General features: G+C 45.2%; 208 protein-coding genes, 4 tRNA genes, 6 pseudogenes and 4 riboswitches (2 of these 222 cut by a window edge). Of the genes and pseudogenes, 134 read left to right on the top strand and 84 right to left on the bottom strand.

The annotated features are described in order from the left end of the window. Window positions 1–390: the final stretch of a SulP family inorganic anion transporter gene (locus tag R5H20_RS23380; RefSeq protein WP_006639813.1), read on the top strand. It extends 1,062 nt beyond the left edge of the window; 390 of the gene's 1,452 nt are visible here — the last part of the coding sequence; its start codon lies beyond the left edge, outside the window; the stop codon is at window positions 388–390. Between the two features lie 67 nt (window positions 391–457). Here R5H20_RS23380 and R5H20_RS23375 read toward each other — a convergent pair whose 3' ends face one another. After that, a complete protein-coding gene (locus R5H20_RS23375) occupies window positions 458–937 on the bottom strand; it encodes a spore coat protein (RefSeq protein WP_006639812.1) in 480 nt (159 codons plus the stop codon). A gap of 161 nt (window positions 938–1,098) precedes the next feature. Between R5H20_RS23375 and R5H20_RS23370 the strand changes: the two genes are divergently transcribed. From R5H20_RS23370 to rplI, 4 genes are all read left to right on the top strand, one after another. Next, window positions 1,099–1,239 carry a hypothetical protein gene (locus R5H20_RS23370; RefSeq protein ID WP_006639811.1) on the top strand — a complete coding sequence of 47 codons (141 nt, stop codon included), beginning with the start codon at window positions 1,099–1,101 and terminating at the stop codon, window positions 1,237–1,239. A 264-nt stretch (window positions 1,240–1,503) separates the two neighbouring features. Continuing rightward, complete coding sequence (locus R5H20_RS23365; RefSeq protein ID WP_006639810.1) at window positions 1,504–2,436, top strand: YybS family protein; 933 nt, start codon at window positions 1,504–1,506, stop codon at window positions 2,434–2,436. Between the two features lie 35 nt (window positions 2,437–2,471). Then, the gene (locus R5H20_RS23360) at window positions 2,472–4,454 is read left to right on the top strand and encodes a DHH family phosphoesterase (protein ID WP_006639808.1); all 1,983 of its coding nucleotides are present in this window, start codon (window positions 2,472–2,474) and stop codon (window positions 4,452–4,454) included. Next, complete coding sequence (gene rplI, locus R5H20_RS23355; RefSeq protein WP_006639807.1) at window positions 4,451–4,900, top strand: 50S ribosomal protein L9; 450 nt, start codon at window positions 4,451–4,453, stop codon at window positions 4,898–4,900. Before R5H20_RS23360 ends, rplI begins: the two co-directional genes overlap by 4 nt. A gap of 32 nt (window positions 4,901–4,932) precedes the next feature. Here the strand turns inward: rplI and nagE are convergent, their stop codons facing one another. The 7 genes from nagE to R5H20_RS23320 form a co-directional block, all read right to left on the bottom strand. Continuing rightward, window positions 4,933–6,303, bottom strand: a complete 1,371-nt coding sequence (nagE, locus tag R5H20_RS23350; protein WP_006639806.1) for an N-acetylglucosamine-specific PTS transporter subunit IIBC — start codon at window positions 6,301–6,303, stop codon at window positions 4,933–4,935. Beyond that, entirely contained in the window at window positions 6,303–7,202 is a 900-nt protein-coding gene (gene murQ / locus R5H20_RS23345; RefSeq protein ID WP_006639805.1) for an N-acetylmuramic acid 6-phosphate etherase, read from the bottom strand. Before murQ ends, nagE begins: the two co-directional genes overlap by 1 nt. Further along, a complete protein-coding gene (locus R5H20_RS23340; protein ID WP_006639804.1) occupies window positions 7,199–7,930 on the bottom strand; it encodes a GntR family transcriptional regulator in 732 nt (243 codons plus the stop codon). The genes murQ and R5H20_RS23340 overlap by 4 nt, the downstream gene beginning before the upstream one ends. Continuing rightward, window positions 7,927–8,673, bottom strand: a complete 747-nt coding sequence (gene nagB / locus R5H20_RS23335; RefSeq protein ID WP_006639803.1) for a glucosamine-6-phosphate deaminase — start codon at window positions 8,671–8,673, stop codon at window positions 7,927–7,929. Before nagB ends, R5H20_RS23340 begins: the two co-directional genes overlap by 4 nt. Window positions 8,674–8,675: 2 nt before the next feature. Further along, window positions 8,676–9,872, bottom strand: coding sequence for an N-acetylglucosamine-6-phosphate deacetylase (gene nagA / locus R5H20_RS23330; RefSeq protein WP_006639802.1), 1,197 nt, complete (start codon window positions 9,870–9,872; stop codon window positions 8,676–8,678). A gap of 207 nt (window positions 9,873–10,079) precedes the next feature. Then, a complete protein-coding gene (locus tag R5H20_RS23325) occupies window positions 10,080–11,285 on the bottom strand; it encodes a CynX/NimT family MFS transporter (RefSeq protein WP_006639801.1) in 1,206 nt (401 codons plus the stop codon). Window positions 11,286–11,353: 68 nt separating this feature from the next. After that, complete coding sequence (locus R5H20_RS23320; RefSeq protein WP_006639800.1) at window positions 11,354–11,497, bottom strand: YycC family protein; 144 nt, start codon at window positions 11,495–11,497, stop codon at window positions 11,354–11,356. A gap of 142 nt (window positions 11,498–11,639) precedes the next feature. Between R5H20_RS23320 and R5H20_RS23315 the strand changes: the two genes are divergently transcribed. The 3 genes from R5H20_RS23315 to dnaB are packed head-to-tail and all read left to right on the top strand — an operon-like array spanning window position 11,640 to window position 13,427. After that, entirely contained in the window at window positions 11,640–11,858 is a 219-nt protein-coding gene (locus R5H20_RS23315; protein ID WP_006639799.1) for a hypothetical protein, read from the top strand. After that, the gene (locus R5H20_RS23310) at window positions 11,858–12,025 is read left to right on the top strand and encodes a hypothetical protein (protein ID WP_155910211.1); all 168 of its coding nucleotides are present in this window, start codon (window positions 11,858–11,860) and stop codon (window positions 12,023–12,025) included. Before R5H20_RS23315 ends, R5H20_RS23310 begins: the two co-directional genes overlap by 1 nt. 37 nt (window positions 12,026–12,062) lie before the next feature. Beyond that, window positions 12,063–13,427, top strand: a complete 1,365-nt coding sequence (dnaB, locus tag R5H20_RS23305; RefSeq protein ID WP_006639797.1) for a replicative DNA helicase — start codon at window positions 12,063–12,065, stop codon at window positions 13,425–13,427. 18 nt (window positions 13,428–13,445) lie between these two features. On the opposite strand, the gene R5H20_RS23300 is transcribed toward dnaB, so the two are convergent. After that, window positions 13,446–13,712, bottom strand: a complete 267-nt coding sequence (locus R5H20_RS23300; protein WP_006639796.1) for a holin — start codon at window positions 13,710–13,712, stop codon at window positions 13,446–13,448. A gap of 267 nt (window positions 13,713–13,979) precedes the next feature. Here R5H20_RS23300 and R5H20_RS23295 point away from each other — a divergent pair, with 267 nt between their 5' ends. From R5H20_RS23295 to rlmH, 17 genes are all read left to right on the top strand, one after another. Beyond that, window positions 13,980–15,272 carry an adenylosuccinate synthase gene (locus R5H20_RS23295; RefSeq protein WP_006639795.1) on the top strand — a complete coding sequence of 431 codons (1,293 nt, stop codon included), beginning with the start codon at window positions 13,980–13,982 and terminating at the stop codon, window positions 15,270–15,272. A 389-nt stretch (window positions 15,273–15,661) separates the two neighbouring features. Continuing rightward, a tRNA-Lys gene (locus R5H20_RS23290) sits at window positions 15,662–15,737 on the top strand. 9 nt (window positions 15,738–15,746) lie between these two features. Continuing rightward, window positions 15,747–15,818, top strand: a tRNA-Glu gene (locus R5H20_RS23285). Window positions 15,819–15,906: 88 nt separating this feature from the next. Continuing rightward, window positions 15,907–15,983 (top strand) — tRNA-Asp (locus tag R5H20_RS23280). 10 nt (window positions 15,984–15,993) lie between these two features. Then, window positions 15,994–16,066 (top strand) — tRNA-Phe (locus tag R5H20_RS23275). A 418-nt stretch (window positions 16,067–16,484) separates the two neighbouring features. Next, on the top strand, window positions 16,485–17,192 hold the full coding sequence (gene walR, locus R5H20_RS23270; RefSeq protein ID WP_006639794.1) for a cell wall metabolism DNA-binding response regulator WalR: 708 nt from the start codon (window positions 16,485–16,487) through the stop codon (window positions 17,190–17,192). 7 nt (window positions 17,193–17,199) lie between these two features. Then, a complete protein-coding gene (gene walK / locus R5H20_RS23265; protein ID WP_006639793.1) occupies window positions 17,200–19,044 on the top strand; it encodes a cell wall metabolism sensor histidine kinase WalK in 1,845 nt (614 codons plus the stop codon). Next, window positions 19,034–20,398, top strand: coding sequence for a YycH family regulatory protein (locus R5H20_RS23260; protein ID WP_006639792.1), 1,365 nt, complete (start codon window positions 19,034–19,036; stop codon window positions 20,396–20,398). The genes walK and R5H20_RS23260 overlap by 11 nt, the downstream gene beginning before the upstream one ends. Continuing rightward, window positions 20,385–21,227 (top strand): two-component system regulatory protein YycI, encoded by an 843-nt coding sequence (locus R5H20_RS23255; RefSeq protein ID WP_006639791.1) that lies wholly within the window; start codon window positions 20,385–20,387, stop codon window positions 21,225–21,227. The genes R5H20_RS23260 and R5H20_RS23255 overlap by 14 nt, the downstream gene beginning before the upstream one ends. A gap of 14 nt (window positions 21,228–21,241) precedes the next feature. Next, entirely contained in the window at window positions 21,242–22,036 is a 795-nt protein-coding gene (locus tag R5H20_RS23250) for an MBL fold metallo-hydrolase (RefSeq protein ID WP_006639790.1), read from the top strand. An 82-nt stretch (window positions 22,037–22,118) separates the two neighbouring features. After that, window positions 22,119–23,336: a S1C family serine protease gene (locus tag R5H20_RS23245; protein WP_006639789.1), complete on the top strand. Its 1,218-nt coding sequence runs from the start codon at window positions 22,119–22,121 to the stop codon at window positions 23,334–23,336. A gap of 291 nt (window positions 23,337–23,627) precedes the next feature. Then, window positions 23,628–24,479 carry an SAM hydrolase/SAM-dependent halogenase family protein gene (locus R5H20_RS23240; protein ID WP_006639788.1) on the top strand — a complete coding sequence of 284 codons (852 nt, stop codon included), beginning with the start codon at window positions 23,628–23,630 and terminating at the stop codon, window positions 24,477–24,479. A gap of 238 nt (window positions 24,480–24,717) precedes the next feature. Beyond that, window positions 24,718–25,188 carry a hypothetical protein gene (locus tag R5H20_RS23235; RefSeq protein ID WP_006639787.1) on the top strand — a complete coding sequence of 157 codons (471 nt, stop codon included), beginning with the start codon at window positions 24,718–24,720 and terminating at the stop codon, window positions 25,186–25,188. Between the two features lie 54 nt (window positions 25,189–25,242). Then, on the top strand, window positions 25,243–25,692 hold the full coding sequence (locus R5H20_RS23230) for a GNAT family N-acetyltransferase (protein WP_034326824.1): 450 nt from the start codon (window positions 25,243–25,245) through the stop codon (window positions 25,690–25,692). A 384-nt stretch (window positions 25,693–26,076) separates the two neighbouring features. Further along, the gene (locus R5H20_RS23225; RefSeq protein WP_006639785.1) at window positions 26,077–26,577 is read left to right on the top strand and encodes a DUF4234 domain-containing protein; all 501 of its coding nucleotides are present in this window, start codon (window positions 26,077–26,079) and stop codon (window positions 26,575–26,577) included. Between the two features lie 190 nt (window positions 26,578–26,767). After that, window positions 26,768–26,926 (top strand): CxxH/CxxC protein, encoded by a 159-nt coding sequence (locus R5H20_RS23220; protein ID WP_003177948.1) that lies wholly within the window; start codon window positions 26,768–26,770, stop codon window positions 26,924–26,926. A gap of 80 nt (window positions 26,927–27,006) precedes the next feature. Then, window positions 27,007–27,486, top strand: coding sequence for a 23S rRNA (pseudouridine(1915)-N(3))-methyltransferase RlmH (rlmH, locus tag R5H20_RS23215; RefSeq protein WP_006639784.1), 480 nt, complete (start codon window positions 27,007–27,009; stop codon window positions 27,484–27,486). A gap of 103 nt (window positions 27,487–27,589) precedes the next feature. Here the strand turns inward: rlmH and R5H20_RS23210 are convergent, their stop codons facing one another. Beyond that, complete coding sequence (locus R5H20_RS23210) at window positions 27,590–27,790, bottom strand: hypothetical protein (protein WP_141231092.1); 201 nt, start codon at window positions 27,788–27,790, stop codon at window positions 27,590–27,592. Between the two features lie 895 nt (window positions 27,791–28,685). On the opposite strand from R5H20_RS23210, the gene R5H20_RS23205 reads away from it, so the two are divergent. From R5H20_RS23205 to R5H20_RS23190, 4 genes are all read left to right on the top strand, one after another. Further along, window positions 28,686–29,381 (top strand): ABC transporter ATP-binding protein, encoded by a 696-nt coding sequence (locus R5H20_RS23205; protein ID WP_006639783.1) that lies wholly within the window; start codon window positions 28,686–28,688, stop codon window positions 29,379–29,381. After that, window positions 29,378–29,734, top strand: a complete 357-nt coding sequence (locus R5H20_RS23200; protein WP_006639782.1) for a hypothetical protein — start codon at window positions 29,378–29,380, stop codon at window positions 29,732–29,734. Before R5H20_RS23205 ends, R5H20_RS23200 begins: the two co-directional genes overlap by 4 nt. Before the next feature lie 345 nt (window positions 29,735–30,079). Next, complete coding sequence (locus R5H20_RS23195) at window positions 30,080–32,059, top strand: hypothetical protein (RefSeq protein WP_006639781.1); 1,980 nt, start codon at window positions 30,080–30,082, stop codon at window positions 32,057–32,059. 326 nt (window positions 32,060–32,385) lie between these two features. Continuing rightward, window positions 32,386–32,625 carry a hypothetical protein gene (locus R5H20_RS23190; RefSeq protein WP_006639780.1) on the top strand — a complete coding sequence of 80 codons (240 nt, stop codon included), beginning with the start codon at window positions 32,386–32,388 and terminating at the stop codon, window positions 32,623–32,625. 146 nt (window positions 32,626–32,771) lie between these two features. Here R5H20_RS23190 and R5H20_RS23185 read toward each other — a convergent pair whose 3' ends face one another. The 20 genes and pseudogenes from R5H20_RS23185 to R5H20_RS23090 form a co-directional block, all read right to left on the bottom strand. Then, window positions 32,772–33,374, bottom strand: a complete 603-nt coding sequence (locus R5H20_RS23185; RefSeq protein ID WP_006639779.1) for a response regulator transcription factor — start codon at window positions 33,372–33,374, stop codon at window positions 32,772–32,774. Next, on the bottom strand, window positions 33,371–34,513 hold the full coding sequence (locus R5H20_RS23180; RefSeq protein WP_006639778.1) for a sensor histidine kinase: 1,143 nt from the start codon (window positions 34,511–34,513) through the stop codon (window positions 33,371–33,373). The genes R5H20_RS23185 and R5H20_RS23180 overlap by 4 nt, the downstream gene beginning before the upstream one ends. Window positions 34,514–34,518: 5 nt before the next feature. Then, window positions 34,519–35,241, bottom strand: a complete 723-nt coding sequence (locus tag R5H20_RS23175) for an ABC transporter permease (RefSeq protein ID WP_206702739.1) — start codon at window positions 35,239–35,241, stop codon at window positions 34,519–34,521. 11 nt (window positions 35,242–35,252) lie between these two features. Beyond that, on the bottom strand, window positions 35,253–36,155 hold the full coding sequence (locus R5H20_RS23170) for an ABC transporter ATP-binding protein (RefSeq protein ID WP_006639776.1): 903 nt from the start codon (window positions 36,153–36,155) through the stop codon (window positions 35,253–35,255). A gap of 411 nt (window positions 36,156–36,566) precedes the next feature. Further along, window positions 36,567–36,878, bottom strand: a complete 312-nt coding sequence (locus R5H20_RS23165) for a nucleotide pyrophosphohydrolase (protein WP_006639775.1) — start codon at window positions 36,876–36,878, stop codon at window positions 36,567–36,569. A 2-nt stretch (window positions 36,879–36,880) separates the two neighbouring features. After that, window positions 36,881–38,518 carry a DUF2075 domain-containing protein gene (locus R5H20_RS23160; RefSeq protein ID WP_006639774.1) on the bottom strand — a complete coding sequence of 546 codons (1,638 nt, stop codon included), beginning with the start codon at window positions 38,516–38,518 and terminating at the stop codon, window positions 36,881–36,883. 496 nt (window positions 38,519–39,014) lie between these two features. Then, entirely contained in the window at window positions 39,015–40,019 is a 1,005-nt protein-coding gene (locus tag R5H20_RS23155; protein ID WP_006639773.1) for a FecCD family ABC transporter permease, read from the bottom strand. Next, complete coding sequence (locus tag R5H20_RS23150; RefSeq protein ID WP_006639772.1) at window positions 40,016–41,026, bottom strand: FecCD family ABC transporter permease; 1,011 nt, start codon at window positions 41,024–41,026, stop codon at window positions 40,016–40,018. The genes R5H20_RS23155 and R5H20_RS23150 overlap by 4 nt, the downstream gene beginning before the upstream one ends. Before the next feature lie 86 nt (window positions 41,027–41,112). Then, a pseudogene (locus R5H20_RS23145) lies at window positions 41,113–42,031 on the bottom strand (iron-hydroxamate ABC transporter substrate-binding protein). Window positions 42,032–42,212: 181 nt separating this feature from the next. Next, a pseudogene (locus R5H20_RS23675) lies at window positions 42,213–42,392 on the bottom strand (ATP-binding cassette domain-containing protein); the annotation flags it as partial. A 1,029-nt stretch (window positions 42,393–43,421) separates the two neighbouring features. After that, window positions 43,422–44,951: an alkyl hydroperoxide reductase subunit F gene (gene ahpF / locus R5H20_RS23135; protein ID WP_006639768.1), complete on the bottom strand. Its 1,530-nt coding sequence runs from the start codon at window positions 44,949–44,951 to the stop codon at window positions 43,422–43,424. A 13-nt stretch (window positions 44,952–44,964) separates the two neighbouring features. After that, window positions 44,965–45,528, bottom strand: coding sequence for an alkyl hydroperoxide reductase subunit C (gene ahpC, locus R5H20_RS23130; protein ID WP_003177913.1), 564 nt, complete (start codon window positions 45,526–45,528; stop codon window positions 44,965–44,967). 280 nt (window positions 45,529–45,808) lie between these two features. Then, the gene (gene adhE, locus R5H20_RS23125; protein ID WP_006639767.1) at window positions 45,809–48,412 is read right to left on the bottom strand and encodes a bifunctional acetaldehyde-CoA/alcohol dehydrogenase; all 2,604 of its coding nucleotides are present in this window, start codon (window positions 48,410–48,412) and stop codon (window positions 45,809–45,811) included. Window positions 48,413–48,812: 400 nt separating this feature from the next. Next, window positions 48,813–49,232 (bottom strand): annotated as a pseudogene (locus tag R5H20_RS23120) (NAD(P)-binding domain-containing protein); the annotation flags it as partial. A 21-nt stretch (window positions 49,233–49,253) separates the two neighbouring features. Continuing rightward, window positions 49,254–50,600 (bottom strand): GntP family permease, encoded by a 1,347-nt coding sequence (locus R5H20_RS23115; RefSeq protein WP_006639765.1) that lies wholly within the window; start codon window positions 50,598–50,600, stop codon window positions 49,254–49,256. Between the two features lie 22 nt (window positions 50,601–50,622). Beyond that, on the bottom strand, window positions 50,623–52,164 hold the full coding sequence (gene gntK / locus R5H20_RS23110; RefSeq protein ID WP_006639764.1) for a gluconokinase: 1,542 nt from the start codon (window positions 52,162–52,164) through the stop codon (window positions 50,623–50,625). After that, window positions 52,157–52,888, bottom strand: a complete 732-nt coding sequence (locus tag R5H20_RS23105; RefSeq protein WP_006639763.1) for a GntR family transcriptional regulator — start codon at window positions 52,886–52,888, stop codon at window positions 52,157–52,159. Before R5H20_RS23105 ends, gntK begins: the two co-directional genes overlap by 8 nt. 185 nt (window positions 52,889–53,073) lie before the next feature. After that, on the bottom strand, window positions 53,074–53,508 hold the full coding sequence (locus R5H20_RS23100; protein WP_006639762.1) for an EVE domain-containing protein: 435 nt from the start codon (window positions 53,506–53,508) through the stop codon (window positions 53,074–53,076). Continuing rightward, on the bottom strand, window positions 53,502–53,894 hold the full coding sequence (locus R5H20_RS23095; RefSeq protein WP_006639761.1) for a rhodanese-like domain-containing protein: 393 nt from the start codon (window positions 53,892–53,894) through the stop codon (window positions 53,502–53,504). The genes R5H20_RS23100 and R5H20_RS23095 overlap by 7 nt, the downstream gene beginning before the upstream one ends. Window positions 53,895–53,906: 12 nt before the next feature. After that, complete coding sequence (locus tag R5H20_RS23090) at window positions 53,907–54,341, bottom strand: MarR family winged helix-turn-helix transcriptional regulator (protein ID WP_407654264.1); 435 nt, start codon at window positions 54,339–54,341, stop codon at window positions 53,907–53,909. Window positions 54,342–54,483: 142 nt separating this feature from the next. Here R5H20_RS23090 and R5H20_RS23085 point away from each other — a divergent pair, with 142 nt between their 5' ends. After that, a complete protein-coding gene (locus R5H20_RS23085; protein ID WP_006639759.1) occupies window positions 54,484–55,656 on the top strand; it encodes an ROK family transcriptional regulator in 1,173 nt (390 codons plus the stop codon). Window positions 55,657–55,693: 37 nt separating this feature from the next. Here the strand turns inward: R5H20_RS23085 and galT are convergent, their stop codons facing one another. The 3 genes from galT to R5H20_RS23070 are packed head-to-tail and all read right to left on the bottom strand — an operon-like array spanning window position 55,694 to window position 59,363. Continuing rightward, window positions 55,694–57,181 carry a UDP-glucose--hexose-1-phosphate uridylyltransferase gene (galT, locus tag R5H20_RS23080; RefSeq protein WP_006639758.1) on the bottom strand — a complete coding sequence of 496 codons (1,488 nt, stop codon included), beginning with the start codon at window positions 57,179–57,181 and terminating at the stop codon, window positions 55,694–55,696. Further along, window positions 57,178–58,179 (bottom strand): UDP-glucose 4-epimerase GalE, encoded by a 1,002-nt coding sequence (gene galE / locus R5H20_RS23075; protein ID WP_006639757.1) that lies wholly within the window; start codon window positions 58,177–58,179, stop codon window positions 57,178–57,180. Before galE (R5H20_RS23075) ends, galT begins: the two co-directional genes overlap by 4 nt. Before the next feature lie 14 nt (window positions 58,180–58,193). Beyond that, complete coding sequence (locus R5H20_RS23070; protein WP_006639756.1) at window positions 58,194–59,363, bottom strand: galactokinase; 1,170 nt, start codon at window positions 59,361–59,363, stop codon at window positions 58,194–58,196. Window positions 59,364–59,617: 254 nt separating this feature from the next. Here R5H20_RS23070 and R5H20_RS23065 point away from each other — a divergent pair, with 254 nt between their 5' ends. From R5H20_RS23065 to R5H20_RS23040, 6 genes are all read left to right on the top strand, one after another. After that, complete coding sequence (locus R5H20_RS23065; protein ID WP_006639755.1) at window positions 59,618–60,610, top strand: galactan degradation operon transcriptional regulator GanR; 993 nt, start codon at window positions 59,618–59,620, stop codon at window positions 60,608–60,610. Between the two features lie 143 nt (window positions 60,611–60,753). Beyond that, a complete protein-coding gene (locus R5H20_RS23060) occupies window positions 60,754–62,022 on the top strand; it encodes an arabinogalactan oligomer ABC transporter substrate-binding protein GanS (RefSeq protein WP_006639754.1) in 1,269 nt (422 codons plus the stop codon). A gap of 81 nt (window positions 62,023–62,103) precedes the next feature. Continuing rightward, complete coding sequence (locus R5H20_RS23055; protein ID WP_006639753.1) at window positions 62,104–63,360, top strand: galactooligosaccharide ABC transporter permease GanP; 1,257 nt, start codon at window positions 62,104–62,106, stop codon at window positions 63,358–63,360. Window positions 63,361–63,363: 3 nt separating this feature from the next. Continuing rightward, the gene (locus R5H20_RS23050; RefSeq protein WP_006639752.1) at window positions 63,364–64,203 is read left to right on the top strand and encodes a galactooligosaccharide ABC transporter permease GanQ; all 840 of its coding nucleotides are present in this window, start codon (window positions 63,364–63,366) and stop codon (window positions 64,201–64,203) included. 36 nt (window positions 64,204–64,239) lie between these two features. After that, window positions 64,240–66,294, top strand: coding sequence for a beta-galactosidase GanA (locus tag R5H20_RS23045; protein ID WP_006639751.1), 2,055 nt, complete (start codon window positions 64,240–64,242; stop codon window positions 66,292–66,294). 103 nt (window positions 66,295–66,397) lie between these two features. Next, window positions 66,398–67,672, top strand: a complete 1,275-nt coding sequence (locus R5H20_RS23040; protein WP_006639750.1) for an arabinogalactan endo-beta-1,4-galactanase — start codon at window positions 66,398–66,400, stop codon at window positions 67,670–67,672. Between the two features lie 170 nt (window positions 67,673–67,842). Here the strand turns inward: R5H20_RS23040 and ald are convergent, their stop codons facing one another. Further along, entirely contained in the window at window positions 67,843–68,973 is a 1,131-nt protein-coding gene (gene ald / locus R5H20_RS23035; protein WP_006639748.1) for an alanine dehydrogenase, read from the bottom strand. Window positions 68,974–69,286: 313 nt separating this feature from the next. Here ald and R5H20_RS23030 point away from each other — a divergent pair, with 313 nt between their 5' ends. Together R5H20_RS23030 and R5H20_RS23025 are read left to right on the top strand one after the other, a co-directional pair. Beyond that, window positions 69,287–70,711, top strand: coding sequence for an alanine/glycine:cation symporter family protein (locus tag R5H20_RS23030; RefSeq protein WP_006639747.1), 1,425 nt, complete (start codon window positions 69,287–69,289; stop codon window positions 70,709–70,711). A gap of 163 nt (window positions 70,712–70,874) precedes the next feature. Next, entirely contained in the window at window positions 70,875–72,560 is a 1,686-nt protein-coding gene (locus R5H20_RS23025) for a methyl-accepting chemotaxis protein (RefSeq protein WP_006639746.1), read from the top strand. Window positions 72,561–72,588: 28 nt separating this feature from the next. Here R5H20_RS23025 and R5H20_RS23020 read toward each other — a convergent pair whose 3' ends face one another. After that, window positions 72,589–72,975, bottom strand: a complete 387-nt coding sequence (locus tag R5H20_RS23020) for a YxeA family protein (RefSeq protein WP_006639745.1) — start codon at window positions 72,973–72,975, stop codon at window positions 72,589–72,591. 183 nt (window positions 72,976–73,158) lie between these two features. Here R5H20_RS23020 and R5H20_RS23015 point away from each other — a divergent pair, with 183 nt between their 5' ends. The 8 genes from R5H20_RS23015 to R5H20_RS22980 all read left to right on the top strand — a co-directional run bounded on the left by R5H20_RS23015 (window position 73,159) and on the right by R5H20_RS22980 (window position 81,443). Then, complete coding sequence (locus R5H20_RS23015; RefSeq protein WP_006639744.1) at window positions 73,159–73,866, top strand: response regulator transcription factor; 708 nt, start codon at window positions 73,159–73,161, stop codon at window positions 73,864–73,866. Further along, complete coding sequence (locus tag R5H20_RS23010) at window positions 73,863–74,870, top strand: sensor histidine kinase (RefSeq protein ID WP_006639743.1); 1,008 nt, start codon at window positions 73,863–73,865, stop codon at window positions 74,868–74,870. Before R5H20_RS23015 ends, R5H20_RS23010 begins: the two co-directional genes overlap by 4 nt. A 91-nt stretch (window positions 74,871–74,961) precedes the next feature. Beyond that, on the top strand, window positions 74,962–75,726 hold the full coding sequence (locus R5H20_RS23005) for an ABC transporter ATP-binding protein (protein WP_006639742.1): 765 nt from the start codon (window positions 74,962–74,964) through the stop codon (window positions 75,724–75,726). Continuing rightward, window positions 75,701–77,587 (top strand): FtsX-like permease family protein, encoded by a 1,887-nt coding sequence (locus R5H20_RS23000; protein WP_006639741.1) that lies wholly within the window; start codon window positions 75,701–75,703, stop codon window positions 77,585–77,587. The genes R5H20_RS23005 and R5H20_RS23000 overlap by 26 nt, the downstream gene beginning before the upstream one ends. Before the next feature lie 172 nt (window positions 77,588–77,759). After that, window positions 77,760–78,848, top strand: a complete 1,089-nt coding sequence (locus tag R5H20_RS22995; protein ID WP_088273112.1) for an acyltransferase family protein — start codon at window positions 77,760–77,762, stop codon at window positions 78,846–78,848. Between the two features lie 184 nt (window positions 78,849–79,032). Continuing rightward, window positions 79,033–79,260 carry a FeoA family protein gene (locus tag R5H20_RS22990; protein WP_006639739.1) on the top strand — a complete coding sequence of 76 codons (228 nt, stop codon included), beginning with the start codon at window positions 79,033–79,035 and terminating at the stop codon, window positions 79,258–79,260. Then, entirely contained in the window at window positions 79,257–81,269 is a 2,013-nt protein-coding gene (gene feoB / locus R5H20_RS22985) for a ferrous iron transport protein B (protein WP_006639738.1), read from the top strand. The genes R5H20_RS22990 and feoB overlap by 4 nt, the downstream gene beginning before the upstream one ends. A gap of 15 nt (window positions 81,270–81,284) precedes the next feature. Next, window positions 81,285–81,443 carry a FeoB-associated Cys-rich membrane protein gene (locus tag R5H20_RS22980; protein ID WP_006639737.1) on the top strand — a complete coding sequence of 53 codons (159 nt, stop codon included), beginning with the start codon at window positions 81,285–81,287 and terminating at the stop codon, window positions 81,441–81,443. Between the two features lie 22 nt (window positions 81,444–81,465). On the opposite strand, the gene R5H20_RS22975 is transcribed toward R5H20_RS22980, so the two are convergent. Further along, window positions 81,466–81,834 carry a VOC family protein gene (locus tag R5H20_RS22975; protein WP_006639736.1) on the bottom strand — a complete coding sequence of 123 codons (369 nt, stop codon included), beginning with the start codon at window positions 81,832–81,834 and terminating at the stop codon, window positions 81,466–81,468. A gap of 182 nt (window positions 81,835–82,016) precedes the next feature. Then, window positions 82,017–82,988: an iron-hydroxamate ABC transporter substrate-binding protein gene (locus tag R5H20_RS22970; protein WP_006639735.1), complete on the bottom strand. Its 972-nt coding sequence runs from the start codon at window positions 82,986–82,988 to the stop codon at window positions 82,017–82,019. Window positions 82,989–83,143: 155 nt separating this feature from the next. On the opposite strand from R5H20_RS22970, the gene R5H20_RS22965 reads away from it, so the two are divergent. From R5H20_RS22965 to yidA, 4 genes are all read left to right on the top strand, one after another. Then, a complete protein-coding gene (locus tag R5H20_RS22965; RefSeq protein ID WP_006639734.1) occupies window positions 83,144–83,608 on the top strand; it encodes a DUF3052 family protein in 465 nt (154 codons plus the stop codon). Window positions 83,609–83,759: 151 nt separating this feature from the next. Then, on the top strand, window positions 83,760–84,410 hold the full coding sequence (locus R5H20_RS22960) for an MtnX-like HAD-IB family phosphatase (RefSeq protein WP_006639733.1): 651 nt from the start codon (window positions 83,760–83,762) through the stop codon (window positions 84,408–84,410). Further along, complete coding sequence (locus tag R5H20_RS22955) at window positions 84,410–85,459, top strand: iron-containing alcohol dehydrogenase family protein (protein WP_006639732.1); 1,050 nt, start codon at window positions 84,410–84,412, stop codon at window positions 85,457–85,459. Before R5H20_RS22960 ends, R5H20_RS22955 begins: the two co-directional genes overlap by 1 nt. Before the next feature lie 152 nt (window positions 85,460–85,611). Further along, window positions 85,612–86,424, top strand: coding sequence for a sugar-phosphatase (gene yidA / locus R5H20_RS22950; RefSeq protein ID WP_006639731.1), 813 nt, complete (start codon window positions 85,612–85,614; stop codon window positions 86,422–86,424). Window positions 86,425–86,458: 34 nt separating this feature from the next. On the opposite strand, the gene R5H20_RS22945 is transcribed toward yidA, so the two are convergent. Further along, on the bottom strand, window positions 86,459–87,997 hold the full coding sequence (locus tag R5H20_RS22945) for an ABC-F family ATP-binding cassette domain-containing protein (RefSeq protein ID WP_006639730.1): 1,539 nt from the start codon (window positions 87,995–87,997) through the stop codon (window positions 86,459–86,461). A gap of 446 nt (window positions 87,998–88,443) precedes the next feature. Between R5H20_RS22945 and htpG the strand changes: the two genes are divergently transcribed. Then, window positions 88,444–90,324 (top strand): molecular chaperone HtpG, encoded by a 1,881-nt coding sequence (htpG, locus tag R5H20_RS22940; RefSeq protein ID WP_006639729.1) that lies wholly within the window; start codon window positions 88,444–88,446, stop codon window positions 90,322–90,324. A gap of 149 nt (window positions 90,325–90,473) precedes the next feature. Here htpG and glpT read toward each other — a convergent pair whose 3' ends face one another. From glpT to R5H20_RS22920, 4 genes are all read right to left on the bottom strand, one after another. Then, a complete protein-coding gene (glpT, locus tag R5H20_RS22935; protein WP_006639728.1) occupies window positions 90,474–91,832 on the bottom strand; it encodes a glycerol-3-phosphate transporter in 1,359 nt (452 codons plus the stop codon). Window positions 91,833–91,848: 16 nt separating this feature from the next. Continuing rightward, window positions 91,849–92,742 carry a glycerophosphodiester phosphodiesterase gene (locus tag R5H20_RS22930; protein ID WP_006639727.1) on the bottom strand — a complete coding sequence of 298 codons (894 nt, stop codon included), beginning with the start codon at window positions 92,740–92,742 and terminating at the stop codon, window positions 91,849–91,851. Window positions 92,743–93,040: 298 nt separating this feature from the next. Beyond that, entirely contained in the window at window positions 93,041–93,973 is a 933-nt protein-coding gene (locus R5H20_RS22925) for an aldo/keto reductase (protein ID WP_006639726.1), read from the bottom strand. A gap of 72 nt (window positions 93,974–94,045) precedes the next feature. After that, window positions 94,046–94,801 (bottom strand): DeoR/GlpR family DNA-binding transcription regulator, encoded by a 756-nt coding sequence (locus tag R5H20_RS22920; RefSeq protein ID WP_006639725.1) that lies wholly within the window; start codon window positions 94,799–94,801, stop codon window positions 94,046–94,048. A gap of 429 nt (window positions 94,802–95,230) precedes the next feature. Here R5H20_RS22920 and iolA point away from each other — a divergent pair, with 429 nt between their 5' ends. From iolA to R5H20_RS22845, 15 genes and pseudogenes are all read left to right on the top strand, one after another. Continuing rightward, window positions 95,231–96,697, top strand: coding sequence for a methylmalonate-semialdehyde dehydrogenase (iolA, locus tag R5H20_RS22915; RefSeq protein WP_006639724.1), 1,467 nt, complete (start codon window positions 95,231–95,233; stop codon window positions 96,695–96,697). A 74-nt stretch (window positions 96,698–96,771) separates the two neighbouring features. Continuing rightward, on the top strand, window positions 96,772–97,587 hold the full coding sequence (gene iolB, locus R5H20_RS22910; RefSeq protein WP_029419761.1) for a 5-deoxy-glucuronate isomerase: 816 nt from the start codon (window positions 96,772–96,774) through the stop codon (window positions 97,585–97,587). Between the two features lie 27 nt (window positions 97,588–97,614). Next, the gene (iolC, locus tag R5H20_RS22905) at window positions 97,615–98,604 is read left to right on the top strand and encodes a 5-dehydro-2-deoxygluconokinase (RefSeq protein ID WP_006639722.1); all 990 of its coding nucleotides are present in this window, start codon (window positions 97,615–97,617) and stop codon (window positions 98,602–98,604) included. A gap of 27 nt (window positions 98,605–98,631) precedes the next feature. Beyond that, entirely contained in the window at window positions 98,632–100,545 is a 1,914-nt protein-coding gene (iolD, locus tag R5H20_RS22900; RefSeq protein ID WP_006639721.1) for a 3D-(3,5/4)-trihydroxycyclohexane-1,2-dione acylhydrolase (decyclizing), read from the top strand. A gap of 13 nt (window positions 100,546–100,558) precedes the next feature. Next, a complete protein-coding gene (gene iolE / locus R5H20_RS22895; protein ID WP_006639720.1) occupies window positions 100,559–101,461 on the top strand; it encodes a myo-inosose-2 dehydratase in 903 nt (300 codons plus the stop codon). Between the two features lie 12 nt (window positions 101,462–101,473). After that, on the top strand, window positions 101,474–102,772 hold the full coding sequence (locus tag R5H20_RS22890) for an MFS transporter (RefSeq protein ID WP_006639719.1): 1,299 nt from the start codon (window positions 101,474–101,476) through the stop codon (window positions 102,770–102,772). A gap of 24 nt (window positions 102,773–102,796) precedes the next feature. Next, window positions 102,797–103,832, top strand: a pseudogene (locus R5H20_RS22885) (Gfo/Idh/MocA family protein). 22 nt (window positions 103,833–103,854) lie between these two features. Next, window positions 103,855–104,721 carry a sugar phosphate isomerase/epimerase family protein gene (locus tag R5H20_RS22880; RefSeq protein WP_006639718.1) on the top strand — a complete coding sequence of 289 codons (867 nt, stop codon included), beginning with the start codon at window positions 103,855–103,857 and terminating at the stop codon, window positions 104,719–104,721. 63 nt (window positions 104,722–104,784) lie between these two features. Further along, window positions 104,785–105,621 (top strand): 2-keto-myo-inositol isomerase, encoded by an 837-nt coding sequence (gene iolI, locus R5H20_RS22875; RefSeq protein ID WP_006639717.1) that lies wholly within the window; start codon window positions 104,785–104,787, stop codon window positions 105,619–105,621. Window positions 105,622–105,642: 21 nt separating this feature from the next. After that, window positions 105,643–106,521, top strand: a complete 879-nt coding sequence (gene fba / locus R5H20_RS22870; RefSeq protein ID WP_006639716.1) for a class II fructose-1,6-bisphosphate aldolase — start codon at window positions 105,643–105,645, stop codon at window positions 106,519–106,521. A gap of 183 nt (window positions 106,522–106,704) precedes the next feature. Beyond that, on the top strand, window positions 106,705–107,643 hold the full coding sequence (locus R5H20_RS22865; protein WP_006639715.1) for a DMT family transporter: 939 nt from the start codon (window positions 106,705–106,707) through the stop codon (window positions 107,641–107,643). Next, window positions 107,600–108,871 (top strand): ATP-grasp domain-containing protein, encoded by a 1,272-nt coding sequence (locus R5H20_RS22860; RefSeq protein WP_006639714.1) that lies wholly within the window; start codon window positions 107,600–107,602, stop codon window positions 108,869–108,871. The genes R5H20_RS22865 and R5H20_RS22860 overlap by 44 nt, the downstream gene beginning before the upstream one ends. A gap of 1 nt (window position 108,872) precedes the next feature. Further along, complete coding sequence (locus tag R5H20_RS22855) at window positions 108,873–109,448, top strand: prephenate dehydratase domain-containing protein (protein WP_006639713.1); 576 nt, start codon at window positions 108,873–108,875, stop codon at window positions 109,446–109,448. Continuing rightward, the gene (locus R5H20_RS22850; RefSeq protein ID WP_006639712.1) at window positions 109,436–110,665 is read left to right on the top strand and encodes a DUF6421 family protein; all 1,230 of its coding nucleotides are present in this window, start codon (window positions 109,436–109,438) and stop codon (window positions 110,663–110,665) included. The genes R5H20_RS22855 and R5H20_RS22850 overlap by 13 nt, the downstream gene beginning before the upstream one ends. Before the next feature lie 5 nt (window positions 110,666–110,670). Further along, entirely contained in the window at window positions 110,671–111,954 is a 1,284-nt protein-coding gene (locus R5H20_RS22845; RefSeq protein ID WP_006639711.1) for a valine--pyruvate transaminase, read from the top strand. Window positions 111,955–111,986: 32 nt separating this feature from the next. On the opposite strand, the gene R5H20_RS22840 is transcribed toward R5H20_RS22845, so the two are convergent. The 5 genes and pseudogenes from R5H20_RS22840 to R5H20_RS22820 form a co-directional block, all read right to left on the bottom strand. After that, entirely contained in the window at window positions 111,987–114,101 is a 2,115-nt protein-coding gene (locus R5H20_RS22840; protein WP_006639710.1) for a cellulose biosynthesis cyclic di-GMP-binding regulatory protein BcsB, read from the bottom strand. Between the two features lie 6 nt (window positions 114,102–114,107). Next, window positions 114,108–115,370 carry a glycosyltransferase family 2 protein gene (locus R5H20_RS22835; protein WP_006639709.1) on the bottom strand — a complete coding sequence of 421 codons (1,263 nt, stop codon included), beginning with the start codon at window positions 115,368–115,370 and terminating at the stop codon, window positions 114,108–114,110. Next, a pseudogene (locus R5H20_RS22830) lies at window positions 115,363–117,093 on the bottom strand (DUF2334 domain-containing protein). The gene R5H20_RS22835 and the pseudogene R5H20_RS22830 overlap by 8 nt, the downstream one beginning before the upstream one ends. Then, window positions 117,083–117,931, bottom strand: a complete 849-nt coding sequence (locus R5H20_RS22825) for a diguanylate cyclase domain-containing protein (RefSeq protein WP_006639708.1) — start codon at window positions 117,929–117,931, stop codon at window positions 117,083–117,085. The pseudogene R5H20_RS22830 and the gene R5H20_RS22825 overlap by 11 nt, the downstream one beginning before the upstream one ends. Beyond that, on the bottom strand, window positions 117,912–119,006 hold the full coding sequence (locus R5H20_RS22820; RefSeq protein ID WP_006639707.1) for a glycosyl hydrolase family 8: 1,095 nt from the start codon (window positions 119,004–119,006) through the stop codon (window positions 117,912–117,914). Before R5H20_RS22820 ends, R5H20_RS22825 begins: the two co-directional genes overlap by 20 nt. 332 nt (window positions 119,007–119,338) lie before the next feature. On the opposite strand from R5H20_RS22820, the pseudogene R5H20_RS22815 reads away from it, so the two are divergent. Next, a pseudogene (locus R5H20_RS22815) lies at window positions 119,339–119,798 on the top strand (NUDIX hydrolase). A 176-nt stretch (window positions 119,799–119,974) separates the two neighbouring features. Here the strand turns inward: R5H20_RS22815 and R5H20_RS22810 are convergent. Both R5H20_RS22810 and R5H20_RS22805 read right to left on the bottom strand, forming a co-directional pair. Further along, entirely contained in the window at window positions 119,975–120,106 is a 132-nt protein-coding gene (locus R5H20_RS22810; RefSeq protein ID WP_255130726.1) for a hypothetical protein, read from the bottom strand. After that, window positions 120,103–121,206 (bottom strand): response regulator aspartate phosphatase, encoded by a 1,104-nt coding sequence (locus tag R5H20_RS22805; RefSeq protein ID WP_006639705.1) that lies wholly within the window; start codon window positions 121,204–121,206, stop codon window positions 120,103–120,105. The genes R5H20_RS22810 and R5H20_RS22805 overlap by 4 nt, the downstream gene beginning before the upstream one ends. 230 nt (window positions 121,207–121,436) lie before the next feature. Between R5H20_RS22805 and R5H20_RS22800 the strand changes: the two genes are divergently transcribed. From R5H20_RS22800 to R5H20_RS22705, 20 genes are all read left to right on the top strand, one after another. Further along, window positions 121,437–122,387: a DNA-binding transcriptional repressor DeoR gene (locus tag R5H20_RS22800; RefSeq protein ID WP_006639704.1), complete on the top strand. Its 951-nt coding sequence runs from the start codon at window positions 121,437–121,439 to the stop codon at window positions 122,385–122,387. A gap of 107 nt (window positions 122,388–122,494) precedes the next feature. Next, entirely contained in the window at window positions 122,495–123,166 is a 672-nt protein-coding gene (gene deoC / locus R5H20_RS22795; RefSeq protein WP_006639703.1) for a deoxyribose-phosphate aldolase, read from the top strand. A gap of 96 nt (window positions 123,167–123,262) precedes the next feature. Continuing rightward, entirely contained in the window at window positions 123,263–124,444 is a 1,182-nt protein-coding gene (locus R5H20_RS22790) for a NupC/NupG family nucleoside CNT transporter (RefSeq protein WP_006639702.1), read from the top strand. Window positions 124,445–124,472: 28 nt separating this feature from the next. Beyond that, window positions 124,473–125,774: a pyrimidine-nucleoside phosphorylase gene (locus tag R5H20_RS22785; protein WP_006639701.1), complete on the top strand. Its 1,302-nt coding sequence runs from the start codon at window positions 124,473–124,475 to the stop codon at window positions 125,772–125,774. Between the two features lie 327 nt (window positions 125,775–126,101). Then, entirely contained in the window at window positions 126,102–126,494 is a 393-nt protein-coding gene (locus R5H20_RS22780) for a DUF5082 domain-containing protein (RefSeq protein ID WP_006639700.1), read from the top strand. A gap of 9 nt (window positions 126,495–126,503) precedes the next feature. Further along, window positions 126,504–126,773 carry a YwqI/YxiC family protein gene (locus tag R5H20_RS22775; RefSeq protein ID WP_006639699.1) on the top strand — a complete coding sequence of 90 codons (270 nt, stop codon included), beginning with the start codon at window positions 126,504–126,506 and terminating at the stop codon, window positions 126,771–126,773. Window positions 126,774–126,790: 17 nt separating this feature from the next. Beyond that, window positions 126,791–128,383: a ribonuclease YeeF family protein gene (locus R5H20_RS22770; RefSeq protein ID WP_006639698.1), complete on the top strand. Its 1,593-nt coding sequence runs from the start codon at window positions 126,791–126,793 to the stop codon at window positions 128,381–128,383. 14 nt (window positions 128,384–128,397) lie between these two features. Continuing rightward, on the top strand, window positions 128,398–129,177 hold the full coding sequence (locus R5H20_RS22765; protein WP_006639697.1) for a hypothetical protein: 780 nt from the start codon (window positions 128,398–128,400) through the stop codon (window positions 129,175–129,177). An 18-nt stretch (window positions 129,178–129,195) separates the two neighbouring features. Further along, entirely contained in the window at window positions 129,196–129,798 is a 603-nt protein-coding gene (locus R5H20_RS22760) for a hypothetical protein (RefSeq protein WP_006639696.1), read from the top strand. A 137-nt stretch (window positions 129,799–129,935) separates the two neighbouring features. After that, a complete protein-coding gene (locus R5H20_RS22755; protein WP_006639695.1) occupies window positions 129,936–131,384 on the top strand; it encodes a DEAD/DEAH box helicase in 1,449 nt (482 codons plus the stop codon). A gap of 116 nt (window positions 131,385–131,500) precedes the next feature. Next, window positions 131,501–132,913, top strand: a complete 1,413-nt coding sequence (locus R5H20_RS22750) for an arabinan endo-1,5-alpha-L-arabinosidase AbnB (protein WP_006639694.1) — start codon at window positions 131,501–131,503, stop codon at window positions 132,911–132,913. 164 nt (window positions 132,914–133,077) lie between these two features. Next, the gene (locus R5H20_RS22745) at window positions 133,078–134,040 is read left to right on the top strand and encodes a hypothetical protein (RefSeq protein ID WP_006639693.1); all 963 of its coding nucleotides are present in this window, start codon (window positions 133,078–133,080) and stop codon (window positions 134,038–134,040) included. A gap of 129 nt (window positions 134,041–134,169) precedes the next feature. Next, on the top strand, window positions 134,170–135,159 hold the full coding sequence (locus tag R5H20_RS22740) for a choloylglycine hydrolase family protein (protein WP_006639692.1): 990 nt from the start codon (window positions 134,170–134,172) through the stop codon (window positions 135,157–135,159). Window positions 135,160–135,177: 18 nt separating this feature from the next. After that, the gene (locus R5H20_RS22735; protein ID WP_006639691.1) at window positions 135,178–135,726 is read left to right on the top strand and encodes a hypothetical protein; all 549 of its coding nucleotides are present in this window, start codon (window positions 135,178–135,180) and stop codon (window positions 135,724–135,726) included. Between the two features lie 373 nt (window positions 135,727–136,099). Next, a complete protein-coding gene (locus tag R5H20_RS22730; protein WP_006639690.1) occupies window positions 136,100–137,938 on the top strand; it encodes a beta-glucoside-specific PTS transporter subunit IIABC in 1,839 nt (612 codons plus the stop codon). Window positions 137,939–137,999: 61 nt separating this feature from the next. Next, entirely contained in the window at window positions 138,000–139,409 is a 1,410-nt protein-coding gene (locus tag R5H20_RS22725) for an aryl-phospho-beta-d-glucosidase (RefSeq protein ID WP_006639689.1), read from the top strand. Between the two features lie 165 nt (window positions 139,410–139,574). Then, window positions 139,575–140,267 (top strand): response regulator transcription factor, encoded by a 693-nt coding sequence (locus R5H20_RS22720; RefSeq protein ID WP_006639688.1) that lies wholly within the window; start codon window positions 139,575–139,577, stop codon window positions 140,265–140,267. Further along, complete coding sequence (locus R5H20_RS22715) at window positions 140,264–141,268, top strand: sensor histidine kinase (RefSeq protein WP_006639687.1); 1,005 nt, start codon at window positions 140,264–140,266, stop codon at window positions 141,266–141,268. The genes R5H20_RS22720 and R5H20_RS22715 overlap by 4 nt, the downstream gene beginning before the upstream one ends. Before the next feature lie 100 nt (window positions 141,269–141,368). Next, complete coding sequence (locus R5H20_RS22710; RefSeq protein WP_006639686.1) at window positions 141,369–142,130, top strand: ABC transporter ATP-binding protein; 762 nt, start codon at window positions 141,369–141,371, stop codon at window positions 142,128–142,130. Continuing rightward, complete coding sequence (locus R5H20_RS22705) at window positions 142,120–144,063, top strand: FtsX-like permease family protein (protein WP_006639685.1); 1,944 nt, start codon at window positions 142,120–142,122, stop codon at window positions 144,061–144,063. Before R5H20_RS22710 ends, R5H20_RS22705 begins: the two co-directional genes overlap by 11 nt. A 62-nt stretch (window positions 144,064–144,125) precedes the next feature. Here R5H20_RS22705 and R5H20_RS22700 read toward each other — a convergent pair whose 3' ends face one another. Further along, window positions 144,126–146,198, bottom strand: a complete 2,073-nt coding sequence (locus R5H20_RS22700) for an ArnT family glycosyltransferase (RefSeq protein ID WP_029419745.1) — start codon at window positions 146,196–146,198, stop codon at window positions 144,126–144,128. A gap of 204 nt (window positions 146,199–146,402) precedes the next feature. Between R5H20_RS22700 and yhfH the strand changes: the two genes are divergently transcribed. Genes yhfH through aceA form a run of 3 tightly spaced genes read left to right on the top strand, consistent with a single transcriptional unit; the run spans window position 146,403 to window position 149,463 of the window. Continuing rightward, entirely contained in the window at window positions 146,403–146,540 is a 138-nt protein-coding gene (gene yhfH, locus R5H20_RS22695; RefSeq protein ID WP_006639683.1) for a protein YhfH, read from the top strand. A 43-nt stretch (window positions 146,541–146,583) separates the two neighbouring features. Then, window positions 146,584–148,173, top strand: coding sequence for a malate synthase A (gene aceB, locus R5H20_RS22690; RefSeq protein WP_006639682.1), 1,590 nt, complete (start codon window positions 146,584–146,586; stop codon window positions 148,171–148,173). A gap of 15 nt (window positions 148,174–148,188) precedes the next feature. Then, window positions 148,189–149,463: an isocitrate lyase gene (gene aceA / locus R5H20_RS22685; RefSeq protein WP_006639681.1), complete on the top strand. Its 1,275-nt coding sequence runs from the start codon at window positions 148,189–148,191 to the stop codon at window positions 149,461–149,463. 229 nt (window positions 149,464–149,692) lie between these two features. On the opposite strand, the gene R5H20_RS22680 is transcribed toward aceA, so the two are convergent. The 5 genes from R5H20_RS22680 to R5H20_RS22660 form a co-directional block, all read right to left on the bottom strand. Beyond that, on the bottom strand, window positions 149,693–150,547 hold the full coding sequence (locus tag R5H20_RS22680) for a Cof-type HAD-IIB family hydrolase (RefSeq protein ID WP_006639680.1): 855 nt from the start codon (window positions 150,545–150,547) through the stop codon (window positions 149,693–149,695). A gap of 63 nt (window positions 150,548–150,610) precedes the next feature. Further along, on the bottom strand, window positions 150,611–152,032 hold the full coding sequence (locus tag R5H20_RS22675; protein ID WP_006639679.1) for a PTS galactitol transporter subunit IIC: 1,422 nt from the start codon (window positions 152,030–152,032) through the stop codon (window positions 150,611–150,613). 16 nt (window positions 152,033–152,048) lie between these two features. Beyond that, window positions 152,049–152,348 carry a PTS sugar transporter subunit IIB gene (locus R5H20_RS22670; RefSeq protein WP_006639678.1) on the bottom strand — a complete coding sequence of 100 codons (300 nt, stop codon included), beginning with the start codon at window positions 152,346–152,348 and terminating at the stop codon, window positions 152,049–152,051. Between the two features lie 2 nt (window positions 152,349–152,350). Then, complete coding sequence (locus R5H20_RS22665; protein WP_006639677.1) at window positions 152,351–152,842, bottom strand: PTS sugar transporter subunit IIA; 492 nt, start codon at window positions 152,840–152,842, stop codon at window positions 152,351–152,353. 14 nt (window positions 152,843–152,856) lie between these two features. Next, window positions 152,857–153,606 (bottom strand): DeoR/GlpR family DNA-binding transcription regulator, encoded by a 750-nt coding sequence (locus tag R5H20_RS22660; RefSeq protein WP_006639676.1) that lies wholly within the window; start codon window positions 153,604–153,606, stop codon window positions 152,857–152,859. Window positions 153,607–153,986: 380 nt separating this feature from the next. On the opposite strand from R5H20_RS22660, the gene lacA reads away from it, so the two are divergent. The 5 genes from lacA to R5H20_RS22635 all read left to right on the top strand — a co-directional run bounded on the left by lacA (window position 153,987) and on the right by R5H20_RS22635 (window position 157,904). Continuing rightward, entirely contained in the window at window positions 153,987–154,415 is a 429-nt protein-coding gene (gene lacA, locus R5H20_RS22655) for a galactose-6-phosphate isomerase subunit LacA (RefSeq protein ID WP_006639675.1), read from the top strand. Between the two features lie 14 nt (window positions 154,416–154,429). Next, window positions 154,430–154,948, top strand: coding sequence for a galactose-6-phosphate isomerase subunit LacB (gene lacB / locus R5H20_RS22650; RefSeq protein WP_006639674.1), 519 nt, complete (start codon window positions 154,430–154,432; stop codon window positions 154,946–154,948). A 23-nt stretch (window positions 154,949–154,971) separates the two neighbouring features. Next, the gene (locus R5H20_RS22645) at window positions 154,972–155,907 is read left to right on the top strand and encodes a hexose kinase (RefSeq protein WP_006639673.1); all 936 of its coding nucleotides are present in this window, start codon (window positions 154,972–154,974) and stop codon (window positions 155,905–155,907) included. Window positions 155,908–155,912: 5 nt separating this feature from the next. Continuing rightward, window positions 155,913–156,902, top strand: coding sequence for a tagatose-bisphosphate aldolase (lacD, locus tag R5H20_RS22640; protein ID WP_006639672.1), 990 nt, complete (start codon window positions 155,913–155,915; stop codon window positions 156,900–156,902). A 252-nt stretch (window positions 156,903–157,154) separates the two neighbouring features. Then, window positions 157,155–157,904, top strand: a complete 750-nt coding sequence (locus R5H20_RS22635; protein WP_006639671.1) for a DeoR/GlpR family DNA-binding transcription regulator — start codon at window positions 157,155–157,157, stop codon at window positions 157,902–157,904. A 344-nt stretch (window positions 157,905–158,248) separates the two neighbouring features. Here the strand turns inward: R5H20_RS22635 and R5H20_RS22630 are convergent, their stop codons facing one another. Then, window positions 158,249–158,407 (bottom strand): hypothetical protein, encoded by a 159-nt coding sequence (locus R5H20_RS22630; RefSeq protein ID WP_006639670.1) that lies wholly within the window; start codon window positions 158,405–158,407, stop codon window positions 158,249–158,251. Between the two features lie 186 nt (window positions 158,408–158,593). Continuing rightward, window positions 158,594–158,699: riboswitch (TPP riboswitch) on the top strand. A gap of 107 nt (window positions 158,700–158,806) precedes the next feature. Between R5H20_RS22630 and tenA the strand changes: the two genes are divergently transcribed. The 7 genes from tenA (at window position 158,807) to R5H20_RS22595 (ending at window position 166,991) form a co-directional block, all read left to right on the top strand. Beyond that, on the top strand, window positions 158,807–159,493 hold the full coding sequence (gene tenA / locus R5H20_RS22625) for a thiaminase II (protein ID WP_006639669.1): 687 nt from the start codon (window positions 158,807–158,809) through the stop codon (window positions 159,491–159,493). Then, window positions 159,490–160,089 carry an ECF transporter S component gene (locus R5H20_RS22620; RefSeq protein WP_006639668.1) on the top strand — a complete coding sequence of 200 codons (600 nt, stop codon included), beginning with the start codon at window positions 159,490–159,492 and terminating at the stop codon, window positions 160,087–160,089. The genes tenA and R5H20_RS22620 overlap by 4 nt, the downstream gene beginning before the upstream one ends. Continuing rightward, window positions 160,064–161,653: an ABC transporter ATP-binding protein gene (locus tag R5H20_RS22615; protein WP_006639667.1), complete on the top strand. Its 1,590-nt coding sequence runs from the start codon at window positions 160,064–160,066 to the stop codon at window positions 161,651–161,653. Before R5H20_RS22620 ends, R5H20_RS22615 begins: the two co-directional genes overlap by 26 nt. After that, entirely contained in the window at window positions 161,650–162,387 is a 738-nt protein-coding gene (locus R5H20_RS22610) for an energy-coupling factor transporter transmembrane component T family protein (RefSeq protein WP_006639666.1), read from the top strand. The genes R5H20_RS22615 and R5H20_RS22610 overlap by 4 nt, the downstream gene beginning before the upstream one ends. Window positions 162,388–162,592: 205 nt before the next feature. Next, window positions 162,593–163,426 (top strand): BglG family transcription antiterminator LicT, encoded by an 834-nt coding sequence (licT, locus tag R5H20_RS22605; RefSeq protein ID WP_006639665.1) that lies wholly within the window; start codon window positions 162,593–162,595, stop codon window positions 163,424–163,426. 300 nt (window positions 163,427–163,726) lie between these two features. Further along, window positions 163,727–165,559 carry a beta-glucoside-specific PTS transporter subunit IIABC gene (locus tag R5H20_RS22600; RefSeq protein ID WP_006639664.1) on the top strand — a complete coding sequence of 611 codons (1,833 nt, stop codon included), beginning with the start codon at window positions 163,727–163,729 and terminating at the stop codon, window positions 165,557–165,559. A gap of 13 nt (window positions 165,560–165,572) precedes the next feature. After that, window positions 165,573–166,991, top strand: a complete 1,419-nt coding sequence (locus R5H20_RS22595; RefSeq protein ID WP_006639663.1) for a glycoside hydrolase family 1 protein — start codon at window positions 165,573–165,575, stop codon at window positions 166,989–166,991. Between the two features lie 42 nt (window positions 166,992–167,033). On the opposite strand, the gene citH is transcribed toward R5H20_RS22595, so the two are convergent. Then, complete coding sequence (citH, locus tag R5H20_RS22590; protein WP_006639662.1) at window positions 167,034–168,338, bottom strand: citrate transporter CitH; 1,305 nt, start codon at window positions 168,336–168,338, stop codon at window positions 167,034–167,036. Window positions 168,339–168,784: 446 nt separating this feature from the next. Here citH and R5H20_RS22585 point away from each other — a divergent pair, with 446 nt between their 5' ends. Then, complete coding sequence (locus R5H20_RS22585) at window positions 168,785–170,863, top strand: catalase (RefSeq protein ID WP_006639661.1); 2,079 nt, start codon at window positions 168,785–168,787, stop codon at window positions 170,861–170,863. A 41-nt stretch (window positions 170,864–170,904) separates the two neighbouring features. On the opposite strand, the gene R5H20_RS22580 is transcribed toward R5H20_RS22585, so the two are convergent. The 5 genes from R5H20_RS22580 to R5H20_RS22560 form a co-directional block, all read right to left on the bottom strand. Continuing rightward, window positions 170,905–172,101: a nucleoside transporter C-terminal domain-containing protein gene (locus R5H20_RS22580; protein ID WP_006639660.1), complete on the bottom strand. Its 1,197-nt coding sequence runs from the start codon at window positions 172,099–172,101 to the stop codon at window positions 170,905–170,907. 129 nt (window positions 172,102–172,230) lie between these two features. Next, window positions 172,231–172,332, bottom strand: a riboswitch (purine riboswitch). A 104-nt stretch (window positions 172,333–172,436) separates the two neighbouring features. Further along, on the bottom strand, window positions 172,437–173,441 hold the full coding sequence (galE, locus tag R5H20_RS22575; RefSeq protein WP_006639659.1) for a UDP-glucose 4-epimerase GalE: 1,005 nt from the start codon (window positions 173,439–173,441) through the stop codon (window positions 172,437–172,439). Window positions 173,442–173,471: 30 nt separating this feature from the next. Continuing rightward, window positions 173,472–174,470 carry a glycosyltransferase family 2 protein gene (locus R5H20_RS22570; protein WP_006639658.1) on the bottom strand — a complete coding sequence of 333 codons (999 nt, stop codon included), beginning with the start codon at window positions 174,468–174,470 and terminating at the stop codon, window positions 173,472–173,474. Beyond that, window positions 174,470–176,620, bottom strand: a complete 2,151-nt coding sequence (locus R5H20_RS22565) for a glycosyltransferase family 39 protein (RefSeq protein ID WP_006639657.1) — start codon at window positions 176,618–176,620, stop codon at window positions 174,470–174,472. Before R5H20_RS22565 ends, R5H20_RS22570 begins: the two co-directional genes overlap by 1 nt. 135 nt (window positions 176,621–176,755) lie before the next feature. Then, complete coding sequence (locus tag R5H20_RS22560) at window positions 176,756–177,886, bottom strand: 5-methyltetrahydropteroyltriglutamate--homocysteine S-methyltransferase (RefSeq protein ID WP_006639656.1); 1,131 nt, start codon at window positions 177,884–177,886, stop codon at window positions 176,756–176,758. 71 nt (window positions 177,887–177,957) lie between these two features. Then, window positions 177,958–178,069, bottom strand: a riboswitch (SAM riboswitch). Between the two features lie 330 nt (window positions 178,070–178,399). Between R5H20_RS22560 and R5H20_RS22555 the strand changes: the two genes are divergently transcribed. After that, on the top strand, window positions 178,400–179,083 hold the full coding sequence (locus tag R5H20_RS22555; RefSeq protein ID WP_006639655.1) for a DUF3298 and DUF4163 domain-containing protein: 684 nt from the start codon (window positions 178,400–178,402) through the stop codon (window positions 179,081–179,083). Window positions 179,084–179,181: 98 nt separating this feature from the next. Here R5H20_RS22555 and R5H20_RS22550 read toward each other — a convergent pair whose 3' ends face one another. Beyond that, entirely contained in the window at window positions 179,182–179,706 is a 525-nt protein-coding gene (locus tag R5H20_RS22550; RefSeq protein ID WP_087962543.1) for a chorismate--pyruvate lyase family protein, read from the bottom strand. Between the two features lie 179 nt (window positions 179,707–179,885). Beyond that, window positions 179,886–180,860: a LacI family DNA-binding transcriptional regulator gene (locus R5H20_RS22545; protein ID WP_006639653.1), complete on the bottom strand. Its 975-nt coding sequence runs from the start codon at window positions 180,858–180,860 to the stop codon at window positions 179,886–179,888. 234 nt (window positions 180,861–181,094) lie between these two features. Between R5H20_RS22545 and R5H20_RS22540 the strand changes: the two genes are divergently transcribed. From R5H20_RS22540 to R5H20_RS22515, 6 genes are read left to right on the top strand one after another with little or no spacing between them, the layout of a single operon-like run. Then, window positions 181,095–182,393, top strand: coding sequence for an ABC transporter substrate-binding protein (locus R5H20_RS22540; protein WP_006639652.1), 1,299 nt, complete (start codon window positions 181,095–181,097; stop codon window positions 182,391–182,393). An 11-nt stretch (window positions 182,394–182,404) separates the two neighbouring features. Beyond that, complete coding sequence (locus tag R5H20_RS22535) at window positions 182,405–183,343, top strand: carbohydrate ABC transporter permease (RefSeq protein ID WP_006639651.1); 939 nt, start codon at window positions 182,405–182,407, stop codon at window positions 183,341–183,343. Beyond that, a complete protein-coding gene (locus tag R5H20_RS22530) occupies window positions 183,340–184,188 on the top strand; it encodes a carbohydrate ABC transporter permease (RefSeq protein ID WP_006639650.1) in 849 nt (282 codons plus the stop codon). The genes R5H20_RS22535 and R5H20_RS22530 overlap by 4 nt, the downstream gene beginning before the upstream one ends. Window positions 184,189–184,222: 34 nt before the next feature. Next, window positions 184,223–185,458: an MFS transporter gene (locus tag R5H20_RS22525; protein ID WP_006639649.1), complete on the top strand. Its 1,236-nt coding sequence runs from the start codon at window positions 184,223–184,225 to the stop codon at window positions 185,456–185,458. A gap of 14 nt (window positions 185,459–185,472) precedes the next feature. Beyond that, on the top strand, window positions 185,473–186,954 hold the full coding sequence (locus R5H20_RS22520; RefSeq protein WP_006639648.1) for a glycoside hydrolase family 32 protein: 1,482 nt from the start codon (window positions 185,473–185,475) through the stop codon (window positions 186,952–186,954). Beyond that, window positions 186,947–187,942, top strand: coding sequence for a carbohydrate kinase family protein (locus tag R5H20_RS22515; protein ID WP_006639647.1), 996 nt, complete (start codon window positions 186,947–186,949; stop codon window positions 187,940–187,942). Before R5H20_RS22520 ends, R5H20_RS22515 begins: the two co-directional genes overlap by 8 nt. Window positions 187,943–187,990: 48 nt before the next feature. Here R5H20_RS22515 and pepT read toward each other — a convergent pair whose 3' ends face one another. Beyond that, entirely contained in the window at window positions 187,991–189,223 is a 1,233-nt protein-coding gene (gene pepT, locus R5H20_RS22510; RefSeq protein WP_006639646.1) for a peptidase T, read from the bottom strand. Between the two features lie 195 nt (window positions 189,224–189,418). On the opposite strand from pepT, the gene R5H20_RS22505 reads away from it, so the two are divergent. The 3 genes from R5H20_RS22505 to R5H20_RS22495 all read left to right on the top strand — a co-directional run bounded on the left by R5H20_RS22505 (window position 189,419) and on the right by R5H20_RS22495 (window position 191,874). Continuing rightward, complete coding sequence (locus tag R5H20_RS22505; protein ID WP_006639645.1) at window positions 189,419–189,838, top strand: hypothetical protein; 420 nt, start codon at window positions 189,419–189,421, stop codon at window positions 189,836–189,838. Window positions 189,839–189,940: 102 nt separating this feature from the next. After that, window positions 189,941–190,510 carry a sigma-70 family RNA polymerase sigma factor gene (locus tag R5H20_RS22500; RefSeq protein WP_034326759.1) on the top strand — a complete coding sequence of 190 codons (570 nt, stop codon included), beginning with the start codon at window positions 189,941–189,943 and terminating at the stop codon, window positions 190,508–190,510. Next, window positions 190,480–191,874: a DUF4179 domain-containing protein gene (locus R5H20_RS22495; protein WP_006639643.1), complete on the top strand. Its 1,395-nt coding sequence runs from the start codon at window positions 190,480–190,482 to the stop codon at window positions 191,872–191,874. Before R5H20_RS22500 ends, R5H20_RS22495 begins: the two co-directional genes overlap by 31 nt. Window positions 191,875–191,909: 35 nt before the next feature. Here R5H20_RS22495 and R5H20_RS22490 read toward each other — a convergent pair whose 3' ends face one another. Further along, window positions 191,910–193,307, bottom strand: coding sequence for a sensor histidine kinase (locus R5H20_RS22490; protein ID WP_006639642.1), 1,398 nt, complete (start codon window positions 193,305–193,307; stop codon window positions 191,910–191,912). Then, entirely contained in the window at window positions 193,304–194,026 is a 723-nt protein-coding gene (locus R5H20_RS22485; protein ID WP_006639641.1) for a response regulator transcription factor, read from the bottom strand. The genes R5H20_RS22490 and R5H20_RS22485 overlap by 4 nt, the downstream gene beginning before the upstream one ends. A 189-nt stretch (window positions 194,027–194,215) precedes the next feature. Between R5H20_RS22485 and R5H20_RS22480 the strand changes: the two genes are divergently transcribed. From R5H20_RS22480 to R5H20_RS22460, 5 genes are all read left to right on the top strand, one after another. Continuing rightward, window positions 194,216–195,130 carry an ABC transporter ATP-binding protein gene (locus R5H20_RS22480; RefSeq protein WP_006639640.1) on the top strand — a complete coding sequence of 305 codons (915 nt, stop codon included), beginning with the start codon at window positions 194,216–194,218 and terminating at the stop codon, window positions 195,128–195,130. Next, window positions 195,127–195,885: an ABC transporter permease gene (locus R5H20_RS22475; RefSeq protein ID WP_006639639.1), complete on the top strand. Its 759-nt coding sequence runs from the start codon at window positions 195,127–195,129 to the stop codon at window positions 195,883–195,885. The genes R5H20_RS22480 and R5H20_RS22475 overlap by 4 nt, the downstream gene beginning before the upstream one ends. Window positions 195,886–195,896: 11 nt before the next feature. Continuing rightward, window positions 195,897–196,634: an ABC transporter permease gene (locus tag R5H20_RS22470; RefSeq protein ID WP_006639638.1), complete on the top strand. Its 738-nt coding sequence runs from the start codon at window positions 195,897–195,899 to the stop codon at window positions 196,632–196,634. 204 nt (window positions 196,635–196,838) lie between these two features. Continuing rightward, entirely contained in the window at window positions 196,839–198,149 is a 1,311-nt protein-coding gene (locus tag R5H20_RS22465) for a PTS sugar transporter subunit IIC (RefSeq protein WP_006639637.1), read from the top strand. A 36-nt stretch (window positions 198,150–198,185) separates the two neighbouring features. Then, window positions 198,186–199,622 (top strand): glycoside hydrolase family 1 protein, encoded by a 1,437-nt coding sequence (locus tag R5H20_RS22460; protein WP_006639636.1) that lies wholly within the window; start codon window positions 198,186–198,188, stop codon window positions 199,620–199,622. A 66-nt stretch (window positions 199,623–199,688) separates the two neighbouring features. Here the strand turns inward: R5H20_RS22460 and R5H20_RS22455 are convergent, their stop codons facing one another. The 6 genes from R5H20_RS22455 to argR all read right to left on the bottom strand — a co-directional run bounded on the left by R5H20_RS22455 (window position 199,689) and on the right by argR (window position 205,927). Continuing rightward, window positions 199,689–200,366 carry a Crp/Fnr family transcriptional regulator gene (locus R5H20_RS22455; RefSeq protein ID WP_006639635.1) on the bottom strand — a complete coding sequence of 226 codons (678 nt, stop codon included), beginning with the start codon at window positions 200,364–200,366 and terminating at the stop codon, window positions 199,689–199,691. A gap of 118 nt (window positions 200,367–200,484) precedes the next feature. Then, window positions 200,485–201,435, bottom strand: coding sequence for a carbamate kinase (gene arcC / locus R5H20_RS22450; protein ID WP_006639634.1), 951 nt, complete (start codon window positions 201,433–201,435; stop codon window positions 200,485–200,487). Between the two features lie 30 nt (window positions 201,436–201,465). After that, window positions 201,466–202,875, bottom strand: a complete 1,410-nt coding sequence (gene arcD / locus R5H20_RS22445) for an arginine-ornithine antiporter (RefSeq protein WP_006639633.1) — start codon at window positions 202,873–202,875, stop codon at window positions 201,466–201,468. A 56-nt stretch (window positions 202,876–202,931) separates the two neighbouring features. Continuing rightward, window positions 202,932–203,939: an ornithine carbamoyltransferase gene (argF, locus tag R5H20_RS22440; protein ID WP_006639632.1), complete on the bottom strand. Its 1,008-nt coding sequence runs from the start codon at window positions 203,937–203,939 to the stop codon at window positions 202,932–202,934. Window positions 203,940–203,967: 28 nt separating this feature from the next. Then, window positions 203,968–205,203, bottom strand: coding sequence for an arginine deiminase (gene arcA / locus R5H20_RS22435; RefSeq protein WP_006639631.1), 1,236 nt, complete (start codon window positions 205,201–205,203; stop codon window positions 203,968–203,970). 283 nt (window positions 205,204–205,486) lie between these two features. Beyond that, complete coding sequence (gene argR / locus R5H20_RS22430) at window positions 205,487–205,927, bottom strand: arginine repressor (protein ID WP_006639629.1); 441 nt, start codon at window positions 205,925–205,927, stop codon at window positions 205,487–205,489. Between the two features lie 162 nt (window positions 205,928–206,089). Then, window positions 206,090–206,195, top strand: a riboswitch (guanidine-I (ykkC/yxkD leader). A gap of 69 nt (window positions 206,196–206,264) precedes the next feature. Between argR and R5H20_RS22425 the strand changes: the two genes are divergently transcribed. From R5H20_RS22425 to R5H20_RS22385, 9 genes are all read left to right on the top strand, one after another. Continuing rightward, window positions 206,265–207,101, top strand: coding sequence for a YitT family protein (locus R5H20_RS22425; RefSeq protein WP_006639628.1), 837 nt, complete (start codon window positions 206,265–206,267; stop codon window positions 207,099–207,101). Window positions 207,102–207,470: 369 nt separating this feature from the next. Next, a complete protein-coding gene (locus R5H20_RS22420; protein ID WP_051056703.1) occupies window positions 207,471–207,986 on the top strand; it encodes a YfjD family protein in 516 nt (171 codons plus the stop codon). A gap of 302 nt (window positions 207,987–208,288) precedes the next feature. Further along, a complete protein-coding gene (locus R5H20_RS22415) occupies window positions 208,289–210,208 on the top strand; it encodes a lipoteichoic acid synthase (RefSeq protein WP_006639626.1) in 1,920 nt (639 codons plus the stop codon). A gap of 200 nt (window positions 210,209–210,408) precedes the next feature. Next, window positions 210,409–210,837, top strand: coding sequence for a YwqH-like family protein (locus R5H20_RS22410; RefSeq protein WP_006639625.1), 429 nt, complete (start codon window positions 210,409–210,411; stop codon window positions 210,835–210,837). Window positions 210,838–210,888: 51 nt separating this feature from the next. After that, the gene (locus R5H20_RS22405; RefSeq protein ID WP_006639624.1) at window positions 210,889–212,745 is read left to right on the top strand and encodes a ribonuclease YeeF family protein; all 1,857 of its coding nucleotides are present in this window, start codon (window positions 210,889–210,891) and stop codon (window positions 212,743–212,745) included. A 21-nt stretch (window positions 212,746–212,766) separates the two neighbouring features. Then, the gene (locus R5H20_RS22400) at window positions 212,767–213,558 is read left to right on the top strand and encodes a hypothetical protein (RefSeq protein ID WP_006639623.1); all 792 of its coding nucleotides are present in this window, start codon (window positions 212,767–212,769) and stop codon (window positions 213,556–213,558) included. 237 nt (window positions 213,559–213,795) lie between these two features. Continuing rightward, the gene (locus R5H20_RS22395) at window positions 213,796–214,317 is read left to right on the top strand and encodes a hypothetical protein (protein ID WP_224254445.1); all 522 of its coding nucleotides are present in this window, start codon (window positions 213,796–213,798) and stop codon (window positions 214,315–214,317) included. A 166-nt stretch (window positions 214,318–214,483) separates the two neighbouring features. Further along, a complete protein-coding gene (locus R5H20_RS22390) occupies window positions 214,484–214,753 on the top strand; it encodes an excalibur calcium-binding domain-containing protein (protein ID WP_006639621.1) in 270 nt (89 codons plus the stop codon). Between the two features lie 169 nt (window positions 214,754–214,922). Then, window positions 214,923–215,777 (top strand): glycerophosphodiester phosphodiesterase, encoded by an 855-nt coding sequence (locus R5H20_RS22385; RefSeq protein ID WP_040348660.1) that lies wholly within the window; start codon window positions 214,923–214,925, stop codon window positions 215,775–215,777. Between the two features lie 39 nt (window positions 215,778–215,816). Here R5H20_RS22385 and R5H20_RS22380 read toward each other — a convergent pair whose 3' ends face one another. Next, window positions 215,817–217,169 carry a citrate/malate transporter CimH gene (locus R5H20_RS22380; protein ID WP_006639619.1) on the bottom strand — a complete coding sequence of 451 codons (1,353 nt, stop codon included), beginning with the start codon at window positions 217,167–217,169 and terminating at the stop codon, window positions 215,817–215,819. A 563-nt stretch (window positions 217,170–217,732) separates the two neighbouring features. Here R5H20_RS22380 and R5H20_RS22375 point away from each other — a divergent pair. After that, window positions 217,733–217,918, top strand: coding sequence for a hypothetical protein (locus tag R5H20_RS22375; RefSeq protein ID WP_029419716.1), 186 nt, complete (start codon window positions 217,733–217,735; stop codon window positions 217,916–217,918). Window positions 217,919–218,011: 93 nt separating this feature from the next. After that, window positions 218,012–218,152 carry a hypothetical protein gene (locus tag R5H20_RS22370; protein ID WP_006639618.1) on the top strand — a complete coding sequence of 47 codons (141 nt, stop codon included), beginning with the start codon at window positions 218,012–218,014 and terminating at the stop codon, window positions 218,150–218,152. 126 nt (window positions 218,153–218,278) lie between these two features. Here R5H20_RS22370 and R5H20_RS22365 read toward each other — a convergent pair whose 3' ends face one another. Then, window positions 218,279–218,827: a pyridoxamine 5'-phosphate oxidase family protein gene (locus R5H20_RS22365; RefSeq protein WP_006639617.1), complete on the bottom strand. Its 549-nt coding sequence runs from the start codon at window positions 218,825–218,827 to the stop codon at window positions 218,279–218,281. A gap of 203 nt (window positions 218,828–219,030) precedes the next feature. Here R5H20_RS22365 and R5H20_RS22360 point away from each other — a divergent pair, with 203 nt between their 5' ends. Together R5H20_RS22360 and R5H20_RS22355 are read left to right on the top strand one after the other, a co-directional pair. Beyond that, on the top strand, window positions 219,031–220,326 hold the full coding sequence (locus R5H20_RS22360; protein WP_006639616.1) for a MocR-like pyridoxine biosynthesis transcription factor PdxR: 1,296 nt from the start codon (window positions 219,031–219,033) through the stop codon (window positions 220,324–220,326). A 94-nt stretch (window positions 220,327–220,420) separates the two neighbouring features. Beyond that, window positions 220,421–221,236 carry a polysaccharide deacetylase family protein gene (locus R5H20_RS22355; protein ID WP_034326804.1) on the top strand — a complete coding sequence of 272 codons (816 nt, stop codon included), beginning with the start codon at window positions 220,421–220,423 and terminating at the stop codon, window positions 221,234–221,236. Window positions 221,237–221,283: 47 nt separating this feature from the next. Here the strand turns inward: R5H20_RS22355 and R5H20_RS22350 are convergent, their stop codons facing one another. The 8 genes from R5H20_RS22350 to R5H20_RS22315 all read right to left on the bottom strand — a co-directional run bounded on the left by R5H20_RS22350 (window position 221,284) and on the right by R5H20_RS22315 (window position 227,459). Next, complete coding sequence (locus R5H20_RS22350; protein ID WP_006639614.1) at window positions 221,284–221,535, bottom strand: hypothetical protein; 252 nt, start codon at window positions 221,533–221,535, stop codon at window positions 221,284–221,286. Between the two features lie 138 nt (window positions 221,536–221,673). Then, entirely contained in the window at window positions 221,674–222,021 is a 348-nt protein-coding gene (locus R5H20_RS22345; protein ID WP_040348603.1) for a hypothetical protein, read from the bottom strand. A 115-nt stretch (window positions 222,022–222,136) separates the two neighbouring features. Further along, on the bottom strand, window positions 222,137–222,490 hold the full coding sequence (locus R5H20_RS22340; protein WP_006639612.1) for a YxeA family protein: 354 nt from the start codon (window positions 222,488–222,490) through the stop codon (window positions 222,137–222,139). Between the two features lie 6 nt (window positions 222,491–222,496). Next, window positions 222,497–224,374, bottom strand: coding sequence for an FtsX-like permease family protein (locus tag R5H20_RS22335; RefSeq protein ID WP_006639611.1), 1,878 nt, complete (start codon window positions 224,372–224,374; stop codon window positions 222,497–222,499). After that, on the bottom strand, window positions 224,349–225,284 hold the full coding sequence (locus R5H20_RS22330) for an ABC transporter ATP-binding protein (RefSeq protein ID WP_081605406.1): 936 nt from the start codon (window positions 225,282–225,284) through the stop codon (window positions 224,349–224,351). The genes R5H20_RS22335 and R5H20_RS22330 overlap by 26 nt, the downstream gene beginning before the upstream one ends. Before the next feature lie 189 nt (window positions 225,285–225,473). Continuing rightward, window positions 225,474–225,653 carry a hypothetical protein gene (locus R5H20_RS22325; RefSeq protein ID WP_029419710.1) on the bottom strand — a complete coding sequence of 60 codons (180 nt, stop codon included), beginning with the start codon at window positions 225,651–225,653 and terminating at the stop codon, window positions 225,474–225,476. A gap of 139 nt (window positions 225,654–225,792) precedes the next feature. Next, window positions 225,793–226,773 carry a sensor histidine kinase gene (locus R5H20_RS22320; protein ID WP_006639609.1) on the bottom strand — a complete coding sequence of 327 codons (981 nt, stop codon included), beginning with the start codon at window positions 226,771–226,773 and terminating at the stop codon, window positions 225,793–225,795. Beyond that, the gene (locus R5H20_RS22315; RefSeq protein ID WP_006639608.1) at window positions 226,770–227,459 is read right to left on the bottom strand and encodes a response regulator transcription factor; all 690 of its coding nucleotides are present in this window, start codon (window positions 227,457–227,459) and stop codon (window positions 226,770–226,772) included. The genes R5H20_RS22320 and R5H20_RS22315 overlap by 4 nt, the downstream gene beginning before the upstream one ends. A gap of 197 nt (window positions 227,460–227,656) precedes the next feature. Here R5H20_RS22315 and R5H20_RS22310 point away from each other — a divergent pair, with 197 nt between their 5' ends. Beyond that, a complete protein-coding gene (locus R5H20_RS22310; RefSeq protein ID WP_006639607.1) occupies window positions 227,657–228,703 on the top strand; it encodes a lactonase family protein in 1,047 nt (348 codons plus the stop codon). A gap of 74 nt (window positions 228,704–228,777) precedes the next feature. Here R5H20_RS22310 and R5H20_RS22305 read toward each other — a convergent pair whose 3' ends face one another. Beyond that, window positions 228,778–229,131, bottom strand: a complete 354-nt coding sequence (locus R5H20_RS22305; RefSeq protein WP_006639606.1) for a helix-turn-helix domain-containing protein — start codon at window positions 229,129–229,131, stop codon at window positions 228,778–228,780. Between the two features lie 203 nt (window positions 229,132–229,334). Between R5H20_RS22305 and R5H20_RS22300 the strand changes: the two genes are divergently transcribed. Next, on the top strand, window positions 229,335–230,324 hold the full coding sequence (locus tag R5H20_RS22300; RefSeq protein ID WP_006639605.1) for an asparaginase: 990 nt from the start codon (window positions 229,335–229,337) through the stop codon (window positions 230,322–230,324). Between the two features lie 20 nt (window positions 230,325–230,344). Continuing rightward, window positions 230,345–230,686, top strand: partial view of an aspartate ammonia-lyase gene (gene aspA, locus R5H20_RS22295; protein ID WP_006639604.1) — the start only. It continues 1,083 nt past the right edge of the window; only the first 342 of its 1,425 coding nucleotides appear in the window; its start codon is at window positions 230,345–230,347; its stop codon lies off the right edge, out of view.

Genomic DNA, 230,686 nt, shown 5'->3' with positions numbered 1-230,686 from the left:
ACGGTCATTACAGTCGTGGCGACACACGATTTGTCCAAAGGCGTGTTCGCAGGTGTCATTTTAAGCGCGATCTTCTTTGTGGCGAAAATTTCGAAAGTAAAAGTTGACATGGCAACGGTCAAGAATGAAAGAAAATACATGATTAAAGGTCAGGTTTTCTTTGCTTCTGTCCAGGACCTTGCCAAGTCCATTGACATCGATGGTCATTACAAAAAAGTTGTTTTCGATTTTTCAGAAGCTCATATATGGGATGACTCCGCTGTTGCGGCAATCGATAAAATCATCCTAAAGTGTAAAGAACAAGGCACAGACGTTGAAGTGACAGGCTTAAATGGGCCAAGTCGTCAACTGGTCAAAAAGCTTGCGACTTACCACTCTGTGTCTTCATAATCGACAGGATGGACATAAGAAGAGAAAACCAGCCAGTAAGGATGCAGATCCTTGCTGGTTGGTTTTTTTATCGCATTGCAATCGCTTTCTGCGCATGCATCGCATCAGCTTTCAAAAGCTCAGCGAGATTGTAGGCAGGGTACAATCCTCTGCTGTACATGTAGTAAAAGACTTGTTCATGAAGCCTGATCGCCGCATTGATCTGTTTCACAAGCACTTTTCTCAACGCGGGTGTGGCGGTTTCAGTTATGGCAATCGCATAATTCCGCACGGATGTTTTCGCTAATACCAACAGGTCGCCCGCATCAAAGTAATGATCCGCTCTTTCTTCTTCACGATGAAATGCCGGGGCTTTAGGCAAAAATGGAAGAAGCTCTCTTAAATTTTGTTCCAATGCCCGCGCTGTCGTGCTGTAGAGTTGTCTAAGCTGGGGATCGCTGATCTTCCTGAGGCTCTTTTTTACCTTTACAAGCCCTACAGATTGGGCTGCGATCAATTCATGCAATTCCATCGTTTCATGCCATGCCAATGTTCTTTGATGAGTCATTGCCATTCTCCTTTGTCACTTTCTCTTAAGTAACATATGCCCAGATTAGCGAAATGGTTAACCGGAAGACATAAGGAAACGTTTCAGAGCGTTTTGGAAAGGGGAATTCATATACTACGGGTTTTTTCAGCAGAGATATACAATGAGAGGTGATAAAGGTGTTGGATGCTGTCAAAGACTTTTTTTTATTTTTGAGCGGAGGTCTTCGAATCACGATATTGCTCGTGATTTTGATCATTTTATTGATGATCAGAAAAGTGAAGAAAAAAAACAGGGATAAAAGCGGATTTTTGGATGATTAAAAGAAACGGCGCCCCAATGGGGGATGTTTCACATGGAACATTCAGGATGGCCGTTGTCATAACGTTCCAAAGGCTTGCTCAGACTCCTGCCGACCTTATTTTACTTGGGATTTGACCTTATGTTAAAATAAAGAAACATTGAGAGAAGGCTATGCACCTGCTCATGTTATCGTCTTATTGAAAACGGAATTGCGACGTTAAAAAAAGAGCAGTCGTCTATGCTGCTCTTTTTGATCATGAAAACAAAACATATGAGGTGAACAAGTGAAACAAACAAGAGCTTTAGTAGAGGGCGCCATTCTGGTCAGTCTTTTTGCTGTTTTAATGATGATAAGCCTCTATATTCCTTTAATCGGAACGTTTCTCTTATTGACATTGCCTTTGCCTGCCATGATACAAACGATCAGGCATGGGGTAAAACCCGGTTTTTTCATGGGTCTGGTGAGTTTGCCCGTTACATTGATTGCAGGTTCTTTAAGCGGCTTGGCCATCGCATTTCCTGTCATCGCCGCGGGAATTCTCATGGGCTTTCACTACAGAAAAAAAGAACCTGCACAGGCGATTGCTTCAGCAGCCATTGCATACATGGTGTCACTGGTTCTGCTGCTTTTCATTAGTATTCAGTTTCTTGGGTTAAACTTAATAGAAGAAGCCAATCAATCATATAATGAATCATTCAAAATGTCTGAAACGCTGATCAAACAGTTTGGAAACAGCAAAGAGACGGCGGAACAGATGGAGCTCATCAAAGAACAATTAAAACAGACGCAGTATCTATATCCGACGGTGATCGTGATCTTTTCAGGCATCGTCGCCTTTTTAAATCATCTCATCGCTAAGCCGATACTGCGGCGTTTTGCTTTGCAGGTCCCGCCTCTAAAACCGTTCAGGGAACTGAAGCTTCCGCAAGGCACGATCTGGCTCTATTTGCTGACGATTCTCCTGTCGCTGGCACCGGCTGAAGAGGGGAGCGCGTTCTACTCGTTCATTTTGAATGCGAGCACGATGATGGGACTCATCATCGCGATACAAGGTTTTTCATTCATTTTTTATTTCTGTTACGCCAAAAAGCTGCCAACGGTCCTGCCTGTTCTTTTTTTGATTTTCGGGCTGCTTACGCCGTTGCTGTATCTCGTTCGCATCTTGGGTATAATTGACATAGGTTTTAATTTAAGAGAGAAAATAAAAAAGTCGTAACCGACGTTCTCTCGGGTGGTGAGGAGTTGATTTGAGTGCCAAGTTTTTATGAAAAACCGTTATTTCGATATCCCATATATTCTTTAATTATCGTCACAATCATTTCTGTCCTCATCAACGTTTATTTTAATTGGGTGGCAGGAGCGGCCGGCATCGTTGTTCTTGGCGTTATTTTATTCTTTTTGAAACGAGCGGACTCTCAAATCAGAAAAGAATTGGATGATTATATTTCGACTTTGTCTTACAGGCTTAAAAAAGTCGGGGAGGAAGCGCTGCTTGAAATGCCGATCGGGATTATGCTGTTCAATGATCAATACTATGTTGAATGGGCAAATCCGTTCATGGCTTCATGCTTTAGTGAAAGTACGCTCGTCGGCAGATCGCTCTATGATATTTGCGAGTCTGTCGTTCCTTTGATTAAGCAGGAAGTCGATACGGAAACGATCACGTTAAACGAGCGGAAATTTAACGTGGTGATCAAAAGAGAAGAAAAGCTTCTATATTTCTTTGATGTCACAGAGCAGACGCAGATTGAGAAGCAGTATGAAAATGAACGGACAGTTCTTGCTTACATATTTTTAGACAATTATGATGATGTGACACAAGGGCTGGACGACCAGACAAGAAGCACGATGAACAGCGAAGTAACCTCCCTTCTGAATCAATGGGCCAAACAATACGGCATATTTCTAAAACGGATTTCCTCTGAGCGGTTTATCGGTGTATTAAATGAGCACATTTTAAGCGAGCTGGAAGCATCGAAGTTTTCGATTCTTGATGAAATCCGGGAGAAAACGTCGGTTCATGCGATTTCACTGACATTAAGCATCGGGATCGGCGCATCTGTCTCCTCGTTGAAGGAGCTCGGCGATCTTGCGCAATCGAGCCTTGATCTGGCGCTTGGGCGCGGAGGCGACCAGGTGGCGATCAAGCAGCCGAACGGAAAAGTGAAATTTTACGGCGGAAAAACGAATCCGATGGAAAAGCGGACACGGGTCAGAGCGCGGGTCATTTCCCATGCTCTAAAGGAAATTGTCTCTGAAAGCAGCAATGTTATTATTATGGGGCATAAGTTCCCCGACATGGATTCGATCGGTTCAGCCATCGGGATCTTAAAGGTGGCGCAGGCCAACGGAAAAGACGGGTTTGTCGTGATTGACTCCAATCAGATCGGCGCCAGCGTCCAGCGGTTAATCGGCGAAATTAAAAAATATGAAGAGCTGTGGTCGCGGTTTATTACGCCGGAAGAGGCGCTTGAAATTGCTAAAGACGATACTCTGCTCGTGATTGTCGATACGCATAGGCCGTCTTTTGTTATTGAAGAAAGACTGGTCAATAAAATTGAAAATGTCGTCGTTATCGATCATCATAGAAGAGGGGAAGAATTTATTAAAGATCCGCTGCTTGTCTATATGGAGCCTTATGCTTCATCCACGGCAGAGCTTGTGACCGAGCTGCTTGAATATCAGCCGAAGCGCTTAAAAATCAATATGATTGAAGCGACCGCACTGCTGGCGGGAATTATTGTTGATACGAAAAGCTTTTCTCTCCGCACGGGCTCCCGTACGTTTGACGCAGCGTCATACCTGAGGGCAAAAGGCGCTGACACCGTACTGGTGCAAAAGTTTTTAAAAGAAACAGCCGATCATTATATTAAAAGGGCAAGGCTTATCCAGCATACATCCTTTTATAGAAGCGGCATCGCCATCGCGTCTCTGCCAAACGGCGAGGCGGACGAATACTTTGACCAAGTCATCATTGCGCAAGCCGCGGATTCTCTCCTTTCCATGAGTGAAGTTGAAGCTTCTTTCGCAGTAGCGAGAAGAGACGACAGCACAGTATGCATCAGTGCGAGATCGCTTGGCGAAGTAAACGTTCAAATCATCATGGAAGCCCTTGAAGGCGGAGGACATTTAACAAATGCCGCTACACAGCTGACGGATGTATCGGTTGGGGAAGCGCTCCGGCGTCTGAAAGAAGCGATTGACGAGTATTTTGAAGGAGGCATTCAAACATGAAGGTAATTTTCTTACAGGATGTGAAAGGCAAAGGGAAAAAAGGCGAGGTTAAAAATGTGGCGGACGGATACGCGCACAACTTTTTAATCAAAAAAGGCCTTGCTGTTGAAGCGACGTCTTCCAATATCAGCGCGCTTGAAGGACAGAAGAAGAAAGAGAAAAAAGAAGCGGCTGAAGAGCTGAAACAGGCGAAAGAAATGAAAAAAACGCTTGAAAATATTACAGTTGAACTGACAGCCAAGTCAGGAGAAGGCGGCCGTCTATTCGGTTCCGTCACAAGCAAGCAGATTGCTGACGCGCTGCAAAAAGCACATCAATTAAAGGTTGATAAGCGAAAAATTGAACTGAATGATGCCATCCGTTCGTTAGGATATACAAATGTACCGGTTAAGCTTCATCCTGAGGTACAGGCGACACTGAAAGTACATGTGAAAGAGCAATCATAAAGAGTAAGCCCCTTCTATGAAGGGGCTCTTTTTTATAAATCTTTTCTCATTTCGTTTGCCAAAAATTCAACATCCGTGCCGACGATGACCTGCAGTTCATGCTGGTTTAATTTCACAATCCCTTTGGCTCCCATAGCTTTCAGCGCTTTTTCATCCAATTTCGACGCATCGTGGATCTTGAGTCTGAGGCGGGTCACACAGTTGTTGAGCGTTTCAATGTTTTCTTTTCCGCCGAGCGCTTCAAGATATTGGACGGCAAGGCTTTCGTATTTGGATGACCCCGTTTCCGTGCCGGCCGGCGGTGTATTTGCTTCTTCGTCGTCTTCCCGTCCAGGCGTTTTCAAATTCAGCTTTGTGATCAAGAAGTAAAAAAGGACGAAATAGATGATGCCGTACACCAGTCCGACTGGCAGCAATATCAGCGGCTTTGTGGCGATGCCAAAATTCAAGAGATAATCAATGATTCCCGCTGAAAACGTAAAGCCATGGTGGATGCCCAGCATATTAGTGATGGCCATCGCGCTCGCTGTTAAAACGGCGTGAATGCCGAAAAGAAGAGGCGACAGGAACATAAATGTAAACTCAATCGGCTCTGTGATGCCTGTTAAAAACGATGTGAACGCCAAGCCGATCAGAAAGCCGGCTGTTGCTTTGCGGCGGTGTTTTTTAGCGGCTGCAATCATAGCCAGACACGCGGCCGGAAGCCCGAACATCATGATCGGGAAAAAGCCCGTCATAAAAGCGCCAGCGCTTGGATCTCCGGCAAAGAACCTGTTCATGTCGCCCGTTTTGCCGGCGAATTCACCAAACACCATCCATACCATGTTGTTCAAGATATGATGAAGCCCCAGAGGAAGGAGCAATCTGTTCAAAAGCCCGAAGATGCCGACTCCCAGTGCCCCGGCATGAATAATCCAGCTGCCGACGGCATCGATCGCTTGCTGCGCGTATATCCAGACAAACCCGAAAATGGCCGCGAGAATAATAGAAGACAGAGCCGTCATAATCGGGACGCAGCGTTTTCCGCCAAAAAATCCGAGCCACTCCGGCAGCTTTGCATCTTTAAAACGGTTATACATTATCGCGGCGACGACCCCTGAAATAATTCCGCCAAGCACTCCCATATTCAGGTCTTGATTAATGGCTGCAAGGCCGCCTGTCAAAACAAAATAGCCGATGGCCCCTGACAGTGCTGCGGCTCCGTGTCCATCCTTCGATAAGCCGATGGCAACTCCGATCGCAAAAATGATCGGCAATTGATCAAGAATCGACTGGCCCGAGGCGGCGATAAACGGAATATTGAACATATCTTCTCTTCCTAAAGCGAGCAAAAGGCCCGCGGCAGGAAGAACGGCGATCGGAAGCATTAAAGCGCGCCCGATATTTTGAAGAAAACCAAGCATCATGAAAACCCCTTTCGATGATATTGAATCGCATGTTTTAAACGGCCATTTTCATGGGATAGACAACGGTCTGCATCCTCAAGCGTCCCGTTTGTCAGCACCATAAAAATCGCTGCTTTTATGTTATAGCGGCTTTCTTTTAAAGCCTGTAACGCTTCATCATGTGATATGCCGGTGGTGTTCATTAACATGTCCACGGCCCGGTTTTTCAGCTTTTGATTCAGCAATTTCATATTGACCATCTCGTTTTGATAGACATGGCCGAGACGCACCATGGCCGCTGTTGACAGCATATTAAGAATCAGTTTTTGTGCTGTTCCCGCTTTTAGGCGGGTTGAGCCGCGAATCACTTCCGGCCCTGTCTGGGCTTCGATGGCAATGTCGCTGAACTTGGCCGCTTCCGTCTCTTTGTTGCAGCTGATTGAAACAGAGACGGCGCCAAGCTTTTTTGCATAGGATAAACCGGACAGGACGTAAGGCGTCAAACCGCTGGCCGAGACGCCGACGAATACATCCGCTTTTGAAAATGAACGTGCTTGCAGCTGGGAGATGATCGTTTCCCGGTCATCTTCATTTTCTTCGAGCGGCTTCCACATAGCTTCATAATCTCCCGCGATAAGGCCGACCCACTGATGTTCATCAAGTGAAAATGTAGGGGGAAGCTCAGCGGCATCAAGAACGGCCAACCTTCCGCTGGTGCCTGCTCCCGCGGCAAACACCCTTCCACCTGTCTGAAGACGGCTGGCAATCATGTCAGCGGCATGGGCAATTCGGGGAAGACACGGTTTGACGGCTTGGGGAACGGTTTGGTCTTCCTCGTTCATCAAGGTGACAATATCCAGCGTAGACATTTCATCAAGTGCTCTGCTTTTTGCGTTTGAACCTTCTGTTGTTTTCATCGTTCTTTCCTCTTCATATCAATTACAAATTTGTATCGGTCTCCTCTGTAAACCGATTTCACCAGCTCAAACGGCCTGCCGTCTGTCAAATAGCTGCACCGCTCGATTAACAGGACGGGCGCTCCTTCCTCAATATCCAGCGGTACGCTTTCAGCCTGCTGCGCGATTGACGGTTCAAGCGTTTGCGTGGCTTGGTCGATAGTGAGAGAAAGCGTGTTTTCTACATAATCATATAGCGATGCATTCATAATATCTTCCGTGAGGCCATTGATCAGATCAACGGGCAAGTATGAAATTTCATAAGCCATCGGAATCTCGTCGGCAAGGCGGATCCGTTTTACTTCATAGACGGAAGACCCTTCAGGTATTTCCAATTTGGAAGCCGTTCTTTGATCACACGGAATGGTTCGGAATCCGAGCATCTTTGTCCCCGGTGTCATGCCTCTCGACTTCATGTCTTCAGAAAAGCTCGTGAGTCCTTGAAGGGTTTGCTCGATCTTTGGTTTGGCAATGAATGTTCCTTTTCCCCGCTGCCGCACGAGAATGCCCTCATTTACAAGATTGTTGACGGCCTGCCGGACTGTCATTCTGCTCACTTCGTATTTTTCCGCAAATTCCCTCTCAGAAGGAATGAGGTCCCCCGGCTTTAAATCGTTCGTCTCTGCGAGTTTCTTAATTTCAGTTTCAATCTGGTAGTATATTGGAATGTGGGAATCTTTTTTGATCAAAAGATCATGCTCCTTTCTTTCACAGCCGATAATGCGTCTCTGTCAGCAATGATCACCACGTTCTCATGCATGTTTAATACGGAAGCGGGAGTCCCCTCGTGCGGTTCTTCACTGAGCAGCCTTGCCAGGATGCCGGCTTTGTTCGCTCCTGAGACGAGCAGCAGAATCTGTTTGCTTTTCATAATCGTTGAAATGCCCATCGTGACAGCTTTGGTCGGTACGGATGAAAGTGAGTCAAAATAACGGGCATTGGCTTTTCGCGTCGATTCAGTAAGCTCGACGACATGCGTTTTCGAAGAAAAAGGCGTCCCCGGTTCATTAAAGCCGATGTGGCCGTTCAAGCCGAGGCCGAGCAACTGAAGATCAACTCCTCCGAGCCGCTCGATCAAAGCTTCATAGCGCTCGCATTCGGCTGTCAGATCTGCGGCCATTCCATTCGGCAGATAAGTGTGGCTCGAAGGAATGCCAATATGATGAAACAGGTGCTTTTTCATGTAAAACGTGTAGCTGTTCTCATCATACGGCGCAAGGCCGACATACTCGTCTAAATTTACGGTATACACATGCTGATAAGCCGTTTTATGGCTCAAATGATCCTCCCGTAAGCATTTGTACGTGCCGAGCGGTGTGCCCCCGGTGGCTAATCCGAGCACGGGCGCTGATAACCCGTTCACTTTTTCAATGATGAATCGGGCGGCTTTTTCGCTCATATCCTGATAATGTTCAGCTTCAATGATTTTCATGGTCAAACCTCCCTTTTGCTGAATGCGATAGCTCCTTTACATAGCGTCAGAACGACTTCGTTGTCTTCGTTTAAAATGATCAGATCGGCATCTTTTCCGTTTCGAATGCTGCCTTTTCGTTCAAAAACGCCAAGCTGTTTAGCCGGATTTACAGCTGTCATATAGACGATGTCCTCAAGCGTACACTCTGAAAACTCCAGCATGTTTTGGGCGGCCTGATTCATCTTCAGTATGCTTCCGGCTAATGTCCCGTCTTTTAATACGGCTTGTTTGCCTTTGACGAAAACTTCCTGTCCTCCCAATGTGTAAGTCCCGTTTTGTAAACATTTGGCGCGCATGGCATCCGTAATCAAAATGATGCCTTCCTTCTGTTTTTGCCTGAAGGCCAATTTGACGACGGCAGGGTGGACATGAATGCCGTCGGCAATCACCTCTGCCGTGAGCTCCGGATATAAAAGGGCGCTTCCCGCCACGCCCGGCTCCCGGTGATGCAGGCCCCGCATGCCGTTAAATAAATGTGTCACATGTGAAACACCGGCTTTGATCCCGGCTTTCATTTCCTCGAGCCCCGCGTCAGAATGGCCGGCCGATGCGATGACGCCGGTCTCCTTCAAATAGGAAATCAGTTCCAAAGCCCCTTCTAGCTCCGGTGCGATTGTGACTAATTTAATGTTATTCCCGGACATTTGCTGCCATTCTTTGAATAGAGAAAGATCCGGCGGAATAATATCGTTCAGCGGCTGGGCCCCGCAGCGTTTTGCTGAAATAAAAGGGCCTTCCAGATGAATCCCCAGTATTTCCGCCGTGCCGGGGCGGTTTTCAGCCGACAGGTAGTCTTTCGCGTTTTCGAGTGCATGTTCGATGGTTTCCTTATCCTGTGTCATGGTTGTCGCAAGAAAGCTTGTCGTGCCTTCTTTTGGAAGAGCTTCGGCCATCGTTTTTAAAGCTTCTCTCGTTCCATCCATCACATCGGCTCCATTGGCCCCGTGAATGTGAACATCAATCATGCCCGGCAGCACTTTATAGCTTTCCGGAAGCGGCATCGGCTCCGCTGTTTCAGCCGACTCGGGAATATTCTCCATGGGTCCGCAAGCCTCAATCTTTTCTCCGTTTGTCAGAAGAAAACCGTCTTCTATCATTCCATTTTCGCCGTAAATCGTAAGATGCTTAAAAATATAGCGCTGAGGTTTTGTAGTCATCACAGTCAAAAGTCCTTTCTTGAAAACGTTATCATAAGTATAGAACAGTATAAATCTAGTTGTCTAGACCAATATTGAAAAATAATCGACTTTTACATCCGATCATAAGCCCAAATCCTGCATCAATCCGCATTTTTGTCAGGTGATATGACAGTTTTTTTAAATTTCATCGGATTAAAAAAAGCCGACTGGAATGCCGGCTTTTGATTAAGCTGCTTTCGCATATATATAAAGATTTCTTCCTGCGCCGAGGCCTGTCCCGATCAAGGCGATCAAGGCCGCGATGAAAAGCAGGATCGGCCCGTTCCATGAATGTGTATGATCGTACAGGAAGCCGACAAAGCTTGGACCGATCGCCGCCAGCAAATAACCGGCCGATTGCGACATTCCCGATAGGGCTGCCGCTTGATGCGCATTCTCGCTTCGCAGCCCGATTAATGTCAAAGCAAGGCTGATGCTTGAGCCCTGTCCGACTCCGATCAAAACCACCCATAATGTCAGCAAGGCGGCATTTCCTCCGTACAGAAGGCCTGTCATGCCGGCCAGATAAAGAATGCCGAGCCCGAGGACAATGCTTTTTTGGTCGCGGAAGCGTCCAGCCAGTACCGGTGTTAAAAATGTTGACGGCAGGCTGGCAAATTGCATAAGCGACAGCATCCAGCCGGATAGCGACATGCTCATTCCGTGGGATTTGAGGATTTCAGGAAGCCAGGCGATCGTACAATAAAACAAAAACGACTGAATCCCCATAAAAAACGTGACTTGCCAGGCAATTTTCGACCGCCAGACCGTCTGTCCATCCGTTTTGAGGCTGACCGTGCGGTTTGCGGTATCATGATAGCGGAGCTGGGGAACCCAGATCAAAATCGCCAGGAAGGCCAGTCCCGCCCATACCATGAGCGATGCGCTCCATCCCCACTGCAAGCCGTGTGAGAGCGGAATGCTGATCCCTGACGCCAAAGCGGCAAAAATCGACATTGATGTCGTATAAAAGCTTGTCATGATTCCCGCTTTTTCCGGATATTTATGTTTGATCAGACTTGGCAGCAAGACATTGCAAATCGCGATACCGATTCCGATCAGAGCGGTTCCTGCAAATAATGTGAACGCTTCCCCATAGGAGCGAAGCAAAATTCCGATCAGCAGAACGACCAATCCGATCCAAAGCGTCCTTTCATTTCCGAGCCTTTGCCCGAGCTTAGGGGCCACTGGAGAAAGAAAGGCAAAAGAAAGCAGCGGCAAGGTTGTTAAAAACCCGGCCATCCCGTTTGTCATATCCAGATCGGTGCGGATTGAACTGATCAGCGGTCCGACCGAGGTAATGGAAGGCCTTAAATTAAAAGCGATAAATATAATTCCCGTGATAAGTAAGATGTTGTTGATGCGGTTGCGTCGTGCGTCAATGTGGTGCATGCAGTATTCTCCTTTGCTTTCATGTGAAAAAGTGACATGAAAAAGAAACCCGGAAACACGATCCAGGGTTACTTTTTGTTTTCTTGTTTCTGTATGTCGGCAAGCCGCGCAAGCAGAATATGCTGCGGCATATGCATGATTTGTTCAAGGGGAAGGTTCAAAGATTCAGCAAGCTTTTGAGCCGTTTCGGCAGATATTTGTAAGGGCCTCATATTGTCCTCCATTTTCTATTGTACTAAAGCGGAAAGGGGACGCAACAGTAAATATTGTTCCCGATTTTTATTGTAACATCATATAACAGGTTGTTTGGAAGAAAAAGAAAAAAAGGATATAAAAGAATAGGAGGTGATCATCATGAACGCGCCGTTATCGGTTTTAAAAAAGAAATTGTATGAACAGCAGGTGAGATCACAGGGGATTTACACGTTTGAAGAGTACAAAGATATGCGAAACGTGCTGCAAACGCTGCGCATGAAATTTGCCGCTTATGAGGAATGGGAGCTGTATCAGAAGGCGACCGACGTAATGATCGGTATGCTGCTTAAAGACAATTGGAACGGAAGAATGGAATAATGCCGAATCAGCATCGCCGCGTCATCGCAAGACGCGGACACCCCCTCCTGAATATTCCCCGTATCACCATTTCCGCTGGCGACCACGCCGCATACCGCTATGAAAATATTTCTATAAAAAGCCATTCTCCTAAAGTCTATTTTTTTTCTGTAAAAATGGTAAAATAGACGTTGGGTTATTTTTAATGGGAGGACGGTGCTTAACATGACAGATCTTCTGAATGACAGGCTGCCGCCGCAGAATATTGAAGCTGAACAGGCCGTGTTAGGTGCTGTTTTTTTAGAACCATCCGCACTTACTTTGGCGTCTGAAGTCTTAATTCCAGATGATTTTTACAGAATGTCGCACCAAAAAATATTTAACGCCATGCTTGTTCTCGGAGACCGAGGCGAGCCTGTAGACTTGGTTACAGTCACATCAGAGCTTGCGAATACGGATCTTTTGGAAGAAGTCGGCGGAATTTCTTATTTGACGGATATTGCAAATTCTGTGCCTACAGCGGCTAATATAGAGTATTACGCTAAAATCGTGGAAGAAAAATCGATTCTCCGCCGTTTGATCCGTACAGCAACGTCGATTGCACAGGACGGATACACAAGGGAGGATGAAGTCGAAGATCTCTTAAGCGAAGCAGAAAAAACGATTATGGAAGTCGCCCAGCGCAAAAATACGGGCGCCTTTCAAAATATTAAGGATGTTCTCGTTCAAACGTACGACAATATTGAACAGCTTCACAACCGAAAAGGGGACATTACCGGAATCCCGACCGGTTTTACGGAGCTTGACAGAATGACGGCCGGCTTTCAGAGAAACGATCTGATCATCGTTGCCGCAAGGCCTTCTGTCGGTAAAACCGCTTTTGCTTTAAACATCGCGCAAAACGTAGCGACAAAAACGGATGAAAGCGTCGCGATCTTCAGTCTTGAGATGGGAGCGGAGCAGCTGGTGATGCGGATGCTTTGCGCCGAGGGCAACATTAACGCCCAAAATCTCCGTACCGGAAACTTGACGGAAGAAGACTGGGGCAAGCTGACAATGGCGATGGGGAGCCTGTCAAACAGCGGAATCTTCATCGATGATACACCGGGTATCAGAGTCAGCGAAATCCGTTCAAAATGCCGGCGGTTAAAGCAGGAGAACGGCCTCGGCATGATTTTGATCGACTATTTGCAGCTGATCCAAGGAAGCGGCCGATCAAGTGACAACCGCCAGCAGGAAGTATCGGAAATTTCCCGCGCGCTTAAAGCGCTCGCGAGGGAACTCGAAGTTCCGGTTATCGCGCTTTCTCAGCTGTCCCGCGGCGTTGAACAGCGCCAGGACAAACGGCCGATGATGTCAGACATCAGGGAATCGGGAAGTATTGAGCAGGATGCCGATATCGTCGCTTTCCTATACCGCGATGATTATTATGATAAAGAAACAGAGAATAAAAACATTATCGAGATTATCATCGCGAAACAGCGGAACGGCCCGGTCGGCACCGTTTCACTCGCATTTGTTAAAGAATATAATAAGTTCGTGAATCTGGAACGCCGGTTTGATGACGCGGGTGTTCCGCCTGGTGCATAAATCCCTAAGAGATGCTTCTTAGGGATTTTTTTTATTTCTCGTATCCCGGTTCTTGCCGATTTCAAACAGACCTGTCGCTGTTAAGCCGGCCAAGCCGCCCGCCCATAGGCGCAAAACGAGATCAAGCTCGGTGAATGGGTATGCGGCGGCTCCGATCAGAAAACCAATCAGCAGCGAAACAAGCGGAATCAGGTTTTTAGGCACCCTCACCGTTTTTTTCACAAGCTCAACGAGCGCCAAAATGATGGGCGACAATACGGATGCGAAAATCAATACGGTTTCCATTGGACATTCCCCCCTCCTTACTTTATTAAGTATTGAAGGGAATGCCGTTTTATGTGTATTTGTCCAGGAAAGCGGTTAAGTTGACTAGTTTTTTAGATTTTGCCGAAAAAAGCTCTCTTAAAAAAGAAATATATAAATAATAACGAACGAATATGTTTATGTGTAAAATAAATGTTCGGATTTACGATTGACTTTACAACTCTACACTGATAAACTGGATATGTTTGATATTGATATCGTTTAAAAGGTTAACGGAGGTGCACGGATATGTCTTCAGTAGTTGTTGTCGGTACGCAGTGGGGTGACGAAGGGAAAGGAAAGATCACAGATTTCCTTTCAGAAAACGCAGAGGTTATCGCACGGTACCAAGGCGGAAATAACGCAGGACATACGATTAAATTTAACGGAGTAACGTACAAGCTACACTTGATTCCATCCGGTATTTTTTATAAGGATAAAATATGTGTGATCGGCAACGGAATGGTCGTTGATCCGAAAGCGCTGGTGACGGAGCTTGCGTATCTTCATGAACGCAACGTCAGCACAGATAACCTGAGAATCTCGAACAGAGCCCATGTCATTCTGCCGTATCATTTAAAACTTGACGCGGTGGAAGAAGAACGGAAAGGGGCAAATAAAATCGGCACGACGAAAAAAGGAATCGGCCCGGCTTATATGGATAAAGCGGCCCGCATAGGAATCCGAATCGCCGACCTTTTGGACCGCGACGTTTTCGAAGAAAAGCTTGCCCGCAATCTGGAAGAAAAAAACCGTCTGCTTGAAAAAATGTATGAAGCGGAAGGATTTAAAATAGAAGACATTTTAGATGAATACTATGAATACGGTCAGCAAATCAAACAATATGTTTGCGACACGTCTGTCGTCTTAAACGATGCGCTTGATGACGGGCGCCGCGTCTTATTTGAAGGTGCGCAAGGGGTTATGCTTGATATCGACCAAGGGACCTATCCGTTTGTCACTTCTTCAAACCCTGTCGCCGGCGGCGTAACGATCGGCTCAGGCGTGGGTCCTACAAAAATCCAGCATGTCGTCGGCGTATCGAAAGCGTATACGACGCGTGTGGGAGACGGACCTTTCCCGACTGAGCTTGAAAATGAAATCGGAGACCAGATCCGTGAGGTCGGCCGCGAATACGGCACAACGACAGGACGCCCGCGCCGCGTCGGCTGGTTCGACAGCGTGGTTGTCCGCCATGCCCGCCGCGTCAGCGGAATTACAGATCTTTCTTTAAACTCAATCGATGTATTGACCGGAATTGAAACATTGAAAATCTGTGTCGCATACAAGTATCGCGGGGAAATTCTTGAAGAGTTCCCGGCAAGCTTAAAAGCGCTCGCCGAATGCGAGCCTGTCTATGAAGAAATGCCGGGCTGGACAGAAGATATCACAGGAGCGAAAAGCTTGAGCGATCTGCCTGAAAATGCCCGCCATTACCTTGAGCGAGTATCTCAGCTGACAGGCATTCCGCTTTCTATTTTCTCTGTCGGTCCTGACCGCTCTCAGACAAATGTCATCAGAAGCGTGTACCGGCCGAACTAATCCAAGAGCCTCTGCAATCCGCAGGGGCTTTTTTTCAAGAAAACGGGCAAGTTCTGCCGGTGAAAAATAAGAAAACCATTCGTGGACGCTGCCGGGCGGCAAGGAAGAAACGGGCTTGGGCGTTTAGCTCCTGGGTATTTTGAGATTAAACGAAGCGGGAAAAAAGAGTCCTAAAGCAAAGCTTACAGTCCGTCCGGATGCCACTGCATTGACGGGAACATCATGGAAGCAAAGATTGAGGCGAAACGGCATTCTGTTCTGAATAAAACAGCAAAGAGGAGGAGTATCATCATGAGAGAAAAAATAATTAGAGAAAAAATAAAAAAATATATTGCCACCTCTGTTCGTTCTATGATAATATAAATCTCGTTGTTGCGAAAACAATGCAAGAGCCATTAGCTCAGTTGGTAGAGCATCTGACTTTTAATCAGAGGGTCGAAGGTTCGAGTCCTTCATGGCTCACCATTCTTTGGCGGCCCGTTGGTCAAGCGGTTAAGACACCGCCCTTTCACGGCGGTAACACGGGTTCGAATCCCGTACGGGTCATTGATTTACTTTAGCGTTATTGCTAAATCCCCGCTTGCTTCGGAAAGACCACGATTCTTTTCGAAGCAGGTACTGTAAAAAAATATACGGTCCGGTAGTTCAGTTGGTTAGAATGCCTGCCTGTCACGCAGGAGGTCGCGGGTTCGAGTCCCGTCCGGACCGCCATTTAAATAACGGCTCGGTAGCTCAGTTGGTAGAGCAACGGACTGAAAATCCGTGTGTCGGCGGTTCGATTCCGTCCCGAGCCACTTTAAAGCGCGTCTGCTTTTTGCAGATGCGTTTTTCTTATAGATAAAATGAAAATGTTTGAAAAGATGCGGGAAGTTTGTGAGAGAGAAAAAAAGGGAGGCCGGGCAGCCGGCCAAAGAAGAAGACGTTACTATATAGACGATTAAAAACAAAAGATGTTTCACTTTTCAGTAAAAAAAGTAACGGAAATTTAATTGTTGTGATGGAAACTGAAAAAATGTAATCATGGCAATATTTCCAATTCCTTTCCCTTGAACTATTTTTTTAATTTTTGTCTCATAAACGTTATAATGTATAAGAAATCTATTTTGAGATTGTGATTTGTCATGTGCTTATCCAATGAACTTGAAATATAAAAAAATCATACGGCAGCTTTTATATGCTGTGCATTCAACTCTGAACGAGGAGGAAATGATAATGGATAAAAAGATACTTGTTGTAGATGATGAAAAGCCCATTGCCGACATTTTAGAATTTAATTTGAAAAAAGAGGGCTATGACGTCCATTGCGCTTATGACGGCAATGAAGCGCTGGAGATGGTCGAGGAGCTGAACCCTGATTTAATTCTTCTCGATATCATGCTTCCGAATAAAGACGGTGTGGAGGTTTGCCGTGAAGTTCGCAAAAAATATGACATGCCCATCATCATGCTGACCGCGAAAGATTCCGAAATCGATAAGGTTATCGGCCTTGAGCTCGGTGCTGACGACTATGTGACAAAGCCTTTCAGCACCCGCGAGCTTTTAGCCCGTGTCAAAGCGAACCTCAGACGGCAGAACACGGCGGCGCCTGCGGAAGAAGAACCGGCTTCAAACGAAATCCAAATCGGCTCGCTCGTCATCTTTCCCGATGCCTATGTTGTGTCAAAACGCGATGAGACAATCGAACTGACTCACAGGGAATTCGAGCTGCTGCACTACCTTGCAAAACATATCGGACAAGTCATGACCCGCGAACATTTGCTGCAAACGGTTTGGGGCTATGATTATTTCGGAGATGTCCGGACAGTGGACGTCACCGTTCGCCGCCTCCGCGAAAAAATTGAGGATAACCCGAGCCATCCGAGCTGGATCGTGACGAGACGCGGTGTCGGCTATTACTTGAGAAACCCTGAACAGGACTAATGCCCAAATGAATAAAGTCGGTTTTTTTCGATCCATTCATTTTAAGTTTACTTTAATATATGTTTTGCTGATTATCGTCGCGATGCAGATTATCGGCGTGTACTTTGTAAGGGCAATGGAGGACAACCTTCTCAGGTCTTATAAGGATTCTCTTGATCAGCGGGTGAACAATCTGTCGTACTATCTTGAACAGGAAATGACGAAAGACAGAAGCACCGAATCCTCTACAACATTGAAGGAAGATGCTGAGCGGATATTAAATGATTTCAGCAAGGAAGGCGAAATTCTCGAAGTCAGCCTGATTGATAAAAGCTATGAAGTCATCGCAACCTCCAACCCATACAATCGGGAGGTAGCGGGCAAAAAGACAACTGAAGGAATTATAAAAAGGACATTGCTTGTCGGTCTGCCATATGAAAATAAATTTTTTGATCCGGAACGGGACAGCAAAGTGCGTATTTCCGTCACTCCGATTAAAAAAGCCAATCAAGAGACGATCGGAGCCATTTATGTCGTGGCTTCCATGGATGATGTCTATAATCAAATCCGGACGATCAACATGATTTTAGCGTCAGGAACTATACTTGCGCTTGGCATCACTGCCTTTTTGGGAGTGTTTGTGGCGCGAACCATTACCCATCCGCTATCAGACATGCGAAAACAGGCAATTGAACTGGCGAAAGGGAACTTCTCCCGGAAAGTCAGGAAATATGGAAATGATGAAATCGGTCAGCTTGCAACGACCTTTAATTATTTAACGAGAGAGCTGAAAGAAGCTCAGTCGATGACGGAAGGCGAACGAAAAAAACTTTCGTCTGTGATCGCCTATATGACGGACGGAGTTATCGCGACAAACCGCAATGGCGCGATCATTTTATTAAATACACCGGCTCTCGAACTTTTAAACGTTTCACGTGAAACAGCTCTCGAAATGCCGATTACCTCATTGCTTGGACTTGATGACGAATATACGTTTGAAGATTTAGTCGAACAGCAGGATTCTCTCATTCTTGAAATCGATCAGGAAGAAAGGACATCTGTACTTCGCGTCAACTTCTCAGTGATTCAAAAAGAGCACGGAAAAATCGACGGATTGATTGCTGTTATCTACGATGTCACAGAACAGGAGCAGATTGATCAAGAGCGGAGAGAATTTGTGGCAAACGTGTCCCATGAGCTCAGAACACCGCTTACGACGATGCGAAGCTATTTAGAAGCGCTTGCGGATGGAGCTTTGCAGGACCCGAATATCGCGCCGCGTTTCCTGAATGTAGCGCAAAATGAAACAGAGCGAATGATCAGGCTCGTCAATGACCTATTGCAGCTTTCAAAGTTCGACAGCAAAGACTATCAATTTAATAAGGAATGGATTCACTTTATCCGCTTCTTCTCTCTCATTATTGAGCGTTTTGAAATGACAAAGGAACAGCATGTCGACTTTATCAGCCATCTGCCTGACAGAGATTTGTATGTTGAAATCGATCCTGACAAAATTACGCAGGTGCTGGATAATATTATTTCAAACGCATTGAAATATTCTCCTGAAGGCGGCCATATTACATTTTCCGTCGATGTCAATGAAGAAGAAGAGCTGCTTTATGTCAGTGTCAAAGATGAAGGTGTCGGCATTCCGAGAAAGGATATGGAGAAGATTTTCGAACGCTTCTATCGTGTAGACAAAGCGAGAACAAGAAAGCTCGGCGGAACCGGTCTTGGTCTGGCGATTGCAAAAGAAATGGTACAGGCTCACGGCGGAGACATCTGGGCCGACAGCATCGAAGGAAAAGGAACAACGATCACATTTACCCTGCCGTATAAAGAAGAACAAGAGGATGATTGGGATGAAGCGTGAAACAATAAAAACGATAGTACTGTCCCTTTTAGTGCTGATCAGTCTTCTTTTTACCCTTAACATTTGGGGATTCCAGGGGAATTATGAGAAAGTTGAAGACTCTAAGGCACAGGTCAGCGACAAGCAGCCGATTGCAAATCAGACCAAATTATTAAACGAAGCGGTTAAGCCGCAGCAAATGTTCATCCATGACAATGGTAAACACTATTTGATGAATGATTTAACGCTTTATTCCCAGCTGTGGGATGATATGAGCCGCTGGGAAATAAAATCGCTCAAAGATATTTCAGACGATTTTGGCAAACAGCAGTTCAAAGATTGGCTTTATGCCAAAAATAAAACGGCCAAATTGGATCTCGTCTTTAGCGACAGCATTCCGATTGACGTTTTGCAGCCTCTGTTCAAATGGAGTGCAAATTCTTATGAATATAATTCTTTTGACAGGATCGTCCTGCCGTTCAATGGAGGAAGCGGCACGAAAAAGATATATTTTGTGTCATTCAGCAAAGAAACGGTTGTTGAAGCTGATGTGGAATCAGCCAATTATCGAAACATCCTGTCTGAGATCAACAAAGAAAAATCGCAGATGCCGGTCTACAAGGCTTATCAGATTAATTCCAGACGAGATGTGCTGCTTCCGGTTAATAAACTAAAGCTGACTGAAAAAGAGTACTTTACAGAAACGATCAGCCCAAGTCGTTTTAAAAACGCTCTGTTTGAAGATCCTCAAACCGTGCGGGAGGAAACCAATTTAAACAGGCCCGTTTATTCGGATGGGACGAGCCTTCTGGAGATCTACTCGAATAACAGACAGGTGAAATTCCAGCACCGCAACATGGAACCGAGCTCATCCTATCAAAACGGAGAGCTGATTAATAAAAGCTTTAAATATTTAAATGATACAGGAAGCTGGACCGACGACTATCAGTTTTTCAGCTTGAATGAAAATCAGCAGATCAGCTTTTATCTGTACATGGATCAGCTGCCGGTCGTCAACAGTCAAAGCCAGCCATTCGGAACGACGTCCATTGATATTCGCTGGGCGAATAATGACATCCTTGACTACAAACATCCAAGCTATGTTCTCGGGGCAAACTCAAACCCGCTGAGCAAAAAAAGCAAAGAAATCATGAACGGCAAGGAATTAATCGACTACTTGCGGGAACATGATGAGTATAACTTCGATAACATTGAACAAATTTTTCCTGCTTATGAAATGGTTTCGGTGTCCAGTGAGCAAGACCCGGTTGTCAAGCTTGTACCGACATGGTGCATTAAAATAAACGGCACAGTCCAACCCGTTTCCAAGGAAGATGCAGCGGTGAAGGAGGGCGCGAAAAATGGAGTGGAATAGAACAAAAACGATCTTCATCATCGTCTTCCTCATCCTTGACATCTTTTTGGCTTTTCAATATTTAGATAAACGCAGGATCAATCAGTTCCCGATTTTAGAAAAATCGACACTGCAGGAAGATATGAAAGCTGATCATATTACTTACAACAATTTGTCAAAGGAATCACAAAAAGGTTCTTCAATTTCAGCGCAAAAAAAAGTATTTAAACAGAGCGAGATTAAATCGCTGAAAGGGCAGAAACCGTTAATGGACACTTCTAAAAGTGATTCCCTGACAGAAATAAAAATGGCCTTTTCAGAGCCTATTCCTCTTCCGAAAACGGATATGGAGACAAAAGCAAGGGAAATTGTCAATCAGCAGGTGATAAACGGCAGCAAGTATAAGCTGTGGCGAGTCGATAAGTCGCAAAAGCAGATCATCTTCTTTCAAACCTATAAAGGGGATTATATTTTTCAGGATCAAAACGACAATGCCAATAATGAAATCGGTGAAGTCGTTCTGTTTTACAATGATAAAAATGAAGTTGTTCGGTATAAGCAGTCGATGCTGAAAGAAATCAAAGAAGTCAAAACGGAAAATCTAATTTCCGCTGTAGGTGCGGTTGAAGCGTTATATTATCCGGACTACCTAAAGCCTAACAGTAAAGTTAAAAAGACCGAGCTGGGATATTTCACGCAATATCCTTTGGCAAGCGCGCAAATTTTCGTACCGGTTTGGCGGATCGAAGTACAGCGCAAAACGGACGAAGCCGTAATACATGAAGAGTTTATCGTAGATGCACGGGACGGAGCCGTTCTTCTATCACAGGAGAAAAAGGAAAAATCGTAATGGAGTGAGAAACCATGAGCCTGCAATTTAGCGTACTTGCAAGCGGGAGTACGGGGAATGCATTTTATTTGGAAACCGATGACCACGCTTTTTTAGTAGACGCAGGACTTAGCGGGAAAGCAATTGAAGGGCTGATGGCACAAATCGACCGCAGCCTGGACGGCCTTGACGGGATTTTTGTCACTCATGAGCACAGCGACCATATTAAAGGACTCGGTGTACTGGCCAGAAAATATCAGCTGCCCGTTTATGCGAATGAAAAGACATGGAAGGCGATGGAGGGGCATATCGGCAATATCGATAACGGCCAAAAATTCGTGTTCCAAATGGAAACGGTCAAATCATTCGGTTCCCTTGATGTTGAATCATTTGGCGTTTCCCATGATGCGGCAGAACCGATGTTCTACGTGTTTCATTACAATGGACGAAAGCTTGCGCTGATTACGGATACAGGGTATGTCAGCGACAGAATGAAGGGCATCATCCGCTCAGCCAATGTCTTTGTGTTTGAAAGCAATCACGATGTCGGTATGCTGCAAATGGGCCGCTACCCTTGGAATATTAAGCGCCGGATTTTAAGCGATGTCGGTCATGTGTCAAATGAGGATGCCGCGCTTGCCATGACAGATGTCATCGGTGATGAGACGTCGCGGATTTACTTAGCCCATTTAAGCCAGGATAACAACATGAAGGAGCTCGCCAGAATGTCTGTGCAGCAAACCCTTGCCGCGAAGGGATTTATGACAGGCGAAACGTTTGATTTATATGACACAGATCCCAAAAAGCCGACACCTCTTGCGGCGGTGTAAATTTTTCGGAATCCATGATTAATCTGACAGTTTCTGATCCACACTATATACATATATCGTTCCTTGAAAGGATTTGAATATAGTGGAGTTTAATCATGATGAGGAAAAATACGTTCACGAAAAGCCGTCAAGAAATTGGAAAAGCTTTTTGTTTTCAAGTCTGATCGGTGCCGTGATCGGGGCCCTGTTGACGGTATTTGCCCTGCCGTATCTCTCAGAACAAGGGCTTTTGCCGTACAATCTCCAAGTCATCGAATCGGATGGAGGACAAGGACAAAGGGCCGGACAGGGCGGAGCTGTCCGCAATGTCTCGGTCAATGTGAATAATGAGGTCACCCAGGTCGTCTCGAAAGTGTCTGATTCAGTTGTCGGCGTCATCAATATTCAAAAAACAGGCGTCTGGGATGAAACAGGTGAAGCCGGGACCGGTTCAGGAGTCATTTACAAAAAGGACGGAAGTACGTCACATATCGTGACAAACCACCATGTCATTGAAGGAGCTTCCCAAATTGAAGTCAGCCTGAATGATGGAACGAGAATTCCGGCGAAGCTGATCGGCAGTGACAAACTGATGGATCTTGCCGTTCTTCAGGTAAAAAGCAATAAAATAAAAGCTGCCGCCGTTTTCGGAAACTCCGATAAAGTCAAAACGGGCGAGCCGGTGATAGCGATTGGAAACCCGCTAGGCCTCCAATTCTCGGGATCTGTCACACAAGGAATCATATCGGGAACCGAGCGCGCCGTTCCGGTTGATTCGGATGGAGACGGCCAACCGGATTGGAATGCCGAAGTTTTGCAGACGGATGCGGCAATTAACCCCGGGAACAGCGGCGGAGGACTGTTTAATATCGATGGAAAAGTGATCGGCATCAACTCGATGAAAATCGCCGAAAGCGCCGTCGAAGGGATCGGGCTGAGCATTCCGGCAAATCTTGCGCTTCCGGTCATTAACGATTTGGAAACATACGGAGAAGTGAGACGCCCGTATCTCGGAATCGAAATGAAGTCACTCGGCGACATTGCCAGCTATCATTGGCAAGAAACGCTTAAACTGCCGAACGATGTAACATCAGGTGTAGTCGTCATGGGCGTGCAGCCATTGTCTCCGGCCGGGAGAGCGGGGCTGAAAGAGTTGGATGTGATCGTTGAATTTGACGGCGGACGGGTATACGATATCGTCGATCTTCGCAAAAAGCTGTATACCAAAAAAGTCGGCGACACTGTAAGAGTAAAGTATTACCACGGCGGAAAAGAAAAAACGACAAAAGTAAAACTGACGCGATCCAAGTTGGGAAGCTAATTATGAACAGTCTGGTCTTCAAGGCCAGGCTGTTTTTTTGTATGCGTCCATTATGAAACGAGAGAGGTCGTTCGTCAAAAGTGTAAAAAATAATTTTCATCATAAAAATGATAGTTCCTGGAATTAAATATCTTTTTTCCTGAATGGCTTTCTTATTTTTGAACCCCCAAAAGAACATTTTAAGAAAAAAACGGACAAGCCGTCGTATTGCGTTTCAATTCGCTGTACTGTATGATGATCTTAATATTTTGACAAGGTTGATATTAAGATCGGGACGGAAAGGGAGATAGAATGAGTCAGCATGCACTTGTCTTGCAATCGGATTTTGGCATTGACGACGGAGCTGTCAATGCGATGTACGGAGTGGCTTATTCAGTTGACAGTTCAATCCGGATTTTCGATGTAACGCACAATATCCCAGTGTTCCATATTTGGGAGGCTTCATACCGTTTACTGCAGACGGTTTCTTATTGGCCGGAAGGGACGGTATTCGTATCTGTCGTCGATCCCGGCGTCGGTTCGGAACGCCGCAGCGTGGCAGTCAGAACAAGTACAAATCAATATATTATTACACCGGATAACGGCACCCTCACCCATATTAAACAGAAAATCGGCATCGCTGAAGCCCGGCATCTTGATGAGACGCAAAACAGACTTCCGGAATCCGGAGAGTCGCACACCTTCCATGGCCGCGACATTTATGCCTATACAGGGGCAAGGCTCGCATCAGGCGTGATCCGCTTCGATCAAATCGGCCCTGAAGTTTTACCTGAATCCCTCATCAAACTTCCTGTTATGGAAGCCTTTATAGAAGATGAATGGATAACGGGAACGATTGATATTTTGGATGTACGCTTCGGGAATCTATGGACGAATATCAGCCGCCGGCTTTTCAGCAAGTTAGACATTCGTTACGGGGACGCTTTAAACGTCATCATTACACATGGGACAAATCAAGTCTATTGCCAAACGATCGTTTTTGGCCGTTCTTTTGCCGACATACCAGTGGGAGAACCGCTTGTATATGTGAATTCGTTGGACAATTTGGGCGTTGCAATCAATCAGGGTTCCTTTGCCGAAGTATATGATATCGGGACCGGAATCCACTGGCGGATTTCATTGCGCAAAGCGCGGCAGGATTAAACAATCTGGATGGATATTCAGATTGTTTTTCATGCTTATATCATAAAAGAAGAAAAGAGGGCCTGTTTCGGCAGGTCACCGGAATGGAAATTATGACAAAAATGGTACAATTGTCTTAGTGGTACATAAGCCTTATTGTCTAAAATCCGGAAAAGGAATATATTGATGAGGTGTGCCGCTATTATAAAAATATTCATTCAGTTCATTTGTTTGGAAAACCAATGTCCGGAGGAATGAGATGAACGACAATGTACCGATGGCTATGAAAGCGTTGTCTAGCATGAAAAGCAAAAGTATGATATCCGTTTTTGTTCTGTGTGTTGTCACCTTGGGAATTTACATTCCATACTGGTTTCTCTCAAGGAAAAAAGTGTTTGAACTGCTGCCATATCTTGATATTCCCTACACCACCCTAAAAGTCATGATCGTCTATCATTTATGTACAATCCCACTAAGAATCTCAGCTGCCATTGTATTTACGGAGATGCACTACAGCCTGTTCCTTTTGCTGCACAGAATCACGATCATCTTGTCTGCAGCGGTTTTGATCTACTGCGCACTTTCAGTAACGGCAGCCATCAATAAGCTGTCTGGCGATGAACCAAAAAAAGGAACCGTTTTTGCTTTCCTATTGAACGTCTTTTACATACAGCATAGAATCAACAAATTTTCTGAGCCGAAGCGAGGGTATATCACAAAAGCTTCATAAATAAGGAAGTGAGGCCACTTGGTAAAATCGAATTCTGTATTGTCTCTGTCCCCCATGTCCAAAAAGGATTTTACAGCCTATAGCACATACTCAATCGAGCATTACGCCATTGAAAAAGTAAAAGCTGGCACATGGACTGCGGCGGAGGCAGTGGCAAAAGCGGAAGAACAAATTCAACAGCTTTTGCCAAACGGAACGGAGACCGCCAACCATCATCTTTTCTCGATTGTAAATGAACAAGGGGAAGTCATGGGATGGGCCTGGTTTTATGCCGACCCGCACCACCCGCTAAAAGAAGCGTTTATTTACGATTTTGGGCTGTATGAAGCGTTCCGCGGCCAAGGAAACGGACAGCAGGCTCTCGCCGCCCTGGAAGAGCAAGCAAAGCGGTTAGGAGTGAAAAAACTGTCCCTTCATGTATTTGCCCATAATAAAACCGCAAGACACTTATATGAAAAGATGAATTTTGAGGTTACAGATCTGAATATGAGCAAATGGCTGTAAAAAGGAAGGATGAAAGCTGACACAAGCTTTGATCCTTTTATTTTGAGCGGGTACAATATAAAAGAAACACAAAACAGTTATATAGGCCTGTGTTATGTTACAAAACGTAAAGTTTTCTGTTGAAAACTGAAAAATAAACTGCATGATGCCCTATTAATAAACGTTTATTAACAAACAAAAATGACAAAAGAATCGAAACCAAAGTCTTATGTCATTCAAGAAAAACACTAAAGGAATACATAGACCTAAAAATATCCCACTTTCTAACTCATTATTACTTTGATTTATCCAGTATTTTATAGTACCTTTTTACATAGCAAGTGGAAAACAATACATTCAAAGGATAAAAAGACCGAAAGTTTCAAGAAAGAAGTGGATCAAACAATGAATGAGGAACGAAAATTAGCGGAATTTCCGAGGATCCGGATCATCCATATGATTGTTTTAACAATCGTCACCTTCGGAATGTATATCCCATATTGGTTTCTGTCACGAAGACAGGCTCTTGAACGGCTTCAAATCAAGCTCCCCTATGTAGCCATAAAAGTTACTGTGCTCTTATTTGCGTTTTCAATTTTAGAGCTTTTTTGGACATCTTCTCTCATATCTATTCAGCGTATGTGGGGAGAAGACATTTTACCTATTCAGGATTACCCTTTGCTGCTTCCGTTACATCCTGAGGACAGTTTTTTAAGTGAGTTTGGCTTTTTGCTGTTTACGATCGTGAATATTTGCAGCAGTTTCAACATCAGAAGCGGTTTTAAAAAGCAGCTCTCAAATCAACCGGTAAATGGCTGGTTTACTTTCTTGTTTCACATTTGGTATCTTCAGCGGATCATAAATAAACATGCCGCACTCGATGCTTCAGAACAAGAAACAGCATGACAGAGGGATATGTAAGCATTGGCGCAAATACAGCCAATGCTTTTTTCAGTTATCCAGAAGACGAGTATGATTGTTGTGGATAAATAAAGGATATGAGTGCAATCACCTATTAACATGTTAATAAATAGGGTATATTGGATAAGGGGCCTTTTTAAAAAAGCCCAATGAAGCAAATATTGGAGGTACACTCATGAAATCTTGTGAGGAACATATTGAAACCGTCATTGACATGTATGTAGATGAAGAAGAATTAGCCCCAGAAATCAGAAAAATCGAACATACACACAGTTTATCCACAACCTGTGAATTGTGCGATAAGCCAGCAGTATATATAGTGGGGAACGAATGATCGGACACAAAATACACAACCTTTATCCACAATTGTGGATAATATATATGAATAACTTGTTCTTAAAGTGGGGATGACCTGTGAATATATCAATCGTAGCAATCGGAAAACTAAAAGAAAAATATTTAAAACAAGGAATCGACGAATACATAAAACGGCTTTCCGCATACGCAAAAGTCGACATCATCGAACTCCCGGACGAAAAAGCGCCGGAAAACCTAAGCGAGCAGGACATGAAAATCGTCAAAGACAAAGAAGGCGAACGAATCCTCTCCAAAATCAGCCCCGACGCCCACGTCATCGCCTTGGCAATCGAAGGAAAAATGAAAAGCTCGGAAGAATTAGCCGATAATATGGATAGACTCGCCACATATGGGAAGAGCAAGGTAACCTTCGTCATCGGCGGCTCGCTCGGGTTGAGCGACGCCGTACTGAAGCGCGCGGATGAGAAGTTATCGTTTTCGAGGATGACATTTCCGCATCAGCTCATGCGGCTGATTTTGCTGGAGCAGGTTTATCGGGCGTTTCGGATTAATCGGGGGGAGCCTTATCATAAGTAAATGAGGTTTCCATGCATCAAAAAAATAATCCTATTCAAGACAGTTTCTTGAGTAGGATTTTCTATAAACGCAAATAATTAAAATAGACTCTAATTACTATTCATTAAATGTGTGTATAAGAATTGTGCTGCTTCTTTATTTTTTCTATTTCTCCTGAAGGTTTACAAACAACCAAATAAGTATCATATCTATCATAAAGAACTACTGAATAATTACCATCTTCAAGTAATTTAAACTCACTTATTTTTAAGCTAGCGCGACTAGTTGCCATAACATTGGATACATTATCTAATAATTGATGCAAATCTAAACCTTCACTTAATGACGGGGATTCTAGCTCTTTAGTAATAATAGACTTTACTAAAAGAATATTTTTTACAATTTATATAAAATTAGTTATCCTGACAAAACAGGAGAAACACCAAACAACGACTGCGGATGCCGACACTATAGTCCTGAAAGCACCCTGCCACAGAAACAAATCAAACAAGATACCTAAATGAGGGCAAACAAAAGAAAAAACCATATGACAAAAGAAGTTTTTATTTGGGTCCGGTGACCCTAACACTAATTCTCCTTAACTCCCAGGATACTGTCCCAAAGCATCCAGCCGTTGCTGCTGTTATTCTTTTCTAAGCCAAATCATATGACTTCAACAGCTACTTGTGAATTATAGGTTATTGGAGACAGGATACAGGACGCTAATCAGTAAAATTGATTTGATCTTTGTAGCGTTGGCGATTTTTCTTCAGGTGTGCATCCTTCCAGTTCTTGTAATGCTGGATTGGCTTTTGCAAGCAACCTAATAAAATATTTGGAATATAATATATGATCTTTATTTGTAGTTTTATCTTGGTAGCCTTAGCAGTAAGTTATGTTATGCGGTGCAATCCTCTACTTTTCTAGGCTTAGTATTGATGCCGGCCGTTATTCAGAAAATTTAACAAGAAGCAAATTCCTTGTGCTCCTGCAGCAAATAGGTTTCCTTATGGTAGAACAAGTGAAATTTGCTAGCTATAAAGGAATTAATGTTTGTGACAAAGAAGAAATAGGATGTCACGACACTGTCAACAAGAGTGAGAAAAAACCGTTCCCGTATTAATGTGGTAGGTGGGTGATGATTAATCGGCTTGAAAATGAGGAGGAATGGAATAAATGAGTGCCGCTTTTTATAGCGTTGAATTTGATGGGAGGTACAGATGTTGATTGAAGCACAAGGCATTTCAGTAGCAATTGGCGGGCGCTCCGTTCTTGATGGTGAGACCGTTCGTTGCCCGCCAGGGGTCATGACAGCCCTCGTTGGTCCGAGCGGATGTGGAAAGACTACACTTTTGCACTGCCTCGGGCTATTGCTCCCGGTTGATCAGGGACGCATCTTGATAGACGGAGACGATGTCACAAGCTATGGTACTGCAGCACGGCGTCGGTTTTGGCGTGATCATGCGGCGTTCATACTTCAGGATTATGGCATCATGGATGAGGAGTCGGTTGCGTTTAATGTCACCATGCAGGCGAGCGTTCTGGGACGACGCGTCACGGGAAACCAAGAACGGTTGGCGCAGGTGCTCGAGCAGACGGGTCTCCAGGGCCGAGAAGGTGAATTGGCCAGCCACCTGAGTGGGGGCGAGAAGCAGCGACTCGCACTGGCTCGTGCCATCTACAAAGACGCTGCATTCCTGTTTGTCGATGAGCCGACCGCCTCGCTCGACGAAACCAATCGGCGAAAGGTCATCGATCTGTTTGCGGACTTTGCCGCACGCGGCCGCACGGTTATTGTGTCGACGCACGACTCTGAGATGATCAACGCGTGTGACGCCCGGCATGAGGTCGGTTCCAACAGCTCGTCACAACACTTGTCGACCAGCGATCCTGCTAACTTAGGAGGTTCCTCATGAAGTCAGCCTCTAAGATCATTATCGGTGTCGTTGTTGGATTGTTGCTTGTAGTTGGGGCAGTTGCGTTCCTAAACGGCTGGGTCACAGTGTCAAGAGACACCCATCCGCCGTGCGACCAGCTGCCGAACGTAGCAGAGGCCACTGCAGCGCTTGCCAGACATCGAGACCTCGCCGAGGAGATTAAAGCGTTGGGTGATGGTATTACAGTCGAAGTGGGCAAGCCGTGTCCCGATGACCAGAACCGAGGGCTGGTCATGGTTAGCTATGGTTCAAGATCCGAACATGACGCAAGCTCCGACCTGCTCAGCCGCCGCGACGGGTTTGGGGTTCCAGTGCACCTGGTGAAGCGGTAACTCAACTTCCGCAAAACCGACTTGGTGTAACCGTTGCCCGCTTATGTATAAGACTGGCTCCCCGTTTTTGCCAAGCTGTATGAACCCGATGCAGACTGCCTACGCCAAGTACGAGACGCTGGCAAAGCTGTACATCTTGGCGCCTTTGGAGATTGATAGGTGGCAGTGACAAATGAGTTGAAGAGTAGAAATATTGACAAAAATAGTTGAATAAATGAGGAGGAATGAAATGGATGAAAAACATTACCTGTTAATCCAGGCAATTATGCCAGACCCCGGCGATACCGGTTGTGATCGCCGGGGATTAGCATGGCGATTTTCAAATAGTTCTTGGAGGTTTAGCTTGTGTATAAACGAATTATAGTGGCTGTCGCTGGCGCGTTGTTTGCTCTGCTAGCGCTAATGGCGGCGATCATCACCGATTTATATGATCGAGACTTTCCGCAGGCCATTGGTGTCGAGAGCAGGTTAAACCTCGATTTCAGCGAATCGGGGCTTTCCATTACTGAAGCGTTTGCGAAGCTGGAGAAGCTCGATGCGCGCTGGGATCTTGGGCTGGTCAAGGTCGCTCCAGATCTTGCCAGCGACGGTGATGGCAAAGTCTTCGTAGCACTTAATGATGGAGGTTTACCCGCCGAATTTACTTGGTTTGGCGGCGATGGTGCAGGCAAGATTGTCGGCAAGGACCGGCTTGAAAGCTCCTATCCCGATGGGTTCTATCTCGTGACTGGCGAAAAGGCTCACTTGAGCGAGTTCGAGGACACGCTGAAAAGTGAAGGTGTGAAGGTTGGCCGCGGGGATGCGTCAATTTTTAAAAGCCTTGAATTCGTTGTGCGAGAAAGAGGATTTGCTGCCGCCGTTCTTGCGGCGTTTGCGCTGATCGTGGCGCTGGCGCTGTTCTGGTTGTCGTTGAGAGCGCGTGGGCGTGCCCTTCGGGTTCTGGGCGGGTGTCCGACCTCGCGGATCCAGGTGCAGGACCTGGCCGGAGTTGGGGTTGCGCTGCTGGTTTCGGCGGGCGCCGTGGCACTGGCTGCGTCGTGCTATGTGGGTGTGTTTCATGGCTGGATATACGTCGGTACCTTCCTCAAGGCGCTGGTCAGCCTGCAGGTCGCCGTCATCGCCGTATCCCTGCTCGCTACGCTTGTCATGTCAGCCTCTGCATGGCCGAGCGCTACCATGATCGCCACCAGACAACCTGCGGTAAAAAGCCTGCGTGCATCTGCGATCGTGATCCAGGCGCTAACGTTCCTCCTGGTGGTGGCTGCGGCTGGGCCTGCTTGGTCCGCATACAAACACTCCTCAGCTATAGCTGCTGAAATGGCTCAGTGGAAGAAACTTTCAGACCAGGTCGCGATTGTGTTCGCGACAGACGTTGACGAGATGAACCACATGGAGCCGATGATTAGTAAACTGGTCAAGGATGCGGAATCGCTTGATAAGGTAGCTCTTTCCTACACATATACTCAAGAAATGCCAATGCCAGTCGATTTTGGAGATTACTCGGCCATCTCTTTCGTGAACCAGCGTTGGCTTGATTTGGTGACCATGGATGCACCCCAGCCGGCTATTACAAAGGTACCTTACAACAGCATTCCAGAAGGGCTTGTCAAAATGATTCGAGAAGAGGCTGAGCTTTTGTCGAGGAAAGAGCTTTCCGATGAGCTGTTCGGTCAGTTCCAGTTCTTGCGGCCGGTCGACGGATTCCGGTTGCCGGTAGCCCAAGGAGGAGGGGGTGAAAGACTCCACTTTGCAGACGATGTCCTGGTTGTCGTCGTGCCCTCGCTATACGATACCTATAACGATTCTGCCTTGACTTCGATGGTCTCAGGAAGCAACATCGTTTTTACCGGTGTGACTGCTACGCAGGAATTGCTAGAGAAACACGCCCTGAACGTGCAGGCGCTACGCGATCGTGGTCTTAACGGTGAACTGAAAGTTGTCTATGTTGCCGAAGAGGGGATTCTACACGCGCAGTTCGCAGCGTACGTTGTATGGTTGTTGAATCTTGCGCTGATTGCATTGGTTATTGCTTTCACTGTCGCTGCTGCGATCAGTGCGTTGATCACCGCGCTGCTGCAGGCGAAGCGTGACTTCCCGCTGCGGGTGGCAGGCCAGTCATGGTTGCGGATTCTTCAGAGCCGCGTGGCCAAAGAAATGCTTGCTGGGGCCGGTCTTGTGGGCGTTGTTGTCTTGCTCCAAAGGCCTGATCCTGATGAGATGGGGGCTGTACTTGTGGCCGCGGTGTATGGGTTGCTTGTTGTGCCGCTGAGCCATCTGTTTGCTGCACGTTGGTGTTTCGATAGCGTCAGCAAACGGCGAATTTAACTTGAGGTGCAGATGTTGAATGAAGCCCGGGGCGTTTCAATAGCAATTGGCGGTCGGTCCGTGCTTGACGGCACGGACCATTTATTGTTCGACCGGGATCATGACAGCCCTCGTTGATCCGAGCAGAAAATTGTTGAGATATTATGTTATACGATGATTATCGCAGGTGGTACTGATTTCTTCATTTTTGAGGAAGATGATTATTTTGATTATCGAAAAGAAGAGGATAAGACAAAGCTTTATCATATTAAGAGAATGTTTAAAAAATAAGCCGTTGTTATGTCAACAGGTGACGAGTGTTAGTAAGGTAAAATGGCGGTGAAATAATGGATAAAATCGTAAAAAGGATTTTATCACCAAGTAAAGAATACAAAGTTGAAATTATCAAAAGACATGATGGTCTATACACAACAGAAGTTTCTAGGTGGATTGAATGGGATGACGATTATGCATATGAGTATTGGAGTCCAACCAAACAAGGTTTATCACTGATTGATACAGAGGAAAGAGCAATAAAAATTGGTATTGAACAGCTAAAAGAATATTCTGGTGAACTCATCGACTAAGGTGATGCTTATTAAAAAACATATCAAAACGAGAGTGAGGACATTAGATGATAGTTGTTCAATAAAGGGTTATCTTATATCTTAAAAATAGCTATAAGGCCAGAAAATGTTCACGTACAATAAACTGCTAAACATCCAGACCACACTCAAATCCACCCCTCCTCCTCCGCAACTTTCGCCGCCTCCGTCCGGTTCTTCGCCCCCAGCTTATGCATAATCTCAGAAATATAATTCCGGACGGTGCCGGCTGACAAGAACAGCTCAGCGGAGATTTCTTTCGTCGTCTTTCCTAGAGCCGCCAAGCGCAGGATGTCCTGCTCGCGTTCGGTCAGCGGGTTCACCTTGCGGATGGCATCGAAGGTGAGTTCCGGGCTGAAGGTTCGTTTGCCTGTCATGCATTTGCGGATGGTGTCTGCGAGTTCGTCGATTTCTCCGTCTTTCAGCAGGTAGCCGTGGACATTGCTTTTTAACGCCCGTTCGAAGTAGCCGGGGCGGGCGAACGTTGTCAGAATGATGATTTTGCTTTTTGAGCCTCGTTTTGCCAGTTCTTCAGCTACTTCTAAGCCGCTTTTTGCCGGCATTTCGATATCCATGAGGCAGACATCCGGCTCCAGTTTGAGAATGGCGGCGAGCGCTTCTTCACCGTTTGTCGCCTGGCCGATCACTTCCATGTCTTCTTCCAGGTCAAGCAAGGAGCCCAGGGCGCTTAACAGCATTCTTTGATCTTCGGCGATAAATAAACGAATCATTGTATTGCTTCCTTTCGTTCTGCTTTCTTTACAATTGGAACGGTGATGTGTAAAACAGCGCCGTTATGGGTTGAAACGTCCAGTGTTCCGTCGATTAATGCGAGCCTTTCTTTCATTCCGCGCAAACCGTTTCCAAACGGTTTCTTTTGATCGATCCCCATTCCGTCGTCTTTGACAATGATGCTCATTTTTTCATCCGATTGAGAAATGGAGATGGTGCAATGGGTGGCGCGGCTGTGTTTGACGATATTTGTGGCTGCTTCCCGTATACACATGCTGACGATATTTTGTGTGACCGGAGGGACTTTTGAAAAATCTGAGTCTCCATCGTATCGGAATGTCATTTCCGCAGCTCTGAGTATTTGCTGGATGTGGATGAGCTCTTCAGCGATTGCAGTCGTTTTCATATCGGATACGAGCTCTCTTACTTGCTTTAAGGCGGCTCTTGATGTGATTTCCATTTCTTTTGCTTCTTTGCGCGCCCGTTCGGAATCGATGGTGACGATCCGCTGGACAAGCTGGCTTTTTAAGGTGAGCAGTGACAGGGTATGGCCGAGTGTATCGTGAAGGTCGCGGGCAATCCGTGTCCGCTCTTCGCGTTTTACTAATTCCTTGATGTGCTGATTTGCTTTGTCAAGCTGTTGTTCCAGTTCTATCCGGCGGAACATGGAACGGATGCCGAATGGCGACATGAGCATAATAATGAAAAAGGGAAGAAAGCGAACGATCTGGCTTGCCGTCTGGGATAAATTACTTTGAATGAAATAAAAAACAAAAGGGATCAACAATACGAAAATGAAACTAATAAAACCGTGCTGAAACTTCTTTTTATCTCGATAAAAACCGATAAAGTTCGCTGGAAAAAAGCCTAAAAATATGAAACTGATATCGTATAATGCACTGAAAATAAGGATGATTGAAAGCTGTACGGTCAGCCAATAAGAGAATCCTTTTTTTTGCGGCGAAACACAATAAAGCTGGCGGTACGTGATAAAGAAAAGCAGCACCATTCCATAGCCGATAAGCTGTTTGATCCCCGTTTCTTGCGTCAAATAAAAGATCGGCATCAGCAAATAGACTAAAAAGATATAGGGGAAGAAGCCGTATTGGCTCGGAAATATGCTGATTGTTTTTTTCATTCTGGTCACACCGCTTCTTGTTTTCTTCTTATATATTTAGATAGTAGCATAAGCACGATGAAATAGGCGAACAGAACGAGAACATTGTTCCAGTCCGGCATTTTGCCTCGAACAATTTCCCATGCTCCATTTCCAAAATGATAGGACGGCAGCCAATGGCTGATATTCTGCATCATTTTCGGCATCACTTCAAGAGGCATCCACATCCCCCCGGTAACAGCGAGGACCATATAGAGCACATTGCTGACTCCGGCCGCTGTATCGACTTTTTTCATCATCCCGATCAATGTCCCGATCGCCAGAAACGGAAAGGAGCCAAGCAGGATCCACAAGCCGCTCATGAACCATTCAAACGGTGTCAAAGAAACTCCGTTGATGATGGCGCCGAATGAGAAAATAACCGTGATCGAAAGAATATGAATGACGCTTTGCCCGGCCATTTGGGCGATAAAATAAATATGATCAGGGAGAGGCGTAACGCGAATGAACGTCGACCAGCCTTGGGTGCGCTCTTGAACCATGCGGATCCCGAGCGACATGATCGAGGAGCCCATGACACTAAATGTTGTCATCGACATTAAATAATGCGCTTTCCAAGCCCCAGGGTCCGGAGCATTTGTGTTGACGACATTTGTAAAAATGTAATAAAAGGCAATCGGCATTACCAATGACCAAAAGACAAAATAGCGGTTTCTGAGCATTCTTTTGATTTCCATTTTGCATTGCATTTGAAATATATTCACTTTACATCGTCTCCTTTGCCAGTCAGCTGACGAAACGCCTCTTCAAGATTTCCGCGTTCAATTTGAATATCATAAGCGCCGATCTTTTCTGTGAAAAGAAGTTCCAATATTTTGTCCGTATTAGTCGTGTCGATGCAAATCCGATTGTTTTTCCGGAAAATATGCCCGATTTCCGGGTGCTGATACAGCTTTTCCAGAGATTGTTCCGGATCGGCCATAAATGAAACTGAATGCTTCGATATTTTTGATTTAATTTGCAGCGGCGTTCCGTCCGCAACAATCCTGCCGTCTTTAAACAGCAAGATTCGTTGTGCGGCATCATCAGCTTCCTGTAAGTAGTGTGTAGAAAAAATGATCGTTTTTCCTCGATCTGCGAGCATTTTGACCGTTTGCCAAAAGCGGTTTCTTGAGGTGATATCCATGCCGACCGTAGGTTCGTCAAAGATCATCAGCTCTGGATCACCGGCAAGCGCCAAGGCAAAGCTCAGACGCCGCTTTTGGCCTCCTGACAACTTTTCTGCCCGCGTTTTTACATCCTTTTCTGTCAGACCTGTTAATGCAGTAAGCTTCTGAAAGGATAACGGCTTTGGATAGTAGCTCCGGACAAGTTCGATGATTTCGCCTGCGCGCAAACCCGGTGTTACGCTGACTTCCTGCAGCATCGTGCCGATTTTTTCGCGCACCTGTTTTTCGTGCGGCAGGGAATTGAATAATGTAATGTCGCCGGATGTCGGTTTTAACAGCCCCAACATCATGGAAATCGTTGTCGTTTTTCCGGCCCCGTTTGGCCCCAGAATCGCTACAATTTCCCCTTTTCCGATTGAAAAATTGATATGTTCAACCGCCGTTTTCTGGCGGAATGTCTTTGTCACGTTCGTCAAGCTTACAACATTGTCCATGGCTTATAGACACCTCCTGATTTACTCATTTCATTGTATAAGTCGAGAGAGGAGGATTTTAGTAAGAGATGTCATGAAAATAAGATGACAAATGTCATTTTTTAAACAATGAAAATAATATAGAGAGCTTACGTTGTAGAAAGAATGAAGTGTGCAAAGCAAATGAGGGCGGGGAGGATTACTGTAAGATAAACAAGCAGGGCGCCATAATAATCGGCGTCCTGTCTTCTACAGAGGCTGCTTGTTTAATTTCAACTGAAGATTCTTTTGTATTATTACGGATGGGGCATTTACTATGGAGGTGTAGAGAGAGCTGTCAAAGAAACTCTCTATATATGCATTGTCATATAACGTGTTTCGGCCCTCTCTATCGCTGTGGAGAAAGACATAATAAAAATTATAAGGAGTGTCTTAACCATTATTTTTAACCGGATACTTCCTCCCATTCTTCACAATCTTCTCTTCCACAATCTCTTTTACATCCAATCCAAGATCGTTACATAACATGAATGAGTAGATCAATACATCCGCGATTTCTTCACGGATGTTTTCTTTATTTGCTTTGAGTGCTTCTTCACTGCTTATCCATTGGAAGTCTTCCAGCAGCTCTGCTGCTTCGATGGAGATTGAGATGGCGAGGTCTTTTGGGTTATGGTATTGTCTCCAGTTTCGTTCATCTCTGAATTCATTAATTGCGTTAATAAGGCTTTGAATGTCGCTCATGATCATTTTCCCCTTTCTAACTCGAGTAGTCTTTTTCTTAATTTAGGGTCTGTCGCATAAATATATAGGCCGTGAATGCCCCGTTTCATCAGGACATTTATTGAATTTAAGATAATTTGTTCTTTAATTTGTTCATTCCGTTCTGGAGACAAATCTGTACGAGAAATGAATGCCCCTGTATCTTTGTATTTGGAAGTATCAATTACTAGTTCGTCTTTGTCTTCATCATAGCTTACGGAAGGGCCAAGAACGACGCCGACGTAATTTAAATCAAACCCTTGGACGGTATAAATGGAGCCGACTTCTTTAATGGAATTCGGACTCTCAGCCCATGTCACCTTATCCTGGGTGCTGTTCCAAGGCATGTTAATCCCTTCTTCATCAACGATGTAAGTCTTATTATCTTTTTTATGTAAATAATCAAAGGTCGAGACAATCCGAGAGAGACCGTCTTTGTTGTTTTTATTTTCAATAGCTTTCTTAAACGCAGCAGCATCTTCGAATATTTTTAGCTCGAATGAGGAGTCTTCAGTCGGTAAGGGAAGAACTTTCTTTTTAACAAAGCTGTCAATCCACTTCATCGTTTCTGGATTGGCGTTCATTCTCATTTGGTCTGTAAGTTTCACAGTTTTCGCATCATACTGATTGATGATTTCCTCGAGCAATCTATCGTTCCAATAACTTTTAATCTTTAAGACTTGTTTTGGATCAAAGATCACAACAGTGATTTTACTTCGCTTAATGATCTCATCCAGTTGGTTTTGGTAGCGGAAATTGTTATAGGAATCTTCCTTTGTCAGAAGCAGGTGAGCTTCGTCTACTAATACGATATCCGCTGTTGCTCCTGTCTTGGTTTTCTCATTAATAAATGGTGTTGGCTTCATGAGACTCTTTTTCTTCAAATTCGGTAAGCTGTTGGCGATGCTTTTATAAGTCTTCAGCATTTCGCTGTGATTCACCAGCAAGTAATTATCTGTTTCTTCCAAAAAAGAGTCTTCGCTCTTTGCCAAATCTTGAATCGTATTAAACAGAGAGCTTAATAAGACACTTTTACCTGTGCCGGCATCTCCTTCTATGACAATGACATGATTTCCTTCTTTTTGTATACGTTCTTGACAGAAATCAAGGATCTTATTTTTTATATCAAGCTGCTGGGGTGAGAGTTCCTTATAAGGAGATAACTTATAAATGTCTTTGTTCCTAAGGTTTTCAAGAGAATCGCTCACAATTTTCTCTTTTCTCAGCTTCTCCCAAATGACTTGAAAGATATTTTCATTATAAAAGGGTTTCTGATAGTAATTGTGCATTTCCCTAGACCTGGTCTGGCTCACGTTTTGAAGCTGATAGCGGTTATCGGCGATAAAATAGTTAATTAAATTTGACTCAATATTGTAGGTCGCAGACTGGTGAAATTTCTCATGCCCGATTAATATAAAACGATTCAAATTCTTTCGCTTTTTATCATCTATATGATTCTTCAAACGCCGTGCAGCTTGAACCGTTTGCCCAATATATGCAGTCGGCTTCTTTTTCTCATTATAAAGGATGTACACAATCGGATAGTTATTTAAATGCAGTGCTTTTACAACATTCACATGATCTGAAGTAAATTCTCTCTTTTCAAACACAAGTTCATTCATTGTTTCTGCCTCTGAATCTCTTTTTTAAAATAATAGTACCATATTTATGGCAGCCTATTGATATAAGTATGCAAATATTTTCCGGAGAAAGAGTCAGAAAAAGCGCCGTACGGTTGTCACGGACTCTACGATGACAAGGAAGCAGCTATAACAAACGGTTTTTTGTTGAAATAAAACTTAGTAGCAAGCCTCGATAAGAGGTGGCTGTTAATAAGATCAGAACGGCATTGGATCAAAGAATTAAACATGACCGCGAGCTGCGGAAGCAGTGTTGCTTGAACAATTTATCATGATATGGAGAAATCAGGTGGGGAGCGTATCATAAGTAAATGAGGTTTTTTAGATTTTCACTCTAATAGATAAAAGAGGTCGTCTGAAAAGAGAAAACTCCTCCCTTTCATACCACCTCTGCAAAATGGACTACCAAAGGGTTTGATTTAATGGGTCCAAATAAATTTTTAGAGCCTTATTGGGACAGCCTCGTTTTTATGGATTTTTACTTTTTCAATAACAAATAAATAAAATAAGGTGCCCCGATGATTGAGACCATGATTCCAGCCGGTATAGTGGTTTCAATGATATTGCGTCCGATTGTGTCAGCGAATAATAATAACCAACCGCCAAGTAGAATAGCAACAGGGATAAATAGTTGGTTTCTGGGTCCTACTAAAGTTTTTGCGATATGTGGGGCCATTAATCCGATAAAGGAAATACCTCCTGTGACAGAAACGGCAGCAGCCGCTAATGCGACAGCTGTTAAAAGCAAAACGATCCGCTCCCTTTCAATGGAAACCCCAACTCCAATGGTTACAGGCTCGCTTAATCCTAATAGATTTAGTCGATTTGCTTTGTACAAAGTAAACGGAATCAAGATGACTAACCAAGGCAGGAGAGCCCCAATAAATGGCCAATCTGAACCCCAAATATTTCCTGCCAGCCATTTGGCGATGAAATCAACTTTTGTCCGTTCAGCAGAAGAAATAATGACAATCATAGCTCCGGAAAGTGCAGTTGAGAATCCGACTCCGATGAGGACTAAGCCGATAGGCTGCATACCGCTCTTTTTGTTATAGGCTAATAGATAAATGAAGAAGCCCGTTATAATTGCACCTATAAAGCCAACAATTGGAATCATATAAACAAATGATCCAGCTTCAGCTGGGAAAAATAAAAAGAAAACGGCAATGGCAACCCCAGCACCGGAATTAATCCCAATAATGCCTGGATCAGCTAAATCATTTTTTGTGATTCCTTGCAAAATAGCACCTGATATAGCAAGTGCCATCCCAGCTAATAAAGTAATCAATATTCGAGGCAATCGAATAGAATATAATATAAATTCCTCTTTAAAGGTTCCTTGACCTAATAGAGTGTGGATGAGTCTGTCAAAAGATAAACTAGCAGACCCTATCCCCGTCCCAATAATAGCTGTAGCTATGATGAGTATGAGAGAAATCGATAAAATAATACGCTGTTTTTTGATTAATGCTGAATGTATCATGAGAGTGTTTTTCCTCCCTTTCGGACAATGATCAGGAAGAACGGTAAACCTAGCATAGCGACAATGGCTATAACAGGTGTTTCATATGGTGCATTTAAGGTACGGCCAAGTGTATCAGCAAATAGCATAAAAGTAGCTCCGCAAGTTGCAGACATTGGTAAAATAAAACGATAATCGGTTCCAACAATTGCCCGAACAATATGAGGAATCATAAGACCGATAAAGGTCATATTGCCAACCAGAGCAACAGATGCTCCCGCGAGAATGATAATGACAATAAATAGAAGGATTTTAATTCTGATGATATTTTGGCCTAAGCCAACTGCAACTTCTTCATTTAAGCTGAGAATGGTAAGTTGTCTTGAAAGAAAAAAGGAAACAACAATTCCAATGATAATAAAAGGTACGATGATTTGCAGTTGATTCCAAGTTGTTCCAACCATCCCTCCTGCTGTCCACATCGAGATATCTTTAGAAATTTTAAAATAAAGGCCAAGCCCTTCAGCAATGGCGTATAAAAAGGCGGAAACAGCAGAACCCGCTAATACAATACGGAAAGGAGAGAATCCGCCTTTTTTCATCGAACCAATTCCAAAAACCAGCAAGGCACCGATTGCGGCTCCAATAAAACAGGCAACCATCGTCAAAAAGTAATTGGCTGATGGAATGAAAGCGATCGTAACAGCCAATGCTGCATAAGCCCCGGCAGATAATCCTAGTAAACCTGGATCAGCAAGTGGGTTTCTTGTTATACCTTGCATGATTGCACCAGAGACAGCAAGAGCTGCGCCAACAAAAATGGCAGCTATTTCACGAGGTAACCGAATATCACGGATAAGCGAAATATGATCACCGGTTGCAGAAGACGAAAGAGCCAACCATACATCTTTAACTGAGACGGCTGCAGCTCCAAATACCATTGCCATAAAAAACATACCAATAAACACTAGAATTCCTAAGATCAGTTTGAAGGCAAATGAGGTAAAAGATTGAGTTTTTCTTATCATAAAGCTCGTCATTTTCCTTTCTTAGAATGGGAAAGGGGCTGCCCTTTCCGGCCAACCCCTTTCAATAGACCTCTACTTTTCCAGTCTTAGTTTCCTAGAAACGCTTTTTTAAAGAATGCTAGTTGCTTTTCAAGTGTGATTGGGTCAGTGAATGATGCGCCTTCGCCTTGCATTTCAATGACATGTCCTTTGCACAGCAGGAATGTTCTTGTATGTGTCTGTTTCTTGGAAAGATGTATTCGCATCAGAGTACTTACTTAAAATGACATAATCTCCCGCATATTTTGGAAGCACTTCAGCTGATAACGTATAATACCCTGCTTTTAATGCGTCTTCCTTTACTTTTTCAGGCATATTTAGTTTCATCGTTTGATATAAGATTTCTGTACCGCGCGCCCAGTTATTACCGTAAACATAAAGGTCTTTCCCATATGCTTCAATAACAGATACAGTTGAATTCTTGCCAATTTTTGTACGAATATCTTCTCCGATTTCTTCTGCCCGATGCTTAAAGTCGTCAACCCATGCTTGGGCTTCTTTTTCTTTGTTTAGCAGCTTGCCAATTTCCACGTGTTGAGTTAAATAATCTACTTTTCCCCATGTATAAGTAACAGTTGGTGCTATCTCATTTAATTTGTCTAAATTTTTTACCGTTGATAACGCGATGATTAAATCTGGCTCTAATTCAATAATTTTTTCTAGGTCATCTTCTGAAACTTCTTGAACATCTTTTAACTTTTCTTTAAAGGTTGGATTGTTTTTAGACCAAGTGTCTACACCGACAACGTTGACTCCTAAATCTAACACATTTCCGGTGTACCCTGAAAGCATAACAACTCTTTGTGGATCGGCTGGAACTTCAATGGGTCCTGTTTCCGCTTGGTATGTAATCGTTTTAGATTCTTTTTTTGTTGAGCCGCTATCCTTTGTTGCTGACTCTTCATTGCCGCATGCACTAATAATAAGAGTTAGCAATAGCAAAAACGGGATTAATAGTTTCTTCATGCTCATTTTCACCTCTTAATAAATTGTAAGTAACACACATCGGTTTATTTGTTCCCGGATCACGGCCAATAACGGCGTCAATTTGAAAGACTTCCCGCAGTACTCATCCTCCCGTACAAGAGCCATCCGGACAGGGTGTCGATCAGATATATTTATAGTCCGATGTGCCAGTATGGCCATTTTTCGCCAATGCTTTTGTGTCTTCTTTTGAAATGTCTTTTCCATCTAAAAGGACTGAGCCTGATTGATGTGGAATAATACGCGTAATGGCCTTCAGTAGATGGTGATTTTCCACAACCATTGGATTCGAGATGGTTGTCACTTTTTATCTGGAATCATTACACTTTAGATTTTTTACAATTAAACGTCCCCCAGAGCCAGTACTTTAATTCTCTAGTAAATATTGAATCATCTTTATGGCCCGCAGAATGAAAACGAATAAATAATCGATAATGATTATCAATATCAACAATAAATATATATTTCATTTTTCAATATGTCAATACAGAAATTGTGTCCTTATCATTGTACCCTCATGAAAGTGAAAACTTTTAGAAAGAAAAAATTAATTATGATGCAAACAAGTTTAATAACTTATCCTTGATAAACAATTACGAATGATGTTTGGGAGTGAACGGTGATGAATCAACAGGATGATTTCAACCTTTTATAGCGGGTTAAGAGAGATGAAGCTAATTGAATATTGGCGGGGAAATCCTTGTTTACCCGGAGAAAATAAATTGGGATGTTAGTTGATTGACCTTTGATCCAACAGCGGTGTTGAATAAAAAAATAGAATCAATACCCATTTTTGCTAAGTGCAGCGTCAGGCCAAAATCATTATACAAAGACAGTGATTATTGCTGTTGGGATTGGAATTTTGCATTTTAAAAAGCTCGAAGTTGAAGGAGCAGAGCGGTTTAAAGTCGCTAATTTTCATTATGAAAAGATAAAACCGTAAGCAGGAGGTGGAATTACTGCCGTTAATTAAACATTCCGTCTCGCCTGAGAACGCTCCGATTGAAAATGCAATGACTTGGCAGGCCTTGGGTGAATTATTGAATTACTTTAGAAAGTGGATGTTGAAAGGTCACACACCAAAGGAAATTTTCCAAAGAAGAAAATTAATGATTGATTCATCCTCAGTTCATCCGCTACCATCATCCAATGTGCTTGACTTCATGAGCCTTGACCATGCGGAAGTAGGAATAGTTATAAGAAGTGTTGCTGGAGGGGGGGGGGGAGAATTTGGTGTGGTGAGCCATATCAGGTCCTGTATATCATTACTTTTTAGAGGGAGAGGCAACTTAAAATGAGCAACTGAACAAGGTTTATAGAAAGAAAAAAGCCGCCACACTGCCATTTAAGCAGTACAGCGGCTTTGTACTAGTTAATTGCGGATCAGATAATCAAACGCGCCTAAAGCCGCGTTCGCTCCGGACCCCATCGAAATGATGATTTGGTTATACGGACTGTCTGTGCAGTCTCCTGCAGCGAATAGGCCGGGGATGGTTGTTTCGCCGCGTTTATCGACGGCGATTTCGCCGATGCGGTTGCGTTCGACGGTTTCAGGCAGCCATTCCGTGTTCGGCACAAGACCGATTTGGACGAAGACGCCTTGGAGCTCGACGTGTTTTTCTTCTCCTGTTTCACGGTCTACGTACGTGATGCCGTTTACGTTTTCATCGCCCGTGATTTCTTTTGTTTGGGCGTTTTTCACGACAGTCACGTTAGGGAGGCTGTAGAGACGTTTTTGCAGAACTTCGTCAGCTTTCAGCTCCGGTGCGAATTCAAGAACAGTAACGTGGTTGACGATACCTGCAAGGTCAATCGCTGCTTCGATACCGGAGTTTCCGCCGCCGATGACGGCTACGTCTTTGCCTTCAAACAATGGGCCGTCACAGTGCGGGCAGTATGCGACACCTTTGTTTTTGAACTCTTGTTCACCAGGTACGCCGATATTGCGCCAGCGTGCACCTGTTGACAGGATGACGGTTTTGCTTTTCAGGACAGCGCCGTTTTCGAGTTCAAGTTCGAAGAGATCTTTTTTCTCAAGACCTTTTGCGCGTTGCAGGTTCATGACATCAATATCATAATCCTTCACATGTTCTTCAAGGCTTGCCGCAAGCTTAGGCCCTTCGGTGCGCTTCACACTGATGAAGTTTTCGATGCTCATCGTGTCCAGAACCTGGCCGCCAAAGCGTTCAGCTACAATACCTGTGCGGATGCCTTTGCGCGCCGCATAGATTGCCGCACTTGCGCCTGCCGGACCCCCGCCGACGACAAGCACATCGAATGGATCTTTGTCAGAAAGCTCAGAGACATCTGTGCCGCTGCCCATTTTCGCAAGAATCTCTTCAAGCGTCATGCGGCCGCTTCCGAATGATTCGCCGTTCAGGTAAACCGTTGGCACTGCCATGATGTTTTTGCTTTCGACTTCTGATTTGTATGCGGCGCCGTCGATCATCGTGTGCGTGATATTCGGATTGAGCACGCTCATCATATTCAATGCCTGTACAACGTCAGGGCAGTTGTGGCATGTCAGGCTGATATAGGACTCAAAGTGGAATTCACCGCTGATGTTCTTAATTTGATCAATGATTTTTTGATCAACCTTAGGCGGTCTCCCGCTCACTTGCAAAAGCGCCAGTACCAATGATGTGAATTCGTGTCCGAGCGGAACGCCGGCGAATGTCACGCCGGTTTCTTCTCCGGCGCGATTGACGCTGAAGCTTGGCGTTCTATTTAGTTGCGCTTTTTCAATCGTGATTTTCGATGACATGGAAGCCAGCTCTTCCACAAGAGCCAGCATATCCTTAGAAGTATCATCTTCACCTGCGCTAACTTTGAGAACAATGTCATTCTCCATCAGCTGCATGTATTGGTTGAGTTGTGCTTTGATATTTGCTTCAAGTACCAATTGAATGCACTCCTTAGATTTTACCTACTAGATCAAGGCTTGGTGTCAGTGTTTCAGAACCTTCTTCCCATTTAGCCGGGCAAACTTCACCTGGGTTTTGGCGGACATATTGCGCCGCTTTTACTTTATTGATCAGAATGCTTGCATCACGGCCGATACCGCCTGCGTTGATTTCAACAGCCTGGATCACGCCGTCTGGATCGATGATGAATGTTCCGCGGTCTGCAAGACCTTCTTCTTCGTTCAATACTTCAAAGTTGCGGGAGATCGTTTGAGACGGATCGCCGATCATCGCGTAAGTAATTTTGCCGATTTTTTCAGAGCTGTCGTGCCAGCCTTTGTGTACGAAGTGAGTATCTGTAGAAACAGAGTATACTTCAACACCAAGTTCTTTTAGCGCTTCATAATGGTTTTGAAGATCTTCAAGCTCAGTCGGGCAAACGAATGAGAAATCAGCCGGATAGAAGCAGAAAATGCTCCATTGGCCTTTCAGGTCTTCGTGTGTTACATCGATAAACTCACCGTTTTTGTAAGCTTTAGCTGCGAATGGTTGTACTTCTTTTCCGATTAAAGACATAATATATCTTCCTCCTGAAACATGTAGTTTTATAAATAATATAAAGTTGAAAACTTTATTTATCTATAATAATTCTAATCATGTATAAATTATTAAATAGAACATGCTGTTTGTCAAGGCAAAAAACTTAATTGTTATATTTTATTTATGTGTCCGGTTTTGCATTAGCTGATAAAACGCAACGGTGAGCTCAGTTTGAGGGATTGTTTTTTGACTGTTTAATTCTCAATTAGAGGGTGTGAATTGAAAGAAAAGCCATCCGATTAAGGATGGCTTTCTATTAAACTCCTTTAAAAGCAGCACGGTAGATGTCAGCGAGGTCAGACACAAGCGGAAGCTTCGGATTCGCTGTTGTGCATTGGTCTTCAAAAGCGCGGTCTGCCATGATATCTACTTTGTTTTCGAAGGCAACGGCGTCGATATTGTTTTGTTTGAGGCTCATTGGGATATCAAGCTGTTTCGCAAGCCCGATAATGGCCTGGATCAGGCTTTCAACGCCTTCTTCTGTCGTTTTTGCCGGCAAGCCCAGGGTTCTGGCGATTTCCGCGTAGCGCTGGTCGGCTACGAAGTGGCTGTATTTAGGGAATGCCGTAAATTTTTTCGGTTTGGTCGCATTATAGCGTATGACATGCGGCAGAAGAACGGCATTTGCGCGGCCATGGGCAATATGGAACTCCGCCCCCAGTTTATGGGCCAGGCTGTGGTTAATGCCAAGGAACGCATTTGAGAATGCCATACCGGCAATTGTTGAAGCATTATGCACTTTTTCGCGGGCAACTTCATCGCTGCCGTTTTTGTACGCTTTTGGCAAGTATTCAAATATGAGCTGGATGGCTTTCATCGCCAAGCCGTCGGTATAGTCGTTGGCCATGCAGGATACATACGATTCAATCGCATGCGTCAATACGTCCATTCCGGTGTCTGCCGTAATATGCTTCGGCACGGTCATGACAAACTGCGGGTCGATGATGGCAACATCCGGCGTTAATTCATAGTCGGCAAGCGGATATTTTGTATTGGCCTCTTTATCTGTAATGACAGAAAATGAGGTGACCTCAGAGCCGGTTCCTGATGTCGTTGGAATGGCAACGAATTTTGCTTTTTCGCCTAATTTCGGATATTTGACGATGCGCTTGCGGATGTCTAAAAATTTCTGTTTTAATCCGAAGAATTCAGCGTCAGGGTGCTCATAGAACATCCACATTCCTTTTGCGGCATCCATTGCAGAACCTCCGCCAAGGGCGATAATGACATCCGGCTGGAAGCTGGCCATCGATTCAACGCCTTTCATCACCGTTTCGATGGATGGATCAGGCTCTACATCGGAGAAAATTTCGCAATGAACATAATCCGGGCGTTTTCTTAAATAGTAGAGGACGCGTTCCACATATCCCAATTTCACCATTCCCGGATCTGTCACGATAAACGCTTTTGAGATGTTAGGCATTTTCGCTAAATATTGTGTTGAATGTTTTTCAAAATAAATTTTTGGCGGAACTTTAAACCATTGCATATTGACATTCCTTTTTGCCACTTTTTTTGTATTGATTAAATGAACGGCACCGACGTTTGTCGAAACAGAGTTTCCTCCATATGTGCCGCAGCCCAGTGTTAAGGACGGCATATAGGCATTATAAATATCACCGATCGCCCCTTGGGAGGACGGTGCATTGACAATGATCCGCCCTGCTTTCATCCTTAATCCGAATTGCTCAATGGCTTCCTTGTCGGTGGTATGGATGACGGCGGAGTGGCCCAAGCCGCCGAATTCGAGCATTTCTTCGGCCCGTTTTAATCCTTCCTGTAGTCCGCTGACTTTGTAGCAGGCTAACACAGGGCTTAATTTTTCTCTTGAAAGCGGATATTCCGGCCCCACTCCTTTTAATTCGGCAACGAGGATTTTCGTGCCTTCAGGAACCTTTATACCCGCCATTTCGGCGATGTTGCAGGCCGACATTCCGACAATAGCGGGATTGACGGCACAGGTAGATTCGTTGATGACCAATTTTTCTACTTTCGCTTTTTCCGCTTCATTTAATAAATAACAATTGTTGGCTGTCAATTCTCTTCTGACGTCTGAATAAACGTCTTTATCGATGATGACCGCCTGCTCGGAAGCGCAGATCATACCGTTATCAAATGTTTTGGATAAAATCAGATCATTGACGGCTTGTTTCAAGTTCGCAGATTTCTCAATGTAGCATGGAACATTTCCCGGTCCGACGCCAAGTGCCGGTTTGCCTGAGCTGTAGGCGGATTTCACCATGCCGGAGCCTCCTGTGGCAAGAATGAGGGAAATCTTCGGATGGGTCATTAACGCCTGGGTTGCTTCGCGTGACGGCGTTTCGATCCATTGAATGCAATGTTCCGGTGCCCCTGCTTGAACAGCCGCGTCTCGCAAAATCCTGGCAGCTTCGGCGCTGGATTTTTGGGCGGATGGATGGAACGCAAACACAATGGGATTTCTTGTTTTAATCGAGATCAGAGACTTGAACATGGTGGTGGAGGTAGGGTTTGTCACTGGCGTCACCCCTGCGACTATACCTACAGGTTCTGCAATTTCAATGACCCCTTCATGTTCGTTTTCGTTAATGATCCCAACTGTTTTATTGTATTTGATATTATGATAGACATATTCTGTGGCAAACATATTTTTAATGATTTTATCTTCGTATACGCCGCGTTTTGTTTCTTCTACAGCAAGCTTTGCAAGGTGCATATGCTGATCAAGGCCGGCAAGCGCCATTTGTTTGACGATTTCATCAATTTGCTCCTGATCAAAGCTGCGGAATTCTTCTAGCGCTTTCAGACCCTTTTCCACTAAACGGTCAATCGTTTTTGAAACGTTTTGCTTTTGTTTGATTTCCTTTTCGTCGACTGCCATTGTAAACCCCTCCATTGAATTAATAGGATTGATTTCAAACAGGATGTCCAGAGCTTTTCCAAAGGTGTTGCAGGCTCAAGTTTGTGAAGTATTTCACAAGTGTGGCTAAAAATTTTTATGGTGATATGGGGCTTGTTTGATGTGAGAATAAGTAGTTTGTCATGGCATCTACTCCTTGTTTTTTATGAATCTAATCATAGCACGGGAGTTAATATAATAGTTTGTGAAATGTTGAACAAAATATGAATCATCATGAAAACGGGAAAAAATGCTCATGTGTGCGTTTTTAAAAGCGTTTTCAAATAGAACCCATGGATTATGAACTGGAAATAAATTATTTTGAAATATTAAATTTTCATGGATTAAGCCTTTGGAACGAGAAAAACTGCACTCCAATTCGCATGATGGAAGGTCCTGTTAACGCACCGATTTCACCGCCGGAAATCCCGATTCCCAAATAGCCGATTCCTTTCGCTTTCAGCTTGTCATATCTTCGCTCCGTATCTTTGTAGTGGGAGTTGCCTCCGTCCATGATGACGTCTCCTTTTTCAAGCAGCGGGATTAATGAGTCGATCACAGAGTCCACCGGTTTGCCCGCTGTCACCATCAGAAAGATTTTTCTCGGTGTTTCCAATGACTGGACGAAATCTTGAAGCTCATAGTACGGACTGACAGGCAGTTCTTCGATGTTTTGCATCAGCTGATCTGTTAAATCCCTTGTGTAATTATAAACGGCGACTTGTTCTCCTTTTGCGGCCATGTTTAAGGCGATATTGCCGCCCATCACGCCTAAGCCGATGACACCAATTGTATTAACCATATGTTTACTCCTTCATCAATGTTATACAAATAAACTGAGCAGTAATGTGAATCCTAGTCCGGCTACTGCGATAACCGTTTCCAGCAATGTCCATGTCGCAAATGTTTCTTTCATGCTTAAACCAAAGTACTCTTTGAACATCCAGAAGCCGGCGTCATTGACATGGGAAGCGATGACACTTCCGGCTCCGGTTGCCAGCACGACCAATGCGAGATTGACATCGGAATGGCCCAGCATGGGAATGACAAGCCCGGTAGTGGACAAAGCGGCAACAGTGGCAGATCCCAGGGAAATGCGGAGGATCGCAGCGATCAACCAGGCGAGCAAGATCGGCGACATGGAGGTTCCTTTGAATAATTCGGCTACATAATCGCCTACACCGCCGTTAATTAATACTTGTTTGAAGGCGCCGCCGCCACCGATGATCAAGAGCATCATCCCGATTTGTGTAACGGCCGTTGAACAAGAGTCCATCACCGTTTTGATCGGAATGTTTCTGGCGATCCCCATGGTATAAACCGCAACCAGTAAGGAGATCACCATCGAAGTAGAGGCATTTCCGATAAGACGGATAAATGCCAGAAAACCATTATCCTGAAGCCCTATTGTTTCTTGAAGCAGTGTAATAATTGTAGAAATCGACATAATGATAACGGGAAGCATTGCAGTAAATACACTGATTCCAAAACTTGGCGTGTCTTCAAGCTTGAATGTTTTTTGTTCGCCTAATGACGCGATATTCCCGGTTTTCGTAAATGATTCGGGTACGATCTTTTTGGCGATTTTCGTAAAGATAGGTCCGGCGATCAGGACTGTCGGAATCGCAACAATGAAACCGTACAGCAAGACTTCCCCGATATTTGCCCCGTATTCCCCGGCGATCGCTGTCGGTCCGGGATGCGGAGGCAGGAAGCCGTGTGTAACGGATAAAGCCGCCGCCATCGGGATGCCGAGGAAAAGAATCGATATTTTTAATTCCCTTGAAATCGCAAACACAATTGGGATTAATAAAACCAATCCTACTTCAAAGAATAAAGCGACACCGATAATGAATGAGGCAATAACGACTGCCCATTGGATATTTTTCTCACCGAATTTATTGACGAGTGTCATCGCGATGCGCTGCGCCCCGCCCGAATCTGCGATCAGCTTGCCGAGCATGGCGCCGAGTCCGAAAATCAAGGCGATGTGGCCGAGCGTTCCGCCCAATCCTTCTTCAATTGTGCCGACGATCTTATCAAACGGCATTCCAAGTGCTAAAGCAACGCCAAACGAAACGATGATTAAGGAAACAAACGTGTTGAGTTTCAAGCCCATAATGAATAGCAATAACACTAAGATCCCGACTGCGACAATGATTAATGGCATGATAGCGCCTCCATTTCTTTCGCTATTTTTGGTTGGTTAAGCTTCTTTGATAATTGGCAATTTGCGTATATTCCTGTTCCAATGCTCTCGATAAGTTGATAAAGATCGGCATCAATTTTCTGTACTCCTTGGCCGACTCTTCTTCCGGCGCATGTCGGTTGGTACTGCCGATCATGTCAGAAACAACCTCGAAAGAATCGATTTTTCCCGTGGCATACAAACCTAAAATACAGGCTCCGAGACATGAACTTTCATAGCTTTCCGGGACGACGACTTCCGATTCGAAAATATCGGCCATCATTTGCCGCCAAACGGCAGACCTTGCAAAGCCCCCTGTCGCCTGAATCCTGGTGATGGGGCCGTCCATGCATTCCGTCAATGCTAAAAATACGGTGTATAAGTTGTAGATGACTCCTTCCAATGCCGCCCGAATCATATGTTCTTTTTTATGGGAAATGGTCAGGCCGAAAAACGATCCGCGCACATCCGGGTTCCATAACGGAGCGCGTTCACCCGCAAGATATGGATGAAACAGCAGGCCGTCGGCACCGGGTTTTACGCGTTCAGCGATTTTCGTCAGCACATCGTATGGATCAATTCCGAGCCTTTTTGCCGTTTCGATTTCTGAAGAGGCGAATTCATCCCGAATCCAGCGGAGAACGATTCCGCCGTTGTTTACCGGTCCGCCGATGACCCAATGCTTATCGGTCAAGGCGTAGCAAAAGATTCGCCCTTTTTCATCTGTTTGAGGCTTGTCGATGATCGTTCGAATGGCGCCGCTTGTCCCGATTGTGACGGCAATTTCGCCTTTTTTAATGGCATTGACGCCCAGATTAGACAGCACGCCGTCGCTTGCTCCAATGACAACTGGCGTTTTCGGATCGATCCCCATTTGCTTCGCAACATCGGGATTGCAGTTGTGAAAGATCTCTGTCGTCGGGACGAGTGTAGACAAATGGTCTCGTGTAACCCCGGCGATGGCTAATGCTTCTTCATCCCAATCCAGCTTATTGAGATTCATCATCCCCATGGCCGAAGCCAGGGAATAGTCGATCACATATTGATCAAACAGCTTTTTAAAGACATATTCTTTGATTCCTATATATTTTTTAGCTTTGGAAGCGATTTCAGGGCGATCGTGCACAATCCAGGCGATTTTGCTGAAAGGCGACATGGGATGAATCGGCGTCCCTGTCCGTTTGTAGACATCGTGTCCATTCAGTTCATCTTTGATTTTATGCGCCCAGCCTTCACTGCGGTTATCCGCCCATGTGATGCAGGGCGTCAGCGGCAGGTCATGCTCATCCATGGCGATCACGCTGTGCATGGCGCTGCTGAATGAAATGAATGACGGCTGTTTGTCAGGATGCTGCTGCATGATTTTCGCCGTTGACTGGATGACGGCCTGAAAGATCTCATCCGGGTTTTGTTCAGCGGTCGAGATGTCCGGTGTGTAAAGCGGGTAGCCGATGCTTTCCTTTTGGATCACGTCCCCTTTTTCACAGAATAAAACCGCTTTCGTGCTTGTCGTACCGATATCTATGCCTAACATATAACTAGTCATTTTCTTGTTCGGCCCCTTTCGCCAGCATTTGTTGCGACAGCCACAGATCTTCAACTTTACCTTGCACGTCATCGAAATTTTGATGTAGGGATTTAAGCATCAGATCCCTGTCTTTCGTTTTGATCGCTTGGATATAAAGTTCATGGTTATCGAGAATTCGTTCAAAGTCTTCGTATTTTTCTTTTAAGCGGGCCCGCATGGATAAAAGAATAAAACTTTCCATCACAGGTTTGAGATTGTTCCATATCATCAAAATGTAAGAATGATTGATGGAGCGGACAATCGTTTCGTGAAATAAGACGTCTTGAAATGAGAACTCGTCGGCATCTTTGTATTTGATGGAGACTTTCATCATCTCCAATATTTTGCTGAGGTCTGTTACCAGTTCATCGACATTGGCCCGTCCAAGCTGTTCGAATACGAATGTTTCCATCACCAGACGCACATCATAAATTTCTCCGATTTCTTTTTCAGTTAAACCGATGACAACGGCGCCCATCCTTTCCAAACGGATGATTTTTTCCGATGCCAGTATTTTTAAAGCCTCGCGGATGGGAGACCGGCTCACCGAGAATTCCGCAGCCAATTTATTTTCGGATAAAATGGTACCGCTTTCAATCAAGCCGGAAATAATACGCATTCTCAGCTCGCATGCAACGCGAACACCTGTTGAAGCTCTTGAAAGCCACTTCTCCGGATATAAAAGATTTTTAGATTTGCTCATACACTCACCTTCCTAGTTATACGAGTATACTTGTATACAAGTATGATAACGCGATTATTTTGATTATGCAAACACTTTCATTTCAAATTTTCCGAAAAATTTTTCCAGTTAAAAAATCATTTGTTTTGCCAATGCGCTCTAAATGCTCCACTAAAGCAAAAAAATATAAAGGGAGCAGCTGCCCTTTATATTTTTACCATTTGTTTAACGATGAGTTTGAAGTCATGTTCACTTATTTCTATGTGCCCAAATCGAAAGGAATAACCCCAGTGCCGTTTGTTTTTGATGAAAGTGAGGTTAGGAATGAATGGGTGGATCGGCGTTTCTCGGCATTTTAAAAAGTTGATCTTCCTTCTGTAAGGTGAGAATTCTTTTCCCGCATGAACTTTGTAAACTCTGTTATCACTCACTTTTCCTACAGCTGTAAACTTTTGATAGGGCGCTTGATCTTTGAGATTCTGTTTTGGGGAGTAATAAATGATCCAATCACCAGGATTCATTCTTTTTAAAGGCGCCTCTTTTCCGTGGCAAAGTTGTGCAAAGCCCCCAGATACACCTTTCAAGACGTGATCTTGCGAAGCCACGCCGATCCAATACCTTCTATTCATCCCTTTCAGCATCCGCAAGCATCCTTGTCAGTATCCCCTTCGGTACATGCTGACACAGGAAAATTCATTTCTCTCCATGACGCGATCCCTCCGGTCAGCTCTTTCACTTGATAGCCTTTTTCTAATAAAATTTTAGCTGCTTTAGCTGCCGTATTGCACCAGACATCCCAGCAGTACACAATAATTTCTTTATCTTTCGGGATATCCTCTAATCGATGAGGGAGATCGTGTTCAGGTATTACTCGAGCACCTTTTATCGTCAAGCTCCTGACTTCGCTTGGCCCGTTTCTTACATCCATTAAAAAATATTTTTCAGGGTTGTCCTTTGAAGATCTCAAATAATCCATCGGACTAATGGTGGCTTCTAAACGTGCATTAAAAAAATCGAGTGAATTCATAGGGTATGCCTCCTAGTTTTTATACTTTTTCCATACTTTTAAAAGCAAATCTTTACATAACTTTTTTTCATCGTCAGTCAGAGGGGATAAAACCTCGTATTCTGTCTGTACTAAAATCTGTTTGCATGATGACAGTACATCGCTGCCTTTTTCAGTAAGGATTAGGCGGTATGCCCTGCGATCACTTGCGTTTTTTGTCCTTTCTACAAAGCCTGAAGCTTCTAAATGGTCAACATGACTCACCATTGTCGTACGGTCGATCTGCAGTTGTTCAGAAATCAGTTTTTGAGAAGAAAAAGGATTTTCTTCAATAAATACAAGTACTCCGAATTGCCTGGCATTCAAGTTATACGGAGCCAGAACGTCAGCAAATTGATCCTCCATTTGCTGAAGAATCTTTCCTAGCAAAAATCCGTAGAATTGACTTAACTGTTCCAAAATCGTCACCACCTAAAATAATCAACAAACAATATAGTCAGTATAACTGATTATATTTTCGAACGCAAGCTTTCTAGTTTTCGTTTGTTAATTTAATTAATTAACCGTGGTACAATAAAACCTACGATATGGTGTAAATGGAGGATTTCACATGCAGCGCGGTACATTTCAATTAATGAAATCGGTGAACAAATCGATCATTCTTAATAAAATCAGAACTTCAGAGCCGATTTCGAGAGCCGAGATCGCCAAGGAAACAAAAATTACCCCTCCCACGGTCTCAAGCATTGTCAAAGAGCTGATCGGACAAGGGCTCGTGAAAGAAAGCACGCGCGGTCATTCGAGCGGCGGAAGGAAGCCGACAATGCTCCACATCAACACAGGTGCCTTTTATGTCATTGGCATTGATGCCGGGCCTGAGACGGTAGAGTGCGTCTTAACCGATTTAGCTGGAGGGATTCTGCAGCGGACGTCCAGCCTGTTGAAAAAACCGCTGACAAACGAGATGTTTATTGATGTTTTAAAAGAAAATATTGATGCGATTTTGGGACGGGCCGATGTCGATCAGGAAAAGATCATCGGGATCGGCATCGCAATGCACGGGGTCGTCGATGCTGAAACGGGAATGTCACGCATCGCCCCGATTTTAAACCTAACCAATATTCCCATTAAAGATGTGCTGGAACAAGAATTCAACTTAACGGTAAGAGTTGAAAACGATGCCAGGGCGATGGCGCTTGGCGAATCGTGGTTTGGCGGCCGCGATGATGCAGGCAGCATGGCTGCCGTGAATATCGGCCGCGGTGTTGGTGCGGGGATTGTCATCAACGGAAAACTGTACCATGGAGCTGAAGGAATCGCAGGGGAACTGGGCCATATGATCATTGATATTAATGGAGAAAAGTGCGAGTGCGGCAACCGCGGCTGCCTGCAGACGATTGTGAGCGGAAAAGCGATTGCCGAGCGGGGGAAAAAACGGTTAAAAGAAAGTCCGGACAGCCTGACAGCCAAAGATTTGTTTGAAATGGCCGAGAACGGCTGCCAAACGTGTATCGAACTCTTTCGGGAAACCGGTGTGATCATCGGAATCGGGCTGACCAACTTCATTCATCTTGTCAATCCGGGCAAAATCGTGCTGGGCGGCGGAGTGATGAAAGGCGGGAGGTTCATATTGCCGGCGATACGAGAAACGATACAGCAGAAAGCCTTAACAGCCGAGGCGAGGCAGACAGAGGTGACGATAACGAAGCTCGGCGATGAGGCGACGCTTTACGGAGCCGTTTCATTGCTGTTGGCGGAGCTGTTTGATCCGGTGTTAAAATAAGCCATTTTTTTCGGCCTATTTTAACACCGGTGAAGCTTTACCCCTGATGATTGATTGTGCGGATGAAGCGCATGAAAGCTTCGCGGTCTTTGAATACCCCGGCATCCTCAAGAGCTTTAACAAATTTCTGGCCAAGTTCTTTTCGTACAATTGATTCAGCCTGCTCCGGCTCGGACAGCTCTCCGTATTCGGTTTTGAGCTGTTCTGCCCATTCCCGGTGATGTGCTTCAACGGCATCTGACTGACCGAGCAGGAATTCTGTTACTTCCGCCAGTTCGGTCTTTAAGCGGGGAGGAAGGACGGCGAGGCCCATCACTTCGATTAAGCCGATATTCTCTTTCTTAATATGATGAACGTCAGCATGCGGATGGAATATGCCGTATGGGTGCTCGGCAGATGTCCGGTTGTTTCTGAGCGCAAGGTCGATTTCAAAAACGCCGCTGACGTTTCTTGCGATAGGCGTAATCGTGTTATGAGGCGTGCCATCTGTAAAAGCCGTGATATCCGCTTGTTGATCCGAGTAGGTTTTCCAAGTCTGAAAAATATCGTCCGCCGCCTCAACAAGGCTGTTGATCGCCGTTCCTTTCAGGCGGATGACAGACATCGGCCATTTTAAAACAGAGGCTTCGATGGACGGATGCTGTTTGATTTGAAAGGAGAACGCGTCTTCTGCGCGCGTCATCGCAAACTCATATCGTCCGGCCTGATAATGGTCATGGCTTAAAATAGACCCGCCGACGATCGGCAAATCGGCATTCGATCCGATAAAATAATGCGGAAACAGCTCTGTAAAAGCAAGCAGCCTGTGAAAGGCAAGCTTATCAATTTTCATCGGCCGATGCTGCTCAGAAAATAAAATGCTGTGCTCGTTATAGTAAGCATATGGAGAATATTGAAAATACCAGTTTTCTCCGTCGAGCGTGACTTTAATAATCCTGTGGTTCGCCCGGGCAGGATACCCGATCCGCCCTGCATACCCTTCGTTTTCTTTGCACAGCAGGCACGTCGGATAACTGCGTGCTCGTTTTGCAGCGGCGCGTTCCCGTTTGATTTGCTCAGGGTCTTTTTCCGGCTTTGACAAATTGATCGTAATATCCATTGTGCCGTAAGGTGTATCCATCTGATACGAAACATTTTTTTCAATTCGTTTCGTCTGGATGTAGTTGCTGTTTTTGCTGAGCTGATAAAAATATTCGGTGGCCTCCAGCGGCGAGTGCTTGCATTTTTGCTGAAACACGGCATTGATGACAGAAGGTCTTGCAACAAAGCAGTTCATCACATTTGCCGCAAGCATGTCTTTCGCATCTATGTCGTCAGTTATCACGCCGTGTTCGACTGCATAGGCGGTGAGTTTTTCCAAAAGGTCGGGGATGGAGTCACCGGAAGCCGCAGAGGCTTCTTCGGGAAACGAGTCCAGACCCAGCAGATTCATCACTTGGTTGCGTGCGTAGTTTACGTCAGCCGGTTCGATTAACCCTGCTTCAAGCGCTTTTTGAATGAGACCGGCTATGTCTTGTTCAATCATGTTGACACTTCCTTCCTGTACCCGTTTGGATGTGAGGAATGCCACTTCCAGGCGTCTTCAATGATCTTTGCTACAGAAGTGCGCGAAGGCCTCCAGCCCAGAACTTGCTTTGCCTTGTCAGATCCGGCAATCAGGATGCTCGGATCACCGGATCTGCGCTTGCCGATCTCGGCGGGAATGTCTTTCCCGGTTACCTTTCTGGCCGCATCAATCATTTGTTTCACCGAAAATCCTTCGCTGCTGCCGAGGTTGAATATATCGCTTTTGCCGCCTTCTCTTAAATAGTCCAATGCCGACAGATGAGCGTCAATTAGGTCTTCAACATGAACATAGTCGCGGATGCACGTGCCGTCGGGTGTATCATAGTCATCACCGAAAATCGTAATATGCGGTCTTTGTCCGAGAGCGGTTTGCAGGATGATGGGAACTAGGTGTGTTTCAGGACTGTGGTCTTCTCCAATTTCTCCCGTCTCCCTTGCTCCTGCAACATTGAAGTACCTGAGAGACACAAAGTTGATACCATGGGCTTCTTCAGTCCGTTTCATGAGCTTCTCCATGATCAGTTTCGTTTCCCCGTAGGTGCTTGTCGGCCGCGTCGGCATGTCTTCTGTGATCGGTACCGATTCAGGCTCTCCGTAGACGGCCGCCGTCGAGGAGAATACGATTTTTTTCACATCGTGCTCGAGCATCGTCTGAAGCAAAACCTGTGTACCGGATACATTATTGTCGTAGTATTTAAGCGGATCTTTTATCGATTCGCCGACAAGTGAACTGGCGGCGAAGTGGATCACTTCTTCAATACGTTCTTTTTCGAAAACAGTGCGGAGGAAGTCGTGATCGCGCACATCCCCTTCATAAAAGGCCGCATCAGGATGCACCGCCTGTCTTTGGCCGGTCTCGAGGTTGTCAACGACAACGACGGTTTCGCCCCTGTCTAATAGTTGATACACGGCGTGTGAACCGATATAGCCGGCACCGCCCAAAACCAACACACTCATATCCATTCCCCTTTCTATATTTCTTTGGCGCCGTCGCCTATCGCCGCAGTATAAAAAGCGGCATCATAGCCAACCGTTTCGCGGTAGACGGCATTCACACGTTCTTTAAAGCTGTCTGTCCGGTCTTTTTCTACAATCGCAATCGCACAGCCGCCGAACCCGGCGCCGGTCATGCGGGCACCCAGGACACCGTCTTGTTCCCAGGCCGCTTGGACAATGGTATCAAGCTCCAGCCCTGTCACTTCATAATCATCCCTTAAAGACACATGAGATTCATTCATCAGCTTGCCGAACCCGGCGAGGTCGCCCCCGCGAAGTTTTTCCAGCGCTTTCAGCGTCCGGGCATTTTCGTACACAGCATGTTTGGCGCGTTTTTGATTGATTTCACTTCGGATGAGGTGCTGGTGGGCTTCAAATGCTTCCGCCGTCAATTCGCCCAAGCTTGCAATCGATAACTCCTTCTGCAGATCGCGGAGCGCCTCTTCGCATTGGGCGCGCCTTTCATTATATTTAGATCCGGCCAGCGTCCGCTGTTTGTTTGTATTGATGATGATCACATCGTGTTCCTTCAACACGAAGGGAGCATATGTGTAATCAAGTGTACGGCAGTCTAACAAAATCGCGTGATCCTTTTTCCCCATGCCGATCGCGAATTGATCCATAATGCCGCTCCCCACGCCGATGTATTCGTTTTCAACTTTTTGTCCGAGCTTCACCATGGAGATCGTGTCTGTCTGCAAATCATAAAGCCCTTTTAACAAAACGCCCGTCGCAAGCTCAATCGATGCGGAAGAAGAGAGGCCCGCTCCGTGCGGAATATTTCCGTAATACAAAATATCGGCGCCGTGAACGATTTGATGGCCTGCCGCTTTCATCAAAAGGAACATTCCTTTCGGATAGTTGGCCCAGCCGTCAGACTGGTCAAAGGCTAAATCGCTCAAGCTGCATTCAATGATTCCTTTGTCAGGGAAATTCTTTGAATAGAAACGGATCATTTGATCATCGCGCTTCACGCCAAGGGCATAGGTGCCAAATGAAATCGAGGCGGGGAAAACATGCCCTCCATTATAATCCGTGTGTTCGCCGATTAAGTTGATTCTTCCCGGAGCAAAAAAGGTTCGCGGTGTCTTTTCTGTCTTAAAAATAGAACGAAAGTCGTTTGATAAAGCGGCTGCAGTATTCATATATCCTCCCATTCGTTTGACGTGCAGACTTAATAAATTAATTTAATTAAGTTTAACCTCAGTTTACTACGGGTTTTCAATTGGTGCAATAAAAAGTGTTTTTTCAAATGAAGCGTTTTCATGTAAAATCCTTATTGTCAGGGATAGGGCAATCAGCACTTGACTTTTACGCAAATCAACGTTAAATTAGTAAAATATTTTACTAAAACAATTGGAATTTAAAATAAAGATGTTCATATGGAGGTTTTACAATCGTGGCGACGATAAAAGATGTTGCAGAAAAGGCGGGGTATTCCATCTCGACGGTTTCCCGCGTATTGAATAACGACGAAAGCCTGTCCGTACCCGATGAGACGCGGGAGAAAATATTTGAAGTGGCGGAAAGCCTGAACTACCGCAAAAAAACGATCAGGACACTGGTAAAAAACATCGCGTTTCTGTACTGGCTGACGGATAAAGAAGAGCTCGAAGACGTGTATTTTAAAACGATGAGGCTGGAAATCGAGAAGCTCGCAAAGCAATTCAACGTTGAACTGACGACGTATAAAAATTCGGGCGGCATTGACGCCATCCCCGAAAACATTGAAGGATTCATTGCCGTCGGATCATTTTCAGATGATGAATTAACCCGGTTAAGGCAGATGACGCCTCACGGAGTATTTATCGATTCGACGCCGGATCCGAATCATTTTGATTCAGTCAGGCCGGACTTAAAGCAGATGACGAGAAAAACGGTGGACTTTCTTATTGAAAAAGGGCATGAAAAGATTGGCTTTATCGGAGGCACGTACCACAATCCTAATACCGATGAAGACGAAATGGACGTAAGGGAACGAACGTTTCGCGATTATATGAAGGAAAAAGGGCTCTTGGAGGAAGGCTTTATTTTTTGCCGCAGGGGATTTTCGGTGGAAAACGGCTACCATCTGATGGATAAAGCGGTTGAAACATTGGGTGAAAAGCTGCCGACGGCCTTTTTTACAGCGGCGGATCCGATCGCCGTAGGCTGTCTTCAGGCCTTAAATGAAAAAGGGGTCGCCATCCCGGGCAGGGTGAGCGTCATCAGCATCAACAACATCAGTGTGGCGAAATACGTATCTCCGCCGCTGACGACATTCCATATCGATATTAAAGAACTTTGCAAAAACGCCATTGAATTGCTTCTTGAACAAATACTTGAAAAAAGAAAAGCTGTAAAAACGCTATATATCGGTGCAGAACTGGTGGTCAGGAAAAGCACCAATTAAAAAAAGGCGCGGGCTGTTCATAAGCCGCGCCTTTTTCGTAAATTATTTTACTATAGTCAGTAAAATAATTGTTTACACTTTTCCTTAGACATGCTATATTGTTTTTGTAAAACGCTTTCAATCCAATAAAAGGAATGAGACGAATGATGAATATGAAAAAATATGTTGGAATCAGCAGTGTGATTGCTCTCAGTTTGTCTTTAACTGCCTGCGGACCTAAAGAGAGCAGCAATGAAGCATCAGGCTCGAAGCAAAAGGAACTCGTGATCTGGGAGGATAAAGAAAAAAGCGAAGGCATTAAAGATGCCGTTGCCCAGTTTGAAAAAGAGCACGGCGTATCTGTCAAAGTCGTCGAAAAGCCTTACGCAAAGCAGATCGAAGACTTGCGGATGGATGGACCGGCAGGAACGGGGCCTGATGTGTTAACGATGCCTGGAGATCAAATCGGAACAGCGGTAACGGAAGGTTTGATCAAGGAATTAAAGGTGGACAAAGAGATCCAATCGATCTATACGGAACCTGCCATGAGATCCCAAGTGACAAATGGTAAGGTCTACGGCCTGCCGAAAGCGGTTGAAACGACGATGCTCTACTATAATAAAGATTTGATTTCTGAAAAAGAACTGCCGAAAACGCTGGATGAATGGTATGAGTATTCGAAAAAAACGGCTGACGGCAAAAAATTCGGTTTCCTGGCGCTGTTTGACCAGATTTATTATGCGCAGAGCGTCATGGGAGGATACGGCGGCTACATTTTTAAAAGCGATGCAGACGGCACTTATGATCCGACTGATCTCGGCTTGAATAACAAAGGTGCAGTCGAAGGCGCCGAGTACATTCAGAAGTTTTATCAAGAAGGGCTGTTCCCTGCCGGAATTATTGGGGAGCAGGGCATCAATGTGCTGGAATCGCTGTTTACGGAAGGAAAAGCAGCAGCGATCATTTCTGGTCCGTGGAATCTGGAACCGTTCAAAAAAGCGGGCATTAACTACGGGGTTGCCAAGCTGCCTAAGCTGTCCAACGGAAAACATATGAGTTCTTTTGTCGGCGTGAAGAGCTACAATGTAAGCGCTTATTCGAAAAGTGCCGATCTAGCGGAAGAATTAGCCGTCTTTCTCGCCAATAAAGAAAATTCAAAGAAGAGATATGAGATCACAAAAGAAGTTCCCGCTGTCAAAGAACTGGCGGATGATCCTGTCGTCACAAAAAGCGAAGCGGCTCAGGCCGTTGCCGAACAGTCTCAGTACTCAGAGTTGACGCCGAATATTCCTGAGATGAATGAAGTATGGACGCCGGCGGATGCGGCGCTGCAAACAATCGCAACCGGAAAAGCCGAACCGAAAAAAGCGCTTGATCAAGCCGCGGAAACGATACAAGGACAGATCAACGCAAAGCACAGCGGCAGCAAATAAGCCGCAGCATTGGTGTCAAACTTGTCTTAAGTTTGGCGCCATTTATTATAAGGACGTCCATATAAAGAGGTGAAAGAGAAGGTGCAGCATCGCAAAAAAGCTTTACTATTATCAATCATTCCCGGTTTGGGCCAATTCTACAATAAACAATGGATAAAGGGTCTGTTATTCCTTCTTTTAGGCGTCTCGTTCTTTGCGGTTTTTGGCGATTTGCTGAATATGGGGCTGTGGGGCCTGTTTACGCTTGGAACCGAAGTGCCGCGCGATAACTCGATTTTTCTATTGGCAGAAGGCATCATTGCCGTGATTGTCACCTGTTTTGGGCTGGCTGTCTATTACGCCAATTTGCGGGACGCCTACCAAAACGGAAAGCGGCGCGATGAACAAAAGGAGCTCAGTTCACTCAAGGAACAATATCATAATTTAATGGCTCAGGGATATCCGTATCTCATCAGCGGACCATCGCTGTTCATCCTGATTTTTGCCGTTGTTTTTCCGATTTTGTTCAGCTTTGCATTAGCTTTTACAAACTATAACCTCTACCATTCTCCGCCTGCCCACCTTGTCGATTGGGTAGGATTTAAAACATTTTCCGAAATTTTCACCGTTGATATTTGGCGGTCGACTTTTTTGGATGTTTTAGCTTGGACTATTGTCTGGACGCTTGTCGCTTCCACACTCCAAGTCGGGTTGGGAATTTTGTTGGCGGTTGTCGTCAATCAGAAGGAAGTCCGCTTCAAAAAATTTTTCCGGACGATTCTGGTCTTGCCTTGGGCCGTGCCCGGTTTTGTTACCATTCTTGTGTTTGCCGGCCTTTTTAATGACAGCTTCGGTGCTTTCAATCATCAAATCCTCGCCGCATTCGGGATCGATCCGATTCCTTGGATGACGAATGCCAATTGGACGAAGCTGGCGCTGATCCTCATGCAGGGATGGCTCGGATTTCCTTATGTGTTCATTGTAACGACCGGTGTTCTGCAGTCGATTCCGGACGACCTTTATGAAGCGGCGACAATTGACGGCGCGTCCGCGTTTTCGAAATTCAGGCATATCACATTGCCGCTGATTTTAATCGCGATGGCGCCGATTATCATTACGCAATTCACTTTTAATTTTAATAACTTCAATATTATCTATCTATTCAATGGGGGCGGTCCGGCTGTTCCCGGGTCAACAGCGGGAGGAACCGACATCCTGGTGTCCTGGATTTACAAATTAACGATGCAGTCAAGCCAGTACTCTTTAGCCGCCGCATTGACGATCCTGCTGTCGGTCTTCGTCATCTCGATCGCACTGTGGCAGTTCAGACGGACAAATTCTTTCAAAGAGGGGGCTTAACATATGAAGAAAAGAAGATTCTTTCGGCTCCTTCTGGCCTATTCTCTGTTGGCTTTTATGACAGTCGTTATCATATACCCTCTGCTTTGGACGGTGGGAGCCAGCTTTAATCCCGGCAACAGTTTGGTCAGTACTTCTATCATTCCGGCAAACCCGACATTGGATCACTATAGAGAATTATTCGCCGGAAAAGAGAGCCTTCAATACGGGCAATGGTATATAAACTCGCTGAAAATCAGCATCTTCACGATGATCGGGTCGGTCATCAGTGTTTCTTTTACAGCTTATGCTTTTTCAAGGTTTCGTTTTAAAGGAAGAAAAAACGCCTTAGTTTTATTCATGCTGCTGCAAATGATTCCTCAATTTTCGGCTTTGGTTGCGCTCTTTGTTTTAGCGCAGATGCTGGGAATGATGAACAGCCATTGGCTGCTGATTTTGCTGTACATCGGCGGACTCATACCGATGAACACGTATTTGATGAAAGGGTATATGGACTCCATTCCCATCGATTTGGATGAGAGCGCTAAGATTGACGGCGCAAGCAATACAAGGATTTTTCTGCAGATTATCATGCCGCTATCCAAACCGATGATCGCGGTCGTCGCCATGAACGGATTCACCGGACCGCTCGGGGATTTCGTTTTGTCTTCGACGATATTGCGGACGCCGGAGTCGTATACATTGCCGATCGGTTTATACAATTTAGTCAATGAAGTCATGGGAGCCAGCTATACGACGTTTGCCGCCGGCGCCATTTTGATCAGCATTCCGGTAGCCGTCATCTTTATCATGCTGCAAAAGAACTTTGTATCAGGATTGACGGCAGGGGGAACGAAAGGATAGTCCGAAGGAGAATATGGTCTAATAAAGGAGAGTATCATGCCAAAAATTTATACGACACAAGCAAAATACATGTTGCACGGGGGAGACTACAATCCGGATCAGTGGCTTGACCGTCCGGATATTCTTGCAGATGACATCAAGCTGATGAAACTTGCCCATACGAATACATTTTCAGTGGGGATTTTTTCATGGAGCGCTCTTGAGCCGGAGGAAGGCGTCTATACGTTTGAATGGCTGGATGATATGTTTGAGAGCATTCACCGGAACGGCGGCCGGATTATATTGGCGACACCGAGCGGCGCCCGTCCTGCTTGGCTGTCGCAAAAGTATCCGGAAGTGCTGCGCGTCAATGCGGAACGTGTCAAACAGCTGCATGGGGCAAGGCATAACCATTGCTTCACTTCATACGTATACCGTGAAAAAACGAGAGAGATCAACCGCTTGCTGGCGGAAAGGTACGGCAGTCATCCTGCCCTTTTGATGTGGCATGTTTCCAACGAATACGGGGGAGAATGCCATTGTGATCAATGTCAGCACGCCTTCAGAGACTGGCTGAAAAAGAAGTACAAACATGATCTTAAATCTTTGAATGCCGCATGGTGGACGCCTTTTTGGAGCCACACCTTCAACGATTGGTCACAGATTGAATCGCCGTCTCCGATCGGGGAAAATGCGGTGCACGGCTTGAATTTAGACTGGCGCCGCTTCGTCACTGACCAGACGATCTCTTTCTTTCAAAATGAAATCGTTCCGTTGAAGGAAATCACGCCGAATATTCCGATTACGACCAACTTTATGGCCGACACACATGATCTCATTCCATTTCAAGGGCTGGACTACAGCAAGTTTGCCAAACACCTGGACGTGATCAGCTGGGACGCGTATCCCGCCTGGCACAATGATTGGGAAAGCACAGCTGATTTAGCTATGAAAGTCGGCTTTATCAATGATTTGTACCGCAGCCTGAAACAGCAGCCGTTTCTTTTAATGGAATCGACGCCGAGCGCTGTCAATTGGCACGATTTTAATAAAGCGAAACGGCCGGGCATGCAGCTCCTGTCTTCTATGCAGATGATCGCCCACGGATCTGACAGCATCCTCTATTTTCAATGGCGGAAATCCCGCGGCTCATCGGAAAAATTTCACGGTGCTGTTGTCGGCCATGACAATTGTTCCGAGAACCGCGTGTTTAAAGAAGTAGCAAAAGTGGGGCAAACCCTTGAAGAGCTGTCTGAAGTCGTCGGAACGACCCGGCCTGCGGATGTCGCGATTCTCTATGATTGGGAAAACCATTGGGCGCTCCAAGATGCACAAGGATTCGGGATGAAGACCAAGCGGTATCCCCAAACCCTGCACGAGCACTACCGCGCGTTTTGGGAGCGTGATATTCCAGTCGACGTGATTACGAAGGAACAGGATTTTTCGTCGTACCGGCTGCTGATCGTACCGATGCTTTACTTAGCAAGCGAAGAAACAATCGCGCGCTTAAAGGCATTTTCTGCCAACGGGGGCACATTGGTGATGACGTATATTAGCGGAATCGTCAACGAATATGATCTGACCTATTTAGGCGGATGGCCACAAGATCTGCAAGAGTTGTTTGGCATTGTGCCAGTTGAAACCGATACGCTCTATCCCGGCGACAAAAATGCGGTCCGTTATCAAAACCGGTCATATGAGCTGAAAGATTACGCGACCGTGCTGAAGCTGAATACGGCAGATCCCGAGGGATTCTATGAGGACGATTTTTATGCGGACACGCCGGCTGTGACGAGCCATCCATACAAACAGGGGAAAACGTATTATATCGGTGCGCGTTTAAGCAGCCAATTTCATCGGGATTTTTATGGAACATTGATCAAAGAGCTAGTGATTCAACCGTCTTTTGACGTGAAACACCAGCCTGGCGTCTCCGTTCAAGTCAGACAGGATGAGAAAAATGATTATATTTTCATCATGAATTTCACGGAAAAACGTCAGTCCGTCGTGTTGGAGTCGGCCGTTAAAGATATGCTGACCGGCGAAACGCTGACCGGCGAAATCACTTTGGAAAAATATGAAGCCCGAATAGCGGTAAAAACAAAAAAATAAGCCCGGGGGACATCCGCTTTAATGTGGATGTTTCTCTTGAAAAATTAATGAAAACGTTTTCTGTTTGGCGTGTGCCAATCATGAAAGGGGAGAAGCGAGATTCATGAAAAACGTGGTGGCTGTTTTTGTGGTGCTGATTTTTGTTTTGGGCGCATTTGGAACCAGCGGTCCGGCGGAAGCCGTCAGAGGTTCCAGGGCGGCAGAAAGCGGCCTTTTTCTCGAAAAAGTTTCAGGGCTTCACAAGGATTTTATAAAAGGGGTTGATGTTTCAAGCATCATCGCTTTGGAAGAGAGCGGCGTCGCCTTTTACAATGAATCCGGAAAGAAACAGGATATATTCAAAACACTGAAGGAAGCAGGCGTCAATTATGTACGGGTGCGCATATGGAATGATCCCTATGATGCCAACGGCAATGGCTATGGAGGGGGAAATAATGATCTGAAAAACGCGATTCAGATCGGAAAACGGGCCACTGCCAACGGAATGAAGCTGCTGGCGGATTTCCACTATTCCGATTTCTGGGCGGACCCGGCGAAACAGAAAGCGCCGAAAGCATGGGCAAATCTAAGCTTTGAAGATAAAAAAACGGCGCTTTACCGATATACAAAACAAAGCCTTGAAGCGATGAAAGCAGCGGGCATCAACGTCGGCATGGTGCAGGTCGGAAACGAAACAAACGGGGGCCTTGCCGGTGAAACGGACTGGGCGAAGATGAGCCAATTATTCAATGCGGGGAGTCAAGCGGTCCGGGAGGCGGATTCGAATATTTTAGTTGCCTTGCATTTTACCAATCCGGAGACGTCCGGCAGGTACGCTTGGATTGCCGAGACGCTTCACCGGCACCATGTAGACTATGATGTGTTTGCAAGCTCGTATTATCCGTTTTGGCATGGCACACTGAAGAATCTAACATCCGTCCTGACATCAGTCGCGGATACGTACGGCAAAAAGGTCATGGTTGCCGAGACATCTTATACGTATACGGCTGAAGACGGAGACGGACACGAAAATACAGCCCCTAAAAACGGTCAAACGCTCAATTATCCGGTCACCGTTCAAGGGCAGGCGAACGCGGTCCGTGATGTGATTCAAGCGGTCAGCGATGTAGGCGAAGCCGGAATCGGCGTTTTCTATTGGGAACCTGCATGGATTCCAGTAGGACCGGCACACCAGCTCGAGAAAAATAAAGCGCTTTGGGAGACATACGGATCAGGCTGGGCCACAAGCTATGCCGCTGAATATGATCCGGAAGACGCAGGAAAGTGGTTTGGCGGCAGCGCCGTAGACAATCAGGCATTATTTGATTTTAAAGGACGTCCATTGCCGTCTCTGAATGTATTTAAATATGTTGATACGGGAACACCATTCAAGAATTGACTTGCAGCCGATTTCGGATGAAGGCGAACACCGTGTGCCGGAAAACGTCCTTCAATGTTTAAAGCAGAATGAAAAAAGGCCGGATGATATCCGGCTTTTTTTCGTGAAAGGACAGTCAGAAAGCGTTATTAAAATGTTCTCCATTCAATTGACAGAGAGATAAAGTCCGCTTAACCAGCGGTTACCGTTTGAAATGCATCTTCTACAGATGCGTATTCATATCCAAGATCGCGCGCGACGGCCTTGTAGGTGATGCTTCCGTTTGCAACGTTGACGCCGAGAGCGAGCGCCTGATTTTCGGCGATTGCTTGTTCAACGCCTTTATTTGCGATTTGCAAAGCGTAAGGCATAGTGACGTTTGTTAAGCCGATCGTTGATGTACGAGGAACGGCTCCCGGCATATTGGCGACGGCATAATGGACAACGCCGTGCTTCGTGTAAGTCGGATCGTCATGCGTGGTGATTTTATCAACCGTTTCAATAATGCCGCCCTGGTCAATCGCCACGTCTACAACAACTGAGCCTGGGGACATCGACTGAATCATCTCTTCTGTGACAAGCTTCGGCGCTTTTGCACCAGGAATTAAGACGGCGCCGATGACAAGGTCTGAGTCTTTTACGGCTTCCGCAATGTTGAGCGGGTTAGACATAAGCGTTTGAATGTCTTTGCCGAACTGGTCATCGAGCTGACGGAGGCGCTCAGCGCTCAAATCGATCAAAGTGACGTCAGCGCCAAGTCCGACTGCGATTTTGGCAGCGTTCGTACCGACCACTCCGCCGCCGATGATCGTGACCTTGCCGCGTTTTACGCCGGGTACGCCTGATAACAGGATGCCTTTGCCGCCTTTTGATTTCTCAAGAAATTGCGCGCCGATCTGTGAAGCCATGCGTCCGGCGACTTCACTCATTGGAGTCAGGAGCGGCAGCGTCCGGTTCACTTCAACCGTTTCGTAAGCGATGGCTGTGACGCCGCTGTCCACAAGCGCTTTCGCAAGCTTAGGTTCAGCTGCTAAGTGCAGATACGTAAACAAAACAAGTCCTTTTCGGAAATAGCCGTATTCAGAGCTGATCGGCTCTTTCACCTTCATGACCATATCCGCTTTTGCCCATACATCTTTCGCTTCAACCAAGATGTCTGCTCCGGCTGCTTTGTAGTCGGCATCCTCAAAGCCGCTTCCAAGCCCGGCTCCCTGTTCGATTAAAACTTGATGACCGCTTTTTTTAAGCGCGACTACTCCGGCCGGAGTAATGGCTACACGGTTCTCATTGTTTTTAATTTCTTTCGGAATTCCAATAATCATGATGTCGTCCCCCTCAAATGAAATATGATTCTACCGCTAGTATAAATCTCTGAACTGGCAAGAGCATCGTGCGTAAAATTAAAAATGTAAGCGCTTTTTTGTGAAATTTAACAAATTAGTGAACGTTGAATGAGGTGAAAGGCTTGATGCGAGGAGTTATCTATTAAAATTTTTTTCTTTAAAAAATAGTTTTGTTAAAAAAATAAATGTAAGCGATTACATTTTGTGTCGTTTCACAAACATAACCATTTTTCGTTGTGATAGAATATCTCTTGCAGCTATGAAAGCGTTATCTTTGTTGGGAGTGAGTCATATGGATATCTTAGAAATACTAGGCAAGATTAATAAGGTATTATGGGGGCCGCCCAGTTTAATTTTATTATTTGGGACAGGCTTATTTTTAACGATTGTTTTAAAAGGACTGCAATTTCGCCGCCTGATCTATGCGTTTAAGATCGGATTTGGCAAGGAAGACAGCAAAGACGCGGCTGCCGAAGGGGATGTGAGCCATTTTAAAGCTTTAATGACAGCGCTTGCCGCCACGATCGGAAACGGAAATATCGCAGGTGTCGCGACGGCATTGACACTCGGCGGACCGGGTTCGATCTTCTGGATGTGGGTTGTCGGGCTGTTGGGCATGGCAACGAAATACGCGGAAGCCTTGCTTGCTGTTAAATTCCGCGTAAAAAATGAAAAAGGGGAATATTCAAGCGGGCCGATGTATTATATCGAACGCGGACTCGGCCGCAGATTTAAAGGACTCGCCATCGCTTTTGCGCTGTTTGGAGCTTTTGCCGCTTTGGGGATAGGCAACAGCGTCCAATCCAATACGATTGCCGATATTACAAAGAACAGCTTCGGTATCGAAAACTGGGTGACAGGGCTGATTCTGGTCATTCTCGTCAGCGTCATCATCTTCGGCGGCATCCAGCGGATCAGCACGGTTGCCAGCTTCTTTGTGCCGATCATGGCTTTTCTTTACATGGGCGGGGCGATCTTGATTCTGATCTTGAATTATGACAAGATTATTCCGGCTTTTGAGCTGATTTTCTATTATGCTTTCCACCCTGTGGCAGCAGCCGGCGGTTTTCTTGGAATTGCCGTATCTGAAGCGGTTCGGAACGGGGTGTCCCGCGGCATTTTTTCAAACGAAGCAGGCCTTGGGACGGCCGCGCTAATCGCCGGAAATGCGCGTGCTGACCATCCGGTAAAACAGGCGCTCGTCGCAATGACCGGGACATTTATCGTTACGATCGTGGTGTGTACGATGACCGGTTTAACCCTTATTATTACCGGTTTCTGGGACCCGTCTGGCGGCTTGATATCAGGCGCGGCCCATAATGCCAGCCTGGAAGGCGGGGCATTGACGAGCGCGGCATTTGCCTCAGTACTCGGCGCGGCAGGAGAATACATTGTGTCGCTGTCGGTCATTTTCTTTGGGTTCTCTACAATTGTCGGCTGGTATGTTTACGGAGAAAAATGCTTCGAGTATTTGGCCGGCGCCAAAGGAATTGCGGGCTACAGGCTGGTCTACATCCTCGCCTGCGGCATCGGGACGGTCGCCAACCTCGTCACCGTCTGGGCGTTTGCCGATATGGCGAATGCGCTGATGATGATTCCAAACCTGATCGCCATCCTGCTGCTTTGGAAAGTCATCAAAGCAGAGACAAATGATTATTTTCATCACTTCTATGAACATACCAAATCGGCGGGTCCGCCAAGTAAACCAATTCATTAATCAATCAAAAGCTCTGCCTTTCCGGCAGAGTTTTTTCTTCGGCTTACAATCATACAAAATCTCAAATTTTGACGAAAAATGTCGATACTATGAAATGAAGAAGATATTTAAGTTGAAAATTGCTTTTCATCATTGATGACATAAAGGAGAAAGGATCACCATAATGAAAGTGAAAACAAAACTGCTGGGAATTATATCAATTTTAGTCGTTTCCATCGTTGGAATCGGAGGTTCCTCTGTTTTTATGATTTCTTCTACGGTGAAAAAGAATGAAGAACTTAAGGACAAAATGGAATTTCAAAAAGAGATTAAGCATATTCAATATCGTCTGACCGGCTTGTCGAATGACGAGAGAGGCCTTATTATGACCGGAGACAATGAATACAGTGAAGGAATGAAGGATAAGGCCGACGATGTTTTAAAGAGTCTTGACCGCGCCGGCAAACTGATCCGGGAAGACACATACAAAGCGAACGTCGAGGAAATTAAAGAAAATTTCAAGGCTTATTGGGATTTAAATCAACAAGTTATACAATCTTACGCTTCAAGTTCTAAAAAAGCCGAATCGATCCATTTCGGAGAGGAAAGAACATTAAGAAAAGAAGTCCTCGATCCGTCTGTCAACCAGCTGGTCAAAAGCCTGGAACAAGAGGTGGAAGATCTGAAAGCAGAGATCAGCGCTAATGGGACGATGAGCGAATGGGTTATCATCATTGTCACAGGAGTATCAGCTATATTAGGAATTGTTTTGAGTCTGCTGCTCTTGAAGTCTATTCTGGTACCGTTGAGAAGCCTGAATCAGCAGCTTGGGGACATCGCCCATGGCGAGGCGGATTTAACCAAGAAAGTGATCGTCAAAAATAAAGACGAGTTCGGCCAGCTTGCAAATTCTTTCAATGCTTTTGTTCAGTCGCTGACGCAAATTGTGAAGCAGATCAGCAGTTCGTCTGAGCAAGTCGCCGCTTCCTCTGAACAGTTGTCGGCAAGCGCGGAGGAATCGAAATCGACCTCCGAACTGATTTCGGAAGAGATGCAGGCGATTGCCGACAGCAATATGACGCAAAGCGAAATGACAGAAAAGAGCTCGGAATCGATTCATGAATTGCTGGACCGCTTATCATCCGTTGCCTCCAATACAGGAAGCATAGCGGATCTGTCGTCTTCGATGAGAGACAAAGCCGAAATCGGCTCCGAATCCGTTCATAAAATGCTCGAGCAAATGAATTTCATTGATAAATCCGTCGACTCAGCCGGAAGCGGCCTGCAGGCGCTCGTGTCCAGCACGGCAGAAATCAGCAACATTTCTTCGCTCATCACCGATATTTCGGAGCAGACGAATTTGCTGGCGCTGAACGCGGCAATTGAAGCAGCAAGAGCGGGAGAACAAGGAAAAGGGTTTGCCGTCGTGGCGGAAGAGGTCCGGAAATTGGCGGACGAAACGAATAAATCGGCGAACCATATTCAATCGTTGGTCACAACGATCCAAAATGAATCGGTAGAAACGGTGAATAATATAAAAGTCGTTCAAGAAAATGTCAGCTCCGGAATCGCTCTGTCCCAGGAGACGACCGGCAATTTTAACGAAATTTTGAACTTGGTGGAACAGGTTGCTTTTCAAATCCAAGAAGTCGCAGCTTCTACTCAGCAGCTGACATCAGGTGTCGAAATGGTTCAAAACACCATTCAAACATTAGCTTCCGGTTCACAGGAAACGTCGGCTGGCACAAAAGCGGTTGCTTCCTCAACTCAGGAGCAGCTGGCTTCGATGGAAGAAATCTCTTATGCAGCAGAGTCGCTGTCTCAATTGGCTGAAGAACTTCAAACCATTATCAATCGATTTAAATATTAAGCAGAAAACCCCATCAGGCGATGGGGTTTTAATTGGTTTTCATGGCGGCTAAAGCGCCCTCGGGGATTTCCTCTTCGTGTACTTCAGTCAAGCTTCCGGCTTTCGTTCCGTACGCCCATACTTTGATGAAAGCGCCGGGACGCAGTTTTTCGTCCGCCTCTGCTTCAATCTGCTGTTTGTGTCCGCTCGCGTCATATCCGGTTAATGTGTAGTTGTACTTTCCGTTATTCAGCTTTTCTGCATGATCTTCGGCTTTGAGATAATATGCCTCAGGCTTTCCCTGGCCTTGTATGAAATCATCGGCCAGCGGCACAAGGCCACCTGTCGCTTTCTGCAGGATAAAAACGCCGGCGATAAAAACGCCGGCAACGGCGATCAGAACCGCGGCAATCAGGCCGCCTGCCCGTGTCTTCATATACCTTCTCCTCTTTCATTCAGTTTTGTGGATGGTATTATTTTATAAAAAAGGCGCGGGAAGAAGAAATTGATTCATATTACAGTACACTTACATGATTGTAAGGTAGGACGGATCGCGGCGGCTTTTGTTTATCAGACCGCTTCGTGTCATAATATATCCAAACCAAAAGGAGAGACCGAGATGCAAAAAGTGATGATTGTAGAAGACGACCCGAAGATTGCAGATTTGTTAAAATCGCATATTGTCAAATACGGATACAACGTTCATGTAGTGAATGACTTTGACCGCGTTATGGATGAGTTCAGAAGCACGGCGCCTGATCTTGTTCTGCTTGATATTAATCTGCCGAGCTTTGATGGCTATTACTGGTGCCGGCAAATCCGCCAGGAATCGATTTGCCCTGTCTTGTTTATTTCGGCGCGGACGGGCGAAATGGATCAGGTCATGGCATTGGAAAACGGCGGGGATGACTTTATCACCAAGCCGTTTCACGCCGAAATCGTTATGGCAAAAATACGCAGCCAGCTTCGCAGGGCTTACGGAGAGTATGCGGCAAAGGCGGAGGAACGGCTTCTCGAAAAAGAAGGACTGCGACTGTATCCGGAAAGACTTGAACTGACATTCGGCGGTCAAACGGCTGCTTTGACGAAAAAAGAAGCCGATATTATCGAAAGCTTAATGGAACGCCACCCGAGGATTTCCGGCCGGGAAGATTTGCTGGCCAAGCTGTGGGATGATCAGGCCTATGTGGATGAAAACACGCTTAATGTCAACATTACACGCGTCAGAAAAAAGTTTCAGGAGCTCGGTATTGAAGATGCGGTGGAAACAGTGCGGGGCGCGGGCTACCGCTTGAATATATCCTGGGTGAAGGCGGGAGAGGAATGAAGCTTTTTTTCAAAGAACACTATTTGTTGATTGCCGTGCAAGTGCTGCAGTTTATCACGATGCTGTCGGTGTACTGGCTTGATGGGTATCAGCACATCAGGCCGGCTTTTTATGCTGTTTTTCTCGGCTTTTTCTTTCTTGGCTGCTATCTTTTCTACCATTACTATACGCGACGGAAGTTTTACAAGCGGATGACGAGCGGGCTGGAGTCATTGGATGACACCTTCAGGCAATCGAATCAGCCTCAATCACCTCTTTCAGAAGCGCTTGAACAGCTGCTGAAAAGCCAGTACAGGCAATACCGCCAAGAATTAAAGAAGCTGGAGCTTGGACAAAAAGAGCATTTGACTTTCATGGATCAATGGGTGCACCAAATGAAGACGCCGCTGTCGGTCATCGAACTGACGGCTCAAAATTTGGATGAACCGGAATCATCCAGCATCCGCGAGGAGACCGAGCGGATGAAAACGGGCCTCAATACGATTCTCTATATGGCCAGACTGCGGACGATCGAACAGGATTTCCGTATAAAACCGGTCGCATTGGCGGATATCGTTCACGAGGTTAATCGCGAAAATAAGCGCTTTTACATTCGCAGTCAAGTTTATCCTAAGTTCAAAGAAATCAAAAAAGGCATCACCGTCGAAACAGATGAAAAGTGGCTGTTTTTCATCATCTCCCAATTTGTCAACAATGCGGTCAAATACTCGGCGGGAAAAAGCAATACGGTTATTATTTCTATTGGTGAAAACGATTCGGAAGCGGTATTGCAAGTGACAGATTTCGGCGCCGGCATCCCGGATACAGATCAAAAGCGGGTATTTGACCCGTTTTTCACAGGAGAAAACGGACGCCGTTTCAGAGAATCGACCGGAATGGGTCTTTACTTGGCAAAAGCGGCGGCTGACCAGCTCGGCCACCGGATTGAACTTGACTCACAAGAAGGGAAAGGCACGACAATCCGGCTGATTTTCACCGCTACGCAAAACCTTACATCGATGTAATGAAAGTGAAAGAAGAATCGATAGTTCATCAATAAGAGATTTAGGTAAACTGATCACAGATCAAAAGTTAAAGGTGAAAGGAGATCTTGTGATGCTTCAGGTCAAACAAGCCAGTAAGATTTACGAAGGAAAAATTGCGTACCGCGCGTTAACGGATATTAACCTAACGATTGATAAAGGTGAATTCGTCGGCATCATGGGGCCGTCCGGAAGCGGAAAAACGACCCTATTAAATATGATTGCAACGATCGATGAACCAACGACGGGCGAAATATTGATCAGCGGCCAAAACCCGCATGTTCTCAAAAAAGAAAAATTGGCTAAATTTCGCCGCAGAGAGCTGGGATTTGTGTTTCAGGACTTTAATCTTCTGCCGACATTAACCGTTGAAGAAAATATCGTACTTCCTTTGACGCTTGACGGCGAAAAGGTCAAGGAAATGAAGCGGAGGGCAAACGATTTAGCTGAAAAGCTCGGGATTACCCAGATCATGAAAAAGCGCACATATGAGATATCGGGCGGTCAGGCCCAGCGCGCCGCTGTAGCGAGAGCGATGATTCATTCGCCGAAGCTTCTGCTTGCCGATGAGCCGACAGGCAACCTTGATTCAAAGTCATCCAAAGATGTGATGGAAATGCTTGAGTCGATCAACCGCAATGAAAAAGCGACCATGATGCTTGTCACGCATGACCCTCAGGCGGCAAGCTATTGCAACCGGGTCGTCTTTATTAAGGACGGAAAGCTGTATTCGGAGATCAACCGCGGCGATAACCGCCAAGCGTTTTTCCAAAAGATTCTCGATACACTGTCCTTGTTGGGAGGGGATGCAAATGACCTTTCGTCAGTTCGCGTTTAACAATGTCATTCGCAACAAAAGGCTGTATGCCGCTTATTTTCTCAGCAGCATGTTTACGGTGATGGTTTTTTTCGCATTTGCGATTTTTGCTTTCCACCCGGTGATGACCAGTGATTCTTTGACTTCCGGCATCGGGCAGCATGCATCCTTTGGCCTGTTGGTCGCCGGCGGCATTATTTTTGTCTTCTCTTTTTTCTTTGTGCTGTACTCGATGAGTTCATTTCTTCAATCGAGAAAAAAGGAATTCGGCGTTTTAATGATTCAAGGGATGTCGATGCGCCAAATTCGCATGATGGTATTTCTTGAAAATATGCTGATTGGATTTTTTGCGACAATCGGCGGGATTGTGCTCGGGCTCGTCTTCGCCAAATTGATACTGCTCACAGCGGAAAATGTCCTGATTATTGATAACAAGCTCGATTTTTACTTCCCGTTGATGGCGATGATTGTGACGTTTATTTCTTTTAACGGTCTGTTCTTATTTATCTCTTTTCTTGTGTCGTTTGTGCTCAGGAGCGAGAAGCTGATTGTTCTGTTAAAAGGGAACAAAATCTCCAAAGGGGAGCCGAAAGCATCTGCCTTGCTTACGCTGGTTGCTGCTGTGCTGCTTGCCGGAGGCTATTACACCGCTTTGATTGTCAAAGAAGGAGGCGTTCTTGTGGCGATGGTGCCGGTGACAATTGTTGTTATTATCGGCACATATCTGCTGTTTACGCAACTGAGTGTTTATGTGATCCGCAGGCTCAAAAAACGGGAAACCCTGTTTTGGCGGAAAACGAATATGATTTTGTTTTCTGATCTGTCTTACAGGATGAAAGACAATGCGCGGACGTTTTTTATGGTGGCCATTATCTCTACTGTCGCGTTCAGCGCCATTGGGACGCTGTACGGTTTCCAAACTCTGGTGACAAACGGAATTAAAGAGATGAACCCGCATACGTTCTCATATAAACCGCCGGAAACAAACAAACACATCGAAAAAGACGTGGATTTCATCAATGACACACTGGATGAAAGAAATATTAAAACAGACAAAGCTTCAGCTGTCCTTCAATATTTCGATGTAGACGGCAAGGACATGCTGATTGTGAAAGAATCTGACTATAACAAGTTTGCCGATCTCGTCGGGGCTGACCACATCAAGCTGGAAGACGGGAAAGCGGCGGCTGCCGAGTATGAGGTCAAAATCGGCTTAGAGGGAGAAGACGATCAGCAGCGCCCTTCGTCAATCCCTCTTGCAAACGGAAAACAGCTGAAGGCTGATCAAACGATCCGTTCAAAAGCGTTATCTGAACCCAGCTATTATATTGTGACAGACGATGATTTCGCACAGCTGAAAAAACCGAAAAGCGAAAACCGGTTCTATGCATGGCAGGCAAAAGAAGCAGATGGCATGGCTTTAGTGAAAGCCGGGGAGGCTTTGCAAAAGAAACTGGATTACATGTATTTCGGGGCTGTAGATTATGAGGTATATGATATAAGCAAAGGGTACGGCCCGATATTATTTGTCGGACTGTTTATCGGAATCGTCTTCTTCGTTTCAGCAGGAAGCTTCCTCTATTTCCGGTTGTACACCGATTTGGACGATGATAAGCAGAAATTCAAATCGATTGCCAAAATGGGCTTAACAGACCGCGAACTGCATAAAGTGCTGAACAGGCAGATCGGCATTCTGTTCTTCGCGCCTATCGCTGTTGCCCTTGTCCACGGTGCTGTGGCGCTGACCGCTTTATCGCATGCCTTTCAGTACAACCTGTTCAAGGAATCCGCAATGGTGCTCGGCGTGTTCTTCGCCATCCAGGTCATATATTACTTCATCGTCCGCTTCTACTATACAAAACAGATAAAAGCGGCGATTTGATTAGACTGCGTCTAATCCAGCTTGTAGAGAAACCCAAGTTTTTCTACAAGCTTTTTTTATACTTGCAGCCGGAAAATTTGGGATAAACATACCTATGTATTTTGCCTCTTTCTTGATTTGGATGATTATGTTAATTTGATATTATTTCAAATTTGAAAGAGGAGTGATCGATTTGCAGGTAAAAGAAATTTTTGTTATTCGCTTTATCTCCTGCTTAAGCGTTGTTTTGCTTCATGCGATATCGATGGTGCTCATGGTGCGGGCGGACATGCTTGGAGATACGGTTTTCCGGGTTGTCGAATCTTTCAGAACGCTCCTGATGTTCAGTACGCCGGCGTTTATTTTTATTTCCGAATTTTTGCTCGCGCATGCTTACCCTGGCGGCGTTCCGGAAGGATTTTTAAAAAAGCGGTTTAAAACAATTTTCATCCCTTTTCTATTTATCGCTGTTTTGGATGCTTTTATGACCGCAGGGCTGATGATGCAGCAATTTCATGCATCGGTCATTATGAAGAAACTGTTGGCCAATATTTTCTTGGGTAATTTCATCGGTTACTTCATCCTCGTCATCTTTCAATTTTACTTGCTGCACATGTGCTTCCATTCATTTTTGCAAAAGGCGTCGCCTAAATGGGTGCTTTCGTTTTCTTTTGCGGTCACGGCGGCTTATTTGAGCTATTTCACGTTCATTCATCCTCCGGTTGTTCAGGAAGAGGCGCCGTTTCCTTTTTCATGGGTGCCGTTTCCCGGCTGGCTCTTTTATTTTTGTTTGGCCTATTATTGCGGCAAAAATTACGAGCGCTTTTTGGCATTGCTGGAACGATACAGGCATGCGGTATATGCAGCGGCTGCTGTGACAGGATGTTTCATTGTAGCGGTTTCCTACTTCGGACAAGACATCGCGGTGACGTCAAAGCGTCCGGATATCCTGCTTTATTCGACAAGCGTCATTTTCTTATGCTTTCACCTGTTTTCAAAACTGAAGTCGGTGCCAAAGCTGATCATGATGATCAGCAACTATTCTTTTTCTATTTATTTATTGCACGCTTTTATCCTGATTTTCGGATTGGTCATCTTAACGAGCTTTGAAAGCATCGGTACGGTTTCGGCTGTTTTGCTTTTGTTTTTCATCTCTACAGGCGTTGCGGTTTTCATATCTTGGGCCGTCAATAAATTGAAGTACGGCTATATGTTTGTCGGAAAAATTTATGTGCCGAAAAAGAGGAGAATCGAGCAAAAAGTGAGCCATCATGCCGGTTAACGACTTAGCTTGATAGAGCGAAAAGCCAGAACGGCAGATTGCGCCGCCTGAAGCTTTTCGCTTTTTTATATTCTCGCAAAAATGTTCCGGTTTTGACACATCTTCTTTTAAATGGAAGATGACTTATTGCCTATAATCATATTATGATAACGATTATCATTTTCAGAATGTGGAGGCCTCAACGATGGTTTTAGCTGAATTAAAACAAAAAGAGAGAGCAAGAATCATAGATTTTTCAGACGTGAATGAACTTGTTCAGCGCAGACTCATACAGCTCGGGATGAAAGAAGAAGCTGAAATTTGCGTGCAGCGGAAATTGCCGTTTGGCGGTCCGTTCATGTTTGAGTCTGGCGGACAGTGCCTCGGCATACGGCTTGAAGAAGCAAAAAAGATCAGGATTGAAAAGCTATGAACAGCCGGCAGATTGCCCTTTTCGGAAATCCGAATACGGGGAAAACGTCATTGTTTAACGCGCTGACAGGCTCCTATGAGTATGTCGGAAACTGGAGCGGGGTGACCGTTGAGAAAAAGGTGGGACTGCTCCGCCATAAACAAGGAATGATGGTCGATCTCCCCGGCGTTTATACATTGAGCCCGCTGTCCCGCGATGAAGGGGTCGTCACTGATTTTCTGCTCAATGAATCATTTTCAGACATATTGAATATTGTCGATGCATCACAGTTAAAGCGGAACTTGCACTTAACCGTGCAGCTCCTGGAATTTGGGCATCCGCTTACGATCGGTTTAAATATGATCGATGTCGCAGGACAGCGCGGCGTCTTCATTGATCATCAAAAAATGTCTGATGCGCTAGGTGTTCCGGTGATTCCTGTTATTGCCCGCAGCGGCAAAGGATGTGATGAACTGAGCCGGCATTTGCTTCTTGAAAAAGAAAAGAGGGCGAAGCCGCTCGTCATCGATTACGGAAGCGCAGTAGAAGAAGCGATCGGCCGGATCGAATCGATCATACCTGAACGTCCAGGCATTTTAAAACGCTGGATGGCCCTTCAATATTTGGAAGGTAACTCGAAAATGAAAGAGCAGCTGGAAGATGCGGCCGACAAAGAACGGTTAAAGGAAATTTACGAGGAGACAGAAAAACGCCTTCTTCAGGAACAATCCGCAAAATCGCTGCATCAGCATATTTACAATGAGAGAGAACGATGGATTGACCGCATCATGTCATCCTCTGTTGAATATCAGTCAGAGCGAAAACAGACGCTGACTGAACGCGTGGATCAGATCGTTACGCATCAGGTGCTTGGCATTCCGATTTTTTTGTTGTTCATGTATCTCATGTTCATGCTGACGTTTGACTGGCTTGGTGTTCCATTGTCTGATGCACTGGACGGTTTCATCGGCGGTCCGCTGACGGAATGGACGGCTTCGGCGCTGTCGGCAATGGGAGCCAGCCCGTTTATCGAGGCGCTCATTCTCGACGGGATCATTGCCGGTGTCGGCGGTGTGCTCGTTTTTGTCCCGCAGATTTTTATTCTGTTTTTCTTCATTTCGGTGCTCGAAGATTCCGGGTACATGGCGCGTGTGGCCATGGTGATGGACCGTCTGATGGAGGCGATCGGTTTAAACGGTAAAGCCTTTATTCCGCTGATCATCGGCTTCGGCTGCAATGTTCCGGGCGTCATGGCTGCGCGAACTGTAGAGCAGCCTAAGGAAAGACTCTTGACGATTATGCTGACGCCATTTATGTCCTGTTCTGCAAGACTGCCGGTTTATGCTTTGTTTGCAGGGGCTTTTTTCGCGGCTCATCAGGCTTTCGTCGTCCTTTCCTTGTATGTGCTGGGCATTGCCGCAGCGCTGGCGCTGGCGAAGTTTTTATCCTCGTCCAAGCTCAAAGAAGAAAAGTCGTTTTTCGTGATTGAACTGCCGCCGTATCGTTTGCCTCAAGCGCGTACATTGTGGCGGGCAACATGGGAAAAGGGCAAAGGTTTCGTCCGCAAAGCCGGGACTTACATTTTTGGCGGGTCTGTCCTCATTTGGCTTTTATCGTATACAGGGCCCGGCGGAACGGGCGTTGAGATGGATGACAGCTTTTTAGCGATGATCGGCGGAGTGCTCGCACCGTTGTTGATGCCGCTGGGGTTCGGCACATGGCAGGCAGCGGCATCACTATTAACCGGTTTTCTCGCGAAGGAAGTTGTCGTTGCTTCGATGAGCATCATCTATTTCGTACCCGAAGCCCAGCTGCAAGGCATGATGGCTGAGCAATTTACACCGCTGGCCGCTTACGGATTTATGGCTTTCGTTCTTTTATACGTACCATGCCTCGCGACAGTAGCGGTAATTAAAAAAGAAACAAACTCGAAAAAGTGGATGTTCTTGTCCATTGTTTACGGACTGGCCATTGCATATGCGATCGCGTTCTTGATTTATCAGGGCGGACGATTGCTTGGGTTATCATAGGAAGGATGTGACAGCATGCTGTTTAATATCACGATCGGAGCGCTCATCTTCGGTTATGCGGCATGGACACTTATAAAATTTGTCAAACGAAGCCGGAAAGGAAAATGCGCCGCCTGTGAATTAAATCGTACGTGTCAATCTGCTTGCGATGACGTGAAAATGAAAAACAGCTGAGGCGATCAGCTGTTTTCGCTATTTATATTTGCACTTCACTCATCAAAGCGAGAGTATTTCCTTCGGTATCTTGAAAGAAGGCCATCCAGGTTTCCGTTTGCTCCATTTTTGCCACCATATGCGGTTCTATGAGAAAAACAACGCCTTTTGTTGCGATTTCATCATATACTGCCGGCAAATCTTCAACTTGAAAATAAATGACGGAGCTTGCATGAGCAAATTCGTCTTTTTCCGGGAGGCTGAGAAGAAGCCGCAGCCCGCCGCACTCAAAGAAAGCCATGCGATCTGTCTGAAATAAAAGGGACAGGCCTAATACATCCTGATAAAATGCCACAGCCCGCTCTAAGTCTTCAACCGGCACCCCGATTTGTCCAACTTTTTCAATTCCCATATTTATCGCCTCCATCCATTTATTGTATCATATATCGTTCCACGTGAAACAGCTTCCGTGAAATGGGAGGGAATGATCGTGCGGTTACGGAGGGAGCCTTAAAGCGGTGTTGAAGTCCTTCTTGTCCCTGGTTCCATCCTTCACCCAAAGCAATAAAGAAAGGCTGGAGACGGGCTCCAGCCTTATTTTTTCTGATTCTCCTTCTCACGCTTCACCAGCATCTCCGTAATCAAATCAACCTGCTTGCTGACAGAGATCGGATCGTACGGGTAGAAGGTATTAAAATCATTGATGAAGACGCGGTTGTTTTTGACGGCGTCAAGGTTTTTCCAAATGGAAGACTGCTTCAGCTTGTCCAGCGTTTTGCTGTCGCCGTTCGGATTATAATCTGTGACGAACATATAATCGGCAGCATATTCAAGGATGACTTCCGTGGACAGTTCTTTGATTTCACCTGTTTTGAAAATGTCTTTTACGATTTTTTCAGGAGCTTTTAAGCCGAGTGCATTATAAACCGCTTGGCCGCCGCGTCCGCCGTTGTCATTGAACACCCAAAACTTCCCTTTATCCGTGTTTTCATAAACGCCGAATGTTGCATTTTTGTCGACGACTTTGGCGATTTTTTTCTGAGCGGCTTTTGATTGTTTCTCAAAGTCTGCAAGGAATTTGTCGGCCTGTTCTTTCGCACCTGCGATATCGCCGAACATCTTCACGGTTTCCTGCACATTTTTTGCAGTGTTATAAGGGATGACGACAGTCGGTGCGATTTTAGACAGCTTGTCGTAATTGTCGTCTTTCATAACAACGATTAGATCCGGCTTCAGTTTCATGACCTTCTCTACATTGATCGGGTCGCCTACATCTGTTACATCTTTCAGCTGATCTTTCAAAAATGGGTTGGTGAAAGACCATGAGCCTGAGCCGACTACATTCGCGCCAACCGAGAACAGCTCGCCGGCATAAAAGTCTGTCACGATCCGTTTCGGTTTTACCGGGATTTTGACATTGCCGCGTGTTGATTTATAAGTTCTTGTCGCCGCCTCAGCTGCTTTTTCATTGCCGCTGCTTCCGCTGGACTCTGAAGAGCTGCTGCATGCGCTGACAAACAAACATAATATCATAACGAATCCGATGATAAATGAATACTTTTTCATTTGACCCTCCATATGTATCTATAATTGAAAATGATTCGCATTATCAATGTAAATATAGCAGAAAAAGCCCTCATTCGTCTATTACTTTTTTGCTTTGTATGATTACTGTTGTTTTGGATAATTTGTTACTATAAACAGAAAAGGATTGATTAAAGATGGCAGAAACACATCCGGTTATCAAAAAATTGCAGGTTAAAGACTTCGGCCAGCCCGTACTCATCATAAACGCACCTGAGTCTTACAATGAAATCATGGCCGCATTTCAAGGTGAAGTGCATGATAGGGCCGAACAAGACAAATACGATTTTGTTCAAGTGTTTGGCACGGCAAATGAAAGCCTGCAGGCATCTGCCCGGGAAGCGGAGCATCATCTGGCAGAGGACGGATTATTTTGGCTTTGTTATCCGAAAAAATCATCCAAACTGTACAAGGGTTCTGATTGCAGCCGCGAGACGGTAGCCGCTTTGCTTGCGGATCAGGGCTATGAGCCTGTCCGCCAGATCGCAATTGATGATGATTGGTCTGCCCTGCGGTTTCGGAAAGCGGAAAACATCAAGACAATGAAACGGAAATTTGCCGTGACGGAAAAAGGGAAACAACGTACTGAGAAAGAATCATAAACACATCACGTATATTGTTCAGTTCATTAAGAATATTCACTTTGTGAAATAAAGTACACAAAAAAGAAATATGATTATGTTCAACAATTCACAAACTTTCTGTATAATAAATCTAAAATTTAAAATTCCCTAGAGAAAAGAGGTATGCAGCATGAAGGAATGGGCATTTGTATCAGACTTTGACGGGACGATTTCCAAACAGGACTTTTATTGGATGGTTATTGATAAATATTTTCCTGAAGGCCGTGAATTGTTTAAGAAGTGGAAAGCGGGAGAATTAAAAGATATTGAATTTTTAGGCACCGTGTTTGCTTCCATCAATCAAAGCGAACAAACCATCATCGATGACATCCATTCGATTCCGATTGATGAGCATGTACCAGACTTCATTCGGCATGTCCAGGAAAGCGGCGGCGACTTTTTCATTCTAAGCGCCGGAACTGATTATTACATTCATTATATTTTAAAAAAATACGGCATTAAAGATGTCGAGGTTTATTCAAATAAAGGCTTTTTTAAAGAAGACAACGTCCACATGACGATTGATGAAAACCATTGGCACTACTCTGAACGCTATGGCATTGATAAATCAAAAGTCATTCAAAAGCTGAAAGAAGAGTATAAGACGATTTATTTTGCCGGTGACAGCGAACCTGATTCCCACCCGGCAAAATTTGCGGATGTTACGTTTGCAAAAGACGCGCTCCAGGATATATTGCGTGAGAAGGGTGTGCCGTTTGTAGCGGTCGAGACTTTCGGGGACATCGAACGGTACTTAAAGCAAAAAGGAATGATCGTCTAATGCCGCGCCAGGTGACAAGTATCGCCATTCCTGCGGTTTTGGACATTAGTGAAGGCGTGTTTGGCCGGTTGGAGGCGATCTTGGAAAAGCACCAGTTTGATAAGGCCATTATGTTTTTTGATGATTTTTCATATCAGCAGTATGAGAATTCATTAAAAGCCGCTTTTCAAAAGGTCCAAGTCGACGCTGTTAAGCTGCCGGCCGGCCTTGATCTTCAGCAGCTGATTCAGAAAGCATTTTCAATCGGTAATTATGATGTCATGATCGCCATGGGCGGCGGATATGTCGTTGATTGCGGAAAATATATCGCCTTTTCTAAACGAACCCCGTTCATCAGCATACCGACATCGGCATCCAACGACGGGTTTGCAAGCAGCAATTGTTCGCTTCAGGTCGAGGGCAAAAAAACAACGGTTCCTGCCCGGGTTCCTTATGGGATTATTGCTGATTTGAATATTATTCAAAAAGCACCGGAATGCTTTATTTTAGCCGGGATCGGCGACCTGATGTCCAACATTACCGCCCTTTATGACTGGGAGTTTGAAGAGCGGCAAGGAGTCAGCGATGTCAATGCGTTTGCATCTATGCTCAGCAAAAAGGCAGTGAACAGTTTCGTCCGTACGCCGATGCAGGATATTAAACAGCCGATCTTTTTGAAAGAATTGGTCAGTTCATTAACAATGGGCGGCATCGCAACGGAAATCAGCGGAAACAGCGCGCCTATCAGCGGTTCAGAGCATTTGATATCCCATGCGCTGGACAAAATCTCAAAAAAACCGCAGATGCACGGCATACAAGTAGGGGTGGCCACCTATATCATGGCCCATGTGCAAAATCACCGGGCTGAGAGAATTAAAAAGGTGTTTACAAGAACGGGCTTTTTCAACTATGTAAAAACGCTTCATCTTGACAAACATGAGTTTCGCGAAGCGATCAGCCTTTCTCACACGATAAAGCCAAACCGTTATACGTACCTGCATGACAAGGCCTACCGTGAAAAAGCGCTCCGTTTGCTTGATGAAGATCCCATTCTTCAAGACATGTTTTAAGCTGCAAACAGTCTCCGCCAGAGGCTGTTTTTTGCTGTGGGGAGTTTTTCGGATGATGTCATAAAGGAAAAGCCAAGGACTGTGGTAAAATAAAGGAGAAATAGGTCATAGGTATGAGATTGAGGCACGATTTTAATCAGGGAGAGTGGAACATGTACAAACTAATCGCGATAGATATGGATGGAACATTGTTGAATGACCTTCATGAGGTAACAGAGGAAGTGCGTGATGCCCTTCATGCGGCGAAAGCGCAAGGCGTGAAGATTGTCCTTTGCACCGGGCGCCCTCTCGGCGGAGTGAGCCGCTATTTGGAAGAACTGAATTTAAATGAAGATGGCGATTATGTTATCGCCTATAATGGTGCGCTTGTTCAAAATACGCATACACAGAAGGTCGTATCAGAGCTGACGCTTCGCTATGAAGATTTGAAATCTTTATATGAACTCAGCCAAACCCTTGATACCCCGATGCACTTTTTTGACTCATCTTATTTATATACGCCAAACCGCGATATCAGCCCATATACAGTCTATGAATCAAACGTCACTCAGGTTCCGCTCCGTTTTCGGAAGATGGAGGAGATACCGGAAGACATACTGGCGCCAAAGGCGATGTATATTGATGAGCCGGAGAAGCTTGACCGGACCATCGCCGCTATACCGGAAGAAGTAAAGGAACGTTATACAATGGTGAAGAGTTCGCCGTTCTTTTACGAAATTCTTCATCCTGCGGCCAGTAAAGGAAATGCCGTTCGGCAGCTCGCCGATCTATTGGGGATTGCAAGAGAAGAAGTAATGACAATCGGCGATAACGGCAACGATCTGACAATGATCGAATGGGCTGGCTGCGGAGTTGCGATGGGCAATGCCATACCTGAGGTGAAGGCCTCTGCAAATTATGAAACGAAATCAAATAATGAAAACGGCGTCGCCCACGCCATTCATGAGCTTGTATTATCCAAATAAAAAAGCCGGCCTTTCGAAAAGGCCGGCTTTTCCTTTACTTGCGCCGCCAGGCTTCAATCCGCCAGACATGAGTCACCCAGTCTTCATAAAAGGCCGGCTCATGGGAAACGAGCAAAATCGTTCCTTTATAGTCGCAAAGCGCTTGCTTTAAGGCATTCTTTGCCAATGTGTCAAGATGGTTTGTCGGTTCATCAAGAACAAGCAGATTGCTGTTTGAAAGCATCAGCTCCGCCAGCCGGACTTTTGCCTGTTCACCGCCGCTGAGCGTAGAAAAGGGCTGGCTGATATGCTTTGGCGTCAAACCGGACATCGCGAGCGTTTGCCTGATGTCTTTTTCCGGTACATCGGGAAAGAGCGCCCGCACTTTTTCAAGCGGTGTATCATGAGAAGCGGGGCTTTCCTGTCTAAAATAGGCTGCCTGTAAATGCTGTCCGGCTGTTACGATGCCGCTGAGAGGCTTGAGATCACCGAGCAGCGTTTTGATGAGCGTCGATTTTCCGGCGCCGTTTTCTCCGATAATGGCGATTTTATCGCCCCGGTTCACGGTCAGGGAAAGGGGCTTAAATAATGGTACGGTGTAGCCGGCCTCAAGCTTTTCCGTCTCGAGCACGGTCATCGCCGGATTCCGCCCCGTTGTAAATTCAAAGCGGGGGACATGAGAATCTGTCGGTTTTTCGATTCGCTTGATTTTGCTTAATGCTTTTTCCCTGCTTTTGGCCTGTTTCGCTTTTCGGACTCTGTTGCGGTCGATAAACGCCTCTAACTTTTTAATTTCCCTGTTCTGTTTTGCGTAAGCAGCTTCTGCCTGTGCCCGGCTTTGCGCATATTCCTTCAGAAAATATTGATAGTTGCCGGAGTAGCGTTTTATCGTTTGATGCTCCAGATGGAATGTAACCGTCGTGATCTCATTTAAAAAGCGTTCGTCATGGGAGATGACGAGAAATGCGTGCTCATAGTTTTTCAAGTAGCCTGTCAGCCACTCAATGTGTGAGGCATCCAAATAGTTGGTCGGCTCATCCAACAACAGCACATCAGGTTCTTCGAGCAGCAGCTTGGCCAGCAGCAGCTTCGTACGCTGGCCTCCGCTTAAAGCCGTGACATCCTGATCAAGGCCGATTTCCGTCAAGCCGAGGCCTTGGGCGGCATCCTCAATGTTGGCGCCGATTTGGTAAAATCCTGAAGCATCCAGTTCGGTCTGGAGCTCTCCGTATCTTTTCAGCATGGCCTCCAGGTTGTCTCCGGGATCGGCCATTTTTTCAGCGAGCACATTCATTTCCATTTCGATTTCAAAAAGCCGTTCATAGGCCTTTTCCATGTACTGAAGGATGGTTGTGCCTTCCGTCAGTTTGGCATGCTGTTCGAGAAAACCGGCCCGAATATTCGGCTGCCATTCAATGTTTCCGTAATCGGGCAGAAGGCTTCCCGTCAAGAGCCGCAGAAATGTCGACTTTCCGGCTCCGTTTGCACCGACAAGGCCGGCATGCTCGCCTTTCAGCAAGCGGAAGCCGGCATCTTGAAAGATCATGCGGTCTCCATATATATGGGTAAGATTCGTGACATTAACAATACTCATGGTGATTCTCTCCTTCAGGCTTATTTTCGAAAAAACTAAGCCATCAAAGAGAACAGCGTGAAGCATCGCTATCCTGTCCGGCAAAAAAAGCGGGTAAGGCAAAATACACCTTACCCGCTACATATTAAAATACAGCAAGAAAGGATGTGAAATCGTATCAAACTGTTCCCGAGATGGCTTGTCTAAAAAAGGGCAGACTTCTCCCGTCTTTAAGCCAATTCTCTTTTAAGAACAGTTGATAAGATTTTCATTCCTTTCCACCTCATACAGTCAAAATTTTCTTCATATCAAATTATATGAAGAGGAAGTACGGTTGTCAAATTGTAAAAAATGCTCCTTCAAGCGGCATTTTTTACAATTTGACATCAATCAGCCGGTATGTTATTTAAAATATGAATAGGAAAGATATTGAAAAGTCGGTTTGAAAACAAAAGGAGAGAGAAAAGGTGGCTAAAAAAGAATTCAAAGCAGAATCCAAAAGATTGTTAGACATCATGATCAACTCAATTTACTCCCAAAAGGAAGTCTTTTTAAGGGAGCTGATTTCTAACGCGAGCGACGCCATCGATAAAATCTACTACAAAGCGCTGACAGACGATTCACTGACGTTTAACAAGGACGATTATTACATAAAGGTGAAATCTGATAAGGAAAACAGAACATTGACTGTATCAGATACGGGAATCGGCATGACAAAAGAGGAGCTGGAGGAGCACCTCGGAACGATCGCGAAAAGCGGTTCACTTGCGTTTAAACAGGAACACGAAGTAAAAGACGGGCATGATATCATCGGCCAGTTCGGCGTTGGATTTTACGCCGCTTTTATGGTAGCCGACGTTGTCACAGTCATCACAAAGGCGCATGGCAGCGACCAAGCGTATAAGTGGGAGTCCGCGGGAGCCGACGGGTATACGATCGAGCCGTGCCAAAAAGATCATGTCGGCACAGATATTATGTTGAAATTGAAAGAAAACACGGATGATGAAAATTATGATGAATACCTTGATGTGCACCGTTTGAGATCAATCATTAAATCATATTCCGATTTCATTCGCTATCCGATCAAGATGGATGTCACCGTCAATAAACCGAAAGAGGACGGCGAAAACGAATTCGAAGAAGTCCAGGAAGAGCAGACGGTCAACAGTATGGTGCCGATTTGGCGGAAAAATAAAAACGAGCTTACAAAAGAGGATTATGAAGCGTTTTATGCTGAAAAGCGCTACGGCTTTGACAAACCTCTTGCCCATATCCATACAAGTGTCGACGGTGCGGTGAGATACCATGCTATTTTATACATTCCGGAGAACATGCCGTTTAACTATTATTCAAAGGAATTTGAGAAGGGCTTGGAGCTGTACTCTAACGGTGTATTGATCATGGAGAAATGCCCTGATCTGCTCCCTGACCACTTCAGCTTTGTGAAGGGAATGGTAGATTCAGAGGATTTATCCCTCAACATATCAAGGGAGATGCTCCAGCATGACCGCCAGCTCAAGCTGATTGCCAAAAATATCAGCAAGAAAATCAAAAATGAATTGAAAAATCTGTTGAAACATGACAGGGAAAAATATGAATCATTCTATCAATCGTTCGGCAGACAGCTCAAGTTTGGCGTCTACAACGATTTCGGCGCCAACAAGGATGTGCTGAAGGACTTGCTGATGTTCTACTCTTCCAAGGAGAAAAAGCTTGTCACGCTTGACGAGTATGTATCAAGAATGCCTGAGGACCAAAAATATATTTATTATGCGTCAGGCGATTCATATGACCGGATTGAAAAGCTTCCTCAGACAGAGCTTGTTTCTGAAAAAGGCTACGAAATTTTATATTTCACCGAAGATATTGATGAATTCGCCATAAAAATGCTTGCGAAGTATGAGGAAAAAGAATTTAAATCCGTGTCAAGCGGAGACCTGGGAATCGAAGAAGACAAGGACCAAAACAATACAGATGCGGATGAACATCAATACAAAGAGCTGTTTGGCGAAATGAAAAGCATACTGGCGGACAAAGTAAAAAACGTAAGGGCGTCAAAACGCCTGAAAACCCATTCCGTATGCCTTGCTGCCGACGGCGAAGTCACAATCGAAATGGAGAAAATTTTAAACGCGATGCCTGACAATCAGCATGTCAAAGCAGACAAAGTGCTGGAGATCAATACAAATCACGACGTCTTCAAAACGCTGCAGGACGCTTTTGAAAACGACAAAGATAAATTCAAACTGTATACCAGTCTCCTGTACAACCAGGCGCTGCTGATCGAAGGCCTGCCGATCGATGATCCAGTCGAGTTTACAAACGATATATGCAAAGTGATGGCGTAATAAATAAGCCGCATCTCAAGGTTTCTTGAGATGGGCTTTTTTTGTGGAAGTGGTTAGGTGGGAGCGAACAGCCAAACGAATATGGCTGGAAAAAATTTTATGGAAAACTTAGTAAAAGATACATCTCAGACTGAGATGTATCTCTTCACTTAATGTTTGACAACTTCCTGTCCCCGCACATTCCATGTCATCGCAAATATGAGGGCGGCAATTGCGCATGATGCCGTTAATAATGTAAATCCTGCGTTCCAGCCGGCTGAATCGACGATGACCCCCATTAGAGCGTTGGCGGTCATTGTGCCTCCCAAGTAGCCGAACAGACCGGTCAGTCCGGCGGCGGTGCCGGCGGCTTTTTTAGGAACAAAGTCAAGCGCCTGCAAGCCGATCAGCATAACCGGACCGTAAATAAGAAAGCCGATCGCGATCAAGGATATCATATCCACCACCGGATTTCCGGCCGGATTGAACCAATACACCAGCACAGCAATCAAAACGCCGAGCATAAAGACGAAACCGGCGGGACCGCGGCGTCCTTTAAACCATTTATCCGAGATCCAGCCGCATAGCAGCGTCCCCGGAATGCCCGCCCATTCATACAGAAAATAGGCGACGCTTGATTTGCTCATATCAAACCCTTTTTCTTCGTTTAAATAGGTTGGCGCCCAGTCCAATACGCCGTAGCGGACGAAATAGACGAAGATGTTTGCCAGCGCGATGGCCCAAACCCATTTATTATTCAACACATATTTGAACAGAATCTCTTTAGTCGACAGCTCCGTTTCAAACGTTTTTTTCGTTTTTGTTGAATAGTCATTGCGATATTCTTCAATTGGCGGCAGTCCAACAGACTGAGGGGTATCGCGGATTAATACATATGAAATAACTGCTACAACGATGGCAACCAGTGCTGGTAAAATAAAGACACCTTCATACCCTGAAGAACTTCCGGTGATTCCGGAGAATACCGCGACACCGGCAACAGCAATCGGAGCCATCAGCCCTCCGCCGACATTGTGGGCGACATTCCAAATCGCCGTTTTATTTCCCCTTTCGCTTACGCTGAACCAGTGAACAAGTACGCGGCCTGATGGAGGCCAGCCCATCCCTTGGAACCAGCCGTTTAAAAACAGCATGATGAACATGATGGCGATAGATGAAGTAAAGAAAGGAACAAACCCCATCAGCAGGCTGATGACGGCGGAAAGAATCAAGCCGGCAGGCAGGAACATCCGCGGATTGCTCCTGTCTGATATGGTCGCCATCACAAACTTGCTGATCCCGTAAGAAAGTGAAAGGGCGGATAAGGCCAGGCCGAGCTGTGATTTTGAAAACCCTTCTTCAATAAAATACGGCATAGCCAGCGAGAAATTTTTGCGAATCAAATAATATGCTGCATATCCGATGAAGATGCCAAGAAAAACCTGCAGTCTGAATTTCTTGTATTCAGAATCGATTTTTTCGTCAGGCAATCTGTCAATCGGCGGTGCAGGTCTAAAAAGCTTAATCATGTTTTCCTCCTACAAATCAATACTTGTTTTCTTGTAAAACTTGCTGCAAGCGGTCGGGAAAGTTGGTGAACATTCCGGTGACGCCCCAATCCAGCAGCCTTCGCATGTCTTCTTTTTCATTGACGGTGTAAGGATGTATGAGCAGTCCGGCCTTGCGCACCTTTTGAACGTATGCCTGATCAATTTGATCAAAGTTCATCCCGAGGCCGACGCTGTACGTCTTATACGCCTTCAGCTCATCATCCGTAATGGAAGCCGGCCCATCGTACCAGAGCAGCTGCACAAGCGGGATGGCAGGGTTTAATTGATGAATAATGTTCAAGCTTTCAGGACTAAAAGATTGAATGATGACTTTATTCGAATGAACATTTGGCCCTGTTAATTTATACTTATTCAGGGTGTTGAGCAGCTTTTCTTCCATTTGAGGATATACTTCCGGCGATTTTGTTTCAATATAGTAGCGGGCGTTTTTGCCGAATGTTTGAATCACTTCTTCAAGTGTTGGAACCTTTAGTCCGACATACTCCTTTTTCGCCAATTCGGGATACTTTTCATTAAACCAGGACCCGGCATCCAGCTGTTTTATTTCCTTTAGCGTATGGTCTTTGACAAGTCCGGTTCCATTTGTCGTCCGGTCCAATGTTTCATCATGCATGGCAATCAATCGGCCGTCTTTTGTCATTTGAAGATCGATTTCTATGTAATCGCCTTTCATGCGCTGTCCGAGTTTATAGGCCAATAGAGTATGTTCAGGAGCATGGCCCGATGCCCCGCGATGTGCGACATTTAATATTTGATTCGGGTTCAGCGGTTTGCCGGCCGGTGCTGCCGCCTCCGCTTTGCCGCAGATCCCAAAACCGATCCCAATCAGTGCGGCAGACATCAATACGTTTCGTAAAAGTCCCTTCATCATCGTTTCCCCTTTCTTTTATGAAAAAGATTGAGTGATCAATTTGAGGTCATTCCTCACATGTTTCCTTTCCTCCTTCATCGATTTGATCTGTTAATATAGCGGCAAAGAAAAAAGATCCCCAAAAAACCTCCTAAATGCTGAGGTTCTTCCAGTGGATCTCCCAAATCTCCATCACTATGATTAACTTATTCCCTATCATATCAGAATTGGAAACGCTGTCAACGTGTTTTAGCGATAAACTGCAAAAAGAAAAAACCTATCATGAAAGATAGGTTTTTAGAATGGTTTCTTTTTATTATGCAAACAGCTGGTCGATGTAGTCGATATCGTCCTGCGACAGTTTGATCTCAGCCGTTTTTATATTATCCAGCAGCTGATCTGCACGTTTCGCTCCAGGAATCAAAATATCGATTTCCGGTCTTGCAAGATACCAGGCCAATACGATGTGCGCGATGTCGGCACCATGCTTTTCCGCAATCGGCGCCAGCTTGTTTACCTTTTTGATGTTTTCTTTAAAGCGTTCGCCTTGGAAGTTTTCCATTTCCCTGCGGAGGTCACCTTCAGGGAATGTCGTGTCTTCCGTATATTTTCCGGCCAAGAGCCCTGAAACAAGCGGGAAATATGGAACGAACGAAATGTTATGCTCCTGTATATACGGGAAAAAGGTCGTTTCCGCTTCCCGGTTCAGCAGATTGTATTCGCCTTGCAAAACATCAACAAGCCCGTTTTTATTTGCTTCTTTAAGCTGGTCGAGAGAGAAATTGGAAACACCGATCGCCCGGATTTTTCCCGCCTTCTTCAGCTCATGCAGCGCCTCGACCGCTTCATCTTTCGGTGTGTGTTCGTCAGGGAAGTGAATATAGAAGAGATCGATGTAATCCGTTTGCAGCCGCTTTAAGCTTTCGTCTACGGATTGTTTCAAAAATTCCGGAGAGTTGTCAAAGACAAAGTCGTTTCCTTCTTTTTTGTGGGCGGCTTTTGTTGCGATGACGGCATCTTCGCGGTTAAATTCGCGGAGGACTTCGCCAATCAGCTCCTCAGAACGGCCGACTCCGTATATGTATGCGGTATCCAGCAATGTCACGCCGTTTTTAAGCGCTTCGCGGACCAGTTCTTTTCCTGTTTCTTCATTGAGATTTGGATAAAGGTTATGGCCGCCGACTGCATTTGTTCCAAGACCGATCGGAAATACATGTAAGTCTGACTTGCCCATTCTAACTTTTTTCATTGATTTCCCCTCCTAATATATATGGACCCGGCCGGCAATACCGGCCAAGCTGTTCACTTCAACTATAACATGCTAAGCCAGATGGATTTCAATGTTATGCTCGTTGCAGAATGTGTTGTACTCCTCATCGAGCGGTTTTGACGTGACAATGGCATGCAGCCTGTCAAAACGCGCATATGTCAGCAATGTCGATTTGCCGAATTTGGAACGGTCAGCGAGCAAGTACACTTCTTTTGCTTTTTCGGAAATCTTCTTTTTGATTTCATATTCGAGCAGATCCGAGTTTGTCAGCCCGTGTGTCAGAGTCGCCCCGGTCGCCGACATAAACGCTTTGTTGATGTTGTATTTATCCAATGTGCTCGGATCATCCATCCCGACAAAGGACTGTGTTTTTCGCTTAAAGTTGCTTCCGATGATAATCAGGTTAATATGTTTCAGAGCTGCGGCAGCATTGATAATATCCAGGCTGTTTGTTAAAACGGTTACATTTTTATTTGGATCAAGAGTTTCCAATATCGATCTTGTCGTCGTGCCGGAATCGATGAATATAAGGTCGTGATCTTCGATGAACTGTGAAGCATAATGGGCGATTTTCGTTTTGGCGTCTTTATTTTGGATTGTGCGATTCTCAAATGGGATCAACGCCGTTTTCTCAATCGCCGTCACACCGCCGTATACTTTTTGGATGACGCCCTTCTCAGTCAATTTGTTAATATCGCGTCTGACCGTGTTTTTGGAGACATTGAAGACCTGGCAAAGTTCATCTAACGAAGCGGTGCCATTGGTCAAAATGTACTCCTCCATCTCCTTTATCCGCATCAATTTCATACATATATCTCCTTCTAATATCTTTAATTAAATATATAAGAAATCCAAGAGTTAATCAATAATTGCTTAAAAAATGATAACATTGGTGGCTATTTTTTGCAAGATTTGACTGCGTTCCATTTTATTACACATTTATTATATAAATAGTTTCAAGGTTTCAACAAGAAAAAATTTATTTTTTTATGATTGACTTATGGGTATAATCAGATTAGAATATAACCAAGAAATAACCAAAACGTGATAAAATTTGATGAAAATGTTGAGCTGAAAAAAAGCTTTTCATTCCGTTTTCGGTTCTTTTGATTTTGTAAGCGTTTCATTTCCGCCTTTTGCGAAATCTGTCATGCAATGAGCAATAGCCGTTCATGATGGTTAAATCCTGCCAACATCTGTACCAGCAGACGTTTAATATTTAAGGAGGTTATAAGGATGGCAGAAATCAGAAAGCTAAGAAACTATATTAATGGCGAATGGGTTGAAAGCAAAACCGATAAATATGAGGATGTCGTCAATCCTGCTACAAAAGAAGTACTGTGCCAAGTGCCGATTTCTACGCGGGAAGATATCGAATACGCTGCACAAACAGCGGCAGAAGCGTTTAAAACATGGTCAAAAGTTGCCGTACCGCGACGGGCGAGAATTCTTTTTAACTTTCAGCAGCTTCTGACCCAGCATAAAGAAGAGCTTGCACACCTGATAACGATTGAAAATGGAAAAAACACAAAAGAAGCGCTTGGCGAAGTCGGGCGCGGAATAGAAAATGTCGAGTTTGCCGCAGGAGCCCCTTCATTAATGATGGGCGATTCGCTTGCAACGATTGCGACTGATGTCGAAGCCGCCAACTATCGCTACCCTGTTGGAGTCGTCGGCGGAATCGCACCGTTCAACTTCCCGATGATGGTTCCGTGCTGGATGTTCCCAATGGCCATTGCTTTAGGAAACACATTTATTCTGAAGCCATCTGAGCGTACACCGCTGTTAACAGAGAAGCTGGTTGAGCTTTTTGAAAAAGCGGGGCTTCCTAAAGGTGTATTCAATGTTGTGTACGGCGCGCATGACGTCGTAAACGGAATTCTCGAGCACCCGGAAATTAAAGCGATTTCATTTGTCGGTTCCAAACCGGTCGGGGAGTATGTCTATAAAAAAGGAAGCGAACATTTAAAACGCGTTCAGTCTTTGACAGGCGCCAAAAACCACACCATTGTGCTGAATGATGCCAATCTGGAAGATACGGTCACGAATATTATCGGTGCCGCTTTCGGTTCAGCCGGTGAGCGCTGCATGGCTTGTGCGGTTGTAACCGTAGAAGAAGGAATCGCCGATGCTTTTATGGAGAAATTGCTTAAAAAAGCGTCCGAGGTCAAAATCGGAAACGGACTGGATGACGGCGTGTTCTTAGGTCCGGTCATTCGTGAAGAAAATAAAAAGCGCACGCTCGGCTATATACAAAAAGGGATTGAAGAAGGCGCCAGACTCGTCTGCGACGGCCGTGAAAATGTGTCTGATGACGGCTATTTCGTCGGTCCGACGATCTTTGACAATGTAACAACTGATATGACGATCTGGAAAGACGAAATTTTTGCGCCTGTTCTGTCGGTCATCCGTGTGAAAAACTTAAAAGAAGCGATTGAAGTCGCCAACAAATCTGAATTTGCCAACGGCGCATGTTTGTTTACATCCAATTCCAACGCCATCCGCTATTTCCGCGAGAACATTGATGCGGGAATGCTTGGCATCAATCTGGGCGTGCCGGCTCCAATGGCCTTCTTCCCATTCTCCGGCTGGAAGTCCTCCTTCTTTGGAACACTGCATGCCAATGGAAAAGACAGCGTTGATTTCTATACGCGCAAAAAAGTCGTGACTGCAAGATATCCGGCCCCTGATTTCAATGAATAAATGATAACTGTCGAACGGCGTGGACCTCACGCTGTTCGGCCCATGTTTCAAGATATAAAAAGGAGGCTTTTTCAATGAGTCATTTGTTGCGCAAGCCGCAAGAGGCAGAGCTTTCACAAGGCGTCAAGGTTGTTCATGAGGTGACGGCCTCAAATTCCGATCTTCGCTATGTAGAATTCAAGGTCGTCGACCTCGCGCCGGGATCCCGCTATTCAGAGGAATTAACCAAGCAGGAATGCTGCATTGTTGCGGTTACTGGAAAAATTACCGTATCTGATCATGAAGCGACATTTGAGAACATCGGAACGAGGGATAGCGTATTTGAAAAAAAACCGACGGACAGCGTCTATGTGTCAAATGACCGCGCATTTGAAGTGACTGCGGTTACCCAGGCAAGAATAGCCCTTTGTTATTCCCCTTCAGAAAAACAGCTGCCGACAAAATTGATCAAAGCGGAAGATAACGGCGTCGAGCATCGCGGGAAGTTTAGCAATAAACGGACCGTCCATAATATTCTTCCGGATTCAGACCCTTCGGCGAACAGCCTGTTAGTCGTTGAAGTCTACACAGAAAGCGGAAATTGGTCAAGTTACCCGCCTCATAAACACGATCAAGACAATCTGCCAGAAGAATCGTTTTTAGAAGAAACCTATTATCATGAACTTGATCCTGCCCAAGGTTTTGTATTCCAGCGCGTCTATACGGATGACCGCTCAATTGACGAGACGATGACAGTAGAAAATGAAAACGTTGTCATCGTGCCGGCGGGCTATCACCCGGTGGGTGTTCCTGATGGGTATACGTCTTATTATTTGAATGTCATGGCAGGACCGGTGCGCAAGTGGAAGTTTCACAATGATCCGGATCATGAGTGGATTTTGGAACGCTAACAATCAGGCGAGGAGTGGCTGTTGAAGATGAAATATACGTTTAATGAAGAGAAGGAATTTGACATTGTGGCGATCGGCCGCGCGTGCATTGACTTAAATGCCGTCGAATACAACCGGCCGATGGAAGAAACGATGACGTTTTCGAAATATGTCGGCGGCTCGCCGGCGAATATTGCGATCGGCAGCTCAAAGTTGGGATTGAAGGCCGGTTTCATCGGCAAAATTCCGGACGACCAGCATGGCAGATTTATAGAGTCCTATATGAGAAATACGGGTGTTGACACATCGCAAATGGTTGTTGATCAAGACGGACATAAAGCAGGCCTCGCTTTTACGGAAATCAAAAGCCCTGAAGAATGCAGCATTTTGATGTACCGGGATGATGTCGCAGACCTTTACCTTTCTCCTTCGGAAGTTGACGGGGACTACATCGCCAGAGCGAAGATGCTCTTGGTCTCCGGTACGGCGCTCTCAAAAAGTCCGTCCCGCGAAGCGGTTTTAAAAGCCGTTCAGCTGGCGAAAAAGCACCAGGTCAAGGTTGTATTCGAGCTTGATTACCGTCCGTACACATGGACATCAGCGGAAGAGACCGCTGTTTACTATTCATTGGTCGCCGAGCAGTCCGACGTCGTCATCGGGACGCGCGATGAATTTGATGTGATGGAAAACCGCAGCGGAGGAAGCAATGAAGAATCAGTGAAACATTTATTCGAACATTCTGCGGATCTTGTCGTCATCAAGCACGGTGTGGAAGGGTCGTATGCATACAGCAAATCGGGAGAGGTCTTCCGCGCGAAAGCTTACAAAACAAAGGTTCTGAAAACATTTGGAGCAGGCGACTCATATGCTTCAGCCTTCCTCTACGGCCTTGTGACAGGGAAGACAATCGAAACGGCATTGAAATACGGCAGCGCCTCCGCCTCTATTGTCGTCAGCAAGCACAGTTCATCCGAAGCCATGCCGACCGTTGAGGAAATCGAGCAGCTCATTGCGGCGCAGTCTTACAGTCTTAAATGAAAAGAATGAGTAAAGGTGGGATCGTTTGTGGGCAAGAAAATACGTTTAACAACAGCACAAGCGTTAATTAAATTCTTAAATCAGCAGTACGTCAATGTTGATGGAGAGGAAACGCCGTTTGTCGAAGGGATTTTCACAATTTTCGGACACGGAAACGTGGTCGGGATCGGCCAGGCGCTTGAGCAGGATGCCGGTCATTTGAAAGTATTCCAGGGGAAAAACGAGCAGGGAATGGCTCATGCGGCAATGGCCTACAGCAAGCAAATGCTGAGAAGAAAAATCTATGCCGTATCAACGTCCGTCGGACCGGGAGCCGCGAATTTGGTGGCTGCCGCAGGAACAGCGCTCGCGAACAATATTCCGGTTCTTTTGCTTCCGGCTGACACATTTGCAACGAGACAGCCTGATCCGGTTCTTCAGCAAGTGGAGCAGGAATACAGCGCAGCGGTTACGACGAACGATGCATTGAAGCCGGTCTCAAGGTATTGGGATCGCATTACACGTCCCGAACAATTAATGAGCAGCCTGATTCGTGCGTTTGAAGTGATGACAGACCCGGCAAAGGCCGGTCCGGTAACGATTTGCCTGTCTCAGGATGTCGAAGGTGAAGCATTTGACTTTGATGAAAGCTTCTTTCAAAAACGCGTTCACTACATTGACCGCAGGGAGCCGAGCGAACGCGAGCTGACAGGCGCGGCAGAGCTGATCAAATCGAGCAAAAAACCGCTTATCTTAGTCGGCGGCGGGGCGAAATATTCCGGTGCCCGGGACGAACTGATCGCGATCTCCGAAGCATACAACATACCATTGGTTGAAACACAGGCCGGCAAATCAACGGTGGAAGCTGACTTTGCAAATAACTTGGGCGGAATGGGCATCACAGGTACGCTCGCTGCCAACAAAGCAGCCCGCCAGGCCGACCTCATCATCGGGATCGGAACACGATATACCGATTTTGCGACCTCTTCAAAAACGGCGTTTGATTTTGATAACGCAAAATTTTTGAACATCAATGTCAGCAGAATGCAGGCCTATAAGCTTGACGCATTCCAGGTCGTGGCAGATGCGAAAGCGACGCTCGGCAAGCTGCACGGCTTATTGGAAGGATATAAGAGCGAGTTCGGTTCACTCATTCGGGAGCTGAAAGACGAATGGCTTGCTGAACGCGACCGCTTGAGCAAAGTCACATTTAAGCGCGAAAACTTTACGCCTGAAATTAAAGATCACTTTTCTCAAGAAGTGCTGAATGAATATGCCGACGCACTGAAAACCGAGCTTCCGCAAACGACCGCTTTGCTGGCGATCAATGAGACAATCGATGAAGACAGCGTTGTCATTTGTTCAGCGGGTTCTCTGCCGGGCGACCTGCAGCGGCTGTGGCATTCAAACGTACCGAATACGTACAACCTGGAATACGGCTATTCCTGCATGGGTTATGAAGTATCCGGCACACTCGGGCTGAAATTGGCTCATCCGGACAGAGAGGTCTATTCACTGGTTGGGGATGGCAGCTTCCTGATGCTTCACTCAGAGCTGATCACAGCCATTCAGTACAATAAGAAAATCAATGTCCTGCTTTTTGACAACTCCGGGTTTGGCTGTATCAACAACCTCCAGATGGATCATGGAAGCGGCAGCTACTATTGCGAATTCAGAACGGATGACAACCAGATTCTCAACGTCGATTATGCAAAAGTTGCTGAAGGCTACGGAGCCAAAACATACCGCGCCAACACGGTTGAAGAATTAAAAGCCGCACTTGAAGATGCAAAAAAACAAGAGGTCTCGACATTGATTGAAATGAAAGTGCTGCCGAAGACGATGACTGACGGTTATGACAGCTGGTGGCATGTCGGGGTTGCAGAGGTTTCAGAACAGGAAAGCGTTCAAAAAGCGTATGAAGCCAAAGAAAAAATGCTCGAATCTGCAAAGCAGTATTAAAGGAGGCACCAGGATGACCAAGTCAGAAATTCTATGGGGCATTGCCCCCATAGGATGGCGGAATGATGATATTCCGGAAATCGGAGCGGGCAACACCCTTCAGCATTTGTTAAGCGATATCGTCGTTGCAGGCTTTCAAGGCACGGAAGTGGGCGGCTTCTTTCCGGAACCGGCCATTCTCAATAAAGAGCTCGAGCTGAGAAATCTAAAGATTGCCGGCAAGTGGTTCAGCAGCTATATCCTTCGTAACGGCGTTGAAGAAGCGGCCAAGGAATTTGCGGCTCACTGCCAGTACTTGAAAGACGTCCATGCAGATGTTGCGGTCGTATCAGAACAGACGTACAGCGTGCAGGGTTTGGATAAAAACGTGTTTACAGAAAAGCCTTATTTCACCGATGAAGAATGGCTGCGGCTATGCGAAGGTTTAAATCACCTCGGGGAAATCGCCGGCCGGTACGGCCTGAAGCTTGTCTACCATCATCACCTCGGCACAGGCGTGCAGACAGAAGAAGAAGTTGACCGGCTCATGGCAGGAACTGACCCGTCGCTTGTGCACCTTCTGTATGATACGGGGCACGCCTACATTTCCGACGGAAATTATATGAACATTCTTGAAAAGCATATCGACCGGATCAAACATGTTCATTTTAAGGACGCACGCCTGAATGTCATGAAGAAATGCAAGGCGGAAGGAAGATCGTTTCAACAAGCGTTTTTGCAAGGAATGTTCACCGTTCCAGGCGACGGCTGCATCGATTTTAAAGAAGTATATGAAAAGCTGCTGCAGCACGGCTATTCCGGATGGATCGTAGTGGAGGCCGAACAGGATCCTGATGTGGCAAATCCGCTTGAATACGCATTGATCGCCAGAAAATATATTGACCGTCACTTGTTGAATGTCGCAGCAACCAATTAAGGGGGCTCTAAATTGAGCAATGGAAATGCAGCAGTCTCACCATTCAATAAACGAACCGTCGCGGCAGCTTTGGCAAATTACATTGATGCAGGCTCCATTGTGGCAGGATCGGCAGGTTTATCTTTATGGGTCAGTTATCTAAAGCTTTCTGATACACAGATCGGGCTGCTTGGCGCGTTTAGCGCGAACGCCATCTCAGCAGCGATCGGAGCGCTGCTCGGCGGCTTTTTGGCTGACAAAATTGGCCGGAAAGCTGTCTATACGAACAGTATGCTTGTTTATGCACTGGGGATTTGTTTAGTATTGTTCGGCGCCAGCTTCCCTATTTTGTTAAGCGGTTACATTATTATCGGTTTGTCGGTAGGAGCTGATATTACGGCTTCTTGGACGATTATCGCAGAGAACGCGCCTAAGAAAAACCGGGCCCGTCATTGCGGCGTTGCGCAAGTCGCATGGGCTGCGGGAGCGGTTGTGGTTCTGTTGCTGTCGGTCCTGCTGGGTGATTTCGGCTTATTGGGCAATAAAATCGTGTTTGGGCATTTGCTTGTCATCGCACTGATCACCTATGTTCTGCGCAAAAGGCTGCCGGAATCCGATGCCTGGCAGGATAAAGCTGAACCGGCTCAAGCCGTCAGGAAGACGTCCTATCTTGATTTACTTCAGCCTAAGTTTTTAAAAAGCATTTTATTTTTAATGGGTGTGTACTTGATTTGGAATCTGGCGGCCGGTGTCATGGGATTTTTTATGCCTTACATTTATCAGCAAGTCGGCGGTGTGTCAGCAAACATGGCAAACATTTTGCAGATGGGGCTGTTTATTTTCACCGGGCTTGGTGTCGCTTTTATCTTCATGCCGTTTGCCGACAAATACAGAAAGACAGTGTTTGGAATCTCCGCATTTGCGGCGGTGATTGGCTGGTCATTGTTTCTGCTTCCGGCAGAGGGCATGCCGATTCTCATCCTCTTTATCGTGATGATCGGCATCAACAATGGGGCCGGACAACAGGCGAACTATCAATTATGGGCCAGCGAAATTTTCCCGACAGAATACCGTGCATCTGCACAAGGGCTGATGTTCTTTCTTGTTCGCATCTCAATCGGAGCCTGGAGTCTGTTCGTCCCAATGATCATCTCGAATTTTGGAATTGCATTTATGGCCGCCATTCTCCTCGGCTGTGTAACAGCCAGCATGATCATCGGGCTTGTATTCGCACCTAATACATCCGGCAAGTCGCTTGAACAAATTCAAAAAGAGCTGTATGGAACTCCGCCAGCTCAAGTTGAGCAAGTACAGACAAAAAAAATTATGTAACTACTTTTGAAGGAGTGGCTATCAATGAAATTACGCATTGGTGTTATTGGTACAGGAGCAATCGGAAAAGAGCACATCAACCGCATCACGAATAAATTAGCCGGCGGAGAAATTGTCGCGGTCACCGATGTAAACCAGGAGGCAGCTCAGCAAGTCGTAGCCGACTACAGTTTGAATGCCAAAGTCTATCCGGATGACGACAGCCTGATCGCAGCCGAAAACGTAGACGCCGTCTTGGTGACAAGCTGGGGTCCGGCTCATGAATCAAGCGTGCTGAAAGCGATTAAAGCGAATAAATACGTATTTTGTGAAAAAACCTTTAGCGACGACTGCGGAAGGCTGCATGCGGATCGTCAATGAAGAAATCAAGGCAGGCAAACGACTCGTTCAAGTCGGCTTTATGCGCCGTTATGACAGCGGTTACGTACAGCTGAAAGAAGCGCTCGATAACCATGTCATTGGCGAGCCGCTTATGATTCACTGCGCGCACCGCAATCCGGCAGTGGGAGAAAACTATACAACGGATATGGCCGTTGTTGATACGCTTGTTCATGAAATTGATGTGCTGCACTGGCTCGTCAATGATGACTACGAGTCCGTCCAGGTCATCTATCCGAAAAAATCGAAAAACGCGCTGCCGCATTTAAAAGATCCGCAAATTGTAGTGGTCGAGACAAAAGGCGGGATCGTCATCAATGCTGAAATCTATGTCAACTGCAAATACGGATACGACATCCAATGTGAAATCGTCGGCGAAGACGGCATCATCAAGCTTCCCGAGCCAGCAAGCATCTCGGTGCGAAAAGACGGAAAATTCTCTACAGATATCCTGATGGATTGGCAGCGCCGCTTTGTGGACGCGTATGATGTGGAAATTCAAGATTTCATTGACTCGATCCAACAAAAAGGCGAAGTCAGCGGACCGACCGCATGGGACGGCTATATCGCAGCCGTGACGACGGACGCCTGCGTAAAAGCTCAGGAATCCGGACAGAAAGAGCCTGTGGCACTCCAGGAGAAACCGGAATTCTATCAATCGTTTACAACTGTGCAAAAATAAAAACATTGAGGAGTGAAAAAATATGAAATTAGCATTGGATCCATCGATGTATCGAGATGATTTAACTTTGGAGGAAACGGTCTATAAAACGGCGGAGCTAGGCTACGAATATATCGAACTATCGCCGCGCGAAGATTTTTGCCCATTCTATAAATATCCGAAAGTCGATTCAGCAAAGATCAAACAATTAAAGCGTCTTTTAAGGGATACAGGTGTTAAGCTTTCATCGCTCCTCCCGCTTTACCACTGGGCAGGTCCTGATGAAGATCGCCGTCAGGCAGCGGTGCGCAATTGGAAAAGGGCGATCGAAATTGCGGTTGAGCTTGAAGTGGATTTGATGAACAGCGAATTCAGCGGTTCAAAATATGACCCTTTAACAAGTGAAGAAAAATTTATCAAATCCATGGATGAACTGATTCCCGTCTTTGAAAAAGAAGGCATTAAGCTGAATCTTCAAGCCCATCCGTACGATTTTATCGAAACGCACAAAGGTGCGATGGATATGATCCGCGCGCTTGATCGGGATTGGATCAACCTTGTCTACTCGACTGCGCATACATTCTTCTATGATGACGGCAAAGGCGATATCGAAACCATGTTTGACGAAGCAGGCGACCGCCTCACACATGTTTTATTTGCAGATACCTATAACCATAAAGCGGCTCATGGCCTGCGCTACATCGTCAATCCGCCTGACGCGAAAGTAACGGTTCACCAGCATTTGGACATTGGTCAAGGCGAGGTTGATTTTGATACGATTTTCAGAAAGCTGAGAGAGATGAAGTTCGACGGAATTGCGACCAATGCCGTTTTTGCTTGGGTCGGTGAAAGAGCGGATGAATCAAGCAGATTCATGCTTGAAAAATTGAAACAGGAATTATTAGGATGAGCCTCGAGTTCGGCGCCGTGCCGAACTCTCTTCACAAGGACATGAGAGAAGGAGAATCGCGAGATGAAACTATGCTTTAATGAAGCAACGACATTGGAAAACTCAAACCTTGCAAAAGATCTTGAATATTGTGAAAAACACGGATACGACTATATTGAGATACGGACGATGGATAAGCTGCCGGAATACTTAAAAGACCACTCTCTCTCGGAATTGGCGGAGTACTTTCAAACCCACCATATCAAACCGCTTGCATTAAACGCTTTAGTATTTTTCAACAACCGCGATGAGAAGGGGCATCAGGAGATTATCGCCGAATTTAAAAACATGATGGACATATGCCAGACGCTCGGCGTAAAATATGTCGTCGCTGTTCCGCTTGTTACAGAACAAAAAATCTTAAAAGAAGAGATTAAAAGAAGCTGCGTCGATGTCTTGACAGAACTGTCCGATATCGCCGAACCGTACGGCGTCAAGATAGCCCTTGAGTTTGTCGGGCATCCGCAATGCACGGTCAATACATTCAGACAGGCATATGACATCGTCAGCGCCGTAAGCCGCGACAATGTCGGCCTTGTATTTGACAGCTTCCACTTCCATGCGATGGGATCTGACCTTCAAGACTTGAAACAGGCCGATGGAAAGAAAATTTTTATTTACCATATTGATGATACAGAGGATTTTCCGATCGGCTTTTTAACTGACGAAGACCGCGTATGGCCGGGACAGGGGGCCATTGATTTGGATGCCCACTTATCGACGTTAAAAGAAATCGGTTTTTCAGACGTTGTGTCTGTTGAGCTGTTCAGACCAGAATATTATAAGATGGCTGCTGAAGAAACGATTAAAACGGCAAAAAAAACAACGGTTGATGTTGTCTCAAAATACTTCAAGATATAACTGGAGATAGGAGGGGTGAACGTGGCTTTCGTTTCCATGAAGGAGCTTCTTAGAGAAGCAAAGAATCAGCATTATGCGATCGGACAGTTCAATATTAACGGCCTTCAGTGGACAAAGGCGATTTTACAGGCGGCGGAAGAAGAACGGTCACCCGTCATTGCAGCCGCCTCAGATCGTTTAATCGATTATTTGGGGGGCTTTAAAACGGTATCAGCCATGGTTTCGGCACTGGTTGAAGAAATGTCGATTACCGTTCCCGTCGTCCTGCACCTTGATCACGGAAGCAGTCCTGAACGCTGTAAACAGGCGATTGACGCAGGGTTCAGCTCTGTGATGATTGACGGGTCGCATGATCCGATCGATGAAAATATCGCCATGACAAAAGAAGTCTTATCATATGCCAGACGTTACAATGTGTCGGTTGAAGCAGAGGTCGGCACGGTCGGCGGTATGGAAGACGGCCTGATTGGCGGAGTGAAATATGCAGACCTTGAAGAATGCAAACGTCTTGTGAAAGAAACCGATATCGATGCATTGGCTGCCGCTCTCGGCTCAGTCCACGGCAAATATCAAGGCGAGCCAAAGCTGGGATTCAAGGAAATGGAAGAGATCTCTGCTGCAACCGATGTTCCGCTTGTTCTCCATGGGGCTTCGGGAATCCCGGCTGATCAAATTGCAAGAGCGATCAAACTCGGCCATGCGAAAATCAACATTAATACCGAATGCATGGTGGCCTGGACTGAAGAAACCCGGAGCATGTTTAAAGAAAATCTGGATTTATATGAACCGCGCGCCTATATGGCGCCTGGGATCAGCGCCGTCAAGGAAACGGTAAAAAGCAAAATGAGGGAATTCGGGTCATCCGGCAAAGCGGCCGCGGCCCGCAAATTGAATGTCTAACGATTCCGCTTACACTCACTGCATTATGGTGAGTGTTTTTTTATATATAATTGTTAAGAGATTCTAAATGTTATTGACTGCAATTGATATAAAAGTTATAATTTCCCTCATAATCCATTTCGATCAGAAAAGAGGTAATTTTCTGAAAATAGCAAGACGATAACGAATAAGGTGAAGTGTAATATGCTGACAAATCTTTTCAAGTACCGTGTATATGTTTTATTTGGGCTTTTATGCTTAATCGGCGGCACGACGTGGGCTGTGCAAAAAACCGGACTGAAGGACAGCCTGCCGTTTTGGTCGGCCGGCATGCGTTTTATGATTGCGAGCGTCATCATTGCCGCATTTCTTTTGATGCGGAAGCAATTTGTTTTCTCAAAGGAACTGCTAATGCTATCTTTTTTCAATGGCATCATGTATTTTTCCATTCCTTTTGGCTCTGTCTATTGGGCTTCGCTTTATTTGCCAAGCGGATTGGTATCCATTTTAGCAGCGAGCATCTCCGTCTTTGCTTTGATCATCAATCGGCTGGTAAAAGGAACCCCGGCGACAAAGATTCAAAAGTGGGGCATCGTCCTCGCTTTGCTCGGCATTATGGTCGTATTTGGAAATCAGTTGTTTATCAAGGTTGATGTGATTGAAATCATCGCCATGGCCGTGATTTTATGCGCGATGTTCGGTTCAGCTTTTATCCAAATCAAAGTGCAGCAAAAAATCCGCACGCTTCCGATTTTAAGCTTCAATTCTTTGTCCATGCTGAGCGGCGGAATGGTGTTGCTGATCAGCAGCTTTATTTTCGAAAGCGGAACAAGGACATTTTCCGGCATCAGCCTTTATTCATTATTATACCTGGCGATCGTTGGATCGATATTGGGTTTTTGGATTAATATTTATTTGCTGAAAAAATGGCACATCTCAAAAGCGACTTCACATCTGTTTATCTCCCCTGTCATTGCTCTCTATATCGGTTTTCTTTTTTTGGATGAACAATTAAACGCAAATATTTATGCAGGAACATTGTTTGTGATTTTTGGAGTGATGTTTATTAACCTAAAAAAAGAAGAGAGGATCGCGAAAATTGACAAAGCTCAACAAACACTTGGCCATCATATGCCAAAATAAACAGTTGCCTTTTATTTTTGAAGAAGCGGAGCGTTTAGGAATAGAAGTTACTTTTTTTTATCATTCGAGGGAAGATTCCCCGGGAAATCTTCCGTCAGTGGTCAGGTCTGTGGGGATCCCGCTGTTTGAAAATGAAGATGAGGCAATGGATATCGTGAAGAAAACATTTGTCGAATTTCCATTCGACGGAGTCATGACATTGTTCGAGCCCGCGCTCTGTTTTACCGCCAAAGCCGCTGCGGAATTAAAGCTTCCCGGCCTTCCTTTAAAAACGATTGAAAACTGCCGTAATAAGAACGAAACCCGCAGCATTCTTCAGCAAAACGGTCTAAATACGCCGCTCTTCTATGAAGTGGCTGCATATGAAGACTTGGAGAATGTGGAACTGACATTTCCTTTAGTCGTGAAACCGATCAACGGCTTTTCAAGCCAGGGCGTCGTTCGGGCCGATGACCGCAAACAGCTCTTAGAAGCGATCAAAAAAGTGGAGGTGATCAATCAAGGGGACCTTAAACAGTTTGTCAAAGGGAAAAGAGGCATTGTCGTTGAGCAATTTATCGACGGGCCCGAATTTGCGATTGAAACATTGTCTGTTCAAGGCAAGGTCCACGTTTTGTCGATCGGCTATAAAGGCAATAGCAAAGGACCTTTTTTTGAAGAAGGCGTCTATATTGCGCCGGCGCAATTGGATGACCAATCGCGCGCTTCGATCATCAAGGAAGTAACGGGCGCCGTTTCAGCGTTAGGCATTCGCCACGGACCGGCACATACCGAATTAAGGCTGGATAAAACCGGAAAGCCTTATGTGATTGAGGTAGGGGCGAGAATAGGCGGATCCGGCATTTCTCATTACATCGTAAAAGAGAGTACGGGCATCAATTTTATGAAACTGGTCATTCAAAATGCCTTTGAACCGCTGGACAAGCATCTTGAAGAGATTCGCGCGGAAAGGACGGCCGGAAACTACATCATTCCCGTACAGGGTTCGGGTATATTTGAACAAATCGATGGCCTTGAAGCCGTCAAACAAATGCCGGAGGTCAAGCGGGTTTTTCAATTTATCAAAACCGGGGCCGAGATTCTTCCTTACCCGCACTTTTCCGGATACCCGGGGTTTATTTTAACAAGTCATGATTCATATGAGGAATGCGAATCGTTTTACCGTAAATTGGATGATGAGCTTGCCATCATTTATAAAAATAACCTGACGGGTACAATAGGAGGTTAAGATGATCGCGACTAAAGTGCAGGAAGATCAAGCCGTGATGATTGTTCACACATTAGGTCCAAGAGGTACAAATTGTGAAAAGGCGGGCCTCTTATGGCTTAAGAACCAAGGGCTTCAAGGGGAAGTCAGACTGTATGAAACACTTGAAGAAGCATTGCCGCATGTAAAAATGACTGAAAATTCTGTCCTGTTGGGCTGTGCGGTCTACCCGTTATTGCACAACATCGTATTTGAGAATTTACTGGATTTAGAAATCATTGATAGTTTTGTTATGCCGACATATAACATGGTGTTTGCCGCAAAGCCAAACACGAAAGAAGCAGATATCAAAACAATCGCTTCCCATCCTGCACCTGCTCATCTTGCAAAACTGTTCAGTGATGAAGTTCAATTGGTCAACAGCAACTCCCAAGCGGCGATTGCATGCGCGTCAAATGCAGCTGACGGCTGCATTACAACGATTAAAGCTGCTGATGAGAACCATTTGCAGGTCATAAAAGATTTCGGTGAAGTGCCGATGTGTTTTACCATTCACGGGCTTCAAAAACATGAAGGAGGAAACCGATGGAGACGTTGACGCGTGATATTGTCAATTTGGTAGACGAAAAGATTGTGCCGCAGGTTCATGAACTGCAGACATATCAAAACGAAAAAGGTGAAATTGCAGAAAACCGCGAGAGGGCAAAACAGCTTCTGCTGCAGTTGAGCGAAGACGCGGGCATGATATATGAGGCGGTTGATTTACAAGATGCGGCTTCCGCTTTCAAAGAGGATGTCCAGGATTGGATCAGCCGCGGATTGGGAGAGACTCCGTATTTTGACCGTTTATTAACGGCCTACCGCCCTCCGCAAGACCAGGAAGCGACCTTCTTTCTCGCTCCTGTCGTGACGCCCAACGGGCCGCATACAAAAGGCTGTTTTTTTGAAGCGTTTTTCGCCGTTCGAGACGAGCCGGCGATGATGAAGCCGATTGAAGAGGAGCTGCCCCACCCTGAAAACGGCTGCCAATCGCTCAAGCTGATCACAGGAACAAAGGGGTTCACAGAGGAAAAATGCATCGTGTTTTTCCCGGAGAATGTCAAAACAAAAGAGAAAATCACCTCGCAAACGTTTGCGATATTTTATTTTAATAAGTTTTATCAAATCTATCATGAAGATACATTAAAAAGGGCAAAAGCCATTTTTGAAAACGTCTCTTTCAAGTCGGCGAATATATCTCCGGAAAGCACATATGAAGCAAGGGTTCTCTGGGGATATTTGCACGACTATTACCATCACTGCGGCAAAAAGCCGTTTCATAAACATATTCACGCGAAAATGAATTTTTTTGCGGGAATATTGGAAGAAATCAAAGTGGACTGCCAATCGATCCTGGCTTTATCACAGCGGCAATATAAGGATTGGGAAGAAATCATTGAGTTCGTCCTGTTTGAACGGCTGCTGCGATATCCAAGCCAGCATAATGCCACACAAAACTTCGACTCGGGAACAGGCTTTTTCCTGTTCAGCTGGCTCATTGAAAACGGCCACTCCATCCAAAGGGGAAAAGAAAAGCCCATATCATTCGATCTTTCCTTATGCATGGACGATTTGAAAAAGCTTGTCGCAGAAATAGAAGAATTAGAAGAAATAGAAGATGACATCGAATATAAAAAAGAGGCGGAACGCTATGTCAGGCAGTATTTGCCGCCCGGAAACAAAGGGGAGCGGTTTAGCGTCCCGCCGCAATATTTTATATATGATACAAACAACCAAATCGATACGCCTTATCTAATATTTCACAATGAGAGGTAAAAGCATTGAAACCAAACCTAAGCCTCATCGGTCAGAAAATGAATAAAAAGACAGGAGTCAGGGCGGTGATGGGCGATATTCAGGAAGTACTCGCAGACGGCTCCAAGCAATATACGAATTTGAGCGCTGGCAATCCGATGATTCTGCCGGAAGCGGCCGCAATGTGGGAATCGGCTTTGGCAGACTTGCTCGAAGACGGCAAAATCGCTCCGATTATCAGCCAATACGGATCAAGCTATGGAACGGACGAGCTGATTCAAAGCATTGTCCGGTTCTTTTCTGAACATTATGATCTTGAGCTTCAAAAAGAGAATGTATTGATTACCGCGGGAAGTCAGCAGTTGTTTTTTCTTGCCATCAATTCTTTTTGCGGTCCGGGAAGCGACTTTGTGGTGAAAAAAGCCTTAATACCAATGCTTCCCGATTATTCGGGTTACAGCGGTACGGCATTGGACTTGAGCATTGTGGAAGGGATTCCACCGCTGATTCATAAATTGGATCGTCACATGTTCCGGTATGAATTGGATCGGGAGAGCTTTTTAAGGAAAATGCGGAACGACCATGAGATCGGCGCCGTCGTAATGTCCAGGCCGAATAATCCGTGCGGAAATATTCTGACCGAGGAAGATGTTCGGTTCATTTCTGAGGCGTGCCGCGAGGCCAATGTTCCGCTCTTCATCGATTCCGCATATGCGCCGCCATTTCCGGCGCTTAACTTTATTGACATGGAGCCCGTTTTTAATGATCAGATCGTTCATTGCATGAGCCTTTCGAAGGCGGGGCTCCCAGGTGAAAGAATCGGAATCGCGATCGGTCATTCCCGATATATTCAAGTCATGGAGGCTTTCCAGTCAAACACGGCGATTCATTCTTCAAGATTAGGTCAGTATATGGCGGCAGCCGTTGTCAATGACGGACGCCTTGCCGCTGTTTCACAGCATGAGGTCCGGCCTTACTATGAGAAAAAATTCCGGCTGTTAAAGGATACGCTGTTTGCTGTCATGCCGGACGATATCAAATGGTATTTGCACAAAGGAGAAGGAGGGCTATTCGGATGGCTGTGGTTTGAGAATCTGCCGGCATCAGATATAGAGTTGTACAGACAATTGAAAGCCAAACATGTCATCATCGTGCCCGGCGCCTCATTCTTTCATCATACATCAAGTCATTTGCCTCATGCCCGGGAGTGTATCAGGATCAGCTTGACGGCGGCGGATGAAGATATTAAAAGGGGAGTCGGCCTTTTAGCCGAGGTCGTCAGAGAGATGTGTAAAAAAAAGGTGTTGTGATCAAACACAACACCTGGTTTCAGGGGCTGACATCAGCCCCTGTCTGTTTTTCTCTTTTTGCGTCTTACCGCTATCCAGATCGAAATGACTGCTATCGCCATGATGAAAACCAGGATGCCGACATACAGCAGCATATGTTGCTGATTGCCTTTTTCTGTTTCAGCCGGCTGCGTTCCGCTCGTTTTTGAGATGAGCTGCTGGTGGTTTGTGAACACCTGCCGGCTGTCTGTTTCATTCATGACGGTCGCTGTGTCGCTATTGCTGTTCAGAAAGCTGATCATTTCTTTTGTGACTGCTGTGCCTTGACCGCTTAATGGCGCAAACACAGCCATCGAATAATTTGAATCCCATAGTGACGCTTGGGTAAATGCGACTCGTTTCGTTGTTTCATTCAGCATCTGAAAGGCTGACACGTCGAGTGCTCCGTTTTTCGCCACCTGCACAGCCAAATCGGCTGCTTTCTCTTTTAGAAGCGAAAATTCGTTCACGGCGCCGATGAAAATGATATTCCGGCCTTTTGCATCATTCGCTTTGACTTCAGATGCTTTCTTTACCGTGAATGACTGCTGAGCTTCGCTGCCGAAGGAATCTGTCACAAGTGAAAGCTCGTGAAGCTTCGATTGATCCACTCGGTCAGGAAGGATCATCAGTGTCGTGTTGTTCTGGTCTCCCGCATAAGGAAGCGGCCAATCCTGAAAATCGGCGGTCGCTGATGTATCGCCCACAGAGTAGGACAGTGTGCTGTTTTTATCGATGAAAACCCATTTGTCGTCGTCTGTCGAGCTGCAAGGATTATTCTCCTTCAAGCCTGAAGTGACGAATTGAATATCAATATAGCGGTTTTTTTGCAAAAGCTTTGGATCGACTTTTAAGGAGACATGATAAAAGCCGTTTTTATCTTCTTTCCCCAAGTCTTCAAGATCGATAGAGTGGGGCTGGCCATTGATCATCACCTTCAGCTCTGCATCTTTCGCAGAAGCTTCGCTTTCGGCCGCAGCCTTTTGAATCGATGCCGATTTTTTCAAGGCAAGAGACAGCTTCGCCGGCTGATTCTTGTCCAATATCGCCGGGACAGGATAGTAATAATGCTCTGAAGATGTTTGGTCAGACCCGATTGTCAAATCCCCCGCCCCGAAATTCTCAAGTGTCAGATCATGGCCGCTCTGATTTGTATGATGTATGAGCTTGCCGATCTCCAATGTTTCTCCGCTGAGCTGGCTGCTGTATGTTTTATCGGTAATGACGCTGATCTTATCAGTCAGCACATCATCGGAAGCGGCAGTGACAAACAGTACGGGCTGTTGTCTGTCGTTGGCTTTCAGCACCCGTTCCGCAAGCAAAAGCTTTTCTCCATGCGCTTTCAGGTTTCCCTGTTTCAACAGCTTTTTCACCTTGCCGTTCCAATGCTGCTGAACGCCGATAAACATCGTCGGCCTGTCGATCCGCTTCACATCGGACTCATTCAGGAGCTTAGTTCTGATGCTGCTGTCCACTGTGTGAAGATAGCTTTCTGTTTTGACCGCTGCTTCTATTTCTGCCGAACTTGGATCATCAGGGATCACGATCGCCGCTTCTTCCTCTGTGTTTCCTGATTGGGCAAAGGGATATGGATAATGTTCAAGAGCTGTTCCCTTTAATCCGCTGTTATCTCCCAATGTCAGACGGCTGTCCGGATAAATTTTGATCCAGTTGCCGGAAGAATCCTGCCTGACACAGACGCCTTCTTTCAAGACTCCGTAAAACTTCAGCGATAAGCTGTGATAGCCTTGAGATGATTGGCTTTTGTTCAACGAAAGCTTCAATGTTTTCCGTTTTGAATCCCCATCAAGCTTTACCGTTTTCACCGGTTCGCCATCGATTTCCGCCGTTAGAGAAGAAGGGGGGATTAAAAGGTCTGACGCCTCATATTCAATCGCCAGCTGCTGCTGGGCGGAGGAGGAGCCGGCCGGAATTTGATAGGTCAGTTCTGTACTGTCTTTTGCTCCATACATGGCAATCAGGTCGCTTGAGAGCACCTGCTGCTTGGCCTGTGAATGGCTGTTCTCCCCCAGAATTGAGCCATCGACCTTCACCTCTTTTGCCAAAGCTGTTTGTCCGGCCATAGCCGCCAGCATGAAGCTTATCAGACATATAATTGTATATTTCAAAAAAAGTCACCCGCTTTTCCTTTGATTGTATCGTTCTGTTTTGTACCACTTCACTTCCTGCTTGAATAGGCGGTGCTTGAGTTCTACGAATAGGGAGTAAATCACGAGCACAATCCAAGCCTGTGAGTATGTAAAGTACATCAGAAAAACGATGAAAAAGTTTTGCCTGTTCATTTCTGTTTTTTCGATGCTTAATGTGATCATGACCTCTGTCATAAATAGAAAGAAGGCCAAGATCCATAAAATCATCGACAAAAAACCGACTGAAAGGTGCAAATCATAAAATAAATTCACAATAAAAATTGTATTAGACATAATCACGCCAAAGAAAAACAAAAAATACGTAAAGAAGAAATAAAACAAATCAAAGATAATCCGTTTTCGTTTCAGCTTGAAAAATTGCGATAGAAATTTCAGGACGACATATTGATTGCCGCGCGCCCATCTTGTCCGCTGGCGCCACCAGACCTTCCACGTTTCCGGTTCCTGCTCCCATGTAACAGCCGCCGGAAAGAAGCGGATGTGGTAGCCGAGGTTATACACGCGGATCGTAAGCTCGGTATCCTCTGCCAGCGCTTTATCATCCCAGCCGCCAAGCTGTTCGATGATGCTTCTGCGGATCGCAAAGTTGGTGCCGGGAATCGTTGCGATTTTGAACCATTTCCATCTTCCGCCCTGCGCCATCCACTGAAAACAGATCGTTTCAATGTTGATGAATTTTGTCAGAAGTGTTTTTGCGGCATTGATGACGCGGAATTTTCCTACCACGGCTCCGGCCTTCTGATCGTTCATCAGTCCGAGAACAAGGTAATATACGGCCATCTTCTCCGGGGTGTTGTCGGCGTCATAGACGCAAATGACATCACCGTTCGATTCGGCAAAACCGCAGTTCAGAGCCGAGGATTTTCCTTTTCCGGCGTGAGGCGGTTTGGTCACGACCATTTTAATAAACCCGTATTGTCTCGAAAATTCATTCACGATCTCGCCTGTCCGGTCTGATGAATTGTCGTTGATGACGATAATCTCCAGCCGATCCTTCGGATAATAGAGGTTTACCATTGCCTTCAGCGTCTGCCGAATCACGACCTCTTCATTATGCGCCGGAATCAGAACGCTGACCTTCGGAAGGTCCTTCAAGTTCTCTCTCCACTTCGGAATGTTCAGTTCGTAGGTCATGTAGTGCCGGAATCCGCCCTGCATCAGGAACATATGATACAGAAGCATGACCCATATTAAGCTTAACGAGATAAAGAACAGAACATTACCCACGGCTTTTTCTCTCCTTAAAGATTCGTTTTTTTAATGTGGCTCTCAAGTAAAGGGTATAGCTCACAAACATGACAACAAACAAGAGCACGACTGCTGAGAGAATCCATAGCGCCTTTTCCAGCGGGCTTTGCTGATGATGGTCGAAAAACTTTTCAACGGCATTGACCTTGCTGTTTACTTGAATGGTTCCGTTTCCGTTTGTGTGAATTTCCACTTTGTCTGTTTTTACGGTTTGCTTCGTTTTCTTTAAATCGAGCCAGCGGCTATTCGGAATGCGTTCCATCTGGTCGACAAGCTCCGGCAAATAGGTCATTCCCAGATAGGGATGGTAAAATGCTCCTGCCACTCCGCCTTCAAAATCGATCATTTGCGAGGTGTGCTCTTCTATACTGCCGAGCGGATTCTAATCTGATGCATCGACATAGCCGAGTGTTTCAGGATACAGCGTCATGCCGTGCAGCATGGCGGGTTTCGTTACAAAAGGACCTGTGCCGGACGTTTTCCACGTTGCATCACTTAGCTGGACCTGTCCGATGATGCTTGAGAAATATTGAGAGGCAATTTGGTAGCCTTGCTCTGACATCGTATAGTGCGGTGCCTCAAATGCGAGCGGATACAGCCCTTCCGCGGTTAAATCCTCAATAGCGTGCGTCAGTTTTTTTCGCGTATAGGTTTCTTCATTTTTCCGGAACGGTTTCAAATAGTTGTGATAAGCCGTTTCATTCGGAAAATCCTGTTCTTTTTGTAAAATTGACGGGGAATCCTCGGCATTTTGCGATGTGATCGGCTGATCTGCCTCAGCATCCCAAAATTCGAACCCTTCCCCGGTTTCACTGTAGCGGTAGGCGTGGGTATATCCGTGCACAACCACACTGCCGCCCATGTTCTGCAGTTTTCGCAATGTTTTGACAAGCTTCGGCTTATCAGCTAAATAGACTTTGTCGCCTGTTTTAGGGTTCAGATAGACCGGGATGACGGCCAGGATAAAAGGAATATGTCTTTTATGCAGGTAGGTTCCGGCTTCAAGCAGCAATTTTTCATCTGACATCGGGCTGATATCCTCCAGCCGGAGATATAAAAGCGTGCTGCCTGCAGGTTCCCCAAATGCTTCTCTGACCCGTTTCGCCACGAACAGGTAGTTGTTTTGCAGATTCGTCAAGCCGATGTATACATTTGACTGCTCGGTTTTCCATATAAACGGATGGGATGTCCCATCATTAGATTTGTGTGTGTATAAAGCTTTTCCTTTCAGCCCTGAGACGTCCAGCACATCGAGCCCGGTTTCCAAAGAGGCCTCGTTTTTCTCAGTGCTGCTGCGGACTTGGTACACATTTTCTTTGCGTGTCAGCGATAGGCCGGAAAATTGGCTGATTTGCCCGGCATTAAAGCCGATTGCAACCACCTGCTTTTGGAAGCCGCTGATCAGTGACACCAGCTCTTTGCTCAGCTTTCTTTTCGTTTGGCCGAAATAAATGACCCGTTCTTTTCCCTCAAGATCAGATGAGGTAACATCCGCATCTTTTTTGACGGTTACATGCGAGGTAAAATGTCCCGCCAGTAAATCAAGCATTTTCACATGGGAAGACTTTTTCCCATCGATGGTTGTATAGATGATGAGAATTCCGTGATTCTCCCGTTTTGCTTGGGCGGAGCCGGGAACATAAAAAACGGCCGAGAGGATGAGTACAGTTGCGTATAGAAGTCGTATCGGCTTACAGTTCATTCATCATCATCTCATTTTCCAGTTCTTCTAAAAATTGATCAGCCGTTTTCAAATCTTTTCGATAGGATAAGTAACAGACATGGAAGGTTAAGCTGACATATTTGCCATTTTCCAGCTGATACGTGTCCAGCTGGTTTTTCAGCTTTGATAGGACAGCAGGCATATGTTCCGCAGGTGTGTGAGTCAGTACGATGCCGAACCGTTCCTCAGAGGGGCGGAATTTTTTATCCGTTTCCCGTACAAGCGATCTGATTTGACTGCTCACAAATTGAAAGAGGCGATCGGTTTCTTTTTCACCGTATAAGGACTTAAACTCTTTGAAATAATGGAGCTGAAGCAGCAAAAAAACAAAGGAGTTGCCATACCGCTCCGCCCGTTTGATTTCTTCAGAGAGCTCAAGCTTCATTCTCTCTGCATTATCAAAACCCGTCACTGTGTCAATCGCTACAAAGCTTTTGATTTCAGACTGAAGCCGCTTGACTGAATGATGAAGCTCTTTCGCGATATCATGGATTCTTCCTGATAAAAAGGACAGTACCAAAAGCGCAGCCCCCCAGAACGCGAGCATTCGCATTCCTTCATCAGCCGGAAAAGGCACAACTTGCTCGGCATGAAAAAACATCATTAAAGTCCCGAGAATAAACACGATGATAAAGGTGCCTGATAGTGCGTAAATCGGACCGAGCCAAATCCCCGCGCCGATCACGGCAAATGTGATGCAAGTCATCAACACGCCTTCAGGCTGCTGGACGGCATAATGCAAAAAAAGAGAAAGGGCCGCGACGAACCCTGTTATATAGGCAAATATTTTCTGTGATTCATTGAATGACATTTTCATCAAAAAGTTTCCTTTCAGCCAATAATGGCAGCAGGTTGTCAAAAGAGTGCGTATTGCTGCCGCTCATATATCCCCCGTAATAGGCAGCGGATGGGTCAAGAATTTCGAAAGAAGTCATTTTTTCATATATCGCTTTGACCACGCTTCTGTCTTCATGTTGTTTCATTAAAAATAAAATGGCCAAAGCGTAAACGGATGGAGACTCATATTGAACAGCCGGCTTTTTTGTATTCGCCCAATACCGTCCATACAGCTTTCCGTTCGTTTGAAATTCCTGCTTGATCCAATCCGCCATAGCAGCGGCTTTTGTATCCCCAGGCTGCAAGTGCCAAGCCGTGTACAGTTGATCAATGAGATTGACTTCACTGTCATAGCTGTATTCCTTTTTCTCTGTGCTGTACATTTTCGGCAGAAAGCCGTTTTTCAGAGGAGCAAGATCTAGAATGTTTGTGTTCCGCTGTTCAGTTTCTTCATCTATGGTTCCGTACTTTTTCAAAACAGATAGTGCGTCAGGCATGATATATGAAAGGGTGATATCCTTCGCCGCTGCTCGGGAAGAGGAATCGTAAAAATCAGTGAATATCCCGTTGTTCATGTTGTACGATTTTATGGCAGCGCCGATTTTCCGGGCGGTTTGCTCATACTGGCTGTTGCCCCATAGAGCGGCAGCTTGATCCAGACTCTGCATGATTCTGAGATCATCGATCAGTGCGTTTGTTCGGCTTGCTTGACCGTCTTGAATTTTCCATGAAATCAGGCCGTTGTTCAACAAAAAGGATTCGTTCAGGTGCTGATATTGCTCTTGAAAATGTGAACGGTCCCTTTTGGCGGCCAAAAATTCCATCCATAAGCCGAGCGATTCTGATAAGTAGACAGGCTGATCGGAAAGATCGGTTCTGATCAGCCACTGATCATTCATTAAATGATGGTAAACAAAGTACTCGGCAGGCTGTAGCGGTTCATTGGCGGTATCTGCGGCCGTTTGTTTTTTCGACTTGCTTTCAGCTACAATGCAACCGGCGGAAAGACTGATAAATAAACAGCATAAGATAATCCCTGTCAATATATGCCTCACGGACACATCCCCCCTGATTCGTTTCCTTACATATTTCATATATTATAAATGAAAAATTGGAGATTGCTAGATTTTTTTCGGTCTTTCTCATCATTTTCGAATCAGGACTTTAAGATCAATAAAAAGCTGTGCATTATTTGCACAGGATAGGGCATTGCACTTTGCGCTATCCGGATGTGAAGGGGGGACATAGTGAAGCAAAACGCTTTTTTAAAAGGCTCTGTTATAGGTAAATGTTGATATTTGATACCTATACGATTCCTTGATATAATCATAAATAGAAACAAGTGTTCGATGAGGTATAATTTCCAAAGAGAACTGAGGAGAAATGGATGTCGCAAAATGGAATTGTTTTAGTAGCAAGTGTATCAATCTTTAGTGATGATAAAGTCTTGATTATAAGAGAGAATAAACCTGCTGCTGTTAATAAATGGAACTTTCCGGGTGGACGTATCGAATATGGAGAGGACATTCTCTACTCAGCTCGAAGGGAAGTTAAAGAGGAAACTGGGTTGGACGTAAACCTGATTTGCCACTACTGGTATATATAATTTTATCAGTAGTACGAACAATCAAGTTATTTTATTTCATTTTATTGGTGAAGTTACTGGAGGTTCTTTAAATCTCGAAGAAGATGAAATTTCAGACAGCAAGTGGATAAAAGCAAATGACCTTGTCACATTTGAAAACGAAGATTTACGAGAACCAAATGTAATAAAGCAAATAATTGATAACTTATTAAAAGAGAATTTACACTCAATTAGCGTGTATAATGAGCAACTGATTAAATAGTTCTTAATGAGCTGACGGGGATGTTGGTTTAACAAGAATGGAGGAAACCGTAATAAATAGGGTTTCCTATATATTTTTATGCATGATCAGCATTAAAATTCAACAGAGCCTTTTAAAAAGAAAAAGGCGTTGTGAAAAAACACACAACACCTTTTTCTTGAATAACGCTCTTCATATTAGCCGAAACCGGCGTTTTCCGTGACCTTCACCGGGATTTGACTTACTGCCTTCTGATCTGACACTCCATGGGAAGTGACCCCTGCTGTCAGTATGCCGAGTAGCAATGCGACGCCTGCCAGTTTTTTCATGAAACCGCCTCCGTTAATTTGAAAATTTGATCTTTCGCATAGCACGCTTTTTCAAAATATTTGGCTGAGTGCACATAGTTGTTTTCCTGTTTGAAGTATTTCGCACAGTTGATTGCCAGGTCGGCTACGTCTGACCAATGCTGTTGCCTTTCCAGATGTTTAAGGCCTTGATCGATTCCATCCGGATCGCATTTCTCATACAGGGAATGTATGATGAAGAGTTTGGACTGGAATTCAGTCTGCTCCTTTTTCGAAGCGAGGGATGCCGCTTTTTGGTACCAGTGACGCGCCTCTGCATACAGTCCCATTTTGTAGAGAACACGGCTCAGCATGTATTTGGACCGCAGAGAAAAGACGGATTGCCGATGTTCTGGAATGTTCAATGCTTTTTCAAAGCACTGTCTTGCTTCAAGCAGCTGGTCATGACGTTCATAGCAAATTCCCAAATTCATGCAGGCAAGTCCGGCCGATCGGAAATCTCCGGCTGCAGAAGCTTCGCCGTATACCTTCCGATAAAGCTCTTCGGCTTCATGAAACCGCTGAAGGTCTACATAATTGGCGGCAATCACCATTTTGCTTTTGAGTGTTTTGCTTGTGTATTCGTCATGTGCTTGAAAGGATTCCAGCGCTTTTTCAGCATGGTTTAATGAAAAAATGTTTTGTCTGATTTCATAGTAAGCAATGGCCAGATGATAGTGGAATTCGGCTATTTCGATTTCATCAGGGATTTTGTAAAGTGAATGTTCGGCAATTTTGTAGAAGTTGATGGCGGTGATGAAGTCTTTTTTATAAAACTCATACATTCCGCTGAAAAAATAGAAATAGTATTGAATCATGTTGTCCGTGCCGATTTCTTCCGGTGTTTTATTGATGTTTTTTAAGAGTGTTCCGGATTCCTCATACCGTTCTGTCAACAGTTTGAATCGCGAATCAATGAGGTTGAAATACAGAAGCACATCCTGATTTTCTTCCATCGCATCAAGCGTCCTCTTAATTTCTTCCCTCATGGCGGCCGCCTCTGTAATGTTGTTCTGCCTGATCAGCCCGTACCATTGATTCAAGCTGTTTCCCACTGCTTCGAATGCGATTTTTGCTGCCACTCTTCACCCTCCATTCACCAATATGGTAACCTCCCCTACATTACCCATTTTATCATAATAATGGTATATTAATAGTTATAAACAGTACAAGTTTACTATAGTCAACATGGCATATAACGCCGGCAGAAAGACTTGCTTCAGCCGGGATGTGCATCAGCGTTCCGGCTGGTTGAAAAAGTCTGCAAGGGTATATATGATGGTATGAAGCGATACTAAAGGGGAGGCTTGTGATGGACAGGGAAAAACAGCAATTGAGCATTGAAGCTGCAAGACTTTATTATCAGTCTGATTACAGCCAGCAGCAAATCGCTGAACAGCTTCAAATTTCAAGGCCGACAGTATCCAGGCTGCTGCAATATGCAAAGGAAAAGGGGTATGTACAGATCCGCATCATGGACCCGTTTGAGGACATGGATGCGCTCGGTTCGATGCTTGAAGAGAAATACGGTCTGCTTGAGGCGCACGTCGTTTTTTCACCGACGGAGGATTATACGATCATCACGCACTATCTCAGCCGCTACGGTGCGGAATATATGCACGGCGCCGTTAAAGATGGCGACATCGTCGGCGTCAGCTGGGGAACGACCATGTATCAGGTTGCACAAAATCTCCACGCCAAACAAGTGAAAGGCGTAGAGGTCGTCCAGTTGAAAGGCGGGATCAGCCATTCACAAGTCAATACATATTCGGCAGAAACAATTCAGCTGTTTGCCGAGGCTTTTCAAACGATGCCGAGATATCTCCCGCTCCCGGTCGTGTTTGATCATGCCGAGGTTAAACAGATGGTAGAGCAAGACCGCCATATCAAACGGATCATGGAGATGGGCAAACAAGCCAACATCGCGCTTTTTACGGTTGGAACGGTTCGCGATGAAGCACTGCTGTTCAGACTCGGCTATTTCAGCGAGAAAGAAAAATCCCTGCTCAAAACAAAAGGCGTCGGCGACATTTGTTCGCGGTTTTTTGATGCTGATGGAAACATATGCAGCGAAGCCATCAATGCCAGAACAATCGGTGTAGAGCTGGGGGATTTAAGGGAGAAGGAACGATCAATTCTCATCGCCGGCGGCCTGAGGAAAACGGCTGCCATTCACGGGGCGCTGAAAGGCAAATACGCCAATGTGCTGATTATCGATCAGCATACGGCAAAGGAATTGTTAAAAAAGGGTCAGGAAGATTGACCTTGAATTAACGTTATTTTCTAATGAACAAAATTTCATGTGGTAATTTACATTTGTTCAAAAATCAGTTATGCTGAAACTATCTTAGACAAAGGAAGTGCTTGTATATGACGATTGCAAAACAAATTGATCATACAGCATTGAAACCGTATACACAAAAATCAGACATAAAGAAGTTAATAGAGGAAGCGAAAACATACCAATTCGCTTCAGTCTGCGTCAATCCGACATGGGTGGAATTTGCCGCCAAAGAACTGGCTGGAACCGGAATTGATGTTTGCACAGTCATCGGCTTCCCTTTGGGCGCCAATACATCTGAAACAAAAGCGTTTGAGACGAAAGACGCCATTGCAAAAGGCGCGACAGAGGTGGATGTGGTCATCAACATCGCCGCTTTAAAAGACGGCGACGATAAGCTGGTTGAATCAGATATCCGCGGCGTTGTAGAAGCCGCAGCCGGAAAAGCCCTTGTCAAAGTCATTATTGAAACATGTCTTTTGACAGATGAAGAAAAAGAGCGTGCATGCCGTTTGGCAGTCGCAGCGGGTGCTGATTACGTCAAAACGTCCACAGGATTCTCCACAGGCGGAGCAACAGCGGAAGATATCGCGTTAATGCGGAAAACCGTCGGACCTGACATTGGGGTCAAAGCATCCGGTGGCATCAGAACAAAAGAGGATGTTGAAAAAATGATCGCAGCGGGAGCAAGCCGCATCGGAGCGAGCGCCGGGGTTTCCATTGTCGGCGGTGAAGCCGGGAAACAAGACGATAACTATTGATAGATGCAGAAACGGGAAGCGTCATGCTTCCCGCAAAATACAGAAACATGGCATTGTAGAAAATTGTAAGCGAATACAATTTCAGGAGGACGCGACATGAAGTTTTTAATTGGGATCTTAGGCTTGATCGTAGTCTTGGCCCTTGCATGGGTGGCGAGCAGCGGGAAAAACAGAGTCAAGTACCGCCCTGTCATCGTTATGATTGTACTGCAATTTGTATTAGGGTATATTTTGCTCAACACAGGTGTCGGCAATTATCTTGTCGGAGGCTTTGCCCAAGGCTTCGGCTATTTGCTCACATATGCAGGAGAAGGAGTTAATTTTGTTTTTGGCGGACTGGTGAATGTGAATGAATCTACATTCTTCATGAACGTTCTCCTCCCAATCGTGTTTATTTCAGCTTTAATTGGTATTCTTCAGTATTGGAAAATACTCCCGTTTATTATAAAATATATTGGACTTGCGCTTAGCAAAGTCAACGGAATGGGGAAACTGGAATCTTACAATGCCGTGGCTTCGGCGATTTTGGGGCAGTCTGAAGTATTTATTTCCTTGAAAAAGCAATTAGGAGGGCTTTCCAAACAAAGGCTCTACACACTATGTGCGTCAGCGATGTCAACCGTGTCCATGTCAATCGTCGGTTCTTACATGACGATGCTTAAGCCCGAATATGTCGTGACCGCGCTTGTATTGAACTTATTTGGCGGATTTATTATTGCTTCTATTATCAATCCTTATGAAGTGACACAGGAAGATGATGTGGCAGAGGTTGTAGAAGGGGAAAAACAATCCTTTTTCGAAATGCTCGGTGAATACATTATGGACGGATTTAAGGTGGCCGTCGTCGTTGCGGCTATGCTGATCGGATTTGTTGCGATCATCGCCATGATCAACGGTATTTTTAATGCTGTATTGGGCGTATCCTTCCAAGAACTGCTTGGCTATGTATTTGCCCCATTCGCTTTCTTAATGGGTATTCCATGGAATGAGGCAGTCAATGCCGGAAGCATCATGGCAACCAAAATGGTGTCCAATGAATTCGTTGCTATGCAGTCGCTTGCTCAAGGCAATTTCCACTTCAGCGGCCGTACGGAAGCGATTGTGTCCGTCTTCCTCGTCTCTTTTGCAAACTTCTCATCCATCGGCATCATTGCCGGCGCGGTGAAAGGATTGAATGAAAAACAAGGGAATGTCGTCGCTCGTTTTGGCTTAAAATTATTGTACGGTGCTACACTCGTCAGTTTCTTGACTGCGACAGTCGTCGGATTGATTTACTGAACATTATAGAAAAGGATCGGTGATGATGATGAGAATGGTCGATATCATTACGAAAAAGCAGAGCGGAAAAGAGCTGTCCACGGAAGAAATCAACTTCTTTATCAACGGCTATACGGACGGCAGCATTCCTGACTATCAGGCAAGCGCGCTGGCCATGGCGATCTATTTTCAAGACATGACTGACAGAGAACGCGCTGATTTAACGATGGCTATGGTCAACTCAGGCGAGACGATTGACCTCTCCGCCATTGAAGGCATTAAGGTCGACAAGCATTCAACCGGAGGCGTCGGCGACACGACCACACTCGTTCTCGCGCCGCTTGTCGCTTCGCTTGGGGTGCCTGTTGCCAAGATGTCCGGCCGCGGACTCGGCCATACAGGAGGAACGATTGACAAGCTGGAAGCCATTGAAGGGTTTCACGTGGAACTTTCAAAGGATGAATTCGTTGACCTCGTCAACCGCGACAAGGTCGCCGTCGTCGGGCAAAGCGGTAACTTGACTCCCGCCGATAAAAAGCTTTATGCACTTCGTGATGTGACAGGGACTGTCAATTCGATACCGCTGATCGCAAGCTCAATTATGAGCAAGAAAATTGCCGCCGGAGCGGATGCCATCGTCCTTGATGTGAAAACGGGAGCGGGCGCCTTTATGAAAACGGACGAAGACGCCGTCAATCTCGCAAAAGCGATGGTCCGAATCGGCAACAATGTCGGCCGCCAAACGATGGCTGTCATCTCTGACATGTCTCAGCCGCTCGGCTATGCAATCGGAAACGCCTTAGAGGTCAAAGAAGCGATCGACACATTAAAAGGAGAAGGTCCTGAAGACCTTACCGAGCTTGTCTTAACATTGGGCAGCCAAATGGTCGTTCTCGCCAAAAAAGCAGAGACTCTTGACGAAGCAAGAGAGAAACTGACCGATGTAATGAAAAACGGAAAAGCGCTGCAAAAATTCAAAGACTTCCTGCAGAACCAAGGCGGCGACAGCTCTGTCGCGGATAACCCTGAAAAGCTGCCTCAGGCTGCCTACAAAATCGACGTTCCTGCCAAAGAAGCGGGCGTCGTGTCTGAAATCGTCGCCGATCAAATCGGCGTCGCGGCCATGCTACTGGGTGCCGGCCGCGCAACAAAAGAAGACAAAATCGACCTCGCCGTTGGCATCATGCTTCGCAAAAAAGTCGGCGATGCCGTTGAAAAGGGAGAGCCATTGGTCACACTTTACGCCAACCGTGAAAATGTTGATGACGTTATCACAAAAGTCTACGACAACATCCAAATCGCTGAAAAAGCCGAAGCGCCGAAGCTCGTGCATACGGTGATTACGGAATAGAAGAACATGCAGAAACAGCACATACCCTTGGGTGTGTGCTGTTTTTTTGATGTTGCAAGATTTGAGGAAGGTCATTTGAACTAAACACCTGATGCTATTTCAAAAAACATTGTGCAAAGCATGAATGGATCAATTCAAGAAAATCCAAGAAAACCAAGTCCATTATCCTATTTACCTATTTTGGATGATATTGTAATATGGAAAAGGTCTGATTTATAAGAGCGTTAGTCTCAACTAGGAAGCAACAATATACCTAACGAAAACACGGGGAATAAGCGAATAGTAACGTGCGAATTTTTATTTTCTGAAAAACGAGGTGAACCCGATATGTCAAACCATGCTGCTAAAATCGCTTCTTTGGAAAAAGATATTTCTTCTTTATCTCACAATATAAAGGATACACAAAGCAAAATCGCTGAACTGAAAAAAGCAAAAACCGCTATTATCGGTGAACTTCATACCCTTTCAAACAATGCCACTCTCATCAATCAGCCAGATATCACATCACATATATGGAATGGCAGACATACAAATCAATTTATCAATATTAGATCAAACATTGCACACAGCTATCAAAACATACAGAGAGAAACAGATGGTCTGATTTCGCATATTGAGCAAGAGATTGAAAATCTTCAAATGCAAATCTCTAATATGGAGATGTTTCTAAGTATACAAAAACAACAGCTTACAGATATAAAAAAACAAGTCAATCATTGAGGTGAAAGAATGGCAGAAATAAAGGTAAAAGCAGAAGAAGTCAAAACGGCGTTTTCAAACCTTCAGACAAAAATCAGCGCACTTTCGATATCAAGTTCAAAAGCCGATAGCGCTAATTCTTCAATGGATGTAGTGAACAAAATAAAAAAAATTGAAAAGGAATACGAGCAGCTATTAAAAAAATACAAGGAGGCGCTATCTTCAGTTGAAAAGGACGCATGGTCAAACATTAAAGTCCTGATTGATACTGATAAAAACATCTCTCAAAAAATGAAATAAGGAGGGCTGGTTTTCTCTTGAAAGTTTTAGATGTCTCTGAAGTCATTGACGCGATAGACCAATTGATTAAGGAAAAAAAGCAAGAGGAAAAAGAAATCAATGCCATAAGGGAAAGTGTACAAAAAATTGCAGAGCTTGATGATGCATTAAAAGGAGAAGGCGGAAATGCGATCAAAGAACACTTTTCGGTTCTTCATCTTCCCGTGCTGCTTTATTTTCAGCACTTTATTGATCAATACATACAGAATTTAAAAGATATTAAAGCAAAAATCAGAACCTATGAATCAACAGAGGGTTTTGTAAAAGAAGAGTTTCTGACGCATGACGTCAAAAAGGGCTTAACAGAACTGAAACGTCAAACGAATGATACGGTTGATTCGATTAATGACGAATTTGATAAAATCAGCCAGTTGATTGGGGGCGGATCTATCTCTTTGGCATCATTTAATGAGCATATTTCCGAAGCAAAAAAACATGTGAACAACACAGTGTCTGATTTAAAAGAGCTTGATCGCGATGCTAATTCAATATTAAAACAATCGTCAAATTCGATCGCTCAGCTTTCCAAGCTCACTGAAAAAGTGAACACTTGGTCAAAGGGAGGCGCGATCCTATCTAAAAAAACGATTAAAGAGGTTGAAAACTACTTTTCTGAAACAGATGTCGTGAAACAAATGATTGACGAAGCCGTTGATTTAGCAGAAAAACAAGACGATCCGACAATGATGGGCAGAATCGCTGAATGGCTCGATTTAATCGGTACAGGAAACGGCGCTTTGGCTGTAACAAAAGGCGTCATAGCCGTGAATGTACTGGCGACGAAAATGCTTGAGCTTGAAAAAGACGGAAAAGGAAACTTCCGTGTGAAAGCCTCTCCGAAATGGACGCAGGGAGCTAACGGAAAATACGATTCCAAGGTGGCTCAGTTTGTTTACAATATCCTGAAAAAAGGCGATCCAAACTCAAGCAAACCAATCAAAAAATGGCTCGGCAAATTTCAAAATAAACCAAGCGGCCTTTTGAGAAAGATTGTTGGGTTGGGGCCTAACACAACAAGAATATCATATGAAAAGATTTTAGAAAGCCAAAGTTTCCTAAAGCATAAGCCAGAGGAACTGAAGAGTTATAAGACTAAGCTTGATGTGAAAGGGACTCTTGGGAAGTTTAAGGATGAGGCTAGTATTACAAAACTCGCCAAAAAAATACCTTATGCTGGAACAATATTCTCCTTGACTACAAATGGAGCTGAGTTTTTTAGTGATGATAATAAAGATAAATCTTGGTTCGAAAAATTTGGCCGATTTTCAGCAGGGATTGGAATGGATGCTGGAGTTGGAGCGTTGACCGCTAGCGGAGCTGGACTGGGTTCATTAATATGTCCAGGTCCTGGCACTCTTATTGGAGGAGCAATTGGAGCTGGTATTGGTATAACTGGATCCATAATTGCGGGAGATCAAGTAAAAGAATGGGGAGAAGATGCTGCAGGTTGGATAGAAGATAAAGGTAAGGAAGCTGGTGAATGGTTAAGTCAAAAGGCCTCTGAAACGGCAGATACAATTTCAGACGGACTCTCAGGTGCAAAGGAATTTGTCACTAGCTGGTTCAGGTAATAAGGAGGAGTATAATGTTAGACTCTAAAATTATATTAACAACAAATGAACTCGTTGCCGCATTATTATTGTGTAGATATGAAAAAGCTGCTGAAGATATTATCAATGATCAGCAGTTGATTCAAGATGAAAAAGATATTGAGCCATTTTCAATTCAAGCCGAAAATCTTTTAAAACAGAGAGGATATTGGGCTGATGACACAGAATCTAATTTACAAAAAGGGTTAGAAAACCTGATTCACTTACTCATTCAATCAAAGCGAAAAGTTCGCTGTATCCATCGAAAAAAGGTGATGATAATACACCATATCCAAAAAGATGAACTGATTGTCCAGGAGATTGAAAACCAAAATCATTGTTTTTCGATTTTAAGAAGCAGAGAGCTGTTTTTAGAAATGCTGAAAATGTTTTATCATTCATATATAGATAAAAAACCAGAACATGAAATTTTTGAAATGGATGAAGGTTCATTTGACGAGTTTCACGAGGTTGAAGCTGCCGTTATTAAAAGAATGGCAGAAGACCCGGAAACGCATCCAACTATAAGTCAATTTTCTTTTGATTTTTTAGCAAACAACCAAGAGCTCGATAATATTTCTTTTGTAGAAAGTGACTATATTCAAAATCAAACAAGATTAGATCAAGTTGCTTTTTTATTAAGAAGTGATAATTTCATTTGGCATTTAGATTATGAAAATATTAAAAAAACTGGCTCGCTATATCTTCAACCAGTGGCAGTCGACGAATATTTCGGGAAAATAGTGGATACAATGAATGAATTTTATGATTTATAGTAGAAAGGATTTCTATTTATGTTCTCTTTTAAAAAAAGCCGATTCTTTTGGCTGAGAAGCAATTTTATTCTAATATTGTTAACTGCTCTATTGTTGTTGAATAAACCTTATTGGGAAAAAAACGCCAATGTTATGTTTTTTATGTTTGTTTGCACTGCTGAGCTGTTTATCATTTTACTTTCGTTGGTATATGGCTTTCAAACAAAAAAGACAGTTGCGCGCCCTCCTTCAAGAGCTATAAGAAAGACCAATATCCCAATAGGTATATTTGTTTTCTCTATTTTTAGTTTATTTTTTGGATTTGCGATGTCAGGGGATATACCGTATCCCAATTCTGCGCTTATCATATATTTAACAATTAACATGGTGTTTGCATTTGTTTCTTTGTTTGTACCAACATTAATCATTAAGCTATATGAAACCAATGTATATGATGAATCAAATGGGCTAGTCACCGACTTTTTTCGATATGTAGCCATTCTGGTTTCCTCTTTAAATTATGAAGTCCAAATCGTTTTAGCCCGCCTCCCTTTTGTATTACAGCGTCTAATGGGCGTCATTTTCATCGCTGCTTTGCTGTGGGAGCTTACTATGATCGGATTAATTTTTGAAAACAATTGATATTGTAGGTGTTTCTTGCGGCTGTGTCTATTACAGCCTCTTTTTCATGTCCTTTTGAAATCAGGAATGATTAGCGTATAATCACATTCATAACACCGTCATTCACTGGAAATCATATGACCAAAAGGAGTCCATTTATGAGCAAAACCAGTTTTAAAAGCTATAGATTAAGCGGCGATATCATGAAAGCCCTCGATCATTTAGGGTACAAGCATCCGACTGCGGTGCAGAGTGAAGTGATCCCCGCAGTGCTCAAGAAGCGGGATGTTATTGTGAAATCGCGGACGGGGAGCGGGAAGACGGCTGCGTTCGGAATTCCGCTTGGCGAACTGACCGAATGGGAAGAGAATAGACCCCAAGCTCTGATTTTGACACCGACGCGCGAGCTTGCCGCTCAAGTAAAAGAGGATTTGACCAATATCGGCCGCTATAAAAGAATAAAAGCAGCAGCTGTTTACGGAAAATCTTCCTTTGAACGGCAGAAAACGGAATTGAAACAAAAATGCCATGTGGTTGTCGGGACTCCGGGCCGTTTATTAGATCACATTGAAAAAAGAACGCTTCCGCTGGAAAAACTGAAATACCTTGTCATCGATGAAGCTGATGAAATGTTGAATATGGGATTTATCGACCAGGTTGAAGCGATCATCCGTCATCTGCCGGAAGAACGGCTGACCATGCTGTTTTCAGCGACCTTTCCGGAGGATGTCGAGCACCTTGCTGATCAATATATGAAAAGCCCTTTGAAAATCGAGATCAAAGCAAGCGGTATGACAACCGCAGACATCGATCATGCGCTGATCATCGTAAACGAGCATGATAAATTTTCGCTTTTGCGGGATGTTTTAATTACTGAGAACCCGGACAGCTGCATCATGTTTTGCCGTACACAGGAGCATGTGAATGAATTGCAGCGGCGATTGGCCGGTTTGGGCTATCCCTCTGCCAAAATCCACGGCGGAATGCCTCAGGAAGAACGTTTTGCCGTTATGAACCGCTTTAGACGCGGAGCATTTCGCTATTTGATAGCCACCGATGTGGCGGCAAGGGGCATTGACATTGAGAACATGACACATGTGATCAACTATGATCTGCCATTAGATAAAGAAAGCTATGTGCACCGTACCGGAAGAACAGGACGAGCGGGCAGCCGGGGAAAAGCGGTTACCTTTGCCACACAGCATGAAAAGAACATTATAGCGGAAATTGAAGACTACATCGGTTTTGCTATTCCTGTCATTGAAGCTCCATCAAAAGGAGAAGTGGCACAAGCAAAAGCGGCGTTTCAAAAGAATATCAATACAAAGCCGGAGCTTAAAAAAGATAAGAGTGAATCGTTAAATCAAGAAATCATGAAGCTCTATTTTAATGGGGGAAAGAAGAAGAAACTGAGAGCCGTTGATTTCGTCGGAACGATTGCTAAAATCGATGGTGTCTCTGCGGAAGATATCGGTATTATCACAATACAAGAGCAATGTTCATTTGTTGAGATATTAAACGGCAAAGGCCCGCTCGTATTAAATGCGATGAAAGAAACGACCGTGAAAGGGAAATTGTTGAAAGTGCATAAAGCAAGGAAGAACTAATTTCAGGCTGTCGACTCTATCGAGAGCTTTTTTGTTCGTAATAAACAATGGATAAGCGGCATATGATGGATTGTCAAAAAATGAAAGCGTTTCAAAAGAGAGGAGAACAAATGAAGATGAGTAAGCGTTTCTTGCGGATTCTTGCATTGACTTTCATCATCACTGCCTGCTTGATACCGGGGACTGCATTTGCAACATTTCAAAAACCGGTTTTTTCAGATGTTAGCGTTCATGATCCATCCGTCATCAAGGTCGATGATATGTTCTATGTATTCGGCTCCCATTTGGCCTCGGCAAAATCAGCCGACCTCATGAAGTGGACGCAAATTTCTTCAAGTGTAAACAACGACAATCCGCTTATTCCAAATGTGCATGAGGAATTAAAAGAGACCTTTGAGTGGGCGGAGACCGATACGCTGTGGGCGCCTGACGTCACACAGCTTGAAGACGGCAGATTTTATATGTATTACAATGCCTGCCGGGGAGATTCTCCAAAATCGGCGCTCGGCCTTGCTGTCGCAGACGACATTGAAGGTCCGTATAAAAACAAAGGCGTTTTTTTAAAATCGGGAATGGAGGGAATCAGCAATGACGGCACCCGATATGACGCGACAAAGCATCCGAATGTCGTCGACCCGCACACATTCTTTGATAAGGACGGAAAACTGTGGATGGTGTACGGCTCCTATTCCGGCGGTATTTTCATTTTAGAAATGGATCGGAAGACCGGCTTCCCTCTTCCGAATCAGGGCTATGGAAAAAAACTGATCGGCGGTAACCACAGCCGGATTGAAGGCGCATATATCCTCTACAATCCGGATACGGAGTACTATTACATGTACATGTCTTTCGGCGGCCTTGCTGCTGACGGCGGGTACAACATCCGTGTCGCCCGCTCGAAACATCCAGACGGGCCATACTATGATGCGGAAGGCCATGCGATGATCAATGTGCGCGGCAAAGAAGGCACACTTTTTGATGACCGCTCAATCGAGCCGTACGGCGTCAAACTTATGGGGAATTTCCAGTTTGAAAATAAGAGCGGCTACGTCTCGCCGGGCCATAACTCCGCCTTTTATGATGAAAAAACCGGCCAATCCTATTTGTTTTTCCATACCCGTTTCCCGGGACGGGGCGAGGAGCATGAAGTCCGTGTTCATCAGATGTTGATGAATAAAGAAGGCTGGCCTGTTGTCGCGCCTCACCGCTATGCCGGAGAGAAACTCGGGAAGGTGAAAAATTCGGACGTGATTGGAGACTACCAGTTGGTGCGGCATGGCAAGGACATTTCCGCAGATATTAAAGAATCCGCAGACATTCGTTTACATCGCAATGGCAAAGTGTCCGGCGGGGCAGAGGGAAAATGGAAGAAAACCGGACACAACCGAATTGAACTCAAGATCGACGGAAAAAAATACAACGGCGTGTTTTTGCGGCAGTGGGATACGAGCGCCGGGCGGAAAGTGATGACGTTTAGTGCGTTGTCTCGTGAAGGGGGTGCGGTTTGGGGGAGTGAAGATTTATATTAAAAGTAGTAATAATTTATAAAGGCATATACCTAATTAAAGGTATGTGCTTTTTTGAGAAGGTTACTAATAAATTTTGTTTTAATATAGTAATTTAGTGAGAGTTATACGATAATTAGTATAGATTTCTTTTAAAAGGGCGCATGATGCTGTTTTAGAGGTGTAAGATGGAGACCATGATATTATTTATTATATTTATGTTTGTTATATTTTTAGTTATATTGCTTTCTAGGTTTATACTTGATAAAGCAATATTTCCTTTTATTGAATATTTGAGCAATTCCAGTTTTGAAAAATATAATGAAATAGTTAAAAAAAGTAAAAAACGATTAATTATACATAATGTGATTTTAAAAATTAGCGAATGTTTTTTCATTTTGCTATTGATATTTTTTATAACCGTGTGTTTAAGTTTGTCTTTATCTCCAAACGATATAATCTTGACAATCAAGTATATTATAGTATCTGCTTTCTTTATTTGTTGCACAATTTTTATAGGGAATTTCACCCAAAAAATTAAAGATGAATTTAAAAGAGGGAAAATTAAATATGATAGCTTAATAGAAAAGACTATTCATAAGATTATATCCACTATAGATATAGACAGTTATTTGTATAGCAGGTTGAAAGTCATTGGAAAAGCAAGTATGAGCTTTTTAATTCATTGCTTGCTCATTTATTTGATCCTACTTTTTTTAACAAAAGTCGATAATATCCCCTACGAAGTTTTTTATTTAGGTTTAATGTTTCTTCCTTTAGCTTTGGCAAGTTGGGTCTATTTTTCATCATTAAATAATGAAGAACAAAATATCCGAAGAATAGTTATTTATGTAGTGTTATTGATTGTAACTTTAGGTAAAAGTTTTTTTGATTTTAAAGTTGTAATAGGTTTAGATGTTGTTAATTCAGCTAATGAATATATTATATTCTTAATCCTCACTGTTTTCACTGCTGTGGACCGACTTTTAAAAAGTATATTTGATCATTTAAAAAGCTTTAAAGAGCAAAAAAAGGAAAAATCTAAAAAAAGAAAAACGAACAGAAGAAAAAAATTAAAACAAAAGATTCCTTTAAAATCGAAGGCAGCAAAACCAAGAAAGAGAACAAAGATTAAAGGAAGAACTATCTAATGGCAAGCCGGGATGAAACATCTCGGCTTTTGCTATAATCCTTTCATTTTGACGAATCTTTTCCAATTCGTTAAGATGAACATAAATTGTTCACTAAGTGTAATATCAATCAAAAAGGACTGAGGCGCCATGTGTACGAGTTTGACATTGACGACGGCTGATCAGATGCAAGTGCTGGCAAGAACGATGGATTTCGCTTTTCAGCTTGATGGCGAGGTGCTGTTGCATCCGCGTATGTTTCAGTGGACGAGTGAAGCGGATGGCAAGGAGCATAAGGCTCCGTATGCGTTTATCGGAATGGGCAGAAGGTTTAAAAATGCTTTGTTTGCCGATGGTGTAAACGAAAAGGGCCTGTCATGCGCCGCTCTTTATTTCCCGGGCTATGCGGTGTATGAAACAGAAGCAAAAGAGGACCGCAAAAATATCGCACCGCATGAATTTGTGACATGGGTGCTGTCAAGCTGCCGTAACCTGGATGATGTGAAAGATGCGGTGTCTTCCCTCGCCATTGTTGAGAGGGAGGTGAAGCTGCTCGGTACGGTTACGCCGCTGCATTGGATTTTGGCAGATCGATCAGGCAAAAGCATCGTCGTTGAACCTGTGGAGGACGGTATACAGGTTCATGACAATCCTGTCGGGGTGATGACGAACAGTCCGGATTTTCCATGGCATTTGACCAATTTACGGAATTACATCGGGCTGCGCCCGGGGCAGTTCACAGCAAAAAAATTGGGCGAACTGACGTTGTCGGCTTTTGGAGAAGGATCGGGGCTGGCCGGGCTGCCGGGAGATTTCACTCCGCCTTCCCGTTTTGTAAGGGCCGCGTATTTGAAGGAACATATTAAACCTGTCTCTGGTGAAACAGAAGGTGTGGCGGCGGCTTTTCACATTCTCTCAAATATGAACATACCGAAAGGCATTGTTATCACAGAGCAGGGAGAAGACGACTATACGCAATACACAGCGGCGATGTGCAATCATACGGGAACCTATTATTATCATCATTATCAAAATCGGCAGATTCAAAAGGTATGCCTGTTTCACGAAGACCTTGATCAGCCGGAGCTGAAATCATTTCCGGCAAGAGCTGAAGAAGCGATCCACTCACTTCAATTATAATACGAAGGAAGGAACGACATGCAAAACAAAGCAGCAAATAGACTTACTTTATTGGGAATAGGATTGCATATCATGTACTGGTTCGGCATTTTATTCGTCTTCCTGCGCATCAAAAGCAGGTGGTTTGATTCTTACACCGTTTGGAATCCGGATGTCGTGAGCGGATACACGCAGTCTGAGACTTTCGTGGATATGCTGAGATCGATGATTTATTCGGGGACATTGTTTAATTGGTTCTGTTTTTTCCTTTTGATCATGTTAATCGTCATTTTGGCGCAGTCGCTTATTTTTATTGCCCTGGAAATTACGGCGTATTTCAAAATCAGAAAAAATCCTTTTTCTGCGTGGGGTTCTTTTATTTTGGCGATGGGTTTTAAAAACATCTTTACGAATACATCCGGAATTCCGTTTCTCATTGCCGGATTTCTCCTTCATAAACAGCAAAAAGAACCGCAGGAACCTGAAACAAAGGCCGTGCGGCGCAAGACCAGAAGAAGGGCTTCCGCATTCGGCGAACGAAAAGCAGCAGCGGTGAAAAAACGGAGAAATCCAGGAGTAAAGTCTTGATAGAAAATGAGATTTGCAGATGAACCAAGCGGGGAAAAGCCGCCGAACACCGATTTCACGGGATGGCGGCGGCTTCCGCTTTTTTTATGTGACAATTGTAATGAAAGCGTTGACATAAAAATGAGCAGATGCTACAGTATAGATACAAACTAATATCACCAAGTTCCTAAGGATTGTTACTGCTATGCAGGCAAAACCTAAGTTGCGCATCATTATCGGGATATTGACCCGTGAATGGCGGCGTAATTTAGGTTTTTTTGTGCCTGAAAATGAGGAGGTGATGCAAAACGATCGATACTTTTCCAGAAAAAAAAGCCGGGTGAAGGCGGCCACCTTCAGTCCGGCAGATTCCCCCAAAAGAGGAGGTACTCATATGGATTATAATAAAGTATCAAAAGACATTTTACAACTCGTCGGCGGTGAGGAGAACGTACAGAGCGTGATTCACTGCATGACAAGACTGCGTTTCAACCTTTATGACAACGCAAAGGCAGACCGCGCGAAACTGGAAAGTCTGCCGGCTGTAATGGGCATCAACATCAGCGGCCAGCAGTTTCAAATCATCATTGGAAATGATGTGCCAAAAGTGTATAAAGCGATCATTGCCAATAGCGGACTCAGTGATGAAAAAGCAGGCTTGCAGCAAGGCGGGAAAAAGAAAAACGTGTTATCCGCCATCTTTGATGTAATTTCCGGCGTATTTACGCCGATTCTGCCGGCGATCGCCGGTGCTGGTATGATCAAGGGGATCATTGCGATCGCCGTCACGTTCGGCTGGATGACAAGTGAAAGCCAAGTGCACACCATTTTATCCGCCATCGGCGACGGAGCATTTTACTTCCTGCCGATTTTGCTGGCGGTCAGCGCCGCAAGAAAGTTCGGCAGCAACCCTTATGTTGCGGCGGCGATCGGAGCGGCGATTCTGCATCCCGATCTGACAGCGCTTCTCGGTTCAGGGAAAAGCATTTCCTTTGTCGGATTGCCTATAACCGCTGCCACTTATTCGTCGACCGTCATTCCGATCCTGCTCGCAATTTGGATTGCATCTTACGTTGAGAAATGGATTGACAGAGTCACCCCGACTTCTTTAAAGATGATCTTTGTGCCGACGCTGACGCTGCTGGTTGTCGTGCCTGTCACATTAATTACGGTCGGTCCGCTCGGTGCGATTGCCGGAAACTATCTGTCAATCGGTGTGAACGGTTTATTTGAAAATGCCGGTTTAATCACGATGGTCCTTTTAGCCGGAACGTTTTCTTTGATCATCATGACAGGAATGCACTATGCTTTCATTCCGGTTATGTTCAACAACATTACGCAAAACGGCTACGATTATTTGATACCTGCAATGTTCTTGGCGAATATGGGGCAAGCTGGCGCGTCATTTGCCGTCTTCCTGCGATCCAGAAATAAGAAATTCAAATCATTGTCGCTCACGACAAGCATTACGGCTTTGATGGGGATAACAGAGCCGGCGATGTACGGTGTCAATATGAGACTGAAAAAACCGTTTGTTTCCGCGCTTCTCGGCGCCGCCGTCGGAGGTGCATTCTATGGTATCACCGGTGTAGCAGCATATATTATTGGCGGAAACGTCGGTTTGCCGGGAATCACGACGTTTATCGGCCCGACTTTTATACAGGCGATGATCGGTATCGTCATCACGTTCTTTGCAGCGACGATTATCGCTTATCTGTTAGGATTTGAAGACATACCTTCAGAGGAAGATGACGCTCCGGCTAAAGGCGATGCGGCCGCCGAAGAAATCATTCACAGCCCTTTAAAAGGCGAAGTCAAAGCATTAAGCGAGGTGGATGATGCGACATTTTCCGGCGAAGTGATGGGAAAAGGCGTAGCCATCGAACCTGTGGAAGGCGAAGCGGTGTCTCCCGTATCGGGTACGATCACAACGGTTTTTCAGACAAAGCACGCTATCGGCATCACGAGCGACAATGGCGCAGAGATCATCATCCATATCGGGATCGACACGGTGAAGCTAAACGGAGAACATTTTACCGTACATGTAAAAGAAGGAGATGCTGTATCACCGGGAGATCTGCTTGTCTCATTTGACATGGAAGCGATTAAAAAAGCCGGCTATCAGCTGATTACGCCGATCATCGTGACAAATACGGATCGGTACGAATCGATCAAGCCGGTCAAAACAACAGAAAACGTAAATCTTAAGGAAGCGCTTCTCGTTTTATCGTAAATATAATATATCCCCTCTCTTTCATCGGGAGGGGAAGAAAATAATAATGAGGTGAAATCGTATGAGTGAAAATGCCAAAAGATTTCCTGAAGGCTTTCTGTGGGGCGGTGCGGTTGCAGCAAACCAGGTAGAAGGAGCGTATAATGTCGGCGGAAAAGGACTTTCGACCGCTGATGTGTCACCGAACGGAGTGATGCATCCGTTTGATGAATCAATGGAGTCGTTGAATTTGTATCATAAAGGCATTGATTTCTATCATCGCTATAAAGAAGATATCGCACTGTTTGCCGAAATGGGCTTTAAAGCGTTCCGCACATCAATTGCCTGGACGCGGATTTTTCCGAATGGCGATGAGAGCGAACCGAACGAAGAAGGCCTCAAGTTTTACGATGATTTGTTTGATGAGCTTTTAAAATACAATATTGAACCCGTTGTGACGATTTCCCACTATGAAATGCCGCTCGGCTTGATTAAAAACTATGGCGGCTGGAAAAACCGCAAGTTGATCGAATTCTATGAAAGATATGCGAGAACGGTTTTCAACCGGTATAAAGACAAAGTGAAATATTGGATGACCTTCAATGAAATCAACATTGTCCTGCATGCGCCGTTTACAGGAGGCGGCCTTGTCTTTGAGGAAGGCGAAAACAAACTGAATGCGATGTATCAGGCGGCGCATCACCAGTTTGTCGCGAGCGCTCTTGCGGTCAAAGCCGGACACGAAATCATCCCGGACTCAAAAATCGGCTGCATGATCGCCGCCACGACGACATATCCGATGACGCCAAAGCCGGAAGACGTGCTTGCCGCAATGGAAAACGAAAGAAAAACGCTGTTTTTCTCGGACGTCCAGGCGCGCGGCGCTTATCCGGGCTACATGAAACGCTTCTTAAAAGAACACAACATTACGATCGAAATGGCTGAAGGCGACGAAGAGATTTTGAAACAGCATACCGTCGATTACATCGGTTTCAGCTATTATATGTCAATCGCAGCAAGCACCGATCCTGAGCACCTTGCAAAATCAAAAGGCAACCTCCTCGGCGGCGTCAAAAATCCGTACTTGCAATCGTCTGAATGGGGCTGGCAGATCGACCCTAAAGGGCTGCGCATTACCTTGAATACGTTGTACGACCGTTATCAAAAGCCGCTGTTCATCGTCGAAAACGGTCTTGGCGCGGTCGATGTCGTCGAAGAAGACGGCTCCATCCAGGATGACTACAGGATCAACTATTTGCGCGATCATTTACTAGAAGTCAGAGAAGCGATCGCCGACGGCGTCGACTTAATCGGCTACACATCATGGGGGCCGATCGACCTTGTCAGCGCTTCTACCGCTGAAATGAAAAAGCGCTACGGCTATATTTACGTCGACCGGGACAACGAAGGAAAAGGAACGCTGAAGAGAACGAGAAAGAAAAGCTTTTATTGGTATAAAGATGTGATTGAAACGAATGGTGAGAGTTTGTGATGTAATGATGGAAAGGGCTGTTCCCTATGGGGGCAGCTTTTTTCTTCGCTATACAACGCGGCGGCATTCGGAGGCGATTTCCGGAGCCGGTTCTTCTCTGTAGCACAGGCAAACGATTTGCTATACACTTGACATAGACATGTTGAAAGAAGAGCGGTGAGTCCGATGTTTAAACTGTTGTTAATCGAAGATGATAAATCGCTGTTTCAAGAAATAAAAGAGCGATTGTCAGGATGGTCCTATGATGTATACGGCATCAAGGATTTCAGCCAGGTGATGCATGAATTTGCAGCGATCAAGCCAGACTTTGTCATCATTGATATCCAGCTTCCTAAATTTGACGGTTTTCATTGGTGCCGGATGATCCGTTCCCGTTCAAACGTTCCGATTCTCTTTTTATCATCGCGCGACCATCCCGCTGATATGGTGATGTCAATGCAGCTCGGGGCCGATGACTTTATTCAAAAGCCATTTCATTTTGATGTGCTCATTGCCAAAATCCAGGCCATCTTCCGCCGGGTTTATGATTATAATACAGAGCCTGCCATTGTGAAAACGTGGTGCGGAGCGACCGTGGATGTCGAACAAAATCTCGTCAGCAATGAAAGAGGAGCCGTAGAACTGACGAAAAATGAAATGTTTATTTTAAAACTGCTGATCGAACAAAAAAATAAAATTGTCAGCCGGGAAGAGCTGATCAGGAGCTTGTGGAACGATGAGCGTTTTGTAAGCGATAATACGCTGACGGTCAATGTCAACCGTCTGAGAAAGAAGCTGGACGCCTTGAATTTGGGGACATATATTGAGACGAAAGTTGGCCAGGGCTATATGGCGAAAGAAGAAGGGGCAGTGCGATGATAAAAGCATTTTTTATTGAAAGACGGAGCTGGATCGCCATGTTTCTGCTTCAGCAGGTCCTAATGCTGTTTATCGCCTATGTCGATTCATCCATCCCTTTCACGCCGATTCTTTATATGATCTATCTGTCTTTTTTGATCTTTTTTGCTTTTCTGCTGGTCCGCTTCCGAAAAGAGACGAAATTTTACAAAAGCCTGAAAGAATGGGAACATCATCTTGATGTGGCAAACATTCAGGGAGCAGAGACCCCTTTTGAATCGATAATTGAAACAAGCATCACAGGACAGACGAAACAGTTAAAGCAACGGGCAGCACAGCATCGCTTAGCCTTGGAAAATGAAAAAGATGACCTAATGGCTTGGGCACATGAAGTCAAAACACCGTTAACCGCTATGCATTTAATCATTGAGAGAATCGAAGATCAAACGGTAAAAGCTCAGCTGGCCTATGAATGGCTGCGTATTCACTTTCTTCTCGATCGGCAGCTTCACCAAAAACGCATGTCATTTATTGAAAATGATCTGTCCATAGAGGTCCTTGAGCTTAAATCATTGATATTTAAAGAGATTAAAGATTTACAATCGTGGTGCATCCAAAAAGGGATCGGTTTTGATATTCGGCTTGAAGCGCCAGAAGTCCTCAGCGATGCGAAGTGGCTGGGTTTTATCATCAGACAGCTGTTAACGAACGCAGTGAAATACAGTCAAGCGTCCGATATTTTAGTTAGCAGTTTTGAAAAAGGCGGAAGAGTGCATCTCGAAGTCAAAGACTTTGGGCGGGGAATCGATCCAAAAGATATAGCACGCGTATTTGACAAAGGGTTCACATCAACAACGAAGCATGATAGCCAGGCATCTACAGGAATGGGGCTGTACTTGGCGAAAAAAGCGGCAAAGGCGCTGTTGATACAGATTGAGGTATCCTCTTCGCCAGGTGCCGGGACAACCTTTATATTAGCTTTTCCGAAACGGAATGAATTTGAACGAGTGATAAGCGTGTGACAAAAGTGTCACATGCTTTTTTATTTTGTTCGTTTAATCGAAGGAAAGCTTCAGTATTGGTTTTTATAATAAATGTATCCTCTATAAAGGAGTTTTTGAGATGATGATTTTAGAAGCAAATAAAATTCGGAAAAGCTATGGAAATAAGCACAATCAACATGAGGTATTAAAGGGTATCGACATTCAGATTCAAAAAGGTGAATTTGTCAGTATTATGGGTGCATCAGGCTCCGGCAAAACAACATTGCTTAATGTTCTCTCCTCTATTGATAAGGTGAGTGACGGAACGATTACCATTAATAATCATGAGATGACCAATATGAAAGAAAGAAAGCTTGCTGAATTCCGCAAACATCATTTAGGATTTATTTTTCAGGAATACAATTTGTTAGATACGCTGACAGTGAAAGAAAATATCCTTCTGCCGTTATCGATTACGAAAATGTCTAAAAAAAAGGCCAATCAAAAGTTTGAGGAAGTAGCAAAGGAATTGGGCATTTTCGAGCTGAGAAATAAATATCCAAATGAAATTTCAGGCGGTCAAAAACAGCGCACATCGGCTGCGAGAGCGTTTATTCATGAACCAAGCATTATTTTCGCTGATGAGCCGACCGGTGCGCTCGATTCGAAATCGGCTTCAGATTTGTTGCACAAACTGGGCCAATTAAATCAAAAGCGCTACGCCACTATTGTCATGGTTACCCATGATCCGGTCGCCGCCAGCTACTGCAGCAGAGTGGTTTTTATCAAGGACGGACAAATTTACACACAGTTGAATAAGGGCGGCCAGGACAGGCAGATATTCTTTCAGGATATTATGAAGACGCAAGGCGTGTTAGGCGGGGTTCAGCATGAACATTAATCAGATCATCATTCGGAATCTCAAGAAAAATTTGCGGAATTATTACCTCTATGTATTTGCGCTTATTTTCAGCGTAGCGCTCTATTTCGCGTTTGTGACACTCCAATACGATCCCGCGATCAATGAAGTAAAAGCCTCTATTAAAGGCGCCGCGGCAATTCAAACCGGATCGATCCTGCTTGTTGGGGTGGTGTTGATCTTTATTTTATATGCCAATACGATTTTTATTAAAAGGCGAAGCAAAGAAATCGGTCTATTTCAACTAATCGGCATGACAAAATCTAAAATCTTCAGAGTTTTGAGCGTGGAAAATATCATACTCTATTTCGGTTCTTTACTTATTGGGGTGTTTGCCGGGTTTTCAATGTCAAAATTCGTGCTGATGATCTTGTTCAAAATTGTAGATGTAAAAGCGGAGGCCGAGCTGCATTTTTCCGATAAAGCATTGGTCCAAACCCTCATCGTATTCTGCGGAATCTATCTTTTGATGATGGTGATGAACTATACGTTTATTAAAAGACAAAATATTTTATCTTTATTTAACGTGATATCCTCTACTGAAGATAAAGTAAAGAGAATATCCGTTTTTCAAATGATGATCGGTATGCTGGGCATTCTGTTTATATTGTCGGGGTACTACGTTTCTACCGAGCTGTTCGGCGGAAAATTCAAAACGATAAACGAATTGTTCATTGTGATGAGTTTTATTCTCGGAGCGGTCATCATCGGCACATACCTTTTTTATAAAGGTTCTGTCAGCTTTATCTTTAATATCATTCGTAAAAGCAAAGGGGGATACTTGAATATTGTTGAAGTATTATCCCTTTCATCGATTATGTTCCGGATGAAGTCAAGCGCTTTATTGTTGACGATAATTACGACTGTTTCGGCGCTGGCAATTGGTTTGCTGTCCTTATGCTATATTTCATATTACTCTGCGGAGAAAACAGCTGAACAATACGTAGCAGCTGACTTTGCCATGACGAATGAAAAGGATGCAAATCAGTTTGAGGAGCGATTAAAGGAAGACGGCATTTCATATAGCAAAAAAGAAATCAAAGTAGCTCAAGCGACATTCAACTTGGAACATATTGTAGAAGGCAATCCTGAAGATATGGCGGGAGATCCCCGAAAACTGCAGCTTGCGGTAGTCAGTGATAAAGAGATTGACGGGATTGATGTGCCAAAGGGAGAAGCAGTATTCTCCGGATATACCGATATTCTGCAAAAATTCATGGCTTTTAAAGATTCCGGCAGAATCACAATAAGCAGTAAGCAGAAGACGCAAACATTAAACTATTTAGGGCTGAGAAAGGAATTTCTTCTATCCTATAATTTTACAAGCGGGGGAATGCCTGCTGTGATTGTCGATGACTCTCTGTTTAAACGGCTTGAAAATAATAAAGATCCAAAACTGCAGCAAGGGCCGAGTGTTTTTGTCGGAATTCATGTGAAACATGAAAATCAGCTTCAGCAGGCAAACGAACTTTTTGCAAAAGTAAACAAAAGCGATCAGCATTTATCGCGCCTTGATGTCAGCGTCTCTCAAAAATCGCTTTACGGTATTGCGATGTTTATCGTCGGCTTTTTAGGATTAACGTTTTTGATCACATCGGGATGCATCCTCTATTTTAAACAAATGGATGAAAGTGAAGAAGAAAAACCGAATTATACGATTTTGAGAAAACTCGGTTTTACACAGGGAGACTTGCTGAAGGGCATACGCATTAAGCAATTTTTTAACTTCGGCATTCCATTGGTCATCGGTCTGTTTCACAGCTACTTTGCCGTCCAATCCGGCTGGTTCTTTTTCGGAACAGAGATATGGATGCCGATGATAATCGTGATGGTGCTGTATACCATGCTGTATTCTGTTTTTGGCTTGCTGTCCGTCCTTTATTATAAGAAGGTGATTAAGTCGGCGCTGTCATAATCGAGTCATGTTGCATACGCCAAAAAAACCATCGGACCGTATCCGATGGGTTTTCCTGTCTCCTACAATTCAACCTGATAAAGCGCTGTCTGCTCTCCGCCGCCGGGGCCGCCTCTCATGCTCTGCTGTGCAGAGCTGTTTGTGCTGCTTGCGGAACTGCTGTATTCATCGGATGAAATTTTCGTACCGTGTTTTTTGATCCATGAGACAAGCTCACTGTTGCCTGAATTGTTGCCTGGGATAAGGAAATACTTCACTTTCCCTTCTTTGACAAGGTTTTTCAGCTCGCTGACTGTCAGGATCGGGTCTGTGCCGTTGAAGCCTCCGAGCGCCATAACCGATTCATCGGCGTCGATGATATATGGTGCTACGGTAACCGTCGTCAACGTAGCAAATAGGTATTCTTCGCCTGTATTGTGTTTGCGAAGGTATGAAAGGAGGCTCGTGTCGACTTCCGAGCTGAACATGCCTCCGCTGCTGCCGGCTGATGTTTTCAGCTGCGGACCTGCTTCAGGAAGTACGCTGCTATTGCCGTACAAAAGCGGTGTCGCTGACCAGTAAACCGGTGTGAGCAGAAGCACGCACAGACCGATAATGGCCAGCTGCTTCCCGAACGGAAGATGCCGTTTGAGCATGAGAAGGGCCATGGTAATGCCGAGTCCCAAGATTCCCAAAACGCACATCCAAGCGCTGCCGATTTGGCTTGTATAGCCGCTTAAAATATAGACTTGGAATGCCGCCGTGATGAGCATGGCTGCCGGAAGCAGGTAGCTGGCCCAATCTTTTTGATTTTTGTATAAGCCGTACATCGCAAACCATCCGATTCCGGATAACGCGGCAATCGGCGGTGCCAGCATAATCAAATAGTAATGATGGAAGAAGCCCGCGATGCTGAAGAAGCCTGCGACAGGGACAAGCCATGCTGTCCAGAAAAGGGTTTCTTTCATTTGTCCCATTTTTTCGCGGCGGTCACGGAACCAGCTGATCATCATGCCAAACAATCCGAACAGTGCGAATGGAAGCAGCCAGCTGATTTGGCCGGACAGTGCCGATTGGAACAATCTAAGCGGGCCGGCAGAACCTGTGCCGAATATATTCATGCCGCCGCCATTGCCGCCGGGGCCCCCGTTTCCTCCGCCAAATCCGCCTTGGCCGCCACCTCCTGGCGGCTGCATGCCCCCGCTTTGTGCTTGAGAATGGCCGTTAGTCGAGCTGCCGTTAGTTGAGCTGTTCCCATTCGGCGGCTGCATGCCTCGATTTTGTGCTTGAGAATGGCCATTAGTCGAGCTGCTACCGTTCGGCGGCTGCATATCTCCGCCAAATCCGTTCATATCGCCGCGGGCATTCCCTGTCGTCTGTCCGAAAAGCCGTTCTGTTCCGTTATAGCCGAATGCCAGTTCAAGAACGGAGTTGGTTTGGCTGCTTCCGACATACGGCCGGCTGTCAGCCGATGTGTAGTCGACAACAAGCGCCCATGAAAGCGAAATGCCGGTGAGCACAATGAGCGACAGTACCGTTGAGATGATTTTTTTCTTCCACTTCGCATTTGCCGCGATGAGATAAAACAGCAAAAATGCGGGAAGAACCATGAAGGCCTGAAGCATTTTCATATTGAATCCGAGTCCGGCCATTCCAAATGCAGCGAGGAGCCAGATGAGTCTGCCTTGTTTGACCGCTCTCATCAAGCACCATGTACCGAGAAGCAGAGCGAAGACGAGCATGCTGTCGATATTGTTCGTCCTGCTGACGGCCACGGCGATCGGCGTCAGCGCCATGACAAGGGCGGAGATGCGCGCCGCGCCTTTTCCGAATCTCGGCTTGATCATGATATAGAGCAGGAATACAGAACCGGCGCCTGCGAGCGCCTGCGGAAGGATCACGCTCCACGTATGGACGCCGAATACGAGCGCGAAGGTGGTCTGTATCCATAAAACGAGCGGCGGCTTATCGACTGTTACAAAGCCCGAAGGATCGAATGAAGCATAGAAGAAATTGTGGAAGCTTTGCGTCATGCTTTTGACCGCTGCCAAGTAATACTGATTGGCGGCATCATCCTGCCAAATGTTATATGTATTCAGAATAAGTGCTGCCAGCAAAATTAAGATAAGGACTATATCCGGTTTTTTTATGTTCATCATCATCTTCACCTCTTTATGGTCCCTATTCTAAAAGAAAAATATGAATAAGTTATGAATAAAAAAAGAAATATTCTTTTGATTTGGGAGAGGGAAAAATAAATAATTTTGGAAAAAGTGTGTACATTTTCATTTTCTCACTGTATACTGTACTACAACAGAAATAAAAACATAAAACTGTTGTATAAAAAGGAGGGGAATACAATGACCATGAAAAGTCCGCTTGAATTTTTCCGGACGCTGCCAAAAAAAACGTGTCCTGAGTGCGGGGAACAGGTGGAGGAACAGGCCGAATCCTACTTCATGGAATGTGAGCGCTGCCTTGCGAAAAAGGGTGAATAGGGAAACTGTTTGATTACAAAATGTGAAAAGGGGTTAGGGTGAAATGAAGATTGAAGAGAAAAGGCTGCAAATTACCGAGGATCTGAATCCTGAATATGAAGAGATATTAACAAAGGAAGCGCTTCAATTCGTCAAACGGCTTGAACGCCACTTCGGGAAAAGACGGCGGGATTTATTGCACTTGCGGAATATCGTTCAGACGGAAATTGATCAGGGAAAGAATCCTGATTTTCTGAAGGAGACGAAGCACATTCGGGAAGGAAGCTGGACGGCAGCGCCGATCCCGCCGGATTTGGAAGACCGGAGAGTCGAAATTACCGGACCGGTGGACAGAAAAATGGTGATCAACGCTCTCAACTCAGGGGCGAAGGTTTTTATGGCCGATTTTGAAGACGCAAACTCGCCGACATGGAAGAACTGTGTAGAAGGGCAGATCAACTTAAGAGATGCGATCCGCGGGACGATTTCTTTTACAAATGAAAATGGAAAACGGTATCAGCTCAATCAGAATCCGGCCGTTATCATGGTGAGGCCGAGGGGCTGGCATTTGGAAGAAAAGCATGTTCTGCTTGACGGTGCACCGGTTTCTGCAAGCTTGTTCGATTTCGGTCTCTATTTCTTTCATAACGCAAAAGCGCTGATCAAAAAAGGGAACGGACCTTATTTCTATCTTCCAAAAATCGAAAATCACCTTGAAGCCAGACTCTGGAACGACATATTTGTCTACGCCCAAAACGACTTGGGCATCCCGCAGGGCACGATCAAGGCGACCGTCTTAATCGAAACGATCCTGGCAGCGTTTGAAATGGACGAAATTTTGTTTGAATTGAAGGAACATTCGGCAGGCCTCAATTGCGGGCGGTGGGATTATATTTTCAGCTTTATTAAAAAATTCCGCAGCCGTGAAGAAGTCATCCTTCCAGATCGTTCTGCCGTGACGATGACGGTACCGAACATGAGAGCCTACTCTCTTTTGGCCATTAAAACGTGCCATAAACGGAATGTTCATGCCATCGGAGGGATGGCGGCGCAGATTCCCGCCAAAAACAATCCGGAAATGAACGCCAGGGCTTTTGCAAAAATACGCGAAGATAAGCAGCGTGAAGTAAAAGACGGGCATGACGGAACATGGATCGCGCATCCCGGCATGATTCAAACCGCGCTTGATGTTTTTAATGAACATATGCCTTCAGCAAACCAGATTCATAGAAAACGAGAGGATGTCGAGGTTGAGGGGAAAGATTTGCTGGAAGTGCCGAAAGGCCGGATAACCGAAAAAGGCGTCCGTACAAATATCAGCGCCGGCATCCGCTATATCGCTTCCTGGCTGTCCGGCAGAGGCGCCGCTCCGATCGACCACCTGATGGAAGATGCGGCAACGGCAGAAATCTCAAGAGCTCAATTATGGCAATGGATCCGCCATCCGAAAGGCATCCTTGATGATGGCAGGAAAGTGACCGTCGAAATGTTCAAGACGATGAAAGAGGAAGAAATGAAGAGAATCATCGATGAGGCTGGTCTGAAGCATTTTCATGGGGGACGGTTTGAAGAGGCCGGCCTGCTGTTTGAAAAATTGATTTTGGATGATCAATTCGCGGAGTTTTTGACGATCCCCGCTTATGAAAAATTATAAAGGGAGGAACTGAAGATGAAGTCTGAAAAGGTAAAGCAATTGGAGGAGAGCTGGCACGGCAAACGGTGGAATGGAATCAAGAGACCGTATAAGGCTGAGGACGTGATCCGTCTGCGCGGCTCTCTTGAGATCGAGTATACAATCGCAAGGCGCGGCTCCGAAAAGCTTTGGCGGCTTCTTCATACAGAAGATTTTATTCCTGCGCTCGGAGCTTTAACAGGCAATCAGGCGATGCAGCAAGTAAAGGCCGGATTGAAAGCGATTTATTTGAGCGGCTGGCAGGTGGCGGCAGACGCGAATCTGGCGGGAAGCATGTATCCGGACCAAAGCCTTTATCCGGCAAACAGCGTTCCCGAGGTCGTCAAGAGAATCAACCGTACGCTTCAGCGTGCAGACCAAATTCATTTCATGGAAGGAAAAGAAGAGATCGATTGGTTCGCGCCGATCGTGGCAGATGCCGAAGCGGGATTCGGCGGACAGCTGAATGTCTTTGAGCTGATGAAAAGCATGATTGAGGCGGGGGCCGCCGGTGTGCATTTTGAAGATCAGCTCTCATCTGAGAAAAAATGCGGCCATTTGGGCGGAAAAGTGCTCCTGCCTACGCAGACGGCGGTTCGCAATTTGATTGCCGCGCGCCTCGCCGCAGATGTGATGGGCGTACCGACGGTTCTCATTGCCCGCACAGATGCGAATGCGGCCGATCTCATCACAAGCGACATCGATCCATATGATGCTCCGTTTTTGACGGGAGAGCGCACATCAGAAGGATTTTTCAAAACGAAGGCAGGTCTTGACCAGGCGATTGCCAGAGGGCTTGCATACGCGCCTTATGCCGATCTGATCTGGTGTGAAACATCAGAACCGAACATTGAAGAAGCGCGCCGGTTCGCACAGGCGATCCATGAGAAATTCCCGGGAAAACTGCTTGCTTACAATTGCTCGCCTTCTTTTAACTGGAAAGCCAAACTTGATCATCAAACGATTGTTGATTTCCAAAAAGAACTCAGCGAAATGGGGTATAAATTTCAATTCGTCACACTCGCCGGGTTCCACGCCTTAAATCACGGCATGTTTGAATTGGCCCGTCAATATAAAAACCGCGGGATGGCCGCCTACTCCGAGCTGCAGCAGGCCGAATTCGCCAGCGAAGTCCACGGCTATACGGCGACAAGGCACCAGCGTGAAGTCGGAACAAGCTATTTTGATGAAGTCGCACAAGTGGTCACGGGCGGCACATCTTCTACTACAGCGCTGAAAGGCTCGACTGAAGCGGAGCAGTTTCAATCTTAAAATGGGTCTCGGGAAAAGTTGAACGGATTATTCGTTAGGGAGTTTGATGGCATGGGTCCGGTATAAAACCGGGCTCATGCCTGTTAGCTGTTTGTGGTTAGACAATCAATATACTTTAACATGCTCGGAGCTATCGGAAAAACGGGTAGATCCCTTGATCTGAAGCCCTTCGTATCAAACGATAGTAGCTTCTGAATAGAACAGATTTTTTTAGACTGCTATGCAGGCATCAACAATTTAAGACATATTCTTTTATAGCTTTTGCTACGCCGTTTTGATTTTGAGCGTCTGTGACATGCATTGCGCAGTTTTTGACATCATCATGGGCATTTTCCATCGCGATGCTGATTCCCGCTAATTTGAACATGGGGATATCATTGAAGTTGTCGCCAATTGCAACCGTATGTTCGAGTGGTATTTTGAAATAGTCGGCCAAAAAGGATACTCCATGCCCTTTATTTGTTTCCGGGTGGCCAATTTCTACCGTTCCTAGACTTCCGGATGTAATAGATATATCATGACGCCCCTCAAGTTTTGCCATGAATCTATCCCGTTTTGTTTTTTGATAAGAAATGGCACCTATTTTGTAGATTTGCAATGCTGAAAAATCAGTTTTGCGAAAATCGGCAATAAAACGGATAGGATGCTGATTGAATAAATTGGTGATTTCACGGCTGTATACCGCTTTTACGGCTGAATCCAGTGTTTTCGATTGCTCTGCCAGTTCTTCTTCCAACATGCTGCGGCCGGATTGTTTCATTATAATTCCTTCATTTGTATATAATTCGCAAAACAACTGTTCATGCTCGGCAAGATCAATCATTTCCTTGACGGTATGATCCGGCAGCACCAGCCGTTTTATCAGCGCTTTATCATAAATCACTCCGCCATTTCCGCTGATGATGGATGCTTTTATATTGTATTTACGGAGGATCTGGAGAATGTCATGATGAGATCGGCCCGAACAGATGGCAAGCCGGTGGCCCTGCTTCTGGGCTTCTGACAATGTATCCAGATTGGCCTTACTGATTGTTCCGTCTTCAGACAATAGAGTCCCGTCCAAATCGATTGCAATTAGTTTCATGGGAAACCTCCAAGTATTATCCTTTTCTTTAGCTTGTTGACGCTATTCAAGAATTCCATCTGTTTAGGCTGCTTCTTGATTTTTTTCTATAGCTTCATATTCTTCATTTCTCTTTTTCATTTGTTTTGCATACCATGCAAATAGGCCGATATATAGGACAAGACCAATCACGGCATACAGAATAAACGTTGGATTTCCTGTTACTGCTTGCCCGACAATAACTGCGATCACTTTTTCCAGCGGTCCCTCAAGAGTGGAATGTGTAATTTGGTTTGTTTCCGATACGCCATCAGGGAATGCCCCGACTGATTGGGCAGTTTCTGTGACAAACGGTGCGATCATTGTTCCGGATACCAGGAACAATGGCAGTAAAATCGCTCCTATGACGATCATTCTAATAATCTTACCTCTCGTTACGACAAGCAGGGCAGGAGTGAGTCCCATTGCGATAATGCCGCCTAGCGGCAAAATTTTATTTCCCGGTATAATCAACGCTTGAATTAATAAAATAGGCGCCAATACGTTAGCTGCAGCCCAGATTTCTGCGCGGCCTGCGATAAAGGGCCAGTCAAGGCCGATGTTGAATGTTCTTCCTTTTAAACGTTTACTTGCAAAATCGGAAATTCCTTGAGATAACGGTTCAACAGCTGAAATAAACCAGCTTCCGATCAGGGAAAACAATTCAAGACAGACACCGGCTGTAAAAGCCAGGGTAAACGTGGCTTTAATCGATTGTTGAGATAACAAGCCGATAAAAACGCCTAAATAAACACCAATCGCAAATTTACTGCCCCAGAAACCAATTTTTTGATTCAATTTGGCTGCATCAAAATCAAATCTGTCAAGCCAGGGCAAAAATTTGTCAAAGATTTTATCAAACACCATAATAACCGGATTTAACATATAGTTCATATGAGTCGATGTCATCGGATTTGATTTTGGCGCATTCAGCAGATCGTTAAAGGTTGGTTTCATTAAGTCGGAATTGATGATTTTCATGACGCCAATTACGATAATTAACAATGTTGCGACCAATAGGTTATGACTGAACCACATGACGAGCAATCCGGTAATTGATAAATGCCAAATATCAAAAATATCAACATCCAATGTATTTGTCTTCTTTAGAAGAAGCATAACGATATTAACAATCAACATGATCAACAGAAAATATAGTGTATATGCAGAACCCCATGTAATGGTTGCAAGCGGCGCCCAGCCGACATCGGTAATTGAAAGGTTAATCCCGGTCGATTTGACGAAATCCTGAAAAGACTCGGAAAATGCTCCGGTCAGCATGTTAATAATAGCACTTATGCCTGTTAAGGCGATGGCCAGCTTCAAACCGCCTTCAAGAGCTTTGGAAAATTTCACTCTAAAACATAACGCCATTAACGTTAATATAATAAACATCATCGGTGCTGCGCCTAAATCAATGATCGGCTGAAAGACTTTATTGGAAAAATCAATGACTGCATCCAGCATGGTTGGCCCACCTCATTTATTTAATTTTTTTTATGACAGACTCTAATTCGTCAAAAACGGGTCCTGACATAGCGGGAATTCTGTAAAGGATTGGACCGGCTTCAACGACCGGAATGTTAATTTCAAAACCAACATCTGATTTTGCGATAGGGGTAAAAATATCGTATTTGCTCATCAAATCTGCAGTCAGATCTTTGACCATCACGGCATCAACTTCCACCTGATAGCCCCGGTTTCTCATTTCGGTTTCTACCGCTTCTTTAATTTGATGGCTTGAATTTACCCCTGCACCACAAGCTGCCAAAATTTTTACCATGTTTATACACTTCCTTTTTCCGTTTTTGATTGAATGTATTGAAATATATCTTTTTCCGTATTGAATTGGCTTAACGTTTTCAAGTCCCAGTTTTGCGTGAAAGATTCCATTAAACTTGATAGAATATTTGTTTGCGCTGATTTTTTCCCATTTAAAATAAAGAAGGCGAATTTTACGTTTAATTGTTTTTTTGGAGTGATCATGTTGTGAAATGGAATTTCGTTTTCCAGTTTTACAACAACGATCCGGTCAGTGTTGCAATAATCTGTTTCAGTATGAGGAATCGCCACATTTGGAATATCAGTCCCGACGGCACTCATGTCCAGACCGGTCGGGTAATGTTTTTCCCGTTCGATAATGGCTTCTGTAAATGCGGGTTTTACCAGACCTTGATCTATTAATTTTTGGCCGATCTTGCGGAATAGTTCCCGGCTCGTCTCCACATTTTCGAAAAAAACGAGATGAGGTCTAAATAAATCTGCAATATCACTCATTGTCGTCACCTCTATCAAATGATGGTCGTGAATTTTTTGTAATAATGTTCGATCTCGGCATCAATTTCCGAATCAGTGATGATTGCACTGACGTCCTGTACATCATAAAAAGTAAAAAACGCTTGAACATTGAATTTTGAACTATCAGCCAGTGCGTACCGCTCATGTGCATGATCCAGAATGATTCGCAGTCCGTTGCCTTCTTCTTCGTTTGCAGTCGTAATATTCAAATCGGATATTCCGTTTGTTCCGACAAACGCCTTGTCCACCTTGATTTCTTTCAGCAGTTGGTTGGCAAAGTAACCGATGAAGGTCCCGGTTCTTCCCCGGTAGCGCCCGCCGCTTAATATCACGTCGTAGTTTGAAAGGTCTTTTATTCGATTAAAAACATGAAGAGAATTTGTGATTACATTCACATTGTTTGCGTTTACATAGTCGAAAATAAAGCCGTTTGTCGTCCCTGAGCTTATAAAAATAATGTCATTGTCTTTTATAAGAGAAGCGCATTTTTTGGCAATTTCTTTTTTCTTGTCTACATTCATCGTCTGCTTTTGGCTGTTCGTTAACTCAGTATAAGTTGATTTTTCCTTCCTCTTTGCACCGCCGTGGACTCTGACCAGTAATCCTTGTTCTTCAAGTTCATTTAAGTCTCTTCTTATTGTTGCTTCTGTGACATTTAATGTTTCAGACAGGTCAGACACTTCAACAACGCTTTTTTTCTCAATGAAATCTAATATCATATGAAACCGGTCCAATTTAATCATTAACTTCTGCTCTCAAGCCTCCTTTTCGCATAGGTTTGTTTTTGTTTGTAATTGTTCGTTATTGATACGAGTTAAATATAAAACGAAAACGCTTTCTTGTCAACGACAAAATATTGAACAATACATTCACAAAATATCCAAAGACCGATTAAGGATTTGAAAACGAAGGAAGTTAGTATTATTACTGCTTTTTTTATAAAACGAAAGCCATTCGCAATAGAAATTCCAGTTTTTTGATTAAGTAATATATTGTTCATTCGCTGTCGTTGACAGGTATAAACGAACATGATAATCTAACATTAAAGAACAATAACAAACATTAACGAACTTCTGGGATGTTGTTCAGATTGACCATATTAAAAAGAAAAGAGGAGTAGAAGATGAAGGTGCTCATAGGGGCAGATCAAGATGGAACTCATTTAAAAGAAGTATTAAAAGACTATCTTGCCGAACAAGGGTATGACGTAATCGATAAAACACCGGAGGCAAATTTGGACTTTGTGGACTCCGCTGTGCGTGTTGTCCGGGCGCTTCAGGAGAAGGAAGGTGACCGCGGCATTCTGATTGACAAATTTGGTGCGGGCTCGTTTCTGGCGGCAAATAAATGCAAAGGTATGATTTGTGCAGAAGTTTCCGATGAACATTCCGCCAAAATGACCCGCAATCATAACAATACAATGGCAATTGCTTTAGGTTCCGGTATCGTCGGCGAAGAATTGGCCAAAGGCTGTGTCGACGCCTATTTGAATTCTGAATATGCAGGCGGACGTCATCAAATTCGGGTAGATATGCTAAACAGAATGTGCTGAAGGAGGAAACAGAAATGAAGATTGCTCTTGGGTGTGACCATATTGTAACTGATACAAAAATGCAAGTCTCAGATCATCTGAAAAGCAAAGGACATCAAGTAATTGACGTTGGCACCTATGATATGACAAGAACACATTACCCTATCTTCGGAAAAAAAGCAGCTGAAAAAGTGGTAAACGGCGAGGCGGATTTAGGTGTTGTGTTATGCGGAACAGGCGTGGGGATCTCTGTTTCTGCTTGTAAAGTTCCGGGAATTCGCGGAGCGCTGGTCCGGGATATAACGACTGCGAAATATGCGAAAGAACAACTGAACGCAAATTTGATCGGGGTCGGAGGCAGAATTACGGGGTTGCATGTCATTCAAGCGGTCATTGATACATTTATTGAAACCAAATATAAAGAAACTCCTGAAAATCAAGCATTGATTAAAAAATTAAGCGATCTTGATCATGCTGCGGAAAATCAAACAGGGAATGAACATTTCTTTGATGATTTGCTTGCAAAATGGGAACGTGGAGAATACCACGATTAAGATTGAGATAAGGAGAGGGTCTCATGCTGCTGGCCGTCACTTTAAATCCATCAGTGGATATTTCTTACCGGCTCGATGACTTGAAGCTGGACGATGTAAACCGTGCAGCGGAAGTGCGAAAAACGGCGGGCGGAAAAGGGTTGAATGTTGCCAGAGTCGCCCATTTATTAGGAGCGGATGTTATATCTACCGGTGTACTCGGCGGATCGTTAGGCGATTATATTGAAAGGCTGCTTGATCAAGACGGGATGAAGCATCAGTTTCTGCATACAAACCAAGAAGCGAGAAATTGTATCGCCATCTTGCATGAACAAAAGCAAACAGAAATTCTCGAATCTGGACCTCATTTAACAAAAGCTGACCAGGATCGGTTTTTATACCACTTTCGCAGTCTTTTGCAGGGAATATCAGTCATTACCATTTCAGGAAGCATTGTCAGCGGATTTGCGACTCGTGTATATTCGCAAATGATTGAAATTGCCAACGAGAAACAAATTCCGGTTCTTTTGGATACTTCGGGTGAAACATTAAAAGCATCATTGCAAAACAAAAGGGCTTTACCATATTTAATCAAGCCGAATGCGAGCGAGTTGAGGCAATTGCTTAATCGATCCATTGCAATCAATCCAAGTGAATGGCAAGAGGCGTTAAGCCATCCGATTTTTAGCGATGTGCCATGGGTTGTCGTATCAAAAGGGGCGGATGGCGCTTTCGCCAGACATCAACATAACTTTTATCGTGTCAAAATTCCAAAAATCCAAGCGGTCAACCCTGTCGGTTCCGGGGATGCAACTGTTGCCGGATTAGCCAAAGCGATAGAAATGAATCTTAATGATGAAGGTGTGCTGAAATACGGCATGGCCGCCGGTTTGCTGAATGCAATGGAAGCGCAAACAGGCTATGTAGACGCGTCAAAATTTGATCATTATGCAAGTCTAGTAGAAGTCCAAAAGGAGTGAATGATGTGGTAAAGATATCAAAGGGCAAACATGAAGGATTAAAAAAACTTTCTAATGAACATGGAATTATTGGCGCATTGGCAATTGACCAACGCGGATCGCTGCAAAAAATGATGGCTGCCTATAGCAAAAAAGATCTGGACCCATCCAGCTTGGAAAAGTTTAAATTGCTCGTTTCAAAAGAACTGACACCATATGTTTCTTCCATTCTGCTGGACCCGGAATTCGGCTGGCCGGCCGCTGAAAGCCGGGAAGCGAGTGCCGGTTTGCTTGTGGCTTATGAAAAAACAGGCTATGACGCGACGAACCGGGGACGCCTTCCGGACCTTCTTCCAAACTGGTCGGTTAAACGGTTGAAAGAAAAAGGAGCGGATGCCGTTAAATTGCTTCTTTACTACGATGTAGACGAATCCGCTGAAATTAATGGCCAAAAACATGCGTTTGTTGAACGCGTCGGTTCCGAATGTGCAGCAGAAGATGTACCGTTTTTCTTGGAGATTGTTTCTTACGATGCAAACAACAATGATGTAAATGGTGCAGATTATGCAAAAGTAAAACCGCATAAAGTCAATCAGGCAGTCCGCGAATTTATTAAACCGTATTATGCCGTAGACGTTTTGAAGGTGGAAGCACCTGTAAATATGAAATTTGTTGAAGGTTTCTCTAGCGGTAAGCCTGTTTATAGCCAAGCTGAAGCAAAGAGCTATTTTAAAGAGCAATCAGATGCATCGACTCTCCCGTTCATCTTTTTGAGCGCTGGTGTTTCTGCGGAGTTATTCCAAGAAACGCTTAAATTCGCCAAAGAAGCAGGTTCGGAATTTAATGGCGTTTTGTGCGGACGGGCCACATGGAAAAACGGTGTTGAGCCATTTGCTGAATCCGGCGAGGAAAAAGCGGCGGCATGGCTTAGAACGACAGGCCGCCAAAATATTGTCAACCTGAATAAAGTATTAAGAGAAACAGCGACGCCTTGGTGGTCCCGAGTCTCAGTTTAAGATTGGGAAAATGAGTGCAACATAGTGATCGGTAAAAGCACATGAACCTCTGCAGGGGATATGTGCTTTTTAATTATTTAATATGCCTAATGGGAAAACATATTCATTTGGTGAAACAAACGATTTTAAAGGAGCTGCCAAGAGCTAACAAGCAAGCGTTAGACCTAATGCTTCGAGCGATTCCCATAGGTTGACATTGCTAAATAATTTATGTACATTGCAAGTAATAAAGTCAGTAATGAAGGAGTCAAAATGATTAAAGAAGAGAGATATCGGGCCATTCTTTCAATGCTGGATAAAAATCAGACAGTGGAAGTTGCAGAACTGGCAAAACAACTTGATGTAACAGAAATGACCATCCGCAGAGATTTGCAAGCGTTGGAAAACGAAGGGCTGCTCGTCCGTGTTCACGGCGGCGCCAAAAAAAGAGATTCCCATTACATAGAATTATCGCATCATCAAAAACGAGACATTAATGTTGAATTGAAAAAACATATCGGCAAGATTTGTGCGGATATGATCTCTGATTATGATACCGTTTTTATCGGTTCTGGTACGACCAGTGATTTTATCTTTGATTATTTGGGTGATAAGCATGTGAATGTTGTAACGAATTCGATCAATGTGTTCCAACGTGTTCAAAACATGCCGAACATCGATATTATTTTAACTGGCGGTCGTTATCGAAAAAAAACCGGAACTTTTTATGGGTACTTTGCGAACAGATTATTAACTGATATTAAAGTAAAAAAGGCTTTTATTGGTACGAATGGGATTTCCGGTACAAATATAACCACAGCTAATGAAGAGGAAGGCTATGGTTTGCAAATCGTGCTAAATAATGCAATTGAACGTTATATCCTTGCTGATAGTACGAAATTTACCATAGAGGCCTTTTTTACCTTTTATGATGTGAAAGACATAACAGGCATTATTACTGACAATCATATTAATCCGCATGTAGAGGCGTATTATAGCAAATATGCCAAAATGATAAAATGAATCCGAACAGATGATCATCATCTTTTTGCTCAGGAGCATGGAAAACTCTCTTCCTCATCATCGGAGCCGCCCTTTTTTAACAGTTTTCTTCCGCAGAGCGAGAGATAAGGTTGCGAACATTGAAGATGGCGGCTGTTTCACGGATAGATTACCTCTAGGCTATTGTTGCAGCATCCCTCCGAGATATTGATATCTACGAATCTATACATGAATGGCGCATGGCAAGACACCGTCGCATGAATCCCTTCAACATTCAAATTTAGCGGTAAAAAACTGCACTCCCGCTTAGAAGGTCTCTAACGATTGGAGTGCAGTTCGATTTAACACTCAGATTGGAGCGGCATTTAACAGTTGGTATCATTGGAAGGGGCAGTCAAAGGATGTTCCCGAAGTACAACCAGTTTCTGATGAGCTTTGCCGCTTTTCTTTGCCGGGCGGTTGTCTTTGCTGAAAGAGTAGAACAAATACACAGCCAGTGTCAAAATCAAGATAAACATCATCATATCGATCCCCTCCAAATAAAATTTGTTTTCTATATATTAGACGGATAAGCGCCCAAAAGGTTTCAGAAAATTTATAATTTTTATACAAAAATCACAAACTTCTTTAAAACTTCATGTGCCCAGGCTTAAAGAAAGCAAGGTTGACATGAGGTTCATTGATGTGTAGAGTAAAAGTTAATGTAATAGGAAGTCCACTAGGGGAGCCATAAAGCTGGCTGAGACAAGAGGTGATCTTGGACCCTTCGAACCTGATCTAGTTCATACTAGCGTAGGGAAGTGGAGTCGGTTTCTTTATGAGTTCATCATGCAAGCCGCTCCATTTTGGGGCGGCTTTTTTGTATAAGAGGCCGCTTTCCCCCCTTGTGCCTTCCCCTATCAGAATGAAGGAGGCTATCGATAATGAGTTTTTCAGCAGAACTTCGCCGTGAGGCAGATCCTATCTTTGAAGCAATTTTTCAGCATCCTTTCGTAAAAGGCCTGGCGTCAGGCGATCTGAAAAAGGAGCAGCTGATCCATTATGTTAAACAGGATTTTGAGTATTTGAATTCCTTTGTTCAAATCTATGGAATCGCGATTTCCAAATGCCAAAACCGCGAAGACATGGAGCTGTTCCATCAGCAGATTTCTTTTGTATTGAACAGCGAGGTGCATCCTCACAACAATCTTTGCCGGGTTGCAGGCGTGGCATATGAAGAGCTGCAAGGCTATCCCCTTGCACCATCGGCCCATCATTATATCCGTCATATGCTGACGGCGGCGCACGAAGGCACGCTCGGAGACATTTTAGCCGTTTTGCTTCCGTGTCCGTGGACATATTGGGAAATCGGCAAAAAGTTGCTGAAAGAGGTGCAGCCTGATCCGTCGCATCCATTTTATGACTGGATCCATTTTTACGGAGACAGAACCGATTCAATCACGACGGCATTTTGCGCCCGTTTGGATGAATGGGCGAAAGAGGCCCGCCAGACAGAAAAAGAGAACATGAAGGAGCTCTTTTTGTTAAGCTGCCAGCTCGAATATCAGTTTTGGGAGATGGCCTATACAGTTGAAGACTGGCCGGTTGAAATGGAGTCGGTGAGACGATGAACTGGAATATAAAAGAAGTGGTGATGACGGTTATATTGTCGGTCGCTTGCGGTGTCATTTATTTAGGCTGGTCTACGCTGTGGATTCCGGTCTCGGCGATTGTCGGGCCTGTGGGGGCAAACTTTATGTTTGGCATATGGGTGATTGCCAGCCCGATCGTTGCCTATATCATCCGCAAACCGGGAGCGGCGCTGATTGCCGAGACGGCAGCGGCGTCGGTTGAACTGCTGACAGGCAGCCATTTCGGGTTATCGGCGTTGTTAATCGGCGTGTTTCAGGGGGCCGGGGCGGAAATCGCTTTTGCCATCTTTCGCTATAAGCGCTATAACTTGTTTACACTCATGCTTTCCGGAGCGCTCGCGGCGTGTGGCAGCATGGCTTACAGTCTGATGGCAAACGGTTTTGGCTACTACACCACGCAAACGCTGATTCTCACATTTGTCATTCAAGTCATCAGCGGAATGATCCTGGGCGGCTGGCTTGCCAAAGCGGTGGTCGGGGCGCTTGCGAAAACAGGAGTTCTTGACCAGTATGACATGATGAAGGAACATCGGAAAAAGGATGAATCAAATGAATTCATATCTAGGATGCAGTAATCTTTCCGTACGCTTTTACCACCGTTCAGAAACGATCTTGGACCGTGTGAGCTTATCGATTGATAAAGGGGAGAAAGTGTTGATTCTCGGGCCGAGCGGAAGCGGAAAATCAACGTTGATTTCGGCGCTTTCCGGCATTATTCCCGATCACATTGAAGCTGAAGTCAGCGGCGAGGTAAATCGCAGGAAGAGTACGGGCGTGATGTTTCAGGATCCGGATTCGCAGTTTTGCATGCTTCATGTCGATGAAGAAATTGCCTTCAGTCTTGAGAACCGCTGTATTCCCCGCGAGGAAATGGATCAGATGATCTCCTCATTCATGGAGCAGGTCGGGCTGAATATCGACAAGAAAACACCGATTGAGGCATTGTCAGGCGGCATGAAGCAGCGGCTTGCTCTAGCTTGCCTTTTGGCGCTTGAACCGGAGGTGCTGTTTTTTGACGAGCCGACTGCACAGCTTGATCCGGCAAGCCGGAAAGACATATTTGCCCTATTGAAAGACGTCTCTGAAACAACCGGGCAGACGATGGTGTTTGTCGAGCATGTATTGGACGGCTGCATCGAATGGATGGACCGCGTCATCCTTTTAAGCGAAAACGGCCGAATCATCGGTGATGGAATACCGGAGGATATCCTCCGGCGTTTTCAGCGGCAAATGAAAGAGGCCGGCATTTGGCAGCCGAAGCTTTATCCGGCGGTATGGGAAGAAGTCGTTGAAGATGAGAACCACCCGCTTGCCGCCAAGTTCTCTGCCAAACTGAAAATAAAAGAGCTGTCGGAAAAAAACGGGACCCCGGACAGCGGGCCGTTGATCCGCACTGAAGATGCCGCGATCGGCTATCGCAAAAAAACCGTCGCAGACGGCATCAATCTTCAGATTCAAAAAGGCGCGTGGGTATCAGTCATCGGAAAGAACGGCAGCGGAAAAAGCACTTTTCTAAAAAGCTTGATTCGCTTAGAAGCCGTGAAAAAAGGCCGGATTTATGTGGAGGACCGCGAGCTGAAAAAATGGTCTGACAAGGCGCTGTATGACAAAGCGGGCTTTGTTTTTCAAAATCCGGAACTTCAATTTATTCAGGATACGGTCTTTGAGGAAATCGCGTTCGGCGCGAGACAGAGACATTGGCCGGAAGAACAAATCAAGAGAAAAACGTCGGAGCTGCTAACTGAATTTGGCCTTGCCTCCCACGCCAAGGTCCACCCTTTTACATTAAGCCTCGGGCAGAAACGGCGCCTGAGCGTGGCGACGATGCTTTTGTTTGATCAGGATGTGCTTTTGCTGGATGAACCGACATTCGGCCAGGATCAAAAAACCGCCGGTGAGCTGATCAAACGGTTAAAAGAGCGGCAGGAACGGGGGACGACCATCATCATGGTTACCCATGATATGGATATTGTTGATCAGCATTCTGATCAGGTCATCGTGTTTCATCATGGAAAAGCAGCATATCAAGGAACGCCGTACCGGTTATTTTCCGATGAACGCCTTGTCCGGCAGTTCTCCATCATTCCGCCGCTTCACTATGAGCTGATGCATGCCAGAAAAAAGAAGGTGCTTGTATGAAAAGCAATCATTCATACCTTTCAACATTGAATCCCGCCGGAAAGCTCTTTACCCATCTCTTGGTCATGTGTATGTTAATGGCTGTATCAAATCCGGAAGCGACCTTTTTCATTTGGCTCCTCGCGGTTTTTATCGGAATCGTGTTCGGCGGCTGGACACTAGCATATCTGCTGAAGCGTCTTTTGCCTTATTTTATTTTTTTCATTCTCGTATGTTGGATGATGGCCGCTTTTGGGAAAGGCGAGGAAACGCTTTGGGAATGGGCCTGGTTTCACGTGACGACAGAGAGTCTGACAAATGGGCTGACCATCGCTTTGCGGATGCTGGGATTTGTCACTTACGGGCTTCTGTTTACATCCACTACAGATTTAACAAAGTTCATCATGAGCTTGATCCATCAATGCAGGCTGTCGCCAAAATGGGCGTATGGACTGTTGGCCGGCTTCCGGTTTGTTCCGCTGTTTCAATCGGAGCTTTCGCAGATGAAAGCTGCGCATAAAATCAGGGGCTACAAACAAAAAAACAGCTGGAAGGCCTTTATCCGATATTCTTTGCCGTTATTTTCGCAAGGCATCCGCAAATCCGAAAGAATAGCGATTGCCATGGAAGCGCGCGGTTTCACAGGTACAAGGAACCGGACGTATTATCAAACGACCCGGCTTGAAGTAAAAGATATCATATATGGATTCGCATTGCTTATCGCTGTGCTGGGAATCCTGGCCGCGTCATCATAACTTTGTTTGTGGAATAAATATACATTTATAAGAGCCGCTCACGGCTCTTTTTTAGTATTTTGGACAAATGGAAGAATAGAAAAGTCTGGAACAATTGACTTAAATATATTGACCCGGACAAAAAAGGTTGTACAATCAATGTGTAACCTATGAAAAAAGAAATATATATCATTCCCTTATTTTAAAAAATCGGAGGGTGCGACGGGTGAAAATAGCCAAGGTGATCAACAATAATGTGATCAGTGTTTTAAACGAACGGGGTCAGGAACTAGTGGTCATGGGCAGGGGAATCGCTTTTCAGAAAAAGCCGGGCGAAATGGTCGATGAATCAAGGATTGAAAAAATTTTCAGGCTCGATAATAAAGACATCTCCGACAGATTTAAAACGCTTTTGGATGAAATACCGATCGAATTTATGGAGGTATCTGAGGAAATTATCAGCTTTGCGAAAATGCGGCTTGGAAAAAAGCTGAATGAAAGCATTTATGTGTCGCTGACCGATCATATCCATTTTGCCATTGAAAGGCATAAAAAGGGCTTGGATATCAAAAACGCGTTGCTTTGGGAAACGAAACGCCTTTACAGAGATGAGTATTCCATCGGCAAAGAGGCGCTTGACATGATTAAACATAAAACGGGTGTTGAGCTGCCGGAAGATGAAGCCGCTTTTATCGCGCTTCATATCGTAAACGCCGAGCTGAATGAAGAAATGCCGAACATCGTCAATATCACAAAAGTGATGCAGGAGATCTTGAATCTCGTGAAATACCACTTTCATATCGATTTTGACGAAGAGTCGCTCCATTATTACCGGTTTATTACGCATTTGAAATTTTTCGCGCAGCGGCTGTTCAGCGGGGCCTATATGGAAAGCAAGGATGACTTTCTATTTGATACCGTCAAAAATAAGTACCGGGAAGCCTATGGATGTACAAATAAAATCAGGCAGTACATTCAAAAGGAGTACGGCCAGGAGCTGACAAGCGAAGAACTGCTGTACTTGACCATTCATATTGAAAGGGTTGTTCACCAAACATGAACGTCATATTCAAAAAATGAAAGCGTTGACAATTGGTTGAATGTATGCTAATTTGAATATAAACAACACCACCATTTATTTTAGGATTGTTACTGATGATGCAGGCAAAACCTAAATTGCTATGGAACGGAGCAAGTCTCTTTTCATAGTGATTTGGGTTTTTTATTTTCATACGCTCATTGTTTGGATTGTTACTGTTCGGCAGGCAAAACCTAAACTAAGCCTTTCCATAGGTCTTAGTTTAGGTTTTTTATTTTTCTATAGATACATAGGTTCCAATGGGATGGGGGATGAACACGGATGGATTTTCAGTCATTAGCCAACAACATTTTGACTCATATCGGAGGGGAAAACAATATCGTTTCTTTCGTCCATTGTGCAACAAGGCTGCGCTTTCAGCTGAAGGACCGCACAAAGGCGGACAAGGAAGCGCTTGAAGAGATCGACGGGGTGGTGACGGTTGTCGAGAGCGGAGGGCAGTTCCAAGTGGTGATCGGCAACCACGTCCCCGAAGTCTATAAAGAGATAGTCCGCATAACCAATGGCCGGGAAGACTCGGCGCCCGGCGGGAGCCGGCAAGAAAAAGGGAATCTGGCCGGGAGACTGGTCGATATTGTATCGAGCATCTTCACGCCGCTGCTCGGCGTCATGGCGGGAGCGGGGATTTTAAAAGGATTGCTTTTGATATGCACAAACACCGGCTGGCTCAATGCCAAAGAGACGACATATACGATTTTATACGCGGCGGCCGATAGTTTATTTTACTTTCTGCCTTTATTATTAGCCGTCACAGCCGCGAAGAAATTCGGAGCGAACATCTTTGTGGCCCTTACGATCGCAGGGGCGCTGATTTACCCGACGATCATTGAATTGAAAAACAGCGGCGCAGACACGTCATTTTTCGGCATCCCTGTTGTCTTGATGAATTATACGTCAACCGTCATACCAATCATTCTTGCCGTATTCGTACTGAGCTATCTCGAAACATTTTGTATGCGCTTCATTCATGAGAGTGTCAAAAACTTTATCACCCCTTTAATCGGGTTAGTGGTGATGGTCCCGTTAACACTGATCGTCTTCGGACCGCTCGGGGTTTATACCGGAAACGGCATCGCGGCGGCGATCCTGTCGATTTTTGATGTCAGTCCGATTGTGGCGGGGGCGGTCATTGCGGCGTTGTGGCAAATCCTTGTCATCTTCGGGATTCATTGGGGTATTGTCCCGGTCATTCTCAACAATATTGCCGTCCATGGAAAAGATTATATTAAACCGGCGACGGCGGCTGCCGTTTTTGCCCAAACAGGGGCCGCCTTTGGCGTGATGCTGAAGACGAAAAACAAGAAGCTGAAGGCCTTGGCGGGATCGGCCGCGGTGACGGGAATATTCGGGATCACAGAACCGGCTGTTTACGGAGTGACCCTCAGGCTCAAAAAGCCGTTTGTATGCGGTGTCATCAGCGCGGCGGCGGGCGGAGCCATTATCGGCTATTCCCACAGCATCGCGATCGCCTCGGGCGCACCGGGCCTGCTGACCATTCCGATTTTTTACGGGCCGGGTTTTCTCGGGTTTATCATCGGAATTTCCGTCTCTTTCGTATTATCGATTGTGCTTACGTACATCATCGGCTTCGATGATCCGGTCGATGAGAAACAGATGCAGACGGAGATAAGCTCCGGAGAGCAGATATACAGCCCGTTGCAAGGAGATGTGCTTCCATTGTCTGAGGTATCTGATAAAGTCTTTTCATCTGAAGCGCTCGGCAAAGGCATCGCGGTCCTGCCGACAAAAGGCGTTGTCACAGCTCCGGCGGACGGCGTTGTCTCAACGGCATTTCCGACGGGGCATGCGTATGGCATTACAACTGAACATCAAGCCGACATCCTCATTCATATCGGGGTGGACACCGTAAAATTGGAAGGGAAGCATTTTGATCGAAAAGTGGTGCAAGGGCAAACCGTGAAACGGGGTGATATTCTCGCAGAATTTGATATAGAAGCTTTGAAAACAGAAGGATTTGACGTGAAAACGCCTATCGTCGTGACGAATTCAGACCTGTACAGCGGTGTGATTCTGACCGATCAAAAACAGGTCAATCCGGAGGACTGCATCATCACATTACGATCATCAAAATAGGGAGGAATAGATCATGAAATATAACACGCCGGCCAAATTTCCTGAAGGATTTTTATGGGGGGCATCGACTTCCGCGTATCAGGTAGAAGGCGCCTGGAATGAAGATGGGAAAGGACCGTCTGTTATTGATGCCCGCGAAAGCTATCCTGAAGGAACGACTGATTTTAAAGTTGCCAGCGATCATTATCATCGCTATAAAGAGGACATCGCACTGTTTGCGGAAATGGGGTTTAAAGCTTACCGTTTTTCAATCGCCTGGACACGGATCATTCCGGATGGCGACGGTGACATCAATCTGAAGGGGATTCAATTTTACAGCGATCTGATCGATGAGCTCCTCGCCAATCATATTGAACCGATTGTGACGATGTACCATTTCGACCTGCCGCACGCCTTGCAGAAAAAAGGCGGCTGGTCAAACAGGGCAACGATTGACGCCTTTGAAACATATGCGAAAATCCTGTTTGAAAACTACGGAGACCGCGTGAAATACTGGTTGACCATCAATGAACAAAACATGATGATCCTTCATGGCGCTGCGCTGGGAACGCTTGACCCGAATCTGGAAAATCCGAAAAAAGAGCTGTACCAGCAAAACCACCACATGCTGGTCGCCCAGGCGAAGGCGATCAATCTGTGCCATCAGCTGCTGCCGCAAGCCAAAATCGGGCCGGCGCCCAATATCGCTTTGATTTATCCCGCTTCATCCAAACCGGAGGATGTTGTAGCAGCTTTCAACTACAATGCGATCCGCAACTGGCTTTATTTAGATATGGCCGTCTATGGACGCTATAATACGACCGCATGGGCATATATGAAAGAAAAAGGCTGTACACCGGTCATCGCCGATGGAGACATGGAGATGTTGCGCTCGGCCAAGCCCGACTTTATCGCGTTCAATTACTATACATCGCAAACGGCTGAAGCAAGCAAAAATGATGGACACGATACGGCCGCCCGCGGCGGGGATCAGCATTTGCAGACGGGTGAGGAAGGCGTATACAGGGGAAGCAGCAACCCTCATCTGCAGAAAAATGATTTCGGCTGGGAGATTGATCCTGTGGGCTTCCGCTCCACATTGAGAGAAATCTACGACCGCTACCAGCTGCCGCTGATCGTCACCGAAAACGGCCTCGGAGCGTTTGATCAGCTTGAAGACGGAGATGTCATCAATGATGATTACCGGATCGACTATTTAAAACAGCATATTGAGCAAATTCAATTGGCGTTGACGGACGGCGTCGATGTTTTCGGCTATTCGCCATGGTCGGCGATCGATTTAATCTCGACACACCAAGGATGTTCAAAGCGCTACGGATTTATATATGTGAACCGGGATGAATTTGATTTGAAAGATTTGCGCAGAATCCGCAAAAAAAGCTTCTACTGGTATAAGCAACTGATTGCTTCAAACGGCGAAAACCTGGATTAAGACTCTAAAGCACCCCTTCTTATAAAAGGGGTGCTGTTATTGTTAAAGTGAGATGATGCCGATCAGTACCGCGGCAGCAGTCATCACGATGGTCGTGCCGATCGCCCATTTCAGCGTGAATTTTTGATGGTCGCCCAAAGTGACGCCCACCATTCCGACAAGAAGGTAGGTTGACGGAACAAGCGGACTAAGCAAATGAACGGGCTGCCCTAAAAGTGAAGCCCTGCCGATTTCAGCCGCATCGATGCCGTAATTAGACGCCGCCTCGGCGATAATCGGTAGAACGCCAAAGTAATAGGCGTCATTTGACATGAAGAAGGTAAACGGCATGCTGGTAATCGCCGTAATGACCGGCAAATGAGGCCCCATTGAATCGGGTATGAGTGAAACAAGGGAATTGGCCATGGCGTCAACCATTTTGGTTCCTGTCAGGATTCCCGTAAAAATCCCTGCCGCAAACACCATGGAAACAACGGCCAACGCATTGCCGGCGTGAGCGGAAACGCGGTCCTGCTGCTCTTTAAGCTTAGGGTAGTTGACCATTAAAGCGATGGCAAACGCAGTCATAAACAAAATCGGCAGCGGCAGGAGATTGGTGATTAAAGCAACCATCAAAAGCACGGTCAGCGAAAGGTTGAACCATAGCAGTGCCGGACGTTTAAATGACGGAGCTTCTGAGGCTGCCGAAGTTTCCGATGTTGTTTTGACAGAGGATTGATATTGAATGTCCAGAACGCCGAGTCTTTTGCGTTCCCTTTTGCCGAGAAAATAAGCGACGAAGACGACCCACAAAAATCCTAGCACCATAGCTGGAATCAAAGGTGTAAACACTTCCGATGTGTCAAGCTTAAGGGAAGTCAGCACGCGCGCGGTCGGACCGCCCCATGGAATAATGTTCATCACGCCTGAGCCGAGCATTGCGACCCCGGCCAAAATGAGCGGGTTCATTCCGAGCCGTTTGTAGAGCGGGAGCATGGCCGCAATCGTAATCATGTAAGTCGTTGTGCCATCGCCGTCCAATGAAATCGTCATCGTCAGAATCGCCGTCCCGACGACAATTTTTAACGGATCTCCTTTGACGAATTTCAATATTTGTTTAATAAACGGATCAAACAAGCCGGCGTCTATCATCACGCCAAAATAAAGAATGGCGAACAACAGCATGATTCCTGTCGGGGCAATATCCGTTATCCCCTTCAGCATCATGTCCCCGAGATCTTTGCCGAATCCGCCGATCAGCGCAAAAACAATCGGGACAAGGATCAAGGCGGTCAGAGCGGATACGCGGTTGGACATAATCAAGTACATAAAAACAATAATCATAATAAATCCTAAAATAGACAGCATAAACAGTTCCCCTCCACATGACATTGTAATAAAGTAAGCGCTTTCTTTTGGTCGTTTTTCCTAAAAAGCCCCGAATGCCGGGGCTGATTGGAAACCGGCAGATGTTATGAAAAAAACTTGTTCTAGGAAGAACTGTTTTTTCATTGATAAAGCTCCCAATCTACATGCAGTGCCCTCTAATCAGCTTATGCAGGCTGTTGAACCTGTTGACCGCCTATCTTCCTGCTAAGGCCGGCGGTCGTTCCCACGCCGCTGAGTTTTTTTAAAATTCAGGAAATCGTTTTCAAAAAAAGAAGAATCATTTTTCTGAATTGTTCGAACAATTAGTTATAATTCTACACAAATATAAACATCTGTCAATTGTTGTAGCTGCACCCCAGTTTAGGAAACTTCACAACAGGGTATATCATAAAACAGCACTCTATAAAAACGGGAGGGAGCTGTCCATGAGTAAAGATGAACGCCGCAAGGTCAATGAACACAGCAAGGATGAGCAGCTTGAACAATTCCGTACCGACAACCGCGGCAAAAAAATGACGACGAATCAAGGTGTGCGCGTGTCTGAGGATGAGCATTCATTAAAAGCGGGTGAACGCGGCCCCACACTGATGGAGGACTTTCACTTTAGGGAAAAAATGACCCATTTTGACCATGAACGAATTCCGGAGCGCGTCGTCCATGCGAGAGGGTTCGGCGTACATGGCTATTTTCAGGTTTACGAGCCGATGACTAAGTATACAAAAGCGAAATTTCTTCAGGACCCTTCTGTTAAAACGCCGGTTTTCGTTCGCTTTTCTACGGTTGCAGGTTCCAGGGGATCAGGTGACACCGTTCGGGATGTCAGAGGTTTTGCCACAAAATTTTATACAGAGGAAGGGAACTATGACCTCGTCGGAAATAACATCCCCGTTTTTTTCATTCAGGATGCGATCAAGTTTCCTGATTTGGTGCATGCTTTTAAACCGGAGCCTCACAATGAGATGCCCCAGGCGTCTACCGCCCATGATACGTTTTGGGATTTTGTCGCCAATAACGAAGAGACCGCTCATATGATCATGTGGGCGATGTCGGACAGAGCGATTCCGCGCAGCTATCGGATGATGGAGGGCTTTGGCGTTCATACTTTCAGGCTTGTAAATGAGCAAGGAAAAGCCCATTTTGTAAAGTTTCATTGGAAGCCGGTGCTTGGCGTTCATTCGCTCGTCTGGGACGAAGCCCAGAAAATAGCCGGCAAGGATCCGGATTTTCACCGCCGTGATCTATGGGAAGCGATTGAAAGAGGAGACGAAGCCGAATTTGAACTTGGTGTGCAGATGATTGATGAAGAGGATGAATTTAAATTTGATTTCGATATTCTCGATCCGACGAAATTATGGCCGGAGGAAATGATTCCCGTCCATATCATCGGCAAGATGACGTTAAATCGCAACCAGGATAACGTCTTTGCGGAAACTGAACAGGCGGCGTTTCACCCGGGCCATGTCGTCCCCGGCATCGATTTTACGAACGATCCGCTTCTTCAAGGCCGGCTTTTTTCATACACTGATACGCAGCTGATCCGATTAGGAGGCCCGAACTTTCATGAAATTCCGATCAACAGGCCGGTCTGTCCGTTTCACAACAACCAGTATGACGGCTATCACCGCATGACGATCAATACGGGTCCTGTCGCATATCATAAAAATTCGCTGCAGCAAAACGATCCCGCCCCTGCTTCAGAGGAGGAAGGCGGATATGTACATTATCAGGAGAAAGTCGAAGGCCGGAAAATTCGCCAGCGCAGCGACAGCTTTAAGGATCACTACTCTCAGGCGAAGCTCTTTTGGAACAGCATGTCGCCGGTCGAAAAAGAACATATTATATCAGCATTTCGATTTGAAGTCGGAAAGGTAAAAAGCAAAGATGTCCGCCGGCAGGTCGTCGAGATGTTCAACAGAGTTGATCACAAACTGGCCAAACAAATTGCCGCAGGTGTGGGGGTAAAACCCCCTGAAAAAGACGAAGGTGCAAAAGTAACGCTCAAATCCCCGGCATTAAGCCAGGAGAACACGATCAAGACGCCGTTGACAAGAACGGTTGCGATTTTGGCAGACACGGGGTTTGATGATGCAGAAGTCAGCCAAGTCATCAAAGCTTTCCGAAAAGCCGGGGTCATTCCGGACATCATCAGCACCGCTTTAGGGATGATCAAAGGTGATAACGGCAAAGAAATCGAAGCGGCCCATACATTGCAGACCGCAGATTCTGTCCTGTATGATGCTGTGTATATTCCGGGTGGAAAAGAAAGCATCGAACGGCTGAAGAAACAAAAAGCGGCTTTAGACTTCATCAATGAAGCTTTCAGCCATTATAAAGCGATCGGAGCCCTAAGTGAAGGGATTGACCTGCTGATGTCCGCGGCAGGAGCACATTCGGTCTCAGAGCCGGGCGTCATAACGGCCGCGAGCGGCAAAGCGATCGACGCATTCAGCAAAGAGCTGATTGAAGCGATCGGTGAGCATCGTCAATGGGAGAGGACCGTATAAAAAAGAGCAGGCGCAAAAGCCTGCTCTTTTTATCACACATATTACCACACAAACAATCCGACAATCGCCGCGCTCAACAGTGAGACGGCAATTCCGCTGACCAGCAGCTTCCAGACGTTTTTGCCGATAACCGCCGATTTTTCTTCTTCTTTAAATAAAGAGTTATATGTTCCGTAGATCATGCCGACGGTGCTGAAATTCGCAAAGGAAACTAAAAATGTCGTTGCGACTGCTGCTGTATGCGGCGAAAGCGCGTGCAGCTGCGTTTTTAAATCCATCATCGCCACAAATTCATTTGTGGCAAGCTTCATGCCCATCAGCTGTGCGACATACATCGTGTCATGCCCTGATAAACCGAGTAAGAACGCGAACGGGCTGAAGATGTAAGAAAAGATTTTTTGAATCGTCAACCCATGCATGATCAGTCCTAAAATGCCGTTTAAGCATGAAGTTAACGCGACATAGCCAATGACCATGGCCAAAATGACAATCACCATATTCATGCCGACCATCATGCTGTTGGAAATCGTAGAGAAGAAATCCTTCTTTTCTTCCTTCGGCGGCACGTAAATGATGTCCTCGTCTTTCTTCACTTCGACCGGGTTTAAAATGCTCGCCAGGATCAATGCGTTTAAACAGTTTAAAGGAATGGCCGTAAACACATATGTGGCCGGAACCATTGCCAAATAAGAGCCGATGATCGATCCGCTGATGCTGCTCATGCTCATGATGCCGAACGTCAATAGCCGGTTTGTTTTTAGCACGGACAATTGCTGACGAATGACGGCCAGCGCTTCCGTGTTGCCCAAAAACATCATTTGAATCGAAAAGAAACTTTCCAATTTAGGCAGCCGGGATACTTTTGAAATGACCCAGCCGATCTTATCGATCAGCCACGTAAGGATGCCGAAATAAGACAGAATGTCAAAGAATGTAACGACAAAAATGATCGGCAGCAAGGCGCTGAAGAAAAAGTCGACCGTCGGATTGCTCATCACGGACGGAAAAGCAAACGCGATGCCGTCTTTCGCGCAGTCTATCAGCCAAGAGAAGAATGAGGCAATGACGTTAATGACCGAGCCGCCAATCTTCGTCCCAAGCATAAACCATGTTACCAATAGTTCAAGCACAAAGAGAGAAAGAATTGGTCTCCACTTTACTTGCTTCTTTTGCGGGGAACATAAAAAAACCACGGACATGACGATGAAAATGCCTAAAATATTAATTAAAAAATACATGACCCCAACTCCCGGAATGTTTTTTGAAAATAAAAAAGCTCTTATTTTTCATAGATTCTGAGAAAACAGAAAGCATGAAAAATAAGAGCAGCCGCAAAATAGATATATCTATGCTATTTTCGATGTTCCAATCTATTCAAACTTTCTTGTAGTCTAGTGATTTACGGTTACTAGGTAGAAACAATCAGACCCTATTACTGATTATATACAAGAATGCTATTTTTTATTTTGACTGTATTTTATCCTGACAACCTATAAAAATCAACCTGAATTTATATTTTCAAAATAATAAATTATTTCAATTGAACAAAAAAGCCGCCTGCTGTCGGCGGCTTTTATCCCTGCTTCACTTTATAAGCCCCATACCCATAGAGGTTGTCGGAATTCCAGTTCCAGGCGTCGCGGATGATGGCAATCAGGCTGTTGTGTTTTGGCTTCCAGCCCAGCTCTTTCCTGGCTCTGACAGAAGAAGCGATCAACGTGTCAGGGGCTGTGCCGCTTCTTTCTGTGTAGCGTGTGTTGATCATGCTGATGCCTGTGACATATTGTGCGGCCTGTATGACTTGTTCGGCAGAATAGCCCTCGCCATAACCGATATTGTATGTCCGGCTTTCTTTCCCTTTTCGCAAATGGCTGACAGCAAGCGCATGGGCTTCCGCCAAATCCTGAACATGGACATAGTCGCGGATGTACGTCCCTTCTGCCGCAGCATGATTACTGCATGATAAAGATACAAAAGGTTTTTGTCCAAGAGCGGCGCGAAGAACATGTGAGATGAAATGCTGTTCGCTGTCACGGTCTTCACCGGCCTCTGCAAGAAGTATGCCTCCCACATTGAAGGAGCGAAGAATCACATATTTCAGTCCGTAAGCTTTTTCTGCTTCCATCAGCATGTTCTCCATCATCCATTTTGCTTTTCCATGGGGGTCGACAGGACGGGGCTCGGTTTCTTCCGTAATCGGGATGTCTTTAGCCTGACCGTAGACCGATGCACTTGATGCAAATACGATCTGGCTGACGCCGAATTCCTTCATGACGCCGAGAAGCGTTTCCATACCTGTGATGTTTTCATTAAAGGAAGCAAAAACGCTTTCCGGCTGTGAAGAAATCGGAGCAGCCGCAAAATGCATGACGGTTTCGATGGCCTCGTTTGCGAATACTTGTTTGAGAAAATGCCGGTCTCTGATGTCTCCCTGATAAAACACGGCTTTTGGGTGGACGGCCTCCGCATCCCCTGTCGCCAGAGAATCGACAACGACGACTTTTTCCTTTTTCTCAATTAATGTGTAAACGGCGTGGGAGCCGATATAGCCGGCTCCACCGACAACCAGTATGCTCATCGGAATCTCTCCTTTTGTATCTCCTGTTTGTTACATGATGTGCCGCTGCGGGGCAGCCGCTTGTCTTTGTTCTTCAAATCCGTATTTTCCGTCTATGATATAGAGCGGCCTGTCTTTTACTTCGTCGTAAATGCGTCCGATATACTCGCCCACCGCCCCAAGAATGATCAGGATGAATCCGCTGAACATGCATTGCAGAATAATCATCGATGACCATCCCGTGATGGTGCTGGTCGTGAACAGCTTCATACAGACGACGATAAAGGCGTATATAAAACCGATCGCTGAAAGCACAATTCCGGAGTAGCTTGCCAGTTTTAACGGCTGGAAGGAGAACGATGTAATCCCGTCCAGCGAAAGCTTAAGCATCTTTTTCAGCGGGTACTTCGTTTCGCCGGCGAGCCGTTCGTGGCGTTCATAGTACACGGCCGTCTGTTTGAATCCGAGCCAGCTGACGAGCCCGCGCACAAATGGATTTTTTTCTTTCAGCTTGTTCAGTTCATGGACGACTTTGCGGTCCATGAGCCGGAAATCTCCCGTATCTACCGGGATATCGACATCTGTGAGCCGCCTCAGTATCCGGTAGAACATGGAGGCTGTCTGCTTTTTGAAAAATGTTTCTCCTTCACGCTTCGTCCGAACCGCATAGACAACGTCATAGCCTTCCCGCCATTTTTCCGCCATGTCCAAAATCAGTTCAGGAGGGTCCTGGAGATCGGCGTCAATCACCACGATTGCCTTGCCGGCCGCATAGTCCGTACCGGCCGTAATCGCGATCTGATGGCCGAAGTTTCTTGAGAAATTAATGCACTTTACAGTTGGATCAGACTGAGCCAGCGACTTTAGCATATGAATGCTGTCGTCGCTGGAGCCGTCATTTACAAATATCAGCTCATACGTTTCACCTGTTGAATCCATGACGCTTTTCAGTCTCTCATAGGTGTTGTCGAGTACTTCCGCCTCATTGTAGACGGGGACTACAATTGAAAATGTGACTGGTTTGTTCATATTGATCACCTTTCCTTTCATCAATCTAGCTCCACTTTATAAAGGGTTTGATTTCCACCAGGTCCCCCCGATTGTGAACTGTCACCTGAAGAAGAGCTGCTGTACTCGCTTTTCTTAATCTCTGTGCCGTGTTTTTTAATCCAGTTGGTGATGTCTGAGTTGTCTTGGCCTCTGCCATTGCCAATCATGAAGTATTTAACCTCTCCGTTATTGACGAGCTTTTTGAGTTTGTCCACGGTCAGGATCGGATCGCTTCCGGAGAATCCGCCCATCGCCATAACCGCTTTTCCTGTTTTGATTATGTAAGAGGAAGCGGAATTCGCGTTAGAGACCGCGAACAAATATTTTTCCCCAGTATTGTGCTTCTCAAGGTAAGATAAGAGGTCTTTGTCGACTGATTCGCCGCTTCCAGGGCCGCCCCGGCTGCCGTTTGGTCTGCCTTGATCAGTCTTACTTGAGCTGCCTCCGTTCTGGTTTTGGCTGTTTTGATCAGAGCTGGAGTCAGTCGACCTATTATTCCCGCTGTTTGGCTGATTGCCTGTTTGGCCGTCTTGGCCTGTTGGGCTGCCAAATCCGGGAGGTCGGCTGCCATTGTTCATCTTGCCGCCGCCCCCGCCAAATGATTGCGCTGATTGAGGTCCTGCCTGCGGAATCATGCCGTTTACCCCGTCAGCGAGGGTTGCCGTTGTCCAGTAGAATGGACCGATCAGCATGCCGAGAAGTGCGGCAAGCGATACATAGTAGCTGAATGGCTTTCCTTTTTTGACAAAGAAGAGAAGACAGCTTGTAATGATTCCGAAAGCTCCGACCAGGATGATCCAAGTGATTCCGATGTCGCTGATATAAGGAATCAGAATATATAATTCAAATGCTGTTGCCAGCAAAATGCCGATTGGCAGCAGCCATTTTTTCCAGCCGCTTTCCTCTTGATAAAGGCGAACGAGCGCCGTCCAGCCCGTACCCGACAATGCGGCAATCGGTGCTGCCAGCATGATCAGATAGTAATGGTGGAAGAATCCGGCGACACTGAAGAATGCAGCGACCGGCAATAGCCACATCGTCCAGAAAATCGTTTCATTCGTTGTGTCATTGAATTTTCTTTGACCGCGAAGGCCTGTGATCAGTAAGGCGATAATCCCGAACAGTACAAACGGAATCAGCCAGCTTGCCTGACCTGAAAGCTCAGATTGGAACAATCTCAGCGGCCCCGGTGTGCCTGTGCCGAATGAGCCTGCACCGTTTCGGCCGCCTCCGGGACCGCCGCCGCTTGGCGGAGTCATCTGTCCGTTTGAGGAAGATGAACTGCTGCTAGCTGTGCTGCTTTGCTGCTCTTGGTTCGATTTCTTTTGTGTTTGATCGGAAGCCGCTTTGCCCCCGCCTGCTCCGGACTGTCCCGTCAGACGCTGGACTCCGTTGTAGCCGAAGGCGAGCTCCAGGACAGAGTTCGTCTGGCTGCTTCCGATATAAGGCCGCGAGCTTTCCGGCTGGCTGTCAACGACGACTGCCCATGATACGGAAACCGCCGCAAGAACGATGACCGATGTAATCAGAGACACAATTTTTTTGCGAATCGTCGTCTTTGCTGCAATCAGATAAAACAGCATAAATGCAGGTAACACCATGTATGCTTGCAGCATCTTGACGTTAAAGCCGACGCCGACCATGAAGAAGGATGCGAGCAGCCACGATATTTTTCCTGTGCGGACGGCTTTAAACAGCATCCATGTTGCAATCATCAAACAAAGGACGAGAATGCTGTCGACGTTGTTTGTGTGGCTGACAGCGACGGCAATCGGTGTACACGCCATAACGAGTGCGGAAATTCTTGCTGCCGTTTTTCCAAAAGTAGGTTTTACAATGAAGTAGAGCAGTGCTACGGAAATGACTTCCGCAATTCCTTCGGGAAGCACGACGCTCCAGCCGTGCACGCCGAACACAAGCGCGAAAAGCGTCTGTACCCATAGTGCGACCGGCGGTTTATCGACGGTTACAAAACCTCCCGGATCAAAAGAAGCGTAAAAGAAGTTGTGAAAGCTTTGCGTCATACTCGTAACGGCTGCTGTGTAGTAGGCGTTGTCTGTATCGCTGTTCCAGATGCCGTACAGGTTGAGCGCTGCGGATAATAAGAGAATGAGAACTAGGAATATATCAATTTTCCTTTTCTTTATCATGATTCGATCACCTCACTAACAAGCATTATAGAAGCCAAATATGATCAAACTATGAACAAATCAAGAAGGATTTTTAAAAGAAGACATAAAAAAAGCCATACCTGATATCAGGTATGGCTTGAAACATGTCCTTATTTATTTCCAAACGTCTTCGGCAATTTCGATCACATGACGCAGTTTTTCCCACTGCTGTTCTTCGGTCAGCAGGTTGCCCTCTTCCGTTGAAGCAAAGCCGCACTGCGGGCTTAAGCACAGCTGGTTCAGATCGGCATAGCGGGACGCCTCTTCAATGCGCCGCTTAATATCATCCGGGTTTTCAAGCTCGCCGAATTTAGATGTAATTAAACCGAGGACGATTTGCAGGTCTTTCCGTTTCACGAAGCGAAGCGGTTCGAAGCCGCCAGAGCGCTCGTCATCGAATTCAAGGAAGAGTCCGTCAAGGTTCAGTCCGTCGAAAATCGTTTCAGCCGCAGCGTCGTATCCGCCTTCTGCCACCCATGTTGACTGGAAGTTTCCGCGGCAAATATGCATTGTGACAGTCAAATCATCGGGACGTCCTTCGATTGCTTCGTTGATCGTATTGGCAAAGGATTGGCGCAGCTCATCAGGCTGGCGGCCGAACGCCTTGATTTGCTCATGTCCCTTTTCTGAGAAAAATACGGACCAGGCCGTATCATCAAGCTGCAAATAGCGGCAGCCGGCATCATAGAACGCGCGGATCGCTTTTTTGTAAGCCTGCGCCACATCGTGATGGAACTCATCAAGATCCTCATACGGACTTTCTTCCAGCTTTCCTCTGAAAAACAGCATATTCGGGCTCGGGATCGTCATTTTCGGCGTATGCGTCCCTGCAATACTATGAAGAAATTGATAATCTTCCAGCATCGGATGGTTTGTAAAGTCGACTTTGCTGGTTACTTTAATGCCGCGCGGTTTCGTTACGACATTGTGAAATTGAATTCCTTTGTCTGCTACAAAGCCTTCAACACCGTCAAGACCTTCGAGAAAATCGAAATGCCACCAGGAGCGGCGGAATTCGCCGTCCGTTACGGCTTTCAGGCCGATTTCTTTTTGTTTTTCGACAATGCGCTTGATCTCTTCGTTTTCGACTTCGCGCAATTGTTCCGCGGTAATTTCGCCGTTTGCTTTTTGCAGGCGCGCTTTTTTAACAGGCTCAGACCTGAGCAGGCTGCCCACCTGATCCGCCCTGAACGGTCCTATTTTTCTTCCTTGCGTTTGCTGCAATACATCGGTTGATTGTGACATGCTTCATCCCTCTTTCTTTATTAACATAAAAAAGCTCTTCCCGATAAGGAAGAGCTTGGTAGACAATCTCCTCCTTATCTTCAAGAGCACAGCCGTGCTCTTAAGGAATTAGCACCATTCTGTCAAAAAGACAGCGGTTGCCGGGTTTCACAGGGCCAGTCCCTCCACCACTCTTGATAAGGAAAACCTTTTTATGCGATTTTTATAATAATTTTAATATTAATACTTTTTGCGAAAATGTCAATGGGTTTTGATATTTATCGCTAAGAACGCGATTTATGCAAGTTCCTCAAGCTTATGTCCAGCCGTTTTGAAACAAACCCTGCCGAAATATCAGGAAGGTGATGAATGAACAATTGAGGAGGAATAATCGTTCGCAGATTCGGTTTCATTTTAATTAAGACCGAATTTTTTTATTGAAACGAAAACTTTTTCACGGGGCTGTCAGTCTTACATGTGTACCCGTTTTGAAAATGGGTAATATAACAATGAAACGAAAAAGGAGGCCATATGATGAACAGCAAACCGTTTTTCAAAGCAGCGGCGATCATGCTCTCAGGGCTATTAATGCTGATATTGTACAGCGGAGCGGCGATTCCTTCGGCTCAAGCGGCGAACGGGACAAAACCGGTGGTGACGAGCCATACATACAAAAACGTAAAGGAATTGAAGTACCCGCAGGTTAAAAACGTTGGCAGCAGATCTCTGCAAAACAAAATCAACAAAGACTTTAAAAACTATATTGACCAATCCTACAAAGACTATCTGAAAAACAAAAAAGACGGCCAACAGCACGGGTACCAAACGGCATACCAAACGTCTTTTGACGTCAAATATCTGACCGGCGAAAAGATCAGCATCCTGACGAAAAACTACGTGTACTCCGGCGGGGCGCACGGCAATACAGCCGTCCGCTCGTTCAACTACGATTTAAAATCAAAAAAACGCGTCTATCTGACAGACGTATTAAACAAAAAATCAAAAATCGATAAAACGAGAACATACATTTACAAATACATTCAAAAGCATCAGGACACGTTTTTCCCGGATGTGAAGAAAAAAGACATCGTCCTTCTTCAAAACACGGCATTCCACTTTACAAAAGACGGGATTGCGATCGTGTTCCAGCAATATGACGTCGCACCTTATGTCGCCGGAACCCCGGTTGTTGCCGTTCCGAAAACGGTGTATCAATAAATGACAGCCCCTGTTTCGCAGGGGTTTTTGTTTTGAGGAGAGAAGGAATGAGGAGTTTTTGGAAGCCCTTTCATAAAACGGTAACTGACGGGCATGATTCAGCCCGCTGTCAGTCTGCAGATTTTTTCTAAATCAAACAGTTCGGAGACGTGGAAGATGCACTGCTGTCCGCTGATGATCTGGTATCGCTTAAAAACGTATTCCCTGTCTGTTGAAACAGGCACAAGGTGTGTAAAGTGTTTGCCAAGGGACTTACCGGTGCTGAAGATTTCACGCCTTGACTCCAGTTCGGAAATGATTTTGCCGATGGGGAGCCGTTCTTCTTTCAGATATCGTTTAACGGCTGGCGGCAATGCATTTGTTTTGACATAGACATAATTAAATGACAAATAATCATCGCCCCGTTTCAATGAGGAGGTCCTGAATAAAATCTTATCATCAGGCTGAAACAGCTTTGCTTCCTCAGCGGACAGATGATCGTAATCGACATAGGCCTGCCGGAAAACTTCAATATCAACCTTGCCGCCTATCAATGTTTCGATTGCCTTGGTTGTTGAACCATCCGTTTTGGTCAGCATCTCTTTCACAAGGGAAGTAAGCGATTCAGGCAGAACTTTGCTCATTTCCAATTATGGCACCTCCACACAAAGATAGAATATTTTGAAAACTTGTACTATACATTATCACACAGAGGGTGGTTTGTCTAGAAATAAAAGTTAAAATTTATCTTATTTTTACAAAAGTCAGAGGGGGGTACAGGAGAGATGAAGGCTGCAAATCTCTCCGTAACATGATGCGAATATTAAGTGGTTTCACCTTCCAGAACCTTAACAGGCAAATAGGTTTCCAGCGGCAAATCATCGAATTCGCCTTCAATGGCTTTGGACAAAATCTCGATGGCCGTCTTGGAAATGAGTTCGATCGGCTGCTGGATGGTTGTCAATTCCGGGAGGATGGACTGAACCGCTTCCGTTCCGTCGTAGCCGATTACCTTTAATTGCCCGGGAATGTCTTTTCTGCGTTTTTTTGCTTCGGTGATGACTGTAGCTGCCATGAGGTCATCGCTGGCAAAAATGCCGTCAGCTGCAGGCTGTTCATCAAACAGTTTTGAGATGATTTCCCGGTAATTTTGATGAAAGGGAACTTCATATGTAATCGGCTGTCTCCCGTGTTGTCGCATCACATCTTCATATGCTTTTCTTCTAAGATTTGCCGGTGTTTTCAGCTCAATTGGTCCGTTGATATGGATGATGTGCCGGCAGCCTTTTGCAATTAACAGTTCTGTCGCTTTTCTTCCTCCGTCATAGTTATCGGAGCCGATGACGGGAATCGTTTCCGACAAGTAATGGTCGATGGCGACAATCGGCAGGTTTTGCCGATGATAATTTAAAATTCCCCTGTTGTAAGTCACGGCGATGACGCCGTCCACTTGATTTCGCATCAGCATTTCCAAGTATTTTTCTTCTTTGTCTTTGCGGTTTAAGCTGTTGCAAAGCAGCAGTTTGTAGCCCATGGCAGCGCAGATGCTCTCAATATGAAAGGCCAGTTCGCCGAAAAACGGGTTGCTGGAGTTAGGGATGATGAGCCCTATTAAATGAGTTCGTTTACGAAATAAAGAGCGGGCCAAATCGTTTGGAAAGTAATTGATTTCTTCCATCGCTTTATAGACTTTTTCTTTTGTTTTTTCACTAATATAGCCGCGGTTATTTAATACCCGCGATACGGTTGTTGGTGAAACTCCCGCTTTTTTTGCAACGTCGTGAATGCTAGGCTTCATTCCCTTTTCCCCCTGCTATTTTTACTGAAATGGCTTACAATTCTCGTCACGCACTTATTTTAGAGAATCGGGCCGATATGTGCAAGAAAATGCCACGATTATGAGAAATGTACCGGGATGAATAATTGGGGAAAAAATATGTCAACCGGTTGACATATGAAACCGGTTGACATACAATTCACTTGAAAGCGCTTTTATTTGTTGATTTATGAAAAATGGGGGGAAGTGACAAAGATGAAAAGGTGGCTCTTCGGAGTTTTTTCGTTGTTGCTGGTGTTTGCGATGTTGGGCTGCAGCAATAGCAAAGGTGCAAATGGCCAAGATGGGAAAACGCTTACGGTGTGGGTGCACGTATCTGATGATAGTGAAGAAGGAAAGGTCTATCAAAAGCGGGTGGACGCTTTTAATAAAAAGTATGCCTCTGAAAACGTCGAGGCCAAAATTGATTTCATCCCCAGAAGCGGAAACGGCGGCGGATATGAAGACAAAGTGAACGCGGCGCTGACAACGAACACCCTGCCGGATGTGATCACTTTGGATGGACCGAACACGGCGGCTTATGCGAAATCCGGCGTAATTGCGCCATTGGATGAGTATATCAAAGACCAGGATGATTTATTGCCGAGCATTAAGCAACAGGGAACCTACCAGGGGAAACTGTATGCGATCGGCGTCAGCGAATCATCGGTCGGTATTTACTATAACAAAAAAATGCTGAAGGACGCCGGCGTTGACTTGAAAACGCTGCCAACGGTTGAGAATCCATGGACGTGGGACGAATTCCTTGAGCTTTGCAAAAAGCTGAAAAATAAATATGACAAACCGGCCATCGATATGCAGTTGCAGTCAAAAGACGAAATGCTGACCTATGCGCTTTTGCCATTTGTTTGGTCGGCTGGCGGCGATGTCCTTTCAAAAGATGGCAAGAAAGCGGAGGGTGTTTTTAACGACAAACTGACCGTTGAAGCGATGACATTTATTCAAACAATGCTGAAAGAGGGTTATACGACCCGGACTCCAGTTAAGCAGGCGTTTGAAACGGAAAAATATCCGATGAAAATGAGCGGTGTCTGGACGGTAACCGACATGGAAACAAATTTTCCTAATGTCGATTATGGTGTGATGCCGTATCCTGTTTCGCCAAAAACAAAAAAGCTTGTGTCCCCTTCAGGAAGCTGGCAGTTCGCCATGACACAGACGTCTGAAAACAAGGAATGGGCGGCAAAATTGGTCAATTGGATGACAAACAAGGAATCCAACCTGGAATTGAGCCGTTCGATCGCCGCGCTGCCTGTGCGCTATTCATCAGAGAAAGTGCTGGCAAAAGAATTCTCAGCTGAAATGAATGTCTTCTTGCAGCAGCTGAAAGAAACGGGGCATGCACGACCGGTGACACCGGCATATCCACAGGTGACGCGCGCATTTCAGCAAGCAATCGATGACATCAGCTTCTTTGATCAGCATCAGGATATTCAATCGGTTCTGGATACGCGTGCAAAAGAAATGCAATCAGCCATCGATAAGGCAAACTAGAAGGTGGAGCCATGAATAAAATTCCGTTGAAAGAAGCAAGGACGGCCTTTCCGCTGAAAAAAGTCCCTGCCAGTAAAATAGGGTGGCGGGACAATGTGCTGGCCTATACATTTTTAGGTCCGGCCTTGCTGATTTTGTCAGTGTTTCTCGTGATTCCTTCGATTATGGCGGTTTACTACGCATTTACAGATTATTATTTGTTAACACCTGACCTGCGCAAGTTTGTCGGTTTTGACAACTTTATCAAATTGTTCAAAGACCCTATTTTCTTGAAAAGTTTGAGCAACACATTGAAATTTGTTGTCCTTGTGATTCCATTACAGATCGGGGCCGCTCTCGGGCTGGCCCTTCTGTTGAATAAAAAGCGCAAGGCCAATACGTTTTTCAAAGTCGCATACTTTAGCCCTGTCGTCATGTCGCTTGTTGTCATCTCCGTTTTGTGGCTGTACTTGCTGAATCCGAATGAAGGAATGATAAATAACGTACTGACGCATGTCGGTTTACCGCCACAGCCGTTTTTGACAAGTCCTAATCAGGCGATCTTTACAATTGTTTTCGTTTCAGTCTGGCAGGGAGCCGGATTTCAGATGCTGATTTTTTTAGCGGGCCTGCAAAACATTCCCGGAGATGTCTACGAGGCGGCGCAATTGGATGGTATGAATAAATGGCAGCGGTTTATTTATATTACATTGCCTTTGTTGAAACCGACGTCGGTTTTTATCTTTATTACGACGCTGATCAGTGCGTTTAAGCTCCTTGTGCAGCCAATGGTCATGACCCAGGGGGGACCGGTCAATTCAACGATGACAGTTGTCTATTATATTTATCAAACGGGATTTACCGATCGGATGGTCGGCTATGCAAGTTCAATTGCGCTCTTGTTTGGCACGATAATTGGATTGGTGACGCTTGCGCAGCGCAAGTTGGTGAAGGAGGATGAAGGCGGATGAGAAGGAAATTCGGACCTTTAACGATACTGGAATATATATGCCTTGTTTTGCTGGCGGCTCTGTTTATATTTCCGCTGATTTGGATGGTCGCTTCATCGATGAAACCGGAAGCTGATATTTACAACAATATCAGCAGCATTAAAGCGTTTCTTCCGTCTTTTCATCCGTCGGAATGGTTTCAATCCTACAGGGAAGTGCTGTCACGGTTTGATTTACTAATGTATATTGGTAACAGTCTGTTTTACGGTTTGTGTGTGGCAGCGGGAGCGGTCATTATCAACGGAATGGCGGGCTTTGCATTCGCCAAGCTGCAATTCACAGGTAAAAAAGTGCTGTTTACCATATTGCTGGCGCTTTTAATCGTGCCGATGGAAACGATTTTAATCTCGCAGTTTACAATTGTTCATAAGCTCGGACTTGTTGATACGCGCCTTGCCGTGATTTTGCCGGCGCTTGCCGGGGCTTTCAATATTTATTTGTTCCGAAACTTTTTCATGGCGATCCCGGGGGAGATGATTGAGTCGGCCAAGCTTGACGGAGCCAACACATGGCAGATTTTCTGGCGGGTGATGCTGCCGATGTCCAAACCGGCTGTCGCTACGGTGGGGACATTGGCTTTTATCGGCAGCTGGAATGACTATATTTGGCCGCTGATGGTTTTGACGGATAAGTCGAAATTTCCGATCCAGGTGGCGATTACAGCCATCAACAGCACCGAGCCGGTTTATACGAACCAGGTGATGGCTGTCTTGACGATTTCCACGATTCCGCTGATTCTGATCTACATTGTAGCTCAACGCTACATTTTAGATGGCCTGGGCGGTTCAGGGACAGGCATCAAATAGATACATCCAAATCGGGTTAAAGGAGCAAATGAAAATGAAAAGCTCAAACAGTCTGTATTGGAAACTAAGCGCTTATTTTTTCTTTTTCTTTTTTACTTGGTCTTCCAGCTATTCTTTATTTGCGATTTGGTTGGGGCAGGAAATCAATTTGAACGGGTCCGCGACGGGCATTATCTTTTCTGTAAACGCTATCTTTACTTTGTGCATGCAGCCTTTGTACGGTTTTATCTCCGATAAGCTCGGGCTGAAGAAAAACATATTATTTATGATCAGTTTGCTGCTCGTATTTACGGGTCCCTTTTATATTTTCGTCTACGGACCGCTTTTGCAATACAACGTCTTTCTCGGGGCTATTGTCGGCGGAATGTATTTGGGAACTGCTTTTCTCGCAGGAATCGGCGCGATTGAAACCTTTATTGAAAAGGTCAGCCGCAAATATCAATTTGAATATGGAAGAACAAGGATGTGGGGGTCCCTCGGCTGGGCTGCGGCGACATTTTTTGCAGGTCAGCTGTTCAATATCGACCCGAATATCAACTTCTGGGTTGCGTCCGTTTCAGCAGTCATATTGGTGGCCATTATTGTTTCTGTAAAAATTGAGATGACAGATGATGAAAAGGGAAGAGCAGACTCGGTTGGATTAAAAGACGTGGGAGGGCTGTTTCTCTTAAAAGATTTCTGGTTTTTGATGTTGTACGTGATCGGCGTAACTTGCGTATACGGCGTCTATGACCAGCAGTTCCCGCTTTACTACGCTTCCTTATTTCCGACTCCGGCCTTGGGGAACCAAATTTTTGGATATCTTAACTCATTCCAAGTATTCATTGAAGCGGGCATGATGTTTCTTGCGCCTTTCATCGTCAATAAGCTTGGTCCGAAAAAAAGTTTGATTTTAGCGGGGCTGTTAATGGCTTTCCGCATTATCGGCTCCGGTCTTGTCAGCGGACCGGTCGGAATTTCATCGATGAAGCTCATTCATGCTTTAGAATTGCCGATTATGCTGATTGCGGCGTTTAAATATTTGGCGACTAATTTTGATAATCGCCTTTCATCCGTACTTTATCTTGTCGGCTTTCAATTCGCATCCCAGGTAGGCGCATCGATTTTTTCGCCGCTTGCGGGAGGTTTATACGACAGCATCGGATATCGCCACACTTATCTCATCATGGGAACAATGGTCCTTTGTTTCACCATTATTTCGATTTTTACCTTGCTAGACTCAAAGAAAGACGTTCAATTTGCTCAAAGTCTACAAAGAAAGCATATATAGAAAGGATGTCACAGATGAATAGAATTCAGCAGGCAGAAGAAGCGTTGAAGAAAGCCGGAAAAAAAGTGAATCACCGATACCGAATGGGCTATCACATGATGCCCCGGGCAAACTGGATCAATGATCCAAACGGACTTATTCAATATAAAGGGGAGTATCATGTCTTTTATCAACATCATCCGTATGATGAGAATTGGGGGCCGATGCATTGGGGCCATTTGAAGAGCAGGGATCTCATTCACTGGGAGCACTTGCCGATCGCTTTAGCGCCTGGCGATGCATTTGATGAGAGCGGCTGCTTCTCAGGAAGCGCAGTCGAATATAACGGCGACCTCGCTTTAATCTATACAGGGCATAATATGATAGATGAAGAGAAAGACGATTTCTACCAAAATCAGAATATAGCTGTCAGCAAAGACGGTATCGTCTTTGAAAAAATGAAAGAAAACCCTGTCATTGCAGAGCCGCCGGAAGACAGCGCACGCCACTTTCGCGATCCGAAAGTATGGAGGCATCATGAGAACTGGTATATGGTGGTCGGAAATTCCTCAAAAGAGAACGTCGGGCGGGTCATTTTATACCGCTCGCCTAACTTGGTAGATTGGGAATATGTAGGCGTCCTCGCCCAAAGCGACGGGAATCTCGGCTTTATGTGGGAATGTCCGGATTTCTTTGAACTAGACGGCAAACACGTTTTGCTGATTTCCCCTCAGGGTATAGAGGCAGATGGTGATTCATATCAAAATCTGTATCAAACAGGCTATTTAATTGGAGACTATGATGAAGAAACAAATGAGTTTGTACATGGCTCCTTTAAAGAGTTGGACCATGGCCATGACTTTTATGCCGTGCAAACTTTGTTGGATGACAAAGGGCGCAGAATTGCGATTGGCTGGATGGATATGTGGGAGTCAGAGATGCCGACGAAAGCGGACGGATGGTCCGGGGCTTTGACGCTGCCGCGGGAATTAACATTGCGCGATGATCACAAAATCTTGATGAATCCCGTGGAGGAAACCAAGCTGCTGCGGAAAACGGAACATCGGGTATGCGCCAATCGATCGCTTTCAGGGAGTTATTTGGCCAAGACAGCCGAAGAGCTTCTTGAAGTGAAGGTCGTGTTTGATATAGCGGATTGCAGTGCACAAACGGCAGGAGTAAGAATTCGGGGGCTGGAAAAAGAAGAGACCATCATCAGATACAGCTTAACCGATCAAAAACTGACACTCGATTGCTCCGCATCCGGCAAAGAACGGGACGGTGTCAGAAACGTGCAGATTGAAGCGGGAGAGAAGCTTTCCCTGCGCCTATTTATCGACAGATCGTCTATTGAAGTATTTGCCAACCATGGTGAAGCCACGATGACAAGCCGCATCTATCCGAAAGAAGGCAGACTGGGAATCGAGCTGTTTTCTGAGAAAGGCGATGCGAGAGTTGAAGAATTTACCTATTGGGTGCTGAAAGATATTTGGAAAGGCGATGAATCGCTTGAATAGAATATTTTGCATCGGTGAGACGCTCATTGATTTTATCCCCGTCCAAAAAGAAACGGCTCTGGAAAACATCACCGGATTTGAACGCGTTGCCGGCGGCGCGCCTATGAATGCCGCGATTGCTGCTGCTAAATACGGCGCCCGTGCGGCAATGCTGACGAAGGTTGCCAACGATCATTTTGGCGATTACTTAATCAGCGTTCTTGAGGAAAATGGAGTTGACACTTCCTATATCGTTCGAAGCGACGAAGGTGAAACCGGATTGGCATTTGTATCCGTAGACAAGTCCGGGGAAAGAAGTTTTCATTTTTATCGGAAGAATGCAGCCGATTTGCTGCTTTCGGCAGATGAGATTCAATCTGAGTGGTTTCATAAAGGGGATCTGCTTCATTTTTGTTCAATTGATTTAGTCGAAAGTCCAATGAAACAGGCGCATATTAAGGTGATCAATGACTTCCGGGAAGTCGGCGGAATTGTCAGTTTTGATCCAAATGTCAGGCTCCCGTTATGGCCTGATGAAACAAGCTGCCGCCATACGATCAGGCAGTTTTTGCCGCTGGCGGATATTGTAAAAGTATCGCTTGAGGAGTTGCCGTTTATCACAAATATTGATGATGAGAAGGAAGCGATTGCTTCGCTTTTTGCCGGCAATGTCAAAGTCGTTGTCTTGACAAAAGGGGGAGACGGTGCGGCGATATACTTAAAAAGCGGCGAAACATACGAAGACCGGGGATTTAAAGTGGCTGTTTCAGATACAACTGGTGCGGGGGATGCTTTTATCGGCGGTTTCTTATCCGAATTGGCGTCGTACGGCGCTGCAAAGGAAGATCTGTGTAGCCTCATACGGGAGCATCACCGCGGGTTGCTGACGTTCGCCAATGCAAGCGGCGCCCTGACGGCTTCTGTAAAAGGTGCGATACATAAAGCGCCAGGCAAACAGCATGTCCTGAATTTTATTTCGGCAGGGCGAAGACCGGGTTTTAATGGGTGAAAAAAGAGCGGCTGCTTTGTTTTGCAGCCGCTCCTTGCATTTCCGGTATTATGCCCTTTCTTCAAACAACTTTGCAATCTCCACGACAACATTCGCGGCTTTCACCATATTGTCTGCGGAAATGTATTCGTATTTGCCGTGGAAATTTTCCCCGCCCGTAAAGATATTCGGACAAGGAAGCCCCTTATATGACAGCTGGGAGCCGTCTGTGCCGCCGCGGATCGGTTTGACGACCGGCTCGATGTCCAGGTTTTTCATCGCCTGATAGGCAATATCGACAATCTCCTTGACCGGTTCGATTTTTTCTCTCATGTTGTAGTATTGGTCTTTCATTTCGACCAGAATGCTGTTTTTGCCGTATTGCGCCCGCAGTTCTTCCGCAATTGTTTCGACCGCCTTTTTTCTCTCGTTAAAACGGTCTCTGTCAAAATCTCTAATGATATAGTTCAGCTTCGTTTCTGAGACATCACCGCTGATAGAGAGAAGATGATAAAAGCCTTCATAACCTTCTGTAAATTCAGGCGCCTCCATCTCCGGAAGTGCTGAGTTGAATGCCATCGCAATTTTCGCAGCGTTGACCATTTTTCCTTTTGCTGTACCCGGGTGGACGTTTGTCCCTTGACACGTAATCTTCGCCGCCGCGGCATTGAAGCTTTCGTATTGCAGTTCGCCGAGTGGGCCGCCGTCAACCGTATACGCGAATTTCGCATTGAAGGCCGCCACATCAAATTTGTGCGGTCCTCGGCCGATTTCTTCATCAGGCGTAAATGCGACCCGGATTTTTCCGTGTTTGATTTCGGGATGGTCGATTAAATATTCCAGCGCCGTCATGATTTCAGCGATGCCGGCTTTATCGTCGGCGCCGAGCAGCGTCGTTCCGTCCGTCGTAATCAGTGTGTGTCCCCTATAACCCGCAAGCTCGGGAAATTCTTTCGGGGACAAAACGACGCCGAGCGCTTCATTGAGGACAATCTCTTTTCCATCGTACTGTTCGATGATTTGCGGATTGACATTCTTTCCGGTAAAATCAGTCGCCGTATCGACATGAGCCAAAAAACCGATCGTCGGCACCTGCTTTTCCGTATTGGCCGGAAGCGTCGCCATGACATAGCCGTTTTCATCGATTGTGACATCCTCCATGCCGATCTGCTTTAATTCTTCAACAAGCATATTGGCGAGTGTCAGCTGTCCGGGTGTAGAAGGACATGTCTCACTGTTTTCATTTGACTGTGTGTCGACTTTCGCATATGTAATCAGCCGTTCAATCAATTTGTTCTTCATGTTTCCTTCATCTCCATTTGTTGGTTTTATGTTTATCTTATCATTCCTGATCATGTAATGGGATGTAAAAATCTTTTACTCTTCCTTTTATAGAAAAATCTAGTATAATAGATGGGGATAGTTCTATTGGACGGGGTAATTCGAACTATTGTTTGCGAAAAAACTATAAACATCAGCTGTAAGGAGAGTAAATAAATGGCGAAAGGTTTTACAAATGAAGGCGCAAAATGGGAGATCGCGCATTCCTTTTGGATATTGTTCACATGGGTTCCATTTGCGTTTCTGAGCTGGTTTGCATTTATATATATCGGAGCCCGGACAAAGCAGATAAAATGGCTTCTTGCCGGAGTCGTCTATGCGGCGGCTGTCCTCTTCACCGCCTTTACGGCGAGAACGCTCTTTTTCGATTTGGCAATGAAAATGCTGCTAGTCGTTTGGATCATATCGATCATTCATGCGTTCAAGATCAGGCCGGAATTTTTGGTCCGCCTGGAAGCTGTATATCAGATCAAACGCTCGGAAATGAACGAGCTTCGCCAAGAGCTGAAAAATGAGAACTTTCCGGAGCCATCCGGGCAAACCGAATCTTCTCAGGTGACGCTTGCCAAAAAGTAAACAGGGTGTTGTTGTTCGCCAAACCGCTATTTTGAAAAATAGCGGTTTTTTAATAAAAAAATCCCATACTGTTGAAACTTTTTCTCCAGTTATCTCTCTCTAATGTTTGAAGGAGGCTCACCAGTGAAGCAAATAAAACTAGTAAGAAAAGCTGTCGCAGGAAATGCCAAAGCGTTTGAAATGCTTTTTCAGAAACATAGCGATCAGCTTTACCGAACAGCATACATCTATGTTCAAAATAAAGAAGACGCATTAGATATTGTACAGGAAACAGCATATAAAGCGTTTTTATCGATTGCCCAGCTGAGAAATCCCGAGTATTTTCTGACATGGCTGACAAAAATCCTCATCCACCACGCATATGCCTTATTGGACAAGAAAAAGAAAGTGGTGTTGATGGACACGCAATTAAGAGAGCAAGGACAGGGCCGGGAAATGAATGCCGACGACAGAATGGGGCTGCTGGAAGCAGTCCAGCATTTACGTAAAGACTACAAAACGGCGATTATACTATTTTATTATCAAGACTTGCCGATCCATGATATCGCCGACATCATGAATGTTCCCGAAGGAACCGTTAAGACATATTTAAAAAGAGCCAAGCTTGAGTTAAAACATTTACTGACTGGAGGGGAAGAGGCATGGACAAAAAATGGTTCGAAAATGAAGTGAATCAGATTGATGTTCCTACACAGGACATCAATCAATCTATTTCTGAAGGCATCATGCGGGCAAATAAGGAAAAAACGGTTAAGCCGAAGCGTGGTACATTGAAACGCACTGTTTTTATCTCCGGTACGGCGGCAATGCTTCTTCTAGGGAGCGGGTTTGTTTCTCCTGCCATGCAACGCGTTTTGGCGGATGTCCCGCTGTTTGGCAAAGCATATCAGCAGTTTCACGATTATATCGGCCAAAACTTAATGGCGAGCCAGCTTGTAACTGAACTCCATCAGAAAGCCTCAAGCAACAACATTGATGTAACGGCGACAAGCGTTTATTTTGACGGCGGAATCATTACCATGACGTTTAAAGTCAATAGTGATACAAGAAAAGATTTGAACGATGGCGCGGAAATGGTTCATTTCACACTATTTAATGGTGAGAGGAAGTGGATGATAGCCTCTGAATCAGATATAAAGAAAACAAAAGACGGCTATGTCGGCTTTATTCAAATCGGATACCCCGACAAGAATATTCCGGATCAGCTGACGCTTCCGGTGACGATTACAAGCATAAATGATATCAGGGGGCAATGGAAATTTGATATACCTGTTGTCAAACTGCCGTATAAAACACTGCATATTCGGCAAAAAGAGAAACAAGCGGCTGATGGCCCTATTGTTGAGCCGAAAACAGTGATTCTTGGCAAAGAATCGACTGTAATCGATTATGATGTCATCACCTCGCTCGAGCATCCAAATGATCGCGCATCGATAATAAAAGTGACGGATGATAAGGGAAATGAGGTTCCTTATTTAATGAGCGGAATAACATTGACAGATCGTAAAAAAATCGGAGACCGTATCCACCGCGAATCAAGAATGATCCTGGGAAAGGTAAAAGATGATGCGAAATATGTAAAGATTGAGGCAAGCTCTGATAAAAGCGATTCAGAAAAAACGCTGCCTCTCAAGAAAGCGCCAGCCTCAGTGAGCGCTGACCGGCATAGCTTTAACATTGCCTTTGATCAGGTCAAGCAAAATGGAAACAAACTAGTTGTAGACTATCATCTGAAAAATGTTGACCGGTCAAAGATTGATGTTGACAGTATGCAAAATTTTCTGGAAACGATATCGCTGATTGATTCTGCTTATAAAAGTTTTGATGAAGCGCCTGTTGGACATAGTGTCAAAGGAAATTTCACGAAAGTGCTTAATTCTTCCAAGCTTCAGTTTCAATCAGTTTTCACAATAGACGATGAATTTGGTGCAGAAAAGTTTAGCCTTGAACAATATTCACTAGACGTTGATTTTGGTTATTTAAGTACATTTTATTCGACATCATTAAAGCCAATTAAAGTGCAATTGTCACGGTAGGTTGAGATCCGTTGTTTCGACTGAAACAGCGGATCTTACCTTGTTTGAAGCACCACCTTCATCCGCGTCCCGCGCCCCGGTTCGCTGAACATTTCGATATGTCCTCCATGGGCAACAATGATCTGTTTTGCAATCGCCATGCCTAAACCGGTTCCCGAGGTGTCGCTTGAGGCATCGGTTCCCCTGTAGTAGCGGTCAAATAAATGCGCCATTGTTTCTTTTTCCATGCCGATGCCGTTATCTTCTATAAGAATTGATATAGGGCCGTCTTGTAAAACGGATACTGTAATCGCTGTACCATCAGGATTATGTTTGATGCTGTTGGCTAGCAAGTTTTCCAAGGCCCGCTGCATGTATGTTTCGTCTATATCAGCGAAAATCCCGCTTTGATTTGTCTGGAACTGGAAAGTCTTTTCTTGTGATTCAGGCAGGCTTTTCAAATGTTCTAAGGTTTTTCTAAGCAAGCCGACAATGTCGGTTTTTTCTTTTTTGATCGGAAGAGCGTCATTTTTTAAGCGGAACGTAAGGTTGAACTCTTCTATTAATTCTTCCATATACTCTACCCGCTCGTTCATGATGTTGGCAAAATCCTGTACTTTTTCATGGTTCCATTCATGTTTTTCAGATGATAAAAGAATGGTATATCCTTTAATGACTGACAGCGGTGTCTTTAAGTCATGGGAAACGCCTGTCATCCATTCCTCCCGCGTTCTTTCCAGCTGCTCGCTTTCTGTTTTGTTTTTCTGAAGGATCAGCGTAAGATTGCTCATTGCATTCATTAGTTCCTGATATAACCGATATCCGGGTTTTTTCTTTTTCTTTGGGATAAAGGAAGAAGATGCCGGCTCTGCATATCTGCCTATGGAGAGATTTTCAATCCATGACACGATATAAAGCAAAGGTGCGCCAAGCTGCTTTCCGAAGTACAGCGCAACCGCCATCCCCATTATGATGATCGAAAGGATCCACAGCTGGTTTGTCCAATATAGAAACGGGTTGTCAGATTGAAAGGGTTCACCCAAAATCCACGTCAATGTCTGGCTGTCTTTCGTATCAAACCATGTTGACAGATGGAAACCCTTTTTAGCAGGGTAAAGATAATCTGAGACAAGCTCACCGGGAATATAATGTTTGGGAAAATGGCTTGGCTTGTTGTATGAATAAAGCTCGTTCCCGTTTTCGTCAAGAATCTGCAGCCACATATGATTTTTCTTCAAATGAGCGGTCATATCTTCATCAACAGAGATGTTCCTGTCTGTCAAAGTGGTTTGACGAACGACACTGGATAAAGAAAGCGGTGAGCGATGAGGCTTTTTATCGTTTAGAAAAAAATCGAAAAACAATATGCTGAATAAGAATAAAACGATACAAATGACGATCAATAGAATGGTTCGGGAGAAGAAGTGAAAAGCAATCCGTTGTTTTAACTTCACTGCTCTTCACCTGTTGGAAGATACTCGAAAATATAGCCGAAGCCCCTTACCGTTTTAATCCATTTTGGACGGCCCGGGTCTTTTTCAATCTTTTCCCGAAGCCGGCGTACATGAACCATGACCGTGCTGTCGCCATTGTAAAATTCTCCCCAAACGTCTCTGTAAATCTTTTGCTTGCTTACGATTTGGTTGGGGTGGTTGCAAAAATACAATAAAAGTCTGAACTCCTGGGCCGGGCATTCCACCCTTACTCCATCAACAATCAGCTTCCCAGATGGTTCATCAACTTGAAAATCTCCAAAATCATAAGACGGTCCGGATGAAACCGCGGTAAAACGTTTCAATCGTTTCAGCTGGGCTTTTACGCGGGCCACGACTTCAAGAGGGTTGAAAGGTTTGGTAATGTAATCGTCTCCTCCATAGCTGAACCCTTGCAGTTTATCTAAATCAGCCGTTTTTGCTGTAAGAAAAAGAACGGGTGTATTTGTAAATTGACGAAGTTGATTGCAAATGGTGAATCCGTCTGAATCCGGAAGCATGACATCGAGTAGGATGATATCCGGCTTTTGATGTTTGACAAGATCGACTGCTTCCTCTCCGTTCTTGGCATTTAAGACAGCAGAGAACCCTTCGTTTTCAAACACAACGTTTAACAGATCTAAAATGTGCCGGTCATCATCAACGATTAACACTTTATAGCAATTATAAGATTGATCCATGGTTTATGACCTCCATCGTGATACGTCTTCATTTTACCTGATGAAGTATATGAAAAGAGCGGGAAGGATCGGAATTTAAAGGATGTTTAGATTTCTGAAAATTGAGAAAACATCATTTAACTATTGTTCAGGAAACGTTTAAGGCGCATTTAGATAAAGCGTCCTATGATGAGGGGGAGGTGAGAAATAGTGGCGCAACATATTGTGGCAACAAAAAATATAACAAAAAAATTCGGAAAGCATACATCGGTCAGCGGACTTGAGATGAGAATTGAAAAAGGGCAGATTTACGGATTTTTAGGACCGAATGGTGCCGGAAAAACGACAACGATTCGAATGTTACTAGGATTGGTCAAGCCTACAGACGGAGTTATTGAGCTATTTGGCCAAGACATCCGCACAAACCGTTTGCAAATCCTGCAAAGAGTCGGTTCCTTGGTTGAATCTCCATCTTATTACGGACATTTAACCGGAAGAGAAAATCTTGAGGTGATTCGCAGGATTCGCGATTTGCCTGAGACGCGGATCGCGGAAGTGTTGAAGATCGTCCGGCTGACAAAAGTAGCTGATCGATTAGCAAAAGAGTACTCTCTGGGCATGAAGCAAAGGTTGGGGATCGCTGCTGCTTTGTTGAGTAAGCCCGATCTCTTGGTGTTGGATGAGCCGACGAATGGACTTGATCCTGCCGGTATTCATGAAATTCGGGAGTTGATCAAGGAGTTGCCGCATCAATATGGCATGACCGTTCTTGTATCCAGTCATTTATTGAGCGAGATCGACCAGATGGCGACACAAGTGGGGATTATTATGAATGGAAAGCTGATGTTTCAAGATAATATCGTAGCGTTGAGGAAAAAACAAAAACCGCTCCTGAAGATAGGAGCCGATCAGATCCATGAAGCCCAATCCATGATTCAAAACCGGGGCTGGCGTGCTGTACTTCAGGAAGGAAGCTTGTGGGTCAGCGAAACATCGCCCGAGCTTGTTTCAGAAATCAACGGCATGCTGGTCAAGTCGGGGATCTCTGTTTACCGTTTAGAGGAAGTTAAACGCTCTTTAGAAGACATTTTTCTGGAACTGACAGGTGCGGAGGAGAGTTTATGAAACAAGTCCTGCACGGTGATGGATTAAAACTTAAGCGCTCATCTTTGTTTGTCGTTATTGTTTTAGTTCCCCTCGTTGTTCTGGCATACGAATGGTTGAATATCACTTATCGGGGAGAGTATGTCCAAAAGCAAGCCGACATGTTCAAGGCTTCCTCCATGTGGCAGTATCTGCTTTTTGACAACAGCATGCTGTTCGGGCTCGGTTTTCCTTTAGCCGTAACGATTATGGCTTCAATCATTGCCAATACAGAGCATCAGACAAATTCGTGGAAGCAAACGCTGGTTTTGCCGGTTTCAAGAATAAAGATTTACTTTAGTAAATTTATATGGCTGTTTAATAGTTTGCTTGTAACCGCAACTATCTTTGTAATTGGCATGGTCGCACTGGGAAAGGCGCTGGGATTTGAAGGACCGGTACCATGGGGGCTTTTAATCGGGGACAGTTATGTCATGCTGCTTACGGCTATGCCGATCATGTCATTGCAATTATGGCTGTCGATCACATATAAAAACCAGGCATTTTCGATTCTTATTGGTACGGTCAGTTCAATCGTCGGTCTGTTTTTGGCAGCCGGAACGGCGACGCGGTGGCTTCCGCTCGCTTATCCGAGCCAGTCATCGACCGTCATCTTGCAATATGACGGGCTGGGAATCAATCCGGATTTACCGGTTTTTATTGTGGCGAATGTTTTTGTCGGAATGCTGCTATTGATCATTGGCGCCTTTCATTTTAAAAAGCGGGACGTGCTGTAGGAGGATGTATCATGCTGAAAAATTTATTAGCTGCTGAAAGGTTGAAATTAAAGCGTTCGAACATGTGGGTATTGTATGTATCGGCTCCTTTTATCAGCGTCTTATTGGCTTACACGAACTTTCGGAACAATTATAAACAATTTGTACAGCCAGGTGACAACGAGTGGGTCGAAGCCTGGACACAGGTGGCCGTATTTATGGGTTCTTTTGTGCTGCCGATTCTTGTAGGCATTTATGCTGCATTTGTGTGCAGAGGCGAACATGCGGGCGGGGGATGGAAGCAATTGCTGGCCCTTCCGGTTTTGAGGTCTCGGGTTTTCTTTGCAAAAGCCGCCGTGGTTGTGATGATGGTTGCCGTGACAATGGGCAATTTATATACACTCTTTATTGTATTCGGATTCCTTAATGGGCTGAAAGGAGATCTGCCTTTTTTTGCGGTTTTAGGATACGTTGTTCAGGGTTCAATTGCCTGCCTTCCGCTTATCGTGCTGCAGTTGATCATTTCCGTCAGGCATCAAACATTCGGTCTACCGCTGGCGGTCAGCATAGGTTTTACCCTGCCGTCCATACTTGCCGCAAATACACCGTTAGGTCAAATCTATCCTTGGACTCTTCCCATGCTGGGGATGTCTCCTCCTGATGAGTCGCCAATTGATTCATATCCGCTCTTTTATAGTATATTGATGGTTTTGGGTACAGTGCTTATGGTATGGGGGATCAGGAGCTTTTCAAGACGGGATATGGTGTAGGAAGATCGCAGAAAAGAGAGAATCAGAGCATGTAAGGCTTTGATTCTTTTTTATGCTGAAGGCCGGTCCAAGCCGGTGAGAGGCCGAGATGTCAATTTAAAAATTTCCTCTCCCTAAGGAAAAAATATGCACCCAAAAGAAAGCGTTTTCAATATAAGGTGAAAACATATAAATATAAAAAGGGGGAGAGAACACGTGAGTAAGATGACGAAAGTGACGCAGGCCTTTGAACAGATAGCCTATAAAATTACAAGCTTCAAGTATATCATGGCCATTAAATCGGCGTTTGTCACATTGATGCCGGTCATCATTGCCGGAGCGTTTGCGGTTTTGATGCAGAATATGGTGATGAGTCCTGAAACGGGTCTTGCAAGCTTTCAACCTTTTAGGTTTTTGGCTTCATTGGAGCTGATCATGGCGTCCATCAATTATGCCACATTGAATTTTATCACGATCGGTGCGGTGTTTTTGATTGGAATAGAATTGGGGAAATTAAACGGGTATGATTCGTTTTTTCCGGGTGTCATGGCATTAATGTCTTATATCTCCGTCATTCCTTCGACAGTGCTGCTGGAAGTCAACGGTTCCATGCAGGAAGTGGTCAACGTTCTCGCTAAGGAATTTACGGACCCGAAATCATTGTTTTTAGGTATGTTTATTTCAATTGTTTCCGTTGAAATTTTCAGCAAGCTTGTAAACTCGGACCGGCTTAATATTAAAATGCCGGATAGCGTGCCGGCCAATGTCGCCGTATCATTCGGCTCCTTATTTCCATCCATTATTACCATTACCATCATCGCCAGCTTCGGGTTTGCTTTTCATAAGCTGACAGGTGTCTATCTGCATGAAGCCGTGTACAATATCGTGCAAAAACCGCTGGAAGGCGCCGTTCAAGGTCTTCCCGGCATCCTGCTTTTAGTGTTTGTCGCGCAGTTTTTCTGGGTGATCGGCATCCACGGCAACCAAATGGTGAAGCCGATAAGGGAGCCTTTGCTGCTGGCTTCCATCACCGTCAATATGAATGCATATTCAGCGGGAGAATCGATTCCCAATATTATTACGATGCCGTTCTGGGATGTGTATATGAGCATCGGCGGCTCAGGCGTTACCATCGGTTTGTTGATCGCGATTTTGATTGCGGGAAAACGGGAGGATATGCGCAGCATCACAAAGATTTCGTTTGGCCCTAGTGTTTTTAATATCAATGAACCGGTGATTTTTGGAGTCCCTGTCATGCTGAATCCGTTAATGGCGATTCCGTTTATTTTGACGCCGCTAGTAACGGGGACGATCGGCTATATTGCGACGGTGACCGGCTTTGCGGGAAAAGCCGTTGTCATGGTGCCCTGGACGACACCGCCGATTATCAATGCCTGGCTTTCGACAGGCGGCAGCCTCGGCGCCGTCCTGACGCAAATCGTTTGTATCATCGTGTCCGTCATCATTTACCTTCCGTTTGTGATTCTTTTGAATCGCAGCTACAGCATTAGTTCTGAAAAAAATGTTTCCGTATAATACCTTACTTTCAAAACAAAGAAGGAGGCCATCGAAATGAACAAGCAAACGTGGAAAATTCCCGGCGGCTTTATTTTGGGCGCCGCTGCGTCCGCCTGGCAGACGGAGGGATGGGACGGAAAGCGGCCGTCGCAGGACTCTTATTTGGATATGTGGTACAAGAATGATCCTCATGTATGGCATGAAGGATACGGGCCGGCGGTCGCCACCGACTTTTATAACCGCTACAAAGAAGATATACAATATATGAAAGAAATCGGGTTGACCCATTACCGCACGTCCATCAACTGGTCCCGTTTTTTGCTGGACTATGAAACAGCAGAGGTTGACGAAGTGTACGCAGGCTATCTCGACGACGTCATCAATGAGCTGATCAGATGCGGGGTAGAACCGATGATTTGCCTTGAACATTATGAAATTCCCGCTGTTTTATTTGAGAAGTACGGCGGGTGGGGTTCGAAAGATGTGATCGACTTATTTGCGGCATATGCGGAAAAAGCATTTGAACGGTACGGAGACCGGGTGAAATATTGGTTTACCTTTAATGAACCGATTGTTCCGCAGACGCGCATATACCTTGATGCGCTTCGTTATCCATATGAGCAAAACACGAAAAAATGGATGCAGTGGAATTTTAATAAAGCACTGGCGACGGCGCGTGTTATCAAGCTTTTTCAAGCCGGGAAGCATGTCTATAGAGAAGATGCAAAAATAGGCGTCATTTTGAATCAGGAGGTCGCGTATGCGAGATCAAGCGCGCCTCACGATCAACAGGCCGCCTTCATTTATGATTTGTTTTTCAACAGGGTATTTTTGGATCCCAGCATTAAAGGCGTCTATCCTGATGAATTAATGGAGCTTTTGATCAAGCACGACATCCTTTTCGACCATGATAAAGAGGAGCTGGACATCATCAGGAAGCACACAGTCGACTTTGTCGGGATCAATCTGTATCATCCCCAAAGAGTGAAAGCGCCGTCAAGACAATGGAATGAATCGACGCCTTTTCACCCGGCTTATTATTACGAACATTTTCAGCTTCCCGGCCGAAAGATGAATCCGTACAGGGGCTGGGAGATCTATCCGCGCATTGTGTATGATATGGGGATGAGGCTCAAAAATGAATACGGCAATATCGGATGGCTGATTGCTGAAAACGGTATGGGAGTAGAACAGGAAGAACGTTTTAAAAATGAAGAGGGAATCATTCAGGACGACTACAGAATCGCTTTTATTTCTTCACACTTGGCAGAAGCGATGAAAGCGATCGCCGCCGGCTCAAACTGCAAAGGCTATATGCTGTGGGCGTTTACAGACAACGTCTCTCCGATGAACGCCTTTAAAAACCGCTACGGCCTTGTCGAGATTCAATTGGAGGAAAACCGTAATCGCGTGCTGAAAAAATCGGCTGATTTCTATCGGAACATCATCGAAAACAGACAGTTTGAAACAGATGAATTCACGTATAAATAAAAGCCAGACGGCGGCGGGGGAATCATCCCGGTTGTAAACGGGATGATTTTGGCAGGGCTGAAATCATTACATAAAATACTCCGGCCGGTTGATCATGATCTGTTTGTTCATCTGGCTGATGACGCCCTCGCAGCGGAGCTTTTTCATGACGGCGCTGACGGTTTCCCGGGAAGTGCCGGAGATTTTGGCGATTTCAGCCGCTGTGATCGGGCAGCTGATGATGGTTGAATTTCTTTCTTTTTGGCCGAGGCTTTCAGTCAGGTAATAGATGGCTTGGGTTACCCGTTCGTGTGCATGGGAGAGTGTAATTCGTTTGAGCCTTTCTTCATGAAGGGCGAGTATATCGGATAATTGATTGAGAACATCAAAAAGCAGTGATTTATTTTCCCTTACGAGATCTTCAAATATGTTCATGGGAATATAGTAGAGTTCAATATCTGTCAAGGCTTCGGCGGAATAATGATAGTGTTCATCGCGAAACAAGCCGCCGAATGGAAAGAGCGTATGGGGGCGTACGTAGTCGGTATAAAACATTGATCCCGTTGCATTGGTTTTTTCGAGTTTAATAAAGCCGTCAAGGAGAAGATACATTCGTTCCCGGGGGTCATCTTCCATAAATAAAATCTGGCCTTTATGATACGTGCGCCAATAGATGAACTGTTTGATATTTTCCAGTTCCTTTTTATTCAGGGAAGCGAATAGAGAAAATTTTTTCAGATGATGTAAGATGTCTTTGTTTTTCATATGATACGACCACCCTTATCTATTTTACTTTTGATTGTGGCTTATATATTTTAAATTTTACTTGTTTTTGGCGATATACAAAAGGAAGAACCCTTTTCCGAGCCCTTCCTTCTGCCGTTTACGCCTGCTCGACGATGGTGCCGGCTTTGCCTTCCAGGGCTTCCTTGGCTAATTGGAGGGAGGTAATCACCGCTTTGTTTCCTTTATTGGCTTCGGCAAACTGGATGGCTGCTTTTACTTTTGGCAGCATGCTCCCTTCTGCAAATTGGTTTTCTTTTATATACGTTTTCAGTTCTTGGGTGGTGACGTGTTTAAGCGCCCGTTCAGTCGGTTTTAAATAATCGATGGCGACATTATCGACTCCGGTTAAAATAATCAGTTCGGTCGCTTGCACCAGTTCGGCTAATTTACAAGCGGCAAAATCTTTGTCAATCACGGCATCGATCCCGCATATAGATTGAGTGTCTTCGACGATAGGAACGCCTCCTCCGCCGGCTGCGATGACGATATGGCCTTTTTCAACCAAATCATTGATAACATCATGCTCAAGGATGGATACCGGCGTCGGAGACGGTACAACGCGGCGCCAGCCTCTTCCTGCATCTTCTTTAAAGACGATGTCTCCATTTTGGCTGTTCATCAGCTCTTTTGCTTCCTGTTCACTGTAAAATGGTCCGATCGGCTTCGTCGGATTGCGGAATGCTTCATCATCGCTGCGGACGGCGACACGGGTAATGATAGTTGCCGCATGCTTGTCCTTTCCTTTCGCCTGGAGCGCTTCATCGATGGCGTTTTGCATCCAGTAGCCGATCATTCCTTGTGTCATGGATACACAGGTTTCAAGCGGCATTGCCGGCGTTTTTGGAGAATCAGCTTCTTTTTGCTGAATCATCAGGTTCCCGACTTGCGGGCCGTTTCCATGTGTAATAATTAATTCGGTGCCGCTGTCGATCATATCAGCCAAATATGCGGCTGTTTCTTTCAAGGCCCGCTGCTGTGCTTCCGCGCTTGGGTCTCCGGTTTGAATCGCGTTCCCGCCTAGTGCGACAACGATTTTTCTTTTTTTCATAGTAAAACACCTCTGATTCAGTGAAGTTTGTTAAATGGAAATGCCTCCTGATGCCAGTTTCACAATGGCAACGACAGCCAAGACCAGGATGATGGCGGCTATGACAAGCTCTGCCCTGTTGAATACCGAACCTTCTTTTTTACCTTTCCGGACAGCCCGGAATACGAGAATGCCAGGCGCATATAAAATCATCGTCAACAGCAGGTAGTCAAGACCGGCAGCATACACAAGCCAAATACCGTAAATGCTTGCGATGATCCCGATGACCACGTTTTTGAACCGGTCAGGCTCCTTGTGAATCCAGCTGTATTTGAGCTGATAAAGTCCGGAAAATAAATACGGGATTAAGATTGCTGAAGATGCCAAGGAAAAAGCGAATTGGTAAGCCGCATCTGAGATGATAAACGTCAGCAGAAACAGCTGGATAATGGCGTTTGTCAATGTGAGCGCGTTTGAAGGCGCGCCGTTTTTATTTACTTTTCCGAACCACTTTGGAAAGACTCCTTCCCGCGCGGCAATCAGCGGCAGTTCCCCGGCGAATAATGTCCATGCCAGCCAGGCGCCCAATACAGAAATAATTAATCCCAAGTTGATCAGGACAGCGCCCCATTTGCCGACGATATGCTCCATGATCGCGGCCATTGAAGGGTTTGGAAGGCCGGCCAGGTTTTCCTGATTCATCACGCCGAGAGAGAGCATGGTAATCATCACATAAATCGCAAGCACGCTGATCAGACCGATAACGGTTGCTTTACCGACATCGCTCGATTTTTTGGCCCTGCTTGAAAAAAGCACGGCGCCTTCAATACCTGTAAACACCCAAACGGTGACAAGCATCGTGCTCTTGACCTGCGCCCCGATTGACCCGAGCGAAAGCCCTTTCCCCCAAAAATCCTGAGTAAATAAATCAAGATGAAAAACAAAGATGATGGCGACGATAAATGCAAAAATCGGCACCAGTTTTGAAATGGTCGTAATTAAGTTAATCATGGCAGCGGATTGGACTCCCCGCAGAATCAAGAAGTGTACGATCCAAAGAATCACGCTCGCCCCGATAATAGATGCGATATTTTGCCCGTTTCCAAACGCGGGGATGAAATATCCGACTGAGCTGAACAGCAGCGTCCCGTATGCGACGTTTCCGAGCAGGGCTGCGAACCAGTATCCCCAGCCGCTGTTAAAGCCCATGAAATGACCGAATCCTTCCCGTGCATACGTAAAAATGCCGCCGTCTAAATCAGGCCTTTTCGTCGTGAGATTTTGAAAAGAGAAAGCCAGGGCGATCATGCCGATTCCGGTAATGACCCAGCCGATCAAAATCGCTCCGGCCCCGGCTCCGGAAGCCATGTCGCTTGCGAGGTTGAATGCCCCACCGCCGATCATCGATCCTATGACAAGCGCTATGAGCGCAAACAGACCCAGTTTTTTTTCTTCCGCCATTTTGGTCACCTCATTCGGTTTAAGGGTGGAAAAGGGAGAAAGGCTCCCTTTTTCCGTCAGTCAAGCTCGCCCAGTGTCGCCGCCATGACTGCTTTAATCGTGTGCATGCGGTTTTCCGCTTCATCAAATACTTTAGAATGTTTGCTGCGGAAGACTTCATCTGTTACTTCCATCTCTTTGAGGCCGTGCTCTTTATATACATTTTGTCCGTATGTTGTATGGAGATCGTGGAAAGCTGGCAGACAGTGAAGGAAGATGACCTCGTCATTTCCGGTTTTCTTGACCAGATCCATATTGACTTGATAAGGTTTCAGCAATTTAATGCGTTCAGCAAATTTGTCTTCTTCACCCATGGACACCCAGACATCTGTATACAGCGCGTCAGCTCCTGAGACCGCTTTATCTGTATCGCTTGTTACGGTCACCTTTCCTCCGGATTCTTTTGCGAAAGCCTCTGCCATTTCCACGATTTCTTGATCAGGGAAAAGGTCTTCAGGCGAGCAGATTCTGACATCCATGCCGACTTTCGCTCCGCCGATGAGCAGGCTGTTGGCAACATTGTTCCGGCCGTCGCCGATATAGGTCAGTTTGATGCCTTTCACACGTCCTGTGTGCTCCTTGATTGTCATGAAGTCGGCAAGCATTTGTGTTGGATGCCATAAATCGGTTAAGCCGTTCCATACCGGTACGCCTGAATGTTCGGCCAGCGACAGAACTTTTTCATGTTCAAAACCGCGGAATTCAATACCGTCAAACATCCGGCCGAGAACTTTTGCCGTATCTTCGATCGATTCTTTTTTGCCGAGCTGAATATCGTCTTTGCCAAGGTACTCAGGATGGGCGCCGAGGTCGATGCAGGCCGTTGTGAAGGCACAGCGCGTTCTGGTTGACGGTTTCTCAAATAACAAGGCGATGTTTTTGCCTTCTAAATAGCGATGTTTGATGCCTTGTGCTTTTTTGTCTTTTAATTCTTGGGCAAGATCGAGCAAATAAAGGATTTCCTCTTCTGAAAAGTCTTTTTCGGCTAAATAGCTTCTGCCTTTTAAATCGATTGTTTTCTCCATTTTGTTCTCTCTCCTTTTTCTAAAACGGCTATTTGATATCTTCACGGTAAAGCGGCATGCTCATGCAGCGCGGGCCTCCGCGTCCTCTTGAAAGCTCTCCGCTCGGGATTTCGATGACTTTGATGCCCTGCGCTCTCAAGCAGGCGTTGGAAATGTAATTTCGGTCATAAGTGACCACAACACCTGGAGCGATGGCGAGGGTATTGGAGCCGTCGTTCCACTGTTCGCGGGCTGAAGCGATTTCATCTCCGTCTCCGCAGAAAATCAGGTTCACATCTGAAAGGCCGAGCGTTTTTTTCAGGACCTCAAGCAGATTGTGCTCTTCAGTAATATGAATGTCTTCATCGGTTTCTCCTCGTTCAAGGATAAAGATCCGCATGTCTCCTTCAGGACCTTGAATTGCCGGATGGATCGTGAATTGATCGCGGTCAACCATCGTAAATACAGTATCTAAGTGCATAAAGGCTCTGGTTTTTGGAATTTCTACGGCCAGTACCCGGCGAATTTGGTTTTGGCGTTTCAATAAATTTCGGCCGAGGCGTTCAATTGCCTGGGCGGACGTACGTTCTGAGACGCCGATTGCCACCGTTTCCTCATTAAGTACAAGCTCGTCTCCGCCTTCGATATTGAAGCTGGAATCGCGATCAAGCCAGATCGGAATATCCAGGCCTTTAAATCGCGGATGGTGCTGCACGATATAGCGCATAAACAGCGACTCTCTCCGGCGGGCTGGTTCCTTCATTCTATTGATGGTTAGTCCGTTGCCGATTGCGGCTGCCGGGTCTCTTGTGAAATAAAGGTTTGGCATTGGATCGAGATAGAATGGATAAGGATCCTCCATCAACTCATGCAAGTTGGTGCGCGTCCCTTTTTCCAATTCATTTTTTCGAATGCCGCTCATGACATGTTCGATCATTGAACTGGTATCCATCGAAAGTAAGTATTCGTTTAATTTCTCATAAGCCCCGTGTATGTCTGCTTTGCTTTCAGACAAAAGATCGCTGATAAACTGCTTGCGGACGGCTGCGTCCTCCAGTGCTTCGGCTGTCAGCTGCTCTAAATAAAGAACCTCCACTCCTTGTTGTTTTAGTGCTTCTGCAAATTGGTCATGTTCCTGTTGAACGGCTGTCAAATAAGGAATATCGTCAAACAGAAGCCGTCCAAGATACTCGGGTGTGAGATTTTCCAATTCCCGCCCGGGCCGCTTCAGCATGACGGTTTTCAGATTGCCGATTTCTGAGTAAACGTGTATCGGTGTCGTCATGATCATCCCGCCTCCTAAGCTCTTTTTTACTACATGTTCAGCTTAAAGCAGCGGGAGAAGAAGCGCTGTGAGAGCGCTAACAGCAAGAATGAGAACTATTTCACATATTTTTTGATGAAGCAAAAGCAAAAATGAATAAATATGATAATTTGAAAATGAACGGCTGTCAGGACAATAAAAAAAACGTATAAATTCTGTATATTTTTTAAGGGGATTTATTTTTGAACAATGTTTGAACATGAAAAAGCCGGCCCTCCAGCGGGACCGGCTATTGCAAACGGCTTCAGCACAAATTCTCACAAAAGGACTGCGCCGTTTCGGGAGATTCAGAGATCACCAGACAGGTATCATTGCCGCAAATGCAGCCCAGCATCTCGGGCCGTCCAAGCTGATCAAGCAGAACCCCGATCGCATGGGCATTTCCGGGCATCGTCTTAATGATGACCATGTTTCCGGAGCGGGTGACCTGTAAGACGACATCTGACATTTTCTCCTTTAGTATTTTTGTGGTGTTAAGTGATAAAGTAGGGTTTGTAAGATAGACAAGTCTTCCATTTTCATTGCTTTGTTTGACAAGGCACATCTCTTTTATATCCCTTGAAATGGTAGATTGAGAAGCGGTTACACCGCGGCTCTTCAGCAGGCTGACTAATTGTTCCTGCGTTTCAACGGGATGTTCGAGTATGGTTTGTCTAATGATCCATTGCCGTTTCTGTTTATCCATCGGAGCGCCTCCCTCAGGCAAGCACGTATATTTTTATTATAGAACGTTTTTTTGTTTATACATGGAAGCTATTTTACAGAAAATCAAATCTTTTATGGGGTTGATAGGCTTCTGAAATTCACTTATAATGCTTGAAGATGACAAATTGATAGAACGAAAGAAAAAGTGGTTTTCTAGGGTTCCGCAGATGCCCCGCATTTGGCCTGGTCCGAGAGAAAACACATAACGATAAATCGTTATGACACGGTGGGATAAAAGCCCAGGAGTTTATGCTCTTTATAGAGCGCTCTCCTGGGTTTTTATTGTGATGATCAATCTTTGAAAAGGAGCTGGTGATATGAAAAAGAAAGTCATTGATATCGTTCTGATCATCGTAGGAGCATTTTTCTTTGCATTGGCTGTTAATCTGTTTGCGATACCGAATGATCTGGGAGAAGGGGGCGTTACCGGGATCACGCTCATTTTGTATTATCTGTTTGAATGGTCCCCAGGCATAACAAACTTTGTGCTGAACGGGATTCTTCTGATCATCGGCTATCGGTTTTTGGATAAAAAAACAACGGTGTATACGATCATCGCGGTAGCGGCCAATTCATTTTTTCTTCATGTGACGGAAGAGTGGGTCATCCCTTCTGAGGAAGTGATCATCAGCTCGATTTTTGCCGGCGTATTTGCCGGTGTCGGCATCGGCATGATCATCCGCGTCGGGGGAACGACCGCCGGTTCGGCGATCCTTGCCAGAATCGCGAATAAATACTTTGACTGGAACATCAGCTATGCTTTATTAATGATTGATTTGGTTGTCGTATTCAGTTCCTACTTTATCATTGGGGCCGAAAAGCTGATGTTTACGATCGTCATGCTTTACATTGCCACAAAGGTGATGGATTTTATCATTGAAGGGCTCAATACGAAAAAAGCGATTACGATTATTTCTGAGCATAAAAATGAAATCGCCGCGCAAGTGAACACGCTGATGGACAGGGGGGTTACGGTCTTATCGGGCCGCGGCCATTATACGGGCGATTCTAAAGAGATTTTATATATCGTCATCAATAAGCAGGAGCTGTCCATGCTGAAAAAGATTATTCGCAGCACAGACAAAAAAGCCTTTGTCATCATCCATGACGTCAGGGATGTGTTTGGCGAGGGGTTTGTTGATATATCGAAATAGCGGGGAGGGCTGCCGGATGTGACCGGCGGCCTTTTTGAATGGGGGCTTATCATATGGCGCAACCGATCCATTACATAAAAAGAAGTAGTGGCTTATCTTTCTTCTCCCTCACATTGTAAATTTAAGCAAAATTTAAGCTTGAAGGAGATAAAACTCATACTTTAGTAGGATTTGGCGCATTTTCTAGATGATTATAATGAATAAAAATGGCCTGTGTTAAGAAGTGAAAATAGTTGTGTGAAAGCGCTGAAGAAAAATAAAAGCAGCCGCCTATAAAGCAAGAATCAAAATGGCAAACCGCTATTCCGCTTCTTGAAAGGGGAAGGGAGGTCTTCACATTTGGATGGATTGATAGAAGTAAGGGGCAAAATGTTTTTCAGATGTTGGCTGTTTCTCGCTACATTTGGATTCGGGGCTGCAAGTCTGTGGCTGTTTTATATGGGAATGACATTTCAAACAAAATATTATCTTTTGGCCATACCTGCGGGCCTTTTTTTCAGCCTTTTTTTCTTCACCCTGTTTTTAATCGTTTTCCCCGCGTTCACGAAAAAAGGAAACGTTATCTTCAATATTATAGAAGGAGAAAACGGCCGGCTGTTCTCAGGCAAGAAATCGGTCGATATCAAGGACATGAAAAGCATCAGAATGGATTGGCACCGATACAGCCTGAAAGGCATCTTTTTAATGGATGTGCTGATCCGGACCAGGGAAAACCGGATGGTGCGCATTCCGACTTACAACATTCTTCCGGAACCGGCTTTTTATAAAGCGGTTGAGCTTCACATCCTCCCGCATATGACAGAAGAAGCCCGGCAGGATTGGATCGGCCAGTTTACGGATGCGCAGAGAAACGCTTATCTGAAAGAGTTTGATAAAGATAGATAGCTATCCCCCGGTTTGGCCGGGCCGCATCATATATTTCTATTCATAACGAAGTCGCCAAAGCATATCATAGAATCTGAAAATAAAAAGCCTTCATATAAAATGAAATGTCTTGTGAAACCTTTTGAGGAATAAATCCGTCATACTAATGGCAATGTAATGCGCCTGTATCAGGCCGGGAGCTGTAGCGTTTAAGAAAACAATGTTTGTTTTTCCTATTTTATGTTATTGTAGAACTAGTTTGCTTTGATGTGACCGCTTGCCGGAACAGAAAAAGACTAAAATGTTAAAAGGTAGAGGTTATCATGAAAAAAATATTCTCTCATAAGCTAAGCTTTTTTTTGTTAGCTGTTATTTTGGTATGGGCGAAAACCTATGCTTCTTACTTAATGGAATTTAACTTAGGCGTGAAGGGAACCACGCAGCAGATTCTCTTATTTATCAATCCATTCAGCTTTACCATTGTGTTTCTCGGTTTGGCTTTATTTGCAAAGGGAAGGCGCGCGGCGATATGGATTATTGTCCTTGACGCCGTGATGACGTTTGTATTATATGCAAACATTTTGTTCTACCGTTTCTTTGATGACTTTTTGACTTTTGCAAACCTGAAACAAGCCGGAAACCTTGGCAATATGTCGGACGGCGTGTTTGCCATCATGTCTTTTCACGACATCATCTATGTCATTGACTTGATTATTCTGATTGCGCTGTGTGTGCGCATGCCGGAACTGAAGGCTTCACAACTGAAGAAAAGATGGGCCGCTGTCGTCGTTCTGGCGGGTGTTCTTTTGTTTTATATCAACCTGTCAGTCGCTGAAAAAGACCGTCCGGAGCTGCTGACAAGAACGTTTGACCGCAACTATATCGTCAAATATTTAGGGCCTTACAATTACACGATCTATGACGGCGTTCAGGCGGCTCAGAATGCGACGCAAAAGGCGTATGCAAGCAGCGATGATTTGACGAGCGTCATCAACTACACAAACTCCCATTACGCGAAGCCGAATGACAAGTACTTCGGCGCCGCGAAAGGAAAGAATATTATTAAGATCCATTTGGAAAGCTTCCAGTCGTTTTTGATAGATTACAAGCTGAATGGAAAAGAAGTAACGCCGTTTTTGAATAAATTGGCGCATGGCGAAGAAGACACGATGTACTTCGACAACTTTTTCCATCAGACTGGACAGGGCAAAACGGCTGATGCCGAGCTGATGATGGATAATAGTCTTTTCGGGCTTCCGGAAGGTACGGCATTCGTAACAAAAGGACAAAATACGTATCAGTCCCTGCCGGCGATTCTAAACCAAAAAGAAGGCTATACGAGCGCCGTCCTGCACGGCGATTATAAATCTTTCTGGAACAGGGATCAGGTGTACAAGCAGATCGGCTATGATAAGTTCTTCGACGCCAGCTCTTATGACATGTCTGAAGACAACCTTGTCAACCTCGGTTTGAAAGATAAGCCGTTCTTTGAAGAGTCCATCCCGATGCTGAAATCGCTGAAACAGCCGTTTTATGCGCATTTGCTTACGCTGACGAACCATTATCCGTTCATCCTGGATGAAAAAGACGCCACCCTTGAAAAAGGGACGACCGGAGATGATACGGTTGACGGCTACTTCCAAACGGCCCGCTATCTTGATGAAGCACTGGAACAGTTCTTCAAAGACTTGAAAAAAGCGGGGCTGTATGATGATTCAGTAATCGTAATATACGGGGATCACAACGGAATTTCCGAAAACCACAACCGTGCGATGAAAGAAGTTTTGGGCAAAGAGATTACACCATATCAAAACGCAATGAATCAGCGGGTGCCGCTTATGATTCGCGTGCCTGGTAAAAAAGGCGGAGTCAATCATACGTTTGGCGGAGAAACCGACGTCATGCCGACACTGCTTCACCTCCAAGGAATCGATAACAAAAACTATATCAACTTTGGAACAGATCTCTTTTCAAAAGATCATGACCAAACGGTCGCTTTCAGAAACGGCAACTATGTAACGCCGAAATACACAGTGATCGACTCGACGGTGTATGATACAAAAACAGGTAAAGAATTAAAACCGAACAAAGAAACAGAAAACCTGAAAAAACAGGTGTCTGAACAGCTGAACCTGTCTGACCAGGTTCTCTACAAAGATTTGCTGCGCTTCCATAAGCTTTCGGACTTTAGGCCTGTTGATCCGTCAAAATATCATTATGGAAAAGAAAAAGCCAACGAATAAACCAGACAACGCCTGACGCTTTATTAGCCGTCAGGCGTTTTTTAAGTTTTGGTTTTAAAAAGAGTATATTTTCCTATTCATCTCTGTTACTTTCAGACTTATAATTTAAATTATGGAAAAAGGCCTACGGATGCATTTTTTGGAATTTTCGAAATTATCCTTTTGTCTCTCATTTTGAATAATCAAGAGGTGACGGTTCAATGAGCTATTCAGATATGTTAGATCGAATACATTCGGCTATTTCCAGTCAATCAGCCGATCTGGAAGAAAAGATATCAAGGCTCAAGCGGGCGAAAAGCAAAATAGAAGCGGAACAAAATACATCGATGGAGGAAATCAAAAACATTAAGAAACCTGAGCTGGGTTCTTCATGGAAAGGAAGCCGCTCGGAGAAATTTAATGATGCCAGAGATGAAGCATACAATGAGATGGAAAACATCATAGCGGATGATTATGAAAGCTATAAATCCAGAATCCAGTCCAAGATCGTGCTGCTGGAAATAGAGCAGGGCGCTTTATCGGCCGCGAAGGGCCTCGCGCATACCGCAGACCAGCTGCTGGCCAAAGGAGAGGAAGCCCTCGACGAATTAGGCAGCACGATCGGCGATCTAACGCGCCGCTTGTTTTAGGGCCAGTGTGCATATTTTAATAGAAAAAATTAAAGAAAGGGCTTATGGCCGATGAAGATCTATGAAGCAAAAACCTTGATCTCCGCAATGGAAGAACGCTCAAAACAATATCAAAGTTTAAAAGAGCAAATCACTGATTTAAAAAAGCAGTTTCACGCTGTTGTGAATCTGGGAGGCGATTTCCAGGGGGAAGGCGCGGAAGCCATTAAAGATTTTTATCAGGCTCAGGCTGATGTTGCAGATGCGTGGATAGGCTTGATTGACAAGCAGATTGCATTTTTAGACGGAATTTCCGGCGCAACGGAAGATGTCGATCTTTCCGGGGATACGGTCGTCAAGGTTGACTTTTTGGAGAATGACCTGTCAAACGCTTATACCACATCAAAATCAATCGTCTCTGAACAAAAAAAAGAACTGCAAAACATCTTTCGTGAGATCGATGACATTATGACGCTGGAAGCATTTTCTTCAGAAGCTTTCGAAAACCACCTTGATAAAGCAAAAAAAGAACGTGAAGAAACGGTTGACAAAGTGAATCAGTTTGATAACGATCTGGAATCAGAATACGCCTTATCGGAAACGGAAGAGAGCTTTGTTCTCGGACTGTACGGAGCGCTTACCCAAGCTACACAGAAGGGAAAAGAAGCGTCTCCCGTCTACTTTGACGCCAAGGCTTATCATAGCAGCGACATCTACAAGCTCAAAGATGAAGTGGAAAAGGGGACGGCCGAATACCTGACAATCAAAAAGGAGCAGGAAGAAGCAAGAAGAATCGCGAAAGAACAAGAGGAGCAGGCGAACAGGCCGTGGTATAAAAAAGCCTGGGATGCGACTTGCACCTTTACCGGAGAAGTGACGGGCTATTATGATTATAAGAGGGCGAAAGACGGTATCGATCCTGTAACGGGAGAAAAGCTCTCCGCATCAGAGCGGGTTACAGCGGGCGCCATGGCGGCAGCCGGATTCATTCCTGTCGTCGGCTGGGCGGGCCGTGCATTTAAAGGCGGAAAAGCCATTTATAAAACGGCCAAAGGCTTGAATGCAGCGGAACATGCCCTTGACGCTTACAAGTCCGCCAAATCGCTCGACTATTTGAAAAAAGCCGAATTTGGAATTTACGGTTTGACGGCGGCGAACGGTTTTGGGGAAGCGGCGACAGGAAGGGATATGTTCGGAAACAAATTATCCGATGAACAGCGGAAGCAAAGTCTGTTCAATGCGTTTGCCATCACAGGCGTCGGAGCGGCAGCCCGCTACGCAGATAAACTGCCGGTTAAAAAACTTCCTTACAATACCCACAGCAGCAAATGGATCAATGATAAGCTGGGCAGTGCACGAAACACCATCGACAAAGTGAAACAAAACATCGGCCGCTTTGAAGTGCCGGTCGGCATTCGCGTCGAACAGCTGGCCACACATGCAGGGCCGATGGCCGGCAGAATCGGTTTGGAGAAAAAACCGCTGAGCGACCTGCTGGCATTTTCAGTGAAGGATGGAGGAAGACGGTCAAAACCGCATTGGGATCCAAAGCCTGAGGGCATGTCGCAAAAAGATTATGTAGCCCACAACGGCAATAACTACAGCAAGGAAAAAAGAAGAGAATTATACGAGAAGCTCAATAAGAGCAACCGTAGCTATGTGAAAGAAAAACGGGTGCCGCAGGACCATGAAACATTTCTCAGCGGAGATGATTTTAAGAGAACAAAAATCAGGGTGAAGGGCGCCACAGTCTACGCAAAAGACGGTCTGTACTACTACCGTGACACGCTTCATGTAGGAGAAGCGGCCCATATCGAAGTGTTTGATCATACAGGGAAAAAACATCTGGGGGAAGCGGATCCGATCAGCGGTGTCTTGGACGAAAGCAAAGCAGATGGAAATAAATCGATTTCCAAGTTTATAAAATAGCCGTGTTGAAAGGAAAAAACGATGAAATTACTTGAATTAAACCAATTCCGTATGGATAAAGATGTCTATTTTATGGAAGTGTTTCCGGGAAAAATCGTCATTAATGACGATTATGAAGGAATCATGGTGCTTGATGATCAATTGAATGTCATCGAAACGATTGGTGTAGAGGACATTGTCATTGATGCGTCTTTTAAAAACGCTGCAACGAAAGAATTGGCCGTGTTCTTCCACGATGATAAGCGGTTGTTTTATTTCAATTTTGACAGCATGACCTGTCAGGAATGCAATGTAAAAGAAGACATTCCCGTCTTGTCCAAATATTATGTGTGGGGAAGCGATGAGGTTATTTTCGCCACATATGACGAAGATTTTTACAGATACAGCATGAAGGAAAATAAGTTCGCGAAGATTGAACAAACATATGTAAAGGATCAGTATGAATCATTCTATTTGTTTTGGTCGGAGACTAAGGATTTGCCGGTTGTCCGCTATGACATGGATCAATTGGAAATCATCGTGAATACCAGAAATAATAGATACTATGCTTACCAGTCTGACCAGGATAAAGTATATCTGAAATCCAATTATAAGCCGCATGATGTTGAGTATTCCGGCGAGGCGGCAATGTTCATCCAAGAAAACATCATCGAATTAACGGCTGAATCAAATCAAATGACACTGGAGCCGGGGGATCAAATGACATTCTTAAGAGGAAGATTTTTGTCGCCTGACAAAATAGCCGTTTTAAGCAGTCATAACGACGACCTACTCAGTCAAATCAACATCTATCAGCTGACAGACGAAACTTGAAGACCGCGATCTTCAAGTTTTTTTGCGTCTGTTCTAAAAACGAAGCTCCCGCATAGGCTTGTATGTGAGAAGGCAGGAGGAGAAACTGGACAATCAGCGGCCTTATTCTATGACTGGGAAGTGAGCGGATTGACGATATGGCATTATTTTTTTAAATTGCATCCTCTGAAAATGAGGGCTGGCTGGAAGGTGAAAGAAAACCACTTATATCAAAAGCCGATTCGGGAGAACCGCCAAATGTTGTTGATATTGGAAAATGAAGCGGAAAATAAAATCGTACAAGTTGAGAATGCGGGGGATCTTCGTTATGATATCAGGATTTTCAATATTGAACAGGAGCCTGTCGGCGGGATGATTGATATTCCGCATGATCAGCTGGTTGAAAGATTGGAAAAAGTGATTTGGAAAGAGGAAGGCGGATCAGGCGGTCCCCGCAATCTGCTGAGGCTTCGCGTTCCGAGCGGCTGGACGGTTTCGCATCATGCATTAACAGATGCAAATCCCGGCGAATTAGCGCCTGACAGCGAGGTGTGGCAGTCTGATTTCAAACGGGACCTCCTGCAGCTTCAGCATGAAGAGGATCGTTTGCTGCTGGATGTCGAGTGGTATCCGGAAAGCGATCCGGCAGGCCATTATGCAGTGAAGCTGATTAAAAACGGCGACTGGAGCCGGCCCCTTGAAGATATGCTATGCATCCATCCGAAGGAGCTCGCCTATGAATTGGACTCTGTCTTAAAAAAAGCGGGGGAGCGCAGCTGAACGCGCCGGCTGATGCCGGCGTTTTCAACAGGGGAAAAAGTCCTGTGTCGATTTGAGACTTTTTATTCAATGAAATGTCATTTTTTTCTTGAGGGAAGAGGCCGAATCACTTATCATAAATAGAGAAATACATAAACATTCCAATTCAAGAAAGGGGTAGTGGCAAGTGAAAAAATTATTCGCCGCATTGCTGTCTTTAGGCCTGATCATTGGCTTTTCGTTTAGTGCCGGAGGGGTCGTTGAAGCAAAACCGAAGGTGAAAACGTATAAAAACTGCAAAGCGCTGAACAAGGTCTATAAAGGCGGTGTGGCCCGAGCAAAATCCGTGAAGAACAAAGGAGGAAAAACAAAGTACAAGCCTTATGTTTCAAAAGCATTATATGACGCCAATAAAAAGCTTGACCGTGATAAAGATAAAATTGCCTGCGAGCGGTAGCATGCTGAAGATCTCCCGAACGGGAGATCTTTTATGTTTTTAGAAATGGATAGGAACAATCCCCTATTTCTGAATGCGCGATGAAAATTAAAATGGCTGCAACATAATCTTTACAGTACGAAGCTATACTGTTGTACCGAACGGCAAAGAGAAAAGGGGAGTGGATATTGTGTCAGGGTTGAAAAAGCTGGTATTGTCCTTATTGATCGGTTTTTTGGCAGGCTCATTTTTGTTAACATCCCACACACTGGCGGCAGAGCCGCAGGCAAAAGCGCGGAAAGTGGATGTCATTGCGCACAGAGGAGCCTCCGGTTATGCACCTGAAAACACGATCGCCGCATTTGACAAAGCGCGCAAAATGATGGCCGATTATATTGAGCTTGATGTTCAAATGTCAAAAGACGGCAAGCTTGTCGTCATTCATGACACAACAGTGAACCGTACGACCGACATTGATTCTGAGGCGCCCGTCAATGTGAAGGATCTGACGCTTGCTGAGCTGCGCAAGCTTGATGCCGGGAGCTATTTTGGGCAGCAGTTCGCTGGTGAACGGATTCCGACGTTCGAAGAAGTGCTTGATCGGTATAAAGGGAAAATCGGACTCTTGATTGAGTTAAAAGAACCTGCCCGCTACCCGGGAATTGAAGAAAAAGTAGCGGCTGCCCTGAAAAAACGGAAACTGGATAGGCCTAAAAGAAAAGTGGTTGTCCAATCATTTGACTTTGCATCTGTCCGCAAAATACACGAATTGCTGCCGGCCGTGCCGACAGGAGTTTTAACTTCCCGCTTCTCAGATCTGACGGATGCCAAACTGAACGACTTTGCAGGATATGCAAACTATGTCAACGCGCATCTCGGAAATGTAGCCGCAGATCCGACGATGGTGCCGCGGATTCACAAACTCGGGATGAAAATTACACCATGGACCGTCCGCAACCGTGATGAGGTTCCTCTGCTTTTGCAGGCGGGAGTCGACGGCATTGTCACAGATTACCCGGATTATGTTCCCAAAAAAGTGCGTTAAAAACAAAAAGCCTGCAGCATATTCTGCAGGCTTATTTCATCAATAAAACTGAGCCAGGAGCAGCAGTGTAAGCGTAACGGTGATGGCGCCGCCGATTCGTGTAGACACTTGGGCAAACGGCATAAGCTCAAGCCGCTCTGCGGCACTGAGGATGGCAATGTCGCCTGTACCGCCTTGGCCGGAATGGCAGGCATTAATGATGGCGATTTCGATCGGATACATGTTCAGCCATTTTCCGGTGAAAAAGCCGACGGTTATCATGGTGATGACGACGGAGATAATCGTAATAATATTGGCAAGGTTAAAAGCGGCGATCAGCTTGTCCCACGGCGTCATAGAAACACCGATCGCAAATAGCAGCGGGTATGTAACCGCGGTTGAAAAAAAGCGCGACACGCCGTAGGCTCCGCTTTCGATATTGGCGGGAGCCAGGCGGAACAATTTAATCGCGACTGCCAATAACAGCATCATGACCGGCGCCGGCAAGCCGAATAGGTCATGAAGAAGCATGCCGACTAAATACAGTGAAACAGCGAGTATTCCGCCTGATGCAAAATCCGACAGATTAAAAACGCTTTCTTTTTTCTTATCCTGAGCTTCAAGTGCAGGAGCGCTTTCACCCTCTGAACGGTCAACTTTTCCATTTCCCGTCCATTCCGGATTTTTCTTTCCAATGACATTAAGGACGCCTGATAAAATGACAGCGCTTAAGCTTCCGAACATAATCGATGGAATGACCAGCGCAAAAGCCTCCCCCTGCGACATATGCATAATTTCAGAATAGCCGATGGACAGCGGGATCGCTCCCTCACCGACTCCTCCCGCCATGATGGGAATGACAATATACAGCAATGTATGCTGAAAGCCGAGGCCGAGCATGGTGCCAACCGCTAAGCCGACCGCAGCAGCAGCGATTGATCCGGCAATCATAGGAACAAAAATTTTAATAAATGCCCTGACGAGCGTTTCTCTGTTCATTCCCAAAATACTTCCAACTACAATGGTAGAAATAAATAGATAAAGAAAGTTTGAGTTTTCTGTAAATTCAGTTGTCGATTGAATGATGTCTTCCGGAATCAAATGGTAATACACGATAGCAGACGGAATAAATGTAGCGAGGATTGCAGCTCCCCCGACAGATCGGACAAATGGAATAGACTTTCCGATTTGTGCAAAGGTAAAGCCGAAAAAACCCGTTACAGCAATAGAGGTTAAGATATCGCTTTTGAGATTATGCATATTTACAAACGTGACAATTAAAGCAAACAGCAGTAAATATACAGGCAGCGGAATAATGCCGATTTTTATATTCATCATTCTTGCAATAAAATGATCATCCTTTTCTTTTATTGGTTGAAAAGGAATGCTTTGTATCTCTGTTTTTGGTTCCATCATCTTTCCCCCATTCGTTTGAAAACCCCTTGCTGTGTTAATTAACTAAATTAAGTATACTAAAAAAATCAAAATTCAGACAAGTGCGAAAGAAGACCTACACGTATTGCTGACAGGCTTTCGTCATCCGCCGGCCAATCATTGATCATGAGCTGATGAACAGAAAAGCGCGCCATACATCATTTTTTTCGAAACATAAAAAGGTGCAATCACGCCGGTTTTTCCCGTTTTTCCGTTTTCTTCAAAAAAATCGACACAAAAAGGCTGTGAATCCGTCAAAAATAAATCAAATATTTAGGCATCCAGCCTTTTTTTCTCGGGAAAAACCGTTTGATAGGCTGCTTTCATCCATTCAAAGAAACAGAAGCTTATGACCAATGATTCAAGAGAGAATTCGAATAAATATCGCCGGTGGTCCTTTTGTTGTTTTAGTAATAGAGTCTAAGGTCATGTATGAAAGTTATATTTTTTAAATTTCCTAACCGCAAAGTAGTAATTTGCTAAAGAAGGCGGATGAAAAGTAATTTTCCATCCGTATACAACAATTGCATAGGAGAAAGAAGATGAATCAAGTTTTATATCGTTATCCGCTCGTGATGATCGTTCTCATATTGATTGGGTTTTTCAGCTGCAACGCGAACCCGCGCTTTAAAAAGCCTTTAATCGTCATGTGTTTTGCAGCAAACGGCATTTATATCATCTGGAGACTCGGGTTTACTTTGCAAGCTCCGGGACTGATGATGCGGTAATGGGTGTGATCCTGGCTGCCACCGAATGCATCGGCTTTTTTCGGTTTGTCATCTTTTATACGCTTGAATGGAAGGAAAAGCAGCGGAGTCCTCTTGTTAGATGAGCATGATCAGCGGCCGACGGTCGATGTCTTTATCGCCGCTTACAACAAAGACCGGCATGTGCTAAAACCGGATGCCAAATTGAAACGGCAGCCCCCTGGAAGACGGCGGAAACGTTTTGGCATCAATTGATGGCAAGCAGGCCGGACAAAGGCCAGCAGTCGTTTGCTGGACAAAAAAGAAAACGGTGTGCGGCCGGCCAGAAGTTTCTGGATGGAGACTCAGCCTAAACATGCCTCTGCCTGCGGGCCTTTTTTGTTACAGGTCTTCGCGGACGGTTCGGCCCTGTTCGTACTTCATGCTCTGATTCAGCTCGTTTTCTTTAGCGGTTATAACATCGGGGCGGATTTTGATTACAACCGTTCTGCTGCCCAAAGAAGACCGGTATTTTTCCACATGGGTTTTGGAAAGCGGGGAACTGTAGTAGCCCGGCACGTATTTTGTCAGAAGGGCCTGCATGGCGGCTGTCGCCTCATCCAAGTCTGAGATGATTTCCGCTTTGCCGAAAAGGATGACGCTCATATAAGCTGTGTCTGTTTTTGCAGGAATCGGATGGACCATCGTTCCGTAATGTTCGCTGACCGTGAAGCATACATGCTGATTTTCGCGAAGCATATCGATTTTTCGGCCTTCAGCTGCACCGTGGACATAAATGAAGCCGTTTGTCCAAACGAAATTTAAAGGTACGACATAAGGGACCCCGTCCGTTGACAAGCCGAGGTACCCGGTTGGCGCTTTGGTCAACAAGCGGTCAATCTTCTCCTTATCTGTGCATTCCAGTTTGTGATTGCGAATCGTATGAGTCATAGTGAATCTCTCCTTTCGGTGTATGATCATGATTTTAGGTTGTCATTGTCCCTTTAAAAAGAGACAATGATATAAAACTTGATGAGGTCAGATGATGATAGAATTAACTCCTTTACTTAACAAAAAGCTCGGCATTCCCCTCTATATTCAGCTTTATGAATATAAAAAAAGACATTGAAGAAGGCAGCATACCTCAGGGGGCAGTGCTGCCCTCAATCCGCTATTTGTCCGAGCATTTAAAGGTGAGTAAAAATACCGTTGAGAACGCCTACGGGCAGCTGGCGGCGGAAGGGTATACAGAAAGTAAACCGAGAAGCGGCATAAAGGTGCTTCCGTTGGAAAAACCGCTGCTGCCGCTCACTCAATATAACGACGTTGCGCGTTCCGGGCGTTGTGATTCTGGGCAAAAGCCTGCCGCACCCTATGATTTTACATATGGCGATATCGATTTGAACCATTTCCCATACAAAGTCTGGAAGCGGTGTTTGCAAGATGTGCTGACAAGCGGGGAGCCCGATTTATTTTTATATGGTGCGCATCAGGGCGATCTGGGCCTTCGCCAAGAGTTGGCCAAGTATTTATTTCAAGCAAGGGGTGTACGCTGTTCACCCGAGCAAATTGTGATCTGTTCAGGTACGCAGCATGCTGTCAGTCTGCTGTGCCAGCTGCTCTCGAATCGCGGCCGGCGGGTAGCGGCGGAAAATCCCGGTTATGACGGGGTTCGCTCTGTTTTTCTAAATCACGGATGGGAGGTTCGGCCAATCGGTCTGGAAGCGGATGGGATCGATTTGAAGCAGCTGGCCGAAAGCCGGGCAAAATTGACTTACGTCACACCTTCCCATCAGTTCCCATACGGGATGGTTCTCCCTATCCAAAAAAGGCTGAAATTGCTCGAGTGGGCTCATCATCATGGCGCCTACATCATTGAGGATGATTATGACAGTGAATTTCGCTATCAGGGACGGCCCATTCCATCTTTAAAAGCGCTTGATACGAAGGAAAACGTCATTTATTTAGGGACATTTTCAAAATCGTTTCTGCCGTCGGCCAGGCTCAGCTATATCGTCCTGCCCGAGGAGCTGACAGGCCCATTCTGTGAAAAATTCCGCCGTTACAGCCAGCCCTCCTCTCCTATCATTCAACGAGCGATGTATTTGTTTATGAAAGAGGGGCATTTTGAACGGCACATCCGAAAAATGAAAAAAGTGTACCAGGAAAAACATAAAACATTGCTTTCAGCCATCGACAAATACTTCGGGGATCAGGTGCAGATCATTGGCCAAAAAGCAGGCCTCCATATTGTAATAAAGGCAAACAAACATGCTGGTGACGTCATAAGCAAAGCGGAGAAGCAAGGTGTAAAGGTCTACCCCGTATCCGATTTTTGGATTGATCCCGAAGACAGCCCATCTTCAATGGTGATGGCGGGATTCGGGGGTCTTTCCGAAATGGAAATCGAGGAGGGAATCAAGCGGCTGCAAAAAGCATGGTCTTCCTAATTTTGCATAAATGATGAAAAAAGCTGCCGGCAATCCGATATTAAAAAAGTAATCTATTGAAAAGAAAGTAGGAAAAAGTGTGAAAAACGTGAGGATGCTTCTTCTCCTGTTTTTAGCCGCGGCACTATATGGGTGCTCAAGCCATGAAGCAAACGGAGAGGAAAAGGAAATGCCGCCAAAAGCGGCTGTACCATCAAAAAAAGAATCCCGTCAAAAACAAACAGATACAGCGGATTGGATAAGCGTAAAGAGCCCCGCCCGCATTCCGATTTTGATGTATCACAGCATATCGTCGGGAAACAGCCTGCGGGTGCCTGAAGCGGAGTTCCGCGGACATATGAAATGGCTGAAAGAAAACGGTTATTATACACTGACGCCTGAAGAAGCCTATACCGTTTTGACAGAGGATAAAATGCCGCGGAAAAAATCCGTGCTGATTACGTTTGATGACGGTTATACGGACAACTATACAAAAGCGTATCCGATTTTAAAAGAATACGGAATGAAGGCGACGATTTTCATGATCGGAAAATCGGTGAACGGCAGCCATCATCTGACAGCTAAACAAATGAAAGAGATGAGCCAAAACGGCATTTCGATTGAAAGCCATACGATCAGCCACGTCGAGCTGAATGGGCTGACGCCGGAGCGGCAGCTGAGCGAGATGACGCGTTCCAAGAAACAGTTCGACGCCATGTTCGGGCAAAACACCGTGATGCTGAGCTATCCGGTCGGACGCTATAATGAGACGACGCTGAAATTGGCAAAACAAGCAGGCTACCAAATGGCTGTCACAACAGAGCCTGGGGCAGCTTCGCGAAAACAGGGAATGCATGCGCTGCACCGCGTCCGCATTTCGCCCGGTATGACGCCGGAAGCGTTTGGAAGAACGGTGGAACACAACAGATAATAAGAAGATAATAAGAAAAGCGGCATTCACCATGTATGCCGCTTTTCTTATTTTTTTTCGTTTTGGTGCGCCGGGTTCATAACAAGCCGCAGATTCGGACGCATACCTTCAGAGGTGCGGCGGTTTGCCGTCTGTCCGGGTGCGGTTTCGATGACCCTCAAAAACACGGGCGGCGCGGCCGGCTGGCGGACCAATGTTTTGCTTTTCGCCGCTGCTTGTTTATACGGTCTTTTGTTGTTGCTGTCAAAAAAGAATGAATACAAAATAAACAGAGCAAATAAAACTAGTAAAAACATCATCTGGAAAATCCCCTCCTTGTCATGAACGTCTTCTTTTAATATCGAACAAGCGGGCGTAAAGTTTTATATATTCTGTCTCGAAATCGATTTTTTGTGACTATTGTATCGGTTGAAGAGTGAGGATCTGTTGTCTTTACATCATTCCCAATCGGAAGTCCGGTTAAACAACTGAATTGATTGTTTGGAGTAAATGGAGAACGTATGAAGGGAAATGGCCGGAACATGCCCGGCTGACTGCAGCAGAACTGCATCCAGCCTAAAGATCCGAGCAGGAGCAGAAGATGGAGAAAGGCCGCCGCAATCACCGCCGCCCCCGTCTCCGTCTCCGAATGAATCGCCTCCGGAGAGATGGTGGCCGTGGGATGAATCAGGACCTCCAACGAAAAAAGTTGAAGAGCCGCCGCCTTTGTTTTTTCCGCCGGAAGGCGTTGTGGAGGCGTAGAGGAGGAGAAGCACCAATATGAAACCGATTATTCCAACCATCATATGAAAACCCCCTTCACAATATGACTTTTGTTTTTATACGAACAGCCAGCCAAAAAGTTTCAGAAGTTTGTAAAAAAATAGTGTTTCATAGAAAAAACGGCTTAGACGCCGTTTTTCACTGCTTTATCAATTTCGCCCGGACCGCACTCGGCATGTCATCGGGGTGTACCTCTTCCCATGTCTCCACATATTTTCCCTTCGCTGATACCTTTAGGTAGGCGTTTTTTCGAAGAAGGCCGCCGGCAAAGAATGTCACTTCTTTTTCTTCCCCGGCGCCATTATATCCTTCCAGTGTATACTCATAGCCGCCCGCGCTTAGGTGCTTCCCGTCTTTATTGATTTGGACATACACGCTCTCTTTCGGCACGAGCGGATTAAACCTGTCTGTCACATCATTATGAATCAAAAGAAATGCGCCGATACATACAATAGCCAAGCCGGCTGCAAGAAGAGAAATTATTTTTTTCATGCCTTATCACCTTAAAAATCCTTTTAATTTTTTTAAATAGCTTTGTCGAATCACCATAAAGAATAATAGTTGGAAGGTGAGAAATCCTCCTATTGTCATGAGCAGCACAGCAGGGGAATGACCAAAACTCTGCGACTCAAGCGTCTTCATCGCGAAACAAGTATGAACCGTGGCGAGAGCGAATGGAAAGAAGAACAAGATCGCCAATTGAATCGTCACGCTCTGCGACATTTCTTCTTCGCTAAGGCCGATTTTCGCAAGCGACCGGTAGCGCTGCTGATCTTCCTCAAGATCGGTAAACAGGCGGAAGTAGAGAAAGCTTCCTGATGCCGCAAAAAAGAGAATTGCGATAAAGAGTCCGATAAATAAGCTCAGGCTTGGAAGCTGAACATTATCAAAATAAGAGATGGCCTTTGCGTTAAATTGAAAATGGATATTGGTATAGTTTCCGTAAAGACTGTTTTTCAGCGATTGGCTGATATCGAGACTGTCTTTCCAGCGGTCGTACTTGTAGCCGTACAATGTGACAGCTTCGCCTTGTTTTTTCAGCTTGTCAAAGGTTTTTCCGTTTACGACAACGATGCTGTCTAACGTAATCAGCGGTTTTTCAATGTGTTTGACCTTGAGCTGCTCATTTGCCGGCTTCAGATCTTTGGTTAACATGTGCAAGGTTTTGGGAATTTCCCGATTGTCTATCGCATCATAGGTGCTCGGGTAATACAGCGCTTCACCGTCTTTCAGTTCACCCGCATCTGCCTTAAAGTGCTTTTGGAATTCGGCTTCTGAGATCAAGAGCACCGGTGGAACGAGATCTCCCTGCCTATAGCTGATATAGGCTCCTTTTGTCTTTTCCTTTGTATACGAAAAATCTCCATCCCTCAGCTTTTGTTCAATCAGCCTAATGTGCGCTTGTTCTTTGGGATTATCGCTGTTTGATGAGTATTCTATCTCATACCGGGAATCCATTTTTCCGATAGCCGTCTTGTATATCGCCAATACGCCCGTGGCGGAAAAGGCAACCGCTGAAATGATGCAGACGAGAAAGAACAGGCGGGCGTTATCTTTCAGCCGGTAGACAAGATCTGATACCCAAAGCACGTTTTTCCCGCGCAAATAAAATAATTTCCGCTTTTTTAAGATCCGCAGCAGCCAAATGCTGCTTTGGCTGAAGAAAAAGTAGGTCCCGATGATGGTCAGGATTAAAATCATAACGGCTTGAGGGAAATGGATTTCATTAGATGATGCAAGACAGTATCCGCCGCCGAGGAACCCAATGCCGATGATCGAAAGGAAAACGGACGGTTTTGGCTCAGGTTTTACTTTTTCAGTCCCTTTGATCAGCTTGATCACGGTTTTTGATTTAATAAAGAAAATCGTAAATTGCGACAGCAGTATAAACAGTAAAAGGAAACAAGCGACTGTCAGAGCAAGCGCCTTCCAAGGCAGATACAGCGGCAAAGCATCCATCTCCAGAATGTAGGCGCCGGCCGTAAAGATGGCTTTTGCAAAGATCAGCCCGCCGATGATGCCTGAAACAATCGAAAGTACTCCGATGATGATATTTTCGGCGGTAATCAGTTTTCTTAATTGGCCTGGCGAAATCCCCTGAATGGTCAGAATTCCAAATTCTTTATTTCTCGACTTGAGAAAAGCATTGACCGAGTACAGCACAAACAGGATGGAAAATACGAAAATCATCCATTCAGCTGCAGCTAATCCCCGTTTTGCAATGTTGTTTAAATAGCCTTTCTCCAAAGCGGGGTGGAACAATAGCATCGCAAAGGTGAAAAAAATCATCACTGAAAATGCGCTGCTTAAAAAGAAGGCAAGATAAGCTCTTTTGTTGCGAATCACATTTTTATAAGCGAACTGAAGAAAGGTCATTGGCGTTTCCTCCCAGCATTGACAGCACATTCAGGATCTCTTCGTAAAACACTTGGCGATTGGCGCCCCGATGAATTTCATTGAACAATGTTCCGTCTTTAATAAAAATGACGCGCCGGCAATAGCTTGCAGCAACGGGGTCGTGTGTGACCATCAATGTAGTGACATTGTCGTTTTCGTTGAGATGCTGCATCGTCTCCATCACGTCTTTTGAGGCCTTGGAATCGAGATTTCCTGTCGGTTCGTCGGCAAGGATGAGAGCCGGTTTGTGAATGACGGCTCGGGCGATGGCTGCACGCTGCCTTTGTCCCCCGGATACTTCAAAGGTCCGTTTATTCAGAAGGGACTCGATGCCGAGCCTTTCAGCAATCGCCTGAAGCTTTTCCTCCATAATAGAAGGCCGTTCATTCTCAAGCGTTAACGGCAGCATGATATTTTCGCCGATTGTCAGAGTATCCAGCAAATTAAAATCCTGGAAGACGAATCCGAGCTGTTTGCGGCGAAATTGGGCGAGCTTCGCCCTTTTTAAATGATGCGGATCTTCCCCGCGGATCAAAATGTCTCCGGAATCCGGGCGGTCAATCGTCGAAATGATATTGAGAAGCGTCGTTTTTCCGGAGCCGGACGGCCCCATAATCGCCGTGAATTCACCTTCCTCGACATTGAATGAAATATTTTTTAGCGCCTGATGGGACACTTGTCCTTTATATGTTTTATTGATGTTTTTCACGATCAGCATGTAATCCATGATATCCTCCTTTTGCGATGTACGGTGTTCGCTTCCGATATGTCGCGATTCCAGCGGGCCCATCCTGAACGCTTTCAGCCAATATGTGCTGATGAAAGCTTGAATGGCCAGTGTGCAGATGCAAAGGATGACGGCCTGTGCATGGGTGATGTGTCCATACATTCCTGCCCAGGCGAAGAAAAGCGGTCATGATCAGCGTTTGTCCGATATAGTTGATTAAAGACATTCTGCCCATAGATTAAAGGGGCTTTAGCATTTTCTTAAAACGGCACCTGCGGTATTTAAATGACGGCCGATACATATAGGGTTCCCATGACAAGTCCCGGCAGGGCGGTCAACCGGCCAAAATATTCAGTGGTGTGACATTTGTATTGCAAATGTATAGCCGCGGGCATGGCGATGAGCGAAATGATGCCGATCCGCCGCAAACTGTGTAAATGACGGACAGATTCTCAAATATACGGGTTTTCCCGCCCATAACCCGAGCAAAAACATTGCCGGCACATCTATATTCATAAAAGATTGGCGCATAATGCGAATCCTCTTATATAGTCGAGTGTGTCGATTATCTGGGATTGCATATGAAAAATCCTCCTTTCTACGTTTGTTTTTGTAAACAAATCATAGCAAGGAGGATGGGGGGGAGCTATGCGGTTTTCTTAAAGAACCCTTACATTTTTGTAAGAAACGAAAATTGAACAGTCGTCCCTGTTCCGGCTTCGGAAGTGATGCGTACGTCATGATCGAGCTTTTCGGAAATCTCTTTTACAAGATAGAGTCCGATGCCCGTCGATTCCGGAAAGCGGCGTCCGTTTTCCCCGGTGTAGTAAGGATCGAATACCCGCTTCAAGTCTTGTGCAGGAATCCCGACGCCGTAATCTTTGATTTCCAGCACGATACGTTCACCTTGGCGGACGATCGTCATATCGATGCGGTCGCTTTTTCCCGCTGAATACTTCACAGCGTTTGTGATGACCTGGCCGATGGCAAATCTGAGCCATTTGCGGTCGGTGTAAATAACGGCATCTTCAGCGGGAACATGTTTATTTGGATAGACACGATGCTGTATAAAATAGCGTTTATAGTGCTGAATCAGCGAATTAAGCAGCTCGCCCAGGGACACGGCCTCAATTTTAAAATCGCGTTCAAACAGGTCGAGCCTTGATGAATAGAGGAGCGTCTCCAATCCGAATTCAATCTGCTGGACTTCTTTTTTGATCTGTTTAAAAATAGGTTCATCTTCTTCCTGAATAATCAAATTGATGACCGAAAGCGGTGTTTTCACTTGATGCACCCATTGGTTCATATAAGCCACCCGGTCTTCCAGCTTGGCTTCAATTTCATGAATCTTGCGGTGCTGCAGCCGGCTCAGTTCCATTTGCTTTTCATACAGATCCACACAAAAATCCGATGTTCCCAGGAAAGGTACGTCCGTATCTTCCTGTTCCGAGCCGAGCCATTGATAGATTCTGCGCTCTTGCAGCCATTTGTAAGCAAGATAAACCGAGAGCGCCAGAAGCTGGACGCCAAGGATGTAAAAAAGGTGGGTAAAAGCCTGCAGGCCGGCAAACCAATAATAAAAAAATACGAATACCCCCTGGAGAAAGAAAAGCAGAATTAAGACAAAGTGATTTTTTAAAAACAGCTTCATGATTTCACCCTTAGCTGATACCCTTCGCCCCGTACTGATTCAATCGAAAAGGGCACGTCCATGCTCCGCAGTTTTTTGCGCAGCCTCGTAATATAAACATTTAACGTATTTTCGTCAACAAATGTATCGGTTTCCCATGTTTTCTCCATTAACCGGTCTCTGCTTGTTACTTTTTCCCCTCTGTCGAGCAGCACTTCGAGCAGTTTGCTTTCCTTCTTTGAAAGCTCGTGTTTCTCATCTTTGTAGCGCAGTTCAAATCGCTCCACAAACAGCTGGACGCCTTCATATTCGATCACTTTTTCTCCTTGTCTGGCAGCGTATTCTCCATACGCCCTGCGAATGTGGCCCTTAATTTTGGCCAGCACCACTTCATAGGAAAAAGGCTTCTCTATATAATCATCGCCGCCGTTTTCAATCGCCATGACCTGATCCATTTCCCCGCTTCTGGCTGAAATGAAAATAATCGGACAAGTCGAGTGCTGACGGATTTGACGGCACCAGTAGTACCCGTCGTATGACGGCAGATTGATGTCAAGCAAAACCAGCTCGGGATTCTCTCGCTCAAACATGGCGAGGACAGAGCTAAAATCAGTCGTTGCAACGGTATCATATCCGTATTTTTCTAAATGATTGCGCAAAAGCTTCCGAATATCTTCGCTGTCTTCAACAATCATGATTTTCGTCATTTCGAACACTCCTATAAACAAATCTCCGCTGCCGGAACAGAGCGATTCCGTCATCAAAGGTCTTTTATGTTAAGAATATCATAAAAAGGTTTTTTTCATGTGAGCGTTTAAGGTTTTTACACACCAGATCATGATTATTCAGCTTCTGTGAGTTAAAATAGGAATGGACGACCGTTATCTGAAAAGGAGAGGATCAAATGGCAACATACAGAGGTTATATCGGGACATATACAAAAGCAGACAGTGAAGGGATCTATACATTTGAGCTTGATACCGGCAAAAAAGAGCTGAGTACGCCAAAGCCTGCGGCAAAGCTGGGCAGCCCGACATATCTCAATCTCGCCAAAGATAATAAAATGCTCTATGCGGTGATTAATGATGGCAGCCAGGGCGGTGTTGCGGCCTATCAGATTGACGAAAAAACAGGGGATCTGCATTTCATCAACAAACAAACCGCTGAAGGCCCTTCGCCATGCCACGTCAGCGTGGACAATGAGAATCGGTACGTTCTATCCGCCAATTATCACAGCGGAACGATCATATCTTATCCTTTACATGAAAACCGCGGGTTGAATGCTCCGGCTTCAGAGGTGCACCATAAAGGATCCGGCCCGCATGAGAGGCAGGAGAAAGCGCATACCCATTACTCCGGTTTTACACCTGATGAAAACTATGCGGTGGCCGTTGACCTGGGGACTGACCGGATCATCACCTATCAATTGAACGAAGGAAAGCTTGAGGAAGTGAACAGCCATGCGGTTGCACCTGGTTCAGGACCGAGGCATATTGAATTTCATCCGAAAGAAAAGTATGCCTATGTAATGACAGAGCTGAGCAATGAAGTCATTGTGCTGGAATATAACGACGGTCTTGGGGAATTCCGCGAGATCCAGGTCATTTCTGCTTTGCCTGAAGATTTTGACGGGGCGAGCCAGGGCGGCGCGATTCACGTCACGCGTGACGGCAAATTTGTATACGTTTCAAACCGCGGCCATGACAGCATCGCCGTCTTTGCCGTAAATGAATATTCAGGCGAACTGTCCCTGGTGGAGCATGTCTCTACAGAAGGAGAATGGCCGCGCGATTTTATGCTAGATCCTTCAGAGCGATTTTTGATCGCTGCCAACCAGGAAACAGGAACGCTGACATTGTTTGAGAGAAATGAATCAACAGGAACGCTGACGCTGCTGCAGTCTGAAGTGCCTGCACCGGAAGCGGTCTGCGTGAAGTTTTTAAATCATTAAGAAATAAAAAAACTTGATTGGCGTAAAAGGCCAATCAAGTTTTTTTTATTTATATACATACAGGTAAAACGCTGTCATTCCGAACCTGTGTCAAGCTGCTGTTTGACTTTGATAAACGCGACCATCTGTTTTACTTCTTCTTCAGAAAGAAGCGTTCCGTCAACCGCCAGTTTGTGCTGATCCCAATTCGTCAGTTCAATGGGGTCGTTTTTGCTTTTCCCATCACGGGGATCGTCAATTCTGCCCAGCAGATAGTCGGTTGAGGTTCCGAATAAATCAGCGATTTCGATAAGCGCCTCCAATGAAGGGCGGCGATAGCCGGACTCGTACCCCGCATAGGTGCTTTTCGCAATACCGAGGCGGTCGGCTGTATATTGCAATGACCATTTTTTATTTTTTCTCAGTGTTGTTAATCGATCTAAATTCATTTTTTACGCTCCTTTTGATTCACAGTGATTATAGCACATTATGAGCAAAGATGTACGCGAAATGAATAATGTTTCTTGATTATTTCACATTTGAGGTCTATAATTGCAATGAAGGTACGCATAAAGCGTATACAATGCTGATGTATCAGCGTTCTTATTCTACATTATGATGTTTAAAACTACTTCTTAAAGAGGTGTAGCATATGAAAAAATTACTGCTGTTAACCACCGGCGGTACAATTGCTTCAGTAGAAGGAGAAAATGGACTGGCCCCGGGGGTTAAAGCGGAGGAGCTTCTCAGCTATTTATCTGACGAAAACAAAAATTATACGATAGATTGCCAATCTTTAATGGATATAGACAGTACAAACATGCAGCCCGAACATTGGGTGAAAATGGCTGAAGCGGTTTATGAGAATTACGGCCGGTATGACGGATTTGTCATCACCCATGGGACAGATACGATGGCGTACACGTCGGCAGCGCTTTCCTATATGCTGCAAAACGTGGACAAGCCGATCGTGATTACGGGCTCCCAGGTGCCGATTACGTTTAAGAAAACCGATGCGAAGAAAAATATTAAAGATGCGGTCCGCTTCGCCTGCGACGGGATCGGGGGCGTGTACGTCGTCTTTGACGGACGCGTTATCTTGGGAACGAGAGCGATCAAATTAAGAACGAAAAGCTATGATGCGTTTGAAAGCATCAATTATCCTTATATCGCGTTCATCCATGATACGGAAATCGAATACAACAAACATGTTCCAGAGGTCAAAAACAAGACGCTGAAGCTTGACACCTCCTTAAATACCGATGTTTGTCTTTTGAAGCTTCATCCCGGTTTGAAGCCGGAGTTTTTGGATTGCCTGAAAGATTCATATAAAGGCGTTGTCATTGAGAGCTATGGCAGCGGCGGTATTCCGTTTGAGAAACGAAACATTTTGGAAAAAGTCAATGAATTGATCGATTCCGGAATCGTCGTCGCCATCACAACGCAGTGTCTTGAGGAAGGAGAGGATATGAGCATTTATGAGGTCGGCCGAAAAGTCAACCAGGATGCCATCATCCGCTCCAGAAACATGAACACCGAAGCAATCGTGCCTAAGCTGATGTGGGCTTTAGGGCAAACAGGGGAACCGGCCGAAGTTAAAAAAATTATGGAAATGCCGATTGCAGACGATATCATCATTTAAACAGAAAGCAGGGTTAGCAAATGAATCAGACTTCATATCGGACAGAAAAGGATTTTCTCGGAGAGAAGAACATTCCGGCTGATGTCTACTATGGGATTCAAACATTACGGGCAGCAGAAAACTTTCCAATTACCGGATATAAAATTCACGAAGAAATGATCAAGGCATTGGCCGTGGTGAAAAAAGCGGCGGCGCTTGCCAATATGGAAACGAAGCGCCTTTATAAAGGACTTGGAGAAGCTGTTGTCCAAGCGGCTGACGAAATCATTGAAGGCAAGCTGCATGATCAGTTTATCGTTGATCCGATCCAGGGCGGCGCAGGAACGTCGATGAACATGAATGCGAACGAAGTCATCGGAAAC

The organism is Bacillus sp. KICET-3 (genome assembly GCF_033261025.1).
GTDB classification, from domain to species: Bacteria; Bacillota; Bacilli; order Bacillales; family Bacillaceae; genus Bacillus; species Bacillus sonorensis.
The sequence above is the reverse complement of the archived record's forward strand: the minus strand, read 5'-3'. Positions and strand labels throughout refer to the sequence as shown.

Coding starts and splice junctions, on each gene's coding strand:
- galE (WP_006639659.1), bottom strand. CDS start 173,441: ATGAGCATACTGGTTGTCGGTGGAGCCGGCTATATCGGCTCCCACGCC.
- R5H20_RS22930 (WP_006639727.1), bottom strand. CDS start 92,742: ATGAAGGGACTTTTACGAAACGTATTGATGTCTGCCGCACTGATTGGG.
- R5H20_RS23320 (WP_006639800.1), bottom strand. CDS start 11,497: ATGAGGCCCTTACAAATATCTGCCGAAACGGCTCAAAAGCTTGCTGAA.
- lacA (WP_006639675.1), top strand. CDS start 153,987: ATGAAGGTGCTCATAGGGGCAGATCAAGATGGAACTCATTTAAAAGAA.
- R5H20_RS23085 (WP_006639759.1), top strand. CDS start 54,484: ATGCAGCGCGGTACATTTCAATTAATGAAATCGGTGAACAAATCGATC.
- R5H20_RS22610 (WP_006639666.1), top strand. CDS start 161,650: ATGAAAAGCAATCATTCATACCTTTCAACATTGAATCCCGCCGGAAAG.
- ahpC (WP_003177913.1), bottom strand. CDS start 45,528: ATGTCTTTAATCGGAAAAGAAGTACAACCATTCGCAGCTAAAGCTTAC.
- R5H20_RS23185 (WP_006639779.1), bottom strand. CDS start 33,374: ATGATTCGTTTATTTATCGCCGAAGATCAAAGAATGCTGTTAAGCGCC.
- R5H20_RS22825 (WP_006639708.1), bottom strand. CDS start 117,931: ATGAAAATGTCATTCAATGAATCACAGAAAATATTTGCCTATATAACA.
- R5H20_RS22300 (WP_006639605.1), top strand. CDS start 229,335: ATGAAAAAATTACTGCTGTTAACCACCGGCGGTACAATTGCTTCAGTA.
- R5H20_RS22850 (WP_006639712.1), top strand. CDS start 109,436: ATGGAGACGTTGACGCGTGATATTGTCAATTTGGTAGACGAAAAGATT.
- arcA (WP_006639631.1), bottom strand. CDS start 205,203: ATGACGACACCGATACACGTTTACTCAGAAATCGGCAATCTGAAAACC.
- R5H20_RS23220 (WP_003177948.1), top strand. CDS start 26,768: ATGAAATCTTGTGAGGAACATATTGAAACCGTCATTGACATGTATGTA.
- R5H20_RS22570 (WP_006639658.1), bottom strand. CDS start 174,470: ATGAAAGGAAAGGTGATCAATATGAACAAACCAGTCACATTTTCAATT.
- R5H20_RS23235 (WP_006639787.1), top strand. CDS start 24,718: ATGAACGACAATGTACCGATGGCTATGAAAGCGTTGTCTAGCATGAAA.
- R5H20_RS22970 (WP_006639735.1), bottom strand. CDS start 82,988: ATGAAAAAGTATTCATTTATCATCGGATTCGTTATGATATTATGTTTG.
- nagA (WP_006639802.1), bottom strand. CDS start 9,872: ATGACTACAAAACCTCAGCGCTATATTTTTAAGCATCTTACGATTTAC.
- R5H20_RS23225 (WP_006639785.1), top strand. CDS start 26,077: ATGAATGAGGAACGAAAATTAGCGGAATTTCCGAGGATCCGGATCATC.
- R5H20_RS23230 (WP_034326824.1), top strand. CDS start 25,243: ATGTCCAAAAAGGATTTTACAGCCTATAGCACATACTCAATCGAGCAT.
- R5H20_RS23005 (WP_006639742.1), top strand. CDS start 74,962: ATGCTTCAGGTCAAACAAGCCAGTAAGATTTACGAAGGAAAAATTGCG.
- R5H20_RS22990 (WP_006639739.1), top strand. CDS start 79,033: ATGGTTTTAGCTGAATTAAAACAAAAAGAGAGAGCAAGAATCATAGAT.
- R5H20_RS23150 (WP_006639772.1), bottom strand. CDS start 41,026: ATGATAAGAAAAACTCAATCTTTTACCTCATTTGCCTTCAAACTGATC.
- R5H20_RS23190 (WP_006639780.1), top strand. CDS start 32,386: ATGGATAAAATCGTAAAAAGGATTTTATCACCAAGTAAAGAATACAAA.
- R5H20_RS22955 (WP_006639732.1), top strand. CDS start 84,410: ATGCCGCGCCAGGTGACAAGTATCGCCATTCCTGCGGTTTTGGACATT.
- R5H20_RS22705 (WP_006639685.1), top strand. CDS start 142,120: ATGAACATTAATCAGATCATCATTCGGAATCTCAAGAAAAATTTGCGG.
- arcD (WP_006639633.1), bottom strand. CDS start 202,875: ATGGCGGAAGAAAAAAAACTGGGTCTGTTTGCGCTCATAGCGCTTGTC.
- R5H20_RS23100 (WP_006639762.1), bottom strand. CDS start 53,508: ATGCTGAAAGGGATGAATAGAAGGTATTGGATCGGCGTGGCTTCGCAA.
- yidA (WP_006639731.1), top strand. CDS start 85,612: ATGTACAAACTAATCGCGATAGATATGGATGGAACATTGTTGAATGAC.
- R5H20_RS22465 (WP_006639637.1), top strand. CDS start 196,839: ATGACGAAAGTGACGCAGGCCTTTGAACAGATAGCCTATAAAATTACA.
- iolI (WP_006639717.1), top strand. CDS start 104,785: ATGAAACTATGCTTTAATGAAGCAACGACATTGGAAAACTCAAACCTT.
- deoC (WP_006639703.1), top strand. CDS start 122,495: ATGACGATTGCAAAACAAATTGATCATACAGCATTGAAACCGTATACA.
- rplI (WP_006639807.1), top strand. CDS start 4,451: ATGAAGGTAATTTTCTTACAGGATGTGAAAGGCAAAGGGAAAAAAGGC.
- R5H20_RS23040 (WP_006639750.1), top strand. CDS start 66,398: ATGAAAAACGTGGTGGCTGTTTTTGTGGTGCTGATTTTTGTTTTGGGC.
- R5H20_RS23175 (WP_206702739.1), bottom strand. CDS start 35,241: ATGCAATGCAAAATGGAAATCAAAAGAATGCTCAGAAACCGCTATTTT.
- walR (WP_006639794.1), top strand. CDS start 16,485: ATGGATAAAAAGATACTTGTTGTAGATGATGAAAAGCCCATTGCCGAC.
- R5H20_RS22790 (WP_006639702.1), top strand. CDS start 123,263: ATGAAGTTTTTAATTGGGATCTTAGGCTTGATCGTAGTCTTGGCCCTT.
- R5H20_RS22615 (WP_006639667.1), top strand. CDS start 160,064: ATGAATTCATATCTAGGATGCAGTAATCTTTCCGTACGCTTTTACCAC.
- R5H20_RS23240 (WP_006639788.1), top strand. CDS start 23,628: ATGAGTCAGCATGCACTTGTCTTGCAATCGGATTTTGGCATTGACGAC.
- R5H20_RS23315 (WP_006639799.1), top strand. CDS start 11,640: ATGAACGCGCCGTTATCGGTTTTAAAAAAGAAATTGTATGAACAGCAG.
- R5H20_RS22405 (WP_006639624.1), top strand. CDS start 210,889: ATGAAGATCTATGAAGCAAAAACCTTGATCTCCGCAATGGAAGAACGC.
- argR (WP_006639629.1), bottom strand. CDS start 205,927: ATGGATAAACAGAAACGGCAATGGATCATTAGACAAACCATACTCGAA.
- R5H20_RS22765 (WP_006639697.1), top strand. CDS start 128,398: ATGTTAGACTCTAAAATTATATTAACAACAAATGAACTCGTTGCCGCA.
- R5H20_RS22665 (WP_006639677.1), bottom strand. CDS start 152,842: ATGAGTGATATTGCAGATTTATTTAGACCTCATCTCGTTTTTTTCGAA.
- R5H20_RS23255 (WP_006639791.1), top strand. CDS start 20,385: ATGGAGTGGAATAGAACAAAAACGATCTTCATCATCGTCTTCCTCATC.
- R5H20_RS22635 (WP_006639671.1), top strand. CDS start 157,155: ATGATTAAAGAAGAGAGATATCGGGCCATTCTTTCAATGCTGGATAAA.
- R5H20_RS23325 (WP_006639801.1), bottom strand. CDS start 11,285: ATGCACCACATTGACGCACGACGCAACCGCATCAACAACATCTTACTT.
- R5H20_RS22395 (WP_224254445.1), top strand. CDS start 213,796: ATGTTGTTGATATTGGAAAATGAAGCGGAAAATAAAATCGTACAAGTT.
- R5H20_RS23180 (WP_006639778.1), bottom strand. CDS start 34,513: ATGAAAAAAACAATCAGCATATTTCCGAGCCAATACGGCTTCTTCCCC.
- R5H20_RS22675 (WP_006639679.1), bottom strand. CDS start 152,032: ATGCTGGATGCAGTCATTGATTTTTCCAATAAAGTCTTTCAGCCGATC.
- R5H20_RS22645 (WP_006639673.1), top strand. CDS start 154,972: ATGCTGCTGGCCGTCACTTTAAATCCATCAGTGGATATTTCTTACCGG.
- R5H20_RS22530 (WP_006639650.1), top strand. CDS start 183,340: ATGAGAAGGAAATTCGGACCTTTAACGATACTGGAATATATATGCCTT.
- galE (WP_006639757.1), bottom strand. CDS start 58,179: ATGAGTGTGTTGGTTTTGGGCGGTGCCGGCTATATCGGTTCACACGCC.
- R5H20_RS22780 (WP_006639700.1), top strand. CDS start 126,102: ATGTCAAACCATGCTGCTAAAATCGCTTCTTTGGAAAAAGATATTTCT.
- R5H20_RS22545 (WP_006639653.1), bottom strand. CDS start 180,860: ATGAAGCCTAGCATTCACGACGTTGCAAAAAAAGCGGGAGTTTCACCA.
- R5H20_RS22880 (WP_006639718.1), top strand. CDS start 103,855: ATGAAATTAGCATTGGATCCATCGATGTATCGAGATGATTTAACTTTG.
- R5H20_RS23020 (WP_006639745.1), bottom strand. CDS start 72,975: ATGAAGACACGGGCAGGCGGCCTGATTGCCGCGGTTCTGATCGCCGTT.
- R5H20_RS22945 (WP_006639730.1), bottom strand. CDS start 87,997: ATGAGTATTGTTAATGTCACGAATCTTACCCATATATATGGAGACCGC.
- R5H20_RS23205 (WP_006639783.1), top strand. CDS start 28,686: ATGTTGATTGAAGCACAAGGCATTTCAGTAGCAATTGGCGGGCGCTCC.
- R5H20_RS23200 (WP_006639782.1), top strand. CDS start 29,378: ATGAAGTCAGCCTCTAAGATCATTATCGGTGTCGTTGTTGGATTGTTG.
- R5H20_RS22630 (WP_006639670.1), bottom strand. CDS start 158,407: ATGATGATGTTTATCTTGATTTTGACACTGGCTGTGTATTTGTTCTAC.
- R5H20_RS22460 (WP_006639636.1), top strand. CDS start 198,186: ATGAACAAGCAAACGTGGAAAATTCCCGGCGGCTTTATTTTGGGCGCC.
- R5H20_RS23295 (WP_006639795.1), top strand. CDS start 13,980: ATGTCTTCAGTAGTTGTTGTCGGTACGCAGTGGGGTGACGAAGGGAAA.
- R5H20_RS22365 (WP_006639617.1), bottom strand. CDS start 218,827: ATGACTCATACGATTCGCAATCACAAACTGGAATGCACAGATAAGGAG.
- R5H20_RS23310 (WP_155910211.1), top strand. CDS start 11,858: ATGCCGAATCAGCATCGCCGCGTCATCGCAAGACGCGGACACCCCCTC.
- R5H20_RS22340 (WP_006639612.1), bottom strand. CDS start 222,490: ATGAAAAAAATAATTTCTCTTCTTGCAGCCGGCTTGGCTATTGTATGT.
- R5H20_RS23045 (WP_006639751.1), top strand. CDS start 64,240: ATGCCAAAAATTTATACGACACAAGCAAAATACATGTTGCACGGGGGA.
- tenA (WP_006639669.1), top strand. CDS start 158,807: ATGAGTTTTTCAGCAGAACTTCGCCGTGAGGCAGATCCTATCTTTGAA.
- R5H20_RS22330 (WP_081605406.1), bottom strand. CDS start 225,284: ATGTATGGACACATCACCCATGCACAGGCCGTCATCCTTTGCATCTGC.
- R5H20_RS22485 (WP_006639641.1), bottom strand. CDS start 194,026: ATGGATCAATCTTATAATTGCTATAAAGTGTTAATCGTTGATGATGAC.
- glpT (WP_006639728.1), bottom strand. CDS start 91,832: ATGATTAAGCTTTTTAGACCTGCACCGCCGATTGACAGATTGCCTGAC.
- R5H20_RS22925 (WP_006639726.1), bottom strand. CDS start 93,973: ATGAAAAAAGTTAGAATGGGCAAGTCAGACTTACATGTATTTCCGATC.
- pepT (WP_006639646.1), bottom strand. CDS start 189,223: ATGAAGAACAAATTGATTGAACGGCTGATTACATATGCGAAAGTCGAC.
- aceA (WP_006639681.1), top strand. CDS start 148,189: ATGAAGTCTGAAAAGGTAAAGCAATTGGAGGAGAGCTGGCACGGCAAA.
- R5H20_RS22345 (WP_040348603.1), bottom strand. CDS start 222,021: ATGATGGTTGGAATAATCGGTTTCATATTGGTGCTTCTCCTCCTCTAC.
- R5H20_RS22760 (WP_006639696.1), top strand. CDS start 129,196: ATGTTCTCTTTTAAAAAAAGCCGATTCTTTTGGCTGAGAAGCAATTTT.
- iolB (WP_029419761.1), top strand. CDS start 96,772: ATGAGTCATTTGTTGCGCAAGCCGCAAGAGGCAGAGCTTTCACAAGGC.
- lacB (WP_006639674.1), top strand. CDS start 154,430: ATGAAGATTGCTCTTGGGTGTGACCATATTGTAACTGATACAAAAATG.
- R5H20_RS23160 (WP_006639774.1), bottom strand. CDS start 38,518: ATGAATGAACTTGTGTTTGAAAAGAGAGAATTTACTTCAGATCATGTG.
- R5H20_RS22600 (WP_006639664.1), top strand. CDS start 163,727: ATGGATTTTCAGTCATTAGCCAACAACATTTTGACTCATATCGGAGGG.
- R5H20_RS22670 (WP_006639678.1), bottom strand. CDS start 152,348: ATGGTAAAAATTTTGGCAGCTTGTGGTGCAGGGGTAAATTCAAGCCAT.
- R5H20_RS22355 (WP_034326804.1), top strand. CDS start 220,421: ATGCTTCTTCTCCTGTTTTTAGCCGCGGCACTATATGGGTGCTCAAGC.
- R5H20_RS22965 (WP_006639734.1), top strand. CDS start 83,144: ATGGCAGAAACACATCCGGTTATCAAAAAATTGCAGGTTAAAGACTTC.
- R5H20_RS22455 (WP_006639635.1), bottom strand. CDS start 200,366: ATGAAAAACAAAGACATCTTACATCATCTGAAAAAATTTTCTCTATTC.
- R5H20_RS22320 (WP_006639609.1), bottom strand. CDS start 226,773: ATGAAGCTGTTTTTAAAAAATCACTTTGTCTTAATTCTGCTTTTCTTT.
- R5H20_RS22865 (WP_006639715.1), top strand. CDS start 106,705: ATGCTGACAAATCTTTTCAAGTACCGTGTATATGTTTTATTTGGGCTT.
- R5H20_RS22425 (WP_006639628.1), top strand. CDS start 206,265: ATGAAAAAGAAAGTCATTGATATCGTTCTGATCATCGTAGGAGCATTT.
- R5H20_RS22400 (WP_006639623.1), top strand. CDS start 212,767: ATGAAATTACTTGAATTAAACCAATTCCGTATGGATAAAGATGTCTAT.
- R5H20_RS22520 (WP_006639648.1), top strand. CDS start 185,473: ATGAATAGAATTCAGCAGGCAGAAGAAGCGTTGAAGAAAGCCGGAAAA.
- R5H20_RS22680 (WP_006639680.1), bottom strand. CDS start 150,547: ATGAAACTAATTGCAATCGATTTGGACGGGACTCTATTGTCTGAAGAC.
- R5H20_RS22410 (WP_006639625.1), top strand. CDS start 210,409: ATGAGCTATTCAGATATGTTAGATCGAATACATTCGGCTATTTCCAGT.
- R5H20_RS23070 (WP_006639756.1), bottom strand. CDS start 59,363: ATGAATACTGCAGCCGCTTTATCAAACGACTTTCGTTCTATTTTTAAG.
- R5H20_RS22420 (WP_051056703.1), top strand. CDS start 207,471: ATGTTTTTCAGATGTTGGCTGTTTCTCGCTACATTTGGATTCGGGGCT.
- argF (WP_006639632.1), bottom strand. CDS start 203,939: ATGGAGAAAACAATCGATTTAAAAGGCAGAAGCTATTTAGCCGAAAAA.
- R5H20_RS23010 (WP_006639743.1), top strand. CDS start 73,863: ATGAAGCTTTTTTTCAAAGAACACTATTTGTTGATTGCCGTGCAAGTG.
- R5H20_RS23115 (WP_006639765.1), bottom strand. CDS start 50,600: ATGCCATTAATCATTGTCGCAGTCGGGATCTTAGTGTTATTGCTATTC.
- R5H20_RS23300 (WP_006639796.1), bottom strand. CDS start 13,712: ATGGAAACCGTATTGATTTTCGCATCCGTATTGTCGCCCATCATTTTG.
- R5H20_RS23030 (WP_006639747.1), top strand. CDS start 69,287: ATGGATATCTTAGAAATACTAGGCAAGATTAATAAGGTATTATGGGGG.
- R5H20_RS22305 (WP_006639606.1), bottom strand. CDS start 229,131: ATGAATTTAGATCGATTAACAACACTGAGAAAAAATAAAAAATGGTCA.
- R5H20_RS22540 (WP_006639652.1), top strand. CDS start 181,095: ATGAAAAGGTGGCTCTTCGGAGTTTTTTCGTTGTTGCTGGTGTTTGCG.
- R5H20_RS22310 (WP_006639607.1), top strand. CDS start 227,657: ATGGCAACATACAGAGGTTATATCGGGACATATACAAAAGCAGACAGT.
- citH (WP_006639662.1), bottom strand. CDS start 168,338: ATGCTGTCTATTTTAGGATTTATTATGATTATTGTTTTTATGTACTTG.
- R5H20_RS22620 (WP_006639668.1), top strand. CDS start 159,490: ATGAACTGGAATATAAAAGAAGTGGTGATGACGGTTATATTGTCGGTC.
- R5H20_RS22700 (WP_029419745.1), bottom strand. CDS start 146,198: ATGAACATAAAAAAACCGGATATAGTCCTTATCTTAATTTTGCTGGCA.
- nagE (WP_006639806.1), bottom strand. CDS start 6,303: ATGCTTGGTTTTCTTCAAAATATCGGGCGCGCTTTAATGCTTCCGATC.
- arcC (WP_006639634.1), bottom strand. CDS start 201,435: ATGAAAAAAAGAAAAATCGTTGTCGCACTAGGCGGGAACGCGATTCAA.
- R5H20_RS22580 (WP_006639660.1), bottom strand. CDS start 172,101: ATGTATTTTTTAATTAATATTTTAGGCATTTTCATCGTCATGTCCGTG.
- R5H20_RS22565 (WP_006639657.1), bottom strand. CDS start 176,620: ATGATAAAGAAAAGGAAAATTGATATATTCCTAGTTCTCATTCTCTTA.
- gntK (WP_006639764.1), bottom strand. CDS start 52,164: ATGACTAGTTATATGTTAGGCATAGATATCGGTACGACAAGCACGAAA.
- murQ (WP_006639805.1), bottom strand. CDS start 7,202: ATGAAAACAACAGAAGGTTCAAACGCAAAAAGCAGAGCACTTGATGAA.
- R5H20_RS22710 (WP_006639686.1), top strand. CDS start 141,369: ATGATGATTTTAGAAGCAAATAAAATTCGGAAAAGCTATGGAAATAAG.
- iolE (WP_006639720.1), top strand. CDS start 100,559: ATGACCAAGTCAGAAATTCTATGGGGCATTGCCCCCATAGGATGGCGG.
- R5H20_RS22730 (WP_006639690.1), top strand. CDS start 136,100: ATGGATTATAATAAAGTATCAAAAGACATTTTACAACTCGTCGGCGGT.
- R5H20_RS22745 (WP_006639693.1), top strand. CDS start 133,078: ATGGAGACCATGATATTATTTATTATATTTATGTTTGTTATATTTTTA.
- R5H20_RS22800 (WP_006639704.1), top strand. CDS start 121,437: ATGGACAGGGAAAAACAGCAATTGAGCATTGAAGCTGCAAGACTTTAT.
- R5H20_RS22505 (WP_006639645.1), top strand. CDS start 189,419: ATGGCGAAAGGTTTTACAAATGAAGGCGCAAAATGGGAGATCGCGCAT.
- R5H20_RS22595 (WP_006639663.1), top strand. CDS start 165,573: ATGAAATATAACACGCCGGCCAAATTTCCTGAAGGATTTTTATGGGGG.
- R5H20_RS22810 (WP_255130726.1), bottom strand. CDS start 120,106: ATGAAAAAACTGGCAGGCGTCGCATTGCTACTCGGCATACTGACAGCA.
- feoB (WP_006639738.1), top strand. CDS start 79,257: ATGAACAGCCGGCAGATTGCCCTTTTCGGAAATCCGAATACGGGGAAA.
- R5H20_RS23050 (WP_006639752.1), top strand. CDS start 63,364: ATGAAGAAAAGAAGATTCTTTCGGCTCCTTCTGGCCTATTCTCTGTTG.
- ald (WP_006639748.1), bottom strand. CDS start 68,973: ATGATTATTGGAATTCCGAAAGAAATTAAAAACAATGAGAACCGTGTA.
- iolC (WP_006639722.1), top strand. CDS start 97,615: ATGAAATATACGTTTAATGAAGAGAAGGAATTTGACATTGTGGCGATC.
- R5H20_RS22960 (WP_006639733.1), top strand. CDS start 83,760: ATGAAGGAATGGGCATTTGTATCAGACTTTGACGGGACGATTTCCAAA.
- R5H20_RS22720 (WP_006639688.1), top strand. CDS start 139,575: ATGTTTAAACTGTTGTTAATCGAAGATGATAAATCGCTGTTTCAAGAA.
- R5H20_RS22495 (WP_006639643.1), top strand. CDS start 190,480: ATGGACAAAAAATGGTTCGAAAATGAAGTGAATCAGATTGATGTTCCT.
- R5H20_RS22740 (WP_006639692.1), top strand. CDS start 134,170: ATGTGTACGAGTTTGACATTGACGACGGCTGATCAGATGCAAGTGCTG.
- R5H20_RS22715 (WP_006639687.1), top strand. CDS start 140,264: ATGATAAAAGCATTTTTTATTGAAAGACGGAGCTGGATCGCCATGTTT.
- R5H20_RS23060 (WP_006639754.1), top strand. CDS start 60,754: ATGATGAATATGAAAAAATATGTTGGAATCAGCAGTGTGATTGCTCTC.
- R5H20_RS23165 (WP_006639775.1), bottom strand. CDS start 36,878: ATGAGCGACATTCAAAGCCTTATTAACGCAATTAATGAATTCAGAGAT.
- R5H20_RS22555 (WP_006639655.1), top strand. CDS start 178,400: ATGAACAGCAAACCGTTTTTCAAAGCAGCGGCGATCATGCTCTCAGGG.
- nagB (WP_006639803.1), bottom strand. CDS start 8,673: ATGAAAATCATTGAAGCTGAACATTATCAGGATATGAGCGAAAAAGCC.
- R5H20_RS22785 (WP_006639701.1), top strand. CDS start 124,473: ATGAGAATGGTCGATATCATTACGAAAAAGCAGAGCGGAAAAGAGCTG.
- R5H20_RS22560 (WP_006639656.1), bottom strand. CDS start 177,886: ATGTCACAATCAACCGATGTATTGCAGCAAACGCAAGGAAGAAAAATA.
- R5H20_RS22415 (WP_006639626.1), top strand. CDS start 208,289: ATGAAAAAAATATTCTCTCATAAGCTAAGCTTTTTTTTGTTAGCTGTT.
- R5H20_RS22500 (WP_034326759.1), top strand. CDS start 189,941: ATGTTTGAAGGAGGCTCACCAGTGAAGCAAATAAAACTAGTAAGAAAA.
- R5H20_RS22380 (WP_006639619.1), bottom strand. CDS start 217,169: ATGGAACCAAAAACAGAGATACAAAGCATTCCTTTTCAACCAATAAAA.
- R5H20_RS22475 (WP_006639639.1), top strand. CDS start 195,127: ATGAAACAAGTCCTGCACGGTGATGGATTAAAACTTAAGCGCTCATCT.
- R5H20_RS22920 (WP_006639725.1), bottom strand. CDS start 94,801: ATGAAATTGATGCGGATAAAGGAGATGGAGGAGTACATTTTGACCAAT.
- R5H20_RS22335 (WP_006639611.1), bottom strand. CDS start 224,374: ATGACCTTTCTTCAGTTCGCTTATAAAAATGTGATTCGCAACAAAAGA.
- R5H20_RS22980 (WP_006639737.1), top strand. CDS start 81,285: ATGCTGTTTAATATCACGATCGGAGCGCTCATCTTCGGTTATGCGGCA.
- R5H20_RS23375 (WP_006639812.1), bottom strand. CDS start 937: ATGACTCATCAAAGAACATTGGCATGGCATGAAACGATGGAATTGCAT.
- R5H20_RS22375 (WP_029419716.1), top strand. CDS start 217,733: ATGAATCAAGTTTTATATCGTTATCCGCTCGTGATGATCGTTCTCATA.
- R5H20_RS22470 (WP_006639638.1), top strand. CDS start 195,897: ATGCTGAAAAATTTATTAGCTGCTGAAAGGTTGAAATTAAAGCGTTCG.
- R5H20_RS22325 (WP_029419710.1), bottom strand. CDS start 225,653: ATGCGCCAATCTTTTATGAATATAGATGTGCCGGCAATGTTTTTGCTC.
- R5H20_RS23170 (WP_006639776.1), bottom strand. CDS start 36,155: ATGGACAATGTTGTAAGCTTGACGAACGTGACAAAGACATTCCGCCAG.
- iolA (WP_006639724.1), top strand. CDS start 95,231: ATGGCAGAAATCAGAAAGCTAAGAAACTATATTAATGGCGAATGGGTT.
- aceB (WP_006639682.1), top strand. CDS start 146,584: ATGAAGATTGAAGAGAAAAGGCTGCAAATTACCGAGGATCTGAATCCT.
- R5H20_RS22725 (WP_006639689.1), top strand. CDS start 138,000: ATGAGTGAAAATGCCAAAAGATTTCCTGAAGGCTTTCTGTGGGGCGGT.
- dnaB (WP_006639797.1), top strand. CDS start 12,063: ATGACAGATCTTCTGAATGACAGGCTGCCGCCGCAGAATATTGAAGCT.
- R5H20_RS22735 (WP_006639691.1), top strand. CDS start 135,178: ATGCAAAACAAAGCAGCAAATAGACTTACTTTATTGGGAATAGGATTG.
- walK (WP_006639793.1), top strand. CDS start 17,200: ATGAATAAAGTCGGTTTTTTTCGATCCATTCATTTTAAGTTTACTTTA.
- galT (WP_006639758.1), bottom strand. CDS start 57,181: ATGATTGAACAAGACATAGCCGGTCTCATTCAAAAAGCGCTTGAAGCA.
- R5H20_RS22550 (WP_087962543.1), bottom strand. CDS start 179,706: ATGAGCAAAGTTCTGCCTGAATCGCTTACTTCCCTTGTGAAAGAGATG.
- R5H20_RS23015 (WP_006639744.1), top strand. CDS start 73,159: ATGCAAAAAGTGATGATTGTAGAAGACGACCCGAAGATTGCAGATTTG.
- R5H20_RS23155 (WP_006639773.1), bottom strand. CDS start 40,019: ATGATACATTCAGCATTAATCAAAAAACAGCGTATTATTTTATCGATT.
- R5H20_RS22660 (WP_006639676.1), bottom strand. CDS start 153,606: ATGATTAAATTGGACCGGTTTCATATGATATTAGATTTCATTGAGAAA.
- R5H20_RS22755 (WP_006639695.1), top strand. CDS start 129,936: ATGAGCAAAACCAGTTTTAAAAGCTATAGATTAAGCGGCGATATCATG.
- R5H20_RS23025 (WP_006639746.1), top strand. CDS start 70,875: ATGAAAGTGAAAACAAAACTGCTGGGAATTATATCAATTTTAGTCGTT.
- R5H20_RS23105 (WP_006639763.1), bottom strand. CDS start 52,888: ATGAGCAAATCTAAAAATCTTTTATATCCGGAGAAGTGGCTTTCAAGA.
- R5H20_RS22315 (WP_006639608.1), bottom strand. CDS start 227,459: ATGACGAAAATCATGATTGTTGAAGACAGCGAAGATATTCGGAAGCTT.
- adhE (WP_006639767.1), bottom strand. CDS start 48,412: ATGGCAGTCGACGAAAAGGAAATCAAACAAAAGCAAAACGTTTCAAAA.
- R5H20_RS22855 (WP_006639713.1), top strand. CDS start 108,873: ATGATCGCGACTAAAGTGCAGGAAGATCAAGCCGTGATGATTGTTCAC.
- R5H20_RS22750 (WP_006639694.1), top strand. CDS start 131,501: ATGAGTAAGCGTTTCTTGCGGATTCTTGCATTGACTTTCATCATCACT.
- R5H20_RS22535 (WP_006639651.1), top strand. CDS start 182,405: ATGAATAAAATTCCGTTGAAAGAAGCAAGGACGGCCTTTCCGCTGAAA.
- R5H20_RS22350 (WP_006639614.1), bottom strand. CDS start 221,535: ATGATGTTTTTACTAGTTTTATTTGCTCTGTTTATTTTGTATTCATTC.
- R5H20_RS23250 (WP_006639790.1), top strand. CDS start 21,242: ATGAGCCTGCAATTTAGCGTACTTGCAAGCGGGAGTACGGGGAATGCA.
- R5H20_RS22775 (WP_006639699.1), top strand. CDS start 126,504: ATGGCAGAAATAAAGGTAAAAGCAGAAGAAGTCAAAACGGCGTTTTCA.
- R5H20_RS22525 (WP_006639649.1), top strand. CDS start 184,223: ATGAAAAGCTCAAACAGTCTGTATTGGAAACTAAGCGCTTATTTTTTC.
- R5H20_RS22975 (WP_006639736.1), bottom strand. CDS start 81,834: ATGGGAATTGAAAAAGTTGGACAAATCGGGGTGCCGGTTGAAGACTTA.
- R5H20_RS23260 (WP_006639792.1), top strand. CDS start 19,034: ATGAAGCGTGAAACAATAAAAACGATAGTACTGTCCCTTTTAGTGCTG.
- yhfH (WP_006639683.1), top strand. CDS start 146,403: ATGACCATGAAAAGTCCGCTTGAATTTTTCCGGACGCTGCCAAAAAAA.
- R5H20_RS22585 (WP_006639661.1), top strand. CDS start 168,785: ATGAGTAAAGATGAACGCCGCAAGGTCAATGAACACAGCAAGGATGAG.
- R5H20_RS23095 (WP_006639761.1), bottom strand. CDS start 53,894: ATGAATTCACTCGATTTTTTTAATGCACGTTTAGAAGCCACCATTAGT.
- R5H20_RS23000 (WP_006639741.1), top strand. CDS start 75,701: ATGACCTTTCGTCAGTTCGCGTTTAACAATGTCATTCGCAACAAAAGG.